The sequence below is a fragment of the Intrasporangium mesophilum genome, assembly GCF_054783095.1.
In genome coordinates, this window is the sequence record NZ_BAAGRF010000027.1 from 115,343 (window position 1) to 342,901 (window position 227,559).

Below are 227,559 nucleotides of genomic sequence, written 5' to 3' on the forward strand. Positions count from 1 at the left end.
GCTACCACGTGACGAACGTCGACTTCTTCGTCATCTTCGGCGCGATCGCGATCATGGTCGTGCTCGACCAGTGGGTGCGGCGCTCGAGGACCGGCCGCGGTATCCGCGCGGTCGCCATGGATCCCGAGTCGGCTGCCCTCATGGGCGTCAACCGCGACCGCGTCATCCAGGTGACGTTCCTCGTCGGTGGCGTCATGGCCGGAGCCGCGGCTGCCTTCTACATGCTGAAGATCGGGATCACGCGGTACGACGCGGGCTTCCTCCTGGGCGTCAAGGCGTTCACCGCCGCCGTGCTCGGCGGCATCGGCAACCTCCGTGGAGCTCTCCTCGGTGGCTTCGTCCTCGGTGTCGCGGAGAACTACGGCTCGGCCCTCGTGGGCACGCAGTGGAAGGACGTCGTCGCCTTCGTCCTGCTCATTCTTGTCCTGCTCTTCCGGCCCACCGGCCTGCTCGGTGAGTCCCTCGGAAAGGCACGCGTATGACCACCGCAACCACCACGGCCAAGGCTCCCCGTCCTGGCTTCAAGGAGCGCGTCAGCGGGATGCCCAAGAGCGCCAAGATCATCCTCTGGGTGCTCTTCGCGTTGTTCCTGTTCCTGCTGCCGCTGCTCAACATCCCGCTCATCACGACCGAGGGGTCGGACTTCGGCGGCGTGCTGTTCACCGTCTGCACCTACGTGCTGGTGGCCCTCGGCCTCAACATCGTCGTCGGGTATGCCGGACTGCTCGACCTCGGGTATGTCGGCTTCTACGCGATCGGGGCCTACACCGTCGGTGTCCTGAGCGCGCAGCACGCGAAGCTGTCCTGGATCACCGTTGTGCCGATCGCGATCGTCATGGCGATGATCTCGGGTCTGATCCTCGGCGCACCGACGCTGCGGGTCCGCGGTGACTACCTCGCGATCGTGACCCTTGGCTTCGGTGAGATCGTGCGCCTGACCCTCGTCAACTCCGAGTGGCTCGGCGCCGCGCAGGGCATCTCGTCGATCCCCAGCCCGCCCGGCATCGAGCTGTTCGACGTGCCGAGCATCGACTGGAGCACCGGCGTCCCGGTCATCGACCTCGAGACCACCTCGACGTTCCTCAAGTTCAGCATCGCCGACTTCGTGCCGTACTACTGGTTGGGCCTGTTCGTCATCGGCCTCGTGCTGATCTTCGACATCCTCGTGAAGAACAGCCGGGTCGGGCGTGCCTGGGAGGCCACGCGCGAGGACGAGGACGCTGCCGAGCTGATGGGGGTGCCGACCTTCAAGTTCAAGCTGTTGGCCTTCATGCTCGGCGCCGCGATCGGCGGCCTGTCGGGCGCCCTGTTCGCGACCAAGGCCGGCTTCATCAACCCGGACAGCTTCCAGCTGCTGTTCTCGATCCTGTTCCTCGCCGCGGTCGTCGTCGGTGGTGCAGGCAACCGGTGGGGTGTCATCCTCGGCGCGATCGTGGTCGCCTACTTCCCGGAGCGCTTCCGCGACTTCGCGGACTTCCGGGTGCTCGCCTTCGGCCTGGCGCTGATGCTCCTGGCGATCTTCCGTCCGCAGGGCATCCTGCCACCGCGGCGGACCGTTCGAGCCAAGCGGGCCGATGAGAGACAGCACGTTCTCGAGGAAGGAGAAGCCAGTGCCTGAGCAGACCCAGCCTGAGGACACGAGCCAGTCCACCCAGCAGCCCGCCGAGGCCAGCGCTGATGTCAACGAGGACGTCAACGCCAACGCTGTTGCCAACGCTGATGCCGACGTTGACGCGAAGGCCGACCCGACGGCTGACTCCACCGCCGACCCGACCGGTGCCACGCCCAGTGACCTGACCGCTGCCACGATCCAGGATCCGGAGGTCGGCGCCACGGTGGACCCGGTCGCGGAGCGGCCCACCGCGGCGGACGCGGAGACGGACGACCCACCGCCGCTGGCTGACCCGGCTGACGCTGTCACCGAGATCAACCCCGACGTCGACATCGCGCCCGAGGACATCGGCCCGACGGTTGCCGAGGGCGAGCGCATTCTCGAGGTCGACAACGTCACGCTGCGCTTCGGTGGTGTCGTGGCGCTGAACGAGGTGAGCTTCCACATCAACAAGGGCGAGATCCTCGGTCTCATCGGTCCCAACGGTGCCGGCAAGACGACGTGCTTCAACGTCATGACCGGCGTCTACCAGCCCACGTCGGGCGGCGTGCGGTTCCTCAGCAAGCCGTTGGGCAAGCGCAAGAAGTTCCAGATCACCAAGCTGGGCATCGCGCGGACGTTCCAGAACATCCGCCTGTTCGCGAACATGACGGCTCTTGAGAACGTCCTCGTCGGGGTCGACGCACACCACACGACGGGCGTCGGGTCGGCGATGTTCCGCCTGCCCAAGCACCGGCGGGAGGAGGAGCAGGGGCAGGCCCGCGCTCTCGAGCTGCTGGAGTTCATGGGGCTGGAGAACAAGGCGGACGAGCTGGCCCGGAACCTGCCCTACGGCGACCAGCGCCGGCTCGAGATCGCGCGAGCGCTGGCGACGAGCCCGCAGCTGCTCTGCCTCGACGAGCCGGCGGCGGGCTTCAACCCGGCCGAGAAGGCCAAGCTCATGGATCTGATCCGCTCGATCCGCGACCAGGGGTACACCGTGCTGCTCATCGAGCACGACATGCGCCTCGTCATGGGCGTCACCGACCGGATCGTCGTGCTCGAGTTCGGTCGTAAGATCGCCGAGGGCGCGCCGGCCGAGATCCGCGACAACCCGGCGGTCATCGCCGCCTATCTGGGAGTTGATGAAGAAGATGCTTCTTGAGGTCAAGGGACTGTGCGTCAACTACGGGCGCATCGAGGCCATCCGCGACATCAGCTTCAGTGTCGACGAGGGGGAGATCGTCACCCTCATCGGCGCCAACGGCGCGGGCAAGACGACGACCCTCAAGACCGTGTCAGGCCTGCGTCCGGTGAGGGCGGGCGAGGTCAGGTTCGACGGCAAGGACATCACGCACACTCCGTCGCACGAGCGGCCGGTGCTCGGCATCGCGCAGTCTCCTGAGGGCCGCGGGTGCTTCGTCGGCATGACGGTGATGGAGAACCTCGAGATGGGCACCTACGCCCGCCCCGACCGAAAGACGAAGGCGGTCAAGGACGATCTCGATCGGGTGTTCGACCTCTTCCCGCGGCTCAAGGAGCGCAGCAACCAGGCCGCCGGGTCGATGTCGGGTGGTGAGCAGCAGATGCTCGCGATGGGCCGGGCCCTCATGGCCAAGCCCAGGCTGCTGCTGCTCGACGAGCCGTCGATGGGCCTGGCTCCCAAGCTGATCCAGCAGATCTTCGAGATCGTCGCCGAGATCAACGGCCAGGGCACGACCGTGCTGCTCGTCGAGCAGAACGCCGCCCAGGCGCTGAAGCGGTCGCACCGGGCTTACATCCTCGAGACCGGCGAGATCGTCCGCGAGGGCAAGGGCCCGGAGCTCGCCGCAGACCCGGCGGTGAAGGAGGCCTACCTGGGTGGGGACGTCTGACGACGAAACCTCCTGACGGCATTCCGGCTCCAGGATCGGTCAAGGGCGCCACGGCTTCGGCCGTGGCGCCCTCGGTCGTCAACACACCCTGCGGATCCCCTTCCGCCGGAAGCCGGTTGGCCGTAATCTCAGCCGAGTGACCTCGGGGTAGGGAACTGGAGGGATGATGGGTCGAGCGGTCGCGTCGGTGCAGCGGGTGGATGAGGGTCTGCACTCCAAGTTCATCGGACTCTGGATCACCCACCGCATCGAGGGAGGCACCTCCCCGGAGGCCGCTCAGCGGCTCGCCCTCGACGGCACCCTTCGCAACGCGTTACAGCGCGAAGACGTCTGTGCCTACATCGCTTTCAGCGACGACCAGCCCGCCGGCTACGTCGTGCTCGCCGACTCGACTCGAAGCCTGCTGGTCAACTCGCCGTGCGTGTCGATCGACATGCTCTTCGTGCACCCGGACTTCCGGCGCCAGGGCATCGGACGCGCGTTGCTCACGGCCGTGACGAGATATGCCGACCGGCAGGGTTGCGACCACCTGGCAAGCTCGGTGCCCGCCGCGGACCGCGAGGCGAACCGGTTCTTCGCGCGTCTCGGCTTCGTGCCGGAGACCGTGCGCCGCATCGCCTCGGCGACGAGCCTGCAGCGTCGGCTCGCGGGCGAGTCACGAGCGAAGGTGCTGCCCCTCGAGCAGGTGCTCCAGCGGCGCCGCGACCGCCGAGCCTCGGTCAGGCCCCAGGCGCCACATCGCGCAGCAGGCACGTGATCCGCGACGTGCAGACCCGCTTGCCGTCCTCGTCCGTGACGGCGACCTCGTAGCTGACGAGGGTGCGCCCGGCGCTGAGCACCGTCGCCGTGCCCGTCACGACGCCGCTGCGAGCTGCGCGGTGGTGCGTCGCGTTGATGTCGAGGCCGACGGCCACGCGGCCCGGGCCGGCATAGAGCTGTGCCCCGAGCGAGCCGAGCGTCTCGGCAAGCACGACGCTCGCGCCGCCATGGAGGAGTCCATACGGCTGCGTGTTGCCCTCGACGGGCATCGTCGCGACGAGACGCTCCGGGGTGGTCTCGACGAGCTCGATCCCCATCCGCTCGATGAGCGTGCCGGCGCCGCTGGCGCGCATGGCCTCCAGGGTCGCGTCCGGTGAGCCATCCTGCGTCGTCGAGTCAGTCATGCCCGAGATCGTATGCCGCCCTGCCGACGGCCACGGCGCCACCTCCACCGTCGGTGCCGGACACTAGGCTGCCCGTGTGAGCCGACTTCTCCTCCTCGACGGACACTCGCTGGCCTACCGCGCGTTCTTCGCGCTCCCTACCGAGAACTTCTCGACGAGCACGGGACAGCACACCAACGCCGTCTACGGCTTCACCTCGATGCTCATCAACATGCTGCGCGACGAGCAGCCCACCCATGTCGTCGTCGCCTTCGACAAGTCGCGGCAGACGTTCCGCACGCAGGAGTATGCCGAGTACAAGGCGGGTCGGGCGCGGACGCCGGACGAGTTCGCCGGCCAGCTGCCGCTGGTCAAGGAGGTGCTCGACGCACTGCGGATCCGCTTCGTCGAGCTGGACGGCTACGAGGCGGACGACATCATCGCGACCATCGCGACCGAGGCCGACGACTCCGGCGTCGAGGTGCTGATCTGCTCCGGCGACCGCGACACGTTCCAGCTCGTCTCCGACAACGTGACGATCCTCTACCCGGTCCGTGGTGTCTCCGAGGTGTGGCGGATGGGGCCGGCGCAGGTGGAGGAGAAGTACGGCGTGCCGCCGACTCGCTACAGCGACCTGGCCGCGATGGTCGGCGAGACGTCGGACAACCTCCCGGGCGTGCCGGGGGTCGGGCCCAAGACGGCCGCGAAGTGGATCACCCAGTTCGGCAACCTCGACGGGATCGTCGCCGGCATCGACCAGATCAAGGGCAAGGCAGGCGACGCCCTGCGCGAGCACCTCGACCAGGTGCTGCGCAACCGCCGGCTCAACCAGCTCGTCAAGGACGCCCCGGTCGGGGTGACCGTCGAGGAGCTCGAGCGGACTCAGTGGGCCCGCGAGGAGGTCCACGAGGTCTTCGACCGGCTCGAGTTCCGGGTGCTGCGCGACCGGCTCTTCAGCGAGGTCGAGGCGAGCGAGCCCGAGGCCGAGTCGGGGTTCGAGGTCGATGGCGTCGTGCTCGCGGCCGACGAGGTGGCCGGCTGGGTGGCCGAGCACCTCGGCGGAGCCGAGCGGGCAGCGCTGTCCGTGTCCGGCAGCTGGGCGCGCGGGACGGGCGACGCCGCCGGCATTGCGGTCGCGGCGTCCGACGGCGCCGCAGCCTGGATCGACCTGACCACGCTCACCCCTGACGGCGAGGCGGCCGTGGGGGAGTGGCTGGAGGACCCGAAGCGGCCCAAGGCGATGCATGACGCGAAGGGCCCGATCGAGGCTCTGGCGGCCCGTGGCTGGGCCCTCGACGGGCTGACGAGCGACACCCAGCTCGCGGCATACCTCGTCAAGCCCGACCAGCGCACCTACCACCTCGACGACCTCGTGCTGCGCAACCTCAAGCGCGAGCTCAGCGCGCAGTCGGCAGCCGACGGGCAGGGGATGCTCGACTTCGAGGGCGACGCGGACGAGAAGGCCGCGCAGAAGGAGATGGTGCGCGCGACCGCCGTCCGCGACCTCGCAGTCGTGCTCGACGAGCAGGTCGCCTCGACCGGCGGCGCCGAGCTGCTCGCCGACGTCGAGCTGCCGCTCATCGACGTCCTGGCGCGGATGGAACGGATCGGCATCGCGGTCGACGTGCCCGGTCTCGACGACCTCGAGAAGGACTTCGCGGTCAAGGTCGCCCAGGCGCAGGAGGACGCGTGGGATGCGATCGGCGGGGAGAAGATCAACCTCGGCTCGCCGAAGCAGCTCCAGGAGGTGCTCTTCGGCCAGCTCAACATGCCCAAGACCAAGCGCACCAAGACCGGCTACACGACGGATGCCGACGCCCTCAGCGACCTGTTCACCAAGACCGAGCACCCCTTCCTCGAGGCACTGCTGCGGCACCGTGACTCGGCGCGCCTGCGAGTGACGGTCGAGGGGCTGCAGAAGTCGGTGGCCGATGACGACCGGATCCACACGACCTACCTGCAGACCATCGCCGCGACCGGTCGCCTCTCCTCGACTGACCCCAACCTCCAGAACGTCCCGATCCGCACAGAGGAGGGCCGCCGCATCCGGGAGCTGTTCGTCGTCGGAGACGGCTATGAGGCCCTCATGTCCGCGGACTACTCCCAGATCGAGATGCGGGTGATGGCGCACCTGTCAGGCGACGCCGGGCTCATCGACGCGTTCCGCTCGGGGGAGGACCTGCACCGTTTCGTCGGCTCCCGGGTCTTCGGCGTCGCGCCCGAGGACGTCACCCCGCAGATGCGCTCGAAGGTCAAGGCGATGTCCTACGGCCTGGCCTACGGCCTGTCCGCGTTCGGGCTCTCCAAGCAGCTGACCATCAGCACCGAAGAGGCGCGCGGTCTCATGGACGGCTACTTCGAGCGGTTCGGGGGCGTGAGCGACTACCTGCGTGACGTTGTGGCCGTCGCGCGCGGCACCGGGTACACCGCGACCATGCTCGGGCGCCGCCGCTACCTTCCCGACCTCACGTCGGACAACCGTCAGCGCCGCGAGGCCGCGGAGCGGATGGCCCTCAACGCGCCCATCCAGGGATCGGCGGCGGACATCATGAAGGTGGCGATGATCGGCGTCGACCGCGCCCTGACCAAGGCGGGCGCGCGCTCACGGATCCTGCTTCAGGTTCACGACGAGCTCGTGCTCGAGATCGCCCCGGGGGAGCGCGACGACATCGAGCAGCTGGTCCGGCACGAGATGGGTCACGCCGTCGAGATGGACGTGCCGCTCGACGTCAACGTGGGTGTCGGTCGCTCCTGGCACGACGCGGCCCACTGACCGGGCCGAGTGTGCTGCGCTCGAGATAGAGCCCGACGAGCACGAGGGCGGTGGCGCACAGCGCGAGGGTCGTCACCAGAGCCGACACCGAGGACCGCGTCGCCGGCAGGGCAGTGACCAGCGCGACGGCCATGATGTTGACGAGCCAGATCGCCCGGCCCATGGGCGCGCTCGCGGTCGCCAGCCCGGCATACGCCAGCACCTGGACGAGAGCGAGACAGACACCGTAGGCCGTGAAGCGCCACAGGTCTGGGCCCAGCGCGGCATAGGAAGCGCCGCCGACCAGCGTCGCGAGCTGTGCCCCGAACAGCGCAGCGACGAGCACCCCCGCCAGCCCGACGGCCCCGGTGATGCCGAGCGCCCGCGTCAAGGCATCCCGCCGTCGATGCGCAACGGCCATGGCGGGGTAGAAGAGCGTTGCCAGGAACGTCATCCCCCAGAAGGCGGCCTTCTCGAAAAGGGCCCCGATCGTGTAGGCGCCGGACTGCGCGGGGGTCAGATGTTGCCGGGCGAGCAGCACGTCGACGCTCGACAGGAACAGCAGGCCCGAGGTCGGCACGACCGCAGCGGCGACCAGGCGCCAGAGATGACCCGGCCGGACGGCGGTGTCCCGCTGCGGCCAGGCTCGGGCGGCCCAGAGGGCGACGAAGGCGACCAGGAACCAGCCGGCCGTGAGGGCCCCGACGACCCCGGTGACGGAGAGAGCAGTGAGAGCGGCGGCTACTGCAGCGCCGAGCTTGGCGACCCCGGCAAGCGCGAGCACGACCGCCAGCGTCACGAACCGCTCGCGTCCTTGGAGCACGCCTTGGCATGCGAACGTCAGGGTCATCGGGGCGAGCGAGGCCGCCAGGATGATTACGGCCGCAAGTGGGACGTGGAGCAGGGTTGACAGCAACGGCGAGCCCAAAGCGACGACCGCAGCGACAGCGATCCCGAGTCCCGTTGCGTTCCAAAGGATCTGGCGATCAAGGCGGTCACTCGCCGATGCCTCCGCCGCATGGGCGACGAGCCGTGCCGCGACGAGCTGGAGGCCGAGCCCGGCGACTGACGCGATCACCGACAGGTTCACCAGTGCTCCGACCGCGCCGAGGTCGGCGCCCGACAGGTGCCGGCTCAGGACGACGAAGAAGGCATAGGAGAGCAGGTTCGACAGCAAGGTGCCCGCCAGCAGCGCTCCACCCGGCCCGGCCAGCCGCTGAGCGGGCGGGCTCCCAGTCGTCACCACGGCGTGCACCTTCTCACACTCGCAAGGATGTGGGCGACGGCCCACGGCCTACGGCGGCGATGCGGCCGGGAGGCGTTGTGCCATAGTGCCCGGCATGACGTTACCCGGGCGCGGGACCGCCACCGCTGTCGTCGTCGGGTTCGGCGTCACCGCCGTCGCGACGGCGGTCCAGCTGTGGCCCTCGCTCGGACGCGGCCAGCTGCTCTACCGCGACTTCGTCAGCGTTCCGTCCCCGGTCCTGAACGCGAGAGCACTCGGGCTCGACGGTTACGCCCCGCGCGCCGTGCCGCTGGATGCGGTCACAGCGCTCCTGTCCGCCGTCGTGCCCTCGGGGGTCCAACAGCAGGTCATGCTGCTGGCGACGCTGCTGCTCGCGGGTACCGGCGTGACCTGGCTCCTTCGAGGCCATGGCCCCGTCGCGACCGGCGTTGCCGCCGCCGCGGCGACGTGGTCGGTGTACGGCACGGAGCGCCTCCTCCTCGGCCAGCCGCCGACCCTGCTGGCCTGGTCCGTGCTCCCATGGGTCGTCGTCGCCGCCCGCCGACCCGCCACGGGCTGGAGGTGGCTCAGCGGTGTCGCGGTGGTGTCCCTGCCTGCGGCCCTGACTCCGTTCGGTGGAGTCGCTGTGCTCGCCGCCGGGCTCTGTGCCTCGTGCCTCTACGGCAGGTCGTCTCGGGACCTCGCCCTGCTCGCGGGCCTGGGTCTGGTGTGGTGCCTGCCCTGGCTGGTGCCGGCTCTGCTCGGCGCCACCGAGGCCGGGGAGGACGGTGGGGTCTCGGCGTTCCGGGTGGAGGCCCGGGGCATCGGCGGGCTCCTGGACGTGGTGACCGGGGGAGGTGCCTGGTCGGCGGCCGCACGGCTGCCGTCCCGGGGCGAGCCCGTCGCCCTCGCAGCCTCGGCGGCGCTGATCGCCCTCGCCGTGCTCGGTTGGCGTGGACTGAGGTCACGGCGTCGGGCCGGCTTCGCGGCGGCGGCGCTGATCGCTCCGCCCGTCGTCGCACTCGCGCTGGCCACCCCGGCGGGAGTGGCTCTGTTCTCCCGCCTTCAGTGGGTGCCTGGCCTCGGGCTGTTCCGCGACACCCATCGGCTGCTGCTCGCGTCGTCGATGACCCTGTGCGTGCTGGCCGGGCTCGGCGCCGCCAGGATGGCTGCGCTGCTGGCTGGCCCCCGGACGCGGAGCACCGCCGATGCGCCGGAGCCGACCTCACGATCGGGCTCCGCGGCGCCGCCCGGGAGTGTCTCAGCGGCGATCGCGACGCGGCTCGCGGTCGGCGTGACCGGGGTGGGACTCGTCCTGCTGGCCGCGCCTGACGCGAGCGCCAGGCTCGCTGCGGCATACCGCCCGACCACGATGCCGCAGGCCTGGGCGGACATGGTGGCGGCGGTGGGCGAGGGACGGGCCCTGCTCCTGCCGTGGCAGCCCATGCGCCAGGTCTCCTGGGCTGGCCCCGAGCCGTTCCTCGATCCGGTGCCGCTCGCCGTACCCCGCACCACGGCCGCGGCGCGGAGGCTCACCGTGGTTCGGGACGGCCAGGTCTGGGTCGTCGGACCCAGCGAGCCTCCGCAGGCCGCCGCATGGGCTCGCGGCGACGCGCTCGACGCGGACGCGCTCCGTCGGGACGGGATCGACCGCGTCGTCGAATGGCTCGGCACGCCAGGTCCACTGCCGAAAGAGCATCGCGGGCTCCGGCAGCTGCTCGCGACGCGGGAGTTCACGGTCTGGAGCGTTCCCTGAGCCTGCTCCCCGGGCGACCCGACGCGGCACACCCGGCGGCGCCAGCACCTTGCCAAAGGCCGATCGACCGCTAACATACTCACGAGTAAGCCACGTCCCGTGGCGTTCCAGGGAGGAAGTTCAGTGTCGAACCAGCCAGAGCGCGGGGCGGTCGCTATCACGTTCATCGTCGTCGTCCTGAGCGGCCTGGTCGGTGGAGGCGTGGCCTGGGGAGCCATCAGCGCCGTGGTGAGCGCGACCGCGCCGAACGACTCCTCGGCCGTCCAGAACGGCCCCCAGCAGCCGGTCGACCCCTCCCGAGTCATCCGCTACGGCGGCTGACCCCTCCGGTCGCCCGTCCCGTTCCACACCCCTCACGTCGCCGTGCGCATCGCGTTCCTCAACTGGCGTGACCTCACGCACAGCGAAGGGGGCGGCGCCGAGCGCTACGCGCAGACGGTGTGCGCCGGGCTCGCGGAGCGAGGCCACGACGTCGTGTTCTTCTGCGCAGCCCACCCACACGCTCCGACGTCCGAGCTGCGCGACGGATACCGCATCGTGCGGGCCGGTGGGCGCATGGGCGTGTACCCCCGAGCGCTCCAGGCGATGCGACGCGAAGCGCGCCGGGGCGGTCCGTTCGATGCCGTCGTCGACACCCAGAACGGCCTGCCGTTCTGGGCGCCGCTGGCCACCCGCTCGCCCGTGGTGTCGCTCGTCCACCACGTGCATCGTGAGCAGTGGCCCGTGGTGTTCGGGCCCGTCATGGCGCGGGCGGGCTGGTTCGTCGAGTCGCGGGTCTCGCCGGTCGTCTACCGAGGACGCCCCTGCGTCACGGTCTCTGACCGGTCCCGGGACGAGCTGTGCGCGCTCGGGCTCGACCGGGAGTCGATCACGGTCATCCACAACGGCACCGACTCACCGATGGCCCTGTCGCAGCCTCGCGCCGTCCGACCCACCATCGTGGTGCTCGGACGGCTCGTCCCCCACAAGCGCGTCGAGCTGGCCATCGACGTGCTCGCACGCCTGCAGCGAGACCACCCCGACCTAGAGCTGCGGATCATCGGCGATGGCTGGTGGCACGAACGCATCGTCGACCACGCCGAGCGTGCCGGCGTGTCCAGCCGCGTCCGCATGCTCGGCTACGTCGACGAGCTGACGAAGCATCGCGAGCTGGCTCGGGCGTGGCTCGCCCTGGCCCCGAGCGCCAAGGAGGGATGGGGCCTCAACGTCGTCGAGGCCGCCTCTCACGGCATACCCACCATCGCGCACCACGGCGCGGGGGGACTGTCCGAGTCGATCGTCGACGGGCAGACCGGCCTGCTCGTGGAGGACGTCGAACACATGGCGAGTGTCACCTCCGACCTCCTGCTCGACCACGCACGCCGCGAGGAGCTCGGTCGCGCGGCGCGGGTCCACGCCCGGAGCTACTCGTGGCTCGCGACCGTCGACGCGTGGGAGCAGCTGCTCGGCGACGTGTCCGGCCTGGACGAGGAGTCCCGCGCCGAGTCCCGTCACGGGTCTCGCGACGAGTCCCGCTCCATCTCGGCCGAGGCGTCGAGCGCGTGACGGTGCACGAGCTCGCCCCGCGGGGCACGGTCGCACGCTCGGTCCAGCTGTTCAGGGCCTTCCGGGTCGAGCAGACCGACCCCGACCATTTCTACTCCCTGCTGGCCCAGGACACCGTCCGAGAGGTCGGCACCTGGTGTCGCCTCGCAGGAGCGATGGTCGTCGACGTCGGGGGTGGCCCTGGCTACTTCGCCGACGCCTTCGCGCGGGCTGGGGCACGGTATGCCGGGCTCGACCCGGACGTGGGCGAGCTGACCGCGCGCGGCACGGTCGGCTCGAACACCTTGCGCGCCTCCGGCCTCAGCCTGCCCATCGCGACGGACGCGGTCCACCTGACCTTCTCGAGCAACGTGCTGGAGCATGTTCCGGACCCCGAGGCGATGGCCGCCGAGATGGTCCGCGTCACCGCCCGCGGGGGGTGCGTCGTCATCTCGTGGACGCCGTGGCTCTCGCCGTGGGGCGGGCACGAGACGGCGCCATGGCACTACCTCGGTGGCCGACGCGCAGCAGACCGGTATGCCCGACGCCACGGCCGACGTCCCAAGAACGACTTCGGACGGACGCTGTTCGCCTGCTCGGTGGGCCGGATGGTCCGCTGGGCGCGGCGGCAGCGCGATGCCGGAGCGGTCGATATCGTCGACGTGCTGCCGCGTTACCACCCCGGCTGGGCGAGGTGGGTGATCCACGTCCCGGGCCTTCGGGAGCTCGCGTGCTGGAACGCGGTCATCGTCCTGAGGAAGAGATGACCTCCGGCGCCCCGCGGCTCGTGTGGCGCCTACGCCTCGTCGTGCTGGTGATGGTGTTCGCGGCGCTCGCGTTCCGGCAGTCCACGGGGCTGGTCGTTCCGGACACCAAGCTCGACCTCACCGCCGACCCCGCGAGCTTCCTCGCTCGTGCGCTGCACCTGTGGGACCCGAACGGCAGCTTCGGACAGCTGCAGAACCAGGCGTACGGCTACCTGTTCCCCGTCGGGCCGTTCCACCTGCTCCTGTACGAAGCCGGCGTGCCCGCTTGGGTGGTGCAGCGTCTGTGGTGGACCCTCGTGTTCACGGTGGCTCTGCTCGGTATGTGGGCCCTGACGCGTCGGCTCGGGATCACGGACCCGTGGGCCCGCCTGGCGGGGGCCGCGGCATACGCCCTGGCCCCTCGGATCGTCAGCGAGGTTGCGGTCACCTCGGTCGAGGTCTGGCCGATGGCTGTGGCCCCGTGGGTCCTGCTCCCACTGGTCATGCAGGACAAGAGCATTCGCTGGCGGGTCACGCGCTCGGCGCTGGCGTTCGCGTGTGTCGGAGGCATCAACGGCGCCGCGTCGGTGGCCGTGCTCGTCGTGCCCGCTCTGTGGATCGCGACCCGCCGCTGGGACGCTGCCAACCTCCGGCTTGCCGCGGCCTGGTCCGGGTGCATCGCGCTCGCGTCGGCATGGTGGGTCGGGCCACTGCTGCTCCTGTCGCGATACAGCCCGCCCTTCCTGTCCTGGATCGAGAACGCCGGCCTGACGACAAGCACCGCGAGCCCCTTCGAGGCGGTGCGAGGGACCACGCCGTGGCTGGGGTTCCTCACCGGGCCGACCGGACCGTCGTGGCCTGCCGGATGGCTCTACCTCGTGACCCCTGCGGTCGTCATCGCGTCCATGGTCGTCGCCGCACTGGGCCTCGCTGGAATCACCCGGGGCCGGATGGCACATGCGCCGTTCCTGGTGCTCAGCGCAGCGGTTGGGCTGGCCCTCGTCACACTCGGCCATGTCGGCGGGGGCTCGTGGCCCTGGGCGACCCAGGTCCAGCAGCTTCTCGACGGGCCGCTCGCGCCCTTCCGCAACACGCACAAGTTCGAAGCTGTCGTCCGTATGCCGCTCGCCGTGGGGTTCGCGCTCGCCGTGGGCCGGATGCACGAGCTGGCTCGTGGTCTCGTCGGCACGCCATGGGTCCGCCGGTGGGTCCTGCCTGTCGTCGTGGGCGGGCTCGTCGTCACGGTGGCCTCACCCGCCCTGGGCGCGTCGATGGCGCGCCCGGAGGCCTACCGGGAGATCCCGCAGCACTGGCGTCAGGCCGCCGCCTGGCTCGACGCCCAGCCGGCGTCCGGCGCGGTGCTGGTGGCCCCCGACGCGAGCTTCAGCGACCTCACCTGGGGTTCGACGAAGGACGAGCCCCTCCAGGCTCTCGCGAGCCGTCCGTTCGTCGTGAGGGATGCCGTGCCCCTCGGGTCTGCCGGGGCCACCAGGCTGCTCGACTCGATGAGCGACGTGCTCTCGACCGGGACGGACGTGCCCGGGCTCGCAGCGACGCTCTCGCGCTCGGGCATCGCGTTCGTCCTGGTACGCAACGAGCTCCGGCTCGACAAGCAGGGCGCGCCCCCCGCCGTCGTCGAGGAGACGCTGCGCCGCTCCGGCCTGTCCGAGGTGGCCCACTTCGGGCCGCTCACCGGCGCGTACGGCGAGTCCGCCGACCTGACTGTCGACTACCGGACGTTGGTGCAGCGACCTGCGATCGTCGTCTACTCCGTGCCGGCCCCGAGCACCGCCCGCCTCGTCCCGGAGAGCGAGCTGAGCGTCGTCGCGGGTGGCCCGGAGAACCTCGTGCAGCTCGCTGGCGAGGGCGCCTGGCGTGACACCGTCCTCGCCGGCGATGCGGCGGCCCAGGATCTCGAGGGGCGTGACCACCGTCTGGTCCTGACCGACGGCTCCCGCCGGCGGGAGGTCAACTTCGGCCGGTCGTCGGCGAACACCTCCGCGCTCCTAGCCGCCGATGACCCGGGACGCTCCGGCCGGAAGGTCATCGACTACGACGTCGTCGCCGCCGACCAGCGAACCTCCTTGGAGTGGAGAGGCGTTCGCGACGTCACGGCGTCGTCGTCTGCCTCGGACGCGTACGCCTCGCTCCGCCTCGGTCCTGGCTTCGGGCCGGCCGCCGCACTCGACGGCGACCCCTCGACCCGGTGGGTCAGCGGGACCTACGGCAAGGCCGTCGGGGAGTGGCTCCAGATCGACCTCGACGCGCCGCGCAGCGTCGCCGGTGCTCGGATCCAGCTCTCGTCGCAGACCCCGGTCGGCGCGGCACCCCTGACGGTCCGCGTCGACACGGATACCGGTCATGCGGTGACCGACGTCTTCTCAGGTCCCGCGATCACGCTGGTGACGCCTCCAGGGCAGACGTCGCGCCTGCGGGTGACACTGACAGGGGTCGCTTCGGGTGCGCCGAACGGGTTCGGGATCACCGAGCTGCAGGTTCCCGGGGTCCACGCCCTCGCGGTGGCCCGGTTGCCGGCTGTCCCGGGAGCGTCGGCGCCGGACTCGATCCTGCTTCAGGCCGGCAAGCCAGGGCACGGCGACTGCGCTGTCGCAGACGGCCGATCGGTCTGCGCACCGAGCCTGTCGACTGCTCCCGAGGAGCAGAGCTGGGCCAGGACCTGGACCGCGCCGGCGGCCGCGACCTACGGCTTCTCGGGTCGGGTGCGCGCCGTCGACGGTGCTGGCCTGGAGCGACTCCTCCGTCTGCCGGGCGGCTGGTCCGCGACAGCGTCGTCTCGGCTCGTGTCCGCGCCGCGAGGACGGCCGGACGCGGCCCTCGACGCAGACCTGGGGACCGGGTGGGTGGCGGGTCCGTCGGACCCTGCGCCGTGGTACGAGGTGCACTTCCCGACGAAGCGTCGTGTCTCGGGGATCGTCGTCGCGAAGTCGTTCGCCCTGCCTGCGTCGACGCCGGTCGTCGTCCACGTGCGCTTCGACGACGGCACGACCCGGACCGTGCGTCTCGACGAGAACGGGCGTGCCGACCTGCCTCCACAGGTCACCAGGTCGCTGCATCTGACGTTCGATGACACGCGCCTGCTCGTCAACATCGACTCCCGCACCGGTGCACGGTCCTTTGCCCCGGTGGGCTTCAGCGAGCTGCGTGTCGTGGGTGCGGAGGACCTTCAGCAGCCGCTGCCCGACTCGCTGGCCACGGGAGTGCCGTGCGGCTTCGGACCTCGGCTCGTGGTCGGCGGTCGCACCTGGCGCACATCGGTGTCGGGAACCGTGGGCGACATCCTCGACGCCCAGCCGCTGCGATGGCAGCTGTGCGGTCGCGGAGGTGGCATCGACGGTGGGATGCGACTCCCCGCGGGCGAGACCTTGCTCGAGACGAGCCGGAGCGCGGAGTTCGCGCCGCTGAGCCTTGCACTGACCAGGTCCGGTCCGGTCGACGCGTCCACGGCGCAGTGGGCCGTGGCCAGCGTGCACCCCACACCGGCCGAGGTCGTTGCGGCGGTGCCGGAGCGCGCCACGTCGTCGGTGCTCGTCCTGGCGCAGAACTTCAACCGCGGGTGGACAGCATCGACGCCAGACGGCACGGCGCTGAGACCGTTGCGCGTCAACGGGTGGCAGCAGGGATGGGTGCTGCCCGCGGGAGCCGCGACCCAGGTGCTGGCGTCATTCGAGCCGGACCGGACCTACCGGGCTGCCCTCCTTGTCGGCCTGGCGCTCCTCGGGCTCCTGGTCGTGGTTGCGCTGTGGCCCGCCGGCGGCCGGGCGGTCTCCACTGACCGGGCTGGCGCCCCTGATGGGAAACGCTCCCGGCGGCGGGCGCTCGCCACGACGGGCGCCGCAGGTCTGATCGTCTGCCTCGCCGGCGGCGTGGCGGCGTGTCTCGCCGTGGGCGTGGTGCTCGCCTTCGCGGCGGTGCGTGGGACCAGGACGCGGCTGCCGTACCTCGCTGCAGCAGTGGGTGGCCCGGCTGCCGCGGCAGTCGTCGTGGCGCTTCGCCCGTGGCCGGCGAATGACCTCAGCCTGACGTCATGGGGCGTTCAGGCGCTGGTCTGGCTGGGCGTCAGCGCCTCCGCGCTGCTGGTCGGTGCCGACGCGTGGGCGTCCGGCCGCGAGCGGGAGGTCCGGCGCCGTGCGGAGCGCATGATGGGCAGCTCCACGACGTAGTAGCTGAGGGCTGCAAGCGCGGTCGTGACCACGAGCGTGATGACCCAGGGGCCCCAGAACGCGCCGGTGAACGGCTCGAACGCGTCGACGCGTCCGACGAGGGCGAGCACGATGACGTGGTAGCCGAAGATGCCGTAGGACACGACGCCGAGCCAGACCACGGGCCTGCTGCGTAGGACCCGACCGCCCGACGGCGCTGCCGAGCCGCGCACCGCAGCCACCGCGGGCAGGATGACGAGGAGGCCGAACACCGTGTAGAGGAGGTTCTTGGTCGCGGCCTGGCCAGGCGTGGGCTCTGACAGGTCGTACGGGCCCGCGAGCGCGGTCCCCGCGATGGCGATCACCGCCGCTGCCGCCGCCCACACCGTCCCCGGGTATGCCGCTGCGGCGTCGACACGTCCTGCTCGCACCAGTCCGACCGTGCGGGCCGAGTGCCAGACGGCGAGCAGCATGCCCACTGCGAACCATCCGAGGAAGCCGGGCAGCCAGAGCCGCCACGCCGGGTGACCCGTGGCGGTGGCGACCGCCATCCAGGCCGGACCGGCCAGCATGGCCAGCACCAGCCCGGCGCTGACTCGGCGGACCCAGCGCAGGTCGGCGGAACCCCGGCACATCAGCGACGCGACCGCCGGCAGGACGAGGTAGAAGGAGACCTCGACCGACAGGCTCCAGAACTGGGTCAGACCGGCGGTGAGAGGGGTCCCGACATACGTCTGCACGAGTGCGGCATGGGCCAGGTAGTCGCCCGTGGCGCCTGACGGCGTGCGCAGCAGCCACCAAGCGAGCCCGACCGCCAGCCACAGGACCGGAACGATGCGGGCGGCCCGCCGGACGAAGTAGGACCTCGGCCGTGGCCGCGTGTGGCCCTCCAGGTGCGCCATGAAGTGCGGCCGCGTCAGCAGAAAGCCCGAGACGGCGAAGAAGAGCGCGACACCGGCGTCCAGCCGGGAGAGCAGGCCGGCATACGGGCCGCGAAGGGCAGCGCCACTGTCGAAGCCGACGTGGGTGGTGAGCACCATGAGCGCACCGACGAACCGCAGCCCGTCCAGAGCAGCGAAGCGCGTCCTCACGGCCGGTCGCCGCCCGGGCGGACCATCATGCCTTGGGCACCGGGTTGCCGACCTGGATGTCCCCGACGCACACGCGCACCCCCGGGGTCAGGTCGGTCAGCTCGACCTGGTTGCCGCCGCCGGTGATCGGGATGAACACCTCGCCGAGGCCCTGGTGCAGCCGGATCGGGACCGAGCCCTTGCCGAGGTGCACGACGGCGGAGGCGTCGCCGTCGGCCAGATAGCCGATCCGCATGGCCCACGACCAGGCGAACACGTCGGCCGCGAGCGGCACGACGACCCGCCCGGACGCGTCGCTCCAGCCGCACGTGCCGCCGAGCGGTGCCGGCGAGCCGATGCCGTCCACCCGCATCGGGGCGAACGTCCCGTCGGGTTTCAGCACATACGGTTTGGTGTACTCAGTCGTCTCGTAGAGCGCGGCCCGGCCACGGGCGTCCGTGAAGGGCGCGAGGAAGCGACTGACGCGGTTGTAGTCGAGGAACAAGGGTCCGACGACGTCGACCGGGAGCGCCGTGTCGTACACCTGCGCCCCGTCCGGCAGCGCCGCGAACCCCGCTCGGGCGTTCTCGACGAAGGCGCGGTACGGGTTGGACGCGTGGAACGTGGCGTAGCCGCTCATCGCGTGCAGCGACAGGGCGAGCATCACCGCGAGCAGAGACGCGACGCAGACCTGCTTGACGCGCCGGAACGTCTCGGCCGGCAGGCCGTACGGCGTGGCGTACCACGCCTGGCGCTCGCCCTGCACCGGCATCACGCAGAAGCCGATGGTGATGACGAGGGGGATGACGGCGTCAGCGACATACCGGGTCTCGAGGCCGGCGACGGACCCGATGAGCGGGACTCGGCTGACCCCGAGCGCGAGGATCGAGAAGAAGAGGTAGACGCCCAGGGAGACCCAGGCCCGGACTGCGCGTCGCCTCAGCACGAGGCTCGCACCCACGACGGCGGCGGCGACCACCCACGCGCCCCACTCGAAGCCACGCGGGGAGGACACGATGGCGGTGGCGCTGCTCACCGGCGTCCACTCCCACGGGCCTCCCAGGGCGCCCGGGACGAAGGTCTGCAGCACGGTGCGGTAGGCGAACTCGCCGAGGGTGCCGACGCCGGGGGAGCGGAGCCCGGAGCTGACGTCGGAGTGACGCGCGTTCGTGACGTAGACGCCGAGGTATGCCGCCGTGCACGCCCCATAGACGAGCCAGAGCGGCAGGGTGGCGCGGACGAAGCGGCGCAGTGCCGTCCACCGCATCCGCAGGCTCGGAAGGACGACGAACGAGAACGCGACGAGGTAAGGCAGCAGGACGAGGACCTTCTCGAAGCTGGCCATCCCGACGAGCAGCCAGATGCCCGCACCGGCAAGGTTTCGCGTCTGGTGCGTGCGCAGGTACCGCGTGTGATGCCGCAGCACGCCGGCCATCGCGATCATCAGCGGCGCCCAGATGATCGCCGCGGACAGCCAGCTGAACGTGGGCAGGGTCAGCGTGCTGATGCTGAACACCGCGAACGGCAGCAGCGTCATGGCCCGGCGGCCGAACAGCTCGGTGAGCAGCCGCCACACCATGAACGACAGCACGGCCTGCGCGGCGATGATGGCCAGCACGGCCACCGTCCAGTCGAGGGCGGCCAGATGGGCGAAGACCCACATGAAGGCGAACCCGATCGGTTCGAAGTGCCCCGTGTGGACCCGGGTCAGGTAGGAGTACCCGAAGTCGTTCTCGACCGCGCGGGTCGTGAGCATGAAGTCGTCCGTGAGGAAGTAGCCGTCCTTGAGGACGCTGGCACGGATGGCGAGGCTGATGACAGCGATGGCGAGTGCAGCCGTGCGAACCGGGTCGCGCACGAGCCAGCTCGGTCCTTCGTCGACGGCGACATCGTCGGCGGCGACGTCTGGGTCGGCGCCGGTGTGCGCCACGGGGGACCGGTGTCGTCCGCCGGCCGAGGCGACCTCGGTCAAGAGGGGCTCCTAGCGTCCTTGCAAGGTGGTGCTCTGTGGTGGGTGACGGCCACCGTACACGCTGGTACGCTTCGCGCGAAGTGAGGTTACCAGCGCGTAGCCTGTCCTTGACAGCGTTGTCATCCAAGCCCGGGAGTCACTCAGTTGCGCCGTGTTCTCGCTGCCGTTTCGCTGGTGCTCGGCATCGCCCTCCTGCTCCTCGGCATCCTGGGCAAACCGCTGATCTACGACCAGCTCACGACCGTCCCGCTCGACCAGAGCTCGACGTCGGTGTCCCAGGGCGAAGGCATGTCCGTGCTCCGGCTGTGGTCCGAGGGCGACACCGCCCATTACGACAAGCTGACCGACGCCACCGTGCGCAGCACCCGCATGGTCGTCGGCATCCCGGGCGCCGTGCCGGCGGACCAGCGTGACACGACCGCGGTCTGGCAGACCGGCGTGAAGTCCGAGGCGGTCGGGGTCGGGCCGTTGACCTTCAGCAACGAGATCGTCACGTTCGACCGGACGACGGGGCTCACCACCGGGTCCACGACCGACGTGCGCTCGGCCGGCGACCTGGAGGATCCCGAGAAGATGGTGCCCGTCAAGCACGAGGGCCTGTTCTTCAAGTTCCCGTTCGCGGTCGAGAAGAAGACCTACCCCTGGTGGGACGGTGACCTCGGACGCGCGGTCGACATCAACTTCGTCCGCGAGGAGAACATCTCAGGCGTCAATACCTACGTCTTCGAGCAGGTCATCCCGCGGGCCGAGGTGGCCACGCGCCCGGTCCCCGCGGGCATCTTCGACCGGACCGGGGACGACGTCGTGGCGAAGGTGATGTACGGCAACACGCGCACCCTCTGGGTCGAGCCGAACACCGGCGTGCTCATCAAGGGACAAGAGGTCCTGGACAAGGCCCTCGTGAGCGACGTCGGTGAGGTCGCCACGACCAAGGGCACGATCGGCTACACCGACCAGACGGTCCAGGAGAACGCGAAGGCCTGGGGCACCAAGGGCAAGCTGCTCGGCTTCGTCGGCGGTGCTCTTCGGCCCGTGGGCATCGTCCTGGGCCTGGTGCTCATCGGCGTCGGCGTCCTCCTGCTGATCTCGTCTCGCGGGTCCGGCCCGTCCAGCCGTGATGACGACGCGGAGGGCCTGGACGCGCTCGACGGCCTCGGTGGGTCCCAGCATCGCGCCGTCGCCTGATCCCTCGCCCGCAGGTGGGCGGGCACGACGGGTAGGCCCCGCTCACGCCGGCTTGGTGCAGACGTAGATCGCGGTGCCGGGGAGGACGCGGCCGCGCAGCGGCGACCATCCGCCCCACGGCTCGTCGTGGCCGCTCGGCCACTCCGGCTCGACGACATCGACGAGCGTGAGCCCGGCCGCGGCGATCTCGCGGACCCGGTCGCCGAGCGTGCGGTGGTGCTCCACGTAGGTCGCGCGGCCCGCCGAGTCCTGCTCGACGTACGGGGTGCGGTCGAAGTACGAGTGCCGCGCCGTCAGGCCATCCGGGCCGGGGTCGTCCGGGAAGGCCCAGCGGACCGGGTGCGTCGTCGAGAAGACGAACCGCCCACCGGGGCGCAGCACGCGCGCCACCTCGGCCATGACCACGTCGGAGTCCGCCACGAACGGCACCACGCCGTATGCCGTGAAGACGGTGTCGAAGACAGCCTCGGCGAACGGCAGGGACCGTCCGTCGCACTGCACGAACGGCACGCGGGCCCGCTCGTCGACCGCTGCGTTGACCGCGACCCCGGTCTCCACCATGCCGGCGGACAGGTCGGTGGCCACGACCGTCGCGCCGCGTCCGGCGAGCCAGCGGGAGCACTGCCCGGACCCGGCCCCGATCTCGAGGACGACCTGACCCTCGGCGTCGCCGAGCAGGTGTGCGTCCTCCTCCCGCAGCCGCTCGGGTCCCCACACGAAGTCGGTGTCACCGAGGAAGGCGCCGTGCTCGACGTAGTAGGGCGTGGCCTCGGCGTCCCACCAGGCCCGGTTGGCCGCGACCGTCTCGTCCGGCAGGGCCGGCCTGCGGGTCGCATCGCTCGGCGTGGTCATGGCATATCCACGGCATACTCTGCGTTCTTTTGACCGGGTGCTGACAGCGTCGATAGGATTGCCGAGCACATTCGTGTGCGCACGATCAGGGATGCACCTGTCCACAAGACGTCGGGTCGATGAGCCACGTGCTCAGGATCCGGGGTCCCCAACCTAACTGTCCACAATCGGAGTTCCTACTACATGACTGCCAACACGGTCGAGAAGACCGCGCCTGAGGTCGCCATCAACGACATCGGCTCTCAGGAAGACATCCTTGCCGCCATCGACGCGACCATCAAGGACTTCAACGACGGCGACATCGTCGAGGGTCGCATCGTCAAGGTCGACCGGGACGAGGTCCTGCTCGACATCGGCTACAAGACCGAGGGCGTCATCCCCTCGCGTGAGCTGTCCATCAAGCACGACGTCGACCCGTCCGAGGTCGTCGGTGTCGGCGACGAGGTCGAGGCCCTCGTTCTCCAGAAGGAGGACAAGGAGGGCCGGCTGATCCTGTCCAAGAAGCGCGCCCAGTACGAGCGCGCCTGGGGCACGATCGAGAAGGTCAAGGAGGAGGACGGCGTCGTCACCGGCACCGTCATCGAGGTCGTCAAGGGTGGTCTCATCCTCGACATCGGCCTGCGCGGCTTCCTTCCCGCGTCGCTCGTCGAGATGCGTCGCGTCCGTGACCTCCAGCCGTACGTCGGCAAGGAGATCGAGGCCAAGATCATCGAGCTCGACAAGAACCGCAACAACGTGGTCCTGTCGCGTCGCGCCTGGCTCGAGCAGACGCAGTCGGAGGTCCGCACTACCTTCCTCAAGGAGCTCCAGAAGGGCCAGGTCCGCCAGGGCGTCGTGAGCAGCATCGTCAACTTCGGTGCGTTCGTCGACCTCGGCGGCGTCGACGGTCTCGTCCACGTCTCCGAGCTGTCCTGGAAGCACATCGACCACCCGTCCGAGGTCGTCGAGGTCGGCACCGAGGTCACCGTCGAGGTGCTCGACGTCGACATGGACCGCGAGCGGGTCTCCCTGTCGCTGAAGGCGACCCAGGAGGACCCCTGGCAGCACTTCGCCCGGACCCACGCCATCGGCCAGGTCGTCCCGGGCAAGGTCACCAAGCTCGTCCCGTTCGGTGCGTTCGTGCGCGTCGAGGACGGCATCGAGGGCCTCGTGCACATCTCCGAGCTGGCCGAGCGCCACGTGGAGCTGCCGGAGCAGGTCGTCAACGTCGGCGACGAGATCTTCGTCAAGGTCATCGACATCGACCTCGAGCGTCGTCGTATCTCCCTGTCGCTCAAGCAGGCCAACGACGACTCCGTCCCGGTGTCCGAGTTCGACCCGACGCTCTACGGCATGGCCGCGGAGTACGACGAGCAGGGCAACTACAAGTACCCCGAGGGCTTCGACCCCGAGACCAACGAGTGGCTCGAGGGCTTCGAGGCCCAGCGCGAGCGCTGGGAGCGGCAGTACGCCGAGGCCCACGCGCGCTGGGAGGCGCACAAGGCCCAGGTCGACGCCGCGCACAAGGCCGACGCCGAGGCTGCGGCCAGCACCGGCACGGCCACCTCGTACTCGTCGGCGACCGGTGACTCGTCCGACTCCGAGGGCCCGCGCAGCGGCTCGCCGGCTCCGGCCGAGGGCACGCTCGCGTCCGACGAGGCGCTCGCCGCGCTTCGGGAGAAGCTGACCGGCAACTGAGCCTGACCGCTCTTCGAGAGCCCCGGATCCGACACGGGTCCGGGGCTCTCGTCTACCGTCGTCCCGTGAGCCATGCAGACCGGCGGGTCGGCCCCTGGGCCTCGGGACGCTTCGACATCGAGGGACATCGCGGTGCCAAGGGCCTCGTGGTGGAGAACACCCTCTCGAGCTTCCGGGCCGCGTTCGACGCGGGTGTCACCGGGGTCGAGCTCGACGTGCGGCTGACCGCCGACCGCCAGCTCGTCGTGTGGCACGACCCGATGCTGTTGCCCATCAAGTGCCTGCCTACCGGCCCCGACCTCATCGGGGCCCACATCGCCGACCTCACCCTGGCGCAGCTGCGGACCGTCGACGTGGGCAGCCAGGTCCTGCCCGGTTTCCCCGGCCAGGCCCCGGCTCCGGGCGCGTGGATCTCGACCCTGCGCGAGGTGCTCACGTTCGGCCTGGAACGGGCGCCGGACGTGTGGTGGACCATCGAGCTCAAGGTCAACCCGCTCGACGCGCGTGAGGTCGCGGGGCGCGAGGTGCTGCTCGACGGCGTGCTGGACACCGTGCACGACCTCGGGCTCGAGTGGCAGTGCTTCGTCCACTCCTTCGACTGGGCGGTGCTCGAGCTGTCGGCCCGCGTCGCGCCACACGTCGCCAGGTCGGCGCTGGTCGAGGCGGACGTGACCTGGGTGCAGGGGAGCGTGTGGACGGGCAGCGTGCGGTCCGAGGACCACGGCGACGACGTCTGCGGCGCAGTGGCCGAGCTCGGCGCCCAGGTCATCTCGCCCGAGCACATCCTCGTGGACCGGGCGCTGGTAGACCAGGCGCACGACCTCGGGCTCTCCGTGCTGCCGTGGACCGTCAACGACCCGGCGCGCATGCGCGCGATGGTCGACGCGGGCGTCGACGGACTCGTCTCGGACTATCCCGACCGGGCCATCGCGCAGCTCGCCGCGCTGGCTCCCGCCTCGCCGAGCGACCCCGGCTGAGCGTCGCTGCAGCACCCGAGAGCGGGACTGCCCGCGCCGGACGAGGACCCGGACGGCAGCGAGGGACCGGGCCCCTGTGACCCGATCCCTCGCTCCCCCTCCGTCTCCCCGCGCGGCGGGGGCCGGGGCGTTCGTGGCACACTCGGTGCGGCAACAGGTCGCCGCTGTTGGCTCCCGTTGCACCGCGAGGTGCAGCAGCGGGATGGGGACCCCTGACCCCACCCCATTCGCTAGAACGCCGTTCCAGCGAACACATGATCCATTCGAAGGACAGCAATGTCAACAGACCGGGCCTACGACAACAGCTCGCGGGCTGAGGCGGCGCAGGCGACCCGCCGCCGGATCATCGACGCCGCTCGCGAGATGCTGCTGCGCGACGGCTACCACGCGATGTCGGTCAGCCAGCTCGCGGCGTCGGCCGACGTGAGTGCCCAGACGGTGTACAACGCCATCGGCGGCAAGGCGGACGTGGTCAAGGCGGTCTACGACGTCATGCTCGTCGGCGACGACGAGCCGATCGCGATGCACGACCGTCCCGAGTTCCGGGCCATGTCCCAGGCCCCCGACCGCGAGGGCTTCGTGCGCGCCTATGCCGCACTCTGCGCGACCATCTACCAGCGCGTCGGCCCGCTGCTCGGGGTGCTGCTCGCCCAGGGGGCCGGGGGAGACGCCGGCCTGCAGGCCTTCGTGGCCACCATCGACGCCGAGCGTCGGGCGGGCAATACCAACGCACTCAACGCGCTCGAGAAGGCGCACGGGCTGCCGCCCCGGCTGGACCGCGAGCGGTTCATCGACATGGTCTGGGTCGTCTCGGCACCGGAGATCTACGACCGGTTCGTGCGGCGTTGCGGCTGGACCCACGAGATGTATGCCGGCTGGCTGGCCGAGGGGCTCCTGGCGATCTTCGACCGCGCGAGCGGCAGCGAGGACCGCCACTAGGCTGGCCCGCGTGCTGCGCGTAGGGGTCACCGGTGGGATCGGCTCGGGCAAGTCGACGGTATCCCGGCGGCTGGCCCGCTTGGGCGCCCACGTCGTCGACGCCGACCAGGTTGCGCGCGAGGTCGTGGAGCCGGGCACCCCGGCGTTGGCGCAGATCCGCGAGCGGTTCGGCGAGCAGGTGATCCGTGACGACGGCACGCTGGACCGGGCCGGGCTCGCGGCGGTCGTCTTTCCGGACCCCGAGGCGCTGGCTGAGCTGGAGGACATCACCACCCCGGCCATCGCGGCACGTGTCGCGCAGCTGAGGGCGACCGCACCGGACGGGAGCGTCTCGGTGTTCGACATGCCCCTTCTCGTCGAGCGAGGGCTCTGGGTGCACGAGCACCTGACGGTTGTGGTGGCTGCCGACGTCGAGACCAGGGTCCGGCGGCTGGTCGAGCAGCGGGGCCTGGCCGAGCAGGATGCCCGGCATCGCATTGCCACCCAGGCGAGCGACGAGCAGCGCCGCCTGGTAGCCGATGTGGTCCTCGACAACACCGGGACACCGGCGGAGCTCGACGAGGCCGTCGACCGGCTGTGGCGCGAGCGGATCGAGCCGTATGCGGCGAACCTGCGGGACCGCATACGGACCAGGCGTCCCGAGCGGGGGGCGGTCGTCGAGCCGCGCGCCGACTGGGGAGCACGCGGTCAGCGCGTGGTGGCCAAGATCGGCGCCGCCCTGGCAGCGAGCGGCGTGGCCACCGAGGTGTCGCACGTCGGGTCGACTGCGGTGACGGGGCTGCTGGCGAAGGACGTCATCGACGTCCAGGTCGGGGTGCGTCACCTCGCCGACGCCGACCGTGACGAGGTCGACGCGGCCCTCCAGGACGCCGGCTACGTCCTCGTCGAGGGCAACACCCAGGACACCCCGCATCCGGCCGGCGCCGACCCGGCCGGGTGGACGAAGCGGTTCTGGGGCGGCTGCGACCCCTGCGAGCACGTCCACGTCCACGTCCGCGAGCACGGGAGCCCCGGGTGGCGGTTCGCGCTGCTCTTCCGGGACTGGCTGGTGCACGACCCTGCCGAGCGCGCCGCGTACGCCGCCGAGAAGCGGCGGCTCCTGGCGGTAGACGACACCACCGAGGCCTACGTCGAGGCCAAGGAGCCATGGTTCGAGGGTGCGTTCGATCGTGCCCGGGCGTGGGCGGCCCGGACCGGCTGGCGTCCAGAGCCCTGACCGGGCCGGCGCCCGGGGTGGGACCTCGCGGATCTCGGGGCCGGCCGCACGGCGTACGACGGCAGGTAACGGCGTCCGACGGCATACGCCGGCGTGATCGCGTGTTGTGGGTGTCATGCGTGGTGAGTACAAGGTTGCCGGAGGCAAGCTCGTTGCGGTCGACCTCGAGGTCGTTGACGGACGGCTGACCGACGTCAGTGTCTCGGGCGACTTCTTCCTCGAGCCCGACGAGGCCCTCGGCGACATCAACGCCGCCCTCGCGGGCATGCCCGTCGACGCGGGTGTCGAGCAGCTCGCGTCTGCGGTGACCGGGGCGCTCGCCGACGACGTGTCGCTCATCGGCTTCACGGCCGAGTCGGTCGGGATCGCGGTGCGGCGCGCCCTGGGCAAGGCGACCGGCTGGGACGACCACGTCTTCGACGTCATCCCCGCGAGGGTGCTGCACCCGGCGATGCACGTCGCGCTCGACGAGGTCATCGCCCGGGAGGTCGCAGCCGGTGTACGGCCGCCGACCCTTCGCTTCTGGGACTGGGACAGCCCGCTCGTCGTCATCGGCTCGTTCCAGTCCGTCCGCAACGAGGTCGACCCCGACGGCGCTGCCAGGCATCACATCGACGTCGTGCGGCGGGTCTCCGGCGGCGGCGCCATGTTCATGGAGCCGGGCAACACCATCACCTACTCGCTCGTCGTTCCGACCTCGCTGGTGGAGGGCCTCAGCTTCGAGCGCTCCTACTCGTTCCTCGACGAGTGGGTCATCGGCGCCCTCTCGGACGTGGGGGTCTCGGCACACTTCGTTCCGCTCAACGACATCGCGAGCGACAAGGGCAAGATCGGCGGGGCGGCACAGAAGCGCTTCGCTGCGGGCGCCGTGCTCCACCACGTGACGATGGCCTACGACATCGACGCCGACAAGATGCTCGAGGTGCTCCGCATCGGGCGCGAGAAGCTCTCGGACAAGGGGACGAAGTCCGCGAACAAGCGGGTCGACCCGATGCGGTCGCAGACCGGCCTCCGCCGGGACGGCATCCTCGAGTCGTTCGCCGCGTCGTTCGCGCGCCGCTACCGCACCAAGGACGCCGACTACACGCCGGAGGAGCTGGCCGAGGCCCAACAGCTGGTCGACACGAAGTTCGCCACGCCCGAGTGGACCTACCGCGTGCCGTGACGGTGCCGTGCTGAGGTGGTGACCGTGGACACCCGCTCGGCGTCCGGCGCGTGTCCCGGTGGCCGGGCTCGCCTCGGGCCGGTGTCGAGAACGACGATCTGGCTCCGACGTCTCTGCTGAGGCGGTCGACCGGCCGCACACCCCCGAAAGGAGCACGACGTGAAGTACGTCATCCTGATCCACTCCAACCCGCAGCCGTGGGGACATCCCACGGGAGAGTTCGTCGCCGAGCACCAGGCGCTGCCGGCCTCGGAGCGCGAGCGGCTCAACGCCGACTTCGAGACGCTGCTCGCCGAGCTGTCGAGCAGCGGCGAGCTCAAAGGGGGTGAGGCGCTCGGCGCCCCCTCCGACGCCCGACTGTTCCGCTGGGACGGCGGTATGCCGGTCGCGACCGACGGGCCGTACGCCGAGTCCAAGGAGCACCTGGCCGGCTTCTTCCTCGTCGACGTCGCCTCGCGAGAGCGCGCCGAGCAGATCGCGACCACGTTCACCGGTCCTGGAGAGACGGTCGAGCTGCGCCCCTGCTGGACCGACGAGGACGAGGAGCGTCTTGCCCGCCGGCGCTAGCGCGATGGGCGCTGTCGGTCGTGGGACGTACGGTTGACCCATGCGTCCCACGACCGACCTCCAGCGCACCGTGGCCCCCTTCCGGGTCATCTCGGAGTACCAGCCGAGCGGCGACCAGCCGCAGGCCATCACCGAGCTCACGCGGCGGGTGAAGCAGGGAGAGCAGGACACCGTGCTGCTCGGCGCCACGGGCACCGGCAAGTCGGCGACGACGGCCTGGCTCATCGAGCAGGTCCAGCGGCCGACGCTCGTCATGGCCCCGAACAAGACGCTCGCGGCCCAGCTGGCCAACGAGTTCCGGGAGCTGCTGCCCAACAACGCCGTCGAGTACTTCGTGTCGTACTACGACTACTACCAGCCTGAGGCGTACATCCCGCAGACGGACACCTACATCGAGAAGGACTCGTCGGTCAACGACGAGGTCGAGCGGCTGCGCCACTCGGCGACCAACTCGCTGCTGACCCGCCGCGATGTCATCGTCGTCGCCTCCGTCTCGTGCATCTACGGCCTCGGCACGCCGCAGGAGTATGTCGACCGCATGACGAGCGTCCGGGTCGGGATGGAGATCGAGCGCGACCTGCTCCTGCGCAGGTTCGTCGAGATGCAGTACACCCGCAACGACCTGGCCTTCACCCGGGGCACCTTCCGGGTGCGCGGCGACACGGTCGAGATCATCCCGGTCTACGAGGAGCTCGCGGTCCGCATCGAGTTCTTCGGCGACGAGATCGAGCGCATCTACACGCTGCACCCCGTGACCGGAGAGGTGGTCAACGAGGAGCAGGAGATGTACGTCTTCCCGGCATCCCACTACGTCGCCGGCCCGGAGCGGATGGACCGCGCGATCCGCGGGATCGAGCTCGAGCTGGAGGACCAGCTGGCGCTGTTCGAGAAGCAGGGCAAGCTGCTCGAGGCGCAGCGACTCCGGATGCGCACGACGTACGACATCGAGATGATGCGCCAGGTCGGGTTCTGCAACGGCATCGAGAACTACAGCCGCCACATCGACGGCCGCACGGCCGGCTCCGCGCCGAACTGCCTGCTCGACTACTTCCCGGATGACTTCCTGCTCGTCATCGACGAGTCGCACCAGACGGTCCCGCAGATCGGGTCGATGTACGAAGGCGACATGTCGCGCAAGCGCATGCTGGTCGAGCACGGGTTCCGCCTGCCGAGCGCGATGGACAACCGCCCGCTGAAGTGGGAGGAGTTCCTCGAGCGCATCGGCCAGACCATCTACCTGTCCGCGACGCCGGGGGAGTACGAGCTGGCCCGCTCCGGCCCGCCCGTCGAGCAGATCATCCGCCCGACCGGCCTGATCGACCCCGAGGTCGTGCTCAAGCCCACGAAGGGCCAGATCGACGACCTCATCCACGAGATCCAGGAGCGCACCAAGCGCAACGAGCGTGTGCTCGTGACGACTCTGACCAAGAAGATGGCCGAGGACCTCACCGACTACCTGCTCGACAAGGGTGTCCGCGTCCGGTACCTGCACAGCGAGGTCGACACCTTGCGCCGCGTGGAGCTGCTGCGCGAGCTGCGCACCGGGATCTTCGACGTCCTGGTCGGCATCAACCTGCTCCGCGAGGGTCTCGACCTCCCGGAGGTCTCCCTCGTGTCGATCCTCGACGCGGACAAGGAAGGTTTCCTCCGCTCGACCAGGTCCCTCATCCAGACGATCGGCCGCGCCGCCCGCAACGTGTCGGGCCAGGTGCATATGTACGCAGACAAGATCACGCCGTCGATGCAGGACGCCCTCGACGAGACCAACCGTCGCCGCGAGAAGCAGGTCGCCTACAACACCGAGCACGGCATCGACCCGACGCCGTTGCGCAAGAAGATCGCCGACATCACCGACCTGCTCCAGCGTGAGGACGCCGACACCGCCGAGCTCATCGGCTCGGGTCGCATGCAGTCGCGCGGCAAGAGCGGCGCCGGCAGGGGCGCGATGACAGCCGACCTCGGGGTATCTGCCGGTGGTGTCTCCAACCGCCCGGCGGACCTGGCGGCGGCCGACCTCGCCTCGCTGATCCAGGAGCTGACCACGCAGATGCACCAGGCGGCCGCCGAGCTGCACTTCGAGCTCGCCGCCCGCCTGCGTGACGAGATCGGTGAGCTCAAGAAGGAGCTTCGTCAGATGAGCGCCGCGACCCGCTGACGTCACCGCGCGCTGACCTACTCCGAGGTCGGCTCGCCCACTGGGCGGACCGATTTGAGCTCCCCCGCTCCGGGATGAGAGGATCAGGCGTTCACGGAGGGGAGTATCCCCCACGCGACGGGCTCGTCATCACGGAGCGCCAGCACTCGGCTCCCGGTCCCGTCGGTCCGCCGCAGGGCACTGTCGGGCGGGAGAGACCTCCGGTTACTGTCTGGTGACCGGAAGGGTTTGCATCCATGAACGTTCCCGTCTGGGGTTGGTTCCTCACCATCGGGTTGATGTCGGCGTTCCTGATCGTCGACGTGTTCGTCATCGCGCGACGGCCTCATGTGCCGTCGATGGCCGAGGCCGGCAGGCACCTGGCCTTCTATATCGGCGCGGCCGTCGTGTTCGGCCTCTTCGTGTGGTTCGAGTGGGGCGGCCAGTTCGCGGGCGAGTTCTATGCCGGCTGGCTGACCGAGTACTCCCTGTCGGTCGACAACCTCTTCGTGTTCCTGCTGATCATGGCCAGCTTCAAGGTGCCGCTGAAGCTGCAGCAGTCCGCCCTGATGATCGGCATCGTCATCGCCATCGTGCTCCGAGGCATCTTCATCGGGCTCGGTGCCGTGGTGATCAACAGCTATGCATGGGTGTTCTACATCTTCGGGGCGTTCCTCATCTACACGGCGGTCAAGCTCGCGAGCGGAGGGGAGAGCGACGACGAGGAGTACCACGAGAACCGCCTCCTGCTGTGGGTCGAGCGGCGCTTCCCCGCGACCAAGCAGTGGAACGGGGCGCACCTCACCGTGGTCGAGAAGGGCAAGCGCCTCGTCACCCCGATGTTCATCGTCATCCTGGCGCTCGGCACGACCGACCTGCTCTTCGCCCTCGACTCGATCCCGGCGATCTACGGTCTCACCAAGGAGCCGTTCCTCGTCCTGACGGCCAACATCTTCGCCCTGATGGGCCTGCGGCAGCTGTACTTCCTCATCGGTGGACTGCTCAAGAAGCTGGTCTATCTCAGCATCGGCCTGGCCGTGCTGCTCGGCTTCATCGGCGTGAAGCTCGTCATGCACGCGCTGCACGAGAACAACCTGCCGTTCCTCAACGGTGGCCAGAAGTTCGACAACATCCCGGACATCCCGATCGTCGTGTCGCTGGGCGCCATCGTGCTCATCCTCGGCGTCACGACCATCGCGAGCCTCTGGAAGTCTCGTCGCGACGCCGCGCTCGAGGCCGGTGTCGACCACCACCCTACGGACTCCGTACACCACTGACAGGCGACGTCAGGGGCCGAGCAACATGAGCGCTCGGCCCCTTCGTCCTGCTGGTTGGGGTGCGGGCTTTTCGCCCGGGTCGACCGTGGGTGCTCAGCGGACCCGGTGCGCCACGATCCATCCGACGAGAGCCGGCACGGCCATGGCGCCGAAGACGGCGACGTAGGCGCCTGGCACGACCGACCCAGCGGCCGCGAACACGACGGCCGAGAGGGCGATCGCCGTCGCGCCACCGGAGGAGTCCCCGATCTGCAGGGCGGAGCTGACGAACCCCTGCTGGGTCGCTTCGGCCCGAGCCAGGGCCTGGGCCGTGACGCGCGGATACTGCGTCCCGATGCCCAGGCCGACGACCGGGAAGATGACGATGACGACCCAGGCCGGCGCACCGACGGCCACGGCAACGGCGAGTCCCGCCAGGGCGAGGGTGATCGTGGCCATCGACACGGCCGCGGTGCGCCCGATCTCGAAGCGACGCTCCCAGCGGCCCTGGACCCAGGAGCCGAGGAACCAGGTCACGCCGGTGAGGGTGAGCGAGAGGCCGGCGAGGCTGGGGCTCAGGTGGTCGCGCTCGGTGAGGAGCCGTGGCAGGTAGATCTCCGTGCCGCTGAACGCCGCGAAGGCGAGGGCTCGCAGCAGGATGTCGGTGGGCAGCCCGCGCGCTGCCCACAGGGTGCCCCGAGGTGTCAGAGGCACGAGCATGAGCCCGATGGTCACGAGGCCGACGACCACGACGACGACCGCCAGGGCGTCGAGGCTGCCTGCGACCGAGTTCAGCGCGAGGACGGCGACAGCAAGAACGACCGAGGCGGCGAGCGCCCGCCAGCGCCACGGCACGTCGACGACGTCCTGGCGAAGGCCACGGACGATGCGAGCGAGCAGGGCCGCAGCGACGATGAGCACGAGGATGGCGAGTCCGAAGACCCAGCGCCATCCGAGAGCCTGGGTGATGACGCCGGCGACGAACGGACCGGCAACGGAGGGGACCACCCAGGCCGCCGAGAAGCCGGCCAGGATCGCGGTGTGCAGCCGCTGCGGGTAGACGCGCGTGACGAGGACGTAGAGCGCCGTACTGGTCATCCCCGCGCCGAGCCCCTGGACGACCCGAGCGCCGACGAGCACCACCATCGACGGCGCGAGCCCGGCGCCGACCAGGCCGGCACAGAAGAGCGCCAACCCCATGACGAGAGGCGGTCGCGGACCGTGCCGGTCGGCGAGGTTGCCCGACCAGACGATGCTGACGATGCCGCTCGCGAGCGTCGCGGTGAAGGCCATGGCGTAGAGGGACTCGCCGTGCAGCTCGGCAGCGATCGTCGGCATGACCGTGGTCAGGGCGAGCGCCTCGAAGGCGTGCAGGGAGACGAGGGCCAGCACGCCGATCGTGGTCGCGCGCAAGGCCGGCGAGAGCAGACCGCCGCTGGTCTCGCCAGGTCGCGAGTCCGTGCGCGAGTCACTCACGGTTGCGTCGGCATTCGGTGTGCTGATCGGCATGGCGCGACGGTAGGACTTCACGTCGACTTGAGGTCAAGTCGAGCATCAGCCCGGCCCGACCGACGCGTCCGGGGAGGCCGGGCGCTCCTGCGAGCCCAGGACGATGGCGGAGGCGACGACGACCAGGCCCATTCCGACGAGCTGTGGGGCGTCGAGGACCTGGCCCAGCACGACGAAGCCGGCGAACGCGGCGACGACCGGCTCGAGGCTGAGCAGGATCCCGAAGACATGTTGCGCGAGGTGACGCAACGCGACCAGCTCGAGTGAGTAGGGCAACACCGAGGACAGCACAGCGATCGCGAGACCGAGGGCGACATCGCGCGGCGTCCAGGTGTGGACGGTCGTCAGCCCGAGCGGCGCCACGACGACGCTCGACACGATGAGGGCGAGCGCGAGCCCGTCGAGTCCTTGGAACGCCTTGCCGGTTCGCTGGCTCATCACGATGTATGCCGCCCACATCACTCCCGCGATCGCCGCGAAGAGGATGCCGATCCGGTCGAACCGGTTCCACGAGCTGTCGAAGGCACCCGAGACGAGGGCGACGCCGAGAGCCGCGGCGGCCACGGCGAGGAAGTCTCGCGGTCGGCGGCTGAGGATGGCGGCCAGCCCGAGCGGACCGAGGAACTCGATGGTCACCGCGACGCCGATCGGCAGATGGGCGAGCGAGGCGTAGAACGCGGTGTTCATCGCCGCCAGGGCGAGGCCGAAAAGGATGACCGTGACCCAGTCCGACCGGGAGCGGCGCCGCCACGAAGGCCGGGCGACGGCATACAGGATCAGTGTCGCGAAGACGAGGCGAAGGAACACCGACCCGGCCGCCCCGATCCGCGGGACCAGAGTGGCGGCGAAGGCGCCGCCGAACTGGACGGAGACGACACCCCCGAGGACCAGCAGGGGCGCAGTGCGGTGGTCGACCTTCACGGGAGCGGGAGCCGCCCAGCGGCCACCAGGGTCGCGAGCCGCTCGGCGGACAGGTCCTCCTCGACGAGGACGCCGCCCGTCTCCGAGGCATGGACCATCCGGCCACGGTCCACGACGATGCCGACGTGATGCACGCGCTGGCCGGGTCGGGCGAAGAAGTAGAGGTCGCCCGGCTGGACGTCGCCCAGGGCGACGGGCGCGGCGAGCTCGGCCTGCGCATACGCGTCACGCGCGACGACCTGGCCGAACCGGCGCCACGTGTACAGGACGAGGCCCGAGCAGTCGAAACCCAACGGGGACAGGCCGGACCACAGGTACGGGAGCCCGATGTGCTTGCGCGCGAAGGCGATCGCCGGGTGCCCCGCCTCAGGGCCGGAGTCGTCGAGGTCGGTGTCGGCGGCCGGCGGCGGGTTCAGCGCGACGTCCTCAGAGCTCACGGGGCGCAGGTGCGCGGTGGGCACCCAGCCCGGGTACCCGCGGCCATCCTTGGGCGACAGCTGCCAGGGTGCGACGACGTGTGACCACCGACCGCTGCCGTCGAGCCCGGTGACGACGACGGGCTCCCCGTCCACCAGCTGCGACTCCACGCGCCCGTGCAGGCCAAGGCGCCCGTCGCCGGACTCGTCGTCACTCGCGTTCGCGTCGAGCGCCGCGAGCCAGGCCACCGCGTCGGGCGTGTCCCTCACCATCGGCTCGTCGACGCCGCGCGGGCCGTCCGGGCTCGACCACACCGTGGTGACGGGGACGGCGGCGAGGTGCGTGGCGGCGACAGGGATGGCGGAGAGGGTCACGTCGGACATCCTCGCATCCCGCTCTCAGGTGGCCCGATGCCGTCCGCACGCGGCACCGCTGATGCTGGGCATTCCGTGTTCCTTCCCTGGGAGCCACAGGATGGGTGTGTGTCGGTGCGGTGACGATGGGGACTCGCCGGTCGTCGTTCCGTTCTCGCGAACGGCTGTCAGGAGTACCGTCGAAAACATGGATGAACGAGTCACCCTCGAGGGATTCGATCCCCCGAAGAACCGGCGTCACGGACCTGATGGCGACCTCGTCGACGTCCAGGGCTGGCTGCACGCGCCCGTCGACTGGCAAGGCGGTCCCCAGCTCGAACGCGCGTGGCGCGACCGGCACGGCAGGTCCCGGCTCGGCATCGGGCTCTGTGTGGCCAACAACCCACGCCGCCACTTCATCCTCATCAACGTCCCCGACGACCTCGACTTCCTCCGGACGGAGCTGGAGTCACTCATCGACGAGGTCGAGTCCAGCGACGTCGAGGACACCCTCGAGTCCGCCTGACGCAAGGCATTGCCCGGCCGCGGCACCGCCAGACCCGAGGAACCGCCTGACCGGCTTCCAGCCCCAGGTCGAGTGGGCGCCCCGTCCCACCCACCACACCTCGATGGACGGACTTCGGCGAGTCAGCGGACGCGCGGGCGCGTCCCTCGTACGCTGAGCCGGTGAGCAAGCCGACCATCCTCACGGTCGACGACGACCCACCCGTCTCGGCTGCCATCGCGCGCGACCTGCGCGCCCGTTATGGTGCGGCCCACCGCGTCGTACGTGCCCAGTCCGGCGCAGAGGCGCTCGACATCATCAGGCGCCTCGCGCTGCGGGACCAGCCGCTCGCGCTCGTCGCGTCCGACCAGCGGATGCCCGGGATGACCGGCATCGAGCTGCTCGCGCAGGTCCGCGAGCTGGCGCCCGACGCGAAGCTGCTGCTGCTGACGGCATATGCCGACACCGAGGTCGCGATCCAGGCGATCAACGACATCGGGCTCGACCACTACCTCCTCAAGCCGTGGGACCCACCCGAGGAGCGGCTCTACCCCGTCGTCGACGACCTGCTCGGCGACTGGCACAACGCCCACCCCGAGCACACAGGTGACGTCCGCGTCGTCGGCCACCGCTGGTCGGAGCACAGCCACGAGGTCAAGACGTTCCTCACCAGCAACCACGTCCCCTATGTCTGGTACGACGTCGAGCTCGACGCGGAGGGGACGCGGTTGCTCGACCTGTCCGGTGCCCCGCCGTCGGGCCTTCCGCTGGTGCTCATCCCCGACCGGGACACGCTGTGCGGGCCCTCGCTGGTCGACCTCGCCACCGCACTGGGGCTGCGCACCCGCGCCGAGCGCGACATCTACGACGTGTGCATCGTCGGAGGCGGGCCAGCCGGTCTCGCTGCAGCGGTGTATGCCGCATCAGAAGGTCTCAGCACCGTCGTCGTCGAGCACGCCGCACCCGGGGGACAGGCTGCGCAGAGCGCGGCCATAGAGAACTACCTCGGTTTCCCACGTGGGCTGACCGGCTCCGATCTCGCCGCGCGGGCCATCGCTCAGGTCCAGCGGTTCGGGGCCGAGATGGTCCTGGCCCGTGACGTCGTCGCGCTCGAGTCGAGAGGCCCGGTGCGGGCCGTGCGTGTCGAGGGCGGCGACGACATCGAGGCTCGCAGCATCATCCTCGCCACCGGGGTCTCATACCGAAGACTCGAGGCCGATGGCGTGGCCGACCTCGTCGGGCGAGGTGTCTACTACGGCGCCAACGCGAGCGAGGCGTCCCAGTGCGCCGGCGACGAGGTCTACATCGTGGGCGCGGCCAACTCGGCCGGCCAGGCCGCGCTGAACATCGCGCGGTTCGCGAAGCGCGTCACGCTCGTCGTGCGCGGCGAATCGCTCGAGGCGTCGATGTCGCAGTATCTCGTGGAGCGGATCGTCGCCTCGGAGGTCATTGACGTCCGCACGCGCACGGAGGTCGTGGGAGCAGCGGGAGACGGACACCTGGAGTCGCTCACCCTGGCCGACCGCAACGACGGGAGCACGTTCCCGGTCCCCGCCTCCTGGCTGTTCGTCTTCATCGGCGCGTCGCCGCGGACCGACTGGCTCGGCGGTGACGTCGCGCGTGACGAGCACGGCTTCATCGTCACCGGGCAGGACCTCGTCAGTAAGCCGGCGGGAGCCCCGTGGCCCCTTCCCCGGCCTCCTTTCGCGCTGGAGACGAGCCTGCCCGGAGTCTTCGCAGCCGGCGACGTCCGGCTCGACTCGATGAAGCGGGTCGCGTCGGCGGTGGGCGAGGGTGCGATGTCCGTCTACTTCGTGCACCGCTATCTCGCAACGGTCTGACCTGTCGGACGAGATTCGGGGGAGAGCCGGATGAGGAGCGAACGATGATCACCCGGGGAGACCTTCGAGCGATCGCCCTGTTCACCGGTCTCAGCGACGCCCAGCTCGACGAGCTGCTCGAGGCGGCCGACGAGTCGCCCATCGTCCCCGGTGAGGTCCAGTTCGTCGAGGGGCAGCACGCCGACTACTGGTGGGTCCTGCTCGACGGTGCTCTCGAGCTGGTCCGCCGGATCGGCCGCGAGGACGTGGTGGTCGGGCGGATGGACGTCCCCGGCCGCTGGGCCGGCGGCTTCCGCGCGTGGGACGAGAACGGCGTCTATCTCGCGACGGCACGGGGCGTGACCCCCGGCCGCCTGCTCAAGCTCCCCGCCCCGCGTCTCCATGAGCTGATGAACGCGTGGTTCCCGCTCGGCGGGCATCTCGTCGCCGGGTTATACGGGACGGCGCGTTCGATCGAGGCGACGGCCCGGCAGCGCAGCGCTCTCGTCACCCTCGGCACCCTTGCTGCGGGCCTTGCCCACGAGATCAACAACCCGGCTTCGGCGGCCAGCCGCTCCGCGGCGGAGCTCGAGGACGCCCTCGCGGGCGCACTCGGCTCGCTGCAGCAGATGGCCGACGGAGACCTCTCGTCAGACCAGTTCACTGCACTCGACGGCCTGCGGCACGAGCTCACGCCACCGGTGCTGCAGCCCGGCACGCCACCCGACGCGCTCGAGCTCGCAGACCGCGAGGAGGAGCTCGGCGGCTGGCTCGAGGATCACGACGTGCCGCGCTCCTGGGCGCTGTCCCCGACGCTCGCCGCCGCAGGCGCCCGGGTCGACTGGTGCGAGAAGGTGGCGAGCGCAGTTCCTCCCGCCGCCCTCGTCGCGGCAGTCTCCTGGGTGGCGAGCACCGTGGCGGCGACGTCCCTGCTCGCCGAGGTCAGGGAGTCGACGCGTCGGGTCTCCGAGCTCGTCGGCGCGATCAAGTCCTACTCGCAGATGGACAAGGCCTCGTTCCAGCTCATCGAGGTGCGGGATGGGATCGAGAGCACCCTGCTCGTGCTCGGCCCGAAGCTGCGTGGCGGAGTGACCGTGGTGCGGGACTGGGGCACCGATGTGCCGTCGATCGAGGCGATGCCGGGGGAGCTCAACCAGGTGTGGACGAACCTCATCGACAACGCCGTCGACGCCATGGAGGGCTCCGGGACGCTGACCGTGACGACGCGGCGGGACGGAGACGGTGTGTGTGTCGAGATCGGTGACACCGGCCCCGGGCTCAGCCGGGAGGCGAAGGAGCGGGCCTTCGAGGCCTTCTTCACGACCAAGGGTGTGGGCAGGGGCACCGGTCTGGGACTCGACATCGCGCGGCGGATCGTGGTCGAGCGGCACGGCGGAACCATCGAGATCGAGTCGGAGCCGGGCGACACGCGCTTCCGGGTCCGGCTGCCGGGCGGGGGGGCCCGGGGTTCGTGACACGCCGAGGGGCGGGACGGCATACACCCTCGGGGTCTCGTGAGTCTCACCAGCGCCGGGCGCGCCACTCCTTGAGATGGGGCCGCTCGGCCCCGAGCGTCGAGTCGTTGCCGTGGCCGGGGTAGAACCACGTGTCGTCGTCGTAGACGTCGAAGACGCGAGTCGTGACGTCCTCGATGAGGGCGTCGAAGCTCTGCCCGGGGTTCTTGGTGTTGCCGATGCCGCCGGGGAACAGGCTGTCTCCGGTGAACAGGTGCGTGTGCCCGTGCGGGTCGTCGTACGCAAGCGCGATCGAGCCCGGGGTGTGACCCCTGAGATGGATGACGTCCAGCGTCACGTCACCGAAGGTGAGGGTGTCGCCCTGGCCCACGCGCTGGTCGACGCTGATCGGCAGGTCGTCGGCGTCGTCCGCGCCGGCGACCGTTCGAGCGCCGGTCGCCGTGGCCACCTCGGCCAGCGCGCGCGTGTGGTCGCCGTGCCGGTGTGTCGTCACCAGCACGTCGAGGCCGGCACCCCCTGACGCGACGAGCTCGAGGATCCGCGGTGCCTCGTCGGCGGCGTCGACGAGCAGCTGGGAACCGGTGGCCCGGCAGGTCAGCAGGTACACGTTGTTGTCGAAGGAGGACACCGACAGCTTGCGGATCGTCAGGTCGTCGAGCTCCCGCACGTCGACCGGCCCGCCAGGAGACACCTTGCCCGTATAGCCCATCGGTCAGCCCCCGAACGGCAGGACCGGCACCGGGCCGTCGAAGGTCACGCCGTCGGTCCTGCTCCGAGCGATCCAGGTCAGGACCGCCGCCTGTGGCCCCGCGACCTGAGTCGTCCCGGCGCCGACCACGAAATGGCCGCCCTCGTCGGTGGTCACCGTGATCGCCGGTGGCTCGTCCTCCGTGCCGAGCCGGGCGACCGCGTCGGCGAGGAGCATGGCCACGACGTCGGCGGGCGCGTCGGCGAAGGTGTAGCCGGCGTCGAGGTCCACATGGTGGTAGACGAGCTCGCGCAGGCGCAGGTAGGGCACACCGCCGACGACGATGAGACGGTCGCCGCCGGGCGTGCGCGGGACGGTCAGCTCAGCGTGCTCGGGCTGGAGGCTCTCGAGCCGGCCGGCGAGCCGTGAGGCCGTCTCACGGACGTCGGCCGTCTGGTCGGCCGCCGGGCGTCCGGCTCCCGCCTCGATCTCGGTGTCGCGTGCCTCGTTGCTGTCGTACATCGACCCGGGGACGCCGTCGGTGGCGACGGCGCAGACCCGGGCGAGGGCGTCGGCGTTCCGCGCGATGTGGGTCAGGACGTGACCGCGCGACCAGCCTTCGCAGATCGAGGGGGCCGAGACGGCGAGGTCGTCGAGGGACGCTGCGGTCGCGACGACGCGCTCGGTCTCTGCGGCCACCAGGGCCGGGGTCACGTCAGCTGGCTGCATGGTCCGAGTATGCCGCCTGGCAGGTGCGGGCGGTCGGGGCTCCCTCCGGGCAGATCGCATTCGGTGTTGTCGGTGGCCGCACCTAGCATGTTGCGCGTGACTGTAATGCCTACCGGCAACCCCCACTCCCTGGTCGTCCGCGGAGCCCGCGAGCACAACCTGCGCGACATCTCCGTCGACCTTCCCCGAGACAGTCTCATCGTCTTCACCGGGCTCTCCGGGTCGGGCAAGTCGAGCCTCGCGTTCGACACGATCTTCGCCGAGGGCCAGCGACGCTACGTCGAGTCGCTGTCGGCCTACGCCCGGCAGTTCCTCGGGCAGATGGACAAGCCGGACGTCGACTTCATCGAGGGCCTCTCGCCGGCGGTGTCGATCGACCAGAAGTCGACCAACCGCAACCCGCGGTCGACCGTCGGCACCATCACCGAGGTCTATGACTACCTCCGGCTGCTGTTCGCGCGTGCCGGGCGTCCGCACTGCCCCGTGTGTGGCGAGCCGGTCACCCGCCAGTCCCCGCAGCAGATCGTCGACCAGCTGCTCACCCTCGAGGACCGCACCCGGTTCCAGGTGCTGGCGCCGGTCGTGCAGGGTCGCAAGGGTGAGTTCGTCGACCTCTTCGGCGAGCTCCAGACCAAGGGCTTCTCACGCGCCCGCGTCGATGGTGAGGTCGTCTCGCTGACCGAGCCTCCGGCGCTCGAGAAGCAGAAGAAGCACACCATCGAGGTCGTCGTCGACCGGCTCGTGGCCAAGGGCGACGACGCCGGCGCCAAGCGGCGCCTGACTGACTCGGTCGAGACCGCCCTGGGCCTGGCCGGTGGGATCGTGCTCGTCGACTTCGTGGACCGCGACCCGAAGGACAAGGACCGCGAGCGCCGCTTCTCCGAGAAGATGGCCTGCCCCAACAACCACCCGCTCGGCATGGACGAGATCCAGCCGCGGTCGTTCTCGTTCAACTCGCCCTTCGGCGCCTGCACCACCTGCACCGGCATCGGCACCGAGCTCGAGGTCGACCCGGAGCTCGTCGTGCCCGACGACGAGCTGACCCTCGCCGAGGGCGCCATCCAGCCGTGGGCCCAGGGCTCGGGTTCCGCGGAGTACTTCCAGCGCGTCCTGTCCGCCCTCGCCGAGGACATGAAGTTCTCGATGGACGTCCCCTGGCGTGCGCTGCCGGCGCGGGCCAAGGAGGCCGTGCTCCACGGGCAGAACTACAAGGTCCACGTGCGCTACAAGAACCGCTACGGCCGTGACCGGTCGTACACGACGGGCTTCGAGGGCGCGGTGCCGTTCATCAAGCGTCGCCACGCCGAGACCGACAGCGAGTGGAGCCGCGAGCGTTACGAGGGGTACATGCGCGAGGTGCCGTGCCCCGCCTGCAAGGGCGCCCGGCTCAAGCCCGAGTCGCTCGCAGTGCTCGTCGGCGGGAAGAACATCTCGGACGTCTGCGGGCTGGCGATCAGCGAAGCTGCCGGGTTCCTCGACAACGTCGACTTCACCGTGCGGGAGCAGCAGATCGCCGAGCGCGTCATCAAGGAGATCGACGCGCGGCTCGGCTTCCTGCTCGACGTCGGGCTCGACTACCTGTCGCTCGACCGGCCGGCGGGCACGCTCTCCGGCGGCGAGGCGCAGCGGATCCGGCTGGCCACCCAGATCGGCTCTGGCCTCGTCGGAGTCCTCTATGTCCTCGACGAGCCCTCGATCGGCCTGCACCAGCGCGACAACCACCGGCTCATCGAGACGCTGACGCGGCTGCGCGACCTCGGCAACACCCTCATCGTCGTCGAGCACGACGAGGACACCATCGCGACCGCCGACTGGGTCGTCGACATCGGTCCCGGCGCAGGCGAGCACGGCGGCAAGGTGGTGCACTCCGGCACCGTCCAGGGGCTCCTCGAGCACGCCGAATCGCTGACCGGGATGTACCTCTCCGGGCGGCGCGAGATCCCCACGCCGCCGGTGCGCCGGGGACACGACGGGCGCATCCTCACGGTCACCGGGGCACGCGAGAACAACCTTCGCGACATCGACGTCAGCTTCCCGCTCGGCAACCTCGTGGCGGTCACCGGCGTGTCCGGTTCCGGCAAGTCGACGCTCGTCAACGACATCCTCTACAACGTCCTCGCGAACAAGCTCAACGGTGCTCGCCACGTGCCGGGACGGCACAAGTCCGTGGCCGGCCTCGACCAGCTCGACAAGGTCGTGCACGTCGATCAGAGCCCGATCGGGCGCACCCCGCGGTCGAACCCCGCCACGTACACCGGCGTCTTCGACAACATGCGCAAGCTCTTCGCCGAGACGACGGAGGCCAAGATCCGCGGCTACCAGCCCGGGCGGTTCTCCTTCAACGTCAAGGGCGGTCGCTGCGACGCGTGCTCGGGGGACGGCACGATCAAGATCGAGATGAACTTCCTGCCCGACGTGTACGTCCCGTGCGAGGTGTGCCACGGGGCCCGGTACAACCGCGAGACGCTCGAGGTGCACTTCAAGGGCAAGACGATCGCCGACGTCCTCGACATGCCGATCGAGGAGGCCGCGACCTTCTTCGAGGCAGTGCCCGCGATCTCGCGTCACCTCAAGACCCTCAACGACGTCGGGCTCGGCTACGTGCGCCTCGGCCAGCCCGCACCCACCCTCTCCGGCGGGGAGGCCCAGCGGGTCAAGCTCGCCAGCGAGCTGCAGAAGCGCTCCACCGGACGCACCATCTACGTCCTCGACGAGCCGACCACCGGCCTGCACTTCGAGGACATCCGCAAGCTCCTCGACGTGCTGCAGGGCCTGGTCGACAAAGGCAACACCGTCATCGTCATCGAGCACAACCTCGACGTCATCAAGAATGCCGACTGGATCATCGACCTCGGCCCAGAGGGCGGTTCCGGAGGTGGTCTGGTCATCGCCGAAGGCACCCCAGAGGACGTCGCCCAGGTCGAGGCGAGCCACACCGGCCGGTTCCTGCGCCCGATCCTCGAGCGCACTGCCCGCACGGCGTCGCGCGAGAAGGCGCCTGCGGGTTCACAGCGCGGTGACGGCAAACGCACAGCGGCCACGAGCACGATGTCGAGCACGGCGAGCGGCCGCACCCGAGGAGGTGCCACCACCGCCGCTGCGAAGAAGAGCTCCTCGGGCACCACCGTGAGCAAGGCCCGGGCCACGAGGAGCACGACGACCCGGAAGAGGAACGCATGACACAGCGCCCCCAGCGCACGCCGTCCGACCCCACCGAGCCGATCCTCAGCACTTCTGTCCAGCCCAGCGTCGCCCCCGCGCGCCGCGACCGCGTGCCGGGCGCGTCCGTGCTCATGGACCGCCGCGGCATACTCGCCGCGACCGTCGTGGTCGGGAGCGCCGGCGCGCTCGCCGCCTGCAGCAGCCCACCCGTGGTCGCCGAGCCCCAGCCGCCCGCGTCGGGGAGCTCCGCCACGCCGACGGAGGGGGCGTCGGGCCAGCCGCAGACCCCTGCGCCTGCCGGCACCCCGACCTCCGACATCCCCGTCGGCGGCGGCAAGATCTTCCCCGACGAGCAGGTGGTGGTGACCCAGCCGACGGCCGGCCAGTTCAAGGCCTTCTCGGCAGTCTGCACGCACCAGGGCTGCATCGTCGGGGAGATCAGCGGCGGGCAGATCATCTGTCCCTGCCACGCGAGCCACTTCGACATCAGCACCGGCGCGCCGACGCCCGACAGCCTGGCCCAGAGCCCGCTCCCGGCCAAGAACGTCACCGTCACCGGCACCACGTTCACCGTGAGCTGACCCGCCCGCCGACGCTCCGAGCCGGAGCCGTCGAGGTATGCCGTCCGGTGGCAGACCGGCGTGCCGGTGCCGTCGGTGCCGCGACATAGGGTGGAGTCGTGGCGGACCCGACGACCTACCGACCGAAGCCGGGGGAGATCCCGACCGACCCGGGCGTCTACCGGTTCCGCGACACCCACGGCCGCGTCATCTACGTCGGCAAGGCCAAGTCGCTGCGCCCTCGGCTGTCGTCCTACTTCCAGGACATCACCGCGCTGCACCCGCGCACCGCCACGATGGTGACCACCGCTGCGTCGGTGGAGTGGACCGTCGTGCGGACCGAGGTCGAGGCGTTGCAGCTCGAGTACTCCTGGATCAAGGAGTTCGACCCGCGTTTCAACGTCAAGTACCGCGACGACAAGTCGTACCCGTTCCTCGCGGTGACGATGGGGGAGGAGTTTCCTCGAGCCCAGGTCATGCGCGGTGCCAAGCGCAAGGGCACCCGGTACTTCGGGCCGTACGGCCACGCGTGGGCGATTCGCGAGACCCTCGACCTGCTCCTTCGGGTGTTCCCGTTGCGCACCTGCTCGTCAGGGGTGTTCAAGCGGGCGGCGGCGAGTGGACGCCCGTGCCTGCTCGGCTATATCGACAAGTGCTCCGCGCCCTGTGTCGGGCGCGTCACCGCCGAGGAGCACCGGGCCATCGCCGAGGACTTCTGCGACTTCATGGCAGGCAACACGACGCGGTTCGTCAGGCGGCTCGAGCGGCGGATGCGCGACGCAGCCTCCGAGCTCGAGTTCGAGGAGGCGGCCCGGCTGCGCGACGACATCGCTGCGCTGACCAAAGCCCTCGAGAAGCAGGCCGTCGTGCTCGGCGACGCGACCGACGCCGACGTGTTCGCTCTGGCCGACGACGAGCTCGAGGCGGCCGTCCAGGTGTTCCACGTCCGCGGTGGGCGGATCCGGGGCCAGCGCGGGTGGGTCGTCGAGAAGGAGAGCGAGGACCTCCCACTGCTCGTCGAGCACCTCCTGCAGCAGGTCTACGGCGACGCCGACCGCGACTCGATCCCGCGGGAGGTGCTCGTGCCCGTGACGCCTCCCGACGCGGACGCCGTCGCGGAGTGGCTCGGCTCGGTGCGCGGGTCCGCCGTGAGCGTCCGAGTGCCGCAGCGCGGAGACAAGCGCACGCTCATGGAGACCGTCCGCCGCAACGCCGAGCAGTCACTCGCGCGGCACAAGGTGGCCCGTGCCGGCGACCTCACCCTGCGCAGCCAGGCGCTGCAGGAGCTGCAGGACTTCCTCGGTCTCGACGAGGCACCGCTGCGCATCGAGTGCTACGACGTGAGCCATGTCCAGGGCACCAATGTCGTCGCCTCGATGGTCGTCTTCGAGGACGGCGTCGCCCGCAAGAGCGAGTACCGCCGCTTCATCGTGCGCGGCGCGGCGGCCGACGACGGCGTGGCGACGGTCGACGACACCGCGGCGATGCGCGAGGTGCTCACCCGGCGCTTCCGGCGGTACCTCGAGGAGGCAGAGGGAGCCGGGGACCTCGACCTGTCCACCGGTGTCGTCGGCGCCTCCGACGCGGCCAGCCAAACCGATGGGCGCGACGGGGACGACGACGGCGGCGATCTCGACAACGGCGCTGCATCGGGCCCGATCGACCCCGAGACCGGCCGGCCCCGGCGGTTCGCCTACCCACCGAGCCTCGTCGTCGTCGACGGCGGCCTACCGCAGGTGAACGCCGCCCAGGCGGTGCTCGACGAGCTCGGCATCGAGGAGGTGGCGCTGGTGGGGCTCGCCAAGCGGCTCGAGGAGGTGTGGCTGCCTCGCACCGAGCACCCGGTGATCCTGCCCCGCACGAGCGAGGGTCTCTACCTGCTGCAGCGGCTTCGTGACGAGGCACACCGGTTCGCGATCACCTTCCACCGCCAGCGTCGGTCGAAGGCGATGACGACCTCCCAGCTGGACGGCATACCCGGGCTCGGCGAGAGCCGGCAGAAGGCGCTGCTCAGGCACTTCGGGTCCGTCAAGCGGCTACGCGCCGCCGATGCGAACGACATCATGGCGGTGCCGGGCATCGGCAAGTCGCTTGCCTCGGCCATCGTGACCCACTTGGCTGAAGGGGCACCACCGGAGCCAGCCGTGAACCTCACGACGGGAGAAGTGCTCGAATGACAGCTGACCTCAGTCCGAGCCAGCCGGCATCTTTGGCCGACGCTCCGATCGTGATCGTCACGGGCATGAGCGGCGCCGGTCGCAGCACGACGGCGAACGTCCTCGAGGACCTCGGGTGGCTGGTCGTCGACAACCTCCCTCCGCAGCTGCTGACCCACCTCGCCGAGCTGCGCGACCAGGCCCGCGCACAGAACCCCGACGCAACGCTCCAGCAGGTCGCGGTCGTCGTGGACGTCAGGGCGCGCGGCTGGTTCGCGCAGCTCGAGGGTGCCATCGCCGCGGCCCGCGAGCGCGGTGAGCGGCCGAGTCTGGTCTTCCTCGACGCGACCGACGAGGCGTTGGTCCGTCGTTTCGAGAGCGTCCGGCGGCCGCACCCGCTCCAGGGGGACGGGCGGCTGCTCGACGGCATCCAGCGCGAGCGGCAGATGCTGCTGGACCTCCGCTCGTCTGCCGACGTCGTCATCGACAGCTCGGGGCTCAACGTGCACCAGCTGAGCGCCAAGCTGTCGTCGCTGTTCGCCGGGGACCGCAAGGTGCAGCTGCGGATCGCCGTCATGTCGTTCGGCTTCAAGTACGGCCTGCCGCTCGATGCCGATGTCGTGTTCGACATGCGTTTCCTGCCCAACCCGTACTGGGTGCCCGAGCTGCGGCCCCTGACCGGCCGGGACGCGCCGGTCGCCGAGTTCGTCATGAAGCAGCCGGGGGCCGAGGAGTTCCTCGACAAGGCCCACGACCTGCTGACGACGATGATCGACGGCTACGTCCGTGAGGGTCGGCGCTATGTCACCGTCGCCGTCGGCTGCACCGGCGGCAAGCACCGGTCGGTCGCCGTGTCCGAAGCGCTGAGCGCGCGTCTCGGCGACCGCAAGAGCGTCGACACCTTCGTCGTGCATCGAGACCTCGGACGCGAGTGACCCCGCCGAGGGGACCCATCGTCCCACCGCACCAGCGTCGCATCGTCGCCCTCGGCGGCGGGCATGGCCTCGCGGCCGCGCTCACCGCGCTTCGGCTGCTCACCGACCACGTCACCGCCGTGGTCACGGTCGCCGACGACGGCGGCTCCAGCGGGCGGCTCCGCAAGGAGTTCGACGTGCTGCCGCCCGGCGACCTGCGGATGGCGCTGTCCGCGCTCTGCGACGACAGCGACTGGGGCCACACCTGGCGCGATGTCCTGCAGCACCGCTTCGCCGGCACGGGCGAGCTGAACGGCCACGCGCTCGGCAACCTCATGATCGTGTCGATCTGGGAGCTGCTCGGCGACCCGGTCCGTGGGCTCGACCTCGTCGGGCGGCTGCTGGGAGCCCGTGGACGCGTCCTGCCGATGGCGGCCGAGCCTCTGGAGATCGTTGCCGAGATCGTCGGTCACGACCCGGAACGACCCGGACAGGCTGTCGAGGTCCGCGGCCAGCATCTGGTCGCCTCGTCGCCCGGCAGGGTGAGGTCGATCGGGATCCTCCCGACCTGCCCGGCACCCTGCCCGGAGGCACTCGCTGCCGTCACCGACGCGGACTGGGTCATGCTCGGCCCCGGCTCCTGGTTCACCTCGGTCATGCCGCACCTGCTGGTGCCCGACCTCGCCGATGCGCTCGTGGCGACGCCGGCCAAGCGCCTGCTCAACCTCAACCTCGAGGTGCACAAGGGAGAGACCCGGGACTTCCGCGCCGAGGACCATCTGGCCTCGCTGGCGGCCAACGCCCCTGACCTTCGGCTCGACGTGGTCCTCGCCGACCCGAGTGCGGTCGCGGACGACTCGTCGCTGCGTGCCGCGGCGGCCGAGGTCGGGGCCGAGCTCGTCGTCGCGCCGGTGGCCGCTCGCCGCGAGCCGGGGGTCCACGACCCGCTGCGGCTGGCGGCCGCGTTGCGCGACGTCATCTCCTGACCGGCCGAGGGTGCTTGATCGGGGTGGCAGGATGTCCCGCATGGCGATGACAGCAAAGGTGAAGGACGAGCTCTCGCGTCTCGAGGTCACCAAGCCCTGTTGTCGCAAGGCCGAGGTGTCCACGATGCTGCGGTTCGCCGGCGGCCTGCACATCATCGGCGGACAGATCGTCGTCGAGGCCGAGCTCGACACCGCGAACGCCGCACGCCGCCTCCGGCGCAACATCACCGAGGTCTACGGCCACAAGAGTGACGTCCTCGTCCTGGCGGCGGGTGGTCTGCGCCGCGGTTCGCGCTACGTGGTCCGCGTCGTCGAGGACGGCGCCACCCTGGCGCGGCAGACCGGTCTGGTCGACACGCGGGGCCGACCCGTCCGGGGTCTCCCGCCGAAGGTCGTCAGCGCGGCGACGTGCGACTCCGAGGCGGCTTGGCGTGGCGCGTTCCTCGCCCACGGCTCGCTGACCGAGCCCGGCCGGTCGTCGGCCCTCGAGATCACCTGCCCCGGCCCGGAGGCGGCCCTCGCCCTCGTCGGAGCGGCCCGTCGCATCGGCATCCAGGCCAAGGCCCGCGAGGTGCGCGGGGTGGACCGTGTGGTCATCCGCGACGGCGACGCCATCGGGGCGATGCTGACCCGGCTCGGCGCCCACGACGCCGTGCTGGCCTGGGAGGAGCGGCGCATGCGCCGCGAGGTGCGGGCCACCGCCAACCGCCTGGCCAACTTCGACGACGCGAACCTTCGCCGCTCCGCGCGGGCCGCCGTCGCGGCGGGGGCACGTGTCGAGCGCGCGATGGAGCTGCTCGGTGATGACATCCCGGACCACCTGCGCGAGGCGGGTGTGCTGCGCCTGGAGCACAAGCAGGCGAGCCTGGAGGAGCTGGGACAGCTGGCCAAGCCGCCGATGACCAAGGACGCGGTCGCCGGCCGGATCCGCCGGCTCCTTGCCATGGCGGACAAGCGGGCCGAGGAGCTCGGTGTCCCGGGCACGGATGCGAACCTCACTCCGGAGATGCTCGAGAGCTGAGCAGCCGCTCACCAAGGCCTGAGACTGGCGCCTCGGGCGCAGACCCGACCGACTAGGGTGGGCGGTGATCGCGGTCGCAACGGCGCGGCCCATGGTCTGACATCCCGTCCGACAACCAGTCCGACACAGTCTTTCCGAAGAGGTGCTTGAGCAGTGACCGTTCGCGTTGGTATCAACGGCTTTGGCCGCATCGGCCGCAACTTCTTCCGCGCCGCCCTGGCGTCCGGCGCCGACATCGAGGTCGTGGCGACCAACGACCTCATGGACAACAAGACGCTGGCCCACCTTCTCAAGTACGACTCGATCCTCGGCCGCTTCCCTGGTGAGGTCACCTACGACGAGTCGTCGATCAGCGTGGACGGCAAGGCGATTCGCGTCTTCGAGGAGCGCGACCCCGCTGCGATCGACTGGGCGGGTGTGGGCGCTGACGTCGTCGTCGAGTCGACCGGCTTCTTCACCGACGCCACCAAGGCCAAGGCGCACGTCGACGCCGGCGCCAAGAAGGTCATCATCTCTGCGCCGGCCAAGAACGAGGACATCACCATCGTCATGGGCGTCAACGACGACCTGTACGACCCGGCCGCCCACACGGTGATCTCGAACGCCTCGTGCACGACGAACTGCCTTGCTCCGATGGCCAAGGCTCTCCACGACGAGTTCACGATCGTCAAGGGCCTCATGACGACGATCCACGCGTACACACAGGACCAGAACCTCCAGGACGCACCGCACCGCGACCTGCGCCGCGCCCGCGCCGCTGCGCTCAACATCGTCCCCACCTCGACGGGTGCCGCCAAGGCGATCGGCCTCGTGCTGCCCGACCTCAAGGGCAAGCTCGACGGCTTCGCGCTTCGCGTCCCCGTGCCCACCGGCTCGGCGACCGACCTGACCTTCGAGGCGGGCCGCGAGACGACTGTCGAGGAGGTCAACGCCGCGGTCAAGGCCGCAGCCGAGGGCCCGCTCAAGGGCTACCTCACCTACACCGAGGACGAGATCGTGTCCAAGGACATCGAGACCGACCCCTCCTCGTGCATCTTCGACGCCGGCCTGACCAAGGTCATCGGCAACCAGGTCAAGGTCGTCGGCTGGTACGACAACGAGTGGGGCTACTCCAACCGCCTCGTCGACATCGTCAAGCTCGTCGGCTCCTCGCTCTGAGGGCGCCGGTGAAGACGATCAAGGACCTCGGCGACCTGCGCGGCAAGCGCGTTCTCGTCCGGTCCGACCTCAACGTGCCCTTGGACGGCACCACGATCACCGACGACGGCCGCATCCGCGCGTCCGTCCCGACGATCAAGGCCCTCACCGAGGCCGGCGCCCGCGTGATCGTGTGCGCCCACCTGGGACGGCCGAAGGGGGCTCCGGAGGCGAAGTACTCCCTGGCACCCGTCGCCCAGCGTCTCGGTGAGGTGCTCGGGCAGCCGGTCGCCTTCGCCGAGGACACCGTCGGCGAGGCGGCCCAGGCCAAGGTGGGGGCGCTCGAGGACGGCCAGGTCCTGCTGCTCGAGAACCTCCGGTTCAACCCGGGGGAGACCGCCAAGACCGACGAGGAGCGCGCCGGCTTCGCGGCCGAGCTGGCTTCTCTGGCAGACGTGTTCGTCTCGGACGGTTTCGGCGTGGTGCATCGCAAGCAGGCGTCCGTCTACGACGTCGCCAGGCTCCTTCCGCACGCCACAGGCGGGCTGGTCCAAGCCGAGGTCGACGTCCTGCGTCGGCTGACGCACGACCCCGAGCGTCCGTATGCCGTCGTGCTCGGTGGCGCCAAGGTCTCCGACAAGCTCGGTGTGATCGGCAACCTGCTCGGCACGGCCGACCGCCTCCTCATCGGAGGCGGCATGGTCTTCACCTTCCTCGCCGCCAAGGGGCTCGAGGTCGGCAGGAGCCTGCTCGAGGCCGACCAGATCGACACGGTCAAGGGCTACCTCGACCGTGCCGAGCGCGAGGGCATCGAGATCGTCCTGCCGGTCGACATCGTGGTGGCCGACGCGTTCAGCGCCGACGCCGCGCACGAGGTCGTCGGGGTCGACGCGATCCCGGCCGACCGGATGGGCCTGGACATCGGCCCGGCGTCGAGCGCCCTGTTCGCCGAGAAGCTCGCCGACTGCCGCACGGTCTTCTGGAACGGCCCGATGGGCGCGTTCGAGATGGCGCCGTATGCCGCAGGCACCGAGGCCGTGGCGCGCACCCTCGTCGAGGTGACCAAGGGCGGCGCCCTGACGGTCGTCGGTGGCGGTGACTCCGCCGCTGCCGTCCGCCAGCTCGGCTTCGCCGACTCGGACTTCGGACACATCTCGACCGGCGGCGGGGCCAGCCTCGAGTACCTCGAGGGCAAGGAGCTGCCCGGGCTCACGGTTCTCGAGGAGGGCGATGCCTGATGGCTAGCGACACCTCACCGGTCGGGCGCATCCCGCTGATGGCCGGAAACTGGAAGATGAACCTCGACCACCTGCAGGCCACCCACCTCGTGCAGAAGCTCGACTGGACGCTGCGGGACGCCAAGCACGACCACACCGCGGTCGAGGTGGCGGTGCTCCCTCCGTTCACCGACCTGCGGTCGGTCCAGACGCTCATCGAGGGCGACAAGCTGGACCTCAAGTACGGCGCCCAGGACCTCTCCCCGCACTCCGCGGGGGCGTACACCGGTGACATCTCAGGGGCGTTCCTGGCCAGGCTGGGCTGCACCTACGTCGTGATCGGCCACAGCGAGCGCCGCGAGGGTCATGACGAGACCGACGCCATGGTCGCCGCGAAGGTCAAGGCGGCCTACGCCCACGGCCTGACTCCGATCCTGTGCTGCGGCGAGCCGCTCGCCATCCGCAAGGAGAACGGCCAGGTCGAGCACGTCGTCGCGCAGCTGCGAGCCGCGCTCGACGGAATCACCAAGGAGCAGGCTGCCTCGGTCGTCATCGCCTACGAGCCGATCTGGGCGATCGGCACCGGCGAGGTGGCGACGCCTGAGGACGCCCAGGAGGTGTGTGCGGCGATCCGCACGCTCCTCGCCGAGCTCTACAGCGGCGACGTCGCCGACGGCATTCGCATCCTCTATGGCGGCAGTGTCAAGGCCTCCAACGTGGCCGCGATCATGGCCCAGGAGGACGTCGACGGCGCCCTCGTCGGTGGTGCGTCCATCGATCCGGCCGAGTTCGCGTCGATCTGCCGGTACCGCGATCACGTGACGGCCGGCTGACCGGCGTTCGGCCGATGGGGCTCGGGGCAGGTATCCTGTCCCGAGCCCCCGAAATCGTGGCCGACCGGCCCGAAACCCGACGATTTGGAGTGACCACGTGGATGCCGTGCGCATCGTGCTGCAGGTCCTGCTGGTGCTGACCAGCCTGGTCCTGACCCTGTTCATCCTGCTGCACAAGGGCAAGGGTGGTGGCCTGTCCGACATGTTCGGCGGGGGCATGTCGACGTCCCTCGGTGGCTCGTCCGTCGCCGAGCGCAACCTCGACCGCTTCACCGTGGCCGTGGCGCTCGTGTGGTCCACCGCAATCATCGGCCTGGGCATCCTGGCCCGCTTCCAGAGCTGAGGGGACGGCTAGATGGCCAGCGGAAACGCCATTCGCGGAAGCCGGGTCGGCGCGGGCCCGATGGGTGAGGCCGAGCGCGGCGACGCCGCGCCCAGGGTCTTCGTGTCGTACTGGTGCGCCAACGGGCACGAGACCCGGCCGAGCTTCGCAGAGGAGCCCGGCATGGTGCTCCCCGAGAACTGGGACTGCCCGCGCTGCGGCTTCCCGGCGGGCCAGGACAAGGACAACCCGCCCGCACCGCCGAAGGTCGAGCCCTACAAGACCCACCTGGCCTACGTGAAGGAGCGCCGCAGCGACGCCGACGGCGCCGCCATCCTCGACGAGGCCCTCGCGTCCCTGCGCGAGCGCGGCCTCATCCAGTAGCCGACCGTCTCCCGGTGCCGGCCGGCCGGCTCAGTCGAGTTCTCGACTGACGAGGCCGGTCGGCTTCGTGGCGTTCGGCCCTAGTCGGCGATCCGCGCCGGCACCTTCGCGGCCGCGTCGGTGTCGAGCAGCCAGAGCGTCGTCGTCTCACCGCGCAGCCCACAAGCAGGGATGTCCCAGCGCTGGGTCCCGGGCGTCAGCGCCGCCGCGACCGCGTCGGCCTTGTCCGAGCCCGAGACGAGGAACCACACCTCGTGGCTGCGTTCGAGGCATTCGAAGGTCAGGGACACCCGGTCCGCGGGTGGCTTGGGGGAGTCGTGCACCGCGACCGCGAGGGTGCCCATGACCTCACATGCGGGGTGGTGAGGGAACAGCGACGCGATGTGCCCGTCGGGCCCCACGCCGAGCAGCACGACGTCGAACTCGCCCTGACCGTGCTCATGCACCGTCTCGCCGTATGCTGCGGCGCTGGCCTCGGCGCTCTCCGATGTGTCGGGACCGGCGACCCGGTGCACCTTGGCCGGGTCCAGGCCGAGTGACATCAGACCGGCGTCGTCATTCTGGCGGTCGTTGCGCTGCGGGTCGCCCGCGGGCAGGTAGCGCTCGTCTCCCCACCAGACCCGCACGCGTGACCAGTCGACCGCGGAGCGGGCCGGGATCCGGGTCAGGGACGCGATGATCGCCGAACCCATCGACCCGCCGGTCAGGGCGAGCTGCGCCTCCGGCTTCTGGCTCTGGGCATCGATGATCGCGGTGACCAGGCGCGCAGCCGAAGCGTCGGCGAGCGGCTGCTTGCCGGGGTGCACGACGACCCGGGGGCCCGCGCTCACGAGCTCGCCTTCTTGGCGGCGGTGGCGCGCCGCGCCCGCGTCGTGCCCGCAGGCGTGCTCTTCGCCGTGCTCTGGGCGGGCGCCTCAGAACCCGAGGAGTCGCTGCTCACAGCCTTGGCATCGGTCGTCTTCGCGCTGGACTTGCGGGCCTTGGCGGTCTCCTTCTCGCGCGGAGTGCGCTTGCCGGCGAGCTTGCGCACCGTTGCGGCCCGCACCTGCTCCGTGCCGGCCGTCTCAGGCGCCGGTGGCGCGGTGATCATCGCGCTGGCGTCCTGAGCGGTCTCGTCGCGGCTGAGCCGTGCGGCGAGCCGGCGCGACGCAGCGGGGTCGGGGGCCTTGCCGGACTTCGCGGCCGCAGCCGCCGTGAGCCGCGCCGGTGCGAGGCCCTCGAGCCCGTGGAGCAGGGCGTCCTCGTACGTCTCGTCGGGGTCGAGGCGGCGCAGCTCGTCCGCGAGGATCTCCGGCATCTCCCGCCGCGGGAGGCTGATCCGGCGGGCGGGCTGGCCGGACTGTGACAGCGTCGCCACGACATCCCCGGGCCGGACGAGGTCGATCGGTCCGCTCTTGCGCTCGAGCCGCACGGAGCTGATGCCCGACCCACGCGGGGTGGAGACCCGGCTCACCGGAACCTTGAGCCGTCGAGAGAGCCAGGCCGCGAGGAGGTCGGTCGACGGAGAGTCCGGGGCGCCCGCGACGACGGCGCCACTGATCGGCTCGTAGGGCGGCTGGTCAATGGCGGCAGCGAGCAGGCCGCGCCACCGGGTCAGCCTGGTCCACGACAGGTCCGTGTCGCCGGGCGAGTAGTTGGTCGCTCGCTTCTTGAGCATGAACCGCGGGTTGCGGTGCTCCGCGGCGTCGGTGATGCGACGCTGTGCCATGGCGCCGATCGGGTCAGCCGCGACGTTGTCGGGGGCCTTGCCGGGCCACCACGCGACGATGGGGGAGTCGGCGAGCAGCAGCGGCACGACGACGCTCGGGCCGTGGTTCGCCAGCGGCCCGTAGAGGCGCAGGACGACGATCTCGCTGGCGCCGGCGTCGCCCCCGAGGCGGATCTGGGCATCGAGCCGGTTCTTGCCGCGGCGGTCGCCCGGGATGACGACGATGATGCGGCAGGGATGCTGGCGGCTCGCGTGGTTCGCCACGTCGATGGCCTCGCTGGCATCGGTTTCGTCGATGACGACGACCAGCGTGAGCACCCGGCCCAGCGCCATGGCGCCGACCTCGTTGCGCAGCCGGACGAGCGTCTTGCTGACGGCGGTCGTGGTGGTGTCGGTGAGGTCCCTGATCACGGCATCCTCCACGTGCGTCCGTCTTTGGCGAGCATGTCGTCGGCGCACGGCGGCCCCCACGTGCCGGCGGCATACTGCTGCGGCTTGCCGTTCTTGGCCCAGTGCCGGATGAGCGGGTCGAGGATCTGCCAGGACAGCTCGACCTCCTCGTGGCGGGGGAACAGCGGCGGGTCGCCGAGCAGCACGTCGAGAATGAGGCGTTCGTAAGCCTCGGGCGACGCCTCGGTGAACGCCGAGCCGTAGCCGAAGTCCATCGTCACGTCGCGCACCTCCATCTGCGCCCCCGGCACCTTGGAGCCGAACCTGATGGTGACACCCTCGTCGGGCTGGACGCGGATGACGATCGCGTTCTGGCCGAGCTCGTCGGTGGCCGTGTGCTCGAAGGGCAGGTGCGGAGCGCGCTTGAAGACGACGGCGATCTCGGTGACGCGCTTGCCCAGGCGCTTGCCGGCTCGCAGGTAGAACGGCACCCCGGCCCAGCGGCGGGTGTCGACCTCGAGGGTCACGGCCGCGAACGTCTCGGTCGTGGACGTCGGCTTGACGCCGTCCTCCTGGAGGTAGCCGACGACCTCCTCGGCGCCCTGCCAGCCCGCGGCATACTGCCCCCGGGCCGCGCCCTTGTCGAGGTCACGGGGCAACCGCACCGCCGAGAGCACCTTCTCCTTCTCCGCGCGCAGGTCGCGCGCGTCGAAGGAGACCGGCTCCTCCATGGCGGTCAGCGCCAACAGCTGGAGCAGGTGGTTCTGGATCACGTCACGAGCCGCGCCGATGCCGTCGTAGTAGCCAGCGCGCCCGGCGATGCCGATGTCCTCGGCCATCGTGATCTGCACGTGGTCGACGTAGTTGGCGTTCCACACGGGCTCGAAGAGCTGGTTCGCGAACCGCAGCGCCAGCAGGTTCTGGACCGTCTCCTTGCCGAGGTAGTGGTCGATGCGGAAGACCGCGTCGGGCGGGAAGACGCCTTCGACGATCTCGTTGAGCTGCTGCGCGCTCTTGAGGTCGTGGCCGAACGGCTTCTCGATGATGACCCGGCGCCAGCTGTCGCCCTCGGCGTGGGTGAGCCCGCAGCGCTTCAGCTGCTCGCAGACCTGGGCGAAGAACCCCGGCGGGATCGACAGGTAGAACGCGTGGTTGCCGCCGGTGCCTCTGTCGCGGTCCAGCTCGTCGACCGTCTTGGCGAGCAGGTCGAAGGCAGCCGGGTCGTCGAACGTCCCCGGCACGAAGCGGAAACCCTCGGAGAGGTTGCGCCAGACGTCCTCGCTGAACGGCGTGCGGGCGTACTGCTTGACCGCGTCGTGCACGACCTGCCCGAAGTCCTGAGTGGCCCAGTCACGACGGGCGAAGCCGATGAGGGAGAACCCGGGAGGCAGCAGGCCCCGGTTGGCGAGGTCGTAGATCGCCGGCATGAGCTTCTTGCGGGCGAGGTCGCCGGTCACACCGAAGAGCACGAGGCCACACGGTCCGGCGATCCGGGGGAGCCGTTTGTCTCTGGGGTCGCGAAGAGGGTTGAGCCCGTGGGCGACTCGCGCCGGACTCATCCACGGTCCCCTGGGGCGAGGGCGGCTCGCAGCTGGGCCAACCCGGCGTCGTGGTCAGTGAGGTGCAGCTGCAGGACCGGCCGCCCGTGGTCGGCCAGCACCGCCGCGTCGCCTCCCGCCTGCGCGGCGATGAAGTCGCCGAACGAGAAGTCGCGCCCGGGGATGGGGAGGTCCTGCTTCGGAGCCGTTGTCACCTGGAGGTAGACGCCGACGGCAGGCCCGCCCTTGTGGAACTGGCCGGTCGAGTGGAGGAAGCGCGGTCCCCAGCCGAACGTCGTCGGGCGCTCGGTGCGGCGGGCGAGCTCGCTGCGGCACTGCGCCAGGTCGGCGTCGCCGAGGCGGTCGAGGTACGCCATGACGGCTACGTACCCGTGTTGGGGGTCGAGCTGGGCGAACAGCGCGTCGAGGGCAGCGGCGACCGTGTCGGCGTCGCCGAGCCACCCGCTCGGGCCGCCCAGTGTCCGGATCTCGATGGCGCCGTCCGTCGCGGCAGGCGCTGCGCCCGCGCCGATCCCCTTGTCGAGCAGCTCGCGAGCAGCTTTCTTGGCGCTCTCGACGTCGGGCTGGTCGAAGGGGTTGATGCCAAGGAGGCGCCCCGCGACGGCGGTGGCGACCTCCCACAAGAGCAGCTGGGCACCGAGCGCGCCGCCAACGCGCACCTGGGAGACCGAGGCGTCCGCATCGGATCCGGCGGGGCCGTCGTCGTCGCCGACGAGCCGGGCCACGGTCACGTCGGCCGCGGGCCACCGCACCTCGGGGTCGTCCTCGCCGGCGACGACCACCGGGAGTATGCCGGTGCCGTCCTTGCCCGTGGACTCGGCGATGAGCTGCTCGGCCCAGTCGGCGAACCCGACGATGCCGGAGCCGTCGTCGACGAGGACGAGCTTGTCGCGCAAGGGCGTCGTGCCACCGATCGCGGCACCGAGACGCAGGCCTGGGTTGGCGTCGTCGTCGGCTGCGAGGAGGTCGGCAACCGCCTCGGCCTCGTCGAGGAGGGCCTCGATGTCCACTCCCGCAAGGCCGCTCGGCACGAGGCCGAAAGCGGTCAGGGCGGAGTACCGGCCGCCGACGTCGGGGTCCGCGTTGACGACGCGGTATCCCTTGTCCCGGGACTCCTTGTCGAGCGGGCTGCCGGGGTCGGTGACGATGACGATCCGGCCGGCGGGGTCGATGCCGGCGTCGCTGAACGCCTGCTCGTAGGCGCGTCGCTGTGAGTCGGTCTCGACGGTCGAACCCGACTTGCTCGACACGACGACCACCGTGTGCTCGAGATCGTCGGCGAGCGCGCGCCGGACGTAGTCGGGGTCCGAGGAGTCGAGCACGACGAGGTCCTTGCCGGCTGTCGCGCAGATGACCTCTGGAGCCAGCGACGACCCACCCATGCCGCAGAGCACGACATGGGTCAGGCCCTGCTCCGCGAAGCTGTCGCGAAGGGCCGCGACCTCGCCCACGAGCGGCCGGGACGACCGGGGGAGACCCACCCAGGAGAGGCGGATCCGTGACTCGGCTTCGGCCTCCGGGCCCCAGAGGGTCGCGTCCTGCGAGAAGAGCCGGCTCGCGACGGAGTCGCCGACAAGGGCCGGCACGTGCGCCGCGACCGCGTCCGCCGCAGCCCCTGACGCGCTGACGGACAAGGAGCTCATACGAGATCTCCCTCTATAGAACGCGGCGCCGCGGCACGCGCCGAAGCGAAGCGGAGGCGCCATCCAATACTGCTCATGCGCGCACCTTCTCCATCTCGGTGGTGACGCCATCCATCAGCTCGCCCCATGCCTTCTCGAACTTCTCGACACCCTCGTCCTCGAGCAGGTCGACGACCTCGGTGTAGGAGACGCCGATTGCATCGAGGTCGTCGAGCACGGTGCTGGCCTCGGCGTACGTGCCGGTGATGGTGTCGCCGGTGATGTCGCCGTGGTCGGCGGTGGCCTCGAGGGTCTTCTCGGGCATCGTGTTGACGATGCCCGGCGCCACGAGCTCGGTGACGTACATCGTGTCGGGGTAGGCCGGGTCCTTGACGCCCGTCGAGGCCCAGAGTGGCCGCTGCGCGTTGGCGCCTTCGTCGGCCAGGCTCGTCCATCGGGGCGTGGAGAAGACCTCCTCGTACGCCTGGTAGGCGAGCCGGGCGTTGGCCACGCCCGCCTTGCCGCGCAGGGTCTTTGCCTCGTCGGTGCCGATCGCGTCGAGGCGCTTGTCGATCTCGGTGTCGACCCGCGAGACGAAGAACGAGGCGACCGAGTGGATCTTCGACAGGTCCTTGCCGTCCGCGTGGGCCTTCTCGAGGCCCTCGAGGTAGGCGTTCATGACGGCGCGGTAGCGGTCGAGCGAGAAGATGAGCGTCACGTTGACGCTGATCCCCTCGGCGATCGTCGCGGTGATGGCCGGCAGGCCGGCCTTGGTGGCCGGGATCTTGATGAAGGCGTTCGCGCGGTCGACGGCGGCCGCCAGCTGCTTGGCCTGCGCGACGGTCTCGTCGGACTCGTGCGCGAGGTTCGGGTCGACCTCGATCGACACGCGGCCGTCGACGCCGTTGGTCGCCTCGTAGACCGGCATGAAGAGGTCGCACGCGTCGCGCACGTCGCTCGTGGTCAGCTCGAACACGACCTCGGCGGCGCTCTTGCCCTGCGCCGTCAGCACGGCCAGGTCGTCGTTGTAGCGGTCGCCCTTGGACAGCGCCGCCTGGAAGATCGACGGGTTGGACGTGACGCCGACGACGTTGCGCTCCTTGATGAGGTCGGTGATCCGCCCGGTCTCGAGGAGGTCGCGGGACAGGTCGTCGAGCCAGATCGAGACTCCCGCGTCGGACAGGGCCTGGGTGTTCGGGTTGGTCATGGTGTCACTTCCCGTTGGTGGTGGTCAGTTGGCGGACTCGGCGGCCTTGGCACTCGGGACCAGCTCGTCGCCCATGACGTCCGTGGCAGCGCTCTGGGCGGCACGCATGGGGCTGGTCTCGGTCACCCGCGGCGCCGTCGTCGCGGCGTGGTCGGCGGCCTTGAGCGAGTCCTTGGCCGCCTTGACCACGGTCTCGGTCGTGATGCCGAACTCGCGGTAGAGGGTCTGGTAGTCGGCGGACGCGCCGAAGTGCTCGATGCTGACGCTGCGGCCGGCGTCGCCGACGAGGTCGTGCCAGCCCATCGACACGCCGGCCTCGACGCTGACCCGGGCGCGCACCGATGGGGGCAGCACCTTGTCCTGGTAAGCGCGCGTCTGGCGCTCGAACCACTCGCGGCACGGCATCGACACGACGCGGGTCGCGATCTTCGACTTCTCCAGGCGCTCGGCGGCCGCGACCGCGAGCTGCACCTCGGACCCGGTGGCGATGATGACGACGTCCGGCTCGCCGGCGCGTGACTCCTCGACGAGGACGTAGGCGCCCTTGGCGACGCCGCTGGCCTTGCCGAGCTTCTTCCGGTCGAACGTCGGAACCGCCTGGCGGGTCAGGCACAGCGCCGCCGGGCCGCTGTTACGAGTGAGGATCTGAGCCCAGGCGGCCGCCGTCTCGTTGGCGTCGGCGGGCCGCACGACGTCCAGCCCGGGGATCGCCCGCAGGGCGGCGAGGTGCTCGATCGGCTGGTGCGTCGGGCCGTCCTCGCCGAGGCCGATCGAGTCGTGCGTCCACACGTAGGTCACGGGGACCTGCTGGATCGCGGCGAGCCGGACGGCGGGGCGCATGTAGTCGGAGAAGACGAGGAAGGTCCCGCCGTAGGGGCGGGTCAGCCCTTCGAGCGCGATGCCGTTGAGGATCATCCCCATGCCGTTCTCGCGGATGCCGAAGTGGAGCGTCCGGCCGTAGGGGCCGCCCTTCCACTCCCTGGTCTGCTTGCCGGTCGGGACGAACGACGGCTGCCCCTCCATCGTCGTGTTGTTGGACTCCGCGAGGTCGGCCGAGCCGCCCCAGAGCTCGGGCATCACGTCGGCGAGGGCGCCGAGCACCTTGCCCGACGCGGCGCGCGTGGCCAGGCCCTTCTCGTCTGCCGGGAAGGTCGGCAGGGCCTTGGCGAGGCCATCGGGTGCCTCGCCGGCGAGGACGCGGTCGAGCAGCTCCGCGCGGTCGGGGTTGGCCTTGCGCCAGGCCTTGAAGCTCTTCTCCCACTCGCGGTGCGCGGCCTTGCCGCGCTTGCCGACCTCGCGTGCGTGGCGCAGGACGGCGGGCTCGACGGTGAAGGACTTCGTCGGGTCGAAGCCGAGCAGCTCCTTGGTCGCCGACACCTCGGCGTCGCCGAGTGCGGAGCCGTGCGACTTGCCGGTGTTCTGCTTCGTGGGGGCCGGCCACGCGATGATCGTGTGCAGCACGACGAGCGTCGGCTTGTCGGCGACCTTCTCGCCGGAGCGGATCGCTGCGAGGAGCGCGTCGACGTCCTCCACGTAGGTGGCGCCGTTGGCGTCCTGGCGCCAGTCGACCTCGACGACGTGCCAGCCGTATGCCGTGAAGCGGGCGGCCACGTCCTCGCTGAACGCGATATCCGTGTCGTCCTCGATGGAGATCTGGTTGGCGTCGTAGACGACGGTGAGGTTGCCGAGCTCCTGGTGCCCCGCGAGCGCGCAGGCCTCGTGGCTGACCCCCTCCTGCATGTCACCGTCCGAGGCGATGACGTAGATGCGGTGGTCGAACGGGCTCGTGCCCGGCTTGGCGTCGGGGTCGAAGAGCCCGCGCTGGCGCCGCTGGGCCATCGCCATGCCGACGGCGGAGGCCAGGCCGGAGCCGAGCGGGCCGGTCGTGATCTCGACGCCCTTGGTGTGGTGCACCTCGGGGTGGCCCGGGGTCAGCGATCCCCACGTGCGCAGCGACTTGAGGTCGTCGAGGCCCAGGCCATAGCCCGACAGGTAGAGCTGGATGTACTGGGTGAGGCTGGAGTGGCCCGCCGACAGGACGAACCGGTCGCGACCGAGCCAGGTGGGGTCGGAGGGGTCGTGCGTCATGACGTTCTGGTAGAGCAGGTACGCCAACGGGGCGAGAGACATGGCCGTGCCAGGGTGACCGTTGCCGACCTTCTGAACGGCGTCCGCGGCGAGCAGGCGCACCGTGTCGACGGCACGCACGTCGAGGTCGCTCCAACCGGCCTTCTTGGCGACGGGCAGGGCAAGACCGGCGTCTCGCTGTGCCAGCAGGGCCTTCGTCGTCTTCGTGGTGGAACGAGAGCGGGTGGGCTTCTTCGCTTCAGCGGTGCTGGACGCAGCGGTGAGCACGGACGGGTCTCCTTAAGGCAGGGTCAATCTCGTACGGACACGAGCCTAGCCCTCGCCCTGTGAGCGACGACACTTCGACCGAGTGCCGGTCACGGGCGGTGCGCCGACCGCCAGCGCGACGGTCTAGACTTGCGTCGCAATGCTCCGTACCCGAGGGTGCGAGCGACGAACCAGCGGTGAGGATCTCAGTGACAACGGTGGACCCCCGCGCCGACCTGTCGGCGCTGCACGGTCCGGACGGCAGTGGACTGAGGTTCCTCGTCGGGCAGTACGTCTCGCTGATGAAGCCGCGGATCATCGAGCTGCTTCTCATCACGACGATCCCCGTGATGTTCCTCGCCGAGGGCGGGGTGCCCCAGCTCTGGCTCATCGTTGCGACCGTGGTGGGAGGCACTCTCTCGGCGGGCGCCGCCAACACCCTCAACTGCTACATCGACCGCGACATCGACGCGGTCATGCACCGCACCAGCCGGCGTCCGCTCGTCACCGGCACCGTGAGCCCCGCGGGAGCGCTCACCTTCGGCGTGGCCCTCACGGTCGCCTCGACCCTGTGGCTCGGGTTCCTCGTGAACTGGCTGAGCGCGGGGCTCGCCCTGGCGGCGCTGCTCTTCTACGTCTTCGGCTACACCCTGCTGCTCAAGCGCCGGACCGCACAGAACATCGTGTGGGGCGGGGCGGCCGGCTGCATGCCGGTGCTGATCGGATGGTCGGCGGTGACGAACACCGTCAGCTGGTCGGCGTTCATCCTCTTCATGGTGATCTTCTTCTGGACACCGCCGCACTACTGGCCGCTGTCGATGCGGTACAAGGACGACTACGCCACGGCGCACGTGCCGATGCTGCCGGTCGTCGAGCGTTTCGTGGTCGTCGCGGGGCAGATCGTCTTCTACTCCTGGGCGATGGTGCTCACGTCGCTCGCGCTGATCCCCGTCCAGCGGATGGGGTGGCTGTATGCCGTCGCGGCCGTCGTCTCCGGCGTGCTGTTCCTCGCTGAAGCGCACCGTCTGCTGGCGAAGGCGAAGGCGGGCGCGGCCGAGAGCGCGCTGAAGCCGATGCGGCTGTTCCACTTCTCGATCACGTATCTCACGATCCTGTTCGTCGGCGTAGCCCTCGACCCGATCTGGCACCTGCCGCTTCCCGGCCTCTCCTGACCGGCGGGTCCCACGGACCGCAACCAACGCCGCCGGACGTCACTCGGCTGCGAGCGGGTCCGCCTTGGTGGCGGTCCGCCGGGCCCCAAGGTGCGACGACTGCCGTCAGATCGCCGGATGGCCGTCCTCGAGGTAGAGCGTTCCCTCGTGGTTCGTGGCCAGCACTGTGAGCAGACGCTGGTTGTACGGCGCGGCGCGCAGGGCCCAGTCGTCCGGTCCGGTCCAATGGACGGCAGCGATCTCGCGCCTCTCCAGGCTCGCGTGCAGGACGACGTCCCGGTCGAGCACCCCGAGGTCGAAGACGAACACGGTGGCGTCGGCCCAGCCGTAGAGAGCTGGCAGCCAGTTCACCGCAAGCAGCGCGCGGACGGACACCTGCAGGTCGAGCTCCTCGCGCAGCTCGCGGACGACACAGGCAGCGGGCGACTCGTGCCGGTCGACAACGCCTCCCGGCAGGTCCCACTCGCGCTTGTAGACCAGCTCGCAGAGGAGCACCTCGCCATCGGGCGACCGCAGCACCCCCTGGGCGATGGCGCGCTTCGTCGGCAGCGTGGAGTCGAGCATGGCGGTGAAGCCGTCGCGGGTGTCCGGCAGCGGGTCCTCGCGGCGCCGCCCGAACACGACGGTGTCCTGACGGAGCCCGCCCAGGACGGCATTGCCGCGCAGCAGACCTTCACGGCGCAGGCCGGCGCGCAACGCGGTCCGTACGGAGGCGCGGTTCTCCGGGTTGACGTGCGCCTCGACCCGCTCGATCGACAGCGCCTCGAACGCCCACTCGACCAGGAGGCGGACGGCCCGCCAGGCGAGCCCCTGCCCGCGGAAGGGTGCGTAGACCGCCCACGAGAGGACGCCGACACCCGCGTCCGCCCGGCGCACGTCGACCGAGCCGGCCGGCATACCCCGCCACTGCACGAGGAAGGTCGCCTTCGACCCCGCCGCCCACTCCGCGTGGGTCTGGTCGATCCAGGCGCGGTGCTGGTCGGCCGAGGGCACGACGGCCGGGAAGTCGAACCACCGCGCGATCTCTTCGTCGTGCAGCAGCCTCGTCGGCTCGCTGTCGTCGCCGGTCCAGGGACGGAGCACGAGCTCGCCGTCGCGCAGGGTCGGCTGGTCCGTCACGCGTCCAAGACTAGGCAGGGGTGGCGGTCGGTCGGTCAGACGGGGTTTCGCCGAGTCGACAACACGCCCCAGGTGAGCGCCGCGACCAGGAGGCTCGCGCCGATCATGTGCATGAGGACGAGCATCTCGGGCAGCTTGGTGAAGTACTGGACGTAGCCGATGATCCCCTGGATCACGGTGACCACGAGCACGATGTCCCACGATCGCCTGGCCTCGTCGGTCGTCGCCGTGATGCGCACGGCGACGAGGGTGGCGATGACGAGGCCGCAGAAGAGCATCACCGTGTCGGCGTGCATCCACGAGACGAAACGCGGGTCGAAGTTGGTCCGGGCAGGACGGTCGGCGTCGCCGGAGTGTGGTCCGGATCCGGTGACGATCGTGCCGAGCACGAGCACGACCCCGCCGACGGCAGCCGTGCCGAAGGCGAGCTTCCTCGCCAGCGGATGGACCACAAGCTCGCCCGGGCCGGAGTCCTCGTCCTGCGCCCCTCGCACGAGTGCGGTGGACAGCGACACGAGCACCATCGACAGGAGGAAGTGCCCCATCACCGTCCACGGGTTGAGCCCGGTGAGCACGGTGATGCCGCCGAGCACGGCCTGCGCCGGGATCCCGGCGAGCACGGCGGCGGCCACGACGATCAGACGGCGTCGACCGGGCCACCGCATGAGCACGGCCACCAGGGACGCGACGGCGAGAAGGCCGACGACTCCCGTGAGCGTGCGGTTGCCGAACTCGACGAGGCCGTGGAAGGAGCTCTCCGGGGTGCGCACCGGGGTGAACGAGCCCGGCTGGCACTCGGGCCATGTCGAGCAGCCGAGTCCGCTGCCGGTGAGTCGCACGACGCCGCCGGTGGCGACGATGGAGATCTCGCCGACGAGGTTCGCGACAAGGATCGGGCGCACCCACCGCGACTGGGTGGCGGACAGGCGGGAGGTCGTGGTGGACACGCGTGACACGGTCAGAGCGTATGCCGCTGGCCCGGCGTCCGAGGAACCGGCCCCGAGAGCGCCCCGAACGGCGGCCGCTCAGGCCAGAGCGCTCAGGCCAGAGCGCTCAGGCCAGACCGCTCCAGACGGCCTCGGCTCCCGCGTGCCCGGCGAGGACCACCGTCGTGATCGCAGTCAGCGCTCCGAGCGTCACCAGGATCGACAGGAGCACCTCGAACGGGCGGCTGCGAGGCGTCTCCTGCTCGGGCGGTCTGACGAACCAGACCGCGGCGAGCGTGAGCACCATGAAGAGCAGGCAGAAGAGCTTGGCCCGGTCGCCCCAGTCGACGTGCTGCTGCACGAGGTCGAAGTCGGTCGTGCGCGCGCGCGTCGCCGACACGCGGACGAGCAGCTGCTCCCCGCTCTCGGCCGCGACGAACGCAGAGACTCCCGACACGAGGGCACCGACCGCCGTCGGCCAGCGGAGCGCGGTGCGCCAGCTGGGCCGGGCGACGTAGGCGATGGCGCACAGTGCCGACAGCGGCACCAGCACGACCACCGCGTGGATGGCCAGGGCGTGCATCGGGAGCCCGAAGATGTAGTCGAACACGTCGCCTCCGTACGTGGGAGCTTGAGGGGTGAGCAGCGTGCGGGTTCAGTCGTCGAAGCGGAACCATCGTGCAGCGAGCACGGTGGCAACGGCTCCCCACAGCACAACGATGCCGAGGGCAGGTACGTTCAGGGAACCCTCGACGAGCGCCGAGCGGAGCCCGTCGGCCAGGCCCGCAGAGGGCAGCAGCGCCGCGACGTGCGAGGCGCCGTCGGGCAGCTCCGTGCGCGGGACGACGACGCCTCCGAGAACGAGGAGCACGACCCAGACGAGGTTGGCCACAGCCAGCACCGCCTCGGCGCGCAGTGTCCCGGCCAGCAGGAGCGCCAGTGCCACGAAAGCCCAGGTGCCGACGACGAGGAACAGGACGGCATACGGGATGCCGGAGGCGCGCGGTCGCCAGCCGAGCGCGAGACCGAGCCCGGCGATGACGACGACCTGGACCAGCTCCACGGCGAGCGTGGCAGTCGCCTTCGCGGCGATGAGGCCGCCGCGGCCGAGCGGCGTCACGCCGAGGTAGCGGAGCACCGCATACCGGCGGTCGAAGCCCGTGGCGATCGCCTGGGAGGTGAACGCGGCGGAGATGATGCACAGAGCCAGGACCCCGGGGACCGCGACGTCGATGCGGTTGCCCGGCCCGAGCGAGGGGGTCGTCGAGTAGCTCAGGCCGACGAGGACCATCGCGGGCAGCAGCAGGGACACCAGCAGCTGCTCGCCGTTGCGCAGCAGGCTGCCCGCCTCGAACCTGGCCTGCGCGAGCACGCGCTGCCGCGGAGCCGCCGCCCTCACGCGGCCCCCTTCCTGGTGAGGCTGAAATAGACGTCCTCGAGCGAGCGACCCGCGGTGACCACCTCGAGCGTGCCCTCGGCGACGGTGCGCCCGGCGTTCATGATGACGAGGTGGTCGGCGAGGCGCTCGGCCTCCTCGAACGAGTGGGTCGTGACGACCACGGTGACGCCGCGGTCTCGTTGGTCGCGGATCAGGTCCCAGACGTCGAGCCGTCCGTGCGGGTCGAGACCGGCCACCGGCTCGTCGAGGAAGAGGACCTCCGGGCGGCCGAGGAGGGCGGCAGCGAAGGCCAGCCGCTGCTTCTGCCCGCCGGACAGGCGGCGCACGGTCGTGGACGCGAAGTCGGTGACGCCCAGGCTGCGCGCGACGGCCTCGACATCGGCCGGGTCGTCGTAGAGACGGGCCAGATGATGCAGCAGCCGCATCGGCTTGGTGCCGTTGGGCAGGCCACCGGCCTGCAGCACCACGCCGACCCGTGCCCGATGGTCGGCCGAGGCGTTCCACGGCGCGACGCCGAGCACCTCCACGACACCCGAGTCGGCCTTGCCCAGACCCACCGCACACTCGACGGCGGTGGTCTTGCCGGCGCCGTTCGGGCCGAGGACCGCAGTGACCTTGCCGGTGGGTGCCGACCAGGTGAGACCGTCGAGGGCTCGGACCGACCCGAATGCGCGGTGCAGGTCGGACAGTGTCACCGCGGCGGTCATGTCGGATGAGTCTAGGCTCGTCCCGACGACCCCGATCAGGCGCCTCGACCAGCGGTCCAGCGCCTGCTCCTCCCGACTCACGACGGAGACGCCCGACCCGTGAAGATCGACCCCGCCGCCAAGCCGTTCACCGTCATGGCCGCCGTGCCGACGGTGGTCGCCGCGCTCGCCCGCAAGCCGCGCACGACCGCAGCCCTGGGCCTGCTGACGGCGGGGGTGACCCTCTTCTTCCGCGACCCCGACCGCACGCCGGACACGACGCCCGTGACCGACCCGGACGTCGTGCTCGCCCCAGCGGACGGCATCGTCATGCATGTCGGCGAGCCGCAGCCCGGAGTGGCGCCGGAGGGGCAGTGGCAGCAGGTGAGCATCTTCCTCTCGCTCCTCGACGTGCACATGAACCGCTCTCCGTACGGCGGGCGCGTCGTCGACGTCACCCACGTCCCGGGGCGGTTCCTCGCGGCGTACCGCGCCGAGAGCGCCACCAAGAACGAGCGCAGCGAGATCGTCGTCGAGCGAGTCGTCGGCGGGCGCACCCGCCGCGTCGTCTACCGGCAGCTCGTCGGGCAGCTGGCGCGGCGCATCGTCACGCGGGTGCAGGCCGGCGACGAGGTCGCGACGGGGGAGCGGATCGGCCTGATGAAGTTCGGTTCCCGCATGGACGTGTTCCTGCCACCCGAGGTCGTCCTCGAGGTCTCCAAGGGCAAGCGGGCCGTCGGTGGTGAGACCGTGCTGGGCCGGTTCCCGGCCGCGCTGTCGAGCGACGCCTCATGAATGACGACGCCGGCACCGACCGGTCGTCACGGCCCCTGCCCCGGGCTCGCCAACGGGTGAGCCGCGGCATCCGGCTCGTCTCGCAGACCGGCGCACGCGTCGTCCCGTGGAGCCGGCTCAACCCGAAGGTTCGGGCCCGCGCGGTGCTGCCGAGCCTGTTCACCCTCGGCAACATGCTCTGCGGCTTCTCGTCGGTGCTGCTGTCCTTCCAGGGGGAGTTCCGGGTCGCGGCGGTCCTGATCGGCATCTCCATCGTCCTCGACATCGCCGACGGTGCAGTGGCCCGCGCGGTCGGGGCGATCACCCCGTTCGGGCTGCAGTTCGACTCGCTGGCCGACCTCATCTCGTTCGGCATCGCGCCCGCGGTGCTGGTGTACACCTGGGCCTTCCCCGCGCACCCTGCGTGGGCGTGGGTGGGCGCGATGTTCTGGCTGGCTTGCGCGGCCTACCGGCTGGCGCGCTTCAACGTGACCATCGACCCGCTGGCCGACAAGCGCTACTTCGTCGGGCTGGCCAGCCCTGGCGCCGCCGGGGTCGTCATCTCGACCGTCATGGCGATCGGCGACCCGCTCTACGACTGGGCGCCCCTGCTGCCGGTTGCGGCCGGGGTGCTGCCGGCCGCGCTCATGGCCTCCTCGTTCCGTTTCCGGTCCTTCCGCGACCTGCTGTCGCCGCGTCACCTGCGGATCTCGATCCCGCTCGCGGTCCTGCTCGTCCTCGGTCTCGTCCTCTACCCCGGGCCGACGGGGATGATCGTCGCGTACGGCTACGTGCTGACGTGCCCGCTCGGCTGGCTCACCGCGCCCCTGCGGCGCCGCTGGTTCGGGCCGAATGCCGTGGCACCTCCGCGGCGCAAGCTGCCCTCGGTGATCATGCCTCCAGAGCCCGATGAGGCGGATGAGGCTGACGAGGCGGATGAGGCCGACGAGGTGGACGAGACCGATGCGGAGCTCACGGGGCCGGAGCTCGCGGCGGGCCCGGTGGGCGGCGCGGACGACCCCGAGGGGAAGGGCCGGACGGGTCGCTCGGCCGGTTAGGCGAGCCTAACTGGAAGTGCCCCGGCCAATTACGTCACAATGGTGTTGTGTTTATCGGTGAGCACGCTCCGCGTGACACGAAGGACGGCGAGCACGTCTCGCCGCTCGAGTCACGCACGCGCTCGCGGGTCCTGCACATGGTCTCCGTCGACGGGCCCATCACGGCCGCCGAGCTGGGGCGCCACCTTGACCTGACCCCCGCCGCGGTCCGACGTCACCTCGACGCGCTCGTCGAGCAGGGTGCGGTCGAGCCGCACGAGCCCGCCGGTGTCCGGCGCGGCCGTGGGCGCCCTGCCCGCGCCTACGTCATCTCCGAGGCGGGCCACCGTGCGCTCGAGGCCGACTACGACTCGCTCGCCGTGGAGGTGCTGCGCTACCTCTCGGACCACGCCGGACCGGCTGCGGTCCGCGACTTCGCGCGCGGCCGGGTCGGCGAGCTCGAGAAGAAGTATGCCGACCGGATGGCCGTCGCGGGCGAGGACACCTCGGCCCGGGCTGACGTCCTTGTCGAGGCCCTGAGCGAGGACGGCTTCGCTGCCACCGCTCGACCCGTCGGCAGCGGTGCGCTCACCGGGGTCCAGCTCTGCCAGGGCCACTGTCCTGTGCAGCACGTCGCGGAGGAGTTCCCGGCGTTCTGCGAGGCAGAGACCGAGGCGTTCTCCCGCCTGCTCGGGGTTCACGTGCAGCGGCTCGCCACCCTGGCCGGTGGGCACCACGTGTGCACGACGTTCGTCCCGACGGGCGGACTCGCTCGGAAGACCACGGCGACCTCCGGTGTTGACGCCCCCGGGACCGCCACGCCACCGGCGACCATCAAGACCACAGCTCTGACCGCACCGCAGACCACAGCACAGAGCACTGCACAGACCACGCAACAGCTCACCCGGAACGACAGCCTCACGCACGTCAAGGAAGGTTCCTCATGACCACCCACATCGAAGAGCTCAACCCGGGCCTGAAGGACATCGGCCGTTACGAGTACGGCTGGGCCGACAGCGACCTGGCCGGCGCCTCCGCGCGCCGTGGGCTCAACGAGGATGTCGTGCGCGACATCTCGGGCCGCAAGAGCGAGCCGGAGTGGATGACCAAGCTCCGGCTCAAGGGCCTGTCACTCTTCTCGAAGAAGCCGATGCCGTCGTGGGGCTCGGACCTGACCGGCATCGACTTCCAGAACATCAAGTACTTCGTGAAGTCGACCGAGAAGCAGGCGGCGACCTGGGACGAGCTCCCCGAGGACATCAAGAACACCTACGACCGGCTCGGCATCCCGGAGGCGGAGAAGCAGCGCCTCGTCGCGGGTGTGGCCGCGCAGTACGAGTCCGAGGTCGTCTACCACCAGATCCGTGAGGACCTCGAGGCGCAGGGCGTCATCTTCCTCGACACCGACACGGCGCTCAAGCAGCACGAGGACGTCTTCCGCGAGCACTTCGCCACGGTGATCCCGGCCGGTGACAACAAGTTCGCGGCGCTCAACACGGCCGTCTGGTCGGGTGGCTCGTTCATCTATGTCCCGCCGGGTGTGCACGTCGACATCCCGCTGCAGGCCTACTTCCGGATCAACACCGAGAACATGGGCCAGTTCGAGCGGACGCTGATCATCGCCGACGAGGGCTCCTACGTGCACTACGTCGAGGGCTGCACCGCGCCGATCTACAAGTCCGACTCGCTGCACTCGGCGGTCGTCGAGATCATCGTCAAGAAGAACGCCCGGGTGCGTTACACGACCATCCAGAACTGGTCGAACAACGTCTACAACCTCGTGACCAAGCGCGCCACCTGCGAGGAGGGCGCCACGATGGAGTGGATCGACGGCAACATCGGCTCCAAGGTGACGATGAAGTACCCGGCGGTCTTCCTGCTCGGCGAGCACGCCAAGGGCGAGACCCTCTCGATCGCCTTCGCCGGCGAGGGCCAGCACCAGGACACGGGCTCCAAGATGGTCCACGCTGCCCCGAACACGAAGAGCTCGATCATCAGCAAGTCCGTCGCCCGCGGCGGTGGGCGCGCGTCGTACCGCGGCCTCGTTCAGGTGCTCGAGGGCGCCTCGCACTCGGCATCGACGGTCCGCTGCGACGCCCTGCTCGTCGACACCATCAGCCGGTCGGACACGTACCCCTACGTCGACATCCGGGAGGACGACGTGTCGATGGGTCACGAGGCGACCGTGTCCAGGGTGTCCGAGGACCAGCTCTTCTACCTCATGTCCCGCGGCATGGCCGAGGACGAGGCCATGGCGATGATCGTGCGCGGCTTCATCGAGCCGATCGCGCGCGAGCTGCCGATGGAGTACGCCCTCGAGCTCAACCGCCTCATCGAACTCCAGATGGAAGGAGCCGTCGGCTGATGTCAGTTGCCGACACGCTCGTCGACACGGGCAGCTCCGTGGCCGACGCTGCAAACCGTGCCCACACCGACTCGGCTGCGGCTTTCGTGCCCCAGCAGTCCCGGGCCGAGCGCACCGCCTCGTTCGACCTCGCCGCGTTCCCGATCCCGGGGGGTCGCGAGGAGGAGTGGCGCTTCACCCCCGTCAAGAAGCTCGCCGGGCTCTTCGAGGCCGGCGCGAGCGGCACGCTCGCGTGGACGGCCGACCTGCCCGAGGGCGTCACGACCTCGACGATCTCGGCGACCGACGCGCGGGCGCTGGGCATCCTGCCCCCACAGGACCGCGCGGCCGCCGTTGCCGGCACCGTTGACCACGTGGTCCTCGTCGACATCGAGGCCGAGGCGGAGCTGGCCGAGCCGGTCCGCATCACGCTCGACGGTGTCGGTGGGCAGACCGTGCACGGCCACATCGTCGTGCGCGCCGGTCACCACGCCAAGGGCACCGTCGTCCTCGAGCACACCGGCACCGCGCACTACACCCAGCTGCTCTCCGTCGTGACTGGTGACGCCTCCGACCTCACCGTTGTCGCCGTTCAGCGCTGGGACGACGACGCCGTGCACCTCGCGCAGCACGACGCGCTGGTCGGCCGCGACGCCGCCTACAAGCACCTCGCGGTGTCTCTGGGCGGGGAGGTCGTGCGCATCAACGCCAACGTCCGCTATGCAGGTCCCGGCGGCGACGCGACTCTGCTCGGCGTGTACTTCGCCGATGCCGGACAGCACCTCGAACACCGCTCCTACGTCGACCACAACGCGGCCCACTGCAAGAGCAGAGCGACCTACAAGGGGGCACTGCAGGGCCGCACCGCCCGGACGGTCTGGGTCGGTGACGTGCTCATCCGTGCAGAGGCCGAAGGCACCGACACCTACGAGCTCAACCGCAACCTCGTGCTCACCGACGGCGCCCGCGCCGACTCCGTGCCCAACCTCGAGATCGAGACGGGTGAGATCGTCGGCGCCGGCCACGCGTCGGCCACGGGGCGGTTCGACGACCTGCAGCTGTTCTACCTGCAGTCACGCGGCATCCGCGAGGACGAGGCCAAGCGCCTCGTCGTCCGCGGCTTCTTCGCCGACCTCGTCCGCGAGATCCCGCTGCTCGACCTCCGCGACGAGATCACGGCCGCGATCGAGGAAGAGCTCGAGACGACGGCATACGCCGCTCCCACCCAGACCACCCCAACCACCACCCCCGACAGCACCAAGGAGAACTGACCCATGAGCACGCTCGAGATCAAGGGACTGACGGTCTCGGTCGAGACCGAGGACGGCCCCAAGGAGATCCTGCGCGGGGTCGACCTCACGGTGAACTCGGGGGAGACCCATGCACTCATGGGCCCCAACGGCTCCGGCAAGTCGACGCTGGCCTACAGCATCGCGGGCCACCCGAAGTACACGATCACCGGCGGCACCGTCACGCTCGACGGGCAGGACGTCCTTGCGATGAAGGTCGACGAGCGCGCCCGCGCCGGCCTCTTCCTCGCCATGCAGTACCCCGTCGAGGTGCCCGGGGTCACGGTGAGCAACTTCCTGCGCACCGCCAAGACCGCGATCGACGGCGAGGCCCCCAAGCTGCGCACCTGGGTCAAGGACGTCAAGGCGGCCATGGGCAACCTCCGGATGGACCCTGCCTTCGCCGACCGCAGTGTCAACGAGGGCTTCTCCGGCGGTGAGAAGAAGCGCCACGAGATCCTCCAGATGGAGCTGCTCCGGCCGAAGGTGGCCATCCTCGACGAGACCGACTCCGGCCTCGACGTGGACGCGCTGAAGATCGTGTCCGAGGGTGTCAACCGCGCCAAGGACGCCAACAACCTCGGTGTCCTGCTCATCACGCACTACACGCGGATCCTGCGCTACATCAAGCCCGACTTCGTGCATGTCTTCGTCGACGGCCGCATCGTCGAAGAGGGCGGCCCCGAGCTCGCCGACCGTCTCGAGGACGAGGGCTACGACCGATACGCCACCGCCGGCGCGACGGTGACGACGGAGGCCTGAGCCGGATGCCGGGTGACCTGCCGCTCACGGACGGGGAGCTTGCCGCGATCCGCGGCGACTTCCCGATCCTGGCGCGCACCGTGCGCGACGGCCGGCCTCTCGTCTACCTCGACTCGGGTGCGACCTCGCACAAGCCGAGGCAGGTCCTCGACGCCGAGCGCGCCTTCTACGAGCAGCACAACGCGGCGGTGCACCGTGGCGCACACCAGCTTGCGGAGGAGGCCACCGACGACTTCGAGTCGGCACGAGCGACCATCGCGGCATTCATCGGCGCTCCGGCCGACGAGGTGGTCTTCACCAAGAACGCCACCGAGGCGCTCAACCTCGTCGCCTACGCCTTCTCCAACGCGGCGCCGACGAGCGGGCCCAAGGACGCCCGGTTCGTGCTCGGGCCCGGTGACGAGATCCTCGTCACCGAGATGGAGCACCACGCCAACCTCGTCCCGTGGCAGGAGCTCGCACGCCGCACGGGTGCCACCCTGCGCTGGGTGCCGCTGGCTGCCGACGGGTCGCTCGACCTCACCGACCTGGACGAGCTGCTGACGTCGCGCACCAAGGTCTTCGCGTTCACCCACGTCTCCAACGTGCTCGGCACGGTCAACCCCGTGACCGACCTCGCCGCGCGAGCGCACTCCGTGGGGGCGCTCGCGGTCGTCGACGCCTGCCAGTCGGTCCCGCACCTGGCAGTCGACGTGGCGCGGCTCGGTGCCGACTTCATCGCCTTCAGCGGCCACAAGCTGTACGGCCCGATGGGGGTCGGTGTGCTGTGGGGACGCGCGGAGCTGCTCGAGGTCATGCCCCCGTTCCTCACCGGCGGCTCGATGATCGAGCTCGTGACGATGGAGCGGTCCAGCTACGCGCCCGCGCCACAGAAGTTCGAGGCCGGCGTGCCGAACGCCGCGCAGGCAGTCGGGCTCGCCGCCGCTGTCCGGTGGGTCGAGTCGATCGGCATCGACCGGATCAGCGCCCACGAGGCCCGTCTCGTGGAGCGGCTGCTCGTCGGCCTCGCGCAGCGGCCCTGGGTTCGCGTGGTCGGCCCACCTGTCGGGGTCCCGCGCGGCGGTGCCGTCGCCTTCGTCGTGGACGGCGTTCACGCCCATGACGTTGGCCAGGTCCTCGACGACCACGGTGTCGCCGTTCGTGTCGGCCATCACTGTGCCTGGCCGCTGCACCGCGCCCTCGGCGCGACGGCGACGACCCGCGCCTCGGTCGCGGTGCACAACACCGAGGCCGACATCGACACCCTGCTGGTCGCGCTCGACCGGGTGCCGGCGATCTTCGGCGTCGACGTGGCGGACCTCGATCCCGACGCAGACCTGGAGCCGACGCACGACGCACCGGCGCTGCGCGGCGAGGCCGCCAGGGAGGCAAGCTGACATGGACCTCTACCAGGAGCTGATCCTCGAGCACTCCAAGCGGCCCCACCACGCCGGCCTGCGTGAGCCGTTCGACGCCGAGGTGCACCACATCAACCCGACGTGCGGCGACGAGGTGACGTTGCGGGTGGACGTCACCGGAGAGGGCGCTGACGCCGTCGTCACCGACGTGTCCTACCGCGCCCAAGGATGCTCCATCTCGGTCGCGTCGTCGTCGGTGCTCGCCGACGAGGTGATCGGGCACCCGGTCCACGAGGCGCTCGCCACCTATGAGGCGATGCGCGCGATGCTCACCTCCAAGGGAACGATCGCCGGTGACGAGGACACCATCGGCGACGGCGTCGCCTTTGCCGGCGTCGCGAAGTATCCCGCACGAGTCAAGTGCGCCCTGCTCGGCTGGGCGGCCTTCACCGACGCCCTGGCCCGAGCCGGCGTCGATATCACCTCCACGAGTTCCGTTTCACCGCAAGGAGTTTCGTCATGAGCGAGACCAGCCAGGCAACCACTCCGACCAACGTCGCGGACGTCGAGGAGGCGCTGCGTGACGTGGTCGACCCCGAGCTGGGCATCAACGTCGTCGACCTCGGCCTCGTCTACGGCATCACGGTCGACTCGCAGTCCCACGCGGTCATCGACATGACGCTGACGTCCGCGGCCTGCCCGCTGACGGACGTGATCGAGGACCAGGCCGCGCAGGCCCTCGAGGGCCTCGTGGTGTCGCACCGGATCAACTGGGTCTGGATGCCGCCGTGGGGTCCCGACAAGATCACCGAGGACGGCCGCGACCAGCTGCGCGCCCTGGGCTTCAACCTCTGACGTGACGACGCGGGTCATCGAGGTCGACCCGGAGCGGTACGACCGGTGGATGGCCGGATTCGCCGAGCGTCATGGCGCCTTCGACGCCGTCGAGGAGACCTCTCCCGACGGCGTCGTCGTGTCCGCACGGGCGGCCGACGGTGCGACCGTGGTGGCGCGCCCGTTCAGGCACGACCCCCTCGGGGTCGTCCTCGTCCGCCGCGGCGGGTATGCCGTGGGGCTGGCTCGTGCAGGCCGGTTCACCGAGTCGAAGGTCGGGAGCCGCCACGTGCAGTCGCGCACCGCGGCTGGGGGCTGGTCGCAGCAGCGGTTCGCCCGGCGTCGCGACAAGCAGGCCGACGAGCTCGTCGATGCCGTCGTCGGGCACGCGAAGCGGGTGCTGCTGCGGGACGACGAGTCACCACCCGAGGGGGCGGACGGCATACCTGCCGGGCTCGTCGTCGGCGGCGATCGCGCACTGGTGCGCGCGGTGCTCGCGGCGTCAGCGCTGCGGGCGTTGAAGGGGCTCCCGGTGCGCGAGCTCTACGACCTGCCCGACCCGCGACGAGACGTGCTCGAGGCGGCGCTGCGGCGGGGGAGGGCCATCCGGGTCGAGCTGACCGAGCCCCTGCGCTGACGTCCCGGTCTCAGCTCACGGTGCTGGCGCCGAAGGTGTTGCACTGGTTGATGTCGCCGGTCCGGTAGCCCTGCGTGAACCAGTCCATCCGCGCCTTGGCCGAGCCGTGGGTCCACGTCTCCGGGGTGACCCTGCCCTGCATCTTCTCCTGTATGCGGTCGTCGCCGACGGCGGCCGCCGCGCTGAGCGCGGACTGGATGTCCTCCTCGGTGATCGGCTTGAGCAGCGGCGTGCCGTTCGCATCGGTGGTCTCGGTGGCGTGCTTGACCCACGTGCCCGCGAGGCAGTCGGCCATGAGCTCGGTGCGGACGGAGCCGGAGTTGGGGCCCTGGGGGTCCTGCTGTGCGCGGTTGAGCAGGCCGAGGAGATCCTGGATGTGGTGGCCGTACTCGTGTGCGATGACGTACTCCTTGGCCAGCTGCCCCCCGTTGGCGCCGAACTTGCTCTGGAGCTCCTCGAAGAAGCTCGCGTCGACATACACCTTCTTGTCGAGCGGGCAGTAGAACGGGCCGACCTGCGCGTTGGCCGTCCCGCAGCCCGACGGGGTCTGGCCCTGGTAGATCACCGTCTTCGCGGGCTCGTAGTTGACCTGGTACTTCGGCAGCGTGTCGGCCCAGTAGTCCTGGACGCTGTTGACCGTGGCGATGATGAGGCAGACGTCGTTGCGGTTCGCGTCCGCGCCGGTCTTGCACTGGGAGAACTCGCTCTGGTCGACCTGGCCGCCGGCAGCGACCTGCGCGGGCTGCAGCTGCTGAGAGGGCAGCCCGCCGGTCCCGGTGTCGGCGGAGTCGCCGATGCCGCCCCCGCCGAGCAGCGCCTTTCCGCCGAAGATGAGCACCAGGACGAGCATGATCAGCCCGCCGATGCCACCGCCGACCTGGATGCCGCCAGGGAAGCCGCCACCCCCACCGCCGAAGCCACCACCCCCACCGCCGCGGCCGCTCTCCACCTGCGAGGTGTCGAGCTGCGCGTTGTCGTTGAAGGTCATGCGGGCTCCTTGTGGGTGTCGGCCGACTGATCCGTTGGCTTCACCCTAGCCCGCGGCCTCAGGCGGGCGGCAGCGTCAGTGGACGACGACGGCGTCCGGCGTCGTCGTGGTCAGCCGCATCCGCACAGTGACCTCGTCGCCGACCCGCGGGGGAGCGAGGCCGGCCGGAAGGGCCAGCAGGCTGCACTGCATGTGGGGCGGCTCGACGAAGCGTGGCATCGTCCCGGCGATTGTGAACGGCGACCGCACCCGGTGGACCGCCTCGAGCGCCCCTTCCGCGACCGCGATGGCGCGGCTGCGGACGGTCGCCGCCGAGGACGGGCTCTCCATCGCGACCCCGTGCGAGGTCCCACCGCTGACGACGACAAGATGTCCGGCAGGGACCGGCCGCTGGCGGTACCCGGCGTGGGCGCCGCGGTCGACCGGACGGACGTCCAGGACGTGGGCGCGGACCTCGTAGGAGGCCGGGTCGGCGTACCAGAGGTCGGTGCCCACGCGGGGGCGGAACTCGTTGTCCGGGAAGCGGTTCGCCAGGGTCGCCAGCTCGTCGCGTGTGACGTGAGAGACGTACCAGTCGCGGACGTTCGGCACTGCGGCAACGAACCGGCTGATCTCCTCGACGTGCCCTGAGCCGAGGGGGAGGTGCAGCGTCACGCCGACGGCGTCCGCGTCCGCTGCCAGACCTGCGACGTCGGGGGCGGGGGCACCGAAGCGGTTCATCGAGGTGAGCCCTTCGACCATGACCCGGGCGTCGGGGTTCGCCGTGCGCAGGTCCGTGACGTCGTCGCGCGTCGTCACGGTGTGGACCACGCGCCTGTTGGCGAGGTCAGCAAGGTCGGCGTGGATCGCGCGGCGGTACGGCTCCATGACGAGGACGTCGCGGCCGAACGTCGCGAGCGCCTCCGGCAGCTCCGCGTAGGTCCCGATCGCGATGAGTTCCACGCCGAGGCGGCCGGACTCGGCGCAGAGCAGGTCACGGCCGAAGCCGTAGCCGTTGCCCTTGACGACCGGCACGAGCCCTGGGCGGTCTGCGACGAACCGGTCGTGGGCCGCGCGCCAGCGCTCGCCGTCGACGTGCAGCACGAATGACACGTCTGATCACCGCCGCTTCATGTAGAGGTCGAATGCCTTGTACAGCAAAGGGTTCAGGGGCAGGTCCCACTCACCCGCGAGCCGCACGGCCTCGCCGCCCGTGCCGACCTTGAACCGGATCAGCCCGATGTGCGGGTTGTCCTCGGCGACGGTGTTCGTGATGCCGCGCAGGTCGTAGACCGTCGCTCCGGCCGCGAGCGAGTCACGGAGCATGCGCCACTGGATCGCCGTCGAGCCCTGCAGCTCGCGCTTGGCGGCGGTGGACGCACCGTAGGAGTACCACGCGTGCTCGCCGACCCTGATCCAGATCGTCGCTGCGAGCACGTCGCCGTCGTGCTCGGCGAGGTAGACGCGGATCCGCTCGGGGTCCTCGGCCGACATGACGGCATACATGTGCTCGAAGTACGCGAGCCCGCGCGGGGTGAACCGGTCACGCTCGGCGGTCTCGGCGTAGCAGCGGTGGAAGGCCGGGAGGTCCGACGCGTCACCGACGCGCACGTGCACGCCGTTCTTCTCGGTCTTCTTGATGTTCCGGCGCCAGAGCTGGTTCATTCCGGCGAGCAGGTCTGCCTCGGTGCGCCCGGCCAGGGGCACCTGGAAGACGTACTCCGGCTGCCCGGCGGCAAAGCCGTCGTCGGCCGACAGGTGCCGGAAGCCAAGCCGCCGAAGCGTGTCGACGACCGCCGTGCCGACCGGCTCGGTGACGTCCGGCGCGGCCTCGTCGTAGCGACGGACAGCGGTGTCGGCGATCGCCTCCTTGATCGTCGCGGTGTGCCAGCGGTGGGTGGCCACCGGCGGCCCGATCCGGAGCGCGAACGCCCTCTTCCGCTTGAGATGGTCACGCAGCGCTCGGAGCAGCTCGACCAGGCGCGGTGAGGACCAGTCGATGGACGGTCCCTCGGGGACGTAGGCCAGGAAGCGCCCGACGCGCGGCAGCGAGCGGTAGAGCACGAGTGCGGCCCCGACCATGGTGCCGTCCTCGAACCAGCCCACCGAGCCGTGCCGCCAGTCCTGCTTCACCTCACCCCATGCCGGGGTCTGCAGGAAGCTCGCCGACGGCTGCTTCTGCAGCCACAGGAGATGCTCCTCGGCGGAGATGTCACGAACGGTGATGGGCGCGTTCACGGTCGCTCACGCTACCCGAGGGGCGTGGTCGGGCCCGAAACGAGGCGCCGGGGGTCGTCCGTTGGCACGGGTCTGGCGTCCTGCCTCAGACGCGGATCGGGGCGAGCAGCCGGTGCGGCTTCCGGAGGGCGGCCGAGATCTCCGAGCGTGGCGGAGCCATCGACGCTCCTGGACCGGGGAGGGTCTCGAGGTCGCCAGGCGGCGGCAGGATGTCGCAGGTCGGGCAGCGGCCGGCGACGTCGAGGTCAGTGCCGCACGGCGCGTGGCGGAAGAGGCGGCGTGGCCCGTGGGTGGAGGTCTGAGCATCCCCCCACTGGACGAGGGCATACATCGCCGGCCACAGTCCCCGACCAGCGTCGGTCAGGACGTACTCGTCCCGTCCGCCATGCGCGACGCGCTCCATCACGCCGGCCTCGACGAGTGCTGAAAGGCGTTGGGTGAGAACGGCTTTGGAGATGTCGAGGCGGCGGGCAAAGTCGGTGAAGCGACGGATCCCGAACATGGCGTCCCTGACGATGAGCAGCGTCCACCGCTCGCCGACGATCTCGAGGGCGCGGGCCAGGGAGCAGTCCTGGCCGAGGTAGTCAGTGCCGAGAGCCATGGAATACATCCTAGGCTATGGTCTGTTGACCAGACTAATCCGCCGCGCAGGCGGGACGGCATACCTGAGGAGTGCACCGTGAACACGCCACCCCGGACCACCACCCGCAGCGCGGAGCGGCCCGCCGCAGGGCTCGATGCTGCGGAGGAGACCATGCCCGGTGAGCCCGAGTCGGGGACCGCACCCGGGTCGGAACCAAGGCCCGTGACGCCGGGAGAGCCGCGTCGGGCACTCGTCCTGGCCGCTCTCGGCACGATGCTCGCGCTGGTTGCGTTCACGTCTCCCATCGCGACCCTCAACGCGGTCAGCCTCGACCTCGGCGCGGACATCTCCGGACGCACGTGGATCCTCAGCTCGATGGGGATCGGGCTCGGGGCAGCCCTGCTCACTGCGGGCACTCTCGCCGACGACCGCGGTCGCCGTCGGGTCCTGACCGGAGGGCTCGTGCTCCTCGCGGCCGCATCGGTGGCCGGCGCTCTGGCACCGACGACCATGGTCCTCGTGCTCGCCCGCGTGGCGCAGGGCATCGGTGCCGCTGCTGTGGTCGCCGCCAGCCTCGGGCTGGTCGCCCACTGGTTCCGTGCCGGCCACGAACGCGCGGCCGCGAGCGGCGTGTGGGGAGCCAGCGTTGGCGCCGGCATCGCTTTGGGGCCGCTGCTCTCGTCGTACCTCGAGCAGTGGGCGACGTGGCGCGACGCATTCTGGGTCGTCGCCGTCGCCAGTGTGGGGCTCGCGGCCTGGGGTCGACTGCGCCTCGTCGAGGTCCGGTCGGCGACGCCGCGCGGGCTCGACGTCCCGGGTGCCCTTCTGCTTGCCGCGTCGATGACCACCTTCCTGGCTGCCCTCGTCGAGGGTCGGCAGGGCTGGGCGAGCCCGACGGTCGTGGTCCTGCTCGCCGTGGCGGTGGCCGCAGGTCTCGGGTTCCTGCTCGTCGAGCGGACGAGCGGGTCGGCCATGATCGACCTGTCGCTGTTCCGCAGCCCGCGGTTCGTCGCTGCCACGGCCGGCGCGTTCGCGACCGGTGCCGGCATCATCGGCCTGCTGTCCTTCATGCCGGCCTTCCTGGGTCTGGCCTTCCGACTGCCGGCCACCGAGGCGGCCCTGCTCTTCCTCACCTGGTCAGGGTCCAGCGTCGTGATGGCGCTGCTGGCCCGACGGCTCCCGGCGAACGTGACGGGACGGGCGCGGCTTGCCGTGGGGCTCGTCGGCGTCGCCGTCGGGCAGCTCCTGCTCTTCGGGCTCACTTCTGGCACCACCTGGCCGCGACTGCTGCCGGGCCTGGTCGTGGCCGGGGTCGCCAGCGGGCTGCTCAATGCCGCCCTGGGCCGCGAAGCCGTCGCCAGCGTGCCGGCCGAGCGCGGGGGCATGGGCAGCGGCGCCAACAACACCGCCCGCTACGTCGGCTCCGCAGTCGGCGTGACGGTCGTGTCGGTGGTCGTGGCCGCCCACGCGTCGATGCCGCCGGCAGCCGGGCTCATCGCCGGGTGGAACGTCGCGGCGATCGCGACCGCCGCCATCTCGCTCGCGGGCGCCGGCATCGTGCTCGCTGCGCGCGAGCCGAAGCAGGGGGTCGTCCCGGCCGCGGGATAACGCGTCGAGACCACCTGGTCAGCGCTGGCAGAATAGAGGGGTTGTCCGGCCGGGACGGAGTCCGGCACATGAGAGAGGTATGCCGTGATCGTCGCCACCGGGATCGAGCTGCGCGCTGGGGCTCGCCTGCTCCTCGAGGATGCGAGCTTCCGCATCGACTCCGGCGACCGGATCGGGCTGGTCGGCCGTAACGGCGCCGGCAAGACGACCCTGACGAAAGTGCTCGCGGGGGAAGGGCAGGCGGCAGCCGGCACGGTCACCCGCACCGGGGCGGTGGGCTACCTGCCCCAGGACCCGCGCACCGGTGACCTCGAGGTGCTGGCCCGCGACCGCATCCTGTCGGCGCGGGGTCTCGACGTGATCGTCCGCCAGCGCGCCGAGGCCGAAGCCCGGATGGCGAGCGAGGACGACAAGGTCCGCGAGAAGGCCATGCGCAAGTACACCCGCCTCGAGGTCGAGTTCGAGACCCAGGGCGGGTATGCCGCCGAGTCGGAGGCGGCAGCGATCGCCAGTGCCCTCGGACTCGAGGAGCGCGTCCTCAACCAGCCGCTACGAACGCTGTCGGGTGGTCAGCGACGCCGCGTCGAGCTCTCGCGGATCCTCTTCTCCGGCAACGAGACCCTGCTGCTGGACGAGCCGACGAACCACCTCGACGCCGACTCGATCGGGTGGCTGCGCGACTACCTGCGCGCCTACAAGGGCGGTCTCATCGTCATCAGCCACGACGTCGCGCTGCTCGACGAGGTGGTCAACAAGGTCTACCACCTCGACGCCAACCGCTCCGCGCTCGATGTCTACAACATGGGCTGGAAGACATACATCCAGCAGCGCGAGACCGACGAGCGGCGCCGCAAGCGCGAGTTCGCCAACGCTCAGAAGAAGGCGAGCGCGCTGCTTGCGCAGGCCGACAAGATGCGCGCGAAGGCGACCAAGGCGACCGCCGCGCAGAACATGGCCCGCCGCGCCGAGCGCTTGATGGCCGAGGTGGAGGGCGAGCGAGTCCAGGACCGGGTCGCCCGGCTGCGGTTTCCCAAGCCGGCGCCGTGCGGAAAGACCCCGCTGCGTGCCTCGGGCCTCTCGCGGTCGTACGGCTCGCTCGAGGTGTTCACCGACGTCGACCTCGCGATCGACCGGGGCAGCAAGGTCGTCGTGCTCGGGCTGAACGGCGCGGGCAAGACCACGCTGCTGCGAATGCTGGCCGGGGTCGACGCGCCGGACACCGGCGAGGTCGAGCCGGGCCACGGCCTCAAGCTCGGCTACTACGCGCAGGAGCACGAGAACCTCGACGTCGACCGCAGCGTGCTCGCGAACATGAAGTCGGCGGCGCCCGACCTCGGTGAGACCGACGTCCGCAAGGTGCTCGGTTCGTTCCTCTTCTCGGGAGACGACGTCGAGAAGCCCGCGGCCGTGCTGTCGGGGGGTGAGAAGACCCGCCTGTCGCTGGCCATGCTCGTGGTCAGCTCGGCCAATGTGCTGCTGCTCGACGAGCCGACGAACAACCTCGATCCGGCCTCGCGGGCCGAGATCCTCGGCGCGCTCTCGACCTACGAAGGCGCAGTGGTCCTGGTGACGCACGACGAGGGCGCGGTCGACGCTCTGGAGCCGGAGCGGATCCTGCTCCTGCCCGATGGCGTGGAGGACCTCTGGGGGCCTGACTACAAGGATCTCATCGCGCTCGCCTGATTCATAAGCACTTGTGATGGATCACATGATGGACGGTTATTGTATTTGGTCGGCGCGGTCGGCACTCTGGTCACCATGCCGATCGACCACCTCACCTGCCCGTACTGCGCGGGTGACGACCTGACGCCGTTCCCGGACCCGACCTCTGCGTGGTCGTGCCTGGGCTGCACGCGCGTCATCCGGGTGGAGACCGTGCAGCCCGCCTCGGTGACCGGCTGGGGAGTCCTGCGGGTCATCGCACCGCGCCGCACCGCCGCGGCCGCCTGAGGCGGGCCTCGGTAGCCTGCGAGGCATGACGCATCCGCACCTTCGGGTGGAGACCGACGGCCCGGTCCGCACCATCACCTTGGACAACGCTGCGCGCCGCAACGCGCAGACGCCCTCGCTCTGGACCGCCTTGGCGCAGGAGGCTCGGGCGGTGCCCGACGAGGTGCGCGTTGTCGTGCTGACCGGCGCGGGCCCGGCCTTCTCCGCGGGGATCGACACCGCCATGTTCACCCCGGCGGGAGTGCCGGGCGAGCAGAGCCTGGCTGAGCTGGCCCAGGGCGGTCCGAGCAGCATCCAGCGGGGCATCGCGGCATACCAGGACGGCTTCACCGCCTGGGGCGAGTGCCCCGCCGTCGTGGTCGCCGCCGTCCAGGGGTATGCCATCGGCGCGGGCTTCCAGCTCGCGCTGGCGGCGGACCTGCGGGTGGCCACAGCGGATGCTCGGTTCGCGATGCGCGAGACGAGCCTCGGTCTGGTCCCTGACCTGGGCGGCACCAAGCCTCTGGTCGACCTCGTCGGGTACGCCCGCGCGCTCGAGATCTGTGCCACTGGGCGCTTCGTCACCGCCGACGAGGCCCTCGCGATGGGTCTGGTCAACCTCGTCGCACCAGCGGAGGGCCGCGAGGGCCTCGACGCCGCCACCGGGGCGCTCGTCGAGGCTCTCCTTGCCGCGCCGGCTCACGCGCTGCGCGCGCTCAAGCCGCTCCTTCGGTCAGCGGTGACCTCCGGCCGCGGGCAGCAGCTGGCGACCGAGCGTGAGGCGCAGACCGGCCTGCTCCTGTCGCTGCTGTCCGAGCCGACCGCCTGACCTGACCTGCCCCATCCGAGCTGCTGAGCTGCTCAGCTGGTCGGGCTCAGGTCGCCCCTGGCGCGCCGAGCGGGAATCGCTGTCGGTGCCGGGGAGTTTGATGGAGGAGAGGAAGGAGGCCCTGGCTTTGGGCATGCAGCCGTGGATGGCGATGCGGTCGATGTCGCGAGACTCGTCGGTCGCCGAGAAGACACTGGCGCCGGGCACCCGGCGACGGGTCCTGTCGTATGCCGCTCCGTACCGCGGGTCGATCATCGGCTTCCTGGTGGTCGTGGTCATGGACTCGGCCCTGGTCGTGGCCGTCCCGCTGCTGCTCAAGCGGCTCGTCGACGACGGTGTCATCCCGAAGGACTCCGGGGTGGTCGTCCGCCTGGCGGCGCTCGTGGCGGCCATCGCGATCCTCGACGCGGTGCTGACGATCGTCTCGCGGTGGTACTCCTCGCGGATCGGTGAGGGCCTCATCAACGATCTCCGTACGGAAGTCTTCGCACATGTGCTGCGTCAGCCGATCGCCTTCTTCACCCGCGCCCAGACCGGCTCCCTGGTCACCCGGCTCAACAGCGACGTGATCGGCGCCCAGCAGGCGTTCACCTCGGTCCTGTCCAACGTCGTGTCCAACATCGTCACCGTGGTCCTCGTCGTCGGCGCGATGCTCGCGCTGTCGTGGCAGCTCACCGTCGGGTCCCTGCTGCTCGTGCCGCTGTTCCTCTTCCCCGCCAGGTTCATGGGCCGTCGGCTGGCCACGCTCGCGCACCGGCAGATGCAGCTCAACGCCGACATGGGATCGCGCATGGCCGAGCGTTTCAACGTCGCCGGCGCGCTGCTCGTCAAGCTCTTCGGCACCCCGGCCCGCGAGGAAGCGGAGTACGCCGAGCGGGCCGGAAAGGTCCGAGACATCGGCGTCGAGATCTCCATCAACCGGGCGGTCTTCATGGTCGCCCTCGGCCTGGTGGCCGCTCTGGCAACGGCGATGGTCTACGGCTTCGGCGGCGTCATGGCCGTCAACGGCACACTGTCCGTGGGCACGCTGCTCGCCCTTGCGGCCCTGCTGGCGCGCCTCTACGGGCCGCTCACCTCGCTGTCCAACGTCCGCGTCGATGTCATGACGGCCCTCATCTCGTTCGAGCGTGTCTTCGAGATCCTCGATCTCCAGCCGCTCGTCAAGGAGAAGCCGGGAGCGGTCGACCTACCCGCGGGTCCGCTGGACGTCGAGATCGACCAGGTGTCTTTCGGCTACCCGTCGGCCGACGAGGTGTCACTGGCCTCGCTCGAGTCGGTCGCCTCGGGTGACCGTCGGGGGAGCGGGGAGGTCCTGCACCACGTCTCGCTCACCGCCCGGGCAGGGTCGCTCGTCGCACTCGTCGGACCGTCCGGCGGCGGCAAGACGACGCTGACCTCACTGGTGGCCCGCCTGTACGACCCGACGTCCGGCACCGTGAAGGTCGGAGGAGTCGACCTGCGGGACGCGACCATGTCATCCCTGCGCGACCGGGTCGGCGTGGTGACACAGGAGGCGCACCTGTTCCACGACACGATCCGGGCGAACCTCCTCTACGCACGGCACGACGCGACCGACGAGGAGCTGGATGCGGTCCTTCGGGCCGCGCAGATCGGCGACCTCATCGACGAGCTCCCAGAGGGCCTGGACACGGTCGTCGGCGACCGCGGCCATCGTCTGTCCGGCGGCGAGAAGCAGCGGCTCGCGATCGCCCGGCTGCTGCTCAAGGCCCCCGACGTCGTCGTTCTGGACGAGGCCACCGCGCACCTGGACTCCGAGTCCGAGGTCGCCGTGCAGCGAGCCCTCGACGCCGCCCTCGAGGGCCGCACCTCGATCGTCATCGCGCACCGGCTGTCGACGATCCGCCAGGCCGACCTCATCGTCGTGCTCGACCACGGCCGCGTCGTCCAGACGGGCCGGCACGCGGAGCTGCTGGCGGCGGGCGGGCTCTATGCCGACCTGCACGCGACCCAGTTCGACATCGGCGAGGCCGCTTCGACCGTGGCCTGAGGGCGCCGGAGTCACCGTGTGCACGTCGGGCTCACCCGGCGCTGCTCAGGCGTCCTCCTCGTCCCAGATCCGCACCTTCTTCGGCTTGGTCGGCTTCGTTGGTGAAGGAGCCGCCTGCGAGCCCGGGCCCTCCAGCTCGGCCTCGCGGGTCGCGAGCTCGTGACGGATCGCCCAGAACACGAAGATCAGCCCACCGGGCATGAACAGCCACCACTGGAACGCGTAGGCCTGGTGCGGGCCGAGGTCCTCCTCGGGCTTCGGGAGCACGACGACCGGGTGGTCGCCCCGGAACGCTGCGGGCTGTTGCGAGCCGAGCACGACATATGCGTCGACGTTCGAGAGCGAGCCGAGCTGGGCTCGCGCGTCGTCGATGCTGATGCTGGCCAGCTGTGGCCGGGGCAGCTCGCGACCGAGGCTCGGCTCCCCGGTCCGCAGCCATCCGGTCACCTCGACCGGCCCCACCGGAGGCGAGTCCGTTCCCGGGGTCGCCTCGGCGTTGTCGCCGTTGGGCACCCAGCCACGGTCGACCAGCAGCGTGAGGCCCTCGCCGGTCGTCACCGGGGTGAGGACCTCGAAGCCGACCGTGCTGTCGAGCGTCCGGTTGCGGACGAGCAGGTCCGAGCCAGCGGCATACGTGCCGGTGAAGGTCACTCGCGTCCACTGCTTCTCGGGCGTGAGGCCGCCCGCCAGCGGCACCTGGGACAGCGGCACGGGCCGTGACTGGTAGTTGGCCGCGATCGCGTCGACCTTCGTGCGCTGCTCGAGGTACCGGTGCCACTGCCACAGGCCGAGGTAGAAGCAGGCCACCGCGAAGGCGATCGCGAGGAGGGTCCCCACGAGCCATCGCCGAGTCAGCCAGAGTCGAAGCACGGATCGACGGTACCCCGGCTTAGAGTGGTGCTCATGACCCGCCTTCCCGATCCGACGGTTCGGCCGGCCGGCTTGGTCGACCAGTTCGGCCGGGTGGCCCGCGACCTGCGCGTGTCGGTGACCGACCGATGCAACCTCCGCTGCACGTACTGCATGCCGGCCGAGGGCCTGCCCTGGATGCCCAAGGCAGAGATGCTCACCGACGAGGAGATGCTTCGCGTCATCGGGCTGTTCGTGCGCGACGGTGTGACCCAGGTGCGCCTCACGGGTGGCGAGCCGCTGCTGCGCCGGTCGCTCGTCGAGCTCGTCAGCGGGATCGCCGCTCTCGAGCCGCGGCCCCGCATCGCGATGACGACCAACGGCGTCGGGCTCGAGCGGGTGGCGCACGGGCTGGCCGCCGCGGGGCTCGACCGCGTCAACGTCAGCCTCGACACCATCGATGCCGAGACCTTCACCCAGCTGACCCGCCGCGACCGCATCAACGACGTCGAGGCCGGCCTCAAGGCGGCCGCGGATGCCGGGCTCACCCCGGTCAAGGTCAACGCGGTGGCCATGCGCGGCATCAACGACGAGGCCGTGGCCGACGTCCTCGCGTGGTGCCTCGAGCGCGGCTACGAGCTGCGGTTCATCGAGCAGATGCCCCTGGACGCCCAGCATGCATGGGACCGCGGCGACATGGTCACGGCCGACGAGATCCGAGCCCGGCTCTCCGAGCGCTGGGAGCTCACACCCCTGCCGCAGAGCGAGCGGGGGAGCGCGCCGGCAGAGCGGTTCCTCATCGACGGCGGCCCACGCACCGTCGGCATCATCGCCAGCGTGACCGCGGCGTTCTGTGCCGCCTGCGACCGCACCCGGCTCACAGCCGACGGACAGGTGCGCAACTGCCTGTTCTCGAACACCGAGACCGACCTGCGCACCCCGATGCGCGACGGCGCCACCGACGACGAGCTGCTCGACCTCATCCGCGGCGAGATGTGGCGCAAGAGGCGTGGCCACGGCATCGGCGACGCGGGGTTCGTGCAGCCGGAGCGGCCGATGTCGGCGATCGGCGGCTGATCACAGCCTGAGGTTCACGAGCAGGCGCCGACGGCCGTCAGCCGTCCGCCGCCGTCAGCTGCTCGACCGGGATGACCTCGATGAGGAACCCGCGTATCGCGACGAAGTCCGCCAGAGACTGACGGTGGTCGTCGCACGCGAGCCACACCTTGCGACGGTCGGCCGCGTGGAGCTTCGGGTTGCGCCACACGACGGCATGTCTGGCGGCCGCACGGCACCCTTTCGCGCTGCAGACGTGGTCCGACGCGACAGTCTCGGCCTCGCTCACGGCTCGAGGCGGTTGGTGTCGTCCGGGGCAGGTGTGACGTGCTCGAAACGCCCTTCCTCACCGGGCCTGACGGCGTTCGCGATGACGACCGCGAAGTAGGGGATCGCGACCGCGCCGATGATCGCGGCCCACCGCAACCACCCCGAGGTGACGAAGACGAGACCGAAGCACGCCACCCGGATCCCCATCATCGTGAGGTACCGCTTGACCCGCTTGTCCTGGTCGTCGGTCGACGCCGTCGGCGCCGAGGTGACGGTGTGCACCACGGGCTCGTTCTTCGGTCTTGCCACGCCTCCACCTTAGGCCGCCCGCCGAGAGGGTGACACCGTGCTGTCTACCCTTCGGTAGTCCGTTAGGTTTCGGGTCAGGCAAGCGACACAGCAGACGAGCACCGGCGCACGCCGGACGGAGGGAGGAAGCCAAGTGGCACCGAGCGAGCCGCGAAACGTGCTGGTCACGGGTGGCAACCGAGGCATCGGCCTCGCCATCGCCAAGGCGTTCGCCGAGGCGGGCGACAACGTCGTCATCACGCACCGGTCCGGTGAGCCCCCAGAGGGCCTGCGCGGCGTCCGCTGCGAGGTCACCGACACGGCGTCGGTCGACGCAGCCTTCACCGAGGCGGAGCAGATCTTCGGCGGGCCCGTCGAGGTCCTCGTCGCCAACGCCGGCATCACCAGGGACACGCTGCTCATGCGGATGAGCGACGACGAGTTCGACTCGGTGATCGACACGAACCTCGCCGGCGCCTTCAGGTGTGCTCGCCGCGCAGCCACCGGCATGATCCGCAAGCGGCGCGGACGCATCGTGCTGATCTCCAGCGTCGTCGGACTCTACGGCTCGCCCGGACAGACCAACTACGCCGCCAGCAAGTCCGGGCTGGTCGGGCTCGCTCGGTCGATCACCCGCGAGCTCGGCGGCCGCGGCATCACGGCCAACGTGGTGGCCCCCGGCTTCATCGAGACCGAGATGACGGCCGTGCTTCCCGACGACCAGAAGAAGGCGTACCTGGCCGGCATCCCGGCGGGCCGGTTCGCGACGCCCGAGGAGGTCGCGTCGGTGGTGCGCTTCGTCGCCAGCGACGACGCGGCATACATCTCGGGGGCCGTGATCCCCGTCGACGGCGGGCTTGGCATGGGCCACTGAAACCACACCTCACGCGCGACTCGCGCAGCTGTCACCGCATCAGGCTCGCAGCACGTTCCGGACCACACGAGAAAGTCGCAGGCATGGGAATCCTCGAAGGCAAGAAGCTCCTCATCACCGGCGTCCTCATGGACAGCTCCATCGCGTTCCACGTCGCGAAGATCGCCCAGCAGGAGGGGGCGACGGTGGTGCTGACCTCGTTCGGGCGCACGATGAAGATCACCCAGACGATCTCCCGACGGCTGCCCGAGGCGCCGCAGCTCATCGAGCTCGACGTCGCCAACACGGAGCACCTCGACACCCTGAGCGAGCGGCTGCGCGAGCATGTGGACGGCCTCGACGGCGTGCTGCACTCGATCGGGTTCGCGCCCCAGGGCGCCTTCAACTTCATGGAGGGCACCTGGGACGACGTGTCGACGGCGCTGCACATCTCGGCATACAGCCTGAAGAGCCTTGCCACGGCTTCGCTCCCGCTCATGGCGGACGGCGGCAGCATCGTCGGCCTCACCTTCGACGCGAAGTTCGCGTGGCCGGTCTACGACTGGATGGGGGTCGCCAAGGCCGCCTTCGAGTCGACGAGCCGCTACCTCGCGCGCGACCTCGGGCCGAAGGGAGTGCGGTGCAACCTCGTGGCCGCCGGCCCGATTCGCACCACGGCCGCCAAGTCGATCCCGGGCTTCGAGCAGTTCGAGAACAGCTGGGGCGACCGGGCTCCGCTCGGCTGGGACATCAACGACCCAGAACCGGCGGCCAAGGCCTGCGCCGCACTCCTTTCCGACTGGTTCCCGGCCACGACGGGCGAGATCGTGCACGTCGACGGTGGCGTCCACGCGATGGGACAGTGAACGTCACGCGTCATCGGAGCCGCAGGTGCGCGGGCGCCTCCACGGGTCGCTAGAGTCTGCGCATGCCTGACGCCGGTAGCCAGTCCAGCACCGTGATCCCCACCGACGCACCGGCCGTCGAGCCCACCCGAGTGACCCGGCGCGAGCCCGTCCGCGTCGACGAGGTCCGCGTGCTCGACGGGCCCAACCTCTACTTCGCCCGCCCGGCCATCAAGGTCATCCTGCATCTGCCCGGCTATCTCGACCTCAAGCGCACCGAGGCCGAGGCGCTGGGGCACCGGCTGGGCATGCGTTCGGTCCGTCCCGGGCGCCGGGGCACGGCGCTGCGCCAGCGCTTCGTCATGCGCGTCATCCGCACCGTCATGCGACGGGTCGGCACCGAGATCGGCACGGGGCGGCTCGGGGTCCGGGTCCGCGCCGGCCAGACCGTCGAGGACATCGTGCTGGCGTTCCCATGGATCCACCGCACTCGGGGCCGGGCTGCAGGCGAGCAGATCGGTGTGGTGCTCGCAGGCCTGCTCGCCCGCACCCAGCGTGCGGATGAGGTGATCGAGGCGGCCGCGGTGGCCATCATGGCCTCGCCCGACGGTCCGGGCCCCAACGTCATCACCCCGACCGTGCCGGTGGCATCGGTGACCGGGACGAACGGCAAGACGACGACGACGCGGCTCATGGCCCACATGTGCATGACGGCCGGTCTCACGACAGCGTGGAGCTCCACGGACGGGATCGTCGTCATGGGCGAGACCAAGGAGGACGGCGACTTCTCCGGACCCGCAGGCGCCCGAGGCGTGCTCGAGACTCCGGGGCTCGACATCGGCATCCTCGAGACGGCCCGCGGAGGAATGCTGCTCAAGGGCATGGGCGTCACCGAGAACGACGTGAGCGTCGTGACCAACGTCAGCGCAGACCACCTCGGCCTGCAGGGGATCGACACGCTCGACCAGCTCGCCGAGGTCAAGGCCATCGTCACCACCGTCACCAAGCCGCAGGGATGGGTCGTGCTCAACGGCGACGACCCGCGGGTCTGGGCGATGCGTCACGGGATCAAGGCCAAGCCCTGGGCGTTCAGCCTCGACCCTGCCTCACCGGCTCTGTGGGAGTCGATCAACATGGGCGGGCGCGGCATCACCGTGCTCGACGGCGAGATGGTGGTGTTGACGCCGAACGGCGACCCCGACCGGCTCGTCAAGATCGTCGACGTGCCGATGACGATGAGCGGGCTCTCGCGCAACAACATCGCCAACGCCCTCGCCGGCGCGGCCGCCGCGCTCGGCCTGGGGGTGGCCCGGTCTGCGGTGGTCGAAGGGCTGCGCACGTTCGCCCCCGACCCCCAGCACAACTGGGGCCGGCTCAACACCTACACCCTGCCTCTGGACGGCGGCGGCAAGGCCACCGTGATCATGGACATGGCCCACAACGAGGCGGGGCTCGAGTCCCTGCTGGAGGTGGCTCGCGGGCTCGCCGCCCCGGGCGGGGCAGTCCGGCTCAGCCTCGGCTGCGCCGGCGACCGCGCTGATGACGCCATCATGTCGATGGGCGAGATCGCCGGCCGCGGCGCGGAGCAGGTCGTGCTCAAGATCGCCGAGCACTATCTGCGCGGTCGCGACCCCGAGGCGCTGCTCGGGCTCTTCCGGGAGGGGCTGGCCAAGGTCGGGGTCCTCGACGTGCCCGGCTACGGCACCGAGCTTGCGTCGTTCGAGGCCCTCGTTCCGCACGCCCTCGACGGCGACGTCATCGCGCTGATGTGCCACGCCGAGCGTGCCGAGGTCGACGGTTGGATCCGCGAGCACGACGGCAAGGTCGATGACGCCCGGGCGATCCGCCGCAAGGTCGTCGCCGCGCGTGGCGAGCACGAGCTCGAGTCGGAGATCGCGGCGCTGTGGCAGCTGGACGACGAGGACGCCCGTCTGGCCGCGGCCCAGACACTCGTCGACGAGCACCCCAACGACGCCCGGCTCGTCTTCGAGCTCGCCGGCGCCAAGGACTCCATGGGCGACGAGCAGGGGGCGATCACGCTGTACGAAGAGGCGCTCGCCGGTGGCCTCAAGGAGCCGCACCGGCACCGCGGCCAGCTGCAGCTCGCCTCGAGCCTGCGGGTGGTCGGCCGCGTCGCCGAGGCCCAGGCCATCGTCGCCGAGGTGCTCGAGACCCGCCCGCACAACACCGCGGCCCTCATGCTCCGCGCGCTGGTGCAGGCCGACCTCGGGCAGGAGCGGCAGGCCGTTGCGGACCTGATCCGGGCCACGCTCGATGCCACGACGGACGCCGACACGCAGTCGTACCGCCGGGCGCTGCGTGCCTACGCCGACGAGCTCGCGCCGTCCACCACCACCGACTGATCCACCGACTGATCCACCGACCGAACCACCGACCGAACCACCGACTGATCCGCAGACTGAACCGCCGGCTGAGCAGCCTCGTGATCCGGGCCGAGTGTCAGTCTGCGGATCAGGCGGCATCCGTGGTCGTCAGCACGACGCTGTATGCCGCCTGACCCGCAGGCTGATCCGCTCAGATCGCGGTGTCGTCGGCGCGCTCGGGCGCTGGCTCTGCCGGCACCGCTCCGAGGGCTTCGCCCTCGGCCTCCTCGCCCTCGGCCTCGGCCGTCTCGGTGAGGGTGCTGGGGTCGAGGTCCGGGTCACTCGTGGCGGCGGCCGCCGCTCCGATCCGGGCGCCGGCCTGGGCGTGCTTGGTCCGCTCCTCGAGCTCCGCCACCACCATCGAGTGCTTGTCGACACACATCACGACGAGGTCGCCAGGGTTGGTGCGCGCCAGGACGTGCCGCGTGGCCTCGAGCTCGTCGAGCACGATCTCGACCTGGCGGCAACGAGCGCCTTCCTGCATCGCCGCCCGCGCGCCCTCGGCGACGAGCGCCGCGGTCTCGCCGGGTCGGCGTCCCCGCAGCCGGGCGTCCTCTCGCACGACGAGCACGTCGAAGTGCTGTGACGCGACGGCCCCGAGCTCGCGGATGTCGTCGTCCCGACGGTCGCCCGCGGCGCCGATCATGCCGATGCGCGAGGACTTGGCCAGGTCGGACTGTCCGCTCTTCTGAGCGGCATACCGGTCGACGAACGTGCCGAGCTCCTTCATGCCCGCCGCGTTGTGACAGTAGTCGACGAACACCTCGGCGTTGTTGACGTGGACGAGGTTGAGCCGGCCCGGGGACAGGTAGTACGTCGTGGCGAAGGTGCGCAGGCCCTGCCTGATGTCGTGCAGCGGCGCGCCGGCCGCGAATGCGGCACCGGCGGCCGCGAGCGCGTTGGCGACGTTGAAGCGGGCCGCCCCGCCGAACGTCGACGGGAGCAGGTGTGTCCACGCGAGCTGCATCGAGCGGCGTCCGTGCTTGATGACCATCATCTCGCCGCGGTCGCTGGGCTCCAGCACGACGGCGCGTCCGCCACGGCGGCAGTAGTCGTCGACGAACTCGCGGACCTCCGTGCCCGGCTCGGACATCGTGAACCACACGATGCCGCCGGAGCACCGGCGCCGCATGTTGCGGACATGCGGGTCGTCTGCGTTGAGGACGGCGAAGCCGTCACGCGGAACCGCCTCCACGATGACCGCCTTGACGTCGGCGAGCTGCCTGAGAGTCTCGATTCCCTTGAGCCCCAGGTGGTCCGGGGCGATGTTGGTGACCACGGCGATGTCGTTGCGGTCGTAGCCCAGGCCTTCACGCAGGATGCCGCCGCGGGCGACCTCCATGACCGCGAAGTCGACGCGGGGGTTCTGCAGGACCATCCTCGCGGAGCGAGGTCCGGACGCGTCGGCCTTGATGACGAGCCGCTCGTCGATGACGACACCGTCGGTGGAGGTCATGCCGACCTTGCGCCCGATGCCCTTGAAGATATGAGCGATCATCCGCGCCGTCGTCGTCTTGCCGTTGGTGCCGGTCACGGCCACGATCGGCACTCGGGACGTGGACCCGGGTGGGAAGAGCAGGTCGACGACCGGCTTGGCGATGAACTGCGGCTCGCCGACGGTCGGGTGGGTGTGCATGCGGAAGCCGGGCGCTGCGTTGACCTCGCAGATCGCGCCACCGGTCTCGCGCACCGGGTAGGTGATGTCGGGGCAGATGAAGTCGATGCCGGCCACGTCGAGCCCGACGATACGGGCGGCCTCCTCGGCGATCTCGACGTTGTCCGGGTGGGCGTCGAAGGTCCGGTCGATGGAGATGCCACCGGTGGACATGTTGCCGGTCAGCGCCAGCTTGACCATGTCGCCCTCGCCCGGCACCGCCTCCAGGGTCAGGCCCTGGCCGGCGAGGATCTCCTTGGCGTTGGCGTCGACCTTGATCTTGGTGAGCACCTTCTCGTGCCCGACCCCTCGTCGGGGGTCCGCGTTGGTGATCTCGACGAGCTCGGCGACCGTGTGAGTGCCGTCTCCGATCACGTGGGCCGGCACCCGCTCGGCGATGGCCTGCATGCGGCCACCCACGATGAGGCACCGGTAGTCGCGGCCGGTGACGAAGGACTCGACGATGATGGTGCCCCGGCGCGACTCGGCCTTGGCGATGTCGTAGGCCTTCTCGACCTCGTCGTCGCTCTGGAGGTTGAGGCAGACGCCGCGGCCGTGGTTGCCGTCGAGCGGCTTGACGACGACGGGGTAGCCGATCCGGCGCGCTGCGTCGAGGGTGCCTCGCAGGGTGCGCGCGGCCTCCTGCTTGGGCACGGGCAGGCCCGCAGATCCGAGCAGCTTGGTCGTGAGGTCCTTGTCGCTGGCGATGTCGACGGCCAGCGCACCCGTCTTCGACGTCATCGTCGCTCGGATCCGCTGGGCGTGCACGCCCTGACCGAGCTGGACCAGGGAGGCCGCGTTGAGCCGGATGAACGGGATGTCGCGGGATGCGGCCTCCTCGAGGATGGCCGCGGTCGACGGGCCGAACGCGACGCGGTCGGCCTGGCGCAGGAACGCGTTGAACTCCGTCTCGAAGTCGAACCCGTCAGACGGGTCGACGAGGTGGTTCATGAGGCGCACCGACAGGTTGCCGGCGGCGACGCCGACGGTCTCGTCGGTGTACCCGTAGATGATGTTGTACTGGCCCGGCTTGCCCTTGACTCCGCGGGTCTTCCCGCGCCGCTGGTCGTGACCGGCGAGGGTCTGCAGCTGCAGGGCGACGTGCTCGGCGACGTGTCCGAGCCAGGTGCCCTCGCGCAGGCGTTCGACGAAGCCGCCACGGCGGCCCAGCGAGCAGGTATGCCGCTCGAGCCCCGGGACGAGCTCGAGCAGCCGGTCCGTGAAGCCGGGCAGCGACACCGTCGGGTACTCCTCGAGGCTGCCCAGGTCGACCACGAGGTGGATCGCCTGCTGGTACGACCACACGTTCGGCCCGCGGTAGATGCGGGTCTCGATGATCTTGAGGTCCGGGCGAGCCGGTCCGGTCGGGGTCGGTACCTCGACGGGCATGCATTTCCTCCTGCGGGGCTCAGTGGGCGGCGCTGCTGGTCGAGCGCGCCGCCCGGACCTTGGCCGGGACGACCGCGCCCTCGATGTCCGGGTGACGCTCGACGAAAGCGGTCAGCTCGACGTGCTCCAGGTCGAACGTACTGCCCGTGGGCAGCGAGTGCACGACTGCTCCCGAAACCAGCAGCGGGGCTCCTCGGCGAGCGTCGGGGGCATCGGTGATGGCGTTGCGGGCGTTGACGAGAAAGATCGACCCAGCGCCGATGACGGACATCACCCGTCCGTTGCGGATCTCGGCGGCGGTGTTCTCGTCGATCCCCATCCCGAGCAGGTTCGGTGACGCCGCGACCATGGACATGAGGCGCCCGTACCGCCCGCGCTGCTCGAAGTGCTGGTCGATGATGACGTCCTCGACGAGCCCGAGGCCCGCGGAGATCTGGCTCGCGCGCTGGCGGGGCGTGAGGCCCTCCTCGCCGAGCGAGATCATGAACCGGCTCATGATCGACGCGCCGGCCGACGTCCCCGCCACGACCGCGCCGCGGTCGTAGGCGCGGATGATGGCGTCGCCGACCGGCGTGCCGACGACGTTCTGGGCCAGCTTCACCTGGCTGCCGCCGGTGATGAAGATGCCGGTGGCCGCATCGAGGGAGGCGACCATGGACGGGTCGTTCGCGTCCCGACGGGTGACGGGGTGCACGACGGAGACGTCGCCGCCGCGCAGTCGGGTGAACACGTCGCGGTAGGACTCGGACACCTCGTCGGCGAACGCCGAAGCGGTCGGGACGACGACGATGTGGGACCTGCGTCCTCCGGCGAGCTTGACGAAGCGCTTGAGCACGACCGACCGGCCGATGCGGTCCTCGGCCCCACCGATGACCAGCAGGGTGCGCCGGACACCGGTCGCCGATGCCGACGGGGACGCCGGCGGCCCCGAGGGCGGGTCGCTTCGCATCGCGCCAGCCTAGTGACCGGCGTGCGGCACCGGCGGAGCCTGCGTCGGCGTGCCGTCGTCGAGATCGGCCTCCTCGATCTCCTCGCGCGAGATCCCCAGCAGGTAGAGCACCGAGTCGAGATAGGGCACGTTCACCGAGGTCTGGGCCCGCTTGCGCACGAGGGGCTTGGCGTTGAAGGCCACTCCGAGCCCGGCGATGTCGAGCATGTCGAGGTCGTTGGCGCCGTCGCCGATCGCAACGGTGCGGCTCAGGGGGAGCCCTTCCTGAGTTGCGAACTCGCGCAGCGCGGCGGCCTTGCCGGCTCGGTCGACGACGTCTCCGACCACCCGCCCGGTCAAGGTGTCGTCCACGATCTCGAGCTGGTTCGCGCGCACGTGGTCGATGCCGAGGTCGGCGGCAAGAGTGCCGACGACCTCGATGAACCCGCCGCTGACGAGGCCCAACGTGAAGCCGAGCCGCTTCAGGGTGCGGACCAGGGTTCGCGCCCCCGGGGTCAGCTCGACCGTCGCCCGGACGTCCTCGATCACCGACGCGGGCAGACCGGCGAGCGTGGCGACCCGGGCCCGCAGCGACTCCTCGAAGTCGAGCTCACCGGCCATCGCGCGCGCCGTCACCTCGGCTACCTCGGCCTCGCGGCCGGAGTGCGCCGCGAGCAGCTCGATCACCTCTTGCTGGATCAGGGTCGAGTCGACGTCGAGCACGACGAGCCGCCGCCCTCGGCGCGCGAGCCCGCCTGGGGAAACGGCGACGTCGATGCCTGCCGACGTGGCGGCCAGGGCGAGCTCGGTGCGCAGCGACCCGACGTCCGCTCCCGAGATGTCGAACTCGACGGTGGTGACGGGGTAGCGCGACAGCCGCCGGATCCGGTCGATGTTGGCTCCATGGTCGGCGATCCGGCTCGTGACGAGCGAGACCGCGTCCGCCTTCAGTGGCGCCCCGAGGACGACGACTGCGGCGCGTCCCTGGCGCGGGCGCGCACCGTCGCCGGTGCCCTCGACGACGGTGAGGGCAAGGCCGAGCCGGTGGGCCGCCACGGCGGCTGCGTCCCGGAGCTCGTCGACGTGCTCACCGGTGCGCAGCAGGAGCGCCAGTGTGAGGTGCCCGTGGACAACGACCTGCTGGATGTCGAGGACGTCAGCACCCACTCCCGACAGGGCTCCGAGCAGGGTTCCCGCGACTCCCGGCCGGTCGGCGCCGGTCACGGTGATGCTGAGGGTCTTGCTCTCGACAGGGTTCGGTGCGGTCACTTGCGTCAGGCTAACCACCGCGTATGCCGCCCTGCCGCGCCTTCCGGCATGCGGCCCTTGACCCGGTCCGGGTCAGGCGTGGGCGTTGACCTCGTCGCGCCACGCGACGAGGTCACGCACCCGACCGAGGTCGGGGTGCGCGGCCGAGAGGCTGGCGGTAAACAGGCGGGTGCCGACGTCGTAGAGCTGCTGGGCGTTGCCGGCGTAGTCGCCGGACTGGTCCGGGTTGCGCCCGGGGACGAAGGCCACGCCGGCGGAGCGCTCGATCTCGAGGGGGTCGCGTCCACGGCGGGCGCACCATTCGTCGAGGACGCGGTGCTTGTGCGCGATCTCCTCGGGCCCGCCGAAGCCGTGCCAGATCGTCGCGTGCTCGGCGACGATGCGCAGCGTCTTCTTCTCGCCCCCGCCGCCGATGAGGATCGGGATGTCCCGAGTCGGCGCAGGGTTGAGCCGGGTCCAGCGGTCCCGGATGACCGGGAGGTCACGGGCGAGGTTGTCGAGGCGGCTGCCGGGCGTGCCGAAGTCGTAGCCGTACTCGTCGTAGTCGAGCTGCTTCCACCCCGCCCCGATGCCGAGGATGAGCCGGCCACCGCTCATGTGGTCGACGGTGCGGGCCATGTCCGCGAGCAGGCTCGGGTTGCGGTACGAGTTGCACGTCACCAGCGCGCCGATCTCGACCCTCTCGGTGGCCTCCGCCCAGGCGCCCAGCATCGTCCAGCACTCGAAGTGAAGGCCGCCCGCGTCCCCGCTCAGCGGGAAGAAGTGGTCCCAGTTGAGGAGGATGTCGATCCCCAGCTCCTCGAGCGTCGAGACGAGCCGGCGGATCTCGGCCCACGTGGCGTGCTGCGGCGGGATCTGGATCCCGACACGCGCCGGACGTGGGTCGGCGGCGCTGGTGGGAGGGGTCTGGTCCGGGGTCATTTCCGGGGTCACTCGCACTCCTAGGGAGATCCGATGGCGGTGAATGCCTCACCGGCCTCGACGACCGTATACGACACGGGCCGGCCGCCGGCCAGCTAATTACCGCACGCGGGGCGTCGCCAGGACGACCAGCCAGTTCCAGCTCGCCCCGGGGCGAGCCGAGAGGTCGAGGACGGACAGGTCCGCGCCTTCCACGGCATCGCGGAGCGGGTCCGCTCGCCAGTACTGGAACCAGCGCGGAAGACCGAGCTTGTGGTCGCTCCACTCGGCGCCGTCACCGGCCTTCACGGTGAACCCCAGCAGACCGCCGGGGATAAGGGCCCCGCGCACCTTGGTCAGCACGTCGTGCAGCTGCTCGGGCGTGAGGTGCAGGAAGACGGCGTTGGCGAGCACAGCGGCATACGGGCCGTGGCGGTCGTCGACCAGAGGATCAGTCAGGACGTCCAGGACCTCGGCATCGTGTCCCGCCGCACGTTGCATGTCGACGAACGCCCTGGTGGCATCGGTGCGCCGCACCCGCCGGCCCAGCCGCTCCAGACTGTCCGAGTCGCGGCCGTGGGCGCTGCCGATCTCGAGCACCTCACCCGGCGGCGCCAGCGCCGCAAGCCGCTCGACGAACGGGTCCGGAGTCTGCGTTTCCTGCCCGGTCTGGGACCGGTACACCTCTGCGCGCGCCTCGTATGCCGCAAGCGTCGTGGCGTTGTCGGACTGCCTGGACGCGGGTGCGGTCACCGTGTGACGACCTGGTCCTTGCCGACGACGACGATCCCCGTGTCAGTGACGTGCAGCCCTCGGGCCCGGTCGTGCTCGTGGTCGATCCCGATCTGGCAGCCCTCGGGGATGACGGCGTTCTTGTCGATGATCGCCCGCCGGATCTGGGCGTGCCGGTTCACCGTGACGTTGTCGAGGATGACCGAGCCCTGGATGCTCGCGTACGAGTGCACGTGCACCAGGGGCGACAGGACCGACGCGTAGATGTGCGCGCCCGAGACGACGACGCCGGGGGAGACAGCCGAGTTCAGGGCCTCGCCGATCCGGTCGCCGCTGCCGTGGACGAACTTCGCCGGGGGGTAGGGGCTGTGCTGGGTGTAGATCGGCCACTCGTAGTTGTAGAGGTTGAAGACCGGGTGGATCGAGATGAGGTCCATGTGGGCGTCGTAGTACGACTCGATCGTGCCGACGTCGCGCCAGTAGCCGCCGTCGCGCTCGGTCGAGCCGGGGACGACGTTGTCCTTGAAGTCGTAGACGCCCGCCTCACCGCGCTTGACGAAGTCGGGCACGAGGTCGCCGCCCATGTCGTGGCTGCTCGACTCGCGGTCGTGGTCTCGTGTGACGGCCTCCTCGAGCGCGTCGGCGGTGAAGACATAGTTGCCCATCGAGGCGAGGACCTCGTCCGGGTTGTCAGGCAGCCCCTGCGGGTCGCTGGGCTTCTCGCGGAACGCGGCGATCTTGGACGGGTCGCTCGGGTCGACCTCGATGACACCGAACTGGTTCGCCAGCGAGATCGGCTGGCGGATCGCGGCGACCGTGCACGCTGCACCCGTCTCGATGTGCTGGTCGACCATGGCGCTGAAGTCCATGCGGTAGACGTGGTCCGCCCCGACGACGACGACGATCTCGGGCCGCTCGTCGTGCATGAGGTTGAGGCTCTGGTAGATCGCGTCGGCGCTGCCGAGATACCAGTTCTTGTCGACGCGCTGCTGGGCGGGCACGGTCGTGACGTAGTTGCCCAGGAGCGTCGACATCCGCCAGGTCTTGGTGACATGGGCGTCGAGGCTGTGGGACTTGTACTGCGTGAGGACGACGACCTTGAGGTAGCCCGAGTTGACGACGTTGGACAGCGCGAGGTCGATCAGCCGGTAGATGCCGGCGAACGGCACCGCGGGTTTGGCCCGGTCCGCTGTGAGCGGCATCAGCCGCTTTCCCTCACCCCCGGCGAGCACGATGGCAAGGACTTTCGGACCAGCGGATGGGCTTCGTCGGGCCATGACGTCACCCTAGGGCCATCGTCGGCACCCCGGCAGGTTTGTCCGCACTGGGGTCGCGCTTTCTCCGTCGCGTCGCCGCTGCGCGCGAGCCGGCGGGGCTAGGGTCAGATCGTGCGCGTCGACATCCTCAGCAAGGAGTACCCGCCCGCCATCTACGGGGGCGCCGGCGTCCATGTGGCCGAGCTCGTCCGGGCGCTGCGCGCGCGCGGTGACCTCGACGTCCAGGTGCGCTGCTTCGGGGCCCCGCGTGACGAACCCGGCACCACGGCATACCCCGACCTCCCCCAGCTCGCACAGAGCAACCCGGCCCTGCAGACCCTTGGTGTCGACGTCGCGCTCGCAGGTGACTGTGTCGGAGCGGACATCGTCCACTCCCACACGTGGTACGCCAACCTCGGTGGCCACCTCGCCTCGCTCCTCGGGGGTATGCCGCATGTCGTCACGGCACACTCGCTGGAGCCGATGCGCCCGTGGAAGGCCGAGCAGCTCGGCGGCGGCTACCGCGTGTCGTCCTGGGCCGAGCGCACGGCCTACGAGGCCGCCGCGGCAGTCGTCGCGGTGAGCGCCGGCATGCGCGAGGACATCCTCAAGAGCTACCCGACCCTGGATCCCGACCGAGTTCACGTGGTGCACAACGGGATCGACTCCCAGCTGTGGGTCCCAGACCGGTCCGACGCTGCCCGGGAGACCGTCCGCAGGCACGGCGTCGACCCCGACCGGCGGTCCGTCGTGTTCGTCGGCCGGATCACGCGCCAGAAGGGACTGCCGTACCTCCTGCGGGCCTGCGCCTCGCTCCCCGCCGACGTGCAGCTCGTCCTGTGCGCCGGCGCACCGGACACGCCTGAGATCAAGGCCGAGGTCGAGGGCCTGATGAACGACCTCCGCAGCCAGCGCGAGGGGGTCGTGTGGATCCCGGACATGCTGCCCCGCAACGAGGTCGTCGCACTGCTCAGCCACGGGACGGTGTTCGCGTGCCCGTCGGTCTACGAGCCGCTGGGCATCGTCAACCTCGAGGCGATGGCCTGCGAGCTCGCCGTGGTCGCGACCGCGACCGGTGGCATCCCCGAGGTGGTGGTCGACCGCGAGACCGGCTGGCTCGTGCCGATCGAGCAGGTGCAGGACGGCACCGGCACCCCGGTCGACCCCGAGCGGTTCGTGGCCGACCTGGCCGCCGCGCTGAACGAAGGCGTGGCCGACGTCGACCGCGCGCGCCGGTTCGGACAGGCGGGGCGACAGCGAGCCGTCGAGTCGTTCTCGTGGGCCTCGATCGGGGACCGAACGCTCGAGGTCTACCGGGCGGTCCTCGGCGGCGCATGACGGGCGCCTTCACACCCCGGCTGCCGTTCGACCAGGTTCCACCGGGCCTCCACGCCGCACTCGAGGCGGCGGTCGGCGCACGTGTGGTCGGCACCGAGTCGGTGCACGGTGGCATGTCGCCCGGACCTGCTGCGCTGCTGACGCTCACCGACGGCCGACAGGTCTTTGCGAAAACCGTTGCGGCGTCGATGAGCCCGAGCGCACACGAGTTCCATCGCCGCGAGCTGGAGGTGCTCCGTATGCTGCCCGGCTCGGTGCCGCACGCACCCCTGGTCGCGGGTTTCGAGCACGACGGGTGGGTCACCATCGTGACCGAAGCGGCTGACGGCACTGCCGTCGGGCCACCGTGGAGGTCGCAACACCTCGCGTCCGTCGCGGACGCCGTCGCAACGTGTGCGGGTCACGTAGGCATCGAGGGGCTGGCGCCGGCCGTCGAGCGGCTGCCGCCGTTGGACGGGTGGCGTGACCTGGTGCACGACCGTCCCGACGAGCTCGACGACTGGGAGCGCGCACACATCGAGAGCCTCGTCGCCATGTCGGACGGGTGGTCCATCTGGACGACCGGCCCGCATCTGGTCCATCTGGACGTCCGCTGCGACAACGCCGTTCCGCACGGCGAGGACGTGTGGCTCGTGGACTGGGCTTCGGCGTGCCATGGCGCGGCATGGGTCGACGCCGCGTCGCTGGCGCTCGACGTCGTAGCGTCCGGTCATGTCGGCGGACCGCAGGTGGCGCTCAGCACGGCGCGAGGGATGCTGGCCCGGCTGCCTTACGAGGCAACGCGATTCGTCGTGGCGGTCACTGGGATGTTCCGTTTCTACGCGCTGAAGCCTGAGCGGCCCGGACAGCCCACCTTCCGGGACTGGCAGCGCCGCCGGTCGGCGGCGCTGCGACCCCTGGTCGAGCGCCTCGTCAGCCGATGATCAGGTGATGAGGTGGCCGGCGAGGGCGTACTTCACGCCGAGCGCCCCGGCGGCACCGCCGAGGATCATCTCGAGGAGCTCGGCCGGCTTGGGGTAGTCCGGACCGAGCGCCGCCAGGTAGTCGTCGTGCGACGAGAGGGAAGCGACGGCGGCGTCGAAATGGTCGGAGACGTCGACCCAGTGCGTCGGCTGGGGGTCGCCGCAGACCAGCAGGCTCTTGGCCTTCCAGGGCTCGTGGCCCTCGTCGACGAGGCCCGGAAAGATCCATCGGTTGCCCGCGTCAGCTTTGGCATCGATGACGGCGAGGCCGACTGCCCGGTGGTCGGCCTGGTTGACGAAGCCGTTCGGGAAACGCTCGGCATGGGTGAGGCTGACGAGCAGGTCAGGCCGGCGGATCCGGATCTCGCGAGCGATCGCGCGGCGAAGCGGCAGACCATACTCGACGACGCCGTCCTTGAACCCGTCGAGGAACTCCACGACCTCGACGCCGACCTCTGCTGCACCGTCGCGCTCCTCCTGCTCGCGCAGCGGACCGGCCTCGTCCGGGTGGATCGTGTCGATTCCGGCCTCGCCCCGAGTGACCAGCAGGTAGGTCACGGTCTTGCCCGCCTTGACCCACCGGTCCACCGCGGCCGCGGTGCCGTACTCGAGGTCGTCCGGGTGCGCGGCGATGCACAGCACGGTGTCGAAGGTGGACTCGTCGAGCGGCGTGAGCTGCGGGAGCTGCGGGCTGTCAGTCATCCGGCCAATCTAGGTGACCTTGGACCGCGCGCGGCGGGATGTGAGGATGGGGCATGCTGACGATCGAGCTCGCCAAGCGCCTGACCGCGGCCGGTCTCGAGTGGAAGCCCGCTCGGGGCGACCGCTTCGTCGTGCCCGTGGACGGGATGGAGGAGGACGTCTTCGTCATCAGCGATCTCACCATCGACGTCCACCCCTTCCGCACGGGCGACGTCATCGGTTTCAACGGGACGACCGAGTGGGCGCTCGACAGCGTCGAGCGCAGCAAGGTGGTCTGGCTGCCGCGCGAGGACCAGCTCAGGGAGCTGCTCGGCGACGCGTTCGTGGCGCTGGAGCAGCTCGATGGCGGGTATGCCGTCGTGATGCGTTCCAGCGACGGCGACCTGAATCGCCATGCCGACATCGACGCCGAGCGAGCTTACGCCAGAGCGGTGCTGGCGCACCTCGAGCCGGCCGAGCCCGGCCGCGAGGGCTAGGCGCTGGGTCAGGCCGGCCGCCAGCCGGCGATCGACATCACCGCGATGTTGGTCGCGTCCGACAGCGCCGCGTCGGCGTCAGCACCGAGGTCGCGAAGCAGGAGGTCCCGCGCGTGGGCCGTGCCGGCGTCGAGCCCGCCCGACCCGAGCGCGGTGAGGCCGGACGCGCGGTGTGCCATCCGCGAGACGTTGCCGGCGAGTGCCATGATCCGCAGCGCGCGCCCCGACGTGCGTGGCGGGATCCCCCACAGGGCAGTGTCGAGGTCGGACTCTGCCTCCGCGCGCGCCTGCGCACCCCACGGGTGGCCGCCGACCGACTCGAAACCGCTCGCGTGCTCGTGCAGCCGCGCGACGAGCTGCCGCTCGACGTCGCGAAGGTCGAGCATCTCCAGGCGATGACGCGGAACCGGGTCCGCGTCGTATGCGGTCCAGTCCACCCGGAGCCCGACGTCACCGGCGGGACCGAACTCGGACAGGGTCGGGACGAGCACTCCACCGAGGCCCGCGACGAAGACGCACTCGCCGGCCGAGGCTGCGTGGGCTGACGCCGCGACCGAGCCGGGCGGCATACGGCTCGTGTCGCCGGGGCGAGGGAGCGCGACGAACACTGCCCGCTCGCCCAGGTCGCGCCACACGTCCAAGCGGGCGAGGTCTCCGGCGACATGGTCGACGTCCGGGAAGGCGCGCGAAAGCGCCTCCGGGGTAGTGACATCGCCCCGCCAGGCCGCGGTCACCCAGAGAGCGAGGCGGACTGAGGCGGGCAGCTCGGGCACCCCGCCATCGTAGGGTGCGCCCCCGGAGCCGCGGCCGTGCCGTGTCATAGGGTCGAGCCATGAGCAGTCTTGAGCGCTCCTCGGAAGGTGATCTCGCATGAGCGATGTCCTCGCCTTCGCCGGAGTGACCGTTCGACGCGGCGCGACGACGCTCGTCGACGACGTGACGTGGGAGGTCGAGGAGGGCGAGCGCTGGGTCGTGCTCGGGCCGAACGGCGCGGGAAAGACGACGCTGCTGCAGATAGCCGCAGCGCGGATGCACCCCACGACGGGGGTCGCCGGAGTTCTCGGCGAGGTGCTCGGCGCGGTCGACGTCTTCGAGCTGCGGCCGCGGATCGGCCTGGCCAGCTCCTCGATGGCCGAGCGAATCCCCGGCGACGAGATCGTCGGGAACGTCGTCGTCACGGCGTCCTACGGCATCATCGGCCGATGGCGGGAGACCTACGACGAGGTCGACTATGCCCGCGCGATGGAGCTGCTCAAGGCGCTCGGGGCCGACCATCTCGCCGACCGCACCTACGGCACCCTCAGCGAGGGTGAGCGCAAGCGTGTCCAGATCGCCCGGGCCCTGATGACCGATCCCGAGCTGATGCTGCTCGACGAGCCGGCCGCGGGGCTCGACCTCGGCGGCCGCGAGGACCTCGTGCGGCGGCTCGGCGACCTTGCTGCCGACACCGAGGCCCCGGCCCTGGTCCTCGTGACCCACCACGTCGAGGAGATCCCACCGTCGTTCACCGACGTGCTCATGCTCCGCAACGGGCGCGTCGTTGCGGCCGGTCCGCTCACGCTGACCCTTACCGCCGAGAACCTCACCGCCACCTTCGGGATGCCCCTCGTGCTCGAGCGCCACGGCGAGCGCTGGTCGGCCCGAGCAGCCACCTGATCGTGACCTCATCGGGCGCCTCCGGCCGTAGGTGCCGACAGGGAACTGAGGCAGACTTAGAGACGTCACAGGAGTGACGCACGGGACGTCGGCGTCCTGGCGCCGACACGATGAAAGCAGGGTGGGAACGTGTTCGAGGGGCAGGCATGGCTGGTCTGGCTCGGGTCGGCCCTGGTGTTCGTGGCGATCGAGGCGGTCACCGCCGACTTCACCTTCCTGATGGTCGCCGGCGGCGCTCTCGGAGGCAGTGCGGCGGCTGCGCTCGGCGCTCCCGTCCTGATCCAGTCCATCGTCGCGGCGGGCGTGACCATCGCTCTGCTCCTGACCGTGCGCCCCTGGCTCAAGAAGCGGTTCACCGTCCACGAGCAGCACCTCATGGGAGCGGCTGCGCAGATCGGCCGGTCGGCCGTGGCCCTCGACCGTGTGACCCCCGCAGGGGGCCGGGTCAAGCTGTCCGGCGAGACCTGGTCGGCCCGCACGCTCAACGGGAGCATCGAGCCCGGTGAGGAGGTCATCGTCGACTCCATCGACGGGGCCACCGCGGTCGTGAGCCGCGCCCGCGTCGTGGGCAGCTGATAGCTGCATCGAACGGGCTGGTCGTCCGACCAGCCCGCACCCGCCGCGCACCGATCGGGCAACCTCAAGCGCCCGAGCAACGCGGCTGATCAGGGAGAAGGTCGTGGACCCGGTACTCATCATCCCGCTGCTGATCCTCGTAGTGGTCATCATCGTCGTGCTGCGCACGGTGCGCATCGTGCCGCAGCAGACCGCGCAGATCGTCGAGCGCCTCGGCAGCTACAACAAGACGCTCACGGCCGGGATCCACTTCCTCGTGCCGTTCGTCGACAAGGTGCGGGCGAACATCGACCTGCGCGAGCAGGTCGTGTCGTTCCCGCCGCAGCCGGTGATCACCTCTGACAACCTCGTTGTCAGCATCGACACCGTCATCTACTACTCCGTCATCGAAGCCAAGTCGGCCGTCTACGAGATCGCCAACTTCATCCAAGGCATCGAGCAGCTCACCGTCACCACCCTGCGTAACGTCATCGGCTCCCTCGACCTCGAGCAGACCCTGACCAGCCGCGACCAGATCAACGGCCAGCTCCGTGGCGTCCTCGACGAGGCCACCGGCAAGTGGGGAATCCGCGTCAACCGGGTCGAGCTCAAGGCGATCGACCCGCCCGCGTCGGTGCAGGACTCGATGGAGAAGCAGATGCGCGCCGAGCGTGACCGTCGTGCCGCCATCCTCACGGCCGAAGGTGTCAAGCAGTCGGCCATCCTCACGGCCGAAGGCGAGAAGCAGAGCCAGATCCTGCGAGCCGAGGGTTCCGCCCAGGCACGCATCCTCGAGGCCCAGGGGCAGGCTCGCGCGATCCAGCAGGTCTTCTCGGCGATCCACCGTGGCAAGCCGACCCAGCGGCTCCTGGCGTACCAGTACCTCCAGGTGCTCCCGCAGATCGCTCGAGGCGACGCCAACAAGATGTGGATCGTCCCGTCCGAGCTGACCGACGCCCTCAAGGGGATCGGCAACGCACTCGGCGGCAACGACGCGCCTCGTTCCGATATCGATGACGAGCCGTGGGTCGAGCCCGAGCTCGACGATGCCTTCTCCGAGACGGTCCTCGAGGACCCGGCCAAGGCCCTCGCCGAGGCGCGCGGCCAAGCCGCCCAGGCCAGCGCCGAGTCCACCGAGCATGCCGCGCCGGTCGGGCGCCAGCAGCCCCCGATCCGGCACGGCGGCACCGAGGTCCCGCCGCCACCGATGGCCGCACCGCCCGTCGAGGCCAGTGGCGCCGGGGCAGCAGCCTCGGCGGCCGACCCCGACCCCGGCGACCTGCCGGAGCCGCCTGAGCTGCCGGAGGCGCCGACCCAGCGCTGACCTGCCACCAGTCCTGCCCAGTCCGGGCAGTGTGGACAGCCCCAATCGACACCCGGGCACCCCTTGTAGGGTGACCGGGTGTCGTTCTGGTCCGGGCTCGCCATCGCGCTCGCCGGCACCGGCGCAGGGATCATCAACACCATCGTCGGGTCGGGGACGCTGCTGACGTTCCCGACGCTGCTGTTCTTCGGGTACCCGCCCCTGGTCGCGAACGTGTCCAACAACATCGGCCTCGTCGCCGGGGGAGCCAGCGGCTCCTGGGGGTACCGGCACGAGCTCGTCGGCGCGAGCGGCACGCTGCGGCGGCTCATGCCGCTGTCCTTCGTGGGGGCCGTGGTCGGCGCCGGACTGTTGCTCGTGCTGCCGGCATCGGCCTTCCGCGCGATCGTGCCCGTGCTCATCGGCATCGCCGTCGTCCTCGTGCTCGTCGGGCCGAAGCTGCAGTCGCTCGCACGACCCCACGACGCTGCCCGCGAGCCGCGCTGGCACGCGCCGGCCATGGCCGCCGGAGTCTTCCTGGCCGGGGTCTACGGCGGCTACTTCGGCGCCGCGCAGGGCGTGCTGCTCATGGGAATCTTCAGCGCGCTGTCCGCCGAGCCCATCCAGCGACTCAACGGCTACAAGAACGTCCTCGCCCTCGTCGTCAACTTCGTGGCCGCAGTCGTCTTCATCCTCTTCGCCCGCGAGTACATCGACTGGCTCGTGGTTCTGCTGATCGCGACGGGGGCCTTCCTCGGGGGCATCATCGGCGCCCACGTCGGCCGCCGGATCCCGCCCGTCGCGCTGCGATGCATCATTGTCGTGATCGGCGTCGTTGCCGCGGTCAAGCTCATCTGGTTCCCCTGACCGGGTGCAGACCTTCGAGCACTAGCCTGTCGGCGTGCCGATCGAGATCACTGACGCCGCCGACCCGCGGCTGGAGGACTACGTCGGGCTGACCGACGTCGCCCTCCGCCGCCGCACGGAGCCCGAGCGCGGTCTCTACATCGCTGAGAGCGAGAAGGTGATCCGGCGTGCCCTGCGCGCCGGGCACGCCCCTCGGTCGTACCTCATGGCGAGGAGATGGCTCGACGACCTGTCGGACGTCGTCGCCGACGCTGAAGCCGCCGGTGTGCCCGTCTTCGTCGGCGAGCACGACGTCCTCGAGCAGCTCACCGGCTTCCACCTCCACCGCGGCGCCCTTGCGGCGATGCAACGTCCCGTCCTGCCAGAGGTCGCGAACCTCGTCGCCGGTGCCCGACGCGTGGTCGTCCTCGAGGACATCGTCGACCACACCAACGTGGGCGCCATCTTCCGCAGCGCCGCGGCGCTCGGCGTCGATGCCGTGCTCGTGACGCCACGATGCGCCGACCCCCTCTACCGGCGTTCCATCAGGGTGTCCATGGGCACGGTCTTTCAGGTGCCCTGGACACGAATCAGCCCGTGGCCCAACGGAATTGACACTCTTCGCGAGGCAGGCTTCACCGTCGCAGCCATGGCTCTGTCCGACGACTCGGTGTCCCTCGACGAGCTCGAGTCGAACCCTCCGGAGCGGGTCGCAGTCGTTGTCGGCGCCGAGGGCGACGGCCTGTCCCGTCGCACCGTCGCGGCCGCGGACCTCACCGTGCGCATCCCGATGGCCGGCGGCGTCGACTCTCTCAACGTGGCCGCCGCGTCGGCGGTGGCGATGTGGGCGCTGCGCGTCCGCGGTCCGCGCTAGGTCGGATCGGCCACGGAGACCAGCGAATCCGTGAGACAACGCGGTTTCAGCGCGCCAATCTCCTTGGGGGTCTGACAGACTCACCGCGTGGCTCGAACCGAAAGACAAGAGTCGGAGCGCGTCCGTCGTGCTCGGCGGAACCGGCGTGCACTGCTGATCTGGACGGCCGTCGTCTGCAGCGGCATCCCGATGATCTTCTGGTACCTCCAGACCCGGGCCATGGCCGCGTCGTCCCACGATGGTCCGGTGGACGCATCGCAGTGGTGGAAGCCGGCGCTCGCGTGCTGGGTGACGACGGCCGTCGCCTGGTTCGTCGGGCGCCACCTGCTCCTGCAGTACCTCGACAGTCGCGATCGGACTCGCGCGCTGATGGCAGACCTGCGGGGCGTCGAGCGTCGCGACGCCTGAGCCGGCCTAGGCGCGGACGAGGCGGTCGAGCAGCCGCTCGAGCTCGACGGCCGGGTCGTCGCAGAGCCCGCCGTGCACAGGTCCCGGCTGCACGACGGTCGAGCGCGGCGCGATGATCCAGCCGAACCGCTGGCCGGGCTTCTCGAGGGTCGGAAGGCCCTTTCCGGTCGCCCCACGGCATACGGCCCGGATCTGCTCGAGCATCGAGCGGACGCCGTCGAGATCGCACGTCGATGCGAGGGCCGACACCCGCCGCTCGTCCAGGTCCCAGGCGGCGTCGAGGAAGCCCGCGTCCTGGGAGTAGAGCACCACGCCGACGTTGATGAACTCCTCGCGGTCGACGCGCGGGACGAGCCTGAGCAGGACGTACTGGTAGGCGTTCACGCGGCGACCCCCGTCGGGAGCCATGCTGCCGCACCGTCCAGTCGAGCCCGCAGCATCTGCCGGTATGCCGCCCGCACCGCCGCAGCGTCGGCGAGGTCTGGGGTGGGCTCGATCCAGCCATCGGGCACCTGTGCGATCACAGCCTCGACCTCCTCCTCCGTCAGGAGTGCGGCGAGCTCGTCGTGACGTGCGGAGACGTCGCCGGCGACGTCGCGCAGGACATGGCGGGTCGCATCGAACGGCTGGGCCGCGAAGCGCTCGGGCGACGGTGCCTTGGACGGCCAGGAGTGGTGGAAGTAGAGCGCTGCGCCGTGGTCGATGGCCCAGGTGCGCCCGTGCCACACCAGCAGGTTGGGGTTGGACCACGTGCGGTCCACGTTGGCGGTCAGCGCATCGAGCCAGATGATCCGCTCGGCGAGGTCGGCAGCAGGGGGTCGAGAGCCGTCGTAGCCGAGCGACCCGGGCAGGAAGTCGACGCCGAGGTTGGTGCCCACCGACGCCGTCAGCAGGTCCTGCACCTCCTCGTCGGCCTCGTACTTGGCGATACGCGGATCGAGGGTGATGACGGCGAGGTCGGGCACCGGCACGTCGACCAGCCGGGCCAGGCCCGCCACGATGACCTCCGCGACGAGGACCTTGAGGCCCTGTCCGGCGCCTCGGAACTTCATGACGTACGTGCCGTCGTCGTCGGCCTCGACGAGGCCGGGCAGCGAGCCGCCCTCCTTGAGCGGGGTCACGTAGCGGGTCGCGGTCAGCTCGGGCAGCACGGGGGTCACACTAGTGGCCGCTCGAGGTCGAGCCGGGTCGCCCGGGCCCAGGTGCGGCCCAGCAGGGTGGCCGCAGCGGCATACAGGCAGGCGAAGGCCATGAGCGGCCACCAGGCCAGCCCCGTCTCCGGCAGCAGCAGCGCCCCGAGCGCAGCGGCGAGCACCATGCCCGCGTTGTAGACCACGTCGTATGCCGAGAACGCCCGGCCCAGCAGGTGGTCGTCGACGTGTGCCTGCATGAGCGAGTCGACCGAGATCTTGACGCACTGCGAGGTGAAGGACACCACGAAGCCGATGACGACGATGCTCCAAGGCTGCATGAACGGGCCGAACACCGCACAGGTGAGAGCGCCGAGGGCGAGCATGCGGGCCGCGAACGGGACGGCGCTCAGGCGAGGTGCCAGCCACGGGGTCACGAACGCGGCCAGGGCGAAACCGACCGCGGACGCACCCGCGGCGATCCCGAAGCCGAGCGCACCGTTGCTGCCTTCGAAGGGGCCCCGGAAGAGCAGCAGCGACTGGAGCAGGAGGAACCCGAACGGGAGCCGGGTGAGGAAGACGAGAAGGAGCAGGACGCGGGCCCGCCGCGGCAGGGTCCGGACCGCCTCGACGAGGCCGGTGATGACCGACCGCGTGATGTGACCTATCGAGGGTGCGTCCCGCGTGTCGTCCGGGCCGATGAAGGGCAGCCGCGCGGCCGCCCACGCGGCGACGAGAACACCGGCAGCAGCCGCGATGACGACGACGGCGTCGGTCGCGCCGAGCGCGCGCAGCCCGGTGCCGACCCCGCCGCCGATGAGGTAGGCGATCGATCCGCAGGTCGGGGCAACGGAGTTCGCGCTGACCAGGCGGTCGCGGGTCACGACGTGGGGCATCGCGGCCGCGATGCCGGCGAGGATGAACCGGTTCACCGAGAAGACCAGCAGGACGAGGGCGAAGAACGCGGGACCGGTGTCCGAGCCCGTCACCAGCCCGGTGACCGCCAGCATCGCCGCGGCCCGGATGAGCTGGCTGACGATGATCACCCGGCGCCGCGGCCACCGGTCGAGCAGCACACCGACGAACGGCCCGAGCACGCTGTAGGGGAGCAGCACGACGGCGAACGCCAGCGCGATGCTGCGGGCGTCAGCGGCCTGCTCCGGGTTGAACAGGACATGGCTTGCCAGCGCCACCTGGAACAATCCGTCGCTGAAGGATGAGGTGACCCGGCTGACGAAGAGCCGACGGAAGCCCTGCAGATGCAGGAGGGTCCAGAGGGCGCGCAGGAAGGTCACGCGGCACAGCGTACGGTGGCGGGCCGAACGTGCGGTTACGTGTCGGTGCCGGCGCACGTCGCAGGCATGGCGAGTCTCATCGCGCGAGCCTGCCGATGAGCGCCGCCGCGCACGCGATGCCCGCGACGGCACTGCCGAGCAGCACGCCGAAGTCGAGCCAGTAGTTCGTCGGGGTGCCGATGAGCAGGCCACGCAGCGCCGAGACCTCGTAGGTCAGCGGGTTGACGTGGCTGACCACCTGGAGCCAGCCGGGCATGAGCTCGATCGGGTAGAGCGCGTTCGAGGCGAAGAACAGGGGCATGGTGATGGCCTGGCCGATCCCCATGAGGCGGTCGCGCCTCAGCGCGACGCCGGCGATGCTCAGGGACAGGCACGAGAAGAACGCCGCGCCGAGCATGACCACGGCCACGACACCGACGAGGTGGACCGGGTTCCACGACATCGCCACGCCCATGAGCGCGGCCACCACCACGACGATCGCTGCCTGAGCGACCGACCGGACGCCCGCCGCGAACGCCTTGCCGGCCACGAGCGCCGAGCGCGGGCTCGGCGTCACGAGGAGCTTGGTGAGCACGCCAGAGTCGCGCTCCCAGATGATCTGGATGCCGTAGAAGATCGCGATGAACAGGGCCGACTGGGCGATGACCCCTGGAGCGAGGAAGTCGAGATAGTCGAGGCCGCCAGTCGGGATGGCGCGGATGCGACTGAACGTCGTGCCGAAGATGACCAGCCAGAGGACGGGCTGGATGGCCCGGGTGAGCAGCTCGCTGCGGTCATGCCGCAGCTTCTGCAGCTCGACGAGGCAGAACGTCCCGATCCGGGACACCAGCAGAAGGACGCCGGTGCGTGCCTGCGAGTCAGCCGAGGCGACGCGCGGTTCGACGAGTTGCCCGGACACTGCGCAGCCCTCCCTTCTCTGTGGCGGCACCGTCGAGGTTCGCGCCGGTGTGGTGGCGGAAGACGTCCTCGAGCGATGCATCGTCACCCACATCGGACTTGAGATCGTCCGGGGAGCCCAAGGCGCGGAGCCGGCCGTGGTGCATCAGGGCGATGCGGTCGCAGAGCGCGTCCGCCTCCTCCATGTAGTGAGTCGTGAGCAGCACGGTCATCCCGTGGTCGTTCTGCATCTGCGCAACCCGGTGCCACACGCTGTCGCGGGCGACCGGGTCGAGGCCCACCGTCGGCTCGTCGAGCACGAGCAGGGCCGGGCGGTTGACCAGTGCCTGCGCCAGCTCGAGGCGCCGCACCATGCCTCCGGAGTAGGTCGAGGCGAGGCGGTGCTCGTCGGGGCGCAGGTCCACCATGTCGAGCACCTCGTCGACGCGCGCGCGTCGCTCGCGGCGTGGCACGTCGAAGAGGCGTGCGAACCACTCGACGTTCTGCCGCCCCGTGAGGTCGCCCTCGATGGACAGCGACTGCGGCACGTACCCGATCAGCCGTCGCACGCCCATCGCGTCCTCGCGCACGGAGCGGCCGAAGACCCACACGTCACCCACCTGCAGCGGCAGCAGCGTGTTGAGCAGGCGGATCGTCGTCGTCTTGCCGGCGCCGTTGGGCCCGAGCAGGCCGAAGCACTCGCCCGGCTCGACCGCGAACGTCAGGTCGTCCACGGCACGGAACTTGCCGAAGCTGAACGACAGACCCCGCAGGTCGAGCGCTGCGGTCATGTCCCGGCCTGGTCGAGGGCCGGCCTGGATCGCTCGGAGCGCTTGGTGGTCGGGTCGATGCTCGGCTCGGCCGCCTCCTCGTCCGGCAGGGCAGCAGCGACCCGCGCGAGCAGGGGGAGCGCCTCGGCCAGGCGCGCGCGGTCGCCCGCGCCGAGCTCGGCCAGCGCGGCGGCGGTTGCCTGCGCGCGGCGGTCGCGCCACTGCTCGAGGGTCTCGCGTGCCGCAGGAGTCAGGTGCAGCCGAGCGAGCCGGCGGTCGCGCTCGTCGCGGTCGCGGACCACGACCTCGAGGGCGACCAGCTGCCCCACGAGCGTCGAGACGGTGTTCGGGGCGAGTCCCAGCAGGGTCGCCGCATGGGCGACCGCCACCCCCGGGTTACGGCGGATCACGCGGACCAGCTCGAGCTGTGCGCCGGAGAGGGCCAGGTCGGGGAAGGGCGCCCCGACGAGACGCCGGGACCGACGTCGGAGAAGTCCGAGCACGTCGTAGAGGTCGTCGGCCAGCCGGGTCACCTGTGTGTCACTCACACCACGAGATTACGTCTGTTGCAGAGGTGTGGCCAACGAATCGCCCACGGTCGGTCCGATCCGTCCGATCGCCGCGAGAGAGCGACAGAGGGCCCAGGTCAGCGACCTGAGCCCTCCGCTTGGTGTCGAGGGGGGGACTTGAACCCCCACGCCCGTTAAGGGCACTAGCACCTCAAGCTAGCGCGTCTGCCATTCCGCCACCCCGACAAGGTGATGTGCAAGGGGCCCTAGGACTCCCTTGCGGCGAGGGGAAACGTTAGCACGGGGGCTGTCCAAAAGACCAAACGGGGCAGGTCCGCCCGAGGGACGCTCCGGCATACCCTGATCGGCATGACCGACGACCGACCCGCCGCCGACCGCATCCTCAGCCCGGAGGACGAGGTGGCCCGCATCTGCGCGGACCTGATCCGGATCGACACGTCCAACTACGGCGACGGCAGCGGCCCCGGCGAGCGCAAGGCAGCCGAGTATGTCATGGGCGAGCTGGCCGAGGTCGGCCTCGAAGCCGAGCTGCTCGAGAGCGAGACCGGGCGAGCCACCGTCGTGCTGCGCCTGGAGGGAGCGGACCCCACCCGCCCCAGGCTCGCTGTGCACGGCCACCTCGATGTCGTCCCCGCCAACGCCGCCGACTGGCAGGTCGACCCGTTCGCCGCAGAGGAGCGCGACGGCTGCATCTGGGGACGCGGCGCGGTCGACATGAAGGACATGGACGCGATGATCATCGCTAACCTGCGTCACTTCGCGCGGACCGGGACCAAGCCCGCCCGCACGACCACGTTCGTCCTGTTCGCCGACGAGGAGGCGGGCGGCGTCTTCGGCAGCCACTGGCTCGTCGACAACCACCCGGAGTGGTTCGAGGGCGTGACCGAGGCGGTGAGCGAGGTCGGTGGCTACAGCGTCACGGTGCCGACGCCGCAGGGGGAACGCCGGGCCTACCTGCTCCAGACGGCCGAGAAGGGCATCGCGTGGCTGCGCCTGCGGGCGCACGGGCGGGCCGGGCACGGGTCGGTCCCGAACGACGAGAACGCCATCGTCCGGCTCGCCGCCGCGATCGGCCGGATCGCGGCATACGAGTGGCCACATGAGTACATCGCCTCGGTCCGCGCGCTGCTCGACGGGTTGAGCCAGCTCACCGGCGTGCCGCGCGGCGGCGACGGTGGGTATGCCGCCGACCTCGAGCCGCTGCTCAGCGCGCTCGGTGGGGCGCAGGGATTCGTGCGGGGCACGCTTCGCGACACGGCCAACGTGACCATGCTCGACTCGGGGTACAAGCACAACGTCATCCCGCAGACCGCGAGCGCGGCGGTCGACTGCCGCTTCCTGCCCGGCCACGAGGAGCAGCTCATGGAGACGATCCGGCAGCTCGCGGGCGAGCACGTCGAGGTCGAGGTCGTCCACACCGATGTCGCGCTCGAGGCGCCGTTCGAGGGCGGTCTCGTCGAGGCGATGAAGCAGTCGCTGCTCCGCGAGGACCCGTCGGCCGCGATCCTGCCGTACTGCCTGTCGGGAGGCACCGACAACAAGGCGCTCGGCCGGCTCGGGATCCAGGGCTACGGCTTCGCCCCGCTGCGTCTGCCCGCCGACCTCGACTTCGCGCCGATGTTCCACGGCATCGACGAGCGGGTCCCGGTCGAGTCATTGCGGTTCGGCGCGCGGGTGCTCGGCGACTTCCTGCGGACCTGCTGACTGCGGACCGGTCGGGGCACTCGAGAGCCGGTCGGCCGGATCGGCCCGGTGGCCCGGTGGCCCGGTCAGGCCGTGCGCTCGACCCGCATGATGCGGCGGCGGAGCCACATCCGGCGCACGCCGCCCTCGTAGATGACGGTCCTGGCGAGCTCCCAGCGGCCGTACTCGGCATGGTCTCTGACCGCCTGGCGCGCCTCTGCCTTGGAGGTGTGCCGGTCGAAGGTGAGGACCCGGTACTCGTATTCGGTCATCGCCGCCATTGTGACACCAACGAGACCCGAACCCGGGCAGGCATGCAACATCCGCGCGGTAGCCTCATGCGGTCAGAGAAGGCCGCGCCGGGGAGGGTGCGGCACCAACGGGGTTCACCGCCTGGCGATGCCCGGCGTAGAGGGCCCAGGAGGGCAACACGTGAGACTCAACCTACGCCGCACCGCGGCTGCAGCCATCATCCTGCCGGTCGTCCTCGGCGCCGCCGCCTGCGGCAAGACCGAGACGCCGTCGACGGGCACAACCCAGTCCCAGAGCGCCTCGAGCACGGCCACAGGCGACTCGTCCGCGCAGCCGTTCAAGGACAAGGACGCGCTCGTCGCCGCGCTCAAGGCGGCCTCCGACGGCGCCACGACGGCCCACGTCACCATGGCGATGGATGCCTCCGGCGAGAAGATCAGCATGGTCGGCGACACGAAGGTCGACAAGACCAACCCGGCGATGCGGGTCTCCATGGACATGGGCTCGGCGATGAAGCTCGACATGATCCTCGTCGACGGCAAGGTCTACATGAAGGGCTTCCCAGGGCTGGCCGCGAACAAGTGGGCGGTCGTGGACAGCTCCTCGACGGTCGGCAAGCAGCTCGCGGAGTCCCTCAACCAGGCGGACCCGTCCAAGATGTATGACCAGTTCGACAAGGCCGTCACCAACGTGAAGTACGTCGGCGAGGACACCGTCGACGGCGACAAGACGTACAAGTACGACCTGACGCTCGACAGCAAGTCCATCGAGGACACGCTGCCGGCCGAGGAGAAGGGCAAGCTCCCGAAGACCCTCAGCTACACGGTCTGGGTCGACGAGAAGGACCACCTGCGCAAGGTCGTCTTCAGCCTGATGGGCGTCGACGCCGAGATGACGATGAGTAAGTACGGCGAGCCTGTGGACATCCAGGCGCCGCCGGCGAAGGACACGGTCAAGGCCCCGATGTGACCGGTCTTTCCCTCGGTCGATGAACGGCCTGGGAAGCACCGGTAAACGGTCCCGGCACGAGCCTCGCTCGTGCCGGGACCGTTCCGGTTTCGTGGCCCGAATTCGGTTCTCCTGCGTGGTTGGGTCCACTACGGTCGAAGCATGACCGACCCGCGTTCCGCCCTGGAGCAGCTCATCGCCGCCCTCGAGCGTCACTTCGAGGCCGCGAACGCGAGCCGCGACCCCGACCACCCCATGGTCGTCGCCGCCGCGCAGGATCTCGCCGAGGCTTTCGACGACTATGACGAGGCGCTGTACGACGCCACCGAGGTGGCGACACCGCTGGCGATCTACGGCGACGACTTCGATGGACACGAGGACGAGGACGGCACCGACGGCCGCGTCTACGCCGGTCTCGACTCCGACGACTACGAGGACGTCGCCGACGAGGACGAGGACGAGGACGAGGACGAGGACGACGACCTCGACGATGACGACGAGGACGACGAGGACGACGAGGACGACGAGGACGACGACCTCGACGAGGACGACGACTACGACGACGACATCGACTTCGAGGACGACGACGAAGACGAAGAGGACGACGACGAGGACGACGAGGACGAGGACGCTGCGATGCAGGACGGCGCGGACTCGCGCCGCTGAGGTCCCACCGCCGCGGTCAGGCTGACACGTCGTCCAGTGCGGTGACGATCTGCTCCGGCAGCTCCAGGTCGAGGCTCGACAGAGCCGTGCGCAGCTGGGCCGCGGTCCGAGCACCGACGATCGGCGCGGCCACTGCCGGTCGGTCGCGCACCCAGGCCAGTGCGACCTCCGCAGGCTTCACCCCGAGTCCGCGCGCCGCCATCGCCACCGCGTCGGCGACCCGGACGCTGTGCTCGTCGAGGAACCGCTCGGCGAAGCCGGGGAAGTCGGGTGACGCGGCTCGCGAGCCGGACGGTATGCCGCTGCGGTACTTCCCGGAGAGCACGCCGCGCCCGAGCGGCGACCAGGGGAGCAGGCCGATGCCGAGCGAGTCGGCAGCGGGTATGACCTCGGTCTCGGGAGCACGGCATACGAGGGAGTACTGAACCTCGTTGGCCACCAAGGGAACTCGCGCGCTCTCCAGGAGACTGAAGGCTCTCGCCGACTGCCACCCCGAGTAGTTGGACACTCCGACATAGCGCGCCCGCCCGGAGCCCGCCGCCCACTCGAGAGCCGACAACGTCTCCGAGAGTGGGACGTCGTCAGACCAGGTGTGCACGAGCCAGAGGTCGACATGGTCGGTGCCGAGCCGGCGCAAGGACGCCTCGAGCTGGGCCATCAGCCCACCGCGTGAGACGTCGACTCGCCGCTCGCTGCCCACCCGCGCCACGCCCGCCTTGGTGCAGACGACCACCTCGTCGCGCGACACCGTGCTGGACAGCAGGCCGCCGAGGATCGTCTCGGCGTCTCCGCCGCCGTAGCCGTATGCCGTGTCGATGAGGTTGCCTCCTGCGTCGACGAAGGCGCGCAGATGGTCGGCCGCATCGTGCCGGTCGACGGCGTTGCCCCAGAGCATGGTGCCCAGCGCCAAGGGGGTGACCGAGAGACCGGAAGAGCCGAGACGCCTGCGCATGTCCCAGACCGTAGTGCGTCGCGTCACGCCGTCATCGCGCGCCACGTCGGGCCCCGCGCCGATAGCCTGCGGCTCATGAAGATCGGAGTGAACCTGGGCTACTGGGGTCGCGGCACCTCGGGGGACGACCAGATCGCGATCGGCCGCGAGGCCGACCGCCTCGGGTTCGACAGCGCCTGGGTCGCGGAGGCGTATGGCTCGGACAGCCCGTCGGTGCTGGCGTGGCTCGGGGCGGTGACGGAACGGATCGGGCTCGGCTCGGCCGTGATGCAGATCCCGGCGCGCACGCCCGCGATGACCGCCATGACAGCGGCAACGATCGACACCCTGTCGCACGGCCGGTTCCGCTTGGGGCTCGGGGTGTCCGGGCCACAGGTGAGCGAGGGCTGGCATGGTGTGCCGTTCCGGCACCCACTCGGACGCACCCGCGACTACGTCGAGATCGTCCGGGCCGCCATCCGGCGCGAGACGGTCGCACACGACGGTCCGCACTACCCGCTGCCGCTTCCGGGCGGCCCCGGTAAGGCGCTCAAGCTCGCTGCCCGTCCCGCTCGCCCGGACATCCCGGTCTACCTGGCCGCGGTCGGTCCGAAGAACCTTCAGCTCGCCGGCGAGATCGCCGACGGCTGGCTGGCGATCTTCTTCAGTCCCGAGCACGCCGGTGAGCTGTTGGCCACGATCGAGGCGGGGCGCCGCGCCGGCGGCAAGGGCTCCGATGCCGACCCGATGGCCGGCTTCGACGTCGTGGCCACCACGCCGGTCATCCTGGTGGACGACGTGGAGACGGCTGCCGGCTTCGTCCGCGACTACTGCGCGCTCTACATCGGCGGGATGGGTTCGCGCGAGCAGAACTTCTACAACCAGCTCGCCTGCCGGATGGGGTTCGAGGACGACGCCGCTCGCGTGCAGGACCTCTACCTCGCCGGCCGGCATCGCGAGGCCGCAGAGGCAGTGCCACTCGACTTCATCGACGAGACGGCGCTGCTCGGCTCCCCGGCCCGCATCGCGCGCCGCATCCGCCGCTATGAGGAGGCGGGCGTGACGACCCTCGCCGTCGCGGCCAGCGGCGGCATGACCCGCGACCAGGCGCTCTCGACGCTGCAGGTCGTGGCCGGGATCGCCGGCCTCGAGCCTGCGGCGGCCGCCGCGCCGGCCGGTCGGGACCACGACCCCGAGAGCATCGCGGACCCGGACCCAGGGCCGCCTGTCAGCGGGGTGTCGGGATAGGCTGCGACACTGTGCCAAGCGGCCGCCTCGCCCCATCGGGACGCGGCCGGACCCCGATCCCGCGCAGAAGGCTCCCGCTGACCCATGGCTGATCTCAGCTACCTCGACGCCGTCATCCTCGGCGTCGTCGAAGGCCTCACCGAGTACCTCCCGGTCTCCTCCACCGCCCACCTCACCATCACCGAGAAGCTCCTCGGGCTCGAGGTGGATGACCCCGCGGTGACGGCATACACCGCCGTGATCCAGCTCGGCGCGATCGCCGCGACGCTGATCTACTTCTTCAAGGACATCGTGCGCTTCGCGGTCGCGTGGTTCCGCGGGCTGACGCGGTCCGAGGCCCGCACCGACCCCGACTACGGGCTGGCCTGGGCGGTCATCATCGGCTCGATCCCCGTCGGCATCGTCGGCTTCCTGGCCCGTGACGTGATCTCAGGCCCGCTGCGCAGCCTGTGGGTCGTCGCGGTGGCTCTGGTGCTGTGGAGCGCGGTCATGGTGTTCGCCGAGCGCCGGTATGCCGAGATCGAGGCCCGGGGCCGAGTGCGAGGCGAGCACTCCGTCACCCCGATCGACGGGCTCGCGATCGGGCTGATCCAGTGCTTCTCGCTCATACCCGGCGTCTCCCGGTCCGGTGCGACCATCTCCGCCGGCATCTTCCGCGGCATCGACCGTGTGACGGCGACACGGCTCAGCTTCTTCCTCGCCATCCCGGCGCTCTCCGCGGCCGGCCTCTTCCAGGCGGTCGAGGAGAAGGACGGGCTCGCGGCGTTGGGCGGCGGCCCCGTGGTCGTCGGCCTCGTCGTCGCCTTCGTCGTCGCCTACGGCTCCATCGCCTGGTTGCTGCGCTTCGTCGCGTCGAACACCCTCATCCCGTTCGTCTGGTACCGCGTGATCCTCGGTCTCGTGCTCGCCGCTTCGCTGACCGCGGGCTGGATCTCGGCGACCTGACGCGAGTCGCGGCAGTGACCAGGCGCTCACGCGACCGGGTGGGGTGGCTGGTCGAGTGAGCGCCCCATCTCAGGGGTCACGTGACCCCGTCCGCTCCACCGTCCGCTCACCGTCCGCGGCGGCCCGCTACAGCCAGCCGGACCGCTTGAACGCCCGGTAGAGCAGGGTGCAGGCCCCGGCCATGATGCCCAGCACGAGGAAGTAGCCATAGCGGAACTCCGACGAGCCGACATGGATGCTCGCGGACAGCTCGGGCATGTTCTCGAAGTTCATGCCATAGATCCCGGCGATCATCGTGGGCACGGCAGCGATCGCCACCCAGGCCGAGATGCGGCGCATGTCCTCGTTCTGCTTGACCGAGACGCTCGCGAGGTGCGCCGAGAGGATGTCGGTCAGGAGACGGTCGTACGACTCGACGTGGTCGTTGACCAGCCGCAGGTGGTCGGCGACGTCTCGGAAGAACACGACGAGCTCATTGTCGAGAGCGCGCCCCCGGCCGCGCTCCATGAAGTTGGCCAGCGTCTCGGCCAGCGGCTGGCTCGCGCGGCGGAACTCGAGCACCTCGCGCTTGAGCCGGTAGATCGTATTCGCATCGCCCGAGTGGGCAGACCCGAAGACCTGCTCCTCGATCTCGTCGAGGTCCTTCTTGATCTCACGGTCGACGAGGATGTAGTTGTCCACGACGGAGTCCATGACGGCGTGCAGCACCGTCATCGGACCATGGCCGAGGCGCTCCGGCTCGATCTCCAGGCGTTGCCGCACCCCGGCGAGCGGGTTGCCCTCGCCGTGGCGGACCGTGACGACGAACTTGTCTCCGATGAACAGCATCACCTCGCCGGTCTCGACGTCGCTGGTCGCCTCGATATAGCGCAGCGTCTTCAGCACGACGAACGTCGAGCCTTCGTACTGCTCGATCTTCGCCCGCTGATGGCCGTACACCGCGTCCTCGACGGCCAGCGGGTGCAGGTTGAGCTCCTGGTTGACGAGCGCGAACTCCTCGTCGGTCGGGTCCTTCAGGCCGATCCACAGGAAGCCTTCCACCCCCAGGCGGAGGGCGTCGAGCTCGTCGCTGAGGTCGCCGCACCCGTGACGGCGGCCGTCCTTGTAGATGGCCTTGTCCACGATCACCCTCCTACTTCACCACGCGTGGCTGGGGATGGCACGCAGGTCCGCCGCGACGCCCTGCGTCGGTCGGGAGGTATGCCGGGCGATCGGGGCCGCCGTCTACGCTGGCCGTTGTGCCCACCGTGATCTTCGTCCGCCACGGACGCTCGACGTCGAACACCGCAGGCACCCTCGCCGGCTGGATGCCGGGCGTCTTCCTCGACGAGACGGGGGAGCGGCAGGCGGCCTCGCTCGGTGAGCGCATGGCTGCAGCGACGCTGCCGATCGCCGAGATCGTGTCCTCGCCGCTGGACCGGTGCGTGCAGACGGCCGACCTGCTGGCGGCCGCCCTTCCCGCACAGGTCGGCCGCAGCGTCCACGACGGGCTGGGGGAGTGTCGCTACGGTGCGTGGACGGGGCGCCCCATCGCGGAGCTGGCCAAGGACGAGCTCTGGCGGGTCGTGCAGGACCGCCCCAGCCAGGCGCGCTTTCCCGACTCGGCTGCATACTCCGCCGAGTCGATGTCGGAGATGCAGGAGCGCGCCCTTCGCGCGGTTCGCGAGACCGACGCGCGCATCCTGGAGACGCACGGTGCCGACGCCGCCTGGGTGGCGGTGTCCCACGGTGACGTGATCAAGTCGATCCTGTCGCACGCCGCAGGCGCGCACCTGGACGACTTCCAGCGGATCACCGTCGATCCCGCCTCCGTCAGTGTCGTGCGCTACACGAGCCGGCGCCCCTTCGTGCTCCGGGTCAACGACATCGGCGGCGACCTGAGCGACCTGCGTCCACCACAGCGACACGCCGTCGAGGACGGCGACGCAGACGTCGGCGGTGGCGCCGGTCCGACGCAGCCCGGCGAAGCCGGCACGACCGAGGTCGTCGGATAAGGTCGAGATCATGACCGTCCAGGACTTCGACCCCGCAGACCGGTTCGTCGCCGGCACGGTCGGACCCGCCGGTCAGCGGGCCTTCTACCTGCAGGCGAGCGCTGGGGCGCGGATCGTCACGGTCGGGGTGGAGAAGCAGCAGGTCTCGATCCTCGCCGACCGGATCAACGACGTTCTCGACCAGCTCGCGCCCGCGGCCGCGATCGAGCCGGGCGAGCCGGGTGGCATGCCGGAGGACAGCGAGCCGCTGCAGACGCCGTTCGACGAGGACTGGCGGGTGCAGACACTGTCGCTGGCGTGGGACGAGGACCGCCAGCGCCTGGTCATCGAGTGCCACGACCACGACCCTGACGAGACCGATGAGCAGGTCGACGACGAGGAGGTCGGGCCGCTCGGACGCAACTCGATGCGAGTCACGCTCGGCCCCGCCGAGGCGCGCGCCTTCGCCCGTCGCAGCACCGCCATCGTCGCTGCAGGTCGCCCGCCGTGTCCCTTCTGTGGCGGGCCGCTCGACCCCACGGGCCATATCTGCCCGCGGGCCAATGGCTACAAGCGCTGAGCTGCCCCAGCCGACGGAGTCGGCGGTCGACCTGACCGGCGAGATCGAGGTCGTCGGGCGCATCGCCGACTCGTCCAACCTCGCCGTGCTCGGGCGGGTGTCCTCAGCGCCCGGCCGGCACGTCATCTACAAGCCGGTGCGCGGCGAACGCCCCTTGTGGGACTTCCCCGAAGGCACCCTTGCGGGCCGCGAGGTCGCCGCACACGTCGTGTCCGAGCTCGGCGGCTGGTTCGTCGTGCCGCCGACCGTGCTGAGGGACGGGCCGCTCGGCCCCGGCTCGGTGCAGCTGTGGATCGGTGACCCGTTCGACCCCGTTCCCGACGACGCCGTGGTCGACCTCGTGCCGGAGGGTCGGACACCGGACGGCTGGCGGGCGGTCTTCGACGGCGAGACTCCGGGCGGAGAGGCCGTCACCGTCGTCCACTCCTCGGCCGACGACGTGCGCGGCCTCGCGGTCCTCGACGCCGTCATCAACAACTCGGACCGTAAGGGGTCGCACTGTCTGCGCGATGCCAACGGCCGGCTCTGGGCCATCGACCACGGCGTCACCTTCTCGCCGACGCCCAAGCTCCGGACGGTGCTGTGGGGCTGGGCCGGTGAGCCCCTCCCTCAAGCCGAGGTCGACCGTCTCGAAGTGCTGCAGGCGCTGCTGGAGCAGGACCCGGCCCACACCCGCATGCTCACCCTCCTGCCAGAGGGCGACGTCGACGCGCTGGTCACCCGCATCGCCCGGCTCGTCCGGACGCGGGTGCATCCCTACCCGAGCCCGGACTGGCCTTCGGTGCCCTGGCCGCCCCTCTGAGCACCCCACACGCTCGATCGCCGACCGCGCGGAGGGTCCCTTGAGGTCGCCGGGATAGGCTGCGCGCGTGAGAAGCTGGCCGATGCCGTTCATCCCCCAGGTCCCCGGCCGCGCGCCCGAGGTGCGCGTCCGCGACACGGCATCCGGCGACCTCGTGCCCGTCGGCACCGGCGACACGGTCACCGTCTACGTCTGCGGGATCACCCCCTACGACGCCACCCACCTCGGTCACGCGGCCACCTACGTGACGTTCGACCTGCTTGGCCGGGTGCTGCGCGACAGCGGCCGCGCCGTCCGGTATGTCCAGAACATCACCGACATCGACGACCCGCTGCTCGAGCGTGCCGAGCGCGACGGCATACCGTGGGAGGAGCTCGCCACACGCGAGATCGCGCTCTTCCGCGAGGACATGACGGCGCTGGCCGTGATCCCGCCCGACGAGTATCTCGGGGCCGTCGAGAGCATCCCGACCTTCGTCGGGCCGATCGAGCGGCTCGTGGCCGACGGGTGGGCGTATGCCGTCCCGGCCCCCGACGCGTCCCGTGAGGGAGCGAGCGACTACTACTTCGACACGGCCAAGGACCCGCGGTTCGGCGCTGTGAGCCACCTCGACGAGGCGGGGATGCTCGAGGTCTTCCAGGAGCGCGGGGGAGACCCTGACCGAGAGGGCAAGCGCAGCCGGCTCGACGCCCTGCTGTGGCGCGCCCACCGTGACGGGGAGCCGGAGTGGGACGGTGGGTCCCTCGGCCGGGGCCGCCCGGGATGGCACATCGAGTGCGCATGCCTGGCGATGGATCACCTCGGCGTCCCGGTCGACGTGCAGGGCGGTGGCACCGACCTCATCTTCCCGCACCACGAGATGAGCGCGGCCCACGGGCGTGCCCTCGCCGGCACCGAGACCTTCGCCGGCGCCTTCGTGCACCAGGGGATGGTGGGCCTCGACGGCGAGAAGATGAGCAAGAGCCGCGGCAACCTCGTGCTCGTGTCACAGCTGCGTCGCGAAGGCGTCGACCCCATGGCGATCCGGCTGGCCCTGCTCGCTCGGCACCACCGGGACGATTGGATCTGGGACGACGGCCAGCTCGTCGACGCGCAGCAGCGACTCGAGACATGGCGAAAGGCCTTGTCGGGCAACGGGGGCCCGGTCGCCGACCAGACCGTCGACGACATTCGCGCAGCGCTGGCCGACGACCTGGACAGCCCGAAGGCACTTGCCGCGGTGGACCGCTGGGCCAGCCAGGCGCTCTCCCGCGGCGGGGACGACCCCGGCGCTCCGGGCGTGCTCGCGCGAGCCCTGGACGCCATCCTCGGCGTGCGGCTCTGACGACCCGCGGCTCGGGCTACCGACCCGACTGGTCGTCGTCGCGACCGCGAAGGTAGCGCTCGAACTCGCGTGCGATCGCGTCCCCGCTCGCCTCGGGCAGCTCGGCCGTGTCCTGCGCCTCCTCGAGGGACTGGACGTACTCGGCGACCTCCTCGTCGGACTGCGCCAGCTCGTCCACGCCGCGCTCCCAGGCACGGGCGTTCTCCTCGAGCTCGCCGTGGGGCACGGTGATGCCGAGGAGTGACTCGATCCGGCGGAGCAGGCTGAGCGTGGCCTTCGGAGACGGTGGCGCACCGGCGTAGTGCGGCACGGCGGCCCACGCCGACAGGGTCGGGATGCCGAACTCCGCGGCGGTGTGGCTGACCACGCCGACAATGCCGGTCGGGCCCTCGTAGCGGCTCGACTCGAGGTCGAACCGGTGGAGCACCGCATCGTCCTCGGCCGTCGCCGTGACGGGGATCGGCCGGGTGTGAGGCACGTCTGCCAGCAGGGCCCCGAGGGTGAGGATCGTCGTCACGCCGAGCTGCTGGGCCAGGTCGAGCAGCTCGGCCGTGAAGGCGCGCCACCGCATCGACGGCTCGATGCCCTGGACCAGCACGACGTCGTGGTCGAAGCCCGTCTCGGTGGCCACGAGGATGCGTGTCGTCGGCCAGGACAGCACCCGCCGACCCTCCTCGATGGACACGCGGGGCCGGTTGACCTGGAAGTCGTAGTAGTCCTCGGGGTCGAAGGCCGCGATGACCTCGGCGTCCCACACCTCGCTCAGGTGGCGCACCACGCTGCTCGCAGCCTCGCCGGCGTCGTTCCAGCCCTCGAAGGCAGCGATGAGCACCGGGTCGGTGAGCTCCGGTACGTCCTCGAACTCCAGCACGTGGCCTCCTTCGCCGCGGGCCCGGACGGCCCACCCCATCAGCCTATGCCGGGCGGCCGTCAGCGTGCCGACGACGCGGCTGATCCGACCGAAGAGCGGGCAGTGCGGAAGACCTTCGCAGCAGGTCCGTAGAATCGGGCCGGTCCCCTCACACGGCCACAAACCCCGGCCTCCAGCCCGAGAGGAGCCACGTTGACCCTGGCGCCCCAGCCGCAACCCGATGCCACCGAGACCCTGACCGCGACGCTCGCCCAGCGGATCATGATCATCGACGGCGCCATGGGCACTGCCATCCAGCGCGACCGGCCCGACGAGGCCGGCTACCGAGGCGAGCGGTTCGCGGACTGGCCTACCGACGTCGTGGGCAACAACGACCTGCTGACCATCACGGCGCCCGACATCATCGCCGGCATCCACCGTGAGTACCTCGAGGCCGGCGCCGACATCATCGAGACGAACACCTTCAACGCCACCGCGGTGTCGCTGTCGGACTACGGCATGCAGGAGCTCGCCTACGAGCTCAACTACGAGGCGGCCGCCCTGGCCCGGCGCGAGGCCGACGCGATGACGGCCCGCACGCCGGACCGGCCGCGCTACGTCGCGGGGGCCCTCGGCCCGACGACCCGGACCGCGTCGATATCGCCTGACGTCAACGACCCCGGGGCCCGCAACGTGTCCTACGACGGGCTCGTCGCGGCATACCTCGACGCCGCGCGGGGCCTCGTGGACGGCGGGGCCGACGTGCTGTTCATCGAGACCATCTTCGACACTCTCAACGCGAAGGCAGCCATCTTCGCCGTCGAGACGCTGTTCGACGAGCGAGGGCGTCGCTGGCCCGTCGTCGTCTCCGGCACCATCACCGACGCGTCCGGGCGCACGCTGTCCGGGCAGGTGACCGAGGCGTTCTGGAACTCCATCCGGCACGTGTCACCACTGGCGGTGGGGCTCAACTGCGCGCTCGGGGCCAAGGAGATGCGGCCCTACATCGCCGAGATGGCGCGCATCGCCGACTCGTTCGTGTCGTGCTACCCCAACGCGGGGCTGCCGAACGCCTTCGGCGAGTATGACGAGGCGCCCGAGGAGACGGCTGCGATCGTTGCCGAGTTCGCCGAGGCCGGTCTGGTCAACCTCGTCGGCGGCTGCTGCGGCACCACGCCCGAGCACATCGCGGCGATCGCCAAGGCCGTCGACGGCAAGGACCGGCGCAGCGTCCAGGCCATCAGCCCGGCGATGCGGCTGTCCGGGCTCGAGCCGTTCGCCATCACCGACGACAGCCTCTTCGTCAACGTGGGCGAGCGGACCAACATCACCGGCTCCGCGCGCTTCCGCAACCTCATCAAGGACGGCGACTACGACGCCGCCCTGTCCGTTGCGGCCCAGCAGGTCGACAGCGGAGCCCAGGTCATCGACGTCAACATGGACGAGGGCATGATCGACGGCGTGGCGGCCATGGACCGCTTCCTCAAGCTCATCGCCAGCGAGCCCGACATCAGCCGGGTGCCGGTCATGATCGACTCCTCGAAGTGGGAGGTCATCGAGGCCGGGCTCAAGTGCGTCCAGGGCAAGGCGATCGTCAACTCGATCTCTCTCAAGGAGGGCGAGGAGCCCTTCATCGAGCACGCCCGACTGGTGCGGCGTTACGGCGCCGCAGCGGTGGTCATGGCGTTCGACGAGCAAGGGCAGGCGGACTCGCTCCGGCGCCGCACCGAGATCTGCGCGCGCGCCTACCGGATCCTCACCGAGCAGGTCGGCTTCCCGCCCGAGGACATCATCTTCGACCCGAATGTCTTCGCCGTCGCGACCGGCATCGAGGAGCACGCGGCCTACGGCCTCGACTTCATCGAGGCGACCCGGTGGATCAAGCAGAACCTCCCTGGTGCCAAGGTCTCCGGCGGGATCTCGAACGTCTCGTTCTCGTTCCGCGGCAACAACCCGGTCCGCGAGGCGATCCACGCGGTCTTCCTGTTCCACGCGATCGGCGCCGGCCTCGACATGGGCATCGTCAACGCCGGGGCCCTCGCCGTCTACGACGAGGTGGACCCAGAGCTGCGCGAGCGCATCGAGGACGTCGTGCTCAACCGACGGCCCGACGCGGCCGAGAGGCTCCTGGAGATCGCCGAAGCGCACAACCGGTCCGGGGCGGTCGACGAGGCGGCCGAACAGCAGTGGCGGTCGCTGCCGGTGGCCGAGCGGATCGCACACTCGCTCGTGAAGGGCATCGACGCCTTCGTGGAGGCCGACACCGAGGAGCTGCGGTCCCAGATCGCCGAACGCGGCGGCCGTCCGATCGAGGTCATCGAGGGACCCCTCATGGACGGCATGAACGTCGTCGGGGACCTCTTCGGCTCCGGCAAGATGTTCCTCCCGCAGGTCGTCAAGAGCGCCCGGGTCATGAAGAAGGCCGTCGCCCACCTCATCCCGTTCATCGAGGAGGAGAAGGCCAACAACCCCGAGCTGGCCAGGCAGAAGGACACCAACGGGACGATCGTCATGGCCACGGTCAAGGGCGACGTCCACGACATCGGCAAGAACATCGTCGGCGTGGTCCTGCAGTGCAACAACTACGAGGTGATCGACCTCGGTGTCATGGTGCCGGCGCAGACCATCCTCGACGCCGCGAGAGAGCACGACGCCGACCTCATCGGGCTCTCCGGGCTCATCACGCCGTCCCTCGACGAGATGGTCAGCTTCGCCGCGGAGATGCAGCGCACGGGCATGACGATCCCGCTGCTCATCGGCGGGGCGACGACCTCTCGCGCGCACACCGCGGTCAAGGTCGACGGGCGCTACGACGGTCCGGTCGTCTGGGTCAAGGACGCGTCACGGTCGGTGCCCACCGCCGCGGCACTGCTCAGCGACGAGCAGCGGCCGAGGCTCATGGCACAGGTCAAGGCTGACTACGACGCCCTGCGCGCCCGCCATGCTTCGAAGCACGACCGCCCGCTCGTGACCCTCGAGCAGGCTCGGGAGCGTCGCTCGCCGATCAGCTGGGAAGGGTACCGGCCCCCACGGCCCCACCTGCTGCTCCAGCAGGAGAAGGACGTCTCGACAATCACGCGCTCGCGCACGGTCACCCAGCACGTCAAGGTGCTGCACGACTACTCGCTAGGAGAGCTCCGCCGCTACATCGACTGGCAGCCGTTCTTCAACGCCTGGGAGCTCAAGGGCAGCTTCCCCGACATCCTCAACAACCCCGCGAGCGGACCGGCCGCACGCAAGCTCTACGACGACGCGCAGGCCATGCTCGACCGCATCGAGCAGGAGCGCTGGCTGCGCGCCAGCGGCGTCATCGGCTTCTTCCCGGCCAACGCCGTCGGCGACGACATCGAGGTGTATGCCGGCGAGTCCCGTGAGGCTCCCATCGCCGTCCTGCACCACCTGCGCCAGCAGGGCGACCACCGCGCGGGCGTGCCCAACCGCAGCCTCGCGGACTATGTCGCGCCGCCCGGGACCCGTGACTGGATCGGCGGTTTCGCGGTGACGGCGGGCCTCGGTGCGGCCGAGAGGGTCGCCGACTTCCGGGCGAAGCTCGACGACTACGACGCGATCCTGCTCGAGTCGCTGGCCGACCGGCTCGCCGAGGCCTTTGCCGAGCGGCTCCACGAGCGGGTCCGCAAGGAGTTCTGGGGGTATGCCCCCGACGAGCACCTCGACAACGCGGCCCTGATCAAGGAGCAGTACTCCGGCATCCGGCCCGCCCCTGGGTACCCCGCGTGCCCGGAGCACACGGAGAAGGCGACGCTGTGGAGCCTGCTCGACGTCGAGGCCAACACCGGCATCGAGCTGACCGACAGCATGGCCATGACCCCTGGCGCGTCGGTGTCCGGATGGTACTTCTCGCACCCGCAGTCGCAGTACTTCGTCGTGGGGCGCCTCGGCCGCGACCAGGTGCAGGACTACGCCGACCGCAAGGGCTGGACCCTGGCCCAGGCCGAGCGCTGGCTGTCGGCCAACCTCGCCTACGACCCGGAGGACTGACCCGGTGACCGCGTCGCAGACCGACCTCGACGAGGCGTACCGGCCCACCCTCCCGGCGGCGGTCCTCTGGGACATGGACGGCACTCTCGTCGACACCGAGCCGTACTGGATCCAGGCCGAGCACGAGCTGGTCGCCGAACACGGTGGGGTGTGGAGCGACGAGTTCGCCCACCAGCTCGTCGGCAACGCGCTCGAGGTCTCGGCGCAGCTGATCCTCGACCAGTCCGGCATCGAGCTGAGCGTGCCGGAGATCATCGACGCCCTGCTCGCGCGGGTCATCTCCCAAGTAGGGCAGCGGGTCCCGTGGCGGCCGGGCGCGCGAGAGCTGCTCGCCGAGCTCGGGTCCCTCGGCGTGCCCTCCCTGCTGGTGACGATGTCATGGCGCACGCTCGCGGACACGGTCGTGGCCAACCTGCCGGACGGCGCGTTCAGCCACCTGGTCACCGGCGACGAGGTGAGCCATGGCAAGCCGCACCCCGAGCCCTACCTGGCCGCGGTGCGCCTCGTCGGCGCCGAGCCCGCTGACTGCGTCGCGATCGAGGACTCACCGGCCGGCGTCCGGTCGGCCACAGCCGCGGGCGTGCCGACGATCGCGATCCCGCACGTCGTCCCCGTCCCGGACACCGAGGGATCCGTCCGCATCGACACGCTGGCCGGTGTGTCGGCCACCGACCTCATGACGATCGTGGCGCCGGTGCTGCGCCGGCCCTGACGGGGCGAGATCGCCCCGTTGCCGGCGCGAGTGGTGGCCGTGGCGGGTCAGTGGCGTCCGCGTCGCTGGCTGCGCCGCTGGCCGCCTTTGGTGCGGGTGGCACGCCGGGGCGCGGCACCGCGCTGGGGCAGCGACCGGGCCCGCCCATCACCCGTCCGTTCGGTCGGCGGCAAGCTCGGCTGATCCCCACCCCGGCTGCTGCGCTCGGTGCGTCCCCGCACGATCCCGATGAACTCCTCGATGCGGGGGTCGGTGTCATCGACCCGCCACGCCAGCCCGACCGTCGAGCCCGCGACGCCTGCGACCGGGCGATGCACGACGTCCTTGCGGTGGTGCAGCCGGGCGATCGACATCGGAAGGATGACGATCCCGGAGCCTGACGCGACCACCGAGATGGCGTCCTTCGCCGTCATGGCCGGCATGGCCCGGGACCGGTCGAGGACGTCGGGCGACGCGAGCGCGAGCCACTCGGGCACGTCCTCGGGGCGCTGGACCAGCACCTCATGGCCGAGATCGGCCACGTCCACCACCTGGTATGCCGCAACGGGGTGGTCTTTCGCGACGACCACGACGGGGACCTCCTCGTAGAGCGGGATCAGGTGCATCCCTCGCCGGTCGACGGGCAGCCGCACCAGGCCCATCGACGCGGTGCCGTCGCGCAGGGACCCCAGCTCGGGGTCGTCCTCGACCGCGACGGCCTCGATCGGCTCGTCAGGCTTCCGCCGCGTCCAGGTGCGGACCCACTTGTCGGGCGTCACGCCGGCCACGAACTCGATGCGGAAGGCTTCGCTCATGTGCGTCTCCGGCCTCTCGGGGTCGGGTTCGAGGCTAGCCGAACGCGCGTCCGCTCAGCGATGCTGCGCGGTCCAGGCGCCTGCTTCCGCGGCGTCGGCGATCCGGTCGGCCAGCTCCTCGTGGCCCTCTCTGACCAGACCGGTAGTGACACGCACGTGTCCCGCCGGCCCGGAGGCCCCCTGGACCGAGAAGGGCGAGCCGGGGGTCACCGCGATCCCCTGGCTGGCCAGCCGCAGGACCGCGGCCGGCTCGTCACGCACCGGGACCCAGATGTTGAGCCCGTCAGTGCCAGGCACCTCGACGCCGCGCTCCGCCAGGCGTCTCACGACGAGATCCCGGCGCCGCGCGTACTCGGCGCGGGCCCGGTTGACCACCCGCGTCGCCTCCTGGTCACGCAGGAGCCCGGCGAGGACGCGCTGCAGCAGCCGGCTCGACCAGCCCTGGCCGAGGGCGCGGGCGTGCCGCACCGGTGCGAGCAGCGTGCTCGGGCCGCTCACCGCCGCGAGCCGCAGGTCGGGGCCGTGAGACTTGCTGAAGCTCCGCACGTGGATCACCGTGTCGGGGATCCACGTGCCGAGGCTGATCGGCGGGGAGGTCGAGATCGGCCCGCTCGAGTCGTCCTCGACGACGAGGCAATCGTGACCGCGCAGGAGGGCCGCCAGCCGTCGAGCGCGGGTGGGCGACATCGATATGCCGGTCGGGTTCTGGCCGCGGGGCTGGAGCACGAGGGCCGCCGGGCGGCGGGCGAGTGCGGTCTCGACGGCATCGAGGTCTATGCCCGTCTCGTCGAGCGGCAGGCCCACCACCTCGACCCCGCGGTCCTCGAGCAGGTCCAGCAGCGGTGGAAAGCCGGGATTCTCGACGAGGACGATGTCGCCCGGGCGCAGCAGCGCGCGGGTCACGAGGTCGAGGGCATCCATGGCGCCGTCGGTCACGAGAAGGTCGTCGACGGCATACGGCCACTCCTTCAGCAGCACCGCCTTCAGCTCGTCGAGAACCGGGTCGTCCAGGTAGCTGCTCGGGGTGGTCGGGTCGCTGAGGCTGGCCAGCACCGGCCCGAGGTGGGGCAGCAGCGCGCTGTCGGGTATGCCGGTCGACAGGTCGAGGGTGGCAGGTGAGGCATGGCGCAGTGCTCGGGTGTACCGCTCGCCGCCGCGGACGGTAGGTGCGACGGTGGTCCCGCGCCGGCCGTCCGAGTGGATCGTCCCGGACCGCGCGAGCAGCTGCCACGCGGCGCTCACCGTCGTCGGTGACATCATCAGCTCCTCGGCGACCTTGCGGATCGGCGGGAGCTGGTCGCCCGGAGCCAGGGCGGCGTCGCGGATCGCGCGCGTCACCGCCTGGGCGAGGCCCTTTGCGGTGGGGGCATCGAGGCGTTCCTCGATGGTGGAGATGACGGCGCGCATGTTTGTAACGTAGCAAAGAATCGTTTGTACCGCGCGTATGTGGCACGTAATCTGGACGCCATGACGACGATCTCGCTGACGCCTATCGACCACTGGATCTCCGGCTCTCGGGTCCCGGGCACCTCCGGCCGCACAGCCCCCGTGCACGACCCCGCCACAGGGGAGCAGACAGCTGTGGTGCCGCTCGCGTCCCTCGCCGAGGTCGACGCCGCCGTCAAGACGGCGGTGGCCGCAGCCCAGGAGTGGCGCACCAGCTCGCTGTCCAAGCGCGCCGCAGTGCTCTTCGCCTTCCGCCAGCTCCTTCACGACCGCACGGACGACCTCGCCGCGATCATCACCTCCGAGCACGGCAAGGTGCTCTCTGATGCGGCCGGCGAGATCGCTCGGGGTCTCGAGAACGTCGAGTTCGCCTCCGGAGTGCCCCAGCTGCTCAAGGGCGGATTCTCCGAGCAGGCCGCGAGCGGGGTCGACGTCTACAGCATCCGTCAGCCGCTCGGTGTCGTGGCCGGCATCACGCCGTTCAACTTCCCCGCGATGGTGCCGCTCTGGATGTGCGCCAACGCGATCGCCTGCGGCAACGCCTTCGTGCTGAAGCCCAGCGAGAAGGACCCGTCCGCGTCCCTGTTCCTGGCCGAGCTCTGGAAGGAAGCGGGTCTACCCGACGGCGTCTTCACCGTCGTGCACGGCGACAAGGAGGCCGTCGACGCACTGCTCGACCACGACGACGTCGCCGCGGTGAGCTTCGTCGGGTCGACGCCGATCGCCAAGTACATCTACGAGCGCGGCACCGCGAACGGCAAGCGCGTCCAGGCGCTCGGCGGGGCCAAGAACCACGCCTTGGTGCTTCCCGACGCGGACATCGACCTCGCCGCCGACTCGATCGTGTCAGCGGCTTACGGGGCCGCAGGTGAGCGGTGCATGGCCCTGTCGGTCGCGGTAGCCGTCGGCGACGTCGGCGACCGGCTCGTCACGGCGATCTCGTCCCGCTTGCCCTCGCTCAAGGTCGGGCCGGGCAGCGAGCAGGGCACCGACATGGGTCCGCTCATCACCCGCGAGCACCGAGACAAGGTGGCCGGCTACGTCGACGCCGGCGAGGCGGCCGGGGCGACGGTCGTGGTCGACGGCCGCAGCCAAGAGATCCCGGGCGACGGCTTCTTCCTCGGGATGACGCTGCTCGACGACGTGACGCCGGACATGACCGTCTACCGCGACGAGATCTTCGGCCCCGTCCTGTCCGTGGTGCGCGTGGCCACCTACGACGAGGGGCTCGCCCTGATCAACAGCAACCAGTACGCCAACGGCACGGCGATCTTCACCCGTGACGGCGGTGCCGCCCGACGGTTCCAGAACGAGGTCGAGGTCGGCATGGTCGGTATCAACGTGCCGATCCCGGTCCCGGTCGCGTATTACTCCTTCGGCGGCTGGAAGGACTCCCTCTTCGGAGACACCCACATGTACGGTCCCGAGGGGATCAACTTCTACACGCGCGGAAAGGTCGTGACGCAACGCTGGCCCGACCCGGCCACCTCGTCGATCGACCTCGGCTTTCCCCGCACCCGCTGACAGGACCGCTGACATGACAGACCTCGAGCACCGCACCGCGGTGAGTGCCCATCTCGACGCCATGACCGAGACCGAGGTGCGGTCGCTCGACCGCGCCCACGTGTTCCACTCCTGGTCCGCTCAGGGCCTGATCGACCCACTGCCGATCGCCCGAGCCCAGGGGTCCTACTTCTGGGACTATGCCGGCAAGCGCTACCTGGACTTCAGCTCGCAGCTGGTCAACGTCAACATCGGGTACCAGCACCCGAAGGTCGTGGCCGCCATCCAGGAGCAGGCCGCGCGCCTCACGACGATCCAGCCGTCGTTCGCCAACGACGCGCGGAGCGAGGCCTCACGCCTCATCACCGACGTCGCGCCCGAAGGGCTGACGGCCGTGTTCTTCACCAACGGCGGGGCCGAGGCGAACGAGAACGCCATCCGGATGGCCCGGCTGCACACGGGCCGGCACAAGGTGCTCGCGACCTACCGCAGCTACCACGGCGCCACGGCCGGGGCCATCACCCTGACCGGTGACCCGCGCCGCTGGCCGTCCGAGCCCGGCTTTCCCGGCATCGTCCACTTCTGGGGGCCGTACACCTACCGGTCGGCCTTCCACTCCGAGACCGAGGAGCAGGAGCGCGACCGCGCCCTCGCGCACCTGCGCGACACGATCATGGTCGAGGGCGCGCACACGATCGCTGCGGTCATCCTCGAGACCGTCGTCGGAACCAACGGCATCCTGGTCCCTCCGGACGGGTACCTCCAAGGCGTGCGCGACCTGTGCGACGAGCACGGCATCGTCCTGATCGCCGACGAGGTGATGTCCGGGTTCGGTCGCTGCGGCGAGTGGTTCGCGGTGGACCGCTGGAACCTTCGCCCCGACCTCATCACCTTCGCCAAGGGTGTGAACTCCGGGTATGTCCCGCTCGGCGGAGTCGTCATCTCTGACGAGATCCGGGCCAGCTTCGAGACCCAGGCCTTTCCGGGCGGCCTGACGTACTCCGGACACCCTCTCGCCTGCGCGTCTGCCGTGGCCTCGATCAACGCCTTTCACGAGGAGGGCATCATCGACAACGCCCGGCGCCTCGGGACAGAGGTGATCGGCCCTCGCCTTCGCGAGATCGCGGCCAAGCATCCGAGCGTCGGTGAGGTCCGCGGCCTCGGGGTCTTCTGGGCGGTGGAGCTGGTGCGTGACCGGGAGACCCGGGAGCCGCTCGTGCCCTACAACGCGTCGGGCGATGCGGCAGCGCCGATGGCCCGGTTCGCCGCGGCCTGCAAGGAGCGGGGTCTTTGGCCGTTCACACACTTCAACCGCACCCACGTCGTGCCCCCGTGCACGACGACGCCGGCGGAGGCCATCGAGGGGCTCGACATCCTGGACGCGGCGCTCGACGTCGCAGACGAGTTCACGACGGGCTGACCCACGTTGCCGGCGACCATCCGCCTCAGTGGGTGGTCGCCGACGCGGTCTTGTGGCCCGGAACCGTCACGGGGTGCCGACCGGCGTGCTCCGGCGCACCGATTCCGGCGTCGGTGCTGCCGACTCACCCGCGGCGCCTACGGGCGCCACGTCGCAGAACTCTCGCAGCCACAGCTCTACGTTGAGAATGCGCCAGAAGACCATCGAGTCATGACCGCTGCGACCGGCGAGCCAGTCGTCGAAGGCAGCCACCACGGCCGCTTGGTCGAAGTACGGACGGCGTGCGAACGACTCCGACACGAAGACGTCTCGCACCACGTCGCCCATCTCGTGAAACCATTCGTTCTGCGGAGTGGTAAAGCCGATCTTGTTGCGGCGCAACGTGATCGACTCCGGCAGGACGTCGCGCACCGCCTCGCGAAGGAGACGCTTGTTCCAGCCGGCGCCCACGACCGATGCGTCCGGCTGCGCGAACACGAAACGCACCAGGTCGGGGTCGAGGAAGGGAACGCGGCCTTCCACCGAGAAACGCATCGAGTTGCGGTCCTCGTATCGAAGCAGCGAGGGGAGGGACCCGACGAACAGGTCGTGGACGAGCCGCTCGCGCAACGAGCTGGTCGGCGCGGCATACCTCTCGGTGCGGTGCGCGGTGCCGAAGGCGGGGTCGAGCAGGGGGGTCACCGAGGCGGAGCGCACGGTGGGCAGCACGCGGCGGGCCCGGTTGCGCACCAGCCCGGCGAACACATCGCGGAGCGCGAAGGCCTCGCGGACGCCACGTCCCCGGTGTCGGCCGAGGAGCTCGCGCACGTGCACGACCACCTGCGGGACGTAGCCGGCGAGCACCTCGTCCGCGCCCTGGCCGTCCAGCATGACGGTCACGTGGCGGCTCGCCTCGCGCATCACGCAGTACTGCGCGTACGGCCCCGACGAGATGACCGGCTCCTCCTGGGCCCGCACGAAGTCGGTGAGGTCGGCGACGAGCTGCCGGCTGGCCGGCTTGACGGTGTGGCCGCTGACCCGGTCGCGCCGACCGTCGAGCGCGGCGTCGACCCAGCGCTGCTCGTCGTTGCGGTAGCCGGGAAAGACCGCTGAGAAGGTGTTCTGCCGTGGACCGACCGAGCGCGCGGACTCGTCGGGGAGCAGCTCGTCGATGAGCGCAGTGACGGCCGAGCTGTCGAGACCTCCCGACAGCGAGGTGCCGACCGGCACGTCGGCGCGCAGCCGCATCCGGACCGCTCGCGTCAGTGCTCCGCGAAAGTGGGCGCTCACGTCGGGATCGTGCCGCTCGTCCCGGCCGGACGGCTCCACGAGCAGGTCCCCGCGCAGCGAGGTGAAGGCGCGCCTGCGGACGCCCTGCGCCGAGATGGTGAGGACCTCGCCCGGAAGCACGCGCTCGATGCCGTCGAAGAACGTGTGCGGCCCGTCGTCATGGACGCGGAAGCAGAGGTACCGGTACACGCTCCGGTCATCAGGCCGGGGCTCGACGAGTCCGGTCGCCAGGATCGGGCGGATCTCGCTGGCGAAGAGCCAAGCCTCACCGGACTCACCGGACTCACCGGCCTCACCCGTCTCACCGGAGCCCGGCCGGCCGACCCGGGCGACGTGCAAGGGCTTGATGCCGAAATGGTCACGAGCGAGGGTGAGCGTCTGCGCGTCGCGGTCCCAGAGCGCGAGGGCGAACATGCCGTTGAACCGGTCGAGCGCGGCTTCGCCCCACTGGGCGAGCGCGTGGAGCACGACCTCGGTGTCGCAGCGCGTTGTGAACGTGCGCCCGAGCGCCTCCAGCTCCTGCCTGAGCTCGCCGTGGTTGTACACCTCGCCGTTGTAGACCAGGGTGTACCGGCCGTCCGGGGTGCTCATCGGCTGGCGACCGCCCTCGCGGTCGATGACGGCGAGACGCTGGTGCGCCAGGCCGGCCGCACCGTCCAGGTGCACGCCGGAGCCGTCGGGTCCGCGGTGCTGCTGGGCCGCGTTCATCCGGTCGAGCAGCGCCCGGTCGGGCGCCAGCCCGAAGTACCCGGCGATCCCACACATCTGCCGTTTCCTCCCGCTCGAACGACGGCACGTCAGGTGATCCGTGCCCTCTCGAGGGTGTCGGTAAGCGCTGGGAGGCGTCTGAGTGGTTGGTGGGGACGAGCCGGTACCGGCCCCGCGCCGCGCTCGCGCAGCCGATGTGGAGCCTCAGGAGTCGATCTCGACGAGTCCGGTGACCGATGGGTCAAGGGCCCGCTGGGCCGAGTCTGCGGGCAGTGGGGGAGGGGTGCCGCCCCAGGCGGGGCAGAGGGACCGATGCTCGCACCAGTCGCACAGGCGGCTCGGACTCGGCCGCCAGTCCTCGGTCGCGGCCGCCCGCTCGATGGCCGCCCAGAGCGCCTTGACCTTGCGCTCGGTGCCGAGCAGGTCCTGCTCGTCCGGCTCGTAGGCCACGATCTCGCTGTTGCCGAGGTAGACCAGCTGCAGCCGCTTCGGGATCTGCCCTCGAAGCCGCCACAGCACGAGCGCATAGAACTTCATCTGGAACAGCGCCTTGGCCTCGAAGTGCTCAGCCGGTGAGCGTCCCGTCTTGTAGTCGACGACGCGGATCGCCCCACTGGGGGCGACGTCGAGGCGGTCGATGTAGCCGCGAAGGACGAGCCCGTCGATCTCGGTCTCGACGTACAGCTCGCGCTCGGCGGGCTCGAGGCGCGTCGGGTCCTCCAGACCGAACCACGTCTGCAGGAGCGCTGCGGCGCCGGCGAACCACTCGTCGGTGCTGCCCTCCTGCGCCGACAGCAGCTCGAGCATGGCCGGCTCCTCCCCGACGAGCCGCTCCCACTCCTGAGGCACGAGACCAACAGCGGCCGTGAGCGTGCGCTCGCCGGCCGGCAGGTCGAACAGCCGCTCCAGGACGGCGTGCACCAGCGTTCCGCGAGCCGTCGCCGGTGTGGGCGGAGACGGCAGCTTGTCGATGACCCGGAACCGGTACAGCATCGGGCAGGTCATGAAGTCCGAGGCCCGGCTCGGTGACAGTGCGGAGACCATGTTGTGACTGTATGCGGCGCTGCCGACAGTTCCGGGCCGCCATCCACAGAGCCCCCACAGACCCGGCACAGGCCGTGACCGTGCGCAGGGCTTAGGGTCTCTCCTATGAGCACTCCCGCCCGTGCGGACGCCGCCCCCGGGTGGCGGATCGGCAGCCTCGGGGGGACCCCGGTCTATCTCGGACGGTCCTGGCCGCTGCTCGTGCTGCTCATGTTCGGCCTGGTGGCCCCGAGCCTGACCAGCAGCGGGCGCTCGGTCGGTTTCGCCGTCGCCGTCGCCGCCGCAAGCGCGGTCATGCTGCTGGTGTCCGTGCTGGTGCACGAGGCGGCCCACGCGCTTGCCGCAAGGGCGCGCGGCCACGGCGTCGACCGGGTGGTGGCCGACGTGTGGGGCGGTCACACGGTGTACGACACGCGTGGCGTGACGCCGATGTCCACGGCACTCATCGCCGTGGTCGGGCCGGTGTCCAACCTCCTGCTCGCCCTGGTCGCCTGGCTCCTGCAGTCGGTCGTCACGAACCAGCTCGCCAACGGCGTGCTCGACGCGATGACGTACACCAACCTGTTCGTCGGGCTCTACAACCTGCTTCCGGGCCTGCCGCTCGACGGTGGCCAGATCGTCAGCTCGCTCGTGTGGCGCGCTACGGGACGCAAAGGGGCAGGACTCCTCGCCGCCGGCTGGCTCGGACGCCTGGTCGCCATCGGCAGTGTGGTCTGGTTCGTGGGCATCCCGCTGCTGCAGGGCGAACGGCCCACCGTTCTCGCTCTCGTGGTGACCGGCATGATCGGCGTCTTCCTCTGGCGCGGCGCCAACGCCTCGATCCGGTCGGGTGAGATCCACGACGCCACGTCCGGGCCCGCGGACGACGTGCTCGAGCCGCTGGTCGTGGTGCCTTCCTCGACCACCCTCGCGCAGGTCGAGCAGGGGCTTGCCACGGGCGCCTGGTCGCTCGGCGTGGGCACCGAGTCGCCCGGGCGCAGTGGTCCCTGGGTCGCCGCCGCCGACCCGAGCGGGTGGCCGGTCGGGATCGTCGACGACGATGCGGCCAAGGCAGTCCCGTCCTCTGCTCATTCGGCCACGCCGATCTCGGCAGTCACCGTGGCCCAGCCGTCGTCGTGGATCGTCGCCCTGCCGGCAGCCGCCGTGCTCACCGACCTGATCCGGGTGATGAGCGAGCGCGAGCTCGGTCTTGCCGTGGTGATCGACGAGCAGACCCGACACGTGCGCGGCATGGCGACCGCGGAGCGGATCAACGACGTGGTCGGCTCGGAGCTGGCCCGGCGTTCGCGTCGCTGACTGGGCTGTCCACATCCCCGTGGCCCGGGGTCGGGCTTGTCCACATGTTGCCCTCGCGCAACCGGAGACGGCGCGGGAGCGCCCATCGTGGTGCGGACCGACTCCCGAGCACCAGGAGGTACCGATGGCCGCCAGCGCCAGCCGATCCGCACCCAGACCGCCAGAGCAGGAGGCCGTTCGCAACGAGGTGGTCCTGTGGGGGCGCCTGGCTGCGGAGGCACAGGAGCGTGAGCTCCCGAGTGGCGACGTCATCGTCACGCTGCGCGTCGTCGTCCCACGCCGTATGCCATCGAGGGCGCGTGCCGCGACGGCAGGGGCACCCCGGCGCGCCACCGTCGACACGATCGACGTCGTGTGCTGGACCGCGGCCACCAGACGGGCCGCACTGCGGCTCGGTGCCGGCGAGGCCATCGAGATCGGTGGTGCGCTGCGCCGGCGGTTCTTCGGTGGCGCTGTGGGCCGCCAGAGCCGCTACGAGGTCGAGGCTGGTGTCGTGCGCCGGCTGTCGGGACGCGGCTCTCGCGCCTCCTAGACTGTGCTCCCATGAGCGACGTCCCGAAGCCCCACGCCACCGGCGTCGCCCACAACCGCCGTGGGTCGTTCGAGCCCGGTGAGCGGGTGCAGCTGACCGACCCCAAGGGCCGGCTTCACACGATCACCCTCGAGCCCGGGCGTGAGTTCCACACCCATCGTGGGTTCCTACGCCACGACGACCTCATCGGTGCGCCCGACGGCTCCGTCGTGACGAACACGGCCGGTGTCGAGTATCTCGCGCTCCGGCCGTTGCTCAGCGACTACGTCATGTCGATGCCGCGGGGCGCGGCAGTCGTCTATCCCAAGGACTCGGGCCAGATCGTCCAGATGGCCGACATCTTCCCTGGGGCGACCGTCGTCGAGGCGGGTGTCGGCAGCGGCGCCCTGTCGATGTCGCTCCTGCGGGCGATCGGCGAGGAGGGTCGGCTCCTGTCCTTCGAACGGCGCGACGACTTCGCCGAGATCGCCAAGGGCAACGGACGAGCGTTCTTCGGAGGGGACCACCCGGCGTGGACGATCACCGTGGGTGACCTCGTCGACACCCTGCCGCAGGTCACCGATGCCGGGTCCGTGGACCGGGTCGTGCTCGACATGCTCGCGCCGTGGGAGTGCCTCGACGTCGTCGCCGACGCGCTCATCCCCGGCGGAGTCCTGATCTGCTACGTCGCGACCACCACCCAGCTGAGCCGCGTCGCGGAGGGAATGCGCGCGCACGGCGGTTTCACCGAGCCCAGCGCCTGGGAGTCGCTCGTGCGCGGGTGGCACCTCGAGGGGCTCGCCGTGCGCCCACAGCATCGTATGCACGGCCACACGGGCTTCCTCATCACGACCCGGCGCCTCGCACCGGGCGTGGAGCCCCCGGAACGCAAGCGTCGACCCGCCAAGGGTGCCTACGGCCAGGTCGGCGGCCGGCCGGGCGACGCGAGTCCGGACTCCGGCGACTCCGAGGGCGTGGATGCGGCCCAGGTCGCCGTAGTCCCTGGCTCGACGGTCTCGACCGACATCCCCGCCGACGCGTGGACGGCAGAGGCTCTGGGTATGCGCGTCAAGAGCGACAAGACGATCCGGCGCGTGCGTCGATCACTGGCTGAAACGTCCGACGACATCGGCTGATCGCGAGTTAGGGTCGAATCGTCACGTTGTGCGAGTGACGGATGAGGAGGCCGAGATGTCAGACGACGTCCGCAACCAAGGTCCTACCGGTGCCCGGGGGCCCGGTTCCCACGAGTCCGGTGCCCAGGGGGCGGGGGAGCGAGAGCTCTCCGCGCTGCGCGCCGAGGTCGAGTCTCTTCGGGACGCCGCCCGTATGTCACCACAGCGCACGCGTGAGCTCGAGGCACGGCTGGCCCATGTCCAGACGAGCCTGGCGACGCTCTCGACGCAGAACGAGCGCCTCGTGCGCACGCTCAAGGACGCTCGCGAGCAGATCGTCACCCTGAAGAAGGAGGTCGACCGGCTGGCCCAGCCGCCGAGCACGTACGGCTTCGTGGTCGACGCCCCGGAGGACGGCAGCATCGACATCCTCACCGGCGGTCGCAAGATGCGCGTTGCGATCAGCCCTTCGGTCGACCAGGCCGAGCTGGGCCTGGGCCGCGAGGTCATGCTCAACGAGGCTCTCAACGTGGTGTCGGTGCACGGCTATGAGCGCGTCGGCGAGGTGGTCACGGTCAAGGAGCGCCTCGACCAGGACCGTGTGGTCGTGGTCACACACGGCGACGAGGAGAGGGTGTGCCGCCTGGCGAACCCCCTTCTCGCAGAGCGCATCCGAGTTGGTGACTCGCTCGCCCTCGACCCCCGCTCCAACTTCGTGCACGAGGTCATCCCGAAGCTCGAGGTCGAGGAGCTGGTGCTCGAGGAGGTGCCGGACGTCGCCTACGAGGACATCGGCGGCCTCGCCGGGCAGATCGAGCAGATCCGCGACGCGGTCGAGCTGCCGTTCCTGCACCCCGAGCTGTTCAAGGAGCACGCGCTCAAGCCGCCCAAGGGCGTCCTGCTCTACGGGCCGCCCGGCTGCGGCAAGACGCTCATCGCCAAAGCGGTGGCCGCGTCACTGGCTCGCCAGGTGGCCGAGCGCAGCGGCGAGGAACCGACGCGGAGCTACTTCCTCAACATCAAGGGTCCCGAGCTGCTCAACAAGTACGTCGGTGAGACCGAGCGACACATCCGCCTGATCTTCCAGCGGGCTCGCGAGAAGGCTTCCGACGGCACGCCGGTCGTGGTCTTCTTCGACGAGATGGACTCCCTGTTCCGCACCCGCGGCTCCGGGGTGTCCAGTGACGTGGAGACGACGATCGTCCCCCAGCTGCTGGCCGAGATCGACGGCGTGGAGCGGCTCGACAACGTCATCGTCATCGGGGCCTCGAACCGCGAGGACATGATCGACCCGGCGATCCTGCGTCCGGGCCGCCTCGACGCGAAGATCAAGATCGAGCGGCCCGACGCCGAGAGCGCCCGGGACATCTTCAGCAAGTACCTCACCACGTCCCTGCCGCTGCACGAGCACGACCTGTCGGTGCACGGTGGCGACCGCGACGCGACCGTCGAGGCGATGATCACGGCGGCCGTCGAGCGGATGTACTCCGAGATGGAGGAGAACCGGTTCCTCGAGGTCACCTACCAGGGCGGTGACAAGGAGATCCTCTACTTCAAGGACTTCAACTCCGGCGCGATGATCCAGAACATCGTCGACCGGGCCAAGAAGCTGGCGATCAAGGACTTCCTCACGACCGCCCAGAAGGGCATCCGCGTCGAGCACCTGCTGGCCAGCTGTGTCGATGAGTTCAAGGAGAACGAGGACCTGCCCAACACGACCAACCCGGACGACTGGGCCAGGATCAGCGGCAAGAAGGGCGAGCGGATCGTCTACATCCGCACGCTCATCAAGGGCAAGGACGGCACCGAGCCGGGTCGCTCGATCGCGACCGCGAACACCGGCCAGTACCTCTGATCGACTGCACGGAGCACCCACCCGAGCAGGGTGGGTGCTCCCCGGGCCGCTCGAAGGTCGCGCGGCGGCATACCCCTCGGCGGCGCGCTGGGCTCACGTGTCGCCGGGGTCGGCGCCCACTCGCGGTCGCGTGGTGCGCCGGGCGGCAAAGGCTGCGAGCGCCCGCCACCCCAGGAGCAGCAGAGCGAGCACGAGCGCTGCCACGACGACGAAGCTCGGCGCAGTGCCCGAACCGGTGGCGCGGCGAAGGACCATGCCGATGACCAGGGTTGCGAACCACACCGTGATCCCCGGCCCGACGTCGACCGGCCAGCCCTTGCGCAGCGTCCGGACGACGAGCCACCCGACGACCGTGCCGGCGAGGAACGGCCACGCAGTCTGCAGCGACCCGAGGACGGGGTTCGCTTCGGCGTGGCTGGCCCGGCCGATCGCGGCGAACACGATGACCAGCACGACGTCGAGCAGGAACGCCACGACCGGGCGGCGCAGTGCGGCAACGGTTTTCATGAGCAGGCATTCATGAGGGCTGTCACCAGGGGGCCCTGCTCACGCCGACGTCTCGAACGGCAGCCTGGCCTGCGGTGGTGCGTGCATCGGGTCCACGCCCTCGAACAAGGAGCTGATCGACCGGCCGTGATGGATGCGGCTGATCGCCTCGGCGAAGAGTGCCGCGACGGACCGCACTTTGAGCTCGGGCCACCCTTGCGGGGCGGGAACGGTGTCGGTGGTCACGACCTCCGTGACAAATGGGTGTCCCCGCAGCCGTTCGACGGCCTTGCCGGCGAAGAGGCCATGGGTGCAGACGATGGCCGCCTCGGTCGTGCCGGCGTCCTTGAGCCGGTCGAGCAGCTCGAGCATGGAGCCTCCGGTGGCGATCTCGTCGTCGAGGATGATGGCGCGACGGCCGGACACGTCACCGACGATCGACTCGATGACGACCCGGTCGTCGGCCACCCGCTGCTTCGACCCGGCCGCCACGGGCAGCCCGAGGAGCCGCGCGAACTGCGTGGCCACCTTGGCGTTGCCGAGGTCGGGGCTGACGACGACGCCGTTGCGCAGGTCCCGGTCGCGGAAGTGGTCAGCAAGAACCCCGATCGCCGTGAGGTGGTCGACCGGGGTTGAGAAGAAGCCATGGACCTGAGGTGCGTGAAGGGCCATCGTGAGCACCCGATGTGCACCGGCCGTCGAGATCATGTCGGCCACGAGCCGGCCGCCGAGGGAGATGCGCGAGGCGTCCTTCTTGTCCGAGCGGGCGTAGGCGTAGTGCGGCATGACGGCGGTGATCTGCGCCGCCGACGCGCCCCGCGCGGCATCGATCATCAGCAGCAGCTCCATGAGGTGCTCCTGGGTGGGAGGCACGAGCGGCTGGATGAGGTAGACGTCCCGCTGTCGGCAGTTGGCGAGCAGCTGCGCCTGCAGGCAGTCGTTGCTGAAACGCTTGATGTCCACCGGGGACCTCGTCACCCCGAGATGGCCACAGATCCGGTCGGCAAGCGACGGATGCGCGGAACCGCTGAACACGACGACATCGTTCATTCGAGCCATCCCTCTCGAGAAGCGCGTGCGATTCGCAGACTATCCGACCGGGGCACGGTCTGCGCGACCCTCTGGGGCCTCTGTGGACATCCTCCCGTCGGTGTCTCAGGTTCCGCTGAGAGTGTGTCCAGCACGACCTCAGACGCGTCGTAGCGGTACGTTCTGAGCCGACTGAGGCACGATGAGGGCGTGTCAACCGAACACGAGGCAGCGAAGGCGCTCGCCGGACCGCCTTTGAGGGTGGCTGGGGGAGCAGAGGGGAGCGAGGTGCCGGACGCCGAGGGCCCGGACAGGCTGGGCGGATCCGACGAGCGCGACGGCTCGGACCTGCTCGGCTCAGCGCCCGCGCCCGCGGGCCCCAACGAGCCGGGGGACCCAGGCGACCCCGGAAACCCAGACGACCCCGGCCACGCGGACGAAGGCAGCGGTCCGGCACAGCCGGACCTGCCGGTCGAAGTCGTCGAGCCCCCGATCCCGGAGCGTGTCCGTCGCCCCGCGGACGGCGTGCGGCTCGCGGTGGCGGTCGTCCTGCTCGTCGTAGGGCTCCTCGTGGCCGAGCTCGCAGCCGGCACCCGTGGCGCCGTCGAGCAGGACCTCACCGAGGCCACGAGTGGCCTGCCACGCCTGTTGCTGACGCTGCTCGGCTGGGCCAGTGGCATCGGGGTTCTGCTGCTTCCCATCGGCATCGGCGTGGACCTGGTGGTCCGGCGCCGTCCGATGCAGCTCATCCAGGCACTCGGTGCTGCGGTGGTCGCAGGGGTGCTCGTCATCGTTCTGACCGTCCTCGTGTCATCCGGCAACGGCGGTTTCCTCACCGACCTGCTCACCAGGCCCGCGTCCACCGCGACCGGCCGCACCGGCCCGCTCGACATCGTGGTCGTCTCGATGGTGGCGCTGATCACCGTCGCCGACATCTCTGGGCGGAAGTGGATCTCGCCGATCGCGACGATCGTTGTGCTCGCGACACTGGTCACGACGCTGCTCTCGGGTGTGATGACGCTCGCGGCGCTGATCAGCTCGCTGCTGCTGGGCTGGATCGTGGGCCTCGCCTTCCGGCTCGCCTTCGGGGTGACCTCGACGCGGCCGCCGGGCACCGAGGTGGGCCGGGTGCTCGTGGCCACGGGTATGCCGCTTCGCAGGCTCGAGCTCATCGACGCCAACGATGCCGGTGACAGGCGGTATGCCGGCACGACCGACGACGGGCCCGTGGACGTCCACGTCATCGACCGAGACACCTTCGGGCTGGCGTCCGGACGCCGGCTGTTGCGCGTCCTTCGGCTCCGCAGCGGGTTCACCCGGCCCCCGTCGTTCACGCTGCGGGCCGAGCTCGAGCATCGCACCCTGATGGGGCTGCTCCTGCGCGACTCGGGCATCGCGGCGCCGCGACCAGTGGCGGTGAGCGAGGTTGGCGCCTTCTCGGCGGTGATCGCCTACGTGGAGCCGTCGGGGCGGCCGATCGGTGAGGTGGGGGAGGAGGTCACCGACGCCCAGCTCGAGTCGACGTGGCGGATGGCGCAGACCCTGATCCGTCGTCGCGTGGTGCACCGTGCGTTCAGCCCGACGACGGTCCTCGTCGACGACGACGGTGGCGTGGCGCTCGCCCGGCTCGGCAGCGGGGACCTCGCGGCCGACGACATCAGCCTGCGGATCGACCTCGCCCAGCTGCTCACCACGGTCGGTCTCGCGGTCGGGCCCGAGCGCGCCGTCGACTCGGCGGTCGCCGTGCTCGGCGAGGAGGCAGTCGTCCGGGCGGCACCGCTGCTGCAGTCGGTCGCCCTCAGCCCTGACACGCGAGCGGCGATCAAGGGGCACAAGGGAATCCTGGGCGAGCTGCGCGAGCGAGTCGTCGCCCTGCGGCCGTCGAAGGCCGCCGCCGAGCCCATCCAGCTGCGCCGGGTCACGCTGCGCGGCCTGGTCACCCTGGTGGGGGGCGGCGTAGCGGCCTACCTCGTCCTCACCCAGCTGGCGAAGGTGGACTTCGGCCAGGTCATCGTCGGCGCCGACTGGCGCTGGGCCGGGCTGTTGCTGCTCTTCGCGGCCGCCACCTTCGCAGGAGCTTCCGTGGCCCTGGCGGGTGCAGTGGAGATCCACCTGCGCTTCGTCCGGACGTACATGACGCAGCTCGCCGTCGCCTTCAGCGGGCTGGTCGCCCCCGCGGCCGTCGGCAACATCGCCCTCAACACCCGTTACCTGCAGACATCGGGCCTGACGCCGACCGTGGCCGGCGCGAGCGTCGGTGTCGCCCAGGTGGCCCAGTTCTGTTCGTACTTCGCGCTCCTCGTCATCTCCGGTGTCCTTGCCGGCACGGGACCCGCGGTGTCGTTCAGCCCGTCGCCCGTGCTCGTCGCCGCGATCCTCATCGTCGTCATCGTCATCCTCGTGCTGGTGGCCGTGCCACGGGTGCGTGCGCTCATCACGGACCGCGTCATGCCGCAGATCCGCTCGGCGCTGCCACAGGTGCTCCGCGTGCTCCAGCACCCGAAGAAGCTCGTCCAGCTGCTCGGCGGCGCGCTGCTGCTCGACATGTCGTTCGTGGCGGCCCTGGTCTGCGCGACGAGGGCCTTCGGCGCCGAGGCGCCGGTCGCCGCCATCGCGGTCGTCTACTTCGCCGGAGCCATCATCGGGTCTGCCGTGCCGACGCCCGGGGGCCTCGGTGGCATCGAGGCCGCGATGTCTGCGGGCCTGATCGCCATCGGCGTGGACGGCGGCACGGCCGTGTCCGCCGTGCTGCTCTACCGCCTCGCGACGTACTGGCTGCCCATCCCGTTCGGCTGGGTCTCGCTCAACCGGCTCCAGAGGATCGGGGCTATCTGACCTGGGCCGGCCGGCATACGGCATCTGTCCCCGGCTCGCAGCGAGGTCAGCCGGGCAGGCCACGTCCGGGAGGGTCACCATGTGGTGCCGCCGGAGCCGCCCGGCCATCCGCCGGTTATCGTCCTGACCATGACGGTGCGTCGGATCATGGGCCTGGAGACGGAGTACGGCATCTCGGTGCCGGGCGACCCGCTGGCCAACCCGATGTTCCTGTCCGGCCAGGTCGTCAGCGTGTATGCCGCGTCGCAGGGCATCCGATCCAACCAGTCGAGCTGGGACTACGCCTTCGAGGACCCGCTGCGCGACGCCCGCGGGTGGCAGCTCGACCGGCAGACCGCCGATCCGAGCCAGCTGACCGACATCGAGGACCCGACGCTGGCCAACGTCGTGCTGACCAACGGCGCGCGCTACTACGTCGACCACGCGCACCCGGAGTACAGCTCACCCGAGGTCACCCTCCCGCGTGACGCTGTCATCTGGGACCGGGCCGGCGATGCGATCGCGCTGGAGTCGGTGCGGCTGCTCGCCGAGCGCCCGGGGCAGGCGCCGGTCAACCTGTACAAGAACAACGCCGACGGCAAGGGCCAGTCCTACGGCACCCATGAGAACTACCTCATGCCGCGCCGGACGGCCTTCCCCGACATTGTCCGTCACCTCATCCCGTTCTTCGTGACGCGGCAGGTCGTGTGCGGGGCAGGTCGGGTCGGGCTCGGCGTCGACAGCCGCGGAGCGGGGTACCAGATCTCCCAGCGGGCCGACTTCTTCGAGACCGAGGTCGGCCTCGAGACGACCCTCAAGCGACCCATCATCAACACCCGCGACGAGCCGCACGCCGTGGCTGACCGCTACCGCCGTCTGCACGTCATCATCGGCGACGCCAACCACCTCGACGTCGCGTCGCTCCTCAAGACCGGCACCACCTCGCTCGTGCTCGGGATGATCGAGGACGGACACCTCACCGAGGACTGGTCGATCCGGCGCCCCGTCGCGACCCTGCAGGCCGTCTCGCACGACCCGTCGCTCAAGGCGACGTTCGAGCTGACCGATGGCCGCCACGTCTCGGCTCTCGACGTGCAGTGGATGTATCTCGAGGCCGCTCGGGCCTGGCTCGACCGCCGTGGCGACGACCCGGAGCCGGAGGCGACCCGTGAGGTGATGACGTACTGGGAGGACGTCCTGACCCGCCTCGGCACCGATGTCATGTCGTGCGCGCCGATGCTCGACTGGGTCGCCAAGCTCCAGCTTCTCGAGGGCTACCGAGCCCGTGACGGCCTCGCCTGGGACGACCACCGCCTCGCGGCCATCGACATCCAGTGGGCCGACGTGCGACCGGAGAAGGGGCTCGTGCACCGGCTGCGGGACCGAGGGCGCCTGCACGACCTCGTCAGGCCTGAGGAGATCAAGTCGGCCCAGACGACGCCTCCCGAGGACACCCGGGCGTGGTTCCGAGGCACCTGTGTGCGCCGGTTCACCCAGCAGGTCTTCTCGGCCAGCTGGGACTCTGTCGTCTTCGACGTGCCTGGACACGCCAGCCTGCAGCGCGTGCCGATCCTCGAGCCCGAGCGGGGCACGAGAGCGCAGGTCGGCACGCTGCTCGAGGAGAGCCCCGACGTGACGGCGCTGCTTCGGGGTCTGTCCACCCCGGAGTGAGATCCCCTGCGAAGTGAGATCCCCTGCGGACTGAGATGCGGTGCTCTGAGCGGGCGGGCCCACGCGTTAGGGTCAGAGGTGAGAGGTAGTCACACACGTCCTGGGAGGTGGCCATGGCCGGTCAAGAGCACGTCAAGCCGCAGCGTCGCGACGAGGAGCCGCCCGAGGCGCCAGAGACGCCGCCCGCGGCCGGTGCCGCGGTCAAGGAGGGCCTGACCGACGACATCGACAGCGTCCTCGACGAGATCGACGGGGTGCTCGAGTCCAACGCCGAGGAGTTCGTGCGCGGGTTCGTCCAGAAGGGCGGCCAGTGACGAACCACGCCTCGGGGCGTCCCCGACGCCTCGACGACGCCTACCTCGCCGCGGGCTCGTCATCGTTCACGGAGTTCGTCGCGTCCTACCGTCCGGAGGTGCTCCCCACGGGTCGACGCCTTCCCTCGGGCGCCAGCCTCGAGGCCCCGCACGGCACCACCATCGTGGCCATGCTCTACGACGGGGGCGTGATCATGGCGGGTGACCGGCGCGCCACCATGGGCACGCTGATCGCGAACCGGGACATGGAGAAGGTCTTCGTCGCCGACGAGTACAGCGTCGTCGGGATCGCCGGCACGGCCGGCGTCGCGATCGAGCTCGTCCGGCTCTACCAGGTCGAGCTCGAGCACTACGAGAAGATCGAGGGCGCCATCATGTCCCTCGAGGGCAAGGCGAACCGCCTCGCCTCGATGATCCGGGGCAACCTCGCCCTCGCGATGCAGGGCCTGACCGTCGTGCCGACCTACGCCGGGTTCGACCTTGACACCGCGGTCGGGCGGATCTACTCCTACGACGTCACCGGCGGGTGCTACCAGGAGCTCGGGCACCACTCCACGGGCTCGGGCTCGGTCTTCGCGCGCGGGGCGCTCAAGAAGCTCTGGCGGCCCGGCCTCACCGAGCAGCAGGCGGTGGGCGTCGCGATCGAGGCGCTCTACGACGCCGCGGACGACGACTCCGCCACCGGTGGACCCGACCTCGGCAGGCAGATCTGGCCCACCGTGGCTGTCGTCGACCACGCCGGGGCCCGCTTCGTCGACCGCGAGGTCCTGCACACCCATGTGCAGCAGGTGGTCGATGCGCGCCGCGACAACCCCGGAGGTGCGCGATGACGATGCCCTTCTACGTCCCTCCAGAGCAGGTCATGAAGGACCGGGCCGACTTCGCGCGCAAGGGAATTGCTCGCGGTCGCTCGGTCCTCGTGCTCGGCTACGACAAGGGGATCGCCTTCGTCGCTGAGAACCCTTCCCGCGCCCTGCACAAGGTGTCGGAGATCTACGACCGCATCGCGTTCGCCGCGGTCGGCCGGTACAACGAGTTCGAGAGCCTGCGCGTCGCGGGGATCCGGTATGCCGACCTGCGTGGCTACTCATACGACCGCACCGACGTGACCGCGCGGGCCCTGGCCAACACCTACGCCCAGACCCTCGGCGCGATCTTCACCCAGGAGTCCAAACCGTTCGAGATCGAGATCGTGGTCGCCGAGGTCGGCGTCACGAGCGAGGACGACCAGATCTTCCGGCTCACCTATGACGGGTCGGTCGCCGACGAGCAGGGCTTCGTCGCGATGGGCGGCGCGAGCGACGCGGCGGAGGAGCGGCTCGGCACCGCCTGGCGCCCTGGCCTCACGCTCGGTGAGGCGCTCAAGGTCGCTGTCGATGTCCTCGGCGCCGGCGACAACGGCGAGCGACGGGCCCTCGACGCCTCTCAGCTGGAGGTAGCGGTCCTTGACCGCGACCGGCCGCGCCGCTCGTTCCGTCGCATCATCGGCCCGCTGCTCGGCCGGCTGCTCAGCGCCGACGACCCGACGTCCGACGCCCCACCCGTCGACGAGCACCATCCGGGTCATCCCGAGGTCCTCGACGGCGCCACCGACGCCACTGACGCCCCCGGCAGCGACACCGGACCCGACGCCGGCCCCGACTCCGGACCCGGCACCGGGACGGACCGTCCGGGCGACCCCGGCGCCGAGGGCGGGGCGCAGGACCCCGCCTGACGGCATACCCGGCCGACGAGGGGATCAAGGCCCAGGAAATGGAGTATGGCGAAGGCCGCCCACCACGGTGTGGTGGGCGGCCTTCGGTCATCGACCGGATGGGTCAGCCGTGCGCGGCGACCTTCTCGCCCTGCGGGCCACGCTCGTAGTACGACGCCTCGTCGGAGCCGTAGGAGCCGCCCTCGGCCGCCTCGCCCTCGGCGGGCTGCTCAGCCGGCGCCGCCTGCTCGGCCTCCGCGCGCGGGGCCTCCTTGGCGGGCTCCTCGGCCGGTGCCGGGGTGGGCTGGGCGTTCGGGGCAGCCTTGTCGGGCATCACGAGCGACTCCATCAGGCTGCCGCCACCGAGGGTGGCGAGCATCTGGCGGACGTTGCCGAGCTGGGCCGTGATGCTGTCGCGCTGCGCGGTCGTCGCGGCGAGCTCGCGCTCGGACTCCTCGCGGATGCGGCCCGCGTGGTCACGCGCTTCGGACACGATCGTGTCGGCCTGGCTCTGCGAGGTCTCGAGCAGTCGCTCGGCCTTGGAGCGCATCTCCCTGGCGTCGCGCTCGGCGCGCTCGGTGACCTGGCGCAGGCGTCCCTCGGACTCGGCGAGCAGCGACTCCTGCTGAGCCCGGCGCGTCTCGAACTCGTGGTCCGCCGACTCGCGGCGGGCGGCGAGCTTGACCTCGAGCTCCGCGGACGCCGTGGAGGCGCGCAGGCGGTGCGCCTCGAACTCGGCGGCCGCCTCCTGGCGCTGGGCCGCCGTGACGCTCTGCGCCTCGGCGACGATGGCCTGCGCCTCGCGGTTGGCCTGGGCGATGATCCGCACGGCCTCGTCATCGGCGCGCGTGCGGGCCTGCTCTGCGTAGGTGGCGGTCGTGGACTTCAGGTCCGCGGCCGCCCGGTTGGCGCGCTCGCGGATCTCGTCGGCCTCGCCCGTGGCCCCGGCGCGCATGTCGGACGCCTCCTGCTCGGCCAGCATGAGAATCTGGCCGATGCGCTCACCGAGGTCGGCGAAGGTCTGGGCCGGGGCAGCGGACGCGTTCTTCTTGAGGTCGGCCATCGCTCGCGACTGCTGACCGAGCTGTCCCCGCAGGTCGGTCAGCGCTGCGTTGAGCTTGGTCAGCTCGACACTGCGCTCCGCAGCATCCTTCTTCGCTGCCTGAAGGGTTCGGTTCTGCGACTCGATGAAGGCGTCGACCTCCTCGGGCTCGTAACCACGGCGGGAGAACTTGAAGTTGGGTCTGTCGATCATTTCCATCCAATGCAGGGGAGGTGGAGGGCTTTTCGTGAGGGGACAGCCGCCATTGTTGCAGGCCGCATCTGTGTGAGTATCACAGACCTCGGGGCGGCGTCTCGCCCCCATGCAGATCGTCTCGACAACGAGACCTGACACGCCCGAATGCTGGTCTCCCACCCCTCGGACGTCCCGTATGCCGCTTGGAAGGCCCATAATGCCGCCTGGACGGCCCGTGTGCCCGCGAAGCCATGCGGGAGCGCCCGAGGGGTGGGGACTGGATGCCCACGTCCCTCAGGGCGCCCTACAGGTGATGCCGCCCGGTCAGTGCAGGCGGACCCGTGGGTCGAGGACGGCATACAGGATGTCGACGATGATGTTCGCGACCACGACGGCCAGGGACGCGAACAGCACGATCCCGATGATGACCGGCAGGTCCTGCTGGTTGATCGCGTCGATGGCCGTCTTGCCCAGGCCCGGCAGTGAGAACACCGTCTCCGTCACGACGACGCCGCCGAGGAGCGCACCGACGTCGATGCCGAACTGCGTGACGATGGGGGTCATCGCGGCCCGGAGGGCGTGGCGGGTGATGACGCGGTTCTCCCCGATGCCCTTGGAGCGGGCCGTACGGACGTAGTCCTCACCGAGGACGTCGAGCATCGAGGCTCGGGTCAGGCGCGTGTACGTCGCCGCGGAGACCAGGGCCAGGGTCAGCCAGGGAAGGACCATGTGAATGAACCACTGGGTGGGGTCCTCGGAAAACGGTATGTAGCCACCTGGCGGGAAGATCGCGAACCCGGCCAGGGTCAGCCGGAAGTACAGGAAGTACAGCAGCAGCAGGCCCAGCAGGAAGGTCGGCATGGAGTAGAACAGCAGGCTCGTCGCCGTCAGCGAGCGGTCCAGGAACGAGCGGGGCCGCACCGCCGAGAGGACGCCGTTGGTGACACCGAGCACGAGCCAGATGATGGCGCCGCCGATGACGACGGACAGCGTGATCGGCAGGGCCGCAGCGATGATCTGCGTGACGGGCTGCTGGTGGTAGTAGTCGTAGCCCAGGTCGCCATGCAGCAGGTTGCCGAGGAAGTCGAGGTACTGCCTCCATACCGGCTGGTCCAGGCCCAGCCGGTGCGAGATCAGGGCCACGGTCTCGGGGGTTGCCTGCCGGCCCGCGAGGGTACGGGCGACGTCGTTGGGTGCGATGAAGAACAGCGCGAACACCGCGACGGTGATCAGCCACATGACGAGGATCCCGAGGGCGATGCGGCGGATGAGGAATCGGGACACGGGAGCCTCCTACTCGGCGAGGATCTTCTCGTCGGCCAGGACGACCGCCTCGGACTCCGTCTCGGCGGTCATCCGGTCGCTGCGCGGGTCGAACGCGTCCCGGACGCCGTCACCGAAGAGGTTGAAGGCGAGCGTCGTGATGAGCAGAGCAAGTCCGGGGAAGACGACGAACCACCAGGCGACCGTGTAGTAGTTCTGCGAGTCGCTGATCATCCCGCCCCAGTCGGCGGTGGGCGGCGGGAGCCCGAGGCCGAGGAAGCTCAGAGTCGCCTCGACGACGATGACCACCGGGATGAGCAGTGACGCGTAGACGATGACCGGCGCGAGGATGTTGGGCAGGATGTCCACGAACATGATGCGGTTATCCGAGGCGCCGAGCGACCTTGCGGCTTCGACGAACTCACGTTCTCTGAGGGACAGGACCTGCCCTCTGACGATACGGGCGACCGAGGCCCAGCTGAAGAAGCCGATGACGAGCACCGTGACGAGCAGGCTGGGGCCGGTGATCGAGACCAGCGCAACGGCCACCAGGATGAACGGGATAGACAGCACCACGTCGATGAGACGCGCCAGCAGGGTGTCGACGAGGCCGCCGAGGAAGCCTGCGGCGAGACCGACGATGACCCCGATGACGACGGTCAGCGCCGTCGCCGCCACACCGACGAGCAGGGAAATCCTTGCCCCATAAGCGATTCGAACAAGAATGTCACGGCCAAGGTCGTCCGTCCCGAGCCAGAACTCCTTCGAGGGGGGCGTTGGCAGCCCGTCCGCGGTGAGGCCGGTCTGGCGGTACTGCTCGTTGACCGGGTGGCCCGTGATCGCGGCGAACACCGGCGCGAAGATCGCCATGAGCAGGATCAGGAAGATGACGATCAGGGAGATCATCGCGACGCGATCGCGCCGCAGCCGTTGCCAGGCGAGCAGCCAGGGGCTGCGCCCCTCGATGCCCTTCTGGCCGGTCTCGCCGGCGCCACCGGGGGCAACCTGTCCCTCGGCCGTGGCCTCGGGGGTCCCCGCGCCGGATGACGTCGAGGTCGGAATCATGCCGCTCACGATGCTTTCCCTTCAGGTGCAGTGTCGGCGGTGATGGACCCGTCGCCCGCGATGTCGATCTCCGTGTCCGAGATCTCCGGGTGCGACGCCGCGAGGTCCTCGCCCACCTCGAGCGGGTGGTGGCAGGCAGTGCGGTGGTCGTCCGGGTCGCCGAGGACGGGAACGAGCGGAGGCGCCGTCACGACACAGTCGCTGCGCGCCTTGGGGCACCGGGTGTGGAAGTGGCAGCCCGTCGGCGGGTCGGTCGGCGACGGCAGGTCGCCGTAGAGGATGGTGCGTGCGCGGCTGTCGGCGATGTCCGGGTCCGGGACCGGGAGGGCCGACAGGAGCGCGCGCGTGTAGGGGTGCCGGGTCCTGGCGAAAAGCTCCTCTGTCGGTCCGACCTCGACGACCCGCCCGAGGTACATGACCGCCACGCGGTCGCTCACGTGCCGGATCACGGACAGGTCGTGGGAGATGAACAGGTAGGTGAGGCCGAAGTCGTCCTGCAGGTCGATGAGCAGGTTGATGATCTGGGCCTGGATCGACACGTCGAGCGCCGACACCGGCTCGTCGCAGATGACGAGACGGGGCTGCAGCGCCAGGGCTCGTGCGACCCCGATGCGCTGGCGCTGGCCGCCGGAGAACTCGGCGGGGAAGCGGTTGTAGTGCTCCGGGTTGAGACCGACGCGCTCCATCAGCTCCTGGACCTTGCGCTTGACCTCCTTCGACGTGCCGAGCGAGTGGATCACGAAGGGGTCACCGATGATCGATCCGACGCGGCGGCGCGGGTTCAGCGAGCCGTACGGGTCCTGGAAGATGACCTGGACGTCGCGACGGACCTCGCGCAGCTGGCTTCGGGACAGGTTCGTGATGTCGCGGCCGTCGAAGACGACCTTGCCGCCGCTGAGGTCGTAGAGGCGTGCGATGCACCGTGCCAGGGTCGACTTGCCGCACCCGGTCTCGCCGACGAGCCCGAGGGTCTCGCCCGGCTGGATCTCCAGTGAGACGTTGTCGACCGCGTGGACGTCGTCGTGGGAGCCACGCCGCAGGCCCCCGGTCTTGACCGGGAACGTCTTCGAGACGTGGTCGGCAATGAGCAGCGGCTCGGTCATGCGGACTCCTTCGCAAGGTCCTGCCCGACCGACGCGGCATCCTTGGGCAGGAAGCAGGCGGAGGTGTGCTCAGGGTCGTTCGCGACCGGCTCGAGCGTCGGCAGCTCCTGCCAGCAGCGGTCGAAGACGTCCGGGCAGCGGGGCGCGAACGGGCACCGGACCGGTGGGCTGATGAGGGACGGCGGCGTGCCGCCGATCGGCGTGAGGCGCTCCCTGGCCCCGCCCTGGGCGGGCAGCGACGCGAGCAGTCCCTTCGTGTACGGGTGATGCCCCAGGTAGAAGACGGTGCGGCGGGGGGCGCGCTCCATGGCCCGGCCGGCATACATCACCACGACGTCGTCCGACATCTCGGCCACGACCCCGAGGTCGTGGGTGATGAGGATGATCGCCGTGCCGAACTCCTCCTGGAGCCGGCGCATGACACCAAGCACCTGGGCCTGGACGGTCACGTCGAGAGCGGTCGTCGGCTCGTCGGCGATGAGCAGTGCCGGGTCGAGTGCCATGGCCATGGCGATCATGACGCGCTGGCGCATGCCGCCGGAGAACTGGTGCGGGTAGTCGTCGAGACGCTGCGCGGGGTTCGGGATCCCGACGAGACCGAGCAGGTCGGCCGCCCGGGCCCGCGCGGTCGCCGTGGAGGTGTTGCTCCGGTGGGCCCGGATCATCTCGACGATCTGCCAGCCCACCGTGTAGTAGGGGTGCAGGCTGGACAGCGGGTCCTGGAAGATCATCCCGATCCGCGCACCGCGGATCTGCTGGAGCGTCTTGGTCGAGGCGCCGAGGAGCTCGACGCCGTCGAACTTGGCCGAGCCCGACACGCGCGCTCCGCGGGTCAGGCCGGTGATGGTCTGGGTGGCGACGCTCTTGCCCGAGCCGGACTCACCGACGATGGCGAGCGTGCTCGCACGCTCCACGTCGAAGGAGAGCCCGCGCACGGCCTGGACGACGCCGTCGGGGGTGTTGAACGAGACCGTGAGGTCGCGTACCTCGAGCAGTGCCATGGGACACGCCTTCCGATGACGGGTTGTGGGACGGTCACGCGGCTGCCGAGCCGGCCGACGGGGTATGCCGTCGGCCGGCCCGGCGAGCGCGGATCAGCCGCCTTGCTTGTCCGCGGAGAGCCAGACGTTGGTCGGGTCGTAGTTCTGGATCGCCGGAACGTAGACCGCGCCGTTGACCTGGCTGGCGTGGTAGTTGGCCTGCTTCGGGTTGGTGATCGGGAAGAACGGGGCCTGCCCCATCACCTGCTTGTCGGCATCAGCCCACTGAGTGGCCGCCTGGTCCTCGGTGGCCGACTGGGCCGCCTTGGTGATCATGTCGTTGGTCGCCGCGTCGTCGAAGAGTCCGAAGTTGCTGCCGACCGGCGGGAACGCGGGCTTTCCGAAGAACAGCGGCTTGAAGAACGACAGTGCCGCGTTGCCGTACCAGTCGGCTCCCCAGCCGGCCACCGCCAGGTCCCAGACCCCGCGCTGCGCGACGGTGGGCACCTGCAGGTACTTCGTGTAGAAGTCGGCGTTCGGGGAGGGGACGCCCTGCACGGTGATGCCGGCCTTGGACAGGTCCTGCTGCACCGTCTGGAAGGTCTTGCTGCTGCCCTCTGACGCGTTGCGGTAGAGCATCTTCAGCGTGAGCCCGTTCGGGAATCCCGCCTCACTGAGCAGCTGCTTGGCCTTGTTCGGGTCGTACGGGTAGAGGTCGAAGTTCGAGGACCCACCGACGATGTTCGACGGCAGCACGTGGCTGAGCGACTCGTTGAGGTTGGGACCGCCGATGACCTGGATGATGTTGGCGCGGTTGATCGCGTACTCGAGCGCCTCACGCACCTTGAGGTTCGCCATGGCCTTGTTGTTGTTCGGGGAGACCATGTTGAACACGACGTAGGGGTTCGAGGAGGCCGACGGGCCGATCGTCAGGTTCGGGTCCTTCTTGGCGATGAGGGCCGGAAGCTGCGAAGGCGGTGGGAAGTTGTCGAACTCCATGTCGGCACTCGGGGTGCCGGTCTGCAGCTGCTGCTGCGTCGAGTCCTGCGTGACGGTCTCGTTGATGACGACCTTGTCGACGTAGGCCTTGCGGATCGGGTCGCTGGCGCCGTCCCAGGCCGGGTTGCGGCTGAAGTTGATGCTCTTCGTCGGCGTGTACGAGTCGATCTTGTAGGGGCCGTCGGAGATCGTGTGCGCCGCGAGCTCGGGGCTCGCCGGGACGTACTGGTCAAGCTCCTTCGGTGCGGGCGAGAACGCGGGCAGCGTCAGCATGTCCGGGAAGTAGCTCGCCGGGTTGTTCAGCTTGAACTCAACTGTCTGGTCGTCCTTGGCGACGACGCCGGGCAGGTCCGTCTTCTCGATGTAGTCGCCGATCGCCGAGGCTGTGTGCCCGACCTTGGCGAACCCGTCGCAGAAGGCCTGCATGCCGACGATCAGGCTCTCGTAGTCGGGCAGGCCGCCGAACGGCTGTGCTGGGTTGCACGTCCGCTTGACGCCGCGGACCTCGTCGGCCGCAGTGATCTGCCGTGCCGGGCTGGTGTCCCACTTGGCGCCTTGGCGGATCTTGATCGTGTACGTCTTGCCGTCGCTGCTGATGCCGTTGCCGGCAGTGGGCAGGTCGGTGGCGAGGTCGGGCACGGCCTTGGTGGTCTGGCCGTCGACCGCTGGATAGTTGAAGAGCTGCCGGCTCCACAGACGCAGCGCCAGATAGCCGATCGAGTAGTAGCTGATGTTCGGGTCCATGTAGTCGACGTCGCCGCTCCCGAGCATGTTCAGCGTGCCGCCCTTGACCGCGCTCGCCGACCCCGAGCTGCCACCGGCACCGGTCGCGCCGGCGTTCGTCCCGCCGCTCGAGTTGCAGGCGGCTAGGGCGAGGCAGCTCGTGGCCACCGCCGCGACGGCTGCCACGGGCCATTTCCTCACGGGCATCGCGTTCTCCTTGGTTGGATCGAACCGACCGGATGGCGGTCGGCGCGGACGCCGAGCCACGGCGACCGTCGGCGTCAACCTAGGCACGCCGGAACGCCCCGCCGGGGCGCGGGAGGCAGATGACACGAGACCGCAACCTGGCCGTCATCGGATATGGCGACAGGTCACGTTTAGTCACAAATTCCCAGGCGTTTCGCAGGCAGGACTCGACCTTTTTCCAGCCGGTCTTCGGAGACTGTGGGGGTGGCGCGGAGAGTGCTCCTCGTCGAGGACGATGCGAGGGTCAGACGCGTCCTCCGGCTCGCACTGGAGGACGAGGGCTTCACCGTGCTGGAGGCCGCCGACGGCGAGCAGTGCCTCGAGCGGGTCAAGGAGGTAGCGCCCGACATCGTCCTGCTCGACCTCATGCTCCCGGACCGGGACGGGTTCTCGGTATGCCGTGACATCAGGCGCGGCAGCGACGTGCCGGTCATCATGGTCACGGCCCGCACGGACAGCCACGACGTCGTCGCGGGTCTCGAGTCCGGCGCCGACGACTACGTCACCAAGCCGCTCGTGGCCAAGGAGCTCGCCGCCCGCATCCGCGCCCTGCTCCGCCGCACCGAGCCGACCGCCGGCCGTGCCCCGCGACACGTCGTGTCCGGCGATCTCAACATCGGTGTCGACGACGGCGTGGTGACCCGAGAAGGCGAGGCGATCCCGCTGACCCGCACCGAGTTCCGGCTCCTGGTGGAGCTCGCAGTGGCCGACGGCCGGATCTGCAGCCGTGAGCACCTGCTCGACCGGGTCTGGGGTTACGGCTACTTCGGCGACAGCCGCATCGTCGACGTACACATCCGCCGGCTGCGCACGAAGGTCGAGCTGGACCCGGCATCCCCGCGCCACGTCGTCACCGCTCGAGGGCTCGGCTACCGGCTCGCGAGCTGAGATCGTGCGGCTGTTCGACCGTCTGCGCCGGGCCGGGAACCCTCGCCCGAAGACTCGCCGCCGGCTGTTGCGCCCCTCGAGCCTGCGGGCCCGGGTCGAGCTGACCTTCGGGCTGTTGGCGCTGGCCATCTCGGCCCTGCTGTCCGTCGTCTCCTGGGTCACCGTCTCGCGGTACCTGCTCTCGCAGCGCGAGGACACCGCGGTCACCGAGACGGCGCTGGACCGCTCCGCGGTCCTGGAAAGCCTGGGCCGAGGCTCAACCTCGGTCGCCTCGATTCTCGGCGGGCTCCCGACCAACGACGCCGTGTCGTCGGTCGCGCTGGTGTCCGGGCACTGGTACGGCACCAACCCGGCCCTCGGGCCGGCGACGCTGCCGACCGCGCTCGTCGACGCCGCCGCGACCCAGCAGACCGTGACCCAGCGCGTCCTCGTCGACGACCACCTCTATCTCATGGTGGGGGTGCCGCTCCAGCAGCCCGGAGACGCCCTGTTCGAGGTCTACTCGCTCGTCGAGCTGGACAGCACGCTGCGGGCGATGGCCTGGGTCCTCGCTCTGGCTGCCGTCGTCACGACGTTCGTGGGCGTCGGTCTGGGGCGGTCGGCGAGCCGGGTCGCGCTCCGGCCGCTGGCCGAGCTGACCCGCGTGGCCGGCGCGGTCGCCGGCGGCCGCCTCGATGCACGGCTGCGGCCCCGGGGCGACCCTGATCTCGACCCCCTCGCGGAGTCCTTCAACAGGACCGTCAGCCAGCTGGAGCACCGGGTCCGGGCCGACTCCCGGTTCGCCGTCGACGTGAGCCATGAGCTGCGGACGCCGCTGATGACGATGCTCAACTCGATGGAGGTCATCACGAACCGCAAGGCCCTGCTGCCGGAGTCGGTGCGCGAACCGGTCGACCTGCTCGCCGACGACCTCGACCGGTTCCGGTCCCTCGTCGTGGACCTTCTCGAGATCTCCCGCCACGACGCCGGTGAGGACCTCGTGCTCGAGCCGGTCGACATCGGTGAGCTGACCAGGCGGGCGGCCGACGCGGTCGCCGGCAGACCTGTCACGTCCGTCGTCGGAGCAGGCCCCGACCTGGTGGCTCTCGTCGACAAGCGGCGCCTGGAGCGCGTCGTGGCGAACCTCGTCGGCAACGCGCAGAGCCACGGCGGCGGGTGCGAGGCGGTCACCGTGAGTCGCTCCAACGGCACGGTCCGGATCGTCGTCGACGACGCGGGGCCGGGCATCGCCGAGAGCGACCGCGGCCGGGTGTTCGACCGGTTCGCGCGCGCTGGCGGCAGCGGCGAGCAGGGCGTGGGCCTGGGCCTGGCGATCGTGCAGCGTCACGTGTCCGCCCACGGGGGCCGGGTCGCGGTCGAGACGAGCCCACAAGGGGGTGCCCGCTTTGTCGTCGAGCTTCCCGTGCGCTGATAGCGACCCCACGCCGCCGTATGCCGCCTGGCCGCCCAGGCGGCATGTCGTGCGCCCAGCGCGCCGCGGGCTCGGACGGCATACCTGGCGTCGCGGGCTGCTCGCGCTGGCAGTGGGGCTCGCGCTGACGCTGGGCGCGGCCGGCTGCGCGATGTCGCCACAGGACCAGCCGGACCCTGTGCTGCTCCCTTCCCCGTCCGGAGCAGCATCCCCGGGCGTGGCCCAGCCGGGCGTCCCACTGAGCATGCAGGTCTACCTCATTCACGGTGACCGGCTGCAGCGCGTGACCCGCACGGTGAGCCAGGGCACGGGCATGACCCCCGTGCTCGGGGCGCTCACCGCACCCCTCGACGAGATCGAGCTCGCGAGCGGGCTCCGCTCGGCGGTGCCGACGACGACCCGGCCACTTGCCGGCACCGTCACCAATGAGGGTACGGCGCGGATCGCGGTGCCCCCGGGGTTCGACCGGCTGTCAGTGCGCGAGCAGCAGTTCGCCATGGCACAGCTCGTCTTCACGGTCACCGCCAACACGCTCGCCAGCGACGTCGTGCTCGTCAACGGCTCCCGAGTCATCGCCGTCCCGGACGCCCGCGGGGAGCTCGCCGCACACCCGGTCACCCGGCAGGACTACGCCGAGCTCGCCCCAGTCCGGTGACCGCCCCACCCGGTTCGAGGTATCCGGTTCGAGGTATCCGGTTCGAGGTCTTGAGTCGGCCAGTCGACCGACGTTCGACCTCGACCCGATTACCTCGAACGGTCGAGGGCCTCGCGGGACAGGGCGTCGATGAGGGCAAGCTCGGCATCGCGGTCGAGCCCGGCGCGAGGCCGCGGCCGTTCGAGGCCCAGGCTCTGCTCCCACTCGAGTGCATCGGCGACGGTCTCCTGGAGCGGACGAGGGGTCAGGCCCGCGCCCGCTGCGGCCTCGGCGCTCCGGTCGAGGAACGCGCGCCAGTCCGGGTCGCGCAGCCACAGCGGGAGCGACCGCGGGCCCATGAACTCCTCGACACCGGCAGCGGCCAGTACGTCGTCGGGGGCACTGACCACCTCACCGTCGAAACCGGCCACCGCCGCGCACGTGTCGAGGACGCTGCGCAGCGAGGTCGTCGGACCCATCGCGTTCATGGTGCCCGTCACCCCGGCCAGGCCGGCCCCGACGAGCCACTCGGCCAGGTCGGACACGTGCACCCACTGGACCGGTCGCTCGGTGTCCTGAGGAACGAGAACGGGCCGCCCGTCCGACGCGGCGAGTGCGAACCGACCCGGCCAGTACCCGAACCGCTCGCTGGGGTCACCCGACCCGACGATCAGCCCAGAGCGAGCGATGAGCGCTTGCCCGTCGCGCCCATCGAGCACGGCCCGCTCGCAGGCGACCTTCGCCTCGCCGTACTGCTCGGGCGTGCCCTCGTCGGCCTCGAGGGCCGGCAGGAGGGCGGCCGACTCGTCCGCGCCCGGCTCGTCGTGGCGGGCGTAGACCGAGCAGGAGCTGACGAAGACCCAGCCGTCGGTGCGGTCGCCGAGGGCCTCGATCGCACCGCGGACATGGCCAGGCTGCCGAGCGACGTCGACCACGAGGTCCCACCGCTCGGCGCGGGGCAGGGCGGCATATGCCGTGGGGGAGGACCGGTCGGCACGGACGAGGCGCGCCCCTTGCGGCACCTCTCCCGAGTCGCCGCGGGCCAGGCAGGTCACGTCATGGCCGGCGGCCAGCGCGGTCGCGGCGACGGCACCGCCGAGCCAGGACGTTCCTCCGAGGACGAGCACGTTCGACATGTGCGCCAGCACAGCACGAATATCCGGCGCGAGGAACGGGTGTTCGCCTGAGGCGAAGGATGGCCGCCTAGAGTTGGTTCATGGAGCGGCGCATCTTCGGGATCGAGAACGAGTACGGCGTCACCTGCACGACGCAGGGACAGCGACGGCTCACGCCCGACGAGGTCGCGCGCTACCTTTTCCGCCGGGTCGTCGCCTGGGGACGTTCGAGCAACGTCTTCCTCGGCAACGGTGCCCGTCTCTACCTCGACGTCGGCTCCCACCCGGAGTACGCGACCGCGGAGTGCGACTCCGTGCGTGAGCTCGTCATCCAGGACAAGGCGGGGGAGCGGATCCTCGAAGGCCTCGTGGAGGACGCCCAGGCGCGTCTGCGCGACGACGGCGTCGAGGGCGAGATCTTCGTCTTCAAGAACAACACCGACTCCGCGGGCAACTCCTACGGCTGCCACGAGAACTATCTGTACGGTCGCACCGGCGACTTCCAGCGCGTGTCGGACATGTTCATCCCGTTCCTCATCAGCCGGCAGATCACGTGCGGCGCGGGCAAGGTCGTCGCGACCGCCCACGGCGCCTCCTTCGCCGTCAGCCAGCGGGCGGACCACATCTGGGAGGGCGTCTCGTCGGCGACCACGAGGTCGCGCCCGATCATCAACACCCGGGACGAGCCGCACGCGGACGCCGAGAAGTACCGTCGGCTGCATGTCATCGTGGGCGACTCCAACATGTCCGAGACGACCAACCTGCTCAAGGTGGGCAGCGCCGACCTCGTGCTCCGCATGATCGAGGCCGGGGTCGTCATGCGCGACCTCACGATGGAGAACCCGATCCGCGCGATCCGCACGATGAGCCACGACCCGAGCGGACGGGCCACGGTCCGCCTCGCCAACGGCCGCGAGCTGTCGGCGCTGGACATGCAGCGCGAGTACCTCGACAAGGCGGTGGAGTTCGTCGACCGAGAGGGGCTCACCAGTCCCGACACGAAGCAGGTCATCGACCTGTGGGGCCGGGCTCTCGACGCCATCGGCAAGGGAGACCTCGACGCGATCGACACCGAGATCGACTGGGTGATCAAGCACCGCCTCATCGAGCGCTACCGCGAGCGCCACGGTCTCGCCCTCACCGATGCCAGGGTGCAGCAGCTCGACCTCGCGTACCACGACATCAACCGGCGTCGCGGCCTGTTCTACCTGCTCCAGCGGCATGGCAAGGCCGCCCGGGTCGCCTCCGACGTGGAGATCTTCGAGGCGAAGGTGAGGCCGCCACAGACGACGCGCGCCAAGCTGCGGGGCGACTTCATCCGGGCCGCGCAGGCGCACGGTCGAGATTTCACAGTCGACTGGGTGCATCTGAAGCTCAACGACCAGGCGCAGCGTACGGTCCTGTGCAAGGACCCCTTCCGCGCGGTCGACGAGCGGGTCGAGAGGCTGATGGACACGATCGAGCGCACGCCGACGATCCAGCGCCCGCTCTGACGGCGCGGACCGCATGCGAACCTGTCAGTGCGCTGTGTGGTGGTCATAAGGGCGGGGGTTACAGTGGCGGGGCTTTGCCTCCTGGCACCTCGTCCGTCCCCCTCCCGAGCCGAAAGTCACTTCCTGTGCGTTACAACCGTCCAGCAGCGCGTGCGGCCGCTGCCCTCATCGCCGTGTGCGGCATCACCGCCCTGACTGCCTGTGGCTCGAACCCGAGCGGCAGCGGCGGCGCGACGACGTCCGTCCCGGCATCGGTCGCCCTCAAGAACCTCTCCGCCACCGGTGCGGTCGACATGAAGACTGCACCCAAGGTGACGCTCGGCAAGACACCGATCAGCTCCACGAACGTCGAGCGCAAGGTGCTCGCGCCGGGTGCCGGCAAGGCGGCCACGGCGGCTGACACCGTGGTCCTGCGCGCGGAGATCTACAACGGCACCAGCGGCAAGCTGCTCGACGACGGCTTCGCGGCCGGGCGCAACGAGGAGGGCTACCGCCTGGGCCGCACGGACCTGATCCCCGGGTTCGTCGAGGGCCTGGTCGGCGCCACCAAGGGCGGGCGCATCGCCTTCACGATCCCGCCGTCCAAGGGCTTCGGCACCGCTGGGAACCAGCAGCTCGGCATCTCCGGCACCGACACCATCGTCGTGGTCGCCGATGTGTCGGACGTCCACACGGGCATGACGAAGATCGACGGCACGCAGGCCGCGAGCCCCGCCGGCCTGCCGACCGTCGAGTTCAAGGACGGGTCGACCAAGGCGCCGACCGTGACCGTGCCGAAGTCGGCGGCCCCGACCGAGACCAAGGAGGCCACCCTCATCGAGGGCACTGGCCCGGTCGTCAAGAAGGGCCAGACGATCAGCGCTCAGTACCACGGCGTCCTCTGGAAGGACGGCAGCGTCTTCGACTCGTCGTGGACGCGCGGCCAGGCCGCGGACTTCCCGATCGGCGTCGGCGCGGTCATCCCGGGCTGGGACAAGACGCTCGTGGGTAAGAAGGTCGGCAGCCGCGTGCTCATCGTGATCCCGCCGAAGGACGGCTACGGCAGCAAGGGCAGCGCGCCGAAGATCTCCGGCACGGACACCCTCGTCTTCGTCGTCGACATCCTCGACGCCTACTGACCGCGACGGGCTGACCGTCCGGCGCGCGTCACGCCCGCTCTGACGAGCCAGTCCGGCGCGCGTCACGCCTGGACCGACGAGCGGAGCGAGCGCCAGCGAGCGAGCCGAGGAGGGAAGGCGTGACATCAAGGCGCGCCGGACCCGCGAGCGAAGCGAGCGAGAAGATATGACGAGCGAAGCGAGCCAACAGACCGAGTCACCAACGAAAGGGATACGCAGCATGGCACTCGACCCGAACCGCACCAAGCCGGAGATCGACTTTCCGGAGGGGGAGGCGCCTGCCGACCTCCTCGTGGAAGACGTCATCGTGGGTGACGGTCGCGAGGCGAAGGCGGGCGACACCGTCAGCGCACACTATGTCGGCGTTGCGCACTCGACAGGCGAGGAGTTCGACTCCTCCTGGAACCGCGGCGCGCCCCTCGACTTCCGGCTCGGGGTCGGCATGGTCATTCCCGGCTGGGACAAGGGCATCGAGGGCATGAAGGTCGGCGGCCGGCGCAAGCTGACGATCCCGGCGCACCTGGCCTACGGCGACCGTGGTGCAGGTGGCGCGATCGCGCCGGGGGAGACGCTCATCTTCGTCGTCGACCTCGATGACGTGCACTGAGTCATTACATGGGCTCGCTCCGCTCGCCGTGTTCGGCGCGCCTTGACGTCACGCCTTCCCTCCTCGACTCGCTCGCTGGCGCTCGCTTCGCTCGTCAGTCCACGCGCGACGCGCGCCGAACGATTACATGGGCTCGCTCCGCTCGCCGTGTTCGGCGCGCCTTGACGTCGCGCCTTCCCTCCTCGGCTTGCTCGCTGGCGCTCGCTTCGCTCGTCAGTCCACGCGCGACGCGCGCCGAACGATTACATGGGCTCGCTCCGCTCGCCTGTGTTCGGCGCGCCTTGACGTCACGCCTTCCCTCCTCGACTCGCTCGCTGGCGCTCGCTTCGCTCGTCGGTCCAGGCGCGACGCGCGCCAAACGATCACAATTGGTTCGCTCCGCTCGCTTCGGTTGCTAGACCAGGCGTGACGCGCGCCGGAGGATCGCCAACCCGGCGGCATAGCGCCCTGCGACGGCCGCGCCGAGGAATCCGGCGCGGTCGTCGTCGTATCCGCGGCCCATGGTCCGCAGCGGGACGGGGCTGGTGCGCAGCACCTCGTCGAGCCCGTCGCAGTCGACCTCGCGCGCGACCAGCCGCCCCGCGGTCGAGTCGCACAGCGCGTGCGCCTCGAGCAGGACCTGCTTGCCGAAGTCGCCGGGTAGCAGCGGGACGGGCACGTCGGCGGGCACCAGCGCCACCCGCCCGTATGCCGTTCGGCTGTGATGAGAGACGCCGCGGTGCCGTTCGCGGGGGTCGGCTTCAGAGATCCGTAGCGAGCAGACCGGACGGCCGCCGAGGGTCGCCGCCGCGTTGACGGCCTCGCCGGCGGAGGTGCCGGAGAAGCCCCATCGGGTGCCCGTACCGAGGTTGCCGGGCCCTTGCGCCACGACCACGACGTCCGCGTCCGAGACGTGGCGCGCGGCGAGCAGCCCGGTGTGCACGTTGACCGCCTCGAGGTCGCCGCCGTACGCCTGCCCAACGGTCACGGACGCGGCGAGCCAGCCGGCGGCGCGCAGCCCGGCGACACTGCGCGAGAAGTCGATCGGCAGGGCGCCTCCGTCGGTCATGACGTAGGCCACCCGGAGGGCGGAGTCGATGTCGCGCACTCCGGCGATGATGGCCGGGAGCGCGGAGTGGAGGTCGGCGACCACGACCGGCAGGCCGTCGAGGTCGTCGGCCTCGGCCAGGAGGCCGTGGTGGGCGCTGCCCTGCTCGTCGACGCCGAGGACCATCGTCTGGCTCGGGGTGTATCGCGCCTTGACCACGTGACCGGGGACGGAGGACAGGTCATCCACAGGCACCGGCAGCGCCTCGGGTGCGGCCACGACGATCGCGACGCCGCCGGTGCCGAGGCCCCGCTCCAGCGCGGTCGTGTTGAGCAGCACGCCGGTGCCGGGGCCAAGCTCGCCGAGCAGGTCGACGTAGCCGACCGCACGGACCACGTCGTCCCCGACCGCCTCGTCCGGGGCGAGCCGGACGGCATACTCGACGGCACCGCCCCAGCGTGAGCGCACCTCGACGACGACGCCCTCACGCCACTGGATCATGTCGCGACCATACCGACCGATCCGTCAGGTAGCGTCGGACTGCTCCCACCCACAGGAAGGTCATCGATGAGCCCAGCCTCAGCGTCGGCTGAGAAGACCGAACGGCTGCTCAACCTCATCCTCGCGCTCAAGTCCGCCCGCCGCCCGGTGTCGAAGCAGAAGATCCGCGAGTCGCTGCCCGCCTACGCCGCGGCCACGTCCGACGAGGCCTTCGACCGCATGTTCGAGCGCGACAAGGACGAGCTGCGCGAGATGGGCATCCCGATCACCACGACCGTCCTCGACGTCCTGTTCGACGACGAGGTGGGCTACCGCATCGACTCCAGCGAGACGACCCTCCCCGAGATCAGCTTCGAGCCGGACGAGGTCGCGGCGCTGGCCCTCGCCGCGCGCGCCTGGTCTACGGCGAGCATCTCGGGCGCTGCCTCGGCGGGTCTGCGCAAGCTGCGCCTGTCGGGCGTCGAGATCGACGAGTCGGTGGCCGTGGGCGCCGAGCCACGGATCCGCACCAAGGAGCCGGCCTTCGAGGCGGTGCACGCGGCGGTGTCGCAGCTTCAGCCGATCACGTTCGACTATCGCAAGAACGACGGCCAGCTGAGCACCCGCCACATCCAGCCGTGGGCGCTGACCAACTGGCACGGGCGGTGGTACGTCACGGCGTACGACCTCGACCGGCAGGACGAGCGCGCCTTCCGGCTGAGCCGGTTCGAGGGCGCGGTCCGCAAGCAGGGCCGAGCCGGGTCGTATGCCGTCCCGCCCGGGCACGTGCCCGAGGTGGCCCTCGAGGCGCAGCAGCTGCCAGAGCCGGAGGGCGTCGCCGTCGTGCGGCTGCGCCACGGCCGGGGGCACACGCTGCGCCGCTTCGCGCTGCGCACCACGGAGATCGATGAGCGGTGGGCGCAGGTCGAGGTGCCGTACCGGCGGGGCACGACCGAGCGAGACGTCGTCGCCCTCGGCACGCACGCCATCGCAGTGTCGCCGCCCGAGCTCGTCGAGAGCGTGCGCAAGACTCTGACCGCTGTGGCGGAAGCGAACGAGGAGCAGGGCCGATGAGCGACGCACGACGCGGAGCGACGCGCCGACCCGCGCGCAAGGTCCCGGAGACGGCGACCCAGCGCCTCGGCCGCCTGCTCGACATGGTGCCGTGGCTCGTCCAGCACCGCGGGGTGCCCATCGCAGAGGCGGCCCGGGAGTTCGACGTGACGCCGGAGCAGGTCGTCGAGGACCTTCAGCTGCTGTTCGTCTGCGGGACGCCGGGCTACGGCCACGCCGAGCTCATCGACGCAGAGTGGGACAGCGGGCACATCTACCTCGACAACGCCGACGACATCGCCGCCCCGATGCGGCTGACCCGTGACGAGGCGGTCACGCTGACCGCGGGCCTGCAGGCCCTGGGGTCGACGCTCGTCGGCTCGGACGTCGCGGAGCGCACCCTGGCCAAGCTCCGGGCTGCCGCGGCAACGACGATCGAAGACCCGGGCGGGCGCATCGCGCTCGACTTCGACGACGGCAGCCAGCATCCAGCCATGGCGACCCTCAAGGAGGCCTTCGCTCGCGGTCGCCGGGTGCACCTGCGCTACTACGTCGCGACCCGCGACGAGTCGACCGAGCGGGACGTCGACATCATGCGCATCGTCAACCTCGACGCGCAGTGGTACGTCGAGGGCTACTGTCACCGAGCCCAGGATGTGCGCCTGTTCAGGCTCGACCGCATCGAGTCCTCCGCCGTCCTCGACGTCGACGGCACACCACCCCCGCAGGCCCGTCCCCGCGACCTCGACGACGTCTTCGTGCCGGGCGAGAACGACCTCACCGTCGTTATCGAGGCCAGCCGCTGGGCCGCCTGGATCGCCGACTACTACCCCAACGAAGGCGTGGAGCGGGCGGACGACGGGTCGCTGCGGGTCACCCTCAAGGTGGCCGATCCGGCGCTGGTCCGGCGCCTCATGCTCCGTCTCGGCGGCGAGGCTCGCGTCGTCGAGCCGCCCGAGCTCGCTGCGGCCGTCGTGGACGAGGCGCGCTCGGCCCTGGCGCCCTACGGCCGTCTCGACGACTGACCGCGGCCGTCCACATCGTGGTCACCTGACGGTCCCGGGCGACGGCCCGGCAGTCGACGTGATCCGGCCCACGTATGCTGTGTGCAGTGCGGCGCCGTTGCTGCGCTGACGGCCCGAGCCCGGGCTGCCTTTCACGAGGAGAACTCACATGCCCAACCTGGGTGCCCCCGAACTCATCATCATCGCGATCATCATCATCGCCCTGTTCGGTTGGAAGAAGCTCCCCGACATGGCCCGCAGCCTGGGTCGCTCGGCGCGCGTCTTCAAGTCGGAGGTCGACGAGCTGAAGAAGGACGGCAAGCCCACCAGCGAGGCGTCCCAGTCGACCGTCCAGGGTGATGTCCTGTCTCCCGACGCCGAGCGCGCCGCCGCCGAGGCGCGTCTGGCCGATGCCGAGCGTGCAGCCGCCGAGGCCCGCGCCGAGGCCGAGCGCCTGCGCGCGGCCAACGCGGACAGCAGCGACGTCCGGCGCGACACCACCCTCTGAGGGTGCTCGTAACCCCTAGCTCACGGCGGTACTGAATGCCCTCGTTGCTGCGCAAGCGCAACCCCGAAGGTCGGATGTCCCTCGCGGACCACCTGCGAGAGCTGCGCAACCGCATCACCATCAGCGCGATCGCCATCATCGCCGGTGGCGTCCTCGGGTGGATCTACTATCCCCGAATCATCGAGACCCTGATCCAGCCGCTGAACGACCTCGCGGCCAAGAACCACGGCAGCCTGATCAAGATCAACTTCGCGGGGATGACCGACCCGTTCGCGACCCAGATCACGGTGTCGCTGTTCACCGGCGTGATCCTCGCGTCGCCGGTGTGGCTGATGCAGATCTGGGGCTTCATCGTCCCCGGCCTGACGAAGAAGGAGAAGCGGGTCGCCCGCCTCTTCGTCGTCGCGGCCGTCCCGCTGTTCCTGGCGGGATGCCTCTTCGCGTTCGTGATGGTGCCCAAGGCCGTCACGGTCCTGCTCGGCTTCACTCCGGAGGGCGCGGCCAACCTGCAGGACGCGACGGCATACCTCAGCTTCGTCCTGAAGTTCATCATCGCCTTCGGTTGCGCGTTCCTGCTCCCGGTCTTCCTCGTGGCGCTCAACCTCGTCGGCGTGATCCCGGCGCGGGCGATGCTCAAGGGCTGGCGACCGGCCGTCATGATCATCGCCGTGTTCGCCGCGGTCATGACGCCGACGCCGGACGCGTACACGATGCTCTTCCTCATGGCGCCGATGGTTGCGCTGTACTTCGCCTCGGTCGGGCTGGCGTTCATGTTCGACCGGCGCAAGGAGGAGCACAAGCCGGACTGGCTGGACGTGCCCGACGACCAGGCATCGGCGATCTGAGGTTCAGGTAGCGTTCGGCTGTGCCCGACCGCGTCGCCCTCATCGTCAACCCCACATCCGGCAAAGGGGCGGGTCGGGCGATCGGTGCCCAGGCGCATCGGCTGCTCAGGGACGCCGGGCACGACGTGCTCGACGTCTCCGGTGAGGACTACCAGCAGGCACGAGCCCGCGCCCGGGACGCGGTCGAGGCGGGTGTCGACACCCTTGTCGTCGTGGGGGGTGACGGGATGGTGCACCTCGGGGTGAACCTCTGCGCCACCACACCGACGCGGCTCGCGGTCGTCGCGGCCGGCACCGGGAACGACTTCGCGCGCAACCTCGGGCTGCCGGTCCGCGACGCGGTCCGGTCCGTCGGGCTGCTGTCGACCGGCCGGACCCGCCAGATCGACCTCGGGCGGGTCACCCATGACGTCGCCGGGGAGAAGTGGTTCGGCGGCGTGCTGGGCGCCGGCTTCGACGCCGTCGTCAACGCTCGCGCGCAGGCGATGACCTGGCCGCGCGGCCAGATGCGCTACAACCTGGCCATCCTGCGCGAGCTGCCCGTCTTCCGCCCGATCCCGTATGCCATCGAGGTCGACGGGCACCGCATCGAGACCCGTGCGATGTTGGTGACCGTGGCCAACACGACCTCGTTCGGCGGCGGGATGCGCGTGTGCCCGGATGCCGACGTGGCCGACGGCCTGCTCGACGTCATGATCGTGCACGAGCTGTCCGTGCCTGCCTTCCTGCGGGTCTTCCCGAAGGTCTACTCCGGGACGCACGTCACCCATCCGGCCGTCGAGCTCCATCGAGGCAAGCGGGTTCGTCTGGAGGCAGAGGGAATCCACTCCCAAGCGGACGGTGAGTCTTTCGCTGACCTGCCCATCGACACCGAGGTCGTCCCCGGCGCACTGCGCGTCGTCGTCCCGACGGGAGCGAGCCGATGATCCCCACCTGGCCGCAGCTGGCCGAGTTCGCCGCAGGCTACGACTTCCCGCTCGACGACTTCCAGGTCGAGGCCTGCAGGGCCGTCGAGGAGGGGCGCGGCGTGCTCGTCGCCGCACCCACCGGGGCCGGAAAGACCGTCGTCGGTGAGTTCGCCGTGCACCTGGCCCTTGCGACCGGGCGCAAGGCCTTCTACACCACGCCGATCAAGGCGCTGTCCAACCAGAAGTACGCCGACCTCGTCCGTCGTCACGGCGCAGACAACGTCGGCCTCCTGACCGGCGACGCCTCGATCAACGGCGAGGCACCCGTTGTCGTCATGACGACTGAGGTGCTGCGCAACATGATGTATGCCGGCTCGACCACGTTGCGCGGGCTCGGCTGGGTCGTCATGGACGAGGTTCACTACCTCGCCGACCGCTTCCGCGGTGCGGTGTGGGAAGAGGTCATCATCCACCTGCCTCCCGACGTGAGCGTGGTGTCGCTGTCGGCGACGGTGAGCAACGCCGAGGAGTTCGGAGCCTGGCTCGGAGAGGTGCGCGGAGACACCGCCGTCATCGTGTCGGAGCATCGCCCGGTGCCCCTGTGGCAGCACATGATGGTCGGGCAGACGATGTTCGACCTGTTCGTGGAGGAGATCGAGGACGGCCGTGAGGGCACTGTCGCATCGGGAGGCGGCGGGGGGTCCTCGCTGGTCCCGGTCTCGGTGAACCCCGACCTCGTGCACGCGATCCGCGGCTCGGAGGGCCGGGGGGCGTGGGACTCGCACTGGGTCAGCTCCAGAGGCGGCCGCGACAAGGGCCGGCCTCGCCATGGGTCCCAGGGCCGAAACGGCTCGCGCGGTCGCGACGACTGGTCGGGCCGTGGCCGACGGGACTCCGGAGGGCGCGGCCCGGGCGGTGGTGACGGTGGCCGCGGCTTCGCGCGGGGCGGTCGGCCCGGCGGGGGAGCAACCCGCTCGGAGGTGATCGACCGGCTCGACCGAGAAGGGCTGCTGCCGGCGATCACGTTCATCTTCAGCCGGGCCGGGTGCGAGGCCGCCGTCGCCCAGCTGCTGGCCACCGGCGCGCGGCTCATCCCCGACACAGAGGGTGAGCGCAACCGGCGGCTCGTGGAGGAGCGAATCCAGGCCCTGGCCGACGAGGACCTCTCGGTGCTCGGGTACTGGGACTTCGTCGACGGCATCACCCGAGGCTTCGCGGCCCACCACGCAGGGATGCTCCCGACGTTCCGCGAGATCGTCGAGGAGCTGTTCACCGACGGCCGGATCCGCGCCGTCTTCGCGACCGAGACGCTTGCCCTCGGGATCAACATGCCCGCTCGGACCGTTGTGCTCGAGAAGCTCGTGAAGTTCAACGGTGAGAGCCACGTCGACGTGTCGCCGGCGGAGTACACCCAGCTGACCGGTCGTGCCGGCCGCCGCGGGATCGACATCGAGGGACACGCCGTCGTCATCTGGAACCGCGGGCTCGACCCGGCCGCGGTCGCCGGGCTGGCCTCCACGCGCACGTACCCGCTGCGCTCGAGCTTCCGCCCGACCTACAACATGGCCGTCAACCTCGTCCGCCAGTTCGGGCGGGACACGGCCGGCGAGATCCTCGAGACGTCGTTCGCGCAGTTCCAGGCGGACCGGGCGGTCGTCGGCTTCGTGCGAACGGTGCGGCGCAACGAGGAGGCTCTCGCGGGATACGCCGAGTCGATGCACTGCCACCTGGGTGACTTCTCCGAGTACGCCGCGATCCGCAACGAGATCCGAACGCTCGAGAAGGAAGGTGCCAAGCAACGGTCCGCCTCGATGCGGGCCGCCGCGGCGGTGTCGCTCGAGTCCCTCAAGATCGGCGACATCGTGCGCATCCCCGCCGGCCGGCACGCCGGGCTCGCCGTCGTGGTCATGCCGAACCGTGGCGGCAAGGGCGACGCCCCCTCACCATCGGTCGTCACCGAGGACCACCACCTGCGCCGCCTGACACTGCACGACGTGCCCGGCCCCATCGAGCCGCTCGGCACGATGCGAGTGCCCAAGCAGTTCAACGCGAAGAACCCGAAGGCGCGTCGCGACCTTGCCGCGACCATGCGCGCCACCATGCCGCACGACCCGCCGCCGCGTCGCCGTAGCGCGCCTGCCGAGGACCCGACCGAGGCCCGGGTCGACGCGCTTCGGCGCCAGCTGAAGGCACATCCGTGCCACCAGTGCCCGGACCGCGAGAACCATGCCCGGTGGGCCGAGCGGTGGTGGCGCCTGCGCCGCGAGACGGACGGGCTGCAGCGCAAGATCGAGGGCCGCACCAACTCGGTCGCCAAGACCTTCGACCGCATCTGTGACCTGCTCGTCGAGATGGGCTACCTCGGCGAGGGCGGCCAGACCGTGACGGCGGAGGGCGACCGGCTTCGCCAGCTCTACACGGAGAAGGACCTCATCGCCGCGGAGAGCCTGCGTGAGGGCGTCTGGCGGCGGCTCGACGCCCCATCGCTGGCTGCCGTCGTGTCCACCCTGGTGCATGAGCCGCGACGGGAGGAGGGCGGCCTGGCGCCGCGATGGCCCAACGACGAGGTGCGTGAGGCCTACGACCGCATGGTCGATATCTGGTCAGATCTGGAGGATGCCGAAGGCGACCTCGCCCTGCCACGCACGGGCATGCCCGACGCCGGCATCGCCTGGTCGATCCACCGCTGGGCCAGCGGTCGCCGGCTCGAGGAGGTCCTTCGGGGGACCGACCTCGCGGCGGGCGACTTCGTCCGTCGGTGCAAGCAGGTGGTCGACCTGCTGGGGCAGCTGACCGACGCGGCCGACCCGGAGACCGCGGCCGTGGCGCGCAAGGCCACCGACGGCATACTCCGCGGCGTCGTGGCCGCCGACCGGCTGGATTGACCGGGCTCCAGACGGGCTCGGCGGATCGTCTCGACATCTACGGGGGTGCGACCGAGGCTCGATCAGCAGCCGCGGCCGGCTCACTCTTCGGCGGACTCCCAGGCACCGAGCTCGTTGCCGGCCGGGTCGGTGAAGTAGAACCGGCGACCACCCGGGAATGAGTACGGCTCGCGGGTCACAGTGCCACCGGCGGCGACGACCGCGGAGACCGTGGCGTCGAGGTCGTCGGAGTAGAGCAGGACGAGGGCACCGCCGGGCGAGCCGGTCGACTCGGGGTTGAGGCCGCCGACTTCGCCGTCGCCGTCCGGGGCCTGGATGCCGGCGTAGTCAGGGCCGTAGTCGTTGAAGGCCCAGCCGAACGCCGCTGCGTAGAAGGCCTTCGACGCGGCGAGGTCGGGAGCGGCCAGCTCGATGTAGTCGATCGCGTGGTGCACGTGTGCCATGGCGTCCTCCTGGCGCGGGCAGGTCGGTCCGGGCACCGACCAGCATTCCGCTCATCCTTGCGGCAGGCACCGACAGCCCAGCGTTCGAGGCGCCCGTCCCGCGCGAGACGGGCACAGACCTACATCTCAGTCCAGCCGCAGCGCCGTGATCACGCGGTCGAACGACGACGTGAGGCCGTGCTCGACGGCGAGCTTCGACATGAGGGCCGGGTCGGCGACCGCGGTCGGGACCGTGACGTCGACGTCCGGCACGGCCGCGTCCCTGACGACCTCCACGACCCGTGGCGCCACGTCGAGATAGTCGCTCGCCGCTTCGAGCCGGGTCCGCTGCGCCCCCTTGAGCGCCGGGTCGCCGCCGTCGATCGCCGCGCGCAGCGCATCGAGGGTGCCGTAGGTCGTGATGAGCTTCGCGGCCGTCTTCTCCCCGATGCCGGCAACGCCAGGGAGCCCGTCGCTCGTGTCACCGCGCAGTACCGCCATGTCGGCATACGCCGCGCCGTTCGGCACGCCGTACTTCTCCTGGATGAACGCCTCGTCGACGAAGTCGGGGGAGCGGACGCCACCCCGCGCCGTGTAGACGACGCGCACCTCATGGGCGTCGTCGACGAGCTGGAACAGGTCACGGTCGCCGGTGACGATGTCGACCGGCATACGCCCGGAGTACGCGGTCGCGTAGGTGCCGATGACGTCGTCCGCCTCGTGCCCGTCCACGCCGACTCGGGCGATGCCGAGGGCGCGAAGCGCGTCCTCGATGATCGGCACCTGGACGGCGAGGGCTTCGGGCACCTGCTCCCCGGCGAACTGGTCGTCGCCCGGTCCGGCCACTCGGTGCGCCTTGTAGGACGGGATCGCCTCGACGCGGAACGCCGGCCGCCAGTCGTTGTCCCAGCACGCCACGAGGTGGCTCGGCTGGGCCCGCTCGACGAGCGAGGCGATCATGTCGAGCAGACCGCGGACGGCGTTCGTCGGCGTGCCGCTCGGGCCGATCACCTCGGGCACCCCGAAGAATGCGCGGAAGTAGAGCGAAGCAGAGTCGAGTAGGAGCAACCGGGCGGAGGTGGACGGCATACGCGAGAGGCTACCGGTGCGATTCGGCGAAAACCCTTGCCCGTCCTCGAGGGCGGGGACGATCATGGCGAGCGGGCCGCCCGCCGGCGTCGCCCACAGGGCTCGGGGACCATCTCGAGGAGTGTCGATGACGACAGCGTCACGCATAGCTCGTCCCTTCTTCAGCACGCACCCCCGCCGACGACGAGCCGGGCAGGCTCTGCTGGCCATAGTGCTGGCCCTCATCGGCGGCCTCGCACTGGTCGCGCCGGGCTCGGCGGTCGCGGCGCCTCCGCCTGCTCCCGACCTCGGACCCAACGTCGTCGTCTTCGACCCGAGCATGTCGGTCGCACAGATCAAGGCGAGTGCTGACGCGATCTACAACCAGCAGGTCGACAACGAGATGGGCAGCGGGCGGTACACGCTCCTCTTCAAGCCGGGGACGTATGGCACCGCCCAGGATCCGCTCATGCTCCGGGTCGGCTACTACACCGAGGTCGCCGGCCTCGGCGCGCTGCCGACCGACGTCGTCATCAACGGCCATGTCGACGTGTACAACCGGTGCCTCGCGCCCGACAACTGCGTGGCCCTCGTGAACTTCTGGCGGTCGCTGTCGAACCTGACGATCAACGTCATGGGTGAGACGGGCTGCCGCGGCTCCGGCAACTTCTGGGCGGTCTCGCAGGCCGCGCCGATGCGCCGGGTCAACATCGTCGGCAACCTCACGCTGATGGACTACTGCACGGCCGGGCCGCAGTACGCGAGCGGCGGGTTCATCGCCGACTCGCGCCTGAACTCGGTCGTCAACGGGTCGCAGCAGCAGTTCCTCGTGCGCAACGGCAGCATCGGCTCGTGGAGCAACGCCGTGTGGAACCAGGTGTTCTCCGGGGTCGTCGGCGCTCCGCCCACCACCTTCCCGAACCCGCAGTACACGAACCTCGCGACCACGCCCGTGAGCCGGGAGCGTCCGTTCCTGTTCATCGACAGCACCGGCCGCTGGCAGGTTCGCGTGCCCTCGGCGGCGTCGGACACGTCCGACGTGACGTGGGCATCCGGACAGACGCCGGGGCGGACCATCCCGCTGTCCGACTTCTACATCGCACGACCCACGGACTCGGTCGCGACCATCAACAGCCAGCTGGCGCGCGGCAAGCACCTGCTTCTCACGCCGGGGGTGTACACCGCCGACCGGAGCATCAGCGTCAAGCGAGCCAACACGGTCGTCCTCGCCATGGGCCTCGCGAGCATCACGGCGAGCGGTGGAGCGGTGCCCCTCGTCATCGCGGACGTGCCGGGTGTCATCGTCGCGGGGCTGATCGTGGACGCAGGACCCGTCAGCTCGCCGGCCCTCATCCGCGTCGGCTCCCGCCACCCGCAGGACGAGCCGGTGCTGACGCCGGCGTCCAACCCGACCACCCTGCAGGACGTGTTCCTGCGCGTCGGCGGACCGTTCGCCGGGCGGGCCACGGTCGGCCTCGAGGTCAACCTCGACCACACCCTGCTCGATGACATCTGGGCCTGGCGCGCCGACCACGGCAACGGCGTGGGATGGACCGTCAACCCCGCGGAGAACGGCGTGGTCGTCAACGGCGACGACGTCACCGCGACGGGCCTGTTCTCCGAGCACTTCCGCCAGTACGACACCGTCTGGAATGGCGAGCGCGGTCGAACGGTGTTCTACCAGAACGAGATGCCCTACGACCCGCCCAACCAGGCGGCCTGGCAGCACGACGGAGTCCTCGGCTGGGCCGGATACAAGGTGGGCGACCGGGTGCGCACCCATGAGCTCTGGGGCGGCGGCGTCTACATCTTCACGAACGTCGACCCGACCATCCACGCGAGCCGGGGGTTCGAGGTCCCGGTCACACCCGGAGTCAGGCTGCACGACATCATCACGGTGAACCTCAGTGCGGGGACGATCGACCACGTCGTCAACGACACCGGCGACCCGGTCAGCAATGCCGCGATCGGCGTGCCGAGCTACGTGGTGTCCTACCCGTAGAGCCTGGACTCGAGAGCGTCGGGGCGGCCGTACCGGCATGAGGAATGGCCGCCCCGGCACGTAACCCCTGGTCTACCCTTCGGCCATGGAGGATCTCGACCGTCGCCTCGTCGGCCTGCTGCTCGCCGACGGCCGCATGAGCTACACGGATCTCGGCAAGGCGACGGGCCTGTCTACCTCCGCGGTGCACCAGCGGGTGCGGCGCCTCGAGGAGCGCGGGGTCATCACCGGGTACACCGCGACGGTCTCGCCCGAGGCGCTGGGCCTGTCGCTCACGGCGCTCATCTCCGTGACCCCTTTCGACCCGAGTGCGCCCGACGACGTCCCAGAGAAGCTGAGCCACATCGCCGAGATCGAGGACTGCCACTCGGTCGCCGGCCTCGAGAGCTACATCCTCAAGGTGCGCGTGTCGACGCCGGGCAACCTCGAGGACCTTCTCGCTCGGATCCGTTCGGCCGCCAACGTTTCGACACGCACGACGGTCGTGCTCTCGACGCCGTGGGAGGGCCGCAGCGCTTCGGCCCTGCCGCGCGAGGACGCCTGACCGCACCCCGCGCGGACTTACGGCCGGCCGATCCTCCCGCGGACGGCACGGGTCACCGTCGCCAGGTCACCGGGAGTGAGCTCGATGTCGAATCCGCGGCGGCCTCCCGACACGAACACGGTGTCAAAGGCGTACGCCGTCTCGTCGAGAACCGTGGGCAGCGCACGCTTCTGCCCGACCGGGGATATGCCGCCGACGACATAGCCGGTGACCCGCTCGGCCGTCGCAGGGTCGGCCATCGTGACGCTCTTGAGGCCCAGCGCAGCCGCCACCGCCTTGAGGTCGAGCTGCCCGGCGACGGGCACGATCCCGACGGCCAGGCTCCTTCCGGTGTCGACGAGCAGGGTCTTGAAGACGCGTGCGGGGTCCACCCCGAGCACGGCAGCCGCCTCCAGTCCGTAGCTCGGCGCCGCCGGGTCGTGGGCGTACGGGTGGCGGCGGTACTCGACCCGGGCGCGGTCCAGGGCGACGGTCGCCGGCGTAGCGGGGCCCTCGCCTGGGCGTGACTTCGCCATCAGGCGCGGCTGGCGACGGAGGCCAGCCCGTCCCAGATCGTCGTGACGACGAGGTCCGTGGCCTCGTCGGCAGTCATGCCCGGATGCGCGCTGCGCCACACCGCGAGCCGCTCGCACCCCCCGATGAGGATCTCCGCCATCGCGGTCACCCGGGTGGCCTGCAGCTCGGCGAAGGCAGGGATGGTGCGCAGGCCCTCGGCGAACGCCTTCGCGGTCTGCTGCCGGATCCGTTCGACCGACTCGGACGCCTCACCGATCAGGGCACCTTCCGTGCGGAGCAGGGCGAAGGCCGCCTCATGGGCGTTGATGAAGGCGAAGAAGGCGTGGACGACTCCGGCGACGCGGTCCCGGACCACCGCATCCGGCTCGGCCCCCCACGAGTCGATGAGCGCCCCCATCAGCTGACGACGGGCTCGCTCGATCGTCGCTGCGAGGAGCCCCTCCTTCGAGCCGAAGTAGTCGTAGATCAGTGGCTTGGTGACGCCTACGTGCTCGGCGATCTCGTCCATCGTTGCGGCCTGGATCCCGCGCTGGGAGAAGACCCTTTCGGCGACCTCGAGCATCTGCGCCTCCCGCTCGGCACGAGGCACGCGGACGCGGGTGGCGGGAGAGCGGGTGGTCACGCGCGCAGTCTACGGGTGGCGCCATGAGGGCCAGGGGCGATCCCACGGCCCCCACGGCATACCGTGTGGGCGGAGTCTCAGACGAGCTGGGACTCAGCGGCCGCCCGGCTGCTCGCGGCGTGCTCCGACGCTGCGGCCATGACCGACTCGTGGTCGACCGCGTCGTGCCACCACTGCTGCCCGGCCGCCGGCAGGGTGTAGATCGGGTCGTAGTAGACGTACTCGCGCGACATCGCCTCGGTGTCGTCGCCCTCGATCGACGTCCGGTAGTTCTTGCGCCAGTAGGAGATGCCGCGCTCGGTGTCGTACTCCTCGACCTGGTGGACCCAGCGCTTGCCGACGAAGGGCACGTCGCAGACGATGCGCGGCGTCGAGAAGCCGGGCAGGTAGCCCATGATCGAGTGCTGGAGGTGCTGGGCCTCGGCCAGCGACAGTCGCCAGTGCTCGGCGAACGGGATCATGTCGCACATGTAGAAGTAGTAGGGCGTGATCTGTGCGCCGTCGGCCAGTGAGAAGCACAGGTCGAGCAGCTGCTCAGGTGTGTTGTTGACGCCCCTCATGAGGACACCCTGGTTGCGCACGTCGCGAACACCCGCCTCGAGCATCGCCTTGGAGGCTCGGGCCACCGCTGGTGTGACCGACTGGGCGTTGTTGACGTGGGTGTGGATCGCGAGCGAGACACCCCGCTCGCGGGCGGTCTTGGAGACCCGCGCCACGCCCTCGACGACGTCCTCGGCGAACCAGTGCTGGGGCAGGCCCATCAGCGCCTTGGTCGCCAAGCGGATGTCGCGGATGTTGTCGATCGTCAGCAGCTGGTCGAGGAAGGACTCGAGGTTCTTCCAGGGCATGTTGGCCACATCACCACCTGAGACGACGACGTCGCGGACCGACGGCGTCCGGCGCAGGTAGTCGAGCATGGCGGAGTACCGGTCGACCGGCTTGAGGTCGAACTTCAGCTTGGCGACCTGCGGCGTCGAGTTGCCGACGAGGTCCATCCGCGTGCAGTGGCCGCAGTACTGCGGGCAGGTCGGCAGGATCTCAGCCAGAACCTTGGTCGGATAGCGGTGCGTCAGGCCCTCGGCGACCCACATGTCGTGCTCGTGGAGGGAGTCACGCGAGGAGTGGGGGTGCGACGGCCAGTCGGTGCGGCGGTCGGAGAAGACGGGCAGCATGTACCGCCGGACCGGATCGGCATAGAACGCCTCGGTGAAGTCAGTCCCCGCTGCCGGCATAGGGGTGTCGGTGCCCGGGACCATCGTGTTGAGCATCTGCGGCGGCACGAGCATCGACATGGTCGCGCGCTCTGCCTGGTCCTTCTCGAGGTCGACGTAGAAGCGGTCGTCGAGCAGGTCGCCCATCAGGGCTCGCAGCTGCTTGACGTTCCTGACACAGTTGACGCGCTGCCACTGCGCGCTGTCCCAGTCGGCCTGGGTGACTCCTGCCCACCCCGGGAACCTCGTCCAGTCGGGCTCGACGAGCTCGCGACGGCGGTACGCGTAGGGCTGCTCAACCTTGGTCATGCGGCCAATGTAACGGCGGGAGCGTCTCCTCTCCAACCGGTGGACCTCACGGATTGGTGAAGATGCGCCCGTGCGGGCCCTATGCTGACGAAAGATCTTCGGCCCAGACCCCATGCAGACAGAAGGATTTGTAATCGTGTCAGACCCGATGTCCGACGCCGCCGAGGCGGCCCAGAAGGCCCGCGAGTCATCGCCCGTCGGGCTGCACCGGGTCCTCGAGCCGAGCGGTGAGTCGATCACGTTGCCCCAGGCCGCGCGCCGTCTCGACGCCCGCCCGCAGCTGTGGGCCGACGAGGTGCGCGTGGACGTGGAGACCCTCAACCTCGACGCCGCGTCGTACCGGCAGCTCGCGGAGAAGCACACCGTCGGCGGCGTCGTCGACGGGGCAGCGGTCCGCGCCGAGGTGCTCGAGATCATCGCCTCGCGCGGCAAGATGCAGAACCCCGTCACCGGGTCGGGCGGCATGCTCATCGGTCGGGTTGCCGAGGTCGGGCCGCGCAGCACTCTCGGACTCGAGGTCGGCGACCGGGTCGCCACGCTCGTCTCCCTGTCGCTCACGCCGCTGCGGGTCACCGATGGCCTCGACGGCTGGGACGGTCTCTCGGAGCAGGTGCCCGCCCAGGGGCACGCGATCCTCTTCGGGCGCAGCATCGCCGCCCGGCTTCCGGACGATCTCGACCCGAGGCTGGCACTCATGGTCATGGACGTCTGCGGAGCCCCGGCACTGGTCGAGCGGGTCGTGGGGGAGTATGCCGCCCGCGGCCACGCGCCGACCGTGGCCGTCCTCGGGGCGGCCGGTAAGTCAGGGTCCCTCTCGCTGGCCGCGGCGCGCGCCGCCGGCGCTCGGCGCGTCATCGGCGTCGTGCCGTTCGAGCGCGAGCGTGCCCTGCTGGAGCCGACCGCACTCGCGGACGAGGTCGTCATCGCCGACGCCAGGTCGCCGCTCGGCCTGTCGGCAGCCGTCGAGGCCGCCGGTGGGCCGGCCGACGTGACGGTCGTGTGCGTGGACGTGCCCGGGTGCGAGCAGCCCGCGATCCTGGCCACGGCCGAGGGCGGCACGATCATCTTCTTCAGCATGGCGACCAACTTCGCGGCCGCCGCGCTCGGCGCCGAGGGGCTCGCCGCCGACGTGAGGATGCTCGTCGGCAACGGCTACGTCCCCGGCCATGCCGAGCTGGCGCTGTCCCTGGTTCGCCAGGTCCCGGCCGTCCGAGCCCTCTTCGAGTCCCGGCTGGATGGTGCTCTCACATGAAAGCTGAGCGGATGTTGGACCTCGACCCGGCGGTCGTCCGGCGGGCGCGGTCGCTCGCGCGCAAGGCCGCTGCGCCCGTGGTCAAGATCGCGAAGAGCCACACCACGGTGTCGGTCGAACGGGCGACGCTGCGGCTCGCCGGCCTGTCCGGCGCCGACCACGAGCGCGTGCCGTGGGTGAACCACCTCGTCACCGCGGTCCGTGACGAGGTCGGCCTGGAGCACGGCGTCACGACACCGGTCTTCGACGCGCTGCTGCGAGGGGAGGCGGAGGACCTGGCCACGCTCGCCCAGAAGGCGGCGAGCGGGAGCGTCCAGTTCAGGCTGCCGGCCGGGCGCGAGGCCCAGGCGGCACAGCGCGCAGCGGCCAAGGGAGTCGGTGCCGGCCTCAAGCGCATCGACGCCGCACGCCGGACCCGAGACCGGCTGGTGCGCAAGCACGGCGACCCCCAGAGCAAGCCCTGGATCTACCTCATCGTCGCGACGGGTGACATCTACGAGGACATCCCACAGGCCCAGGCAGCGGCCCGTGAAGGGGCCGACATCATCGCGGTGATCCGATCGACCGGGCAGTCGCTGCTCGACTACGTGCCCGAGGGGGCCACGCGCGAGGGGTTCGCTGGCACCTACGCCACGCAGGAGAACTTCCGGCTCATGAGGGCCGCGCTCGACGACGTGAGCGCCGAGCTCGGCCGCTACGTGCGCCTCACGAACTACGCGTCGGGCCTGTGCATGCCCGAGATCGCCGCGCTCGCGGGCATGGAGCGTCTCGACATGATGCTCAACGACTCGATGTACGGCATCCTCTTCCGCGACATCAACCCGATCCGGACCTTCGTGGACCAGCGGTTCTCCCGGCAGATCCACGCCCGCGCGGGGATCATCATCAACACCGGCGAGGACAACTACCTGACCACGGCCGACGCGGTCGAGGCCGCCCATACCGTCACCGTGAGCCAGCTGCTCAACGAGCGGTTCGCCAAGGAGGCCGGTCTCGAGGACTGGCAGCTGGGCCTGGGGCACGCCTTCGAGATCAACCCCGACATCCCCGACAGCTTCCGGCTGGAGCTCGCCCACGCCCTGCTGGCGCGCCAGCTGTTCCCGGACGCCCCGCTGAAGTGGATGCCACCGACGAAGCACATGACCGGCGACGTCTTCCGGGGGTACCTGCTCGACGGCTTCTTCAACCTCGTCGGGGCTATGACCGGTCAGGGCATCCTGCTGGTCGGGATGATGACCGAGGCGGTCGTCACGCCGTTCCTGTCGGACCGCGACCTGGCGCTGCAGAACGTCCGCTACGTCATGAACGCTGCCAGCGGCCTCAAAGAGGACTTCCGCCCGCCCCGCGACGGCCTCATCCAGACCCGTGCCCGCCAGGTGCTCTCGGAGGCCGTCGACCTGCTCGACCGCATCGTCAGCGACACCGACGCCGCGGGCGACGCGCCACTGCTCGCCGCGATCGCGGACGGCACCTTCGGACTGATGAAGCGCCCCGCCACGGGCGGCAAGGGGCTCGAGGGCGTCTTCGAGCGCGCGACGGCATACGACAACCCGGCCCTCACGGCTCTCGATGCGTGGCAGGACGCGAAGGGAGGGTCCCGATGAGCGCCCAGCAGGTCACGGCCACGCAGGGCAGCATCATCCGGCCCTACGGCGACACGACCGGCGACGGCATGATGCAGGTGTCGTTCACGCTGCCGCTGCCACACGACAAGCGGGCCGAGGGTGCCGCCCTCCAGCTCGCCCGCAAGATGGGTCTCGACCCCGCGCTGCTGGTCCACGCCAAGGCGATGGGCCCGGACTTCACGTTCTTCGTGGTCTACGGCTCCTCGACCCATCTGGTCAACCTCGACGACGTCCACGTCGTCGAGCGGGAGTACCCGCTGCTCTCGGCAAAGGATGCGAACCTCACGATCCGCAAGCAGCTGCGCCGCAAGCTGGTCGTGGTCGGCGCGTGCATCGGCACCGACGCCCATACCGTGGGCATCGACGCGATCCTCAACATCAAGGGCTTCGCCGGAGAGAAGGGGCTGGAGTACTACCGCGAGATCAAGGTCGTGAACCTCGGCGCTCAGGTGCTCGTTCCCGACCTCGTCGCCCGCGCCCGCGCGGAGAAGGCCGACGCGGTGCTGGTCAGCCAGGTGGTCACGCAGAAGGACGCCCACATCCACAACACCACCCAGATGTCGGCGGCGTTCCGCGAGGCCTACCCCGCGGGACAGGTGCCGATCCTCATCGCGGGCGGACCTCGCTTCGAGGAGGGATCGGCCCCCACGCTGGGCGTCGACCGGATCTTCGGCCGCGGGACGACCCCGGGCGAGGTCGCGAGCTACCTCGTGCACGAGATCGGCGTCAGGAAAGGCAGGAAGGCATGAACGAGACCCAGGCGGACACGACCCACCCGACGGAGGCTGCGCCGAGCACGACACGCGCGAGCGTGGGCCAGCGCCTCACGCACCGTCGCTACGTCCCCTACAGCCACGCGCACTACGCCGGGAACCTCGTCGATGGCGCGTACTCGCTGGCCGCCTTCGGCGACGTCGCCACGGACCTGTGCATCACGACCGATGGCGACGAGGGCCTGTTCGCGTCCTACAGCGACGTCCAGTTCCGGGCTCCGGTCCGCGCCGGCGACGTCATCGAGATCAGCGCCGAGCTGGTCCGGGTGGGCACGCGGTCGCGCGAGATGGCGTTCGAGGTGCGGGTCGTCGGCCGGGGCGACACCTCGCGGGGTGAGTCGGCCGCTGCTGTGCTCGACCCGCCGCTGGTCGCGACGACGGCCCGCGGCGTCGTGGTCGTGCCCTGACGCCCGACCGGGCCCGAGGTCGCCTCGCGAGCTCACCGCTGGTGGCCGGTGACCCCGCACGGGGCCAGGCGGCATACGGTGACCTCGTGCGACCCGACCCCCGACGCCGCCTCGTGCTGCGGCTGGCCGCCGCCCTCGCGGGCGGTGGCCTGCTGTGCCTGGCCTTCCCCACGTTCGACGTGTGGCCGGCCGCACCTGTGGCGCTGGCGCTGATGGCGTGGGCGTGGTCCGGTCTCGGCCCCTGGCGCGGCCTGCTGCTCGGCACGGCGTCCGGCCTCGTCTTCTTCGTCCCCACGCTCAGCTGGTCGGGGATCTACGTGGGGTCGGTGCCGTGGCTCGCGCTGTCGACCTTGGAGGCCCTCTTCTTCGGCATCGCGGGTGCGCTCTACGGGTGGCTGACATGCGACCGCGGCGTCCGGCCTCTTGCCTTCGCCCTGACGTGGGTCGTCGCTGAAGGCTTCCGAGCGCGGGCACCCTACGGTGGCTTTCCGTGGCTCAAGCTGGCCTTCGGCCAGGCAGACTCACCCTTCGGGCGCCTCGTCGCGCTCGGTGGGCCGCCGTTCGTGGGCTTTGTGATCGCGCTGGCCGGGGCCCTGCTTGCGCTTGCTGCTCAGCGCCTGGTCACGGCTCGCCGAGAGGGCCGCCGTATGCCGTCCCGCGCGGTCGCGCTGCCGGTGGCCGCGGCACTCGTGCTCGGGGTCGCCGGTCTGGCCGTGCCACTGCCGACCGACGGGCCGACCGCGCAGTTCCTCGGGGTGCAGGGCAACGTGCCCCGCCCGGGTCTCGACTTCAACGCGGAGCGTCGGCAGGTGCTGGACAACCACGTCGCGGCGACGCTGAAGGCCCAGGCAGACATCGAGGCGGGTCGGGCTCCGAAACCGGACCTCGTCGTCTGGCCCGAGAACGCATCGGACATCGACCCGCTGCGAAACGCGGACGCGAAGGCCGAGATCCTCGACACGGTCGAGCGGCTCGGCCGTCCGCTCATCGTGGGGGGACTGCTCGAGGAGCCTCCCGGCTACGTGTCCAACGTCGCCTTGCTCTTCGAGCCGGGCAAGGGCAACACCGACCGGTACGTCAAGCGCCACCCGGTGCCGTTTGCCGAGTACATCCCGAACCGGGCCTTCTGGCGGATCTTCAGCAGCGAGGTCGACCTGGTCACCCGCGACTTCGTCAAAGGCCCCGAGCCCGGCGTGTTCACCGTGGCGGCGCAGGACGGACGGCCGATCCGGGCGGGCCTGGCCATCTGCTTCGAGGTGGCCTACGACGACATCATGCGCGACGTGGTCACCCAAGGGGCCAACATGCTCGTCGTCCAGACGAACAACGCGACCTTCGGCTACACCGCCGAGTCCCCGCAGCAGCTGGCCATCAGCCGCCTTCGGGCCATGGAGTTCGGGCGTTCGGTGGTGCATGTCTCGACCGTGGGACAGAGCGCGCTGATCACGCCCGACGGAACTGCGCACCAGGTGACGTCGTTGTTCACGCAGGCAGTGGTCCGAGGGGCCCTACCATTGCGGGACGCCACGACGCTGGCCACCCGCGTGGGTGAGGCACCCGAGTGGGTCGCGGCCGGCGCTCTGCTCGCCCTGCTCATGGCGGGCCTAAGGCGCCCCCGACCGGTGACCCCGGACCAGATGAAGGAAGAGGATGACGACGACGAAGCATGAGCCGGTCACCCGGGTGGCTGTGCTCATCCCGACCTACAACGAGCGGGAGAACCTGCCCGGCATCGTCGCGCGGGTGCGCGCGAGCGTGCCAGCGGCCGACGTCTTCGTCCTCGACGACAACTCACCCGACGGCACCGGCGCTCTGGCCGACGAGCTGGCCGCGGGCGACCCGCAGGTGCGGGTCATGCACCGCGCGGGCAAGGAAGGGCTCGGCAAGGCGTATCTCGCGGGCTTCGAGACCGTCCTCGCCGAGGGGTACCACGCCGCCGTCGAGATGGACGCCGACGGCTCGCACCAGCCGGAGCAGCTGCCGTCGCTGCTCGCCGCGCTCGCCGACGCCGACGTCGTCATCGGCGCGCGGTGGATGCGTGGCGGTGAGGTGCGCAACTGGCCGTTGCGCCGCAAGGTGCTCTCGGTCGGCGCCAACGCCTACACCAAGATGCTGCTCGGGATGCCGGTCAACGACGCGACCGCCGGCTACCGCGTGTACCGCTCCAGCGCGCTGCGCACCATGGGGCTCGACGGGGTCGAGTCGCAGGGATACTGCTTCCAGATCGACCTGACCCTGCGCGCAGTGCGGGCCGGGCTGAAGGTCGTCGAGGTGCCGATCACGTTCGTCGAGCGAGAGGTCGGGGTGTCGAAGATGGGCAAGGACATCGTCCGCGAGGCGCTGACCAGCGTGACGCGGTGGGGTGTGGAGCACCGGCTGGAGCAGCTGCGCCGAGCCGGGGCCCGCGTGCGGGGCCACGGTGCCGTGCGGGAGCGACCATGACCAGCCCCACGCCGGCCCGTCGTAGCGGGCTGCGACCCGGGCGGCTCCTCGGGCTGGCCCTGCTTGTCCTGCCCATCCTCGAGATCCTCGTCATCGTGGCCGTGGGCCAGGCGATCGGCGCCTGGCCGACCTTCCTGCTCCTTGTGGCCGGCTGCGTGCTCGGCGTGCTGATCATCCGTCACCAGGGCGGCCGGGCGTGGCGCGCCCTGAACCAGGCGGTCCAGAGCGGCCGGATGCCGGCGCGTGAGCTCGCCGACGGGATCGTCGTCCTGCTCGGCGGCACGTTGTTGCTCGTGCCGGGGTTCATCACCGACGTGCTCGGGCTCATCCTCGTTCTGCCCTTCACCCGGCCGGTGGCGCGCAGCCTGCTCGCCTCCGTCATCAGCCGCCGGATGATCGTGGTGTCCGACCGGTTCACCGGGCCTACAGTGGCGGACCGCGCCGAGTGGGAGCGGCAGGCACCACCCCCACAGGGCCCGCGCCGCTCCGCTTCGAGCGACGAGGTCGTCGAGGGCGAGATCATCGACGAGGACTGAGGTCGTCCCCACGGCACCCGGCCCAACCCCCGGTCGAATGAGCGCCCCGTCCCACCCGCCCCACGGCATACGGCCCCAACCTCGACGGGAAAGGTGGGCATGCGAAAAGCCCGCCTCCACGAACGGGGCGGGCTCTCCGGTGTTGCGTTCTGATGCCTGTCGGGGCGGGGCGGCTCAGGCGCTCTTGCGGCGGCGCGGCTTCTCACCGCGGGACTCGCGAAGCAGCGTCAGGCGCTCCTCGAGGAGCTCCTCGAGCTCGGGGATGGAGCGGCGCTCGAGCAGCATGTCCCAGTGCGTGCGCTGGTGCTTGACCGGCTTGGCCTCCGGCTCGGGCCCACCCTGCAGCTTCGCGTCGAGGCCGCAACGGCACTCCCACGTGGGCGGGATCTCGGCCTCGATGGAGAAGGGCAGCTCGGTGCGATGGCCTTCGGGGCACACATAGACGGTGATCTGACGCTCGCTGGGAACGACGTTCTCGTCGGACTCCATGCTCCTCGACCCGAGGTTGGAACCGCGTAGTGCTCGATCGGCCATGTGGACCCCTCCAAGACTTCTGCCACTGTCGACACCGGTCGGTGTCACACCCTCACAGACGCTTGAACGAGCGACATCGTTGACTTGTTCCCCGAGAAACTGCGAATTGTAAGCGAGTCTCAGACGACGGCGGGCACCGGGTTGCCTGCTTGTTCGATTCCTTCGCGCATCCGCACGCGCGACAGGATGATGCCGCCGACGACGAAGAAGATGATCAGGGCGATGATCGCCCACCGGTAGCTGTGGGTGAACTGGTAGACGAGGCCGAAGATGAGGGTGCCGAGCCAGCTCGTGCCGCGCTCCATGGCCTGGTAGAGGCTGAAGTACTCAGCCTCCCGGCCCTTGGGGATGAGCTGGCTGTAGAGCGACCGCGACAGCGCCTGGGTGCCGCCGAGCACGATGCCGATGCAGAAGGCGAGGGCGACGAAGATGCCCAGCGACCTGGAGGGCACGACGAACGCGATGAGGACGACGAGGGTCCACAAGGCGATGCCCCACAGGACGGTGCGCCAGGCGCCGATCGACGCGGCGACGCGGCCGAACAGCCGGGCACCGCCGAACGCCACGAACTGGACGAACAGGAACACGCCCAGCACGGTCGTCTCCGAGAACTGCAGCTCCTTGGACCCATACACGCTCGAGCTGCCGATGACGGTCTGGATGCCGTCGTTGAAGAACAGGTACGCCAGCAGGAACAGCTTCGTCTGGGGGTAGTTGGCCAGGTCTCGGAAGGTGCTGCGCAGCTGGGCGATGCTGCCGCCGACGACACCCGCCTGGCGCTCGACCGGAGTCTCGACCGTGCCCGTCAGATGGCGCAGGCCGAGGTACGGGATGATCGTGAACCCGGCCCACCAGAGGCCCGCCGACAGGATGCTGATGCGGGTGCTCATCTCCCGGGTGAGGCCGAGGTCCTCGTGGAAGAAGTCGAGAGCGAAGTTGAGGGCCAACAGGATGCCGCCGCCGAGGTAGCCGAAGGCCCAGCCTTTGGACGACACCCGGTCGCGCTCGTTCTCGTTGGCGATCCGGATGAGGATCGAGTCATAGATCACCAGGGACGCGCCGAGGGCGATGCCCGCCACGACGACGAGTGCGGCTCCGAGCTGCCAGTTGCTCCCGGCCACGAAGAACATCAGGCTCGCCGCGAGCGCACCCACCCAGGCGAAGGCGCCGAAAAGCCTGGTGGGCTTCGGGCTGCGGTCGGCGATGGCGCCGATGAAGATGAGCACGATGGCCGAGAGGATCGTCGTGAAGGTGACTGTGAAGAACCACAGCGAACCCGGCGCGACGGGGATCCCGAGGACCGACAGGTTCGTCGTACAGTCCGCGCCGTCGGGCAGACCGGGACAGGCGGCCTCCTCCGCGACAACCGTCAGATAAGGGCTCATGAGGACCGTGGCGGTGGTCGTGACATAGGCCGAGTTGGCCCAGTCGTACCAGTACCACGCGCGCTGTTCCTTGGTCTCCGGACGCGCCTTGTTCACGACGGCTTGCGACATGCGACGAACTGTGTCACAAGAGGCGGGGTGGCAGGGGTGTGAGTGGGTGAACACGCTGTTTCAGTCGGGCGACCGGGATCCTGCGCCGGTGATGACGATGAGAGACGGGGCCATCCATTCATTTAGCGCTAAAGTGTCTGCTCGTCAGATCCGGAGGCGGGGGAGGGGAGGTGCTGCTCGCTGGGGGCGACCGTCGTCAACAGCTCCCAGGCCAGCCCGTGACCCAGAGCGACGAGACACACGATCGCGATACCCGCAGCGCGCAGCGCATTGAGGCCCAGCGACTCGAAGAGCTCAGGCGCGGCGCCGACGACGAAGATGACGGCATACAGGACGGCCACCAGCCAACGGTTGCGTCGGAACGGCCCGCGCGCGCCGGAACCACGGTCGACCTGGATCAGCCGGAGCGTCGACCAGGCGCCGAGGACTGCGGCGGCGGCGAACGTGGTGCGCCAGAGCCACGCGCTGCCAGGGTCGATCTGGGCGAACAGCCCCATCAGCCCGGGCAGGAAGAAGGTCAGGTAGACCCCGCCGACGGCACGGCGGGCGCCGGGGGAGACGAGCAGGTCGCGCCGGCGGTCGATCGCGGTCCACCAGAGCCCGACCAGGGTGAAACACGTGGCCGAGACGACGGCATAGAAGGTCGAGAGATTCATACGGACTCCTTCCGGTGTCCGAACCAGTGTCCGAAATCGTCTCACCTGGGCCCCTGGGAGCGAGCGTGCTTTAGCGCTAAAGTGTCGCTCCATGACGGGGCGAGCGGGGGACGAGGTCGAGGGCATCATCGCGGCGTGGCACCGCGAGCGACCCGATGTCGACGTGTCATCGATCGGGATCATCACGCCGGTCTGGCGTCTCGGCGCCGCCGTGATGGCGAACCGCGCGCGCGTGCTGGCCGAGCACGGCATCGACCAGAGCCACCTCGACGTCCTCGGCACACTCCGGCGCGGCGGCCCGCCGTACCGCCTGACCGCAGGCGAGCTGTCCCGACGCTGCCGAGTCACGCCAGGAGCCACCACGCAGCGCGTCGCAGCCATGGAGCGGCTCGGCTTCGTGCAGCGGGTGCGGGAGGAGCCCGACCGCCGGACGGTGCATGTCCAGCTCACTCCACACGGGCTGGCGAGACTCGACGAGGTGTTTGCCGACGTCATGGCCAGGGACGACCTGCTGCTCACCGGCCTCAGCGCACCAGACAGAACGTCCCTGCAAAGCCTGCTGCGCCGGTGGCTCGACCTCGTGGAGTCGGGACCGCTGCACGAACCCATGGGCGAGTCGCCGTGACATCCGGCGCCGGGCGGACAGTTCCTGGTGTGACCTCACCGAACGCACCCAACGTGCCGAAGCCACCTGGCCCACCGGGCCCGAGTGATCCGCCTGACCTCCGACAGGCCGGCCGGCCCGACGACGACACTGCTCGGCTCGAGGAGCTCTTCAGAGCACACGCACCTCGCTTGTTCGCCTACGCGCGCCGCCACGCTCCCGCTGACGCCGCCGATGACGTCGTCTCCGAGACGTTCCTCGTGGCCTGGCGTCGCAGGTCCGAGCTGCCTGACGAACCGCTGCCGTGGCTGCTGGTCGTCGCCAGGAACCTGCTCGCGAACCAGCGCCGGGCCGGCGCCCGGGCCGACCGCCTGTGGCTGGCCACCGTGAGATCCCAGTGGCACCTGCACGCTGCAGCGCCGGCAGAGGACGCCGTCGTGGAGCGTGACCGCTACGTCGACGCCCTCGAGTCGTGCACCCGACCGGAGCGGGAAGCTCTGTTGCTCGTCGCGTGGGACGGGTTGTCCGTCGCCGACGCAGCAGCGGTCGCCGGGTGCTCGCCACGGGCGTTTACCGTGCGCCTCAGCCGCGCTCGCGCTCGGATGCGCGCCCGCCTCGACTCAGACGGCGCAGCTCTCGTCATGCAGACGGGCGGCACTGTCACACAAGGCGGGCCGAGTGTCGCGGGCGTCCCACCGCGGCCTGGACCCGCCACCGAAACCCCTCGACTCAGCATCGCCCAGGAGCTCTCATGACCAACGACCTCGACCTCGACGAGGCTGCCGACCTTGTCCGTCTGGCCGGGCACCGACCCACGAGCGACGACCTCAACGCCGCCTGGAGTCCCGACCGCCGTGAGCGCGTGCTCGCGGGCATCCTCACCGCCGCCTCGTCAGACGGATACGTCCAGACCGACGGAGGCGGTGCACCCAGGCGCCCCGGTGCGACCAGCGGTCCGATCCGCGGCAGGCGACGTCTGGTGGCGCTCGCCGGTGTCGCCGCGGCGGCCGCCGTCGCCATCTCGGTCGTGCCGGCGCTGCTCACGCCGCAGTCGCTCCCGGCAGCAGGCGCCATCGACCGGCTGGCCCAGGCCGCTGGTCGCAGTCACGCCCTCGTGATCCCTGACGGGAAGTTCCTGCACATGGTCGTTCGGGAGACCCAGCATGGCGGTGGCGAGTCCGCGAACGGAACGCGCACCCACGAGTCCTGGACAGACTCGGATGGTCACGTCTGGCGCAAGGACACCGACAACGGTCAGATCAGCTACCTGTCGCTCCCGAGCCTCGACGGCGGCCCTGTCGACATGTCGCCGCGTGGCGTCGCGACGCTGCCTACCGACGCCGATGCGCTGCTCGACCACCTCGAGGGCCGCGTCGAGGGCTCGACCAGCACGGATGAGGCGGTGTTCGTGGCCGTCGGAGACATGACGCGGATGGGTTACACGCCACCGGCCGTCCGCGCGGCGGCGATCCAGGCGCTGGGCCAGCTGCCGGAGGTCTCAGCCGTCGAGTCGCTCGGACAGGTCACGTTGACATTCACCGACGACCGCGCCCGGCCGGGCGTCCGCCAGTCACTGGTCTTCGATGCAAGAACGACCCGGCTGGTCGCAGAGACGCTGACCGCTCCGGACCTGACCTTCAGGTCGGAGACGCTGACGTCCGAGGTCGTCACCGGCGTGCCGGCCGCGGTGACGAGTGGAGCCGCGAACAGTCCGGTCAAGGAAGCGTCCGGGTCAGCGGCGCCGAGCAGCTGACTCAGCGTGCCGGACGCATCGCTGGTCAGGTCGCGAACGTTGTTGCCTTGGCAGCCACCATCGCGACCTGACCAGCGATGCGTCGTGCGAGCCGACCGACGGTCTAAACGCCGATAATCAACATTATGTCATTTTCACGTTCGAGCGACCGCAGAGGCACCTCCCCGTCTGCGCGCCTCGAGTGGAATCTTGCGTACGCCGTAGCCTTGGCCGGTGCAGTGCGACTACTACGACGCGGGCCGCTGCCGTTCCTGCGCGCTCATGGGCGTGCCGTATGCCGTCCAGCTCGCTGACAAGCAGCGTCGCGTCGCGCACGTGCTGGCTCCGGTCGCCGTGGGCGCCACCTGGCTTGCGCCGTTCGCCAGCCCGGAGTCCGCCTTCCGGAACAAGGCAAAGCTCGTCGTGGCCGGTGAGACCGGGTCGGTCACCGTCGGGATCCTCGATGCCGCGGGCCGCGGCGTGGACCTCAGGCACTGCGGGCTCTACGAGCTGCCGCTTCAGCGCCTCATCCCCCGCGTTGCGGCAGTCGTGGACGAGCTGGGCCTCGAGCCGTATGCCGTCCCCGACCGCCGGGGCGAGCTGAAGCACGTCCTGCTGACCCTCTCCCCCACGGGTGAGGTCATGCTGCGCTTCGTGCTGCGGTCCCAGCGCCACCTGGCGCTGCTGCGCTCTCGTCTCGGTCTCGTCCTGGGCCTGCTTCCGGAGGTTGCCGTCGTGTCGGTCAACCTGCAGCCAGTGCACCAGGCCGTCGTGGAGGGCGACACCGAGATCGTGCTCACAGACCAGGACGCTCTGACCATGCCGGTGAATGACATAACTCTGCACCTGCGACCGAACAGCTTCTTCCAGACCAACACCATGGTGGCCGCAGGCCTCTACCGCCAGGCGCGCGAGTGGGTTGACCGGGTCGACCCGGAGCGGGTGCTGGACCTGTACTGCGGTGTGGGTGGATTCGCCTTGCACGCAACGGGATTCGATGCGACGCGACGGCGTGAGGTGCTCGGTGTCGAGCTTTCGGAGGACGCCGTCGAGAGCGCCCGCCGAAGCGCTGATGAGCTGCGTGCTGCGCACCCGGACCTCGGGCCGACGACCTTCGAGGCGGGTGACGCCACCGACCCGACCGCCTTCGACGGCGACGCGCTGGATCACCAGGATGCTCAGTCGGTGGTTGTCGTCAACCCACCCCGTCGTGGCATCGGCGCCGGGCTCGCTGCTTGGCTCGAAGGCACGCGACCGCGGCATGTCCTGTACTCGAGCTGCAACGTCGACAGCCTCGCACGCGACCTCGCTGCGCTGCCGTCGTTCGCGGTCCGCGAGGCGCGGCTGTTCGACATGTTCCCCCAGACGGCGCACCACGAGGTTGCCGTGCTCCTCGAGCGAACAGACTGAGCCATGGCCCGAGACAAGCGCCTCACGACGATCCAGCGACGGTTCGCCGAGTTCGCCGCCGAGTATGCCGCGCTGCCGCTGTACGGCGCGCTGACCAGGCACCTGTCCACGGACGACGACACCGCGAGCCTGCTCCTTGCCGCGCGACCCGGACAGGACCGGCCGGTGCTCTGGCTCGCGGCGCTGCACGAGCTCGTCCTTCGCGAGCCGAGCCTGCCCGCCGCGCGGTGGTATGCAAGCGTCGTGGGCCGCGGCGCCGTGCCCTCCGGCGACCCCTGGCCAGAGGTGCGCGACACGGTCCTGGCCCACCGGGTCGAGCTGACCTCGACGATCGCCGCCCGCTCGACGCAGACGAACGAGGTCAACCGGTGCGTCTACCTCGCCGCAGGTGTCGTCGCCGCGGCCGCTGACCGGGCTGCCTCGGAGGGCGTCGCTCTCGTCGAGCTCGGCGCCAGCGCCGGCCTGCTGTTGGGCCTCGACCGGTATGCCGTCTCGCTGGGCCGCGACGGAAGCGTCTCCACCGCGGGCGACCCAACCTCACCGGTTCGCTGCCACGGTGAGGACCGCTCTGCGTCGCCCGTGCGGGTCGGACCGCTGCCCCGGGTGCTCGGCCGCGCTGGGGTCGACCGCCAGCCGGTGCGGCTCGACGACCAGGACTCGGTGCGGTGGCTTGAGGCATGCCTGTGGCCGGACGTTCCCGGTCGGGTCGAGCGGTTCGACGCGGCGCGGGGTCTGCTGGCATCCGATCCTCCCCCAGTGGTCGCGGGCGATCTGGTGGACGACCTCGACGCAGCCGTCGACGTCGCGACGAGCCGGGCCGACATCGAGCACGTCGTCGTCTACAGCTCCTGGGCGCTGACGTACGTCGAGCGGGAGCGTCGCGCGGACGTGGCGACGCGGCTGGGTGGGCTGGCGAGCGGCATGCCGGCGGTGTCCTGGCTGACCGCAGAGCCGCCGGGCTCGGTGCCCGGGATCCCGGTGCCCGAAGGCCTCGACGAGGACGCGGGTGGCACAGTGCTGGGCCTGCGCCGCTGGCGAGGCGGCCACGAGCTCGAGCCGCTCTGTCTCGGCACGTGCCACCCGCACGGCGAGTGGCTGGACCTCAGCAATGTCCCAGGCCAAACATCATAATGTTGATTACCGGCGAATTCTATTGTGGCACAAGCGAATTCGTAACCGCACGCGTGCCGAACCTGTCCGGGTGGTCTACCGGGCGCGGCGTCCCAGCCCAGCGGCATACTCGTCGAGCGCCCGTAGCACCGCGGGCGCGCGGTAGACGCGGTTGCGCCGGTGCCCGGTCGACTCGAGGAGGATGCCGTCGGCGACGAGCCGGTGCAGCGCCGCCTGCGCCGTGGGAGCAGACACCCCGAGGTCGCGGACGACGACGCGCGCGGTGACCACGGGCTGCCGAAGGAGAAGGTCGAGCAGCGCCCACGAGGCAGAACCGGCGCGGGCCGTCAGGCGCTCCGCCCACCCTTGCCTGACCTCGCGCAGTGCGCCGACCAGTCGCTCGCCGATGTGCGTGCCGTTTCGGGACGCCTCCGCGACGCACCTGAGGATCGGCTCGACGTCGCCTCGGCGGTACGCAGTCAGGGCGTCGAAGTACTCGTCCCGGATGGCCAGCAGCCCTGCGGAGATCGGCACGGTCACGCGGTGGATCGCGCCGGTGTGGAGCAACACTGAGTGCAGCAGTGCCCGCCCGGTGCGGCCGTTCCCGTCGGTGAACGGGTGGATGGTCTCGAACTGCGCATGGGCCAGCGCCGCATGGGCCAGCGGCGGCAGGTCGTCGCGGTCCATGAACGCCACCAGGTCGGCCATGAGGCCAGGGACGTCAGCGGCGACCGGCGGCACGTACTGGGCGTCACCGGGGTGCAGGGGTGACCCGCCGACCCAGACCTGCTGGTCGCGCCACTGGCCCGCCGCGTGCCGGCTCTGCTGTGCCATCAGAGCGCGGTGCATCGCGAGCACGGCGCGCTCGTCGAGGTGCCCCGCGAGGTCGAGCGCCGCCTGCATCGTCCGGACGTTGCCGAGGATCACCGAAGCGTTGGCGCGGTTGCCCTCTCCGATCTCGGCCTCGGCGAGGGCCCGGGCCGAGGAGGTGAGGTTCTCGATCTGGGAGCTCGCGGCGCTCTCGGAGCGCAGCAGCACAGACGCGAAGGGAGCGATCTCCCCCGCTCCCCCGGCGTCGAACGCGGCCAGCAGCCGCGTGGCGTCGTCGAGGTCTGCCACCAGGTCGCTGGGCAGCACGAGCGAGGCGCCGGCGATGGTGGACACCACCGCCGCCTCGTAGCGAGCCGGGGTCGCGCGCTGGGCGCGACGGGACAGGTCGAGGACTCCTTCGACCGGCTGCCAGGGAACAGTTCGCCGGCCGAGTGCGGGCCACGTCGATGTCGTTGCCATGCCACCTCCTTGATAAAGGTTAGCGGATAACCTTAACTAAGGGGCAGCTCTGAGTCAGAGATGCGGCACGTCCGGCCGCGCCTCGACAACCCACCACGCGGCATACGGGCTCAAGGCCGCTCGTCCGTCCGCGCCGCCATAGACCGGGTGTCCCCCGAGCGCGTCGACCGGACGCTCGATGCCGGCCTGGGTGAAGTGGCTCGTCGCAACCGTCTGCCACCGGTCGGTGACGTTGTAGACGCAGACCATCGACCCGCTCGGGTGGCTGCGCACCACGACGAGCACCCCGTCGTCGCCGCCGGCCGGCACGTGTGTGGTCGCCGACGCGTGCAGCTGCGGGAGCGAGGCGCGGACCGAGGCCAGGTGTGCCAGTCCCTGGAAGACCTTGCCCGACGTCGTCGCCGGATCGGCCCTCGTGTCGGCCCTGCTCCAGTCAAGCCGCTCTCGATGAGCCCAGCGGTTGTCGTCCTCGTGGCCCGGCTCCCGAGCCCACTGCGGGTCGTTCGGCATCCCGAGCTCGTCCCCGCTCCACACCACGGGTATGCCGCCCCAGCCGGCCACGACGGCGTGCGCGAGGAAGACTCGCGCCAAGCCCAGCCCGACGGCCTCGTCGTCACCTCGCTCGTCGGCGTCGGCCAGGCCCGCCAGCGACGCAGCGGTCCCGCTGATCCGCTTGTCGCCGGTCAGCGGGTTGTGCTGGAAGACGAGGCCCCGCGACCACGACCCGGGGAAGTCGCCGGCGTACCAGTCCGACAGGAAGCGTCGATGGGCATAGCCGTCGAGCCCGGCTGCGGCAGCGTCGGCGTCGTCGATCGCCCACCCGATGTCGTCGTGGCATCGCACATAGCAGATCCAGGTGCCGCTCGTCGGGGTCGACGGCAGGGCCGACAGCGCACGCTTGGCCAGGCCGGTGCTCTGGGTCGCGAGCATCGACCACACCTGGACCATGAGGCTGTTGTGGTAGGCCAGGTCGCTGACGCGGCCGGCGTGCTCGCCCTGGCCGAGGTACTGCACGAGGTCTCGCGGGCCGACGATCGCCTCGGCCTTGAACGTCAGCGCGGGACAGGCGATCCGGGCCACGGTGCGCAGGGCCTGGGTGACCGCGTGCACCTCGGGCTGGTTCTGGCAGTTCGTGCCGAGACGCTTCCACGTGAAGGCGATGGCGTCGAGCCGCAGCACCTCGACCCCGAGGTTAGCCAGGTAGAGGACGATGTCCGCGAACTCGACGAGGACGTCCGGGTTGGCCCAGTTGACGTCCCACTGCCACTCGTTGAACGTGGTCCACACCCAGCCGCCGAGGTCGTCGTCCCACGTGAAGTTGCCGGGCGCGAAGTCGGGAAAGACCTCCGGAAGGGTCCGCTCGTACGCGTCCGGCATCACGCGGTCCGGGTAGACGTGGAAGTAGTCGCGGTACCGCCGCTCCCCCGCCCGGGCCCGCGCGGCCCACTCGTGCTCACGCGCGACGTGGTTGAGCACGAGGTCGAGGACCAGGGAGATCCCCTCACGACGCAGCGTGGCGGTGAGCGCCCGCAGGTCGTCCACGTCGCCGAGGTCAGGGCGGACACTCCGGTAGTCCTGGACGGCGTACCCTCCATCGTTGTCTCCGTCGCGTGGGCGCAGCAGCGGCATGAGATGCAGGTAGGTGACGCCAAGGTCGCCGAGGTAGTCCAGATGTTTCGCCACGCCGGGCAGGGTGTCGGCGAACCTCTCTGTGTAGCAGGCGTATCCGAACATGCCGGGTTGCTGGAGCCAGTCCGGGCGCAGCAGTCGACGCTGGTCGAGCCGGCGCAGCTCGGGGTCCCTGACCCGAAACGCCGCAACGGCCCGCTCGACGAGCCGGGCGGCCAGCGAGCTGATGTCGTGCTCGGGGTAGAGCTGGGCGAGCGCGGCGACGAGGTCGTCACTCCACCGCTCGAGCCGAAGCTGGATCGTCTCGCGCTCGGAGTCGTCGAGGTCCTCCAGCATCGGCCGCAGCGACTCCGACGTCGGTCCCTGGCGCGTGCCCATGCGCCGATTGAACAGCACCTCGGGCAGCCGCGACAGGGGCGACGCGACGTCGTGCTCAGAGTGCCGGTCCGGACCGTGCGGGTTTCACTCGAAGGGCGTCGGGTCACCCGCGCCCACGCGCGTCACCTCTGGGTAGCCGTCCGAGTAGTCGACGACCGTCGTCGGCTCCAGCCCGCACTCCCCCGAGTCGATGACCGCGTCGATGACGTGGTCGAGCCGGTCCTTGATCTCCCATCCCTCGGTCATCGGTGCCTCGTCGCCCGGCAGCAGGAGCGTGCTGGACAGGATCGGCTCGCCGAGCGCCTTGAGCAGCTCACGCACGACGGGATGCTCCGGGATGCGCACCCCGACGGTCCGCTTCTTCGGGTGCAGCAGCCGCCTCGGCACCTCGCGGGTCGCGGGGAGGATGAACGTGTACGGCCCGGGAGTCGCGGCCTTGATGGCGCGGAACACCGAGTTGTCGAGGTGGACGAGCTGGCCGAGCTGGGCGAAGTCCGCGCACACCAGGGTGAAATGGTGCTTCTCGTCGAGGTGTCTGATCCGCAGGATGCGCTCCTTGCCCTCGGGGTTGTCGAGGGAGCATCCGAGGGCGAAGCAGGAGTCCGTGGGGTACGCGATGAGACCGCCGTCGCGCAGGATGTCGACGGCCTGCCCGATCGCCCGTGGCTGCGGGTCGACCGGGTGCACGTCGAAGTACTTCGCCATGGCCTCACCCTGCCATGCTGGCCATATGAGCGCCGAGGAAGCCCCCGTCGAGATCGTCGACAACCGCGAGCGAGGTCGTTTCGAGATCAGGCAGGAGGGAAAGGTCATCGGCCTGGCGGCATATGCGGTCGTGCCGGCGTCGGGCGAGGACCCCGAGCGGATCGTGTTCTTCCACACCGAGGTCGACCCGGAGTACGAGGGGCAGGGGCTCGCCGGCCGGCTCGCGGCATACGCCCTCGACACGACGATCGCCGCCGGGCGCGCGGTCGTCGCTCTGTGTCCCTACATCCGCACGTACCTGCGACGCCACCCGGAGCCGTATGCCGCCCACGTGGCCCACGCGACGAAGGCTGACGTCGAGGCCGCCGAACGTGCAGCGGCGGCCATCGCCGGAGGCTCCGGCTCGGACAGATGAGCCGGAGCCGCGTCGTCGTCGTCGGTGCTGGGATCGTCGGCTCTGCCGTCGCCCGCAGGCTCACCCGTCTCGCGCCACGCCCCGAGGTGACCGTCGTCGAGAAGGAGCGCGCCCCGGGACTCCACCAGACCTCGCACAACAGCGGGGTCGTCCACGCGGGCATCTACTACGCGCCGGGGTCCGACAAGGCCGTGTTCTCGCGCGAGGGCGTCCGTCGCCTGCGCACCTACTGCGCCGAGAAGGGGCTCGCTTTCGACGAGGTCGGCAAGGTGGTCGTGGCGCTCGACGCGGAGGAGGAGGTCCGGCTGCGGACGCTGGAGTCCCGGGCCAGCGCGAACGGAGTGCCTGGGCTGCGCTGGCTTGGGCCGGAGCAGCTGCGCGAGATCGAGCCACACGTCGTCGGCCGGGCCGCCCTGCACTCCCCGACGACGGCCATTGTCGACTTCGCCGCCATTGCCCGCTCCTTCCTCGATGACGCCGGGGAGCAGGAAGCCGGTCTCGTCACGGGGTTCGACGTCGTGGGTCTGGCCGCCCGTGACGACGGCGGCGTCGAGGTCGTCGCGCGCGATGGGCGCGTCCTGGCGGCCGATCGGGTCGTGCTGGCCGGAGGGCTGCACGCAGACCGTCTCGCCGCCCTGGCGGGCGACGTGCTCGAGCCACGGATCGTCCCGTTCCGCGGCGAGTACCACCGGCTCCGGCCGGAGGCGCGGCACCTGGTGAGAGGGCTCATCTACCCGGTTCCGGACCCGGCCTACCCGTTCCTCGGGGTGCACCTGACCAGGCGGGTCGACGGCGAGGTCCTGCTCGGCCCGAACGCGGTTCTCGCGACTGCCCGCGAGGGCTACACCAAGCGCGCGGTTGACGTGCATGAGATGCGAGAGCTCTTGCTCTCCAAGGGTTTTCGTCGGTTTGCGCGCGGCAACATCCGGACCGGCCTGCACGAGGTGGCCGGGTCGGTGAGCCGCCGTCGCTTCGTCGCGCGCGTGCGTCGCTACGTGCCGGAGATCGGCGACGACGACGTGCTCGGCACCGAGGCCGGCGTGCGGGCCCAGGCGATGGATACCGACGGCTCACTGGTCGAGGACTTCCGCTTCTCCCAGGTCGGCCCGGTCTTCTGCATCCGTAACGCACCCTCGCCCGCCGCCACGGCCTCGCTGGCGATCGCGGACATGGTCGTCGACCGGCTCGACATCGCCTGAGTCACGTGTGGAGGTGCTCACTCGACGTGCACTCTCTCGTCGAGTGAGCCTGCTCAGCGAGCGAGGTCCGACAGCATGGACTCGAAGGGGGTGACCTGCTCGAACGGGTCGACGCGGGTCCGGGCCGGTCGGCCCGCGACGAGGTCGGCGAATGCGGAACCCGCCCGGTCGATGCGGTCGTCGAGGCGGCCGGCGTCGACGCTCCCCCAGTCCTCGGACGCCGCGAAGACAGCGGTCGGAGCGACCAGCGCGCCGAGGTGCGCGAACAGCGGACGGAGTGCGTGGTCGATGGCGAGAGAGTGTCGCGCCGTGCCACCGGTCGCCCCGACCAGCACGGGGGTGTTGCGCAGGGTGTCCTTCGGCAGGACGTCGATGAGCATCTTGAACAGCCCGCTGTACGACGCGGCATACACGGGGGTGGCGACGATGACTGCGTCCGCCTCAGAGATCGCGTCCAGCCGAACCTGAAGGTCAGGCGACGCGAAGCCGGTGAGGACGTTGTTGGTCAGGTCGTGCGCGATGTCGCGCACCTCGACGACCTCGACGACGACCTCTCGCGGCGAGAGGGCACGTACGGTCGCCTCGGTGAGCCGGTCGGCGAGCAGGCGGGTCGATGACGGCTGCGTGAGGCCGGCCGTGATCACCGCGATGTGGATCGGGTTCATCAGTGCACCTCCGGAAGGGTCGAAGCGGTGGTGGCGTCGGGGGACGCACCGGTGACGTCGTCGACCGCGGTGACGGTCGCGTCGCGACCGCCGCCGGCAGCGGCGACGAGGCCGGCGTGGGTGGGCGCGTCCGGGACGTGGGCGGGCTTGAGCGCGGCGAACTCCTTGCGCAGGACCGGGACGACCTCCTCGCCGAGGATGTCGAGCTGCTCGAGCACGGTCTTCAGCGGAAGGCCCGCGTGGTCGAGGAGCCACAGCTGGCGCTGGTAGTCCCCGACGTAGTCACGGAAGCCAAGGGTGCGCTCGATGACCTGCTGGGGGCTGCCCACGGTCAGCGGCGTCTGCGCGGTGAACTCCTCGAGGGAGGGCCCGTGCCCGTAGACCGGCGCGTTGTCGAAGTACGGACGGAACTCGCGGACGGCGTCCTGGGAGCTCTTGCGCATGAAGACCTGTCCCCCGAGCCCGACGATGGCCTGGTCGGCGCTGCCGTGGCCGTAGTGCTCGAAGCGGCGGCGGTAGAGCGCGACCATCTGGGCGGTGTGCTCGGCCGGCCAGAAGATGTGGTTCGAGAAGAAGCCGTCACCGTAGTAGGCGGCCTGCTCGGCGATCTCGGGGCTGCGGATCGAGCCGTGCCACACGAACGGGGGTATGCCGTCCAGCGGGCGGGGCGTGGAGGTGAACCCTTGCAGCGGGGTGCGGTACTTGCCCTGCCAGCTGACGACATCCTCGCGCCACAGGCGATGCAGCAGCGCGTAGTTCTCGATCGCGAGCGGGATCCCGTCGCGGATGTCCTTGCCGAACCACGGGTAGACGGGGCCGGTGTTGCCGCGGCCCATCATGAGGTCCATCCGCCCCTCGCTCAGGTGCTGCAGGGTCGCGTAGTCCTCCGCGATACGAACCGGGTCGGTCGTGGTGATGAGCGTGGTCGAGGTCGACAGGAGGATCCGCTCGGTCTGCGCGGCGATGTACGCAAGGGTGGTCGTCGGCGCGGACGGGATGAACGGAGGGTTGTGGTGCTGCCCGGTCGCGAAGACGTCAAGACCGACCTCCTCGGCCTTCTTGGCGATCTCGACGGTGGCCCTGATCCGCTCGTGCTCGGTCGGCGTCCGGCCGGTCGTGGGGTCCGTGGTGACGTCGCCGACGGTGAAGATCCCGAACTGCATGTGTCCCAGCTCCTAATGGTTGATATTTCAATCGTACCTAACAAGGACCTCCCCTCCCCCATTCCCGCAGCTCGGCGCGCCGCGCAAGCTGCCCAGGCTCGATCCGCCACTGAGCGCGCCCAGCGCAGCTATCGACCCGGGCCAGGAGCTGGCCATGACATCCTGAGCGCGTGACGACAGACATCTCCCCGAAGGACCGCTTCATCACGGTCTACGGCCGGAACCCCGTCCACGAGGTGCTTCTCGACGGCGACCTGCTCGTCGACAAGGTCGTCATCGCGGACAGCGCCCGAGGCGGCGGCATTCGTGACATCGAGCAGGCCGCCCGGCGCCGTGGCGTCGCGGTGCAGCGGGCCAGTGCGGAGCGGGTCAAGAAGCTGGCGGGCAACGGTCGCCAGGACCAGGGGGTCTTCGCCGACGTCGTCGCGCCCAGGATGCGGCCGCTGGCCGCCGCGCTGGACGGTCCCGACCGGACCGACCTGCGGACGGTCCTCGTGCTCGACGGGGTCACGACACCGGCGAACGTCGGGATGATCCTGCGCTCGGCGACCGCCGCCGGCATCGACGGAGTCGTCGTCCCACGTAAGGGCGTCGCCTCCCTCGACCCGCTTGTGGTCAAGGCTTCGGCCGGGGTCGCCTTCCGCGCCCCCATTCTCAAGGTCGCGACGGCATACGAAGCCGTGTCGTCCCTGAAGGCCAACGGGTTCCACGTCGTAGGCATGGACGCGGACGGTGACGACGACCTGTTCCAGGCCCACCTGCGCGAGCCCGTCGCCTTCGTGCTTGGCAGCGAGACGGCTGGGCTCGATCCCGAGGTGGCCGCCCTCGTTGACACCTGGGTATCGATCCCGATGGCGTCCGGTGTGGAGTCGCTCAACGTCTCAGCGGCCGCGGCGGTCGTCTGCTTCGAGCTCGTCCGGCGGTCCCGTCTCTAGGACCCCATGGCCGGTCCCGACCGACCGCCACGAGGTATGCCGACCGGCGGGCGTAGGCGCTGTCGTGGCCGGGCGGGGCGGCTCGTTGCGGTCCGTCGGGCCGCTCAGCCGCACCATTTCTCGGCCAGAGCCCGCACGACCGTCATGTTCCGTGCGGTGCCGACCGCACCGGTGAGTCTCTCGATCCGGTCGTTGGTCAGGCGCGATCCTTGGACCCCGTCGGCGAGGAACAGCACCACGTCGTGGTCGATGACGCGGGCCGCCTCGGTGGGCACATCCCAGGCGTGCAGCGAATCCACGCCCTCGGGTTTCAGGTCACCGGTCATGAAGGTCACATAGCGGCGCGCGTCCGGAGCGATCGGTGAGGCGAGCTCGTCGGCCTCTGCGGCGAGCCTCTTGAGCTGCGCCGGTGTGCGGACGACGACAGGGACCTCGAAGCCGAACGCGTCGCTGATCAGTGCGCGCAGCTCCTTCTCGACCTTGGCGACGCTGCGTGTCCCCGTGCGAACCTTGACGTTGCCGCTCTGGATGTGAGTCTCGACGTCCTCGAAACCGTTGTCGCTCAGCAGCTCCCGCAGTCTCTGCATGCTCACCTTGCGCGTGTTGCCAAGGTTCACCGCGCGAAGAAAGCCGATGTATGTGGGCATGTCAGGATCGTGCCACCTGCGAGGCACCAGCGGCGGCGACGACCCCGGATCCGACCTCGGTGACCAGGCCGCCGACCGTGATCTCACCCGCCGGTCCCACACCGAGTCGGAGCCGCGACGGGCGGCCGGTCTGCGCACCCTGGGCGACGGTGAGCTCCAGGTCCCGCTCGCCGCGTCCGACGAACCAGCCCCCGAGGTTCGCACAGGCCGAGCCCGTTGCCGGATCCTCCTCGAGCATCGACCCGCTTGCAGCGAACATCCGCGCCTCGACCGCCTCCTGGCCGGTCCGAACCCAGGCGTAGACGTGTGGCGGACGGTCGACGGCGTCCAGATACTCGTGGAGCAAGGCCACGACCGGACTCATGGTGCGCAACGCCGCGACGTCGTGGAGCCGCACCACGAGCGACTCGACACCGCAGTCGACCCACTGCGCCGACCCCTCGACGATCTCTTCCACGGCCGTGCCGAGAGCCGCTGCCAGCTGCGCGCGCGTCACATCGAGATCGCGGTGCTTGGGCAGGTTCGCCCGCAACGACCATCCGCCATCGATCCGCGACACCGGGATGGCACCGGCCGGCATACGCAGCGTGATGGCGTCGACCGGCGCACCGGCGCGGGCGGCCGCTCGGGCCGCGACGACCTGTGCGGTGCCCAGAGTCGGGTGTCCCGCGAACGGCATCTCGTACGACGCTGTGAAGATCCGCACGTCACCGGAGGCCGGGTCGCCTGACGATTCCCCGGTGACGAAGGTCGTCTCGCTGAGGTTGAGCTGACGCGCCCAAGCCTGCATCGTCACGTCATCGAGGCCGGCTGCCTCGGGGAACACTGCGAGCTGGTTGCCCGAGAACGGGTCTCCCTGGATGGCGAAGACGTTGAGCAGCACGAATGGAAGGTCCACGAGCAGAGTCTGCCGCAGGGCTACATTGGGCCGCATGGCCGCTCCCGACCGCGTCGTCCCCGGCAGCATCTACCTGTTCCGACACGGGGAGACCGAGTGGTCGCTGACCGGCCAGCACACCGGGCGGACCGACCTGCCGCTGCTCCCCGAGGGCGAGGCCGCCGCGCGCGAGCTGGCCGACGTGCTGCGCCGGCACTCCTTCGAGCGAGTGCTCGTCTCGCCGCTGCAGCGGGCCAAGCGCACCGCAGAGCTGGCCGGGCTCGGAGACTTCGAGGTCGAGCCGCTCCTGCGCGAGTGGGACTACGGCGCCTACGAGGGAGTGACGACCAACCAGATCAGCGCCGAGGTGGGCCACCCGTGGGAGGTCTTCGTCGACGGCGTCAAGCCGGGCGAGACCCCAGGCGAGACGCTCGAGGACGTGTCCGCGCGAGCGCAGCAGGTCATCGACAAGGTCTGGCCCGACCTCAGCAACGGCGATGTCGCACTCTTCGGCCACGGCCATGCCTTGCGGGTGCTCACCGCGACCTACCTCGGCCTCGACCCGCGGTTCGGTCAGCAGCTCGTCCTCGACGCCGGGTCGATGAGTGTCCTGACGCACCACCGGGCGACCCGATGCATCGGCATGTACAACCTCTCGCCGTGGCGGCTGCTCACCGAGGAGTGACGAGGCTGGCTCACGTACCGATCGCCGGTCAGGCGCTCGGCAGCTCCCAGGAGTGCACCGGCTCGTTCGCCATCATCCCCTCGATGTAGCGCGCGAGCATCTCGCGCAGCGCCTTGTCCCGGGTCAGGCCCTGTGCCTCCAGCCGGCTCACGCAGTCGGTCTGCCACGACGCCCCGTTGACGCCTCGGATGCAGCGCTGCTCGATGATCGACAGGTACCGGTCGCGCACGGCTGCCGACACGCCCCACCGGTCGAGACCGTCGTGTGCCATCGGCAGCAGTCGTCGCAGGACCAGCTCGGTCGAGGGAACCTCGCCGAAGCCGGGCCAGTACGTGCGGCTGTCGATGCCGAGGCGGGCGCCCTCCTCGAAGTTCGACTCCGCCGCGGAGAAGCTCATCCGGGTCCAGACCGGCCGGTCCTCCTCCGCCAGGACCCGCAGGGTGCCGTAGTAGAAGGCGGCGTTGGCGAGCACGTCGGCGATGCTGGGCCCGGCGGGCAGGACGCGGTTCTCGACGCGCAGGTGCGGCAGGCCGCTGACGATGTCGTAGATCGGGCGGTTCCAGCGGTAGACCGTGCCGTTGTGCAGGCGCAGCTCCTTGAGGGCGGGCACCTCGCCACGCTCGAAGACGGTCTCCGGCTCCTCGTCGGAGATCTCCGGCAGCAGCGCCGGGAAGTAGCGGACGTTCTCCTCGAACAGGTCGAAGATCGAGGTGATCCAGCGCTCTCCGAACCACACTCGCGGGCGGACCCCCTGGTTCTTCAGCTCGACCGAGCGCGTGTCGGTCGCCTGGGTGAACAGCGGGATCCGGGTCTCGGCCCAGAGCCGCTGGCCCAGGAAGAAGGGCGAGTTGGCACCGAGCGCGAGCTGCGGGCCGGCCAGCACCTGGGCGGCATTCCAGTGGTCGGCGAACCGCTCGGGCTGGACCTGCAGGTGCAGCTGGATGGACGTGCAGGCAGACTCAGGCGCCAGGCTGTCGGAGTAGCGAGCGATCCGCTCCCCGGTCGGGCCCTCGAGCTCCAGCCAGACGTCCTCGCCACGCGCGTCGAGCACGGCGTTGTTCAGCGCGGCGTACCGGATGTTCTCGCTGATCCAGTCGCCCTCGAAGTGCTCGGGCATGACGGTCGGCAGGATCCCGATGGCGACGATCCCGGTGTGCAGCTCGGCCGCCTTGTCCGATGCGCGGTTGAGCGACTCGCGCAGGTCCGCCTCGAGCTCGAGCGCGGCGTCACCCGGCAGCGGCCGTGGGTGGACGTTGAGCTCGATGTTGTAGCGCGCGAGCTCGGTCTGGTAGTCGGGGTCCGCGATCTGCTCGAGCACGGACTTGTTGTCGAGCTTCGGACCGAGATCCTCGGACACGAGGTTGAGCTCGATCTCGAGACCGGTCATCGGCCGGTCGAACTCGAACTGGCTGTGCCCGAGCATCCGCTCGAACACGTCGAGATCGCGACGCACCTTCTCGCGATACTGCTGCCGCTGCTCGCGTGTGTACCTGGCCTGTTCGACGTCGGCTCCCACGGCACGAGACAACCACACTCGGGCACGCGCCGCGAGAGATTCGCGTCGGTGGTTTCAGTCCTCGAACGCCTCGGGGGGCGGGCACGAGCACACGAGGTTGCGGTCGCCGTAGGCTCCGTCGATCCGGCTCACCGGTGGCCAGTACTTGTCTGCAGCGTGGACACCGACAGGGAAGGCCGCGGCCTTGCGGTCGTAGGGGTGGTCCCACTCCCCCGCGATCACGAGCGAGGTGTGCGGCGCGTGCCGCAGCATGCTGTCGGCCACGGCGACCTCACCTCGCCCGATCGACTCGATCTCCTCGCGGATCGCGATCATGGCGTCGCAGAACCGGTCGAGCTCGTAGAGGTTCTCGGACTCGGTCGGCTCGACCATGAGCGTGCCGGCGACCGGGAAGCTCATGGTCGGCGCGTGGAAGCCGTAGTCGATGAGGCGCTTGGCGACGTCATCGACGGTGACCCCCGTCTCGGCCGTGATCTGGCGCAGGTCCAGGATGCACTCGTGGGCCACGAGCCCGTCGTGTCCGGAGTAGAGCACCGGGTAGTGGTCGCGCAGACGTGCCGCGATGTAGTTGGCCCCGAGGACCGCCATCTGGGTCGCGTGACGCAGGCCGTCACCGCCCATGAGCCGCACGTACGCCCACGAGATCGGCAGGATGCTCGCCGACCCGAACGGGGCTGCGGACACCGGGCCCACGCCGTTCTCCGGGCCCGCCTCGGGGGCGAGCGGGTGGTTCGGCAGGTGTGGGGCCAGGTGAGCGCGGACCGCGACCGGGCCGACGCCGGGGCCGCCCCCGCCGTGCGGGATGCAGAAGGTCTTGTGCAGGTTGAGGTGCGAGACGTCGGCGCCGAACTTGCCGGGCTGGGCGAGCCCGACGAGCGCGTTGAGGTTGGCGCCATCGACATAGACCTGGCCACCGGCGTCATGCACGAGCTCGCAGAGCTCGCTGATGGTGTCCTCGTAGACACCGTGGGTCGAGGGGTAGGTGACCATGATCGCGGCGAGGTCGTCGCGGTGCGCCTCGACCTTGGCCCGGAGGTCGTCGAGGTCGACGGTGCCGCCCTCGGCCGTCTTGACGACGACGACCTTGAGGCCGGCCATGACGGCCGAGGCGGCGTTCGTGCCGTGGGCGCTGGCCGGGATGAGGCACACGCGGCGATGACCTTCTCCGCGCGCCTGGTGGTAGGCGTGGATGGCGAGCAGCCCGGCGAACTCGCCCTGCGAGCCGGCGTTGGGCTGGAGCGAGACGGCGTCGTAGCCGGTGATCTCGCAGAGCCAGCCGGCCAGGTCGTCGATGAGGGCGCGGATGCCCTCGGTCTGGTCTGCCGGCGCGAACGGGTGGAGGTTCGCGAACTCGGGCCACGTGACCGCTTCCATCTCGGTCGTGGCGTTGAGCTTCATCGTGCACGACCCGAGCGGGATCATCCCGCGGTCGAGCGCGAAGTCACGGTCGGCGAGCTTGCGCAGATAACGCAGCATCGCCGTCTCGGAGTGGTGCGAGTGGAAGACGGGGTGGGTCAGGTAGTCGGTCGTCCGCGTCAGCTCGGCGGGGATGCCGCTCGCCTCGTCGGCACCCCAGGCGGCCTTCGCGTCGTCGGCGACCGCGATGCCGAAGGCCGCGAGGACTGCGAGAACCGTTGCGGCAGTGGACGTCTCGTCGAGGCTGAGGGAGATGCGGTCAGCATCGACACGGCGGATGTTCATGCCGCGATCTGCGAAGCCGGAGACGACGGTGTCAGCACGACCGGGCACCGACACCGTGATGGTGTCGAAGAAGGCGGTGGTCTCGACGTCCATGCCTCCCTCGAGCAGAGCCGAGCGCAGGCCGGCGGTGAGCGAGGCCACCCGGCGCGCGATCCGCGCCAGGCCGGCCGGTCCGTGCCACACGGCATACATGCTCGCCATGACGGCTAGGAGCACCTGGGCGGTGCAGATGTTGGAGGTCGCCTTCTCGCGGCGGATGTGCTGCTCGCGCGTCTGCAGCGCCAGACGGTATGCCGGGTGGCTGTCGGCATCGACGGAGACCCCGACGAGGCGGCCGGGCAGCTGACGCTCGAGGCCGCGATGGACCGACATGTAGCCGGCATGCGGGCCGCCGAAGCCCATCGGCACGCCGAACCGCTGCGCGCTGCCGACCGCGATGTCGGCCCCCCACTCCCCTGGCGCCGCGACCAGCGTCAGTGCGAGCAGGTCGGCGCATGCCGTCACGAGGGCGCCGGCGTCGTGTGCCGCCGCGGTGAGGGCTGCCCAGTCGTGCAGGTGACCGGAGGCGTCGGGGTACTGCACCATGACGCCGACAACGGCCTTGCCCTCGGCTGCGACCGCCAGGGACGCCGGGTCCGAGACGCTGCTGAGGTCGGTGACGAGCAGGGGCAGGCCGATCGCCTCGGCACGCGTCTGCATCACCGCGATCGTCTGCGGGAAGACCTGGCGATCGACGAGGACCACGCCGTCAGCGGAAGCCTTGCTGACCCGGCGCATGAGCGACATCGCCTCGGCAGCGGCGGTCGAATCGTCGAGCAGCGACGAGCCGGCCACGTCCAGGCCGGTCAGGTCCGTGACGACCGTCTGGAAGTTGAGCAGGGCCTCGAGCCGACCCTGGGAGATCTCGGGCTGGTACGGCGTGTACGCGGTGTACCAGGCGGGGCTCTCGAGGACGTTGCGACGCACGACCGGCGGTGTCACCGTGCCGTAGTAGCCGAGGCCGATGAGCGAGGTGAGCACGGTGTTGCGCGACGCGTAGCCGCGCAGCTCGTCGATGACGGCGCTCTCGCTGGCCGCCGCCTCGATGCGCAGGGGCGACTCCGAGCGGATCGCGCCCGGGATGGCGCGGTCGGCCATCGCGTCGAGGCTGGGCTGTCCCACGACCTCGAGCATGTGGGCGATGTCGTCACCGTCGGGGCCGACGTGGCGGCCGACGAAGTCGGCCATCGAGGCCGTGCCGTTCGGGCCCTCGGAGAGGGAGCCGAGGGAGTGGGGGGTGGCGAGCTGGTCGAGCGACATTGGGGCTCCTGCGGGTTTGAGCGGACGACACACGCTCCCCGTCTGTCGACGTGACCCCCAGTGGTGCATCGTCTCCAGATGTGCCTCGCCCGCGTGGTCCTGGCGCCTGAGAGGTTCCGGGGATGTTGCCCCTTCGGCGCCTCGCAGCTGCAGCGGCGGCTGCACCCCGAGGACTCTCCCACGCAGGGTCGATCGGCCCTACGAATCTACCAGCCGGGACGCCTCTGGCTGGAATCGCCCGCGGGCGGTCGGGCTCGCTCAGGCCATGCGACGTGCCTGGCGGCGCGCGCCGAGCTCGTCACCGGGGTGGTGGTCGGCCGGCTCGTCCTCCGCACGCTCGCTCGGCAGCTGCGCCAGCTCGCCCTCGACCTCGCGCCACACGCGGCCCACGGCGATGCCGAACACGCCCTGGCCACCCTGGACGAGGTCGATCACCTCGTCGGCGGAGGTGCACTCGTAGACCGAGGCGCCGTCGCTCATCAGGGTGATCTGGGCGAGGTCGTCGACACCCCGCTCCCGCAGGTGCCCGATCGCGATCCGGATCTGCTGCAGCGACACCCCGGTGTCAAGGAGCCGCTTGACGACCTTGAGCACGAGGATGTCTCGGAAGCCGTAGAGCCGCTGGGTGCCAGAGCCGGTGGCGCTGCGCACCGAGGGCTCGACGAGGCCGGTGCGGGCCCAGTAGTCCAGCTGTCGGTAGGTGATGCCGGCCGCCTTGCACGCGGTCGGGCCGCGGTACCCGATGTCGTCAGCCAGCTCCGGAAGGTCGTCGGTGAACAGCAGGCCTTGCGACCCGATCGGAATCGACCGACTGGCCTCGGGCGCGTCCTCGATGGCGGCCATGCCGTCCTCCTCGTGCCTAGCTGCGGGGTTATGCGTGGCGCGCGGCTGCGTCGGCGTCTGGTCGCAGACGACATCCAGATAACTACAGTCGCGTCGTTCTCTTTGACGGTAGGCCGCGACCGTTGGGTCGTCAATCACCGTCGACCTGACGTGCCTGGCGTGTCGCTTTTGAACCGTAAACCTTCAGGTTCACCGTGAAGGTGAGCCTATCGGGCGCCGTCCGACCTGAGGTGCGCCGGCTCACTCCTCACGGTCCGGGTCTGTGCTCGCCGGTCCCTCGAAGTCCTCCGCGGAGACGTGGTCGAGAAACTCCTTGAAGCGCTCGACCTCGTCGTCCTCCTCCGAGGACACGACGATCGCGGCCTCGTCGAGGATCGAGGGCTCGACGAGCACCTTGGAGCCGGTGCGCAGGGCGAGCGCAATCGCATCGCTGGCGCGCGAGCTGATCTCGGACGTGCCGTCGATGATGAGGGCCGCGTGGAAGACGGAGTCCTTGAGCGCCACGATCCGCACCTCGGTCAGCTCGTGACCGAGCGCCGCGAGGATGTCGCGCATTAGGTCGTGCGTCAGCGGGCGCGGGGGCACGACCCCCTGCTGGGCATAGGTGATCGCAGCCGCCTCAGCGGCGCCGATCCAGATCGGGAGATAGCGACCACCGTCGCGCTCGCGCAGCAGCACGATCGGCTGGTTGGTCGGCATCTCGACCCGGACGCCAAGGACATCGACCTCTCTCACGTCTCCACCGTACCCCGCGTCCTTGGGCGACGGGACGCCCTCAACGGGCGAGCCCCGCCTTGACGAGCGCGACGTGCAGCGCGACGCAGGCCGACACGATCTCGGCGGCTCGCTCGTCGCGCGTGCCTCCGCCACGACGCGTGGCCAGAACCTGCTCGACGAGGCCGATCTCGCGGTCCGCGGCCGTCTTGAACGGACGCAGGTGCCGGGGCTCGAGACCGTACTGGCCGAGAGTGCGGGCGGCCGCAGCCACAGCGAGAGACTCGTCGCCATAGTGACCAGTCGCGTCGGCCTGCAGCAGGCCGAAGGTCTCGAGGGCGTTGAACGTGGCCCGGTCGATGCCGGTCGCGTGCCGCAGCTCCGGTCCGGTCAGCGCCACCCGCCGGCGCTCGAGCAGGTCGGCGCCGGTGGGGAGGTCGCGGTCGACCATCATGGGAGGCGCCTTGGGCAGGCCGCCGCCGTTGCCCGAGTCTGCGAGGCCCCGGTCGAGCGCGTCGAGCGCCTCCTTGATCACCTTGAGCGGCCAGTACCGATCCCGCTGTGCCGCAAGGATGTAGCGAAGACGCTTGACGTCTTCGGCGGCATACGTGCGGTAGCCGGCATCGGTGCGATGCGGGTGGACCAGCCCTTCCGCCTCGAGGAAGCGGATCTTCGAGGCCGTGACGTCAGGGAAGTCGGCCTCGAGCGCGGCGAGGACCTTGCCTATCGTCAGGCGGCGCTCGACCGCACCCGGCCCGTCAGCGGCCGTCGCGCGAGTGGTCATCCGGGTCGCGACGTCCGGACGTCAGGCGGCGTAGTAGACGAGCCGGAACTTGCCGATCTGGACCTCGTCGCCCGTGTGGAGCGGGGCCTCCTCGATCCGCTCCCGGTTGACATACGTGCCGTTGAGCGAGCCGGAGTCGCGCACGACATATCCGGTGCCCTGCATGACGAACACCGCGTGCTTGCGCGAGACTGTCACGTCGTCGAGGAAGATGTCGGAGTCAGGGTGACGGCCGGCGGCCACCTCCTGGTCGTCGAGCAGGAAGCGTGCACCCGTGTTGGGGCCACGCAGCACGACGAGCAGGGCGGTGCCGGGGCGCAGCGCCTCGATCGTCGCCTGGTCCTCGGCCGTCAGGCCTCTGGGGTCGAGGGACTCGACGTGCTCCGTCTCTGCGGGAACGCCTTGGAACCGCATGGTGCGGGGTTCGACATTCATGTCGTCGGGGTCGGGCAGGTCGCTCGACATGCGGTCCTCCTCTGTCATGTGGGCTCGGTGGTCGCGGGCACCGGGATCCGGGCCGGGTTTCGCACACCACTGTAGTTGACCAGGCGTCGCCGGCAGCGGGCAGCGCCCCCGCGGCTCCGCGCGGTCAGGACAGGGTCGCCGTGTATGCCGTGGCGTCCATGAGCCCATCGACGGACGACGCGTCCGCCAGGCGGAGCTCGAACATCCAGCCCTCACCGTAGGGGTCCGAGTTGATCAGCTCGGGCGAGCCGTCGAGCGCCGCGTTGGTCGCGGTCACCTCGCCGGCGAGCGGGGCGTAGACGTCGCTGACCGACTTCGTCGACTCCACCTCACCGCAGGCGTCGCCGACGGCGACCGTGTCTCCGACCGCGGGGAGCGACACGTAGACGACGTCGCCGAGAGCATCCTGCGCAAAGGAGGTGATCCCGATCCGGACCACGCCGTCGTCGCCGACGCGCACCCATTCGTGGTCGGTCGTGTAACGCAGGTCGGAGGGGTACTCGAGGTCGCTCATGTCGCTCCTTCGTGGTACGGCCGGGATCCGGCCTTGGTGGGTCCTGTTGTGCGGAAGAGGTCTGGGCCAGGCCCGACAGCCGGTGTCGACAGCCCTCGCGGCGACCGGACCGGCAAGGGAGAGGATGCCACGACCGGGCCGCCCACGCCTCGACTGGTGTCGAACTCCTGAAGCCGCAAGCGTGGGGTCCGCATCGTCACTCCACCGGCTTCGCGTTCTTCAGCTCTGTCGGCGTGTGTGTCGAGGTGATCTCGACGAGGTTGGACTCTGCGATCGAGGCGTTGGCCCCCTTCTGACGCACCGTCTCCACGATGCCGCCGGGGATCGTCATCGCCGACGAAAGGGTCTTGGAGTCCCCGATCACGGTGATGACGAGCGGTCGGCTGACTGTCTTGCTGTCGACGACGATCTCGCCGTCGCGATCGCCGACGAACGACGACCCCACGACGCGCACCCCGCCCACGTCGATCGCCTCGGCGCCTGCGTCCCGAAGCTCCTGGATGATGTCGAGCACGATCGGCGCGGTGACCTGGCTGTCCGGATCGCTGATCCGCAAGGTGATGCCCGGGCCCTTGGCCGGGATCGTTCCGGCGAGGATCCCGAGCGTGTCGACTCGCTTCTGAGCCTGCTGGAGCGCCTCGGCGGTCGTGCCCGTGCCGCTCTTGAGCCGGTCACGGGTGGCCTCGAGCTCGCGCACCTGCGAGTCCAGCCGCGATGCACGCAACGACACGTCGTCGAGGACACGGACCAGGTCCGTCTGGCTGAGCTCGTCGAGCCCGCGCTGGTTCGTCAGCTGCACCTGCGCCGCGATGCCCGCCCCCAGCAGCACCGCCAGGAGCGCCACGAGCAGGTTGCCGCGGGTCGCACGCGGCTTGGACATCTTCAGCAGGCGCCCCCAGGCAGCCTTGCCCTCCACGGAATGCCGTTCGACTGGTTCCCGCTCGCCCGCCGCCGCGGCGAACTCGTCGAAGTCGGTCCCGGTCGAGGCCGGAGCCGCGGGACGAGAAGCCGCTGTGGCCGGGTCCGTTGCAACGAGGGCGGCGAGGCCGTTCGCAGCGGGCTCGGCGGTCGCAGCTGGCTCGGCGGGCTCGGCCGTCTCCTCGGGCTCGGCCGTCTCCGCCGCATCTGTCTCCGGCGCCAGGACCGGAGTCTGGTCTCGCAGCGGCGTCGCCGGCGTCCCGGGGCGTCCGTCAGCAGGCAGCTCGTCGCCCGACGACACGTCAGGCTCCTCCGCGACCGGCTCGGGCTGGTCCGCGACGGGCTGGGGCTGGTCCGCGATGGGCTGGGGCTGGTCCGCGACGGGCTCGGGCTCCTCCGCGAGGGGCTCGGCCTCGTCCGCGACTGGCTCGGGCTCCTCCGCGAGGGGCTCGGCCTCCTCCGCGACTGGCTCGGGCTGGTCAGCGACTGGCTCGGGCTGGTCAGCGACGGGCTCGGGCTGGTCAGCGACGGGCTCGGCCTCGTCCGCCTGGTGGTCACCGCCGGCAGACTCGTCGAGCTCGTCCGAAGCCGCATCAGCGGCGATCGCCGGCTGGTCCTTGGACTGGTCCCCGCGCTGGTCCTCGCGCTGGTCCTCGCGCTGGTCCTCGGACTCAGGCTCGGCAGCCGGCAGAGCGGCTTGGGTCGGGGCGTTCGCCTGCGCCCCTTCTTCGGCTGCTCCCTCGGCCTCCTGCTCGACGGGCCCCTCGGGGTTCCAGTAGTCCTCGTCGTGGTCGGAGCCGACGTCGGGCTGGACCGCATCGGTCGGTGGGGTCGTGCTGCTGCCCGGCCGGCCAGGGGGTCGGGTGGCTCGCTTCCTCGCTCTCCTCGCCACAGTCAGGCCTTGAAGAGGTGCCGTCGGATCGAGGCCACGTTCGAGAAGATGCGGACTCCGAGGACGACCACGACGCCGGTCGACAGCTGAGCGCCGACGCCGAGCTGGTCGCCGAGGAAGACGATGAAGGCGGCGACGACGACGTTCGACAGGAACGACACCACGAAGACCTTGTCGTTGAAGATCCCGTCGAGCACGGCGCGCAGGGCCCCGAAGACAGCGTCGAGCGCCGCGATGACGGCGATCGGCAGGTACGGCTGGAGCCACACGGGCACGGCCGGGTTGAGGAAGATGCCGATCGCGAGTCCCGCCAGCAGACCGAAGACTGGGATCACGACGTGCTCTCCTGACTGGGGGTTGCCTTGGGGGTGGTGGATCCCGCCGGCTGACGTTTGCTGCTCTGGCCGGTCGTGCTGGTCGAACCGGTCGATGAGCCGGAGACGCTCGGGACGCTCGGCGGCTGTGAGCCTACGGTGTCGTGCAGGGGCTTGGCGACCTCGAGGCGTGCGGCCGAGTCACCCGGGACGGTGAGCGAGTCGGCGGCCGCCAGCGAGGAGCGGATCTTGTACTGGTGAGTCAGCTCGGAGAGGTACACCCCGGCGAAAGACGGCTCGAAGAGCTGCTGCATCGCGTTGGCGTCGCCGAGCGCGGTGATCACGTAGGGACGGGAGAGCGGGCGGAAGTCGACGATGATCGCGCGACCGGCGAACCGGATCGCCGCGGTCGAGCTGAGCCGGTGCCCGTTGATCGAGATCGCCTCGGCCCCGGCACCCCAAAGCCCGTTGACGATGATCTGCAGGTCGCCTGAGGTGACCTGCCCCTGCTGGAAGTCGCTGCTCGGCCGAGACCCGGCGTTGCCGTCGACCTCGGTCGACGGCGCGTCGTCGATGGTCAGCGTGAGCCCCGGGCCGGTCAGGGGAACGGCCGCGGCGTCCACCTCGAGCTGCTTGATCGTGCCACTGAGGTCGGCACTACCGGACTGCGTCAGAGCGAGCGCCTCGTAGTCGCTGACCTGCTTGCTGACTGCCGCGATCCGCGCCTCTTGGTCCGTCGAGTGCTTCTGGAAGGCCTCGATGCGCGATACGAGCTGCTGCTTGAGCGCGGCGGCGGCAGTCGGCTTCGGACGCAACGACTGCGCTGCGACGGCGAACAAGAATCCAGTGAGGATCGCGAGCAGGACGACGAGGGCTGTGCGAGTCGAGGTCGCCCTGGGGAGGCCGGCAGCCTCGCGTCGGTCAGCGGCGTCCTGGTAGCCCGGGTCGAGCGGGCGCTCGAGCATAGAGGTGAGCAGCGTCATCGACTCGTCCGGGCGACGCCCCTGCTGCGTCACGGCGTCACCACCCGCTTGCGGCCGGCCAGCACGATCCTGGCGTGGACGGCATACAGCACCGCGGCGAGCCAGTAGAGGGCCAGGCCCCACCACGCGAAGCCCCAGCCGACCGGACGCGCAAGGTCGCCGATCCAGTCGTCCCGCTGGGCCAGGAGCAGCAGGGGGAACGCGTAGAGCAGGTTGAAGGTCGCCGCCTTGCCGACGTAGTGGACCGGGAGGCCGAGCTGGCCGCGGCTGCGCAGGTAAAGCAGCATCAGACCCATGACGACCTCGCGGGCCACGAGCGCGATGACGAACCAGAGCGGGATGATGTCGCGCCAGAGCAGCCCGATGAGGGTCGTCAGGATGTAGAGCCGGTCCGCTATCGGGTCGAGGAACTGCCCGAGGCGGCTCTCCATGTTGAACCGGCGGGCGATCTTGCCGTCGAGGTAGTCGGTGACGCCCGACAGTGCGAGCACGAGCAGGGCCAGCCCGTCGCGCTCGCTGAGGATCGCCCAGAGAAAGACCGGGACCCCGAGCAGACGAAGGACGGACAGCACGTTGGGGATGGTCAGCAGGCGCTCGGACACCACGTGTTCACGCTCGTCCGGCACCTTGTCGGGCACCTTTTCCGGCACCTTGTCCACCTCCACGGCGGCAAGCCTAACTGCCATGGGGTCCCTCGGCCCAAAGCGGACCGCATCCATCCGGACACGAAGTCACACTGTCGCAATTCACCCGTGGCACACTCTGCTCCATGCCCGGCGGACCGCACCACAGTCATGCCCATGGCGCTCACGAGGCCGAGAGCACGGTGAGCGTCGGCGTTGTCGCCCGGGTGGCCCTGACGCTGTTCCTCGGCGTGGCTCTCGCGGTCACCATCTTCGGCGTGGTCCGGCTGTGGCCGGACGCCAGCAAGGCGACCACGATCAAGACCAGCGACTTCGCGGCGCCGGGGGCGACGTTCCCGACGGCCGAGGTGCTCAAGGTGCTGCCGGTGTGCACCGGCAAGGACGCACAGACGGGCGCGCCGCCTGCTGCCGGGCAGGGCGGCGATGTCGTCGAAGCGGGCACCAGGTGCGGCGCGATCACCGTGCAGCTGGAGCAGCCCACCGCGACCTCGGGTGACGTCCACCCGACGGTGTCGGTGTCCGTGCCGCCCGCGATCTCGGTGTCGGGGCTTCGCGAGGGCGACACGGTCATGCTCTTGCGGATCCCGGCCCAGGACAGCCAGCCCGAGGCCTACTCCTTCCTGCAGGTCCAGCGAGGGGCGCCGCTGTCGCTGATGTTCGTGCTCTTCGTGCTCGTGGTGGCACTCGTTGCGCGCTGGCGCGGCATCCTGGCCCTCGTCGGTCTCGCGTTCGGCGGCCTTGTCGTCGTCAAGTTCATGCTCCCTGCGCTGCTTGCCGGGGAGTCGGGGCTGCTCGTGGCGGTCGTCGGGTCAGCCTTGATCATGTTCGTCGTCCTCTACCTGGCCCATGGCCTGTCCATCCGGACCAGCACCGCATTGGCAGGGACCCTGATCGGGGTGGCGATCACCGCCGTACTGGGAGTGCTGGCGGTGGACCTGGCCCGGCTCAGCGGTGTGGCGAGCGACGAGGGCGCGACGCTGGTGTCTTTCGCCCAGAACCTCAGCCCTCAGGAGCTGCTCACCTCTGCGATCATCGTCGCGGGCCTGGGTGTGCTCAACGACGTGACCATCACCCAGTCCTCGGCGGTGTGGGAGCTTCGGTCCGCGGCGCCGTCCATGGGTCGTCGTGAGCTCTTCCGGTCCGGGATGCGGATCGGCCGCGACCACATCGCCTCGACGATATACACCATCGTCTTCGCGTACGCCGGCGCTGCTCTGCCCGTGCTGCTGCTCCTGTTCATCTATGAGCGGCCCGTTCTCGACCTGATCCAGACCGAGTCGCTCTCTGAGGAGATCGTCCGCACGCTGGCGAGCGCGATCGGCCTGGTTCTCGCGGTCCCGATGACCACCGCCATCGCGGCCCTGACTGTCGGAGCTGCCAAGGCAGCCCCGGAGTCCGAGCCTGCTCGCGCCGACCAGGGACACGTCGAGCACGACCCGTATGAGGACCTGAGCCCCTACGACGCCTACGGGCGACGGCAGGTGGGGCCGACCGCTGAGGACCTCGTGCGTTCGGCGAGCGGTCCTCGCCATCCGGCCACGCGCGCTGAGGCCCGGGCGCGCATGGCGCCCCCCGACTGACCGTCGGCGTATGCCGGGTGGCCCGGCTCGCGGCATACGTTGCAGTTGCTTTAAACCTGCTCCCAGATACCCACTATGCTCCCGGCCATGATCTTGCTCAGGACCCTCGAGGCGTACGCGGACGATCGCGGGAACCGCATCGAGTTCGACGGCCAGGTGAAGTCGGATGTCCGCGTCAAGTTCGTCGGCGTCAACAACACGCTGCGGATCTCGAGCCCGCAGCGGATCGAGCACCTCATCATCGACTTCGACTGCAACGAGGGTCTGGTCGAGATCGGTCCGAGCCAGGGAGTGCCGGCGCTGCGAGCCGCCATCAGGGTCGGTGAGAAGTCCAAGGTCCTGTTCGGCAGCAACGTCTCCACGACGACCAAGGTGGCGATGTCCGCGGCCGAGGGCACGACCATCCGCATCGGCGATGACGTGATGATCGCCTCGGACGTCCAGATCCGTGCCGACGACGGCCACCCGATCTTCGACGTGCGCACCGGCAAGCGGGTCAACCAGTCGCGGTCCATCACGATCGGCAACCACGTGTGGCTCGGCCTCGAGTCGTGCATCCTCGCGGGCGCGTCTATCGGAGACGGCTCGGTCGTCGGTATGCGGTCGATCGTCACGCGCGCCCTGCCCAACAACGTCGTCGCTGCGGGCGTCCCGGCGAAGGTCGTGCGTCGCAACATCTCCTGGGAGCGTCCGCACCTGACGCTCGTGAAGCCGTACAACAAGCCGGATGCCAAGACAGTGAAGAAGTCGCCCTACTGGGCACTGACCGCTGAGGTCGGCCAGACGCCGAAGGTTCACACGATCAGCCAGCGGACCCGGGCCAAGCGGCGGCTGGCTGCGATGCTCAGGGCCGCCAAGGCCTCGATGTTGATCCGGTTCTGAGACCGTCGCGGCGGTCGCGGCACGATCGGCTCCCGAGAGGCCTTGCCTCGCGGGCCGTGGCCTGCTTCCGTGGAAGCATGTGCCGCTGGATGGTGTACTCAGGGGATCCGCTGCTTGCCGAGGACCTTCTCTTCAAGCCCGAGCACTCGCTCATCGAGCAGAGCCTGCGTTCGCGCATGGGCGCGACGACGACCAACGGGGACGGCTTCGGGATCGGCTGGTACGGCCTCGGCCCGCGGCCGGCGGTGTTCAAGAGCGTCGACCCGGCGTGGAACGACCAGAACCTGCGCGAGCTGACCAGCCAGGTGGAGACCCGGCTGCTGTTCGCGCACGTCCGCGCTTCGACGGGGACGCCGGTGCAGCGCAGCAACTGCCATCCGTTCCGCCATGACAACTGGCTGTGGATGCACAACGGGCTGATCCGCGGGTTCCACGACCTCAAGCGCGACCTGGCGTTCGCGGTGGACCCGGCCCTCTACCCGCACATCGAAGGGTCGACCGACTCGGAGATGCTGTTCTTCCTCGCCCTGACCTTCGGGCTCGAGGACGATCCCATCCGTGGCGTGGCCCGGGCCGTGGGGTTCGTCGAGGACCTCGCCTCCCGCCGCGGCGTCCCCAACCCGGTGCAGGCGACCATGGCGACGAGCGACGGCGAGTCCGTCTGGGCGTTCCGCTACTCGAGCGAGCGCAAGACACGCACGCTGTACCACTCGACTGACGTCACACAGCTTCGGCTGCTGCACCCAGAGGTCGAGCAGCTCAACCGCCTCAGTCCGGAGACGCGCCTGGTCGTGTCGGAGCCGTTGCTCGATCTGCCGGGCGCGTGGCGAGAGGTGCCGGAGTCGTCGGTCGGGATCATCCAGCCCGGCGACGACGAGATCCGGACCTTCGAGCCCGAGCCGCCTGCGCTGGTCGCCTGATCGGCAGATCGCCTGATCGGCGGGTCGCCGGATCGGCAGATCGCGTGATCGCGGCGGCGCGAGCCGCCGTCGCTCTCAGGGGTTTTCGCTCTGGGGCGATCCGCCTTCAGCCGTCCTCGCGACGGGCGACGAGATACATCGGGACGGCAAGGACGCAGACGAGCAGGCTCAGGGCCGCCCAGATCTCGGGTCGGTCGATGGTGTAGCTCCCGATGCTGGCAACGACGGGGTGCCCCCGGTCTTCGCGCGTCCTGGCGTCCTCGAGAACCCACAGGCTGCACGCACCGAGCAGCAGCAGGAGCACCAGGATGGACACGACGGTCGGTCGCACTCCCCCAGCATGACACCCGTGTGCAACCGGCCTGCCGCCAGGCGGCCCTACCGCGCGAGTCCCGGCGCGGCGACTCCTCCGGATGTCGCGTGTGCCCCGGCCGGACTCGTGTGGACCAGGGCGGCATCCAGCCGACGCACGCCTGCGCGAAGCGCCGCCTCGACGGCATGCGCGACCTGATGAGCCCGCACCAGCGTGAGGTCGCGCGAGACCGTCACATCGACCTCGGCCCGCAGCGAGTGGCCGATCCAGCGCATCCGAAGATCACGCACGTCCACCACCCCGGGCACTGCCGCCACCGCTGTCACGGCTGCGGTTACCAGCTCCGGCCCGACGGCATCCATGAGGCGTGCGCCGACCTGCACCGCCGCGGACCGCAGGACGCCCAGGATCGCCAGCGTGATGACCAGGCCGACGACCGGATCGGCGGCGTCCCAGCCGAGAGCTACGCCACCGGCGCCGGCGAGAACGGCCAGACTGGTGAAGCCGTCGGTCCGGGCATGCAGACCATCGGCGACGAGGGCCGCGGACCCGATCCTTCGCCCGACACGGATGCGATATCGCGCCACCAGCTCGTTGCCCGCGAACCCGATGAGCGCCGCGGCCGCAACGAGCCAGAGGCTGCTGACCCGCTGCGGGTCTACGAGCCGCCGGGCCGACTCCCAGGCGGCCAGCAGCCCGGACAGCGCGATCATCGCGACGACGAACAGACCGGCGAGATCCTCCGCACGGCCGTAGCCGTAGGTGAAGCGCCGGGACGCCGCGCGTCGCGCCAGCGAGAAGGCCACGAGCAGCGGCACCGCCGTGAGCGCATCCGCGAAGTTGTGCAACGTGTCGCCGAGCAGCGCGACGGACCCAGACACGCTGACGACGACTGCCTGGAGGGTCGCCGTGACCGCCAGCGCGGCGAGGCTCAGCCAGAGGGCTCGCCGTCCAGCGGCATTCGCCTCGAGTGTCTCGTCGACCTGGTCGGCCGCGTCGTGCGAGTGCAGACCGACGATCTCGCTCGCCGCATGCCTGACCCTGCCCCACAGAGCCCGGTCGTGCACGTGACCCCCGTGATCGCCATGGTCGTGGCCATGGGCGTGGTCGTGGGCGTGGTGGTGGGCGTCCGCCTGGTCATGCCCGTGCGGCCTGCCGGAGGCGGTGTGGTGGTCGTGCGAGTCGGGTCCGGGCATGTGACCATGTTACCTGCGTATATGTGAAGGTAATCAGGCAGTAGGGTTGTGGAGTGCATGATGCCATCCCGAACATCACGATGCCGCAGGACCACCAGGCCCAGCTCGCGGCGGACTCGTTCCGGATGCTGGCCGACCCGACCCGCGTCAAGCTCCTGTGGGCTCTGCTCCAGGGTGAGTCATCCGTGTCCTGCCTCGCCGACCTGGCCGGGGTCTCGGCGACGTCGGTCAGCCAGCACCTGGCCAAGCTCCGCCTGGCCGGTTTGGTGCAGACGCGGCGTGAGGGCACGTTCGTCTACTACACCGCGGCCGACACGCACGTTCGGACGTTGCTCGCCGAGGCACTGTCCCACGCCGACCACGAGATCCACGACCTCGGCCCGGAGCACAGCCACCGCCACAGCGTGCCAGGGGTCTAGCCGGCTCGGCCCGGCCCGGCCCGGCCCGGCTCAGCCCGGCCTGCTTCAGCCCGGCCAGGTTCGGCGACTCAGCGGTGGTTGACCGTCCGGTCGATGACGACAGCGACGACGACACTCATGGCGACGACGAATACGGCGAACATGACTCGGGCACCCCTCGGTCCGGATCTGTGTTGTGGCTCAACGGGCTACAGAGCATCCTGAGGCGCCTGTGATACCTGCGGCGCACGAGATCCGGCACTCGCTCCGCGCGCGAATCCGTCAGTCGGACGGTCGCCGAAGTCCGGACGGGCCGCGGTGTAGTCGCTGAAGAGCAGGGGCGAGGAGATCATCAGGTCCGCGCTGGCCACGTTGCACGCCACCGGGGTGTTCCACACCGCCGCCACGCGGAGAAGCGCCTTCACGTCCGGGTCGTGGGGCTGGGGCTCGAGCGGGTCCCAGAAGAAGATGAGCAGGTCGATGGTGCCCTCGGCGATGCGCGCTCCGATCTGCTGGTCGCCCCCGACCGGTCCGCTGAGGAGCCTGGTCACGGGAAGGCCGAGCTCGAACTGAAGGAGCGTGCCCGTCGTCCCGGTCGCGTACAGCCGGTGTGCTGCGAGCGTGTCGCTGTTGAACGCTGCCCAGGCCAGCAGGTCGGGTTTCTTGTTGTCGTGGGCCACCAAGGCGATTCCGCGCTGCGTCATGTCACTCCGTCCTGCCTATGGCACACGTGCTGGACGTTGCCATCGTCCGTGGCCGACATGACATCCGTGTTGCGCGGCAGTGAGCACCTCGTTGCAATAGGTGTTCGGTGCCCGCTGGCACTCGACTGTCGACCATCTGGCGTGTTGTTGCGGTCACACGTCGACGAACTGCCCCACGACTGAACATCTGGTCGACTGTGGTGACCCGGAGCCGTGCTCGTGCGCCGTCAGAGGAGGCGCCCGAGCGGGCCGAGATCGATGTTGAGGTCATCCGTGGTGAGTCCGAAGTGGTCGCGGAGCTCACTCATCTTCTCGTCGAGCAGCATGAGCGTCGTCCCGAGACGCTCGACCTGGTCGTCGCTGAGATCACCGGCCTCCATCCGCCGGACCGCCTGCTTCTCCATCAGCTGACGCACCAGCTCGACGAGAGTCAGGACGAGCTGGACGAGACCCTTCTCGACGGACTCCGGGTCAACCAGGACGCGATCCGCGCTCTCACTCATGCGACCACTCCCTCGGCGAAGCTGAACGCCGGGAACGGACCTGTGACGGTCGCCGCACGACTCTCGGCTCCCGAAGCCCAGTCGCGGACGGCGTCACGAAGGGAAGCCTGATCGCCTTGTGCCACAAGGCAAGCCAGCCGGATCTCGGCATCTCCGCGCAGGGCTCGAACCGCACGGCAGAAGGGGTTGACCACGTCGGTCATGACCTGCCCGAGCTCCACCTCAGCGCGATGCTCGGCGGCACGGCGCTCCAGATAGGCACGCCCTGTCGGCGCTGGGTCGGGCGGGACGGACCGAGCGGGATCCAAGAACCCCTGCCGCGAGGCGTGGACGATCAGCTCGCCATGGCCCGCCACCTGCCTCAGCCGAGCAACCCACTCCCCCGCCTCGCGGGCGACCAGGTCGTCGAGGTCGGACTCGTCGGCCACGAGAGTGCCGTAGCGCATCGGCAGCACTGCCGCGCCCTTAGCGAGAGTGATGAGCCGGGCGCCGAAGTCCAGCAGTGCCTCCCTGCTGGCGTCAGGGCGCTCTGCGACCTGCTCGCAGACCACAGAGACCTCGTCCCCTCCGGCGATCTGGAGGCCCGTCGACTCAGCCCAGGCGGTGACGAAGGGATCCGGTCGACCCGGCACGACGGCATACAGAAGGAGCATGCTCACGACCTCGGCTCATGGCTTTCTCGGCTCCCGAGTGCCGGTCCGGCCACGCGGGCCGGTGCGAGGACAAGCCGGAGGCCGAGGTAGACGAGGTCGACGTCGGCGACCGACAGGAGGATGTCTCCCGTCACCACGACGCCACCGTCGATGAGGCGGTCGACGAGGTCCACGAGTGCGACATCCTGCGTCGCGGACGAGCGCTGCACGGTCATGCCGGCGACTCCACGGCCTCGGCAACGAACCCGTATGCCGGCCACGGCCCTGTGCACTCCACGGTCAGGCGCTCGTCGCTGAGTCTCGCGCCCAGGCGAGCTACGTTCTCAAGGAACGGGTCCACCTCGGCGCGGGCCACGAGGTACGAGGCGTTGAGCAGCATCGGCTCTGGACGTCCCGACATCGCGCGGTCCTGAACCCGGTGCAGGTGGGCGCGCTTCGAGTAGGCCGCCACGGTCTGGTGGAGGGCGTCCGCGGCCGACTCCTCCAGCAGCGGATGGCCGGACCGCCGACGGGACTCATCGGCCCTCTGCTGCAGATAGTCCCGCCCGCTGCGGGGATGTGGGCTTGCCGACTCCTCCGAGTCCAGCGTCGCTGCGGCCTCCGGCTCGCCGCTGCCGAACACGTGCAGCCCCATCTCGACGTGGCCCTCGACGAGCGCCAGCGCGGCGGCCAGGCTGGGCTCGGCCTGTCGCAGTGCGGCTTGGAGTCGCGGGAGGTCGTCATGGATGCCCGGCAGACGCAACGGCACGACGGTGGTCTGCTCCACCACCCGCTGGAGCACCTCGTGGTGAGCGGTGGCGACCTCCTGAAGCCACGGCAGGTCCTCCGCGTGCTCGGCCCACGCCCGGGCGCCGAAGCGTGCCGCGTCGAGCGTGCTGACGACGGCGTCGAAGGGACCGATCGCCGTGAT

At 70.3% G+C, this 227,559-nt stretch carries 211 protein-coding genes, 1 tRNA gene, 1 pseudogene and 1 riboswitch (2 of these 214 only partly in view); of the genes and pseudogenes, 119 read left to right on the forward strand and 94 right to left on the reverse strand.

Annotated features, from left to right (window positions below; all coding sequences use genetic code 11):
• From ACYVLP_RS18795 to ACYVLP_RS18815, 5 genes are all read left to right on the forward strand, one after another.
• Positions 1-482, forward strand: partial view of a branched-chain amino acid ABC transporter permease gene (locus ACYVLP_RS18795; RefSeq protein WP_460628855.1) — the 3' portion only. It extends 508 nt beyond the left edge of the window; the window shows 482 of its 990 coding nt (coding positions 509-990); the start codon falls outside the window, past its left edge; the stop codon is at positions 480-482.
• Positions 479-1,618 carry a branched-chain amino acid ABC transporter permease gene (locus ACYVLP_RS18800; protein ID WP_460628856.1) on the forward strand — a complete coding sequence of 380 codons (1,140 nt, stop codon included), beginning with the start codon at positions 479-481 and terminating at the stop codon, positions 1,616-1,618. The genes ACYVLP_RS18795 and ACYVLP_RS18800 overlap by 4 nt, the downstream gene beginning before the upstream one ends.
• A complete protein-coding gene (locus ACYVLP_RS18805) occupies positions 1,611-2,756 on the forward strand; it encodes an ABC transporter ATP-binding protein (protein ID WP_460628857.1) in 1,146 nt (381 codons plus the stop codon). Before ACYVLP_RS18800 ends, ACYVLP_RS18805 begins: the two co-directional genes overlap by 8 nt.
• Entirely contained in the window at positions 2,746-3,465 is a 720-nt protein-coding gene (locus tag ACYVLP_RS18810; RefSeq protein WP_460629056.1) for an ABC transporter ATP-binding protein, read from the forward strand. The genes ACYVLP_RS18805 and ACYVLP_RS18810 overlap by 11 nt, the downstream gene beginning before the upstream one ends.
• A 163-nt stretch (positions 3,466-3,628) precedes the next feature.
• The gene (locus ACYVLP_RS18815) at positions 3,629-4,222 is read left to right on the forward strand and encodes a GNAT family N-acetyltransferase (RefSeq protein WP_460628858.1); all 594 of its coding nucleotides are present in this window, start codon (positions 3,629-3,631) and stop codon (positions 4,220-4,222) included.
• Here ACYVLP_RS18815 and ACYVLP_RS18820 read toward each other — a convergent pair.
• Complete coding sequence (locus ACYVLP_RS18820; protein WP_460628859.1) at positions 4,185-4,628, reverse strand: hotdog fold thioesterase; 444 nt, start codon at positions 4,626-4,628, stop codon at positions 4,185-4,187. The genes ACYVLP_RS18815 and ACYVLP_RS18820 overlap by 38 nt on opposite strands.
• 76 nt (positions 4,629-4,704) lie before the next feature.
• Between ACYVLP_RS18820 and polA the strand changes: the two genes are divergently transcribed.
• A complete protein-coding gene (gene polA / locus ACYVLP_RS18825) occupies positions 4,705-7,380 on the forward strand; it encodes a DNA polymerase I (RefSeq protein ID WP_460628860.1) in 2,676 nt (891 codons plus the stop codon).
• On the opposite strand, the gene ACYVLP_RS18830 is transcribed toward polA, so the two are convergent.
• Positions 7,337-8,605, reverse strand: coding sequence for an oligosaccharide flippase family protein (locus ACYVLP_RS18830; protein ID WP_460628861.1), 1,269 nt, complete (start codon positions 8,603-8,605; stop codon positions 7,337-7,339). The genes polA and ACYVLP_RS18830 overlap by 44 nt on opposite strands.
• 94 nt (positions 8,606-8,699) lie before the next feature.
• Here ACYVLP_RS18830 and ACYVLP_RS18835 point away from each other — a divergent pair, with 94 nt between their 5' ends.
• The 5 genes from ACYVLP_RS18835 to ACYVLP_RS18855 all read left to right on the forward strand — a co-directional run bounded on the left by ACYVLP_RS18835 (position 8,700) and on the right by ACYVLP_RS18855 (position 16,791).
• Entirely contained in the window at positions 8,700-10,340 is a 1,641-nt protein-coding gene (locus ACYVLP_RS18835; RefSeq protein WP_460628862.1) for a hypothetical protein, read from the forward strand.
• Between the two features lie 123 nt (positions 10,341-10,463).
• Positions 10,464-10,661 carry a hypothetical protein gene (locus ACYVLP_RS18840; RefSeq protein ID WP_460628863.1) on the forward strand — a complete coding sequence of 66 codons (198 nt, stop codon included), beginning with the start codon at positions 10,464-10,466 and terminating at the stop codon, positions 10,659-10,661.
• A 42-nt stretch (positions 10,662-10,703) separates the two neighbouring features.
• On the forward strand, positions 10,704-11,885 hold the full coding sequence (locus tag ACYVLP_RS18845; protein WP_460628864.1) for a glycosyltransferase family 4 protein: 1,182 nt from the start codon (positions 10,704-10,706) through the stop codon (positions 11,883-11,885).
• Entirely contained in the window at positions 11,882-12,631 is a 750-nt protein-coding gene (locus ACYVLP_RS18850) for a class I SAM-dependent methyltransferase (protein WP_460628865.1), read from the forward strand. The genes ACYVLP_RS18845 and ACYVLP_RS18850 overlap by 4 nt, the downstream gene beginning before the upstream one ends.
• The gene (locus ACYVLP_RS18855; protein ID WP_460628866.1) at positions 12,628-16,791 is read left to right on the forward strand and encodes an alpha-(1->3)-arabinofuranosyltransferase domain-containing protein; all 4,164 of its coding nucleotides are present in this window, start codon (positions 12,628-12,630) and stop codon (positions 16,789-16,791) included. The genes ACYVLP_RS18850 and ACYVLP_RS18855 overlap by 4 nt, the downstream gene beginning before the upstream one ends.
• A gap of 11 nt (positions 16,792-16,802) precedes the next feature.
• On the opposite strand, the pseudogene ACYVLP_RS18860 reads toward ACYVLP_RS18855, so the two are convergent.
• Positions 16,803-17,861, reverse strand: a pseudogene (locus ACYVLP_RS18860) (acyltransferase family protein); the annotation flags it as partial.
• 25 nt (positions 17,862-17,886) lie between these two features.
• Positions 17,887-19,812 carry a glycosyltransferase family protein gene (locus tag ACYVLP_RS18865; protein WP_460628867.1) on the reverse strand — a complete coding sequence of 642 codons (1,926 nt, stop codon included), beginning with the start codon at positions 19,810-19,812 and terminating at the stop codon, positions 17,887-17,889.
• 144 nt (positions 19,813-19,956) lie between these two features.
• On the opposite strand from ACYVLP_RS18865, the gene ACYVLP_RS18870 reads away from it, so the two are divergent.
• Positions 19,957-20,997, forward strand: a complete 1,041-nt coding sequence (locus ACYVLP_RS18870) for a PorA family protein (RefSeq protein ID WP_460628868.1) — start codon at positions 19,957-19,959, stop codon at positions 20,995-20,997.
• A gap of 42 nt (positions 20,998-21,039) precedes the next feature.
• Here ACYVLP_RS18870 and ACYVLP_RS18875 read toward each other — a convergent pair whose 3' ends face one another.
• Positions 21,040-21,849, reverse strand: coding sequence for a class I SAM-dependent methyltransferase (locus ACYVLP_RS18875; protein ID WP_460628869.1), 810 nt, complete (start codon positions 21,847-21,849; stop codon positions 21,040-21,042).
• 183 nt (positions 21,850-22,032) lie between these two features.
• Between ACYVLP_RS18875 and rpsA the strand changes: the two genes are divergently transcribed.
• The 8 genes from rpsA (at position 22,033) to ACYVLP_RS18915 (ending at position 31,801) form a co-directional block, all read left to right on the forward strand.
• Complete coding sequence (rpsA, locus tag ACYVLP_RS18880) at positions 22,033-23,526, forward strand: 30S ribosomal protein S1 (protein ID WP_460628870.1); 1,494 nt, start codon at positions 22,033-22,035, stop codon at positions 23,524-23,526.
• Positions 23,527-23,591: 65 nt separating this feature from the next.
• Complete coding sequence (locus tag ACYVLP_RS18885; protein ID WP_460628871.1) at positions 23,592-24,503, forward strand: glycerophosphodiester phosphodiesterase family protein; 912 nt, start codon at positions 23,592-23,594, stop codon at positions 24,501-24,503.
• A 276-nt stretch (positions 24,504-24,779) separates the two neighbouring features.
• Positions 24,780-25,442 carry a TetR/AcrR family transcriptional regulator gene (locus ACYVLP_RS18890; RefSeq protein WP_460628872.1) on the forward strand — a complete coding sequence of 221 codons (663 nt, stop codon included), beginning with the start codon at positions 24,780-24,782 and terminating at the stop codon, positions 25,440-25,442.
• Positions 25,443-25,452: 10 nt separating this feature from the next.
• The gene (gene coaE, locus ACYVLP_RS18895) at positions 25,453-26,658 is read left to right on the forward strand and encodes a dephospho-CoA kinase (RefSeq protein WP_460628873.1); all 1,206 of its coding nucleotides are present in this window, start codon (positions 25,453-25,455) and stop codon (positions 26,656-26,658) included.
• Between the two features lie 115 nt (positions 26,659-26,773).
• Positions 26,774-27,823, forward strand: coding sequence for a lipoate--protein ligase family protein (locus ACYVLP_RS18900; protein WP_460628874.1), 1,050 nt, complete (start codon positions 26,774-26,776; stop codon positions 27,821-27,823).
• Between the two features lie 159 nt (positions 27,824-27,982).
• Positions 27,983-28,390: a YciI family protein gene (locus tag ACYVLP_RS18905; protein WP_460628875.1), complete on the forward strand. Its 408-nt coding sequence runs from the start codon at positions 27,983-27,985 to the stop codon at positions 28,388-28,390.
• 40 nt (positions 28,391-28,430) lie between these two features.
• Positions 28,431-30,545, forward strand: coding sequence for an excinuclease ABC subunit UvrB (uvrB, locus tag ACYVLP_RS18910; protein WP_460628876.1), 2,115 nt, complete (start codon positions 28,431-28,433; stop codon positions 30,543-30,545).
• Positions 30,546-30,781: 236 nt separating this feature from the next.
• Positions 30,782-31,801 (forward strand): TerC family protein, encoded by a 1,020-nt coding sequence (locus ACYVLP_RS18915; protein ID WP_460628877.1) that lies wholly within the window; start codon positions 30,782-30,784, stop codon positions 31,799-31,801.
• A gap of 93 nt (positions 31,802-31,894) precedes the next feature.
• Here the strand turns inward: ACYVLP_RS18915 and ACYVLP_RS18920 are convergent, their stop codons facing one another.
• Genes ACYVLP_RS18920 through ACYVLP_RS18930 form a run of 3 tightly spaced genes read right to left on the reverse strand, consistent with a single transcriptional unit; the run spans position 31,895 to position 35,010 of the window.
• Complete coding sequence (locus ACYVLP_RS18920; RefSeq protein ID WP_460628878.1) at positions 31,895-33,289, reverse strand: MFS transporter; 1,395 nt, start codon at positions 33,287-33,289, stop codon at positions 31,895-31,897.
• A gap of 45 nt (positions 33,290-33,334) precedes the next feature.
• Positions 33,335-34,210 (reverse strand): EamA family transporter, encoded by an 876-nt coding sequence (locus ACYVLP_RS18925; RefSeq protein WP_460628879.1) that lies wholly within the window; start codon positions 34,208-34,210, stop codon positions 33,335-33,337.
• Complete coding sequence (locus ACYVLP_RS18930; RefSeq protein ID WP_460628880.1) at positions 34,207-35,010, reverse strand: C40 family peptidase; 804 nt, start codon at positions 35,008-35,010, stop codon at positions 34,207-34,209. The genes ACYVLP_RS18925 and ACYVLP_RS18930 overlap by 4 nt, the downstream gene beginning before the upstream one ends.
• A 178-nt stretch (positions 35,011-35,188) precedes the next feature.
• Between ACYVLP_RS18930 and ACYVLP_RS18935 the strand changes: the two genes are divergently transcribed.
• The 3 genes from ACYVLP_RS18935 to ACYVLP_RS18945 all read left to right on the forward strand — a co-directional run bounded on the left by ACYVLP_RS18935 (position 35,189) and on the right by ACYVLP_RS18945 (position 38,780).
• Positions 35,189-35,506, forward strand: coding sequence for a hypothetical protein (locus ACYVLP_RS18935; RefSeq protein WP_460628881.1), 318 nt, complete (start codon positions 35,189-35,191; stop codon positions 35,504-35,506).
• 161 nt (positions 35,507-35,667) lie between these two features.
• On the forward strand, positions 35,668-37,326 hold the full coding sequence (locus tag ACYVLP_RS18940) for an FAD-dependent oxidoreductase (protein ID WP_460628882.1): 1,659 nt from the start codon (positions 35,668-35,670) through the stop codon (positions 37,324-37,326).
• A 44-nt stretch (positions 37,327-37,370) separates the two neighbouring features.
• Entirely contained in the window at positions 37,371-38,780 is a 1,410-nt protein-coding gene (locus tag ACYVLP_RS18945) for a sensor histidine kinase (RefSeq protein ID WP_460628883.1), read from the forward strand.
• A gap of 46 nt (positions 38,781-38,826) precedes the next feature.
• Here ACYVLP_RS18945 and ACYVLP_RS18950 read toward each other — a convergent pair whose 3' ends face one another.
• Positions 38,827-39,489 (reverse strand): MBL fold metallo-hydrolase, encoded by a 663-nt coding sequence (locus ACYVLP_RS18950; protein WP_460628884.1) that lies wholly within the window; start codon positions 39,487-39,489, stop codon positions 38,827-38,829.
• Positions 39,490-39,492: 3 nt separating this feature from the next.
• Entirely contained in the window at positions 39,493-40,197 is a 705-nt protein-coding gene (locus ACYVLP_RS18955; RefSeq protein WP_460628885.1) for a maleylpyruvate isomerase family mycothiol-dependent enzyme, read from the reverse strand.
• A gap of 87 nt (positions 40,198-40,284) precedes the next feature.
• Between ACYVLP_RS18955 and uvrA the strand changes: the two genes are divergently transcribed.
• The 11 genes from uvrA to ACYVLP_RS19010 all read left to right on the forward strand — a co-directional run bounded on the left by uvrA (position 40,285) and on the right by ACYVLP_RS19010 (position 52,889).
• The gene (uvrA, locus tag ACYVLP_RS18960) at positions 40,285-43,377 is read left to right on the forward strand and encodes an excinuclease ABC subunit UvrA (protein ID WP_460629057.1); all 3,093 of its coding nucleotides are present in this window, start codon (positions 40,285-40,287) and stop codon (positions 43,375-43,377) included.
• A complete protein-coding gene (locus tag ACYVLP_RS18965; protein WP_460628886.1) occupies positions 43,374-43,940 on the forward strand; it encodes a Rieske (2Fe-2S) protein in 567 nt (188 codons plus the stop codon). Before uvrA ends, ACYVLP_RS18965 begins: the two co-directional genes overlap by 4 nt.
• A 98-nt stretch (positions 43,941-44,038) precedes the next feature.
• Entirely contained in the window at positions 44,039-46,096 is a 2,058-nt protein-coding gene (gene uvrC, locus ACYVLP_RS18970; RefSeq protein WP_460628887.1) for an excinuclease ABC subunit UvrC, read from the forward strand.
• Complete coding sequence (gene rapZ, locus ACYVLP_RS18975) at positions 46,093-47,010, forward strand: RNase adapter RapZ (RefSeq protein WP_460628888.1); 918 nt, start codon at positions 46,093-46,095, stop codon at positions 47,008-47,010. Before uvrC ends, rapZ begins: the two co-directional genes overlap by 4 nt.
• Entirely contained in the window at positions 47,007-47,975 is a 969-nt protein-coding gene (locus ACYVLP_RS18980) for a gluconeogenesis factor YvcK family protein (RefSeq protein ID WP_460628889.1), read from the forward strand. The genes rapZ and ACYVLP_RS18980 overlap by 4 nt, the downstream gene beginning before the upstream one ends.
• 40 nt (positions 47,976-48,015) lie before the next feature.
• Positions 48,016-48,996, forward strand: coding sequence for a DNA-binding protein WhiA (gene whiA / locus ACYVLP_RS18985; protein WP_460628890.1), 981 nt, complete (start codon positions 48,016-48,018; stop codon positions 48,994-48,996).
• Between the two features lie 153 nt (positions 48,997-49,149).
• Complete coding sequence (gene gap / locus ACYVLP_RS18990; protein ID WP_452269530.1) at positions 49,150-50,154, forward strand: type I glyceraldehyde-3-phosphate dehydrogenase; 1,005 nt, start codon at positions 49,150-49,152, stop codon at positions 50,152-50,154.
• 8 nt (positions 50,155-50,162) lie between these two features.
• Complete coding sequence (locus ACYVLP_RS18995) at positions 50,163-51,371, forward strand: phosphoglycerate kinase (protein WP_460628891.1); 1,209 nt, start codon at positions 50,163-50,165, stop codon at positions 51,369-51,371.
• Positions 51,371-52,183, forward strand: a complete 813-nt coding sequence (tpiA, locus tag ACYVLP_RS19000) for a triose-phosphate isomerase (protein ID WP_460628892.1) — start codon at positions 51,371-51,373, stop codon at positions 52,181-52,183. Before ACYVLP_RS18995 ends, tpiA begins: the two co-directional genes overlap by 1 nt.
• Positions 52,184-52,280: 97 nt before the next feature.
• Complete coding sequence (gene secG / locus ACYVLP_RS19005; protein WP_452269527.1) at positions 52,281-52,526, forward strand: preprotein translocase subunit SecG; 246 nt, start codon at positions 52,281-52,283, stop codon at positions 52,524-52,526.
• A 12-nt stretch (positions 52,527-52,538) separates the two neighbouring features.
• Positions 52,539-52,889 carry an RNA polymerase-binding protein RbpA gene (locus tag ACYVLP_RS19010; protein WP_452269526.1) on the forward strand — a complete coding sequence of 117 codons (351 nt, stop codon included), beginning with the start codon at positions 52,539-52,541 and terminating at the stop codon, positions 52,887-52,889.
• Positions 52,890-52,969: 80 nt separating this feature from the next.
• Here ACYVLP_RS19010 and pgl read toward each other — a convergent pair whose 3' ends face one another.
• The 6 genes from pgl to tkt form a co-directional block, all read right to left on the reverse strand.
• Entirely contained in the window at positions 52,970-53,719 is a 750-nt protein-coding gene (gene pgl / locus ACYVLP_RS19015) for a 6-phosphogluconolactonase (RefSeq protein ID WP_460628893.1), read from the reverse strand.
• Positions 53,716-55,008: a glucose-6-phosphate dehydrogenase assembly protein OpcA gene (locus tag ACYVLP_RS19020; protein WP_460628894.1), complete on the reverse strand. Its 1,293-nt coding sequence runs from the start codon at positions 55,006-55,008 to the stop codon at positions 53,716-53,718. Before ACYVLP_RS19020 ends, pgl begins: the two co-directional genes overlap by 4 nt.
• The gene (gene zwf, locus ACYVLP_RS19025; protein ID WP_452269523.1) at positions 55,005-56,546 is read right to left on the reverse strand and encodes a glucose-6-phosphate dehydrogenase; all 1,542 of its coding nucleotides are present in this window, start codon (positions 56,544-56,546) and stop codon (positions 55,005-55,007) included. The genes ACYVLP_RS19020 and zwf overlap by 4 nt, the downstream gene beginning before the upstream one ends.
• On the reverse strand, positions 56,543-58,189 hold the full coding sequence (locus tag ACYVLP_RS19030) for a glucose-6-phosphate isomerase (protein WP_460628895.1): 1,647 nt from the start codon (positions 58,187-58,189) through the stop codon (positions 56,543-56,545). The genes zwf and ACYVLP_RS19030 overlap by 4 nt, the downstream gene beginning before the upstream one ends.
• Positions 58,190-58,262: 73 nt before the next feature.
• Entirely contained in the window at positions 58,263-59,375 is a 1,113-nt protein-coding gene (gene tal, locus ACYVLP_RS19035) for a transaldolase (RefSeq protein WP_460628896.1), read from the reverse strand.
• 24 nt (positions 59,376-59,399) lie between these two features.
• The gene (gene tkt, locus ACYVLP_RS19040) at positions 59,400-61,730 is read right to left on the reverse strand and encodes a transketolase (protein ID WP_460628897.1); all 2,331 of its coding nucleotides are present in this window, start codon (positions 61,728-61,730) and stop codon (positions 59,400-59,402) included.
• A gap of 176 nt (positions 61,731-61,906) precedes the next feature.
• Between tkt and ACYVLP_RS19045 the strand changes: the two genes are divergently transcribed.
• A complete protein-coding gene (locus tag ACYVLP_RS19045; protein ID WP_460628898.1) occupies positions 61,907-62,881 on the forward strand; it encodes a heme o synthase in 975 nt (324 codons plus the stop codon).
• A 105-nt stretch (positions 62,882-62,986) separates the two neighbouring features.
• Here ACYVLP_RS19045 and ACYVLP_RS19050 read toward each other — a convergent pair whose 3' ends face one another.
• From ACYVLP_RS19050 to ACYVLP_RS19070, 5 genes are all read right to left on the reverse strand, one after another.
• On the reverse strand, positions 62,987-64,000 hold the full coding sequence (locus ACYVLP_RS19050; RefSeq protein WP_460628899.1) for an NUDIX hydrolase: 1,014 nt from the start codon (positions 63,998-64,000) through the stop codon (positions 62,987-62,989).
• 35 nt (positions 64,001-64,035) lie between these two features.
• Complete coding sequence (locus ACYVLP_RS19055) at positions 64,036-64,947, reverse strand: COX15/CtaA family protein (protein WP_460628900.1); 912 nt, start codon at positions 64,945-64,947, stop codon at positions 64,036-64,038.
• 106 nt (positions 64,948-65,053) lie between these two features.
• Positions 65,054-65,536 (reverse strand): DUF2231 domain-containing protein, encoded by a 483-nt coding sequence (locus ACYVLP_RS19060; RefSeq protein ID WP_460628901.1) that lies wholly within the window; start codon positions 65,534-65,536, stop codon positions 65,054-65,056.
• 45 nt (positions 65,537-65,581) lie between these two features.
• Positions 65,582-66,325 (reverse strand): ABC transporter permease, encoded by a 744-nt coding sequence (locus ACYVLP_RS19065; protein ID WP_460628902.1) that lies wholly within the window; start codon positions 66,323-66,325, stop codon positions 65,582-65,584.
• Positions 66,322-67,032 carry an ABC transporter ATP-binding protein gene (locus tag ACYVLP_RS19070; protein ID WP_460628903.1) on the reverse strand — a complete coding sequence of 237 codons (711 nt, stop codon included), beginning with the start codon at positions 67,030-67,032 and terminating at the stop codon, positions 66,322-66,324. Before ACYVLP_RS19070 ends, ACYVLP_RS19065 begins: the two co-directional genes overlap by 4 nt.
• A gap of 99 nt (positions 67,033-67,131) precedes the next feature.
• Between ACYVLP_RS19070 and ACYVLP_RS19075 the strand changes: the two genes are divergently transcribed.
• From ACYVLP_RS19075 to ACYVLP_RS19120, 10 genes are read left to right on the forward strand one after another with little or no spacing between them, the layout of a single operon-like run.
• Positions 67,132-67,806, forward strand: coding sequence for a phosphatidylserine decarboxylase (locus tag ACYVLP_RS19075; RefSeq protein WP_460628904.1), 675 nt, complete (start codon positions 67,132-67,134; stop codon positions 67,804-67,806).
• A complete protein-coding gene (locus ACYVLP_RS19080; protein WP_460628905.1) occupies positions 67,803-68,843 on the forward strand; it encodes a CDP-alcohol phosphatidyltransferase family protein in 1,041 nt (346 codons plus the stop codon). The genes ACYVLP_RS19075 and ACYVLP_RS19080 overlap by 4 nt, the downstream gene beginning before the upstream one ends.
• A 47-nt stretch (positions 68,844-68,890) precedes the next feature.
• Positions 68,891-69,769 (forward strand): helix-turn-helix transcriptional regulator, encoded by an 879-nt coding sequence (locus ACYVLP_RS19085; RefSeq protein ID WP_460628906.1) that lies wholly within the window; start codon positions 68,891-68,893, stop codon positions 69,767-69,769.
• Positions 69,766-71,187 (forward strand): Fe-S cluster assembly protein SufB, encoded by a 1,422-nt coding sequence (gene sufB / locus ACYVLP_RS19090; RefSeq protein WP_460628907.1) that lies wholly within the window; start codon positions 69,766-69,768, stop codon positions 71,185-71,187. Before ACYVLP_RS19085 ends, sufB begins: the two co-directional genes overlap by 4 nt.
• Positions 71,187-72,437, forward strand: coding sequence for a Fe-S cluster assembly protein SufD (gene sufD / locus ACYVLP_RS19095; RefSeq protein WP_460628908.1), 1,251 nt, complete (start codon positions 71,187-71,189; stop codon positions 72,435-72,437). Before sufB ends, sufD begins: the two co-directional genes overlap by 1 nt.
• A 3-nt stretch (positions 72,438-72,440) precedes the next feature.
• Positions 72,441-73,217 (forward strand): Fe-S cluster assembly ATPase SufC, encoded by a 777-nt coding sequence (sufC, locus tag ACYVLP_RS19100; protein WP_460628909.1) that lies wholly within the window; start codon positions 72,441-72,443, stop codon positions 73,215-73,217.
• A gap of 5 nt (positions 73,218-73,222) precedes the next feature.
• Positions 73,223-74,593, forward strand: a complete 1,371-nt coding sequence (locus ACYVLP_RS19105) for a SufS family cysteine desulfurase (RefSeq protein WP_460628910.1) — start codon at positions 73,223-73,225, stop codon at positions 74,591-74,593.
• Position 74,594: 1 nt separating this feature from the next.
• Positions 74,595-75,077, forward strand: a complete 483-nt coding sequence (gene sufU, locus ACYVLP_RS19110) for a Fe-S cluster assembly sulfur transfer protein SufU (RefSeq protein ID WP_460628911.1) — start codon at positions 74,595-74,597, stop codon at positions 75,075-75,077.
• Positions 75,074-75,409 carry a metal-sulfur cluster assembly factor gene (locus ACYVLP_RS19115; protein ID WP_452269505.1) on the forward strand — a complete coding sequence of 112 codons (336 nt, stop codon included), beginning with the start codon at positions 75,074-75,076 and terminating at the stop codon, positions 75,407-75,409. The genes sufU and ACYVLP_RS19115 overlap by 4 nt, the downstream gene beginning before the upstream one ends.
• Before the next feature lies 1 nt (position 75,410).
• Positions 75,411-76,025, forward strand: a complete 615-nt coding sequence (locus ACYVLP_RS19120) for an acVLRF1 family peptidyl-tRNA hydrolase (RefSeq protein ID WP_460628912.1) — start codon at positions 75,411-75,413, stop codon at positions 76,023-76,025.
• A gap of 10 nt (positions 76,026-76,035) precedes the next feature.
• Here ACYVLP_RS19120 and ypfJ read toward each other — a convergent pair whose 3' ends face one another.
• The 4 genes from ypfJ to ACYVLP_RS19140 form a co-directional block, all read right to left on the reverse strand.
• Complete coding sequence (gene ypfJ / locus ACYVLP_RS19125) at positions 76,036-77,013, reverse strand: KPN_02809 family neutral zinc metallopeptidase (protein WP_460628913.1); 978 nt, start codon at positions 77,011-77,013, stop codon at positions 76,036-76,038.
• Positions 77,014-77,088: 75 nt separating this feature from the next.
• A complete protein-coding gene (locus ACYVLP_RS19130) occupies positions 77,089-78,105 on the reverse strand; it encodes an alanine racemase (protein ID WP_460628914.1) in 1,017 nt (338 codons plus the stop codon).
• 6 nt (positions 78,106-78,111) lie between these two features.
• Positions 78,112-79,230 carry a lipid II:glycine glycyltransferase FemX gene (locus tag ACYVLP_RS19135; protein ID WP_460628915.1) on the reverse strand — a complete coding sequence of 373 codons (1,119 nt, stop codon included), beginning with the start codon at positions 79,228-79,230 and terminating at the stop codon, positions 78,112-78,114.
• An 85-nt stretch (positions 79,231-79,315) separates the two neighbouring features.
• Positions 79,316-79,831, reverse strand: a complete 516-nt coding sequence (locus ACYVLP_RS19140; protein WP_460628916.1) for a winged helix-turn-helix transcriptional regulator — start codon at positions 79,829-79,831, stop codon at positions 79,316-79,318.
• A gap of 78 nt (positions 79,832-79,909) precedes the next feature.
• Here ACYVLP_RS19140 and ACYVLP_RS19145 point away from each other — a divergent pair, with 78 nt between their 5' ends.
• The 5 genes from ACYVLP_RS19145 (at position 79,910) to ACYVLP_RS19165 (ending at position 86,187) form a co-directional block, all read left to right on the forward strand.
• Complete coding sequence (locus ACYVLP_RS19145) at positions 79,910-81,421, forward strand: MFS transporter (protein ID WP_460628917.1); 1,512 nt, start codon at positions 79,910-79,912, stop codon at positions 81,419-81,421.
• Between the two features lie 84 nt (positions 81,422-81,505).
• Positions 81,506-83,104, forward strand: a complete 1,599-nt coding sequence (locus tag ACYVLP_RS19150; RefSeq protein WP_460628918.1) for an ABC-F family ATP-binding cassette domain-containing protein — start codon at positions 81,506-81,508, stop codon at positions 83,102-83,104.
• 75 nt (positions 83,105-83,179) lie between these two features.
• On the forward strand, positions 83,180-83,371 hold the full coding sequence (locus tag ACYVLP_RS19155) for a hypothetical protein (RefSeq protein ID WP_460628919.1): 192 nt from the start codon (positions 83,180-83,182) through the stop codon (positions 83,369-83,371).
• Between the two features lie 25 nt (positions 83,372-83,396).
• Complete coding sequence (locus ACYVLP_RS19160; RefSeq protein WP_460628920.1) at positions 83,397-84,179, forward strand: enoyl-CoA hydratase/isomerase family protein; 783 nt, start codon at positions 83,397-83,399, stop codon at positions 84,177-84,179.
• A gap of 100 nt (positions 84,180-84,279) precedes the next feature.
• On the forward strand, positions 84,280-86,187 hold the full coding sequence (locus tag ACYVLP_RS19165) for an ABC transporter ATP-binding protein (RefSeq protein WP_460628921.1): 1,908 nt from the start codon (positions 84,280-84,282) through the stop codon (positions 86,185-86,187).
• 45 nt (positions 86,188-86,232) lie between these two features.
• On the opposite strand, the gene ACYVLP_RS19170 is transcribed toward ACYVLP_RS19165, so the two are convergent.
• Positions 86,233-87,057: an SURF1 family cytochrome oxidase biogenesis protein gene (locus tag ACYVLP_RS19170; protein WP_460628922.1), complete on the reverse strand. Its 825-nt coding sequence runs from the start codon at positions 87,055-87,057 to the stop codon at positions 86,233-86,235.
• A 33-nt stretch (positions 87,058-87,090) separates the two neighbouring features.
• Between ACYVLP_RS19170 and moaA the strand changes: the two genes are divergently transcribed.
• Positions 87,091-88,113 (forward strand): GTP 3',8-cyclase MoaA, encoded by a 1,023-nt coding sequence (gene moaA / locus ACYVLP_RS19175; protein WP_460628923.1) that lies wholly within the window; start codon positions 87,091-87,093, stop codon positions 88,111-88,113.
• Positions 88,114-88,150: 37 nt separating this feature from the next.
• Here the strand turns inward: moaA and ACYVLP_RS19180 are convergent, their stop codons facing one another.
• Positions 88,151-88,381 carry a hypothetical protein gene (locus ACYVLP_RS19180; protein WP_460628924.1) on the reverse strand — a complete coding sequence of 77 codons (231 nt, stop codon included), beginning with the start codon at positions 88,379-88,381 and terminating at the stop codon, positions 88,151-88,153.
• A complete protein-coding gene (locus ACYVLP_RS19185; RefSeq protein WP_460628925.1) occupies positions 88,378-88,671 on the reverse strand; it encodes a DUF3099 domain-containing protein in 294 nt (97 codons plus the stop codon). The genes ACYVLP_RS19180 and ACYVLP_RS19185 overlap by 4 nt, the downstream gene beginning before the upstream one ends.
• 133 nt (positions 88,672-88,804) lie before the next feature.
• Between ACYVLP_RS19185 and fabG the strand changes: the two genes are divergently transcribed.
• The 3 genes from fabG (at position 88,805) to ACYVLP_RS19200 (ending at position 92,711) form a co-directional block, all read left to right on the forward strand.
• A complete protein-coding gene (gene fabG, locus ACYVLP_RS19190) occupies positions 88,805-89,524 on the forward strand; it encodes a 3-oxoacyl-ACP reductase FabG (RefSeq protein ID WP_460628926.1) in 720 nt (239 codons plus the stop codon).
• 83 nt (positions 89,525-89,607) lie between these two features.
• Positions 89,608-90,369: an enoyl-ACP reductase FabI gene (fabI, locus tag ACYVLP_RS19195; protein WP_460628927.1), complete on the forward strand. Its 762-nt coding sequence runs from the start codon at positions 89,608-89,610 to the stop codon at positions 90,367-90,369.
• Between the two features lie 62 nt (positions 90,370-90,431).
• Complete coding sequence (locus ACYVLP_RS19200; RefSeq protein WP_460628928.1) at positions 90,432-92,711, forward strand: tetratricopeptide repeat protein; 2,280 nt, start codon at positions 90,432-90,434, stop codon at positions 92,709-92,711.
• 172 nt (positions 92,712-92,883) lie between these two features.
• Here the strand turns inward: ACYVLP_RS19200 and cphA are convergent, their stop codons facing one another.
• The 6 genes from cphA to glgC all read right to left on the reverse strand — a co-directional run bounded on the left by cphA (position 92,884) and on the right by glgC (position 100,881).
• Positions 92,884-95,775 carry a cyanophycin synthetase gene (gene cphA, locus ACYVLP_RS19205; RefSeq protein WP_460628929.1) on the reverse strand — a complete coding sequence of 964 codons (2,892 nt, stop codon included), beginning with the start codon at positions 95,773-95,775 and terminating at the stop codon, positions 92,884-92,886.
• Between the two features lie 19 nt (positions 95,776-95,794).
• The gene (locus ACYVLP_RS19210) at positions 95,795-96,724 is read right to left on the reverse strand and encodes a cyanophycinase (protein WP_460628930.1); all 930 of its coding nucleotides are present in this window, start codon (positions 96,722-96,724) and stop codon (positions 95,795-95,797) included.
• Positions 96,725-96,733: 9 nt separating this feature from the next.
• Positions 96,734-97,972: a phosphoserine phosphatase SerB gene (gene serB / locus ACYVLP_RS19215; RefSeq protein ID WP_460628931.1), complete on the reverse strand. Its 1,239-nt coding sequence runs from the start codon at positions 97,970-97,972 to the stop codon at positions 96,734-96,736.
• Between the two features lie 72 nt (positions 97,973-98,044).
• The gene (locus tag ACYVLP_RS19220; RefSeq protein WP_460629058.1) at positions 98,045-98,893 is read right to left on the reverse strand and encodes an LLM class F420-dependent oxidoreductase; all 849 of its coding nucleotides are present in this window, start codon (positions 98,891-98,893) and stop codon (positions 98,045-98,047) included.
• Positions 98,894-98,992: 99 nt separating this feature from the next.
• Positions 98,993-99,625, reverse strand: coding sequence for a class I SAM-dependent methyltransferase (locus tag ACYVLP_RS19225; protein ID WP_460628932.1), 633 nt, complete (start codon positions 99,623-99,625; stop codon positions 98,993-98,995).
• Complete coding sequence (glgC, locus tag ACYVLP_RS19230; RefSeq protein WP_460628933.1) at positions 99,622-100,881, reverse strand: glucose-1-phosphate adenylyltransferase; 1,260 nt, start codon at positions 100,879-100,881, stop codon at positions 99,622-99,624. Before glgC ends, ACYVLP_RS19225 begins: the two co-directional genes overlap by 4 nt.
• Before the next feature lie 111 nt (positions 100,882-100,992).
• Between glgC and glgA the strand changes: the two genes are divergently transcribed.
• Both glgA and ACYVLP_RS19240 read left to right on the forward strand, forming a co-directional pair.
• Positions 100,993-102,198: a glycogen synthase gene (glgA, locus tag ACYVLP_RS19235; protein WP_460628934.1), complete on the forward strand. Its 1,206-nt coding sequence runs from the start codon at positions 100,993-100,995 to the stop codon at positions 102,196-102,198.
• On the forward strand, positions 102,195-103,121 hold the full coding sequence (locus tag ACYVLP_RS19240) for a phosphotransferase (RefSeq protein ID WP_460628935.1): 927 nt from the start codon (positions 102,195-102,197) through the stop codon (positions 103,119-103,121). The genes glgA and ACYVLP_RS19240 overlap by 4 nt, the downstream gene beginning before the upstream one ends.
• On the opposite strand, the gene ACYVLP_RS19245 is transcribed toward ACYVLP_RS19240, so the two are convergent.
• Positions 103,122-103,862, reverse strand: coding sequence for a PIG-L deacetylase family protein (locus ACYVLP_RS19245; protein WP_460628936.1), 741 nt, complete (start codon positions 103,860-103,862; stop codon positions 103,122-103,124).
• A gap of 53 nt (positions 103,863-103,915) precedes the next feature.
• On the opposite strand from ACYVLP_RS19245, the gene ACYVLP_RS19250 reads away from it, so the two are divergent.
• A complete protein-coding gene (locus ACYVLP_RS19250) occupies positions 103,916-104,338 on the forward strand; it encodes a pilus assembly protein CpaE (RefSeq protein ID WP_460628937.1) in 423 nt (140 codons plus the stop codon).
• An 8-nt stretch (positions 104,339-104,346) separates the two neighbouring features.
• Here the strand turns inward: ACYVLP_RS19250 and ACYVLP_RS19255 are convergent, their stop codons facing one another.
• Complete coding sequence (locus tag ACYVLP_RS19255; protein WP_460628938.1) at positions 104,347-105,111, reverse strand: hypothetical protein; 765 nt, start codon at positions 105,109-105,111, stop codon at positions 104,347-104,349.
• 97 nt (positions 105,112-105,208) lie between these two features.
• Here ACYVLP_RS19255 and ACYVLP_RS19260 point away from each other — a divergent pair, with 97 nt between their 5' ends.
• From ACYVLP_RS19260 to ACYVLP_RS19285, 6 genes are all read left to right on the forward strand, one after another.
• Positions 105,209-105,994 (forward strand): ABC transporter ATP-binding protein, encoded by a 786-nt coding sequence (locus ACYVLP_RS19260; RefSeq protein ID WP_452269476.1) that lies wholly within the window; start codon positions 105,209-105,211, stop codon positions 105,992-105,994.
• Between the two features lie 129 nt (positions 105,995-106,123).
• The gene (locus ACYVLP_RS19265) at positions 106,124-106,570 is read left to right on the forward strand and encodes an NfeD family protein (RefSeq protein WP_460628939.1); all 447 of its coding nucleotides are present in this window, start codon (positions 106,124-106,126) and stop codon (positions 106,568-106,570) included.
• A gap of 103 nt (positions 106,571-106,673) precedes the next feature.
• Positions 106,674-107,873, forward strand: a complete 1,200-nt coding sequence (locus tag ACYVLP_RS19270; RefSeq protein WP_460628940.1) for an SPFH domain-containing protein — start codon at positions 106,674-106,676, stop codon at positions 107,871-107,873.
• Between the two features lie 78 nt (positions 107,874-107,951).
• Complete coding sequence (locus ACYVLP_RS19275; RefSeq protein ID WP_460628941.1) at positions 107,952-108,719, forward strand: sulfite exporter TauE/SafE family protein; 768 nt, start codon at positions 107,952-107,954, stop codon at positions 108,717-108,719.
• 34 nt (positions 108,720-108,753) lie between these two features.
• The gene (locus ACYVLP_RS19280; RefSeq protein WP_460628942.1) at positions 108,754-109,572 is read left to right on the forward strand and encodes a TrmH family RNA methyltransferase; all 819 of its coding nucleotides are present in this window, start codon (positions 108,754-108,756) and stop codon (positions 109,570-109,572) included.
• A gap of 87 nt (positions 109,573-109,659) precedes the next feature.
• A complete protein-coding gene (locus ACYVLP_RS19285; RefSeq protein WP_460628943.1) occupies positions 109,660-109,980 on the forward strand; it encodes a hypothetical protein in 321 nt (106 codons plus the stop codon).
• 6 nt (positions 109,981-109,986) lie between these two features.
• On the opposite strand, the gene ACYVLP_RS19290 is transcribed toward ACYVLP_RS19285, so the two are convergent.
• The 7 genes from ACYVLP_RS19290 to ACYVLP_RS19320 form a co-directional block, all read right to left on the reverse strand.
• Entirely contained in the window at positions 109,987-110,364 is a 378-nt protein-coding gene (locus ACYVLP_RS19290; protein ID WP_460628944.1) for a DUF3037 domain-containing protein, read from the reverse strand.
• The gene (locus tag ACYVLP_RS19295; RefSeq protein WP_460628945.1) at positions 110,361-111,131 is read right to left on the reverse strand and encodes a HipA family kinase; all 771 of its coding nucleotides are present in this window, start codon (positions 111,129-111,131) and stop codon (positions 110,361-110,363) included. The genes ACYVLP_RS19290 and ACYVLP_RS19295 overlap by 4 nt, the downstream gene beginning before the upstream one ends.
• A 5-nt stretch (positions 111,132-111,136) precedes the next feature.
• On the reverse strand, positions 111,137-112,405 hold the full coding sequence (locus ACYVLP_RS19300) for an MFS transporter (RefSeq protein ID WP_460628946.1): 1,269 nt from the start codon (positions 112,403-112,405) through the stop codon (positions 111,137-111,139).
• A gap of 76 nt (positions 112,406-112,481) precedes the next feature.
• Positions 112,482-113,303 (reverse strand): ABC transporter permease, encoded by an 822-nt coding sequence (locus ACYVLP_RS19305; protein WP_460628947.1) that lies wholly within the window; start codon positions 113,301-113,303, stop codon positions 112,482-112,484.
• A complete protein-coding gene (locus tag ACYVLP_RS19310; RefSeq protein ID WP_460628948.1) occupies positions 113,263-114,072 on the reverse strand; it encodes an ABC transporter ATP-binding protein in 810 nt (269 codons plus the stop codon). The genes ACYVLP_RS19305 and ACYVLP_RS19310 overlap by 41 nt, the downstream gene beginning before the upstream one ends.
• Positions 114,069-114,599 (reverse strand): MarR family transcriptional regulator, encoded by a 531-nt coding sequence (locus ACYVLP_RS19315; RefSeq protein WP_460628949.1) that lies wholly within the window; start codon positions 114,597-114,599, stop codon positions 114,069-114,071. The genes ACYVLP_RS19310 and ACYVLP_RS19315 overlap by 4 nt, the downstream gene beginning before the upstream one ends.
• A 120-nt stretch (positions 114,600-114,719) precedes the next feature.
• Positions 114,720-114,806 (reverse strand) — tRNA-Leu (locus tag ACYVLP_RS19320).
• A 123-nt stretch (positions 114,807-114,929) separates the two neighbouring features.
• Here ACYVLP_RS19320 and ACYVLP_RS19325 point away from each other — a divergent pair.
• Positions 114,930-116,285 (forward strand): M20/M25/M40 family metallo-hydrolase, encoded by a 1,356-nt coding sequence (locus ACYVLP_RS19325; RefSeq protein ID WP_460628950.1) that lies wholly within the window; start codon positions 114,930-114,932, stop codon positions 116,283-116,285.
• Between the two features lie 65 nt (positions 116,286-116,350).
• On the opposite strand, the gene ACYVLP_RS19330 is transcribed toward ACYVLP_RS19325, so the two are convergent.
• Positions 116,351-116,536, reverse strand: coding sequence for a DUF5703 family protein (locus ACYVLP_RS19330; protein WP_452269462.1), 186 nt, complete (start codon positions 116,534-116,536; stop codon positions 116,351-116,353).
• Positions 116,537-116,696: 160 nt separating this feature from the next.
• Here ACYVLP_RS19330 and ACYVLP_RS19335 point away from each other — a divergent pair, with 160 nt between their 5' ends.
• Both ACYVLP_RS19335 and ACYVLP_RS19340 read left to right on the forward strand, forming a co-directional pair.
• Positions 116,697-117,485, forward strand: coding sequence for an LppX_LprAFG lipoprotein (locus tag ACYVLP_RS19335; protein WP_460628951.1), 789 nt, complete (start codon positions 116,697-116,699; stop codon positions 117,483-117,485).
• 141 nt (positions 117,486-117,626) lie between these two features.
• On the forward strand, positions 117,627-118,130 hold the full coding sequence (locus ACYVLP_RS19340; protein WP_460628952.1) for a hypothetical protein: 504 nt from the start codon (positions 117,627-117,629) through the stop codon (positions 118,128-118,130).
• A gap of 16 nt (positions 118,131-118,146) precedes the next feature.
• Here ACYVLP_RS19340 and ACYVLP_RS19345 read toward each other — a convergent pair whose 3' ends face one another.
• Complete coding sequence (locus ACYVLP_RS19345) at positions 118,147-119,082, reverse strand: aldo/keto reductase (RefSeq protein ID WP_460628953.1); 936 nt, start codon at positions 119,080-119,082, stop codon at positions 118,147-118,149.
• A 75-nt stretch (positions 119,083-119,157) separates the two neighbouring features.
• Here ACYVLP_RS19345 and ACYVLP_RS19350 point away from each other — a divergent pair, with 75 nt between their 5' ends.
• Both ACYVLP_RS19350 and ACYVLP_RS19355 read left to right on the forward strand, forming a co-directional pair.
• Complete coding sequence (locus ACYVLP_RS19350) at positions 119,158-120,309, forward strand: LLM class F420-dependent oxidoreductase (RefSeq protein ID WP_460628954.1); 1,152 nt, start codon at positions 119,158-119,160, stop codon at positions 120,307-120,309.
• A gap of 84 nt (positions 120,310-120,393) precedes the next feature.
• Positions 120,394-121,254, forward strand: a complete 861-nt coding sequence (locus ACYVLP_RS19355; RefSeq protein ID WP_460628955.1) for an undecaprenyl-diphosphate phosphatase — start codon at positions 120,394-120,396, stop codon at positions 121,252-121,254.
• 126 nt (positions 121,255-121,380) lie between these two features.
• On the opposite strand, the gene ACYVLP_RS19360 is transcribed toward ACYVLP_RS19355, so the two are convergent.
• A complete protein-coding gene (locus ACYVLP_RS19360) occupies positions 121,381-122,382 on the reverse strand; it encodes a magnesium and cobalt transport protein CorA (protein ID WP_460628956.1) in 1,002 nt (333 codons plus the stop codon).
• 110 nt (positions 122,383-122,492) lie between these two features.
• On the opposite strand from ACYVLP_RS19360, the gene ACYVLP_RS19365 reads away from it, so the two are divergent.
• The 4 genes from ACYVLP_RS19365 (at position 122,493) to mshC (ending at position 125,933) form a co-directional block, all read left to right on the forward strand.
• Positions 122,493-123,248: an MSMEG_4193 family putative phosphomutase gene (locus tag ACYVLP_RS19365; protein ID WP_460628957.1), complete on the forward strand. Its 756-nt coding sequence runs from the start codon at positions 122,493-122,495 to the stop codon at positions 123,246-123,248.
• Positions 123,249-123,258: 10 nt separating this feature from the next.
• Positions 123,259-123,807 (forward strand): DUF3090 domain-containing protein, encoded by a 549-nt coding sequence (locus ACYVLP_RS19370; protein WP_452269454.1) that lies wholly within the window; start codon positions 123,259-123,261, stop codon positions 123,805-123,807.
• The gene (locus ACYVLP_RS19375) at positions 123,791-124,609 is read left to right on the forward strand and encodes an SCO1664 family protein (protein WP_460628958.1); all 819 of its coding nucleotides are present in this window, start codon (positions 123,791-123,793) and stop codon (positions 124,607-124,609) included. The genes ACYVLP_RS19370 and ACYVLP_RS19375 overlap by 17 nt, the downstream gene beginning before the upstream one ends.
• 67 nt (positions 124,610-124,676) lie before the next feature.
• Positions 124,677-125,933, forward strand: coding sequence for a cysteine--1-D-myo-inosityl 2-amino-2-deoxy-alpha-D-glucopyranoside ligase (mshC, locus tag ACYVLP_RS19380; RefSeq protein ID WP_460628959.1), 1,257 nt, complete (start codon positions 124,677-124,679; stop codon positions 125,931-125,933).
• Positions 125,934-125,949: 16 nt separating this feature from the next.
• Here the strand turns inward: mshC and ACYVLP_RS19385 are convergent, their stop codons facing one another.
• Positions 125,950-126,804 (reverse strand): PAC2 family protein, encoded by an 855-nt coding sequence (locus tag ACYVLP_RS19385; protein WP_460628960.1) that lies wholly within the window; start codon positions 126,802-126,804, stop codon positions 125,950-125,952.
• A gap of 198 nt (positions 126,805-127,002) precedes the next feature.
• Here ACYVLP_RS19385 and metH point away from each other — a divergent pair, with 198 nt between their 5' ends.
• Positions 127,003-130,782, forward strand: a complete 3,780-nt coding sequence (gene metH / locus ACYVLP_RS19390) for a methionine synthase (protein ID WP_460629059.1) — start codon at positions 127,003-127,005, stop codon at positions 130,780-130,782.
• A gap of 73 nt (positions 130,783-130,855) precedes the next feature.
• A complete protein-coding gene (locus ACYVLP_RS19395; protein ID WP_460629060.1) occupies positions 130,856-131,494 on the forward strand; it encodes an HAD family hydrolase in 639 nt (212 codons plus the stop codon).
• 47 nt (positions 131,495-131,541) lie between these two features.
• On the opposite strand, the gene ACYVLP_RS19400 is transcribed toward ACYVLP_RS19395, so the two are convergent.
• The gene (locus tag ACYVLP_RS19400) at positions 131,542-132,288 is read right to left on the reverse strand and encodes a LysR substrate-binding domain-containing protein (protein ID WP_460628961.1); all 747 of its coding nucleotides are present in this window, start codon (positions 132,286-132,288) and stop codon (positions 131,542-131,544) included.
• A gap of 54 nt (positions 132,289-132,342) precedes the next feature.
• Positions 132,343-133,695, reverse strand: a complete 1,353-nt coding sequence (locus ACYVLP_RS19405; protein ID WP_460628962.1) for an aminotransferase-like domain-containing protein — start codon at positions 133,693-133,695, stop codon at positions 132,343-132,345.
• Between the two features lie 60 nt (positions 133,696-133,755).
• Between ACYVLP_RS19405 and ACYVLP_RS19410 the strand changes: the two genes are divergently transcribed.
• Positions 133,756-135,258 carry a CoA-acylating methylmalonate-semialdehyde dehydrogenase gene (locus ACYVLP_RS19410; protein WP_460628963.1) on the forward strand — a complete coding sequence of 501 codons (1,503 nt, stop codon included), beginning with the start codon at positions 133,756-133,758 and terminating at the stop codon, positions 135,256-135,258.
• 13 nt (positions 135,259-135,271) lie between these two features.
• Complete coding sequence (locus ACYVLP_RS19415; RefSeq protein WP_460628964.1) at positions 135,272-136,657, forward strand: aminotransferase class III-fold pyridoxal phosphate-dependent enzyme; 1,386 nt, start codon at positions 135,272-135,274, stop codon at positions 136,655-136,657.
• 66 nt (positions 136,658-136,723) lie between these two features.
• Here ACYVLP_RS19415 and asnB read toward each other — a convergent pair whose 3' ends face one another.
• On the reverse strand, positions 136,724-138,691 hold the full coding sequence (gene asnB, locus ACYVLP_RS19420) for an asparagine synthase (glutamine-hydrolyzing) (RefSeq protein WP_460628965.1): 1,968 nt from the start codon (positions 138,689-138,691) through the stop codon (positions 136,724-136,726).
• A 147-nt stretch (positions 138,692-138,838) separates the two neighbouring features.
• Complete coding sequence (locus tag ACYVLP_RS19425; RefSeq protein ID WP_460628966.1) at positions 138,839-139,678, reverse strand: RecB family exonuclease; 840 nt, start codon at positions 139,676-139,678, stop codon at positions 138,839-138,841.
• A 105-nt stretch (positions 139,679-139,783) separates the two neighbouring features.
• On the opposite strand from ACYVLP_RS19425, the gene ACYVLP_RS19430 reads away from it, so the two are divergent.
• The 4 genes from ACYVLP_RS19430 to arc all read left to right on the forward strand — a co-directional run bounded on the left by ACYVLP_RS19430 (position 139,784) and on the right by arc (position 144,455).
• Positions 139,784-140,974: a site-2 protease family protein gene (locus ACYVLP_RS19430; protein WP_452269442.1), complete on the forward strand. Its 1,191-nt coding sequence runs from the start codon at positions 139,784-139,786 to the stop codon at positions 140,972-140,974.
• A 124-nt stretch (positions 140,975-141,098) separates the two neighbouring features.
• Complete coding sequence (locus ACYVLP_RS19435; RefSeq protein ID WP_460628967.1) at positions 141,099-141,506, forward strand: single-stranded DNA-binding protein; 408 nt, start codon at positions 141,099-141,101, stop codon at positions 141,504-141,506.
• Between the two features lie 11 nt (positions 141,507-141,517).
• On the forward strand, positions 141,518-142,621 hold the full coding sequence (locus ACYVLP_RS19440; RefSeq protein ID WP_460628968.1) for a tRNA (adenine-N1)-methyltransferase: 1,104 nt from the start codon (positions 141,518-141,520) through the stop codon (positions 142,619-142,621).
• A gap of 55 nt (positions 142,622-142,676) precedes the next feature.
• Positions 142,677-144,455 carry a proteasome ATPase gene (arc, locus tag ACYVLP_RS19445; RefSeq protein ID WP_460628969.1) on the forward strand — a complete coding sequence of 593 codons (1,779 nt, stop codon included), beginning with the start codon at positions 142,677-142,679 and terminating at the stop codon, positions 144,453-144,455.
• 93 nt (positions 144,456-144,548) lie between these two features.
• Here the strand turns inward: arc and ACYVLP_RS19450 are convergent, their stop codons facing one another.
• Together ACYVLP_RS19450 and ACYVLP_RS19455 are read right to left on the reverse strand one after the other, a co-directional pair.
• Positions 144,549-144,962, reverse strand: coding sequence for a DUF3054 domain-containing protein (locus ACYVLP_RS19450; RefSeq protein WP_460628970.1), 414 nt, complete (start codon positions 144,960-144,962; stop codon positions 144,549-144,551).
• A gap of 39 nt (positions 144,963-145,001) precedes the next feature.
• On the reverse strand, positions 145,002-145,991 hold the full coding sequence (locus tag ACYVLP_RS19455) for a ribose-phosphate diphosphokinase (RefSeq protein ID WP_460628971.1): 990 nt from the start codon (positions 145,989-145,991) through the stop codon (positions 145,002-145,004).
• Positions 145,992-146,180: 189 nt separating this feature from the next.
• On the opposite strand from ACYVLP_RS19455, the gene ACYVLP_RS19460 reads away from it, so the two are divergent.
• From ACYVLP_RS19460 to prcA, 5 genes are all read left to right on the forward strand, one after another.
• On the forward strand, positions 146,181-148,805 hold the full coding sequence (locus tag ACYVLP_RS19460; RefSeq protein WP_460628972.1) for a lysylphosphatidylglycerol synthase domain-containing protein: 2,625 nt from the start codon (positions 146,181-146,183) through the stop codon (positions 148,803-148,805).
• Between the two features lie 129 nt (positions 148,806-148,934).
• Entirely contained in the window at positions 148,935-150,455 is a 1,521-nt protein-coding gene (dop, locus tag ACYVLP_RS19465) for a depupylase/deamidase Dop (RefSeq protein ID WP_460628973.1), read from the forward strand.
• A 113-nt stretch (positions 150,456-150,568) separates the two neighbouring features.
• Positions 150,569-150,769, forward strand: a complete 201-nt coding sequence (locus ACYVLP_RS19470; RefSeq protein ID WP_460628974.1) for a ubiquitin-like protein Pup — start codon at positions 150,569-150,571, stop codon at positions 150,767-150,769.
• The gene (gene prcB / locus ACYVLP_RS19475; protein WP_460628975.1) at positions 150,766-151,599 is read left to right on the forward strand and encodes a proteasome subunit beta; all 834 of its coding nucleotides are present in this window, start codon (positions 150,766-150,768) and stop codon (positions 151,597-151,599) included. The genes ACYVLP_RS19470 and prcB overlap by 4 nt, the downstream gene beginning before the upstream one ends.
• On the forward strand, positions 151,596-152,483 hold the full coding sequence (gene prcA / locus ACYVLP_RS19480; protein ID WP_460628976.1) for a proteasome subunit alpha: 888 nt from the start codon (positions 151,596-151,598) through the stop codon (positions 152,481-152,483). The genes prcB and prcA overlap by 4 nt, the downstream gene beginning before the upstream one ends.
• A 103-nt stretch (positions 152,484-152,586) precedes the next feature.
• Here prcA and ACYVLP_RS19485 read toward each other — a convergent pair whose 3' ends face one another.
• The 6 genes from ACYVLP_RS19485 to ACYVLP_RS19510 all read right to left on the reverse strand — a co-directional run bounded on the left by ACYVLP_RS19485 (position 152,587) and on the right by ACYVLP_RS19510 (position 160,039).
• A complete protein-coding gene (locus tag ACYVLP_RS19485; RefSeq protein WP_460628977.1) occupies positions 152,587-153,717 on the reverse strand; it encodes a hypothetical protein in 1,131 nt (376 codons plus the stop codon).
• A gap of 306 nt (positions 153,718-154,023) precedes the next feature.
• A complete protein-coding gene (locus ACYVLP_RS19490; RefSeq protein ID WP_460628978.1) occupies positions 154,024-154,983 on the reverse strand; it encodes an ABC transporter permease in 960 nt (319 codons plus the stop codon).
• Positions 154,984-154,992: 9 nt separating this feature from the next.
• A complete protein-coding gene (locus ACYVLP_RS19495; RefSeq protein WP_460629061.1) occupies positions 154,993-156,027 on the reverse strand; it encodes an ABC transporter permease in 1,035 nt (344 codons plus the stop codon).
• A gap of 5 nt (positions 156,028-156,032) precedes the next feature.
• Positions 156,033-157,130 (reverse strand): ABC transporter ATP-binding protein, encoded by a 1,098-nt coding sequence (locus tag ACYVLP_RS19500; protein WP_460628979.1) that lies wholly within the window; start codon positions 157,128-157,130, stop codon positions 156,033-156,035.
• The gene (locus ACYVLP_RS19505) at positions 157,127-158,131 is read right to left on the reverse strand and encodes an ABC transporter ATP-binding protein (RefSeq protein ID WP_460628980.1); all 1,005 of its coding nucleotides are present in this window, start codon (positions 158,129-158,131) and stop codon (positions 157,127-157,129) included. The genes ACYVLP_RS19500 and ACYVLP_RS19505 overlap by 4 nt, the downstream gene beginning before the upstream one ends.
• Positions 158,132-158,224: 93 nt before the next feature.
• Positions 158,225-160,039, reverse strand: coding sequence for an ABC transporter substrate-binding protein (locus ACYVLP_RS19510; protein WP_460628981.1), 1,815 nt, complete (start codon positions 160,037-160,039; stop codon positions 158,225-158,227).
• Positions 160,040-160,282: 243 nt separating this feature from the next.
• Between ACYVLP_RS19510 and ACYVLP_RS19515 the strand changes: the two genes are divergently transcribed.
• Genes ACYVLP_RS19515 through ACYVLP_RS19525 form a run of 3 tightly spaced genes read left to right on the forward strand, consistent with a single transcriptional unit; the run spans position 160,283 to position 163,032 of the window.
• Positions 160,283-160,966, forward strand: a complete 684-nt coding sequence (locus tag ACYVLP_RS19515) for a response regulator (RefSeq protein ID WP_460628982.1) — start codon at positions 160,283-160,285, stop codon at positions 160,964-160,966.
• 4 nt (positions 160,967-160,970) lie between these two features.
• Complete coding sequence (locus ACYVLP_RS19520; RefSeq protein ID WP_460628983.1) at positions 160,971-162,377, forward strand: sensor histidine kinase; 1,407 nt, start codon at positions 160,971-160,973, stop codon at positions 162,375-162,377.
• 49 nt (positions 162,378-162,426) lie between these two features.
• Positions 162,427-163,032: a GerMN domain-containing protein gene (locus tag ACYVLP_RS19525; RefSeq protein WP_460628984.1), complete on the forward strand. Its 606-nt coding sequence runs from the start codon at positions 162,427-162,429 to the stop codon at positions 163,030-163,032.
• Between the two features lie 89 nt (positions 163,033-163,121).
• On the opposite strand, the gene ACYVLP_RS19530 is transcribed toward ACYVLP_RS19525, so the two are convergent.
• Positions 163,122-164,147: an NAD-dependent epimerase/dehydratase family protein gene (locus ACYVLP_RS19530; RefSeq protein WP_460628985.1), complete on the reverse strand. Its 1,026-nt coding sequence runs from the start codon at positions 164,145-164,147 to the stop codon at positions 163,122-163,124.
• Positions 164,148-164,227: 80 nt separating this feature from the next.
• Between ACYVLP_RS19530 and pafA the strand changes: the two genes are divergently transcribed.
• The 3 genes from pafA (at position 164,228) to ACYVLP_RS19545 (ending at position 167,344) form a co-directional block, all read left to right on the forward strand.
• The gene (gene pafA, locus ACYVLP_RS19535; protein WP_452269422.1) at positions 164,228-165,619 is read left to right on the forward strand and encodes a Pup--protein ligase; all 1,392 of its coding nucleotides are present in this window, start codon (positions 164,228-164,230) and stop codon (positions 165,617-165,619) included.
• Positions 165,620-165,744: 125 nt separating this feature from the next.
• Entirely contained in the window at positions 165,745-166,737 is a 993-nt protein-coding gene (locus tag ACYVLP_RS19540; protein ID WP_460628986.1) for an FKBP-type peptidyl-prolyl cis-trans isomerase, read from the forward strand.
• Between the two features lie 220 nt (positions 166,738-166,957).
• A complete protein-coding gene (locus ACYVLP_RS19545) occupies positions 166,958-167,344 on the forward strand; it encodes an FKBP-type peptidyl-prolyl cis-trans isomerase (RefSeq protein WP_460628987.1) in 387 nt (128 codons plus the stop codon).
• A 394-nt stretch (positions 167,345-167,738) separates the two neighbouring features.
• On the opposite strand, the gene ACYVLP_RS19550 is transcribed toward ACYVLP_RS19545, so the two are convergent.
• Positions 167,739-168,872, reverse strand: a complete 1,134-nt coding sequence (locus tag ACYVLP_RS19550) for a DUF3866 family protein (protein ID WP_460628988.1) — start codon at positions 168,870-168,872, stop codon at positions 167,739-167,741.
• A gap of 66 nt (positions 168,873-168,938) precedes the next feature.
• On the opposite strand from ACYVLP_RS19550, the gene ACYVLP_RS19555 reads away from it, so the two are divergent.
• From ACYVLP_RS19555 to ACYVLP_RS19580, 6 genes are all read left to right on the forward strand, one after another.
• Entirely contained in the window at positions 168,939-169,925 is a 987-nt protein-coding gene (locus ACYVLP_RS19555; RefSeq protein WP_460628989.1) for a helix-turn-helix transcriptional regulator, read from the forward strand.
• Positions 169,922-170,929: a helix-turn-helix transcriptional regulator gene (locus tag ACYVLP_RS19560; RefSeq protein ID WP_460628990.1), complete on the forward strand. Its 1,008-nt coding sequence runs from the start codon at positions 169,922-169,924 to the stop codon at positions 170,927-170,929. The genes ACYVLP_RS19555 and ACYVLP_RS19560 overlap by 4 nt, the downstream gene beginning before the upstream one ends.
• A 148-nt stretch (positions 170,930-171,077) precedes the next feature.
• On the forward strand, positions 171,078-171,416 hold the full coding sequence (tatA, locus tag ACYVLP_RS19565) for a Sec-independent protein translocase subunit TatA (RefSeq protein WP_460628991.1): 339 nt from the start codon (positions 171,078-171,080) through the stop codon (positions 171,414-171,416).
• A gap of 35 nt (positions 171,417-171,451) precedes the next feature.
• Positions 171,452-172,261: a twin-arginine translocase subunit TatC gene (tatC, locus tag ACYVLP_RS19570; RefSeq protein ID WP_460628992.1), complete on the forward strand. Its 810-nt coding sequence runs from the start codon at positions 171,452-171,454 to the stop codon at positions 172,259-172,261.
• 20 nt (positions 172,262-172,281) lie between these two features.
• A complete protein-coding gene (locus ACYVLP_RS19575; RefSeq protein ID WP_460628993.1) occupies positions 172,282-173,187 on the forward strand; it encodes a diacylglycerol kinase in 906 nt (301 codons plus the stop codon).
• Positions 173,184-176,054: a DEAD/DEAH box helicase gene (locus ACYVLP_RS19580; protein ID WP_460628994.1), complete on the forward strand. Its 2,871-nt coding sequence runs from the start codon at positions 173,184-173,186 to the stop codon at positions 176,052-176,054. The genes ACYVLP_RS19575 and ACYVLP_RS19580 overlap by 4 nt, the downstream gene beginning before the upstream one ends.
• Positions 176,055-176,134: 80 nt before the next feature.
• Here the strand turns inward: ACYVLP_RS19580 and ACYVLP_RS19585 are convergent, their stop codons facing one another.
• Positions 176,135-176,497, reverse strand: a complete 363-nt coding sequence (locus ACYVLP_RS19585; RefSeq protein WP_460628995.1) for a VOC family protein — start codon at positions 176,495-176,497, stop codon at positions 176,135-176,137.
• Between the two features lie 126 nt (positions 176,498-176,623).
• On the reverse strand, positions 176,624-177,565 hold the full coding sequence (locus ACYVLP_RS19590) for a 5'-3' exonuclease (RefSeq protein WP_460628996.1): 942 nt from the start codon (positions 177,563-177,565) through the stop codon (positions 176,624-176,626).
• A gap of 127 nt (positions 177,566-177,692) precedes the next feature.
• On the opposite strand from ACYVLP_RS19590, the gene ACYVLP_RS19595 reads away from it, so the two are divergent.
• Both ACYVLP_RS19595 and ACYVLP_RS19600 read left to right on the forward strand, forming a co-directional pair.
• Positions 177,693-179,546: an adenylyl cyclase gene (locus tag ACYVLP_RS19595; RefSeq protein ID WP_460628997.1), complete on the forward strand. Its 1,854-nt coding sequence runs from the start codon at positions 177,693-177,695 to the stop codon at positions 179,544-179,546.
• 85 nt (positions 179,547-179,631) lie between these two features.
• Positions 179,632-180,090, forward strand: a complete 459-nt coding sequence (locus tag ACYVLP_RS19600) for an Lrp/AsnC family transcriptional regulator (RefSeq protein ID WP_452269409.1) — start codon at positions 179,632-179,634, stop codon at positions 180,088-180,090.
• Positions 180,091-180,107: 17 nt separating this feature from the next.
• Here ACYVLP_RS19600 and ybaK read toward each other — a convergent pair whose 3' ends face one another.
• The 3 genes from ybaK to ACYVLP_RS19615 all read right to left on the reverse strand — a co-directional run bounded on the left by ybaK (position 180,108) and on the right by ACYVLP_RS19615 (position 182,748).
• Positions 180,108-180,605: a Cys-tRNA(Pro) deacylase gene (gene ybaK, locus ACYVLP_RS19605; RefSeq protein WP_460628998.1), complete on the reverse strand. Its 498-nt coding sequence runs from the start codon at positions 180,603-180,605 to the stop codon at positions 180,108-180,110.
• On the reverse strand, positions 180,605-181,228 hold the full coding sequence (locus ACYVLP_RS19610; RefSeq protein ID WP_460628999.1) for a TetR/AcrR family transcriptional regulator: 624 nt from the start codon (positions 181,226-181,228) through the stop codon (positions 180,605-180,607). The genes ybaK and ACYVLP_RS19610 overlap by 1 nt, the downstream gene beginning before the upstream one ends.
• Before the next feature lie 77 nt (positions 181,229-181,305).
• Positions 181,306-182,748 carry a KamA family radical SAM protein gene (locus ACYVLP_RS19615; protein WP_460629000.1) on the reverse strand — a complete coding sequence of 481 codons (1,443 nt, stop codon included), beginning with the start codon at positions 182,746-182,748 and terminating at the stop codon, positions 181,306-181,308.
• Positions 182,749-182,884: 136 nt separating this feature from the next.
• Here ACYVLP_RS19615 and kdd point away from each other — a divergent pair, with 136 nt between their 5' ends.
• The 7 genes from kdd (at position 182,885) to ACYVLP_RS19650 (ending at position 189,783) form a co-directional block, all read left to right on the forward strand.
• On the forward strand, positions 182,885-184,000 hold the full coding sequence (gene kdd, locus ACYVLP_RS19620) for an L-erythro-3,5-diaminohexanoate dehydrogenase (RefSeq protein WP_460629001.1): 1,116 nt from the start codon (positions 182,885-182,887) through the stop codon (positions 183,998-184,000).
• The gene (gene kamD / locus ACYVLP_RS19625) at positions 183,997-185,604 is read left to right on the forward strand and encodes a lysine 5,6-aminomutase subunit alpha (RefSeq protein WP_460629002.1); all 1,608 of its coding nucleotides are present in this window, start codon (positions 183,997-183,999) and stop codon (positions 185,602-185,604) included. Before kdd ends, kamD begins: the two co-directional genes overlap by 4 nt.
• Positions 185,601-186,374 (forward strand): lysine 5,6-aminomutase subunit beta, encoded by a 774-nt coding sequence (gene kamE / locus ACYVLP_RS19630; RefSeq protein WP_460629003.1) that lies wholly within the window; start codon positions 185,601-185,603, stop codon positions 186,372-186,374. Before kamD ends, kamE begins: the two co-directional genes overlap by 4 nt.
• Complete coding sequence (kal, locus tag ACYVLP_RS19635; protein ID WP_460629004.1) at positions 186,371-186,805, forward strand: 3-aminobutyryl-CoA ammonia lyase; 435 nt, start codon at positions 186,371-186,373, stop codon at positions 186,803-186,805. The genes kamE and kal overlap by 4 nt, the downstream gene beginning before the upstream one ends.
• Before the next feature lie 86 nt (positions 186,806-186,891).
• On the forward strand, positions 186,892-188,475 hold the full coding sequence (lnt, locus tag ACYVLP_RS19640) for an apolipoprotein N-acyltransferase (protein ID WP_460629005.1): 1,584 nt from the start codon (positions 186,892-186,894) through the stop codon (positions 188,473-188,475).
• Positions 188,456-189,247, forward strand: coding sequence for a polyprenol monophosphomannose synthase (locus tag ACYVLP_RS19645; RefSeq protein WP_460629006.1), 792 nt, complete (start codon positions 188,456-188,458; stop codon positions 189,245-189,247). Before lnt ends, ACYVLP_RS19645 begins: the two co-directional genes overlap by 20 nt.
• On the forward strand, positions 189,244-189,783 hold the full coding sequence (locus tag ACYVLP_RS19650; RefSeq protein ID WP_460629007.1) for an FxsA family protein: 540 nt from the start codon (positions 189,244-189,246) through the stop codon (positions 189,781-189,783). Before ACYVLP_RS19645 ends, ACYVLP_RS19650 begins: the two co-directional genes overlap by 4 nt.
• A 174-nt stretch (positions 189,784-189,957) precedes the next feature.
• Here the strand turns inward: ACYVLP_RS19650 and ACYVLP_RS19655 are convergent, their stop codons facing one another.
• From ACYVLP_RS19655 to ACYVLP_RS19665, 3 genes are all read right to left on the reverse strand, one after another.
• Entirely contained in the window at positions 189,958-190,317 is a 360-nt protein-coding gene (locus ACYVLP_RS19655; RefSeq protein ID WP_452271574.1) for an RNA polymerase-binding protein RbpA, read from the reverse strand.
• A gap of 119 nt (positions 190,318-190,436) precedes the next feature.
• Positions 190,437-191,813 (reverse strand): MFS transporter, encoded by a 1,377-nt coding sequence (locus ACYVLP_RS19660; protein WP_460629008.1) that lies wholly within the window; start codon positions 191,811-191,813, stop codon positions 190,437-190,439.
• Between the two features lie 128 nt (positions 191,814-191,941).
• The gene (locus ACYVLP_RS19665) at positions 191,942-192,469 is read right to left on the reverse strand and encodes a hypothetical protein (protein WP_460629009.1); all 528 of its coding nucleotides are present in this window, start codon (positions 192,467-192,469) and stop codon (positions 191,942-191,944) included.
• A 91-nt stretch (positions 192,470-192,560) separates the two neighbouring features.
• Between ACYVLP_RS19665 and ACYVLP_RS19670 the strand changes: the two genes are divergently transcribed.
• The 5 genes from ACYVLP_RS19670 to ACYVLP_RS19690 all read left to right on the forward strand — a co-directional run bounded on the left by ACYVLP_RS19670 (position 192,561) and on the right by ACYVLP_RS19690 (position 197,346).
• A complete protein-coding gene (locus ACYVLP_RS19670; RefSeq protein ID WP_460629010.1) occupies positions 192,561-193,094 on the forward strand; it encodes a MarR family winged helix-turn-helix transcriptional regulator in 534 nt (177 codons plus the stop codon).
• Positions 193,095-193,147: 53 nt separating this feature from the next.
• Positions 193,148-193,828 carry an RNA polymerase sigma factor gene (locus ACYVLP_RS19675; protein WP_460629062.1) on the forward strand — a complete coding sequence of 227 codons (681 nt, stop codon included), beginning with the start codon at positions 193,148-193,150 and terminating at the stop codon, positions 193,826-193,828.
• A complete protein-coding gene (locus tag ACYVLP_RS19680; protein WP_460629011.1) occupies positions 193,825-194,826 on the forward strand; it encodes a hypothetical protein in 1,002 nt (333 codons plus the stop codon). The genes ACYVLP_RS19675 and ACYVLP_RS19680 overlap by 4 nt, the downstream gene beginning before the upstream one ends.
• 213 nt (positions 194,827-195,039) lie before the next feature.
• Entirely contained in the window at positions 195,040-196,215 is a 1,176-nt protein-coding gene (locus ACYVLP_RS19685; protein ID WP_460629012.1) for a methyltransferase domain-containing protein, read from the forward strand.
• A gap of 3 nt (positions 196,216-196,218) precedes the next feature.
• Positions 196,219-197,346 (forward strand): DUF2332 domain-containing protein, encoded by a 1,128-nt coding sequence (locus ACYVLP_RS19690; protein ID WP_460629013.1) that lies wholly within the window; start codon positions 196,219-196,221, stop codon positions 197,344-197,346.
• A gap of 75 nt (positions 197,347-197,421) precedes the next feature.
• Here the strand turns inward: ACYVLP_RS19690 and ACYVLP_RS19695 are convergent, their stop codons facing one another.
• The 3 genes from ACYVLP_RS19695 to ACYVLP_RS19705 form a co-directional block, all read right to left on the reverse strand.
• Positions 197,422-198,615 carry a Fic family protein gene (locus ACYVLP_RS19695; RefSeq protein WP_460629014.1) on the reverse strand — a complete coding sequence of 398 codons (1,194 nt, stop codon included), beginning with the start codon at positions 198,613-198,615 and terminating at the stop codon, positions 197,422-197,424.
• A gap of 54 nt (positions 198,616-198,669) precedes the next feature.
• Complete coding sequence (locus ACYVLP_RS19700; protein WP_460629015.1) at positions 198,670-200,622, reverse strand: alpha-amylase family protein; 1,953 nt, start codon at positions 200,620-200,622, stop codon at positions 198,670-198,672.
• An 84-nt stretch (positions 200,623-200,706) separates the two neighbouring features.
• Positions 200,707-201,327 carry an L-threonylcarbamoyladenylate synthase gene (locus tag ACYVLP_RS19705; protein ID WP_452271563.1) on the reverse strand — a complete coding sequence of 207 codons (621 nt, stop codon included), beginning with the start codon at positions 201,325-201,327 and terminating at the stop codon, positions 200,707-200,709.
• A gap of 25 nt (positions 201,328-201,352) precedes the next feature.
• On the opposite strand from ACYVLP_RS19705, the gene ACYVLP_RS19710 reads away from it, so the two are divergent.
• Positions 201,353-201,742, forward strand: coding sequence for a GNAT family N-acetyltransferase (locus tag ACYVLP_RS19710; protein ID WP_460629016.1), 390 nt, complete (start codon positions 201,353-201,355; stop codon positions 201,740-201,742).
• Positions 201,739-202,941, forward strand: a complete 1,203-nt coding sequence (gene lhgO, locus ACYVLP_RS19715; protein WP_460629017.1) for an L-2-hydroxyglutarate oxidase — start codon at positions 201,739-201,741, stop codon at positions 202,939-202,941. Before ACYVLP_RS19710 ends, lhgO begins: the two co-directional genes overlap by 4 nt.
• Before the next feature lie 53 nt (positions 202,942-202,994).
• Here lhgO and ACYVLP_RS19720 read toward each other — a convergent pair whose 3' ends face one another.
• Together ACYVLP_RS19720 and ACYVLP_RS19725 are read right to left on the reverse strand one after the other, a co-directional pair.
• Complete coding sequence (locus ACYVLP_RS19720) at positions 202,995-203,606, reverse strand: CE1759 family FMN reductase (protein WP_460629018.1); 612 nt, start codon at positions 203,604-203,606, stop codon at positions 202,995-202,997.
• Positions 203,606-204,769, reverse strand: coding sequence for an LLM class flavin-dependent oxidoreductase (locus ACYVLP_RS19725; protein ID WP_460629019.1), 1,164 nt, complete (start codon positions 204,767-204,769; stop codon positions 203,606-203,608). Before ACYVLP_RS19725 ends, ACYVLP_RS19720 begins: the two co-directional genes overlap by 1 nt.
• Positions 204,770-204,939: 170 nt before the next feature.
• Here ACYVLP_RS19725 and ACYVLP_RS19730 point away from each other — a divergent pair, with 170 nt between their 5' ends.
• A complete protein-coding gene (locus ACYVLP_RS19730) occupies positions 204,940-205,704 on the forward strand; it encodes a TrmH family RNA methyltransferase (protein ID WP_460629020.1) in 765 nt (254 codons plus the stop codon).
• Positions 205,705-205,808: 104 nt separating this feature from the next.
• Here ACYVLP_RS19730 and ACYVLP_RS19735 read toward each other — a convergent pair whose 3' ends face one another.
• Together ACYVLP_RS19735 and ACYVLP_RS19740 are read right to left on the reverse strand one after the other, a co-directional pair.
• The gene (locus tag ACYVLP_RS19735) at positions 205,809-206,351 is read right to left on the reverse strand and encodes a DUF1697 domain-containing protein (protein ID WP_460629021.1); all 543 of its coding nucleotides are present in this window, start codon (positions 206,349-206,351) and stop codon (positions 205,809-205,811) included.
• Position 206,352: 1 nt separating this feature from the next.
• The gene (locus tag ACYVLP_RS19740; RefSeq protein ID WP_460629022.1) at positions 206,353-207,249 is read right to left on the reverse strand and encodes a PhzF family phenazine biosynthesis protein; all 897 of its coding nucleotides are present in this window, start codon (positions 207,247-207,249) and stop codon (positions 206,353-206,355) included.
• 34 nt (positions 207,250-207,283) lie between these two features.
• On the opposite strand from ACYVLP_RS19740, the gene ACYVLP_RS19745 reads away from it, so the two are divergent.
• The gene (locus ACYVLP_RS19745; RefSeq protein ID WP_460629023.1) at positions 207,284-207,913 is read left to right on the forward strand and encodes a histidine phosphatase family protein; all 630 of its coding nucleotides are present in this window, start codon (positions 207,284-207,286) and stop codon (positions 207,911-207,913) included.
• 28 nt (positions 207,914-207,941) lie between these two features.
• Here ACYVLP_RS19745 and ACYVLP_RS19750 read toward each other — a convergent pair whose 3' ends face one another.
• The 11 genes from ACYVLP_RS19750 to ACYVLP_RS19800 all read right to left on the reverse strand — a co-directional run bounded on the left by ACYVLP_RS19750 (position 207,942) and on the right by ACYVLP_RS19800 (position 219,515).
• A complete protein-coding gene (locus ACYVLP_RS19750; protein ID WP_460629024.1) occupies positions 207,942-209,429 on the reverse strand; it encodes a glutamate--cysteine ligase in 1,488 nt (495 codons plus the stop codon).
• A 54-nt stretch (positions 209,430-209,483) separates the two neighbouring features.
• The gene (gcvP, locus tag ACYVLP_RS19755) at positions 209,484-212,429 is read right to left on the reverse strand and encodes an aminomethyl-transferring glycine dehydrogenase (RefSeq protein WP_460629025.1); all 2,946 of its coding nucleotides are present in this window, start codon (positions 212,427-212,429) and stop codon (positions 209,484-209,486) included.
• 84 nt (positions 212,430-212,513) lie between these two features.
• Positions 212,514-212,620, reverse strand: a riboswitch (glycine riboswitch).
• Between the two features lie 67 nt (positions 212,621-212,687).
• Complete coding sequence (locus tag ACYVLP_RS19760) at positions 212,688-213,272, reverse strand: MerR family transcriptional regulator (protein ID WP_460629026.1); 585 nt, start codon at positions 213,270-213,272, stop codon at positions 212,688-212,690.
• Positions 213,273-213,512: 240 nt separating this feature from the next.
• The gene (locus ACYVLP_RS19765; protein ID WP_452271550.1) at positions 213,513-214,007 is read right to left on the reverse strand and encodes a bifunctional nuclease family protein; all 495 of its coding nucleotides are present in this window, start codon (positions 214,005-214,007) and stop codon (positions 213,513-213,515) included.
• 40 nt (positions 214,008-214,047) lie between these two features.
• Entirely contained in the window at positions 214,048-214,770 is a 723-nt protein-coding gene (gene ftsR, locus ACYVLP_RS19770) for a transcriptional regulator FtsR (protein WP_460629027.1), read from the reverse strand.
• A 21-nt stretch (positions 214,771-214,791) separates the two neighbouring features.
• Positions 214,792-215,235 (reverse strand): FHA domain-containing protein, encoded by a 444-nt coding sequence (locus ACYVLP_RS19775; protein WP_460629028.1) that lies wholly within the window; start codon positions 215,233-215,235, stop codon positions 214,792-214,794.
• A gap of 124 nt (positions 215,236-215,359) precedes the next feature.
• On the reverse strand, positions 215,360-215,749 hold the full coding sequence (gene gcvH / locus ACYVLP_RS19780) for a glycine cleavage system protein GcvH (RefSeq protein WP_460629029.1): 390 nt from the start codon (positions 215,747-215,749) through the stop codon (positions 215,360-215,362).
• A gap of 196 nt (positions 215,750-215,945) precedes the next feature.
• Positions 215,946-217,559, reverse strand: coding sequence for a DUF881 domain-containing protein (locus ACYVLP_RS19785; protein WP_460629030.1), 1,614 nt, complete (start codon positions 217,557-217,559; stop codon positions 215,946-215,948).
• Positions 217,560-217,561: 2 nt separating this feature from the next.
• Complete coding sequence (locus ACYVLP_RS19790; RefSeq protein ID WP_452271545.1) at positions 217,562-217,894, reverse strand: small basic family protein; 333 nt, start codon at positions 217,892-217,894, stop codon at positions 217,562-217,564.
• Entirely contained in the window at positions 217,891-218,889 is a 999-nt protein-coding gene (locus tag ACYVLP_RS19795) for a DUF881 domain-containing protein (protein ID WP_460629031.1), read from the reverse strand. Before ACYVLP_RS19795 ends, ACYVLP_RS19790 begins: the two co-directional genes overlap by 4 nt.
• Complete coding sequence (locus tag ACYVLP_RS19800) at positions 218,886-219,515, reverse strand: CDP-alcohol phosphatidyltransferase family protein (RefSeq protein ID WP_460629063.1); 630 nt, start codon at positions 219,513-219,515, stop codon at positions 218,886-218,888. The genes ACYVLP_RS19795 and ACYVLP_RS19800 overlap by 4 nt, the downstream gene beginning before the upstream one ends.
• Positions 219,516-219,625: 110 nt before the next feature.
• Here ACYVLP_RS19800 and ACYVLP_RS19805 point away from each other — a divergent pair, with 110 nt between their 5' ends.
• From ACYVLP_RS19805 to ACYVLP_RS19815, 3 genes are all read left to right on the forward strand, one after another.
• Positions 219,626-221,080 (forward strand): YibE/F family protein, encoded by a 1,455-nt coding sequence (locus tag ACYVLP_RS19805; RefSeq protein ID WP_460629032.1) that lies wholly within the window; start codon positions 219,626-219,628, stop codon positions 221,078-221,080.
• A gap of 87 nt (positions 221,081-221,167) precedes the next feature.
• Positions 221,168-221,962, forward strand: a complete 795-nt coding sequence (locus ACYVLP_RS19810; protein ID WP_460629033.1) for an acyltransferase — start codon at positions 221,168-221,170, stop codon at positions 221,960-221,962.
• Between the two features lie 77 nt (positions 221,963-222,039).
• A complete protein-coding gene (locus ACYVLP_RS19815; protein ID WP_460629034.1) occupies positions 222,040-222,882 on the forward strand; it encodes a class II glutamine amidotransferase in 843 nt (280 codons plus the stop codon).
• A 106-nt stretch (positions 222,883-222,988) separates the two neighbouring features.
• On the opposite strand, the gene ACYVLP_RS19820 is transcribed toward ACYVLP_RS19815, so the two are convergent.
• Both ACYVLP_RS19820 and ACYVLP_RS19825 read right to left on the reverse strand, forming a co-directional pair.
• On the reverse strand, positions 222,989-223,213 hold the full coding sequence (locus tag ACYVLP_RS19820; protein WP_460629035.1) for a hypothetical protein: 225 nt from the start codon (positions 223,211-223,213) through the stop codon (positions 222,989-222,991).
• A 47-nt stretch (positions 223,214-223,260) separates the two neighbouring features.
• Complete coding sequence (locus ACYVLP_RS19825; protein ID WP_460629036.1) at positions 223,261-224,391, reverse strand: cation diffusion facilitator family transporter; 1,131 nt, start codon at positions 224,389-224,391, stop codon at positions 223,261-223,263.
• A gap of 53 nt (positions 224,392-224,444) precedes the next feature.
• Between ACYVLP_RS19825 and ACYVLP_RS19830 the strand changes: the two genes are divergently transcribed.
• On the forward strand, positions 224,445-224,810 hold the full coding sequence (locus ACYVLP_RS19830; RefSeq protein ID WP_460629037.1) for an ArsR/SmtB family transcription factor: 366 nt from the start codon (positions 224,445-224,447) through the stop codon (positions 224,808-224,810).
• Between the two features lie 188 nt (positions 224,811-224,998).
• On the opposite strand, the gene ACYVLP_RS19835 is transcribed toward ACYVLP_RS19830, so the two are convergent.
• From ACYVLP_RS19835 to ACYVLP_RS19855, 5 genes are all read right to left on the reverse strand, one after another.
• Entirely contained in the window at positions 224,999-225,493 is a 495-nt protein-coding gene (locus ACYVLP_RS19835) for a methylglyoxal synthase (protein ID WP_460629038.1), read from the reverse strand.
• Between the two features lie 227 nt (positions 225,494-225,720).
• On the reverse strand, positions 225,721-225,996 hold the full coding sequence (locus tag ACYVLP_RS19840; RefSeq protein WP_460629039.1) for a gas vesicle protein K: 276 nt from the start codon (positions 225,994-225,996) through the stop codon (positions 225,721-225,723).
• The gene (locus ACYVLP_RS19845) at positions 225,993-226,649 is read right to left on the reverse strand and encodes a GvpL/GvpF family gas vesicle protein (protein WP_460629064.1); all 657 of its coding nucleotides are present in this window, start codon (positions 226,647-226,649) and stop codon (positions 225,993-225,995) included. The genes ACYVLP_RS19840 and ACYVLP_RS19845 overlap by 4 nt, the downstream gene beginning before the upstream one ends.
• Positions 226,650-226,651: 2 nt before the next feature.
• Positions 226,652-226,864 carry a gas vesicle protein gene (locus ACYVLP_RS19850; protein ID WP_460629040.1) on the reverse strand — a complete coding sequence of 71 codons (213 nt, stop codon included), beginning with the start codon at positions 226,862-226,864 and terminating at the stop codon, positions 226,652-226,654.
• Positions 226,861-227,559 carry the 3' portion of a GvpL/GvpF family gas vesicle protein gene (locus ACYVLP_RS19855; RefSeq protein WP_460629041.1) on the reverse strand. It continues 108 nt past the right edge of the window, so 699 of the gene's 807 nt are visible here — the last part of the coding sequence; its start codon lies off the right edge, out of view — the gene reads right to left on this strand; the stop codon is at positions 226,861-226,863. Before ACYVLP_RS19855 ends, ACYVLP_RS19850 begins: the two co-directional genes overlap by 4 nt.

What these genes read in the sequence shown, in the direction of transcription:
- ACYVLP_RS18800 (WP_460628856.1), top strand. Translation starts at nt 479, where the DNA reads ATGACCACCGCAACCACCACGGCCAAGGCTCCCCGTCCTGGCTTCAAG.
- ACYVLP_RS18810 (WP_460629056.1), top strand. Translation starts at nt 2,746, where the DNA reads ATGCTTCTTGAGGTCAAGGGACTGTGCGTCAACTACGGGCGCATCGAG.
- ACYVLP_RS18815 (WP_460628858.1), top strand. Translation starts at nt 3,629, where the DNA reads ATGATGGGTCGAGCGGTCGCGTCGGTGCAGCGGGTGGATGAGGGTCTG.
- ACYVLP_RS18820 (WP_460628859.1), bottom strand. Translation starts at nt 4,628, where the DNA reads ATGACTGACTCGACGACGCAGGATGGCTCACCGGACGCGACCCTGGAG.
- ACYVLP_RS18835 (WP_460628862.1), top strand. Translation starts at nt 8,700, where the DNA reads ATGACGTTACCCGGGCGCGGGACCGCCACCGCTGTCGTCGTCGGGTTC.
- ACYVLP_RS18855 (WP_460628866.1), top strand. Translation starts at nt 12,628, where the DNA reads ATGACCTCCGGCGCCCCGCGGCTCGTGTGGCGCCTACGCCTCGTCGTG.
- ACYVLP_RS18875 (WP_460628869.1), bottom strand. Translation starts at nt 21,849, where the DNA reads ATGACCACGCCGAGCGATGCGACCCGCAGGCCGGCCCTGCCGGACGAG.
- rpsA (WP_460628870.1), top strand. Translation starts at nt 22,033, where the DNA reads ATGACTGCCAACACGGTCGAGAAGACCGCGCCTGAGGTCGCCATCAAC.
- ACYVLP_RS18890 (WP_460628872.1), top strand. Translation starts at nt 24,780, where the DNA reads ATGTCAACAGACCGGGCCTACGACAACAGCTCGCGGGCTGAGGCGGCG.
- ACYVLP_RS18900 (WP_460628874.1), top strand. Translation starts at nt 26,774, where the DNA reads ATGCGTGGTGAGTACAAGGTTGCCGGAGGCAAGCTCGTTGCGGTCGAC.
- uvrB (WP_460628876.1), top strand. Translation starts at nt 28,431, where the DNA reads ATGCGTCCCACGACCGACCTCCAGCGCACCGTGGCCCCCTTCCGGGTC.
- ACYVLP_RS18915 (WP_460628877.1), top strand. Translation starts at nt 30,782, where the DNA reads ATGAACGTTCCCGTCTGGGGTTGGTTCCTCACCATCGGGTTGATGTCG.
- ACYVLP_RS18920 (WP_460628878.1), bottom strand. Translation starts at nt 33,289, where the DNA reads ATGCCGATCAGCACACCGAATGCCGACGCAACCGTGAGTGACTCGCGC.
- ACYVLP_RS18930 (WP_460628880.1), bottom strand. Translation starts at nt 35,010, where the DNA reads ATGTCCGACGTGACCCTCTCCGCCATCCCTGTCGCCGCCACGCACCTC.
- ACYVLP_RS18935 (WP_460628881.1), top strand. Translation starts at nt 35,189, where the DNA reads ATGGATGAACGAGTCACCCTCGAGGGATTCGATCCCCCGAAGAACCGG.
- ACYVLP_RS18945 (WP_460628883.1), top strand. Translation starts at nt 37,371, where the DNA reads ATGATCACCCGGGGAGACCTTCGAGCGATCGCCCTGTTCACCGGTCTC.
- ACYVLP_RS18950 (WP_460628884.1), bottom strand. Translation starts at nt 39,489, where the DNA reads ATGGGCTATACGGGCAAGGTGTCTCCTGGCGGGCCGGTCGACGTGCGG.
- ACYVLP_RS18955 (WP_460628885.1), bottom strand. Translation starts at nt 40,197, where the DNA reads ATGCAGCCAGCTGACGTGACCCCGGCCCTGGTGGCCGCAGAGACCGAG.
- uvrA (WP_460629057.1), top strand. Translation starts at nt 40,285, where the DNA reads ATGTTGCGCGTGACTGTAATGCCTACCGGCAACCCCCACTCCCTGGTC.
- ACYVLP_RS18965 (WP_460628886.1), top strand. Translation starts at nt 43,374, where the DNA reads ATGACACAGCGCCCCCAGCGCACGCCGTCCGACCCCACCGAGCCGATC.
- rapZ (WP_460628888.1), top strand. Translation starts at nt 46,093, where the DNA reads ATGACAGCTGACCTCAGTCCGAGCCAGCCGGCATCTTTGGCCGACGCT.
- whiA (WP_460628890.1), top strand. Translation starts at nt 48,016, where the DNA reads ATGGCGATGACAGCAAAGGTGAAGGACGAGCTCTCGCGTCTCGAGGTC.
- tpiA (WP_460628892.1), top strand. Translation starts at nt 51,371, where the DNA reads ATGGCTAGCGACACCTCACCGGTCGGGCGCATCCCGCTGATGGCCGGA.
- ACYVLP_RS19010 (WP_452269526.1), top strand. Translation starts at nt 52,539, where the DNA reads ATGGCCAGCGGAAACGCCATTCGCGGAAGCCGGGTCGGCGCGGGCCCG.
- zwf (WP_452269523.1), bottom strand. Translation starts at nt 56,546, where the DNA reads ATGAGTCCGGCGCGAGTCGCCCACGGGCTCAACCCTCTTCGCGACCCC.
- ACYVLP_RS19030 (WP_460628895.1), bottom strand. Translation starts at nt 58,189, where the DNA reads ATGAGCTCCTTGTCCGTCAGCGCGTCAGGGGCTGCGGCGGACGCGGTC.
- tal (WP_460628896.1), bottom strand. Translation starts at nt 59,375, where the DNA reads ATGACCAACCCGAACACCCAGGCCCTGTCCGACGCGGGAGTCTCGATC.
- ACYVLP_RS19070 (WP_460628903.1), bottom strand. Translation starts at nt 67,032, where the DNA reads ATGACCGCCGCGGTGACACTGTCCGACCTGCACCGCGCATTCGGGTCG.
- ACYVLP_RS19080 (WP_460628905.1), top strand. Translation starts at nt 67,803, where the DNA reads ATGAATGACGACGCCGGCACCGACCGGTCGTCACGGCCCCTGCCCCGG.
- sufB (WP_460628907.1), top strand. Translation starts at nt 69,766, where the DNA reads ATGACCACCCACATCGAAGAGCTCAACCCGGGCCTGAAGGACATCGGC.
- sufD (WP_460628908.1), top strand. Translation starts at nt 71,187, where the DNA reads ATGTCAGTTGCCGACACGCTCGTCGACACGGGCAGCTCCGTGGCCGAC.
- sufC (WP_460628909.1), top strand. Translation starts at nt 72,441, where the DNA reads ATGAGCACGCTCGAGATCAAGGGACTGACGGTCTCGGTCGAGACCGAG.
- ACYVLP_RS19105 (WP_460628910.1), top strand. Translation starts at nt 73,223, where the DNA reads ATGCCGGGTGACCTGCCGCTCACGGACGGGGAGCTTGCCGCGATCCGC.
- sufU (WP_460628911.1), top strand. Translation starts at nt 74,595, where the DNA reads ATGGACCTCTACCAGGAGCTGATCCTCGAGCACTCCAAGCGGCCCCAC.
- ACYVLP_RS19115 (WP_452269505.1), top strand. Translation starts at nt 75,074, where the DNA reads ATGAGCGAGACCAGCCAGGCAACCACTCCGACCAACGTCGCGGACGTC.
- ypfJ (WP_460628913.1), bottom strand. Translation starts at nt 77,013, where the DNA reads ATGACCTTCAACGACAACGCGCAGCTCGACACCTCGCAGGTGGAGAGC.
- ACYVLP_RS19140 (WP_460628916.1), bottom strand. Translation starts at nt 79,831, where the DNA reads ATGGCTCTCGGCACTGACTACCTCGGCCAGGACTGCTCCCTGGCCCGC.
- ACYVLP_RS19155 (WP_460628919.1), top strand. Translation starts at nt 83,180, where the DNA reads ATGCCGATCGACCACCTCACCTGCCCGTACTGCGCGGGTGACGACCTG.
- ACYVLP_RS19160 (WP_460628920.1), top strand. Translation starts at nt 83,397, where the DNA reads ATGACGCATCCGCACCTTCGGGTGGAGACCGACGGCCCGGTCCGCACC.
- ACYVLP_RS19165 (WP_460628921.1), top strand. Translation starts at nt 84,280, where the DNA reads ATGGAGGAGAGGAAGGAGGCCCTGGCTTTGGGCATGCAGCCGTGGATG.
- moaA (WP_460628923.1), top strand. Translation starts at nt 87,091, where the DNA reads ATGACCCGCCTTCCCGATCCGACGGTTCGGCCGGCCGGCTTGGTCGAC.
- fabI (WP_460628927.1), top strand. Translation starts at nt 89,608, where the DNA reads ATGGGAATCCTCGAAGGCAAGAAGCTCCTCATCACCGGCGTCCTCATG.
- ACYVLP_RS19200 (WP_460628928.1), top strand. Translation starts at nt 90,432, where the DNA reads ATGCCTGACGCCGGTAGCCAGTCCAGCACCGTGATCCCCACCGACGCA.
- cphA (WP_460628929.1), bottom strand. Translation starts at nt 95,775, where the DNA reads ATGCCCGTCGAGGTACCGACCCCGACCGGACCGGCTCGCCCGGACCTC.
- ACYVLP_RS19210 (WP_460628930.1), bottom strand. Translation starts at nt 96,724, where the DNA reads ATGCGAAGCGACCCGCCCTCGGGGCCGCCGGCGTCCCCGTCGGCATCG.
- ACYVLP_RS19220 (WP_460629058.1), bottom strand. Translation starts at nt 98,893, where the DNA reads ATGACCCCGGACCAGACCCCTCCCACCAGCGCCGCCGACCCACGTCCG.
- glgC (WP_460628933.1), bottom strand. Translation starts at nt 100,881, where the DNA reads ATGGCCCGACGAAGCCCATCCGCTGGTCCGAAAGTCCTTGCCATCGTG.
- ACYVLP_RS19240 (WP_460628935.1), top strand. Translation starts at nt 102,195, where the DNA reads ATGACGGGCGCCTTCACACCCCGGCTGCCGTTCGACCAGGTTCCACCG.
- ACYVLP_RS19245 (WP_460628936.1), bottom strand. Translation starts at nt 103,862, where the DNA reads ATGACTGACAGCCCGCAGCTCCCGCAGCTCACGCCGCTCGACGAGTCC.
- ACYVLP_RS19250 (WP_460628937.1), top strand. Translation starts at nt 103,916, where the DNA reads ATGCTGACGATCGAGCTCGCCAAGCGCCTGACCGCGGCCGGTCTCGAG.
- ACYVLP_RS19260 (WP_452269476.1), top strand. Translation starts at nt 105,209, where the DNA reads ATGAGCGATGTCCTCGCCTTCGCCGGAGTGACCGTTCGACGCGGCGCG.
- ACYVLP_RS19310 (WP_460628948.1), bottom strand. Translation starts at nt 114,072, where the DNA reads ATGACCGCAGCGCTCGACCTGCGGGGTCTGTCGTTCAGCTTCGGCAAG.
- ACYVLP_RS19325 (WP_460628950.1), top strand. Translation starts at nt 114,930, where the DNA reads ATGACCGACGACCGACCCGCCGCCGACCGCATCCTCAGCCCGGAGGAC.
- ACYVLP_RS19330 (WP_452269462.1), bottom strand. Translation starts at nt 116,536, where the DNA reads ATGACCGAATACGAGTACCGGGTCCTCACCTTCGACCGGCACACCTCC.
- ACYVLP_RS19340 (WP_460628952.1), top strand. Translation starts at nt 117,627, where the DNA reads ATGACCGACCCGCGTTCCGCCCTGGAGCAGCTCATCGCCGCCCTCGAG.
- ACYVLP_RS19345 (WP_460628953.1), bottom strand. Translation starts at nt 119,082, where the DNA reads ATGCGCAGGCGTCTCGGCTCTTCCGGTCTCTCGGTCACCCCCTTGGCG.
- ACYVLP_RS19350 (WP_460628954.1), top strand. Translation starts at nt 119,158, where the DNA reads ATGAAGATCGGAGTGAACCTGGGCTACTGGGGTCGCGGCACCTCGGGG.
- ACYVLP_RS19355 (WP_460628955.1), top strand. Translation starts at nt 120,394, where the DNA reads ATGGCTGATCTCAGCTACCTCGACGCCGTCATCCTCGGCGTCGTCGAA.
- ACYVLP_RS19370 (WP_452269454.1), top strand. Translation starts at nt 123,259, where the DNA reads ATGACCGTCCAGGACTTCGACCCCGCAGACCGGTTCGTCGCCGGCACG.
- ACYVLP_RS19375 (WP_460628958.1), top strand. Translation starts at nt 123,791, where the DNA reads ATGGCTACAAGCGCTGAGCTGCCCCAGCCGACGGAGTCGGCGGTCGAC.
- ACYVLP_RS19395 (WP_460629060.1), top strand. Translation starts at nt 130,856, where the DNA reads ATGGACGGCACTCTCGTCGACACCGAGCCGTACTGGATCCAGGCCGAG.
- ACYVLP_RS19400 (WP_460628961.1), bottom strand. Translation starts at nt 132,288, where the DNA reads ATGAGCGAAGCCTTCCGCATCGAGTTCGTGGCCGGCGTGACGCCCGAC.
- ACYVLP_RS19405 (WP_460628962.1), bottom strand. Translation starts at nt 133,695, where the DNA reads ATGCGCGCCGTCATCTCCACCATCGAGGAACGCCTCGATGCCCCCACC.
- ACYVLP_RS19410 (WP_460628963.1), top strand. Translation starts at nt 133,756, where the DNA reads ATGACGACGATCTCGCTGACGCCTATCGACCACTGGATCTCCGGCTCT.
- ACYVLP_RS19415 (WP_460628964.1), top strand. Translation starts at nt 135,272, where the DNA reads ATGACAGACCTCGAGCACCGCACCGCGGTGAGTGCCCATCTCGACGCC.
- asnB (WP_460628965.1), bottom strand. Translation starts at nt 138,691, where the DNA reads ATGTGTGGGATCGCCGGGTACTTCGGGCTGGCGCCCGACCGGGCGCTG.
- ACYVLP_RS19425 (WP_460628966.1), bottom strand. Translation starts at nt 139,678, where the DNA reads ATGGTCTCCGCACTGTCACCGAGCCGGGCCTCGGACTTCATGACCTGC.
- ACYVLP_RS19430 (WP_452269442.1), top strand. Translation starts at nt 139,784, where the DNA reads ATGAGCACTCCCGCCCGTGCGGACGCCGCCCCCGGGTGGCGGATCGGC.
- ACYVLP_RS19435 (WP_460628967.1), top strand. Translation starts at nt 141,099, where the DNA reads ATGGCCGCCAGCGCCAGCCGATCCGCACCCAGACCGCCAGAGCAGGAG.
- ACYVLP_RS19440 (WP_460628968.1), top strand. Translation starts at nt 141,518, where the DNA reads ATGAGCGACGTCCCGAAGCCCCACGCCACCGGCGTCGCCCACAACCGC.
- arc (WP_460628969.1), top strand. Translation starts at nt 142,677, where the DNA reads ATGTCAGACGACGTCCGCAACCAAGGTCCTACCGGTGCCCGGGGGCCC.
- ACYVLP_RS19450 (WP_460628970.1), bottom strand. Translation starts at nt 144,962, where the DNA reads ATGAAAACCGTTGCCGCACTGCGCCGCCCGGTCGTGGCGTTCCTGCTC.
- ACYVLP_RS19455 (WP_460628971.1), bottom strand. Translation starts at nt 145,991, where the DNA reads ATGAACGATGTCGTCGTGTTCAGCGGTTCCGCGCATCCGTCGCTTGCC.
- dop (WP_460628973.1), top strand. Translation starts at nt 148,935, where the DNA reads ATGACGGTGCGTCGGATCATGGGCCTGGAGACGGAGTACGGCATCTCG.
- ACYVLP_RS19470 (WP_460628974.1), top strand. Translation starts at nt 150,569, where the DNA reads ATGGCCGGTCAAGAGCACGTCAAGCCGCAGCGTCGCGACGAGGAGCCG.
- prcA (WP_460628976.1), top strand. Translation starts at nt 151,596, where the DNA reads ATGACGATGCCCTTCTACGTCCCTCCAGAGCAGGTCATGAAGGACCGG.
- ACYVLP_RS19485 (WP_460628977.1), bottom strand. Translation starts at nt 153,717, where the DNA reads ATGATCGACAGACCCAACTTCAAGTTCTCCCGCCGTGGTTACGAGCCC.
- ACYVLP_RS19495 (WP_460629061.1), bottom strand. Translation starts at nt 156,027, where the DNA reads ATGATTCCGACCTCGACGTCATCCGGCGCGGGGACCCCCGAGGCCACG.
- ACYVLP_RS19500 (WP_460628979.1), bottom strand. Translation starts at nt 157,130, where the DNA reads ATGACCGAGCCGCTGCTCATTGCCGACCACGTCTCGAAGACGTTCCCG.
- ACYVLP_RS19505 (WP_460628980.1), bottom strand. Translation starts at nt 158,131, where the DNA reads ATGGCACTGCTCGAGGTACGCGACCTCACGGTCTCGTTCAACACCCCC.
- ACYVLP_RS19510 (WP_460628981.1), bottom strand. Translation starts at nt 160,039, where the DNA reads ATGCCCGTGAGGAAATGGCCCGTGGCAGCCGTCGCGGCGGTGGCCACG.
- ACYVLP_RS19530 (WP_460628985.1), bottom strand. Translation starts at nt 164,147, where the DNA reads ATGTCGAACGTGCTCGTCCTCGGAGGAACGTCCTGGCTCGGCGGTGCC.
- pafA (WP_452269422.1), top strand. Translation starts at nt 164,228, where the DNA reads ATGGAGCGGCGCATCTTCGGGATCGAGAACGAGTACGGCGTCACCTGC.
- ACYVLP_RS19545 (WP_460628987.1), top strand. Translation starts at nt 166,958, where the DNA reads ATGGCACTCGACCCGAACCGCACCAAGCCGGAGATCGACTTTCCGGAG.
- ACYVLP_RS19550 (WP_460628988.1), bottom strand. Translation starts at nt 168,872, where the DNA reads ATGATCCAGTGGCGTGAGGGCGTCGTCGTCGAGGTGCGCTCACGCTGG.
- ACYVLP_RS19555 (WP_460628989.1), top strand. Translation starts at nt 168,939, where the DNA reads ATGAGCCCAGCCTCAGCGTCGGCTGAGAAGACCGAACGGCTGCTCAAC.
- ACYVLP_RS19560 (WP_460628990.1), top strand. Translation starts at nt 169,922, where the DNA reads ATGAGCGACGCACGACGCGGAGCGACGCGCCGACCCGCGCGCAAGGTC.
- tatA (WP_460628991.1), top strand. Translation starts at nt 171,078, where the DNA reads ATGCCCAACCTGGGTGCCCCCGAACTCATCATCATCGCGATCATCATC.
- tatC (WP_460628992.1), top strand. Translation starts at nt 171,452, where the DNA reads ATGCCCTCGTTGCTGCGCAAGCGCAACCCCGAAGGTCGGATGTCCCTC.
- ACYVLP_RS19580 (WP_460628994.1), top strand. Translation starts at nt 173,184, where the DNA reads ATGATCCCCACCTGGCCGCAGCTGGCCGAGTTCGCCGCAGGCTACGAC.
- ACYVLP_RS19585 (WP_460628995.1), bottom strand. Translation starts at nt 176,497, where the DNA reads ATGGCACACGTGCACCACGCGATCGACTACATCGAGCTGGCCGCTCCC.
- ACYVLP_RS19590 (WP_460628996.1), bottom strand. Translation starts at nt 177,565, where the DNA reads ATGCCGTCCACCTCCGCCCGGTTGCTCCTACTCGACTCTGCTTCGCTC.
- ACYVLP_RS19595 (WP_460628997.1), top strand. Translation starts at nt 177,693, where the DNA reads ATGACGACAGCGTCACGCATAGCTCGTCCCTTCTTCAGCACGCACCCC.
- ACYVLP_RS19600 (WP_452269409.1), top strand. Translation starts at nt 179,632, where the DNA reads ATGGAGGATCTCGACCGTCGCCTCGTCGGCCTGCTGCTCGCCGACGGC.
- ybaK (WP_460628998.1), bottom strand. Translation starts at nt 180,605, where the DNA reads ATGGCGAAGTCACGCCCAGGCGAGGGCCCCGCTACGCCGGCGACCGTC.
- ACYVLP_RS19615 (WP_460629000.1), bottom strand. Translation starts at nt 182,748, where the DNA reads ATGACCAAGGTTGAGCAGCCCTACGCGTACCGCCGTCGCGAGCTCGTC.
- kamD (WP_460629002.1), top strand. Translation starts at nt 183,997, where the DNA reads ATGAAAGCTGAGCGGATGTTGGACCTCGACCCGGCGGTCGTCCGGCGG.
- kamE (WP_460629003.1), top strand. Translation starts at nt 185,601, where the DNA reads ATGAGCGCCCAGCAGGTCACGGCCACGCAGGGCAGCATCATCCGGCCC.
- kal (WP_460629004.1), top strand. Translation starts at nt 186,371, where the DNA reads ATGAACGAGACCCAGGCGGACACGACCCACCCGACGGAGGCTGCGCCG.
- ACYVLP_RS19645 (WP_460629006.1), top strand. Translation starts at nt 188,456, where the DNA reads ATGACGACGACGAAGCATGAGCCGGTCACCCGGGTGGCTGTGCTCATC.
- ACYVLP_RS19650 (WP_460629007.1), top strand. Translation starts at nt 189,244, where the DNA reads ATGACCAGCCCCACGCCGGCCCGTCGTAGCGGGCTGCGACCCGGGCGG.
- ACYVLP_RS19655 (WP_452271574.1), bottom strand. Translation starts at nt 190,317, where the DNA reads ATGGCCGATCGAGCACTACGCGGTTCCAACCTCGGGTCGAGGAGCATG.
- ACYVLP_RS19660 (WP_460629008.1), bottom strand. Translation starts at nt 191,813, where the DNA reads ATGTCGCAAGCCGTCGTGAACAAGGCGCGTCCGGAGACCAAGGAACAG.
- ACYVLP_RS19665 (WP_460629009.1), bottom strand. Translation starts at nt 192,469, where the DNA reads ATGAATCTCTCGACCTTCTATGCCGTCGTCTCGGCCACGTGTTTCACC.
- ACYVLP_RS19670 (WP_460629010.1), top strand. Translation starts at nt 192,561, where the DNA reads ATGACGGGGCGAGCGGGGGACGAGGTCGAGGGCATCATCGCGGCGTGG.
- ACYVLP_RS19680 (WP_460629011.1), top strand. Translation starts at nt 193,825, where the DNA reads ATGACCAACGACCTCGACCTCGACGAGGCTGCCGACCTTGTCCGTCTG.
- ACYVLP_RS19690 (WP_460629013.1), top strand. Translation starts at nt 196,219, where the DNA reads ATGGCCCGAGACAAGCGCCTCACGACGATCCAGCGACGGTTCGCCGAG.
- ACYVLP_RS19695 (WP_460629014.1), bottom strand. Translation starts at nt 198,615, where the DNA reads ATGGCAACGACATCGACGTGGCCCGCACTCGGCCGGCGAACTGTTCCC.
- ACYVLP_RS19700 (WP_460629015.1), bottom strand. Translation starts at nt 200,622, where the DNA reads ATGGGCACGCGCCAGGGACCGACGTCGGAGTCGCTGCGGCCGATGCTG.
- ACYVLP_RS19705 (WP_452271563.1), bottom strand. Translation starts at nt 201,327, where the DNA reads ATGGCGAAGTACTTCGACGTGCACCCGGTCGACCCGCAGCCACGGGCG.
- ACYVLP_RS19710 (WP_460629016.1), top strand. Translation starts at nt 201,353, where the DNA reads ATGAGCGCCGAGGAAGCCCCCGTCGAGATCGTCGACAACCGCGAGCGA.
- lhgO (WP_460629017.1), top strand. Translation starts at nt 201,739, where the DNA reads ATGAGCCGGAGCCGCGTCGTCGTCGTCGGTGCTGGGATCGTCGGCTCT.
- ACYVLP_RS19720 (WP_460629018.1), bottom strand. Translation starts at nt 203,606, where the DNA reads ATGAACCCGATCCACATCGCGGTGATCACGGCCGGCCTCACGCAGCCG.
- ACYVLP_RS19725 (WP_460629019.1), bottom strand. Translation starts at nt 204,769, where the DNA reads ATGCAGTTCGGGATCTTCACCGTCGGCGACGTCACCACGGACCCCACG.
- ACYVLP_RS19735 (WP_460629021.1), bottom strand. Translation starts at nt 206,351, where the DNA reads ATGCCCACATACATCGGCTTTCTTCGCGCGGTGAACCTTGGCAACACG.
- ACYVLP_RS19745 (WP_460629023.1), top strand. Translation starts at nt 207,284, where the DNA reads ATGGCCGCTCCCGACCGCGTCGTCCCCGGCAGCATCTACCTGTTCCGA.
- gcvP (WP_460629025.1), bottom strand. Translation starts at nt 212,429, where the DNA reads ATGTCGCTCGACCAGCTCGCCACCCCCCACTCCCTCGGCTCCCTCTCC.
- ACYVLP_RS19760 (WP_460629026.1), bottom strand. Translation starts at nt 213,272, where the DNA reads ATGGCCGCCATCGAGGACGCGCCCGAGGCCAGTCGGTCGATTCCGATC.
- ftsR (WP_460629027.1), bottom strand. Translation starts at nt 214,770, where the DNA reads ATGACCACTCGCGCGACGGCCGCTGACGGGCCGGGTGCGGTCGAGCGC.
- ACYVLP_RS19775 (WP_460629028.1), bottom strand. Translation starts at nt 215,235, where the DNA reads ATGTCGAGCGACCTGCCCGACCCCGACGACATGAATGTCGAACCCCGC.
- gcvH (WP_460629029.1), bottom strand. Translation starts at nt 215,749, where the DNA reads ATGAGCGACCTCGAGTACCCCTCCGACCTGCGTTACACGACCGACCAC.
- ACYVLP_RS19805 (WP_460629032.1), top strand. Translation starts at nt 219,626, where the DNA reads ATGCCCGGCGGACCGCACCACAGTCATGCCCATGGCGCTCACGAGGCC.
- ACYVLP_RS19810 (WP_460629033.1), top strand. Translation starts at nt 221,168, where the DNA reads ATGATCTTGCTCAGGACCCTCGAGGCGTACGCGGACGATCGCGGGAAC.
- ACYVLP_RS19815 (WP_460629034.1), top strand. Translation starts at nt 222,040, where the DNA reads ATGTGCCGCTGGATGGTGTACTCAGGGGATCCGCTGCTTGCCGAGGAC.
- ACYVLP_RS19825 (WP_460629036.1), bottom strand. Translation starts at nt 224,391, where the DNA reads ATGCCCGGACCCGACTCGCACGACCACCACACCGCCTCCGGCAGGCCG.
- ACYVLP_RS19835 (WP_460629038.1), bottom strand. Translation starts at nt 225,493, where the DNA reads ATGACGCAGCGCGGAATCGCCTTGGTGGCCCACGACAACAAGAAACCC.
- ACYVLP_RS19840 (WP_460629039.1), bottom strand. Translation starts at nt 225,996, where the DNA reads ATGAGTGAGAGCGCGGATCGCGTCCTGGTTGACCCGGAGTCCGTCGAG.
- ACYVLP_RS19845 (WP_460629064.1), bottom strand. Translation starts at nt 226,649, where the DNA reads ATGCTCCTTCTGTATGCCGTCGTGCCGGGTCGACCGGATCCCTTCGTC.
- ACYVLP_RS19850 (WP_460629040.1), bottom strand. Translation starts at nt 226,864, where the DNA reads ATGACCGTGCAGCGCTCGTCCGCGACGCAGGATGTCGCACTCGTGGAC.